This is a genomic window from Leptospira stimsonii (assembly GCF_003545885.1).
In the GTDB taxonomy this organism is placed as follows: Bacteria; Spirochaetota; Leptospiria; order Leptospirales; family Leptospiraceae; genus Leptospira; species Leptospira stimsonii.
In genome coordinates this window covers 1-163,614 of sequence record NZ_QHCT01000008.1, presented here as the reverse complement: position 1 = coordinate 163,614, position 163,614 = coordinate 1, and the positions used below count along the sequence as shown (strand labels likewise).

126 protein-coding genes and 5 pseudogenes are annotated in these 163,614 nt (G+C 43.0%); 82 read left to right on the top strand and 49 right to left on the bottom strand.

What is annotated here, in order from left to right; genetic code table 11:
- Positions 1 to 414: 414 nt before the first annotated feature.
- Both DLM75_RS21040 and DLM75_RS21035 read right to left on the bottom strand, forming a co-directional pair.
- Positions 415 to 939 (bottom strand): hypothetical protein, encoded by a 525-nt coding sequence (locus DLM75_RS21040; protein ID WP_118970465.1) that lies wholly within the window; start codon positions 937 to 939, stop codon positions 415 to 417.
- Positions 940 to 950: 11 nt separating this feature from the next.
- Positions 951 to 1,418 (bottom strand): hypothetical protein, encoded by a 468-nt coding sequence (locus DLM75_RS21035; RefSeq protein ID WP_118970464.1) that lies wholly within the window; start codon positions 1,416 to 1,418, stop codon positions 951 to 953.
- 164 nt (positions 1,419 to 1,582) lie between these two features.
- Here DLM75_RS21035 and DLM75_RS21030 point away from each other — a divergent pair, with 164 nt between their 5' ends.
- Positions 1,583 to 2,269 (top strand): hypothetical protein, encoded by a 687-nt coding sequence (locus DLM75_RS21030; protein WP_118970463.1) that lies wholly within the window; start codon positions 1,583 to 1,585, stop codon positions 2,267 to 2,269.
- 1,769 nt (positions 2,270 to 4,038) lie between these two features.
- Here the strand turns inward: DLM75_RS21030 and DLM75_RS21020 are convergent.
- Positions 4,039 to 6,564 (bottom strand): cyclic nucleotide-binding domain-containing protein, encoded by a 2,526-nt coding sequence (locus DLM75_RS21020; protein ID WP_118970461.1) that lies wholly within the window; start codon positions 6,562 to 6,564, stop codon positions 4,039 to 4,041.
- 161 nt (positions 6,565 to 6,725) lie between these two features.
- Between DLM75_RS21020 and DLM75_RS21015 the strand changes: the two genes are divergently transcribed.
- From DLM75_RS21015 to DLM75_RS21000, 3 genes are all read left to right on the top strand, one after another.
- Positions 6,726 to 7,892, top strand: a complete 1,167-nt coding sequence (locus DLM75_RS21015; RefSeq protein WP_118970460.1) for a DUF1343 domain-containing protein — start codon at positions 6,726 to 6,728, stop codon at positions 7,890 to 7,892.
- A 360-nt stretch (positions 7,893 to 8,252) separates the two neighbouring features.
- Entirely contained in the window at positions 8,253 to 9,695 is a 1,443-nt protein-coding gene (locus tag DLM75_RS21010) for a CARDB domain protein (protein WP_118970459.1), read from the top strand.
- Between the two features lie 551 nt (positions 9,696 to 10,246).
- Positions 10,247 to 10,615: a VOC family protein gene (locus tag DLM75_RS21000; RefSeq protein WP_118970457.1), complete on the top strand. Its 369-nt coding sequence runs from the start codon at positions 10,247 to 10,249 to the stop codon at positions 10,613 to 10,615.
- Positions 10,616 to 10,728: 113 nt separating this feature from the next.
- Here DLM75_RS21000 and DLM75_RS20995 read toward each other — a convergent pair whose 3' ends face one another.
- The 3 genes from DLM75_RS20995 to DLM75_RS20985 are packed head-to-tail and all read right to left on the bottom strand — an operon-like array spanning position 10,729 to position 13,981.
- Positions 10,729 to 11,337 (bottom strand): hypothetical protein, encoded by a 609-nt coding sequence (locus DLM75_RS20995; RefSeq protein ID WP_118970456.1) that lies wholly within the window; start codon positions 11,335 to 11,337, stop codon positions 10,729 to 10,731.
- 2 nt (positions 11,338 to 11,339) lie between these two features.
- On the bottom strand, positions 11,340 to 12,824 hold the full coding sequence (locus DLM75_RS20990; RefSeq protein WP_118970455.1) for an NAD(P)H-hydrate epimerase: 1,485 nt from the start codon (positions 12,822 to 12,824) through the stop codon (positions 11,340 to 11,342).
- Positions 12,815 to 13,981 carry an LIC_12708 family protein gene (locus tag DLM75_RS20985; protein WP_118970454.1) on the bottom strand — a complete coding sequence of 389 codons (1,167 nt, stop codon included), beginning with the start codon at positions 13,979 to 13,981 and terminating at the stop codon, positions 12,815 to 12,817. The genes DLM75_RS20990 and DLM75_RS20985 overlap by 10 nt, the downstream gene beginning before the upstream one ends.
- 199 nt (positions 13,982 to 14,180) lie before the next feature.
- Between DLM75_RS20985 and rimP the strand changes: the two genes are divergently transcribed.
- The 18 genes from rimP to DLM75_RS20890 all read left to right on the top strand — a co-directional run bounded on the left by rimP (position 14,181) and on the right by DLM75_RS20890 (position 34,742).
- Positions 14,181 to 14,669 carry a ribosome maturation factor RimP gene (gene rimP, locus DLM75_RS20980; protein WP_118970453.1) on the top strand — a complete coding sequence of 163 codons (489 nt, stop codon included), beginning with the start codon at positions 14,181 to 14,183 and terminating at the stop codon, positions 14,667 to 14,669.
- 1 nt (position 14,670) lies between these two features.
- Positions 14,671 to 16,065: a transcription termination factor NusA gene (gene nusA, locus DLM75_RS20975; RefSeq protein ID WP_118970452.1), complete on the top strand. Its 1,395-nt coding sequence runs from the start codon at positions 14,671 to 14,673 to the stop codon at positions 16,063 to 16,065.
- A gap of 66 nt (positions 16,066 to 16,131) precedes the next feature.
- Entirely contained in the window at positions 16,132 to 18,837 is a 2,706-nt protein-coding gene (gene infB / locus DLM75_RS20970; RefSeq protein WP_118970451.1) for a translation initiation factor IF-2, read from the top strand.
- A 15-nt stretch (positions 18,838 to 18,852) separates the two neighbouring features.
- Entirely contained in the window at positions 18,853 to 19,206 is a 354-nt protein-coding gene (gene rbfA / locus DLM75_RS20965) for a 30S ribosome-binding factor RbfA (protein ID WP_118970450.1), read from the top strand.
- On the top strand, positions 19,163 to 20,092 hold the full coding sequence (gene truB / locus DLM75_RS20960) for a tRNA pseudouridine(55) synthase TruB (RefSeq protein ID WP_118970449.1): 930 nt from the start codon (positions 19,163 to 19,165) through the stop codon (positions 20,090 to 20,092). The genes rbfA and truB overlap by 44 nt, the downstream gene beginning before the upstream one ends.
- A gap of 52 nt (positions 20,093 to 20,144) precedes the next feature.
- Positions 20,145 to 20,411: a 30S ribosomal protein S15 gene (gene rpsO, locus DLM75_RS20955; protein WP_069609165.1), complete on the top strand. Its 267-nt coding sequence runs from the start codon at positions 20,145 to 20,147 to the stop codon at positions 20,409 to 20,411.
- Positions 20,412 to 20,422: 11 nt separating this feature from the next.
- Positions 20,423 to 22,519, top strand: coding sequence for a polyribonucleotide nucleotidyltransferase (gene pnp / locus DLM75_RS20950; protein ID WP_118970448.1), 2,097 nt, complete (start codon positions 20,423 to 20,425; stop codon positions 22,517 to 22,519).
- 15 nt (positions 22,520 to 22,534) lie between these two features.
- Complete coding sequence (locus DLM75_RS20945; RefSeq protein WP_118970447.1) at positions 22,535 to 23,821, top strand: M16 family metallopeptidase; 1,287 nt, start codon at positions 22,535 to 22,537, stop codon at positions 23,819 to 23,821.
- A gap of 339 nt (positions 23,822 to 24,160) precedes the next feature.
- A complete protein-coding gene (locus tag DLM75_RS20935) occupies positions 24,161 to 25,087 on the top strand; it encodes a hypothetical protein (protein WP_118970445.1) in 927 nt (308 codons plus the stop codon).
- A gap of 1,421 nt (positions 25,088 to 26,508) precedes the next feature.
- Positions 26,509 to 26,946, top strand: coding sequence for a dUTP diphosphatase (gene dut, locus DLM75_RS20925; protein WP_118970443.1), 438 nt, complete (start codon positions 26,509 to 26,511; stop codon positions 26,944 to 26,946).
- A 120-nt stretch (positions 26,947 to 27,066) separates the two neighbouring features.
- Positions 27,067 to 27,276: a hypothetical protein gene (locus tag DLM75_RS20920; RefSeq protein WP_118970442.1), complete on the top strand. Its 210-nt coding sequence runs from the start codon at positions 27,067 to 27,069 to the stop codon at positions 27,274 to 27,276.
- Between the two features lie 120 nt (positions 27,277 to 27,396).
- Positions 27,397 to 27,762, top strand: coding sequence for a hypothetical protein (locus DLM75_RS20915; protein WP_118970441.1), 366 nt, complete (start codon positions 27,397 to 27,399; stop codon positions 27,760 to 27,762).
- Positions 27,752 to 28,252, top strand: coding sequence for a hypothetical protein (locus DLM75_RS20910; protein ID WP_118970440.1), 501 nt, complete (start codon positions 27,752 to 27,754; stop codon positions 28,250 to 28,252). The genes DLM75_RS20915 and DLM75_RS20910 overlap by 11 nt, the downstream gene beginning before the upstream one ends.
- Before the next feature lie 128 nt (positions 28,253 to 28,380).
- Positions 28,381 to 29,175: an SDR family NAD(P)-dependent oxidoreductase gene (locus DLM75_RS20905; RefSeq protein WP_118970439.1), complete on the top strand. Its 795-nt coding sequence runs from the start codon at positions 28,381 to 28,383 to the stop codon at positions 29,173 to 29,175.
- Between the two features lie 2 nt (positions 29,176 to 29,177).
- Complete coding sequence (locus tag DLM75_RS20900) at positions 29,178 to 30,191, top strand: LLM class flavin-dependent oxidoreductase (protein WP_118970438.1); 1,014 nt, start codon at positions 29,178 to 29,180, stop codon at positions 30,189 to 30,191.
- A 135-nt stretch (positions 30,192 to 30,326) separates the two neighbouring features.
- The gene (locus DLM75_RS20895) at positions 30,327 to 30,749 is read left to right on the top strand and encodes a DUF1349 domain-containing protein (protein ID WP_206610869.1); all 423 of its coding nucleotides are present in this window, start codon (positions 30,327 to 30,329) and stop codon (positions 30,747 to 30,749) included.
- Positions 30,671 to 30,913 carry a DUF1349 domain-containing protein gene (locus DLM75_RS25125; RefSeq protein WP_206610868.1) on the top strand — a complete coding sequence of 81 codons (243 nt, stop codon included), beginning with the start codon at positions 30,671 to 30,673 and terminating at the stop codon, positions 30,911 to 30,913. The genes DLM75_RS20895 and DLM75_RS25125 overlap by 79 nt, the downstream gene beginning before the upstream one ends.
- Positions 30,914 to 31,964: 1,051 nt before the next feature.
- On the top strand, positions 31,965 to 34,742 hold the full coding sequence (locus tag DLM75_RS20890) for an FtsK/SpoIIIE family DNA translocase (protein WP_118970437.1): 2,778 nt from the start codon (positions 31,965 to 31,967) through the stop codon (positions 34,740 to 34,742).
- Positions 34,743 to 35,000: 258 nt separating this feature from the next.
- On the opposite strand, the pseudogene DLM75_RS20885 reads toward DLM75_RS20890, so the two are convergent.
- A pseudogene (locus DLM75_RS20885) lies at positions 35,001 to 35,521 on the bottom strand (DUF1564 domain-containing protein).
- Positions 35,522 to 35,867: 346 nt separating this feature from the next.
- Here DLM75_RS20885 and DLM75_RS20880 point away from each other — a divergent pair.
- The 12 genes from DLM75_RS20880 (at position 35,868) to DLM75_RS20825 (ending at position 47,966) form a co-directional block, all read left to right on the top strand.
- A complete protein-coding gene (locus tag DLM75_RS20880; RefSeq protein WP_174715101.1) occupies positions 35,868 to 36,578 on the top strand; it encodes a LolA family protein in 711 nt (236 codons plus the stop codon).
- Positions 36,579 to 36,605: 27 nt separating this feature from the next.
- Positions 36,606 to 37,715 (top strand): helix-turn-helix domain-containing protein, encoded by a 1,110-nt coding sequence (locus tag DLM75_RS20875; protein ID WP_118970436.1) that lies wholly within the window; start codon positions 36,606 to 36,608, stop codon positions 37,713 to 37,715.
- Between the two features lie 6 nt (positions 37,716 to 37,721).
- Entirely contained in the window at positions 37,722 to 39,041 is a 1,320-nt protein-coding gene (rimO, locus tag DLM75_RS20870; RefSeq protein WP_118970435.1) for a 30S ribosomal protein S12 methylthiotransferase RimO, read from the top strand.
- A complete protein-coding gene (pgsA, locus tag DLM75_RS20865; RefSeq protein ID WP_118970434.1) occupies positions 39,038 to 39,784 on the top strand; it encodes a CDP-diacylglycerol--glycerol-3-phosphate 3-phosphatidyltransferase in 747 nt (248 codons plus the stop codon). Before rimO ends, pgsA begins: the two co-directional genes overlap by 4 nt.
- A complete protein-coding gene (trpD, locus tag DLM75_RS20860; RefSeq protein ID WP_118970433.1) occupies positions 39,759 to 40,769 on the top strand; it encodes an anthranilate phosphoribosyltransferase in 1,011 nt (336 codons plus the stop codon). Before pgsA ends, trpD begins: the two co-directional genes overlap by 26 nt.
- A gap of 59 nt (positions 40,770 to 40,828) precedes the next feature.
- Positions 40,829 to 41,152, top strand: a complete 324-nt coding sequence (gene yajC / locus DLM75_RS20855; protein ID WP_174715102.1) for a preprotein translocase subunit YajC — start codon at positions 40,829 to 40,831, stop codon at positions 41,150 to 41,152.
- Positions 41,149 to 41,907 (top strand): SRP-less Sec system protein, encoded by a 759-nt coding sequence (locus DLM75_RS20850; protein ID WP_118970431.1) that lies wholly within the window; start codon positions 41,149 to 41,151, stop codon positions 41,905 to 41,907. Before yajC ends, DLM75_RS20850 begins: the two co-directional genes overlap by 4 nt.
- Positions 41,908 to 41,917: 10 nt before the next feature.
- Complete coding sequence (gene secD / locus DLM75_RS20845) at positions 41,918 to 43,846, top strand: protein translocase subunit SecD (RefSeq protein ID WP_118970430.1); 1,929 nt, start codon at positions 41,918 to 41,920, stop codon at positions 43,844 to 43,846.
- A 2-nt stretch (positions 43,847 to 43,848) separates the two neighbouring features.
- Positions 43,849 to 44,787 carry a protein translocase subunit SecF gene (gene secF, locus DLM75_RS20840; RefSeq protein ID WP_118970429.1) on the top strand — a complete coding sequence of 313 codons (939 nt, stop codon included), beginning with the start codon at positions 43,849 to 43,851 and terminating at the stop codon, positions 44,785 to 44,787.
- Entirely contained in the window at positions 44,787 to 46,073 is a 1,287-nt protein-coding gene (locus DLM75_RS20835; protein ID WP_118970428.1) for a bifunctional diaminohydroxyphosphoribosylaminopyrimidine deaminase/5-amino-6-(5-phosphoribosylamino)uracil reductase RibD, read from the top strand. Before secF ends, DLM75_RS20835 begins: the two co-directional genes overlap by 1 nt.
- Positions 46,055 to 46,657: a riboflavin synthase gene (locus DLM75_RS20830; RefSeq protein WP_118970427.1), complete on the top strand. Its 603-nt coding sequence runs from the start codon at positions 46,055 to 46,057 to the stop codon at positions 46,655 to 46,657. The genes DLM75_RS20835 and DLM75_RS20830 overlap by 19 nt, the downstream gene beginning before the upstream one ends.
- Before the next feature lie 103 nt (positions 46,658 to 46,760).
- Positions 46,761 to 47,966: a bifunctional 3,4-dihydroxy-2-butanone-4-phosphate synthase/GTP cyclohydrolase II gene (locus tag DLM75_RS20825; protein WP_118970426.1), complete on the top strand. Its 1,206-nt coding sequence runs from the start codon at positions 46,761 to 46,763 to the stop codon at positions 47,964 to 47,966.
- A gap of 210 nt (positions 47,967 to 48,176) precedes the next feature.
- On the opposite strand, the gene DLM75_RS24320 is transcribed toward DLM75_RS20825, so the two are convergent.
- Positions 48,177 to 48,335: a hypothetical protein gene (locus tag DLM75_RS24320; RefSeq protein ID WP_158586499.1), complete on the bottom strand. Its 159-nt coding sequence runs from the start codon at positions 48,333 to 48,335 to the stop codon at positions 48,177 to 48,179.
- A gap of 214 nt (positions 48,336 to 48,549) precedes the next feature.
- Here DLM75_RS24320 and DLM75_RS20820 point away from each other — a divergent pair, with 214 nt between their 5' ends.
- Entirely contained in the window at positions 48,550 to 49,110 is a 561-nt protein-coding gene (locus DLM75_RS20820; RefSeq protein ID WP_118970425.1) for an ankyrin repeat domain-containing protein, read from the top strand.
- A gap of 67 nt (positions 49,111 to 49,177) precedes the next feature.
- On the opposite strand, the gene DLM75_RS20815 is transcribed toward DLM75_RS20820, so the two are convergent.
- From DLM75_RS20815 to DLM75_RS20795, 5 genes are all read right to left on the bottom strand, one after another.
- Positions 49,178 to 50,104, bottom strand: coding sequence for a DUF4349 domain-containing protein (locus DLM75_RS20815; RefSeq protein WP_118970424.1), 927 nt, complete (start codon positions 50,102 to 50,104; stop codon positions 49,178 to 49,180).
- Positions 50,105 to 50,272: 168 nt separating this feature from the next.
- The gene (gene pdxH / locus DLM75_RS20810) at positions 50,273 to 50,917 is read right to left on the bottom strand and encodes a pyridoxamine 5'-phosphate oxidase (RefSeq protein ID WP_118970423.1); all 645 of its coding nucleotides are present in this window, start codon (positions 50,915 to 50,917) and stop codon (positions 50,273 to 50,275) included.
- A 164-nt stretch (positions 50,918 to 51,081) separates the two neighbouring features.
- On the bottom strand, positions 51,082 to 56,373 hold the full coding sequence (locus DLM75_RS20805) for a trifunctional serine/threonine-protein kinase/ATP-binding protein/SpoIIE family protein phosphatase (RefSeq protein ID WP_118970422.1): 5,292 nt from the start codon (positions 56,371 to 56,373) through the stop codon (positions 51,082 to 51,084).
- Positions 56,374 to 56,376: 3 nt separating this feature from the next.
- Positions 56,377 to 57,042: a transmembrane-type terpene cyclase gene (locus tag DLM75_RS20800; RefSeq protein WP_118970421.1), complete on the bottom strand. Its 666-nt coding sequence runs from the start codon at positions 57,040 to 57,042 to the stop codon at positions 56,377 to 56,379.
- Positions 57,043 to 57,047: 5 nt separating this feature from the next.
- On the bottom strand, positions 57,048 to 58,166 hold the full coding sequence (locus DLM75_RS20795) for an oxygenase MpaB family protein (protein ID WP_118970420.1): 1,119 nt from the start codon (positions 58,164 to 58,166) through the stop codon (positions 57,048 to 57,050).
- Between the two features lie 97 nt (positions 58,167 to 58,263).
- Between DLM75_RS20795 and DLM75_RS20790 the strand changes: the two genes are divergently transcribed.
- The 4 genes from DLM75_RS20790 to DLM75_RS20775 all read left to right on the top strand — a co-directional run bounded on the left by DLM75_RS20790 (position 58,264) and on the right by DLM75_RS20775 (position 62,043).
- Entirely contained in the window at positions 58,264 to 59,676 is a 1,413-nt protein-coding gene (locus DLM75_RS20790) for an OmpP1/FadL family transporter (RefSeq protein ID WP_118970419.1), read from the top strand.
- 64 nt (positions 59,677 to 59,740) lie between these two features.
- Complete coding sequence (modB, locus tag DLM75_RS20785) at positions 59,741 to 60,421, top strand: molybdate ABC transporter permease subunit (protein WP_118970418.1); 681 nt, start codon at positions 59,741 to 59,743, stop codon at positions 60,419 to 60,421.
- 19 nt (positions 60,422 to 60,440) lie between these two features.
- Complete coding sequence (modA, locus tag DLM75_RS20780; RefSeq protein WP_118970417.1) at positions 60,441 to 61,223, top strand: molybdate ABC transporter substrate-binding protein; 783 nt, start codon at positions 60,441 to 60,443, stop codon at positions 61,221 to 61,223.
- 106 nt (positions 61,224 to 61,329) lie between these two features.
- Positions 61,330 to 62,043: an ABC transporter ATP-binding protein gene (locus DLM75_RS20775; RefSeq protein ID WP_118970416.1), complete on the top strand. Its 714-nt coding sequence runs from the start codon at positions 61,330 to 61,332 to the stop codon at positions 62,041 to 62,043.
- Positions 62,044 to 62,227: 184 nt separating this feature from the next.
- Here the strand turns inward: DLM75_RS20775 and DLM75_RS20770 are convergent, their stop codons facing one another.
- From DLM75_RS20770 to DLM75_RS20745, 6 genes are all read right to left on the bottom strand, one after another.
- Complete coding sequence (locus tag DLM75_RS20770) at positions 62,228 to 63,298, bottom strand: sulfate/molybdate ABC transporter ATP-binding protein (RefSeq protein WP_118970415.1); 1,071 nt, start codon at positions 63,296 to 63,298, stop codon at positions 62,228 to 62,230.
- 2 nt (positions 63,299 to 63,300) lie between these two features.
- Entirely contained in the window at positions 63,301 to 64,140 is an 840-nt protein-coding gene (gene cysW / locus DLM75_RS20765) for a sulfate ABC transporter permease subunit CysW (RefSeq protein ID WP_118970414.1), read from the bottom strand.
- Positions 64,137 to 64,973 (bottom strand): sulfate ABC transporter permease subunit CysT, encoded by an 837-nt coding sequence (gene cysT / locus DLM75_RS20760; protein ID WP_167731796.1) that lies wholly within the window; start codon positions 64,971 to 64,973, stop codon positions 64,137 to 64,139. Before cysT ends, cysW begins: the two co-directional genes overlap by 4 nt.
- A 35-nt stretch (positions 64,974 to 65,008) precedes the next feature.
- The gene (locus DLM75_RS20755; RefSeq protein ID WP_118970413.1) at positions 65,009 to 66,019 is read right to left on the bottom strand and encodes a sulfate ABC transporter substrate-binding protein; all 1,011 of its coding nucleotides are present in this window, start codon (positions 66,017 to 66,019) and stop codon (positions 65,009 to 65,011) included.
- Between the two features lie 234 nt (positions 66,020 to 66,253).
- Positions 66,254 to 67,258 (bottom strand): sulfate ABC transporter substrate-binding protein, encoded by a 1,005-nt coding sequence (locus DLM75_RS20750; RefSeq protein WP_118970412.1) that lies wholly within the window; start codon positions 67,256 to 67,258, stop codon positions 66,254 to 66,256.
- A 28-nt stretch (positions 67,259 to 67,286) separates the two neighbouring features.
- Positions 67,287 to 69,104: an alginate export family protein gene (locus DLM75_RS20745; protein ID WP_118970411.1), complete on the bottom strand. Its 1,818-nt coding sequence runs from the start codon at positions 69,102 to 69,104 to the stop codon at positions 67,287 to 67,289.
- Positions 69,105 to 69,489: 385 nt separating this feature from the next.
- On the opposite strand from DLM75_RS20745, the gene DLM75_RS20740 reads away from it, so the two are divergent.
- The 5 genes from DLM75_RS20740 (at position 69,490) to DLM75_RS20720 (ending at position 76,300) form a co-directional block, all read left to right on the top strand.
- Positions 69,490 to 71,610, top strand: a complete 2,121-nt coding sequence (locus tag DLM75_RS20740) for a PP2C family protein-serine/threonine phosphatase (protein WP_118970410.1) — start codon at positions 69,490 to 69,492, stop codon at positions 71,608 to 71,610.
- Positions 71,611 to 71,690: 80 nt separating this feature from the next.
- Positions 71,691 to 71,825, top strand: a complete 135-nt coding sequence (locus tag DLM75_RS24855) for a hypothetical protein (RefSeq protein ID WP_118970409.1) — start codon at positions 71,691 to 71,693, stop codon at positions 71,823 to 71,825.
- Positions 71,826 to 71,917: 92 nt separating this feature from the next.
- Positions 71,918 to 74,272: a hypothetical protein gene (locus DLM75_RS20730; RefSeq protein WP_118970408.1), complete on the top strand. Its 2,355-nt coding sequence runs from the start codon at positions 71,918 to 71,920 to the stop codon at positions 74,270 to 74,272.
- A complete protein-coding gene (locus DLM75_RS20725; protein ID WP_118970476.1) occupies positions 74,272 to 75,414 on the top strand; it encodes a DUF445 family protein in 1,143 nt (380 codons plus the stop codon). Before DLM75_RS20730 ends, DLM75_RS20725 begins: the two co-directional genes overlap by 1 nt.
- A 175-nt stretch (positions 75,415 to 75,589) precedes the next feature.
- Positions 75,590 to 76,300 carry a pirin family protein gene (locus DLM75_RS20720; RefSeq protein WP_118970407.1) on the top strand — a complete coding sequence of 237 codons (711 nt, stop codon included), beginning with the start codon at positions 75,590 to 75,592 and terminating at the stop codon, positions 76,298 to 76,300.
- Between the two features lie 573 nt (positions 76,301 to 76,873).
- Here DLM75_RS20720 and DLM75_RS20710 read toward each other — a convergent pair.
- Together DLM75_RS20710 and DLM75_RS20705 are read right to left on the bottom strand one after the other, a co-directional pair.
- Entirely contained in the window at positions 76,874 to 77,863 is a 990-nt protein-coding gene (locus DLM75_RS20710) for a S1C family serine protease (RefSeq protein WP_118970405.1), read from the bottom strand.
- A 260-nt stretch (positions 77,864 to 78,123) separates the two neighbouring features.
- On the bottom strand, positions 78,124 to 78,543 hold the full coding sequence (locus DLM75_RS20705; RefSeq protein WP_118970475.1) for an Rrf2 family transcriptional regulator: 420 nt from the start codon (positions 78,541 to 78,543) through the stop codon (positions 78,124 to 78,126).
- Between the two features lie 110 nt (positions 78,544 to 78,653).
- Between DLM75_RS20705 and DLM75_RS20700 the strand changes: the two are divergent.
- Positions 78,654 to 79,925: pseudogene (locus DLM75_RS20700) on the top strand (adenylate/guanylate cyclase domain-containing protein).
- Here the strand turns inward: DLM75_RS20700 and DLM75_RS20695 are convergent.
- On the bottom strand, positions 79,909 to 80,214 hold the full coding sequence (locus tag DLM75_RS20695) for a putative quinol monooxygenase (RefSeq protein WP_118970474.1): 306 nt from the start codon (positions 80,212 to 80,214) through the stop codon (positions 79,909 to 79,911). The pseudogene DLM75_RS20700 and the gene DLM75_RS20695 overlap by 17 nt on opposite strands.
- An 83-nt stretch (positions 80,215 to 80,297) precedes the next feature.
- Here DLM75_RS20695 and DLM75_RS20690 point away from each other — a divergent pair, with 83 nt between their 5' ends.
- Together DLM75_RS20690 and DLM75_RS20685 are read left to right on the top strand one after the other, a co-directional pair.
- Positions 80,298 to 81,209, top strand: coding sequence for an NAD(P)H-dependent flavin oxidoreductase (locus DLM75_RS20690; RefSeq protein ID WP_118970404.1), 912 nt, complete (start codon positions 80,298 to 80,300; stop codon positions 81,207 to 81,209).
- 73 nt (positions 81,210 to 81,282) lie between these two features.
- On the top strand, positions 81,283 to 83,142 hold the full coding sequence (locus tag DLM75_RS20685; RefSeq protein WP_118970403.1) for a hypothetical protein: 1,860 nt from the start codon (positions 81,283 to 81,285) through the stop codon (positions 83,140 to 83,142).
- 563 nt (positions 83,143 to 83,705) lie between these two features.
- Here the strand turns inward: DLM75_RS20685 and DLM75_RS20680 are convergent.
- Positions 83,706 to 83,975, bottom strand: coding sequence for a DUF1145 domain-containing protein (locus DLM75_RS20680; protein WP_118970402.1), 270 nt, complete (start codon positions 83,973 to 83,975; stop codon positions 83,706 to 83,708).
- Between the two features lie 104 nt (positions 83,976 to 84,079).
- Between DLM75_RS20680 and DLM75_RS20675 the strand changes: the two genes are divergently transcribed.
- Together DLM75_RS20675 and DLM75_RS20670 are read left to right on the top strand one after the other, a co-directional pair.
- Entirely contained in the window at positions 84,080 to 85,045 is a 966-nt protein-coding gene (locus DLM75_RS20675) for an amidohydrolase family protein (protein ID WP_118970401.1), read from the top strand.
- Positions 85,046 to 85,147: 102 nt separating this feature from the next.
- On the top strand, positions 85,148 to 85,579 hold the full coding sequence (locus DLM75_RS20670; protein ID WP_429945519.1) for an LA_2478/LA_2722/LA_4182 family protein: 432 nt from the start codon (positions 85,148 to 85,150) through the stop codon (positions 85,577 to 85,579).
- 3 nt (positions 85,580 to 85,582) lie between these two features.
- Here the strand turns inward: DLM75_RS20670 and DLM75_RS20665 are convergent, their stop codons facing one another.
- The 5 genes and pseudogenes from DLM75_RS20665 to DLM75_RS20645 form a co-directional block, all read right to left on the bottom strand.
- Positions 85,583 to 86,161 carry an MXAN_6521/LA_1396 family lipoprotein gene (locus tag DLM75_RS20665; protein WP_118970400.1) on the bottom strand — a complete coding sequence of 193 codons (579 nt, stop codon included), beginning with the start codon at positions 86,159 to 86,161 and terminating at the stop codon, positions 85,583 to 85,585.
- 130 nt (positions 86,162 to 86,291) lie between these two features.
- A pseudogene (locus DLM75_RS20660) lies at positions 86,292 to 89,087 on the bottom strand (efflux RND transporter permease subunit); the annotation flags it as partial.
- 7 nt (positions 89,088 to 89,094) lie between these two features.
- Positions 89,095 to 89,712: an ABC transporter substrate-binding protein gene (locus DLM75_RS20655; RefSeq protein WP_118970398.1), complete on the bottom strand. Its 618-nt coding sequence runs from the start codon at positions 89,710 to 89,712 to the stop codon at positions 89,095 to 89,097.
- A gap of 163 nt (positions 89,713 to 89,875) precedes the next feature.
- Positions 89,876 to 90,856, bottom strand: coding sequence for a hypothetical protein (locus DLM75_RS20650; RefSeq protein ID WP_147456677.1), 981 nt, complete (start codon positions 90,854 to 90,856; stop codon positions 89,876 to 89,878).
- 140 nt (positions 90,857 to 90,996) lie between these two features.
- On the bottom strand, positions 90,997 to 91,608 hold the full coding sequence (locus tag DLM75_RS20645) for a TIGR04282 family arsenosugar biosynthesis glycosyltransferase (RefSeq protein WP_118970396.1): 612 nt from the start codon (positions 91,606 to 91,608) through the stop codon (positions 90,997 to 90,999).
- A 179-nt stretch (positions 91,609 to 91,787) separates the two neighbouring features.
- Here DLM75_RS20645 and DLM75_RS20640 point away from each other — a divergent pair, with 179 nt between their 5' ends.
- From DLM75_RS20640 to DLM75_RS20630, 3 genes are all read left to right on the top strand, one after another.
- On the top strand, positions 91,788 to 91,988 hold the full coding sequence (locus DLM75_RS20640) for an LIC12338 family lipoprotein (protein ID WP_118970395.1): 201 nt from the start codon (positions 91,788 to 91,790) through the stop codon (positions 91,986 to 91,988).
- 11 nt (positions 91,989 to 91,999) lie between these two features.
- Positions 92,000 to 93,178 carry an LIC_12337 family protein gene (locus DLM75_RS20635; RefSeq protein WP_118970394.1) on the top strand — a complete coding sequence of 393 codons (1,179 nt, stop codon included), beginning with the start codon at positions 92,000 to 92,002 and terminating at the stop codon, positions 93,176 to 93,178.
- 96 nt (positions 93,179 to 93,274) lie between these two features.
- Positions 93,275 to 94,033 carry a GNAT family N-acetyltransferase gene (locus DLM75_RS20630; protein WP_118970393.1) on the top strand — a complete coding sequence of 253 codons (759 nt, stop codon included), beginning with the start codon at positions 93,275 to 93,277 and terminating at the stop codon, positions 94,031 to 94,033.
- On the opposite strand, the gene DLM75_RS20625 is transcribed toward DLM75_RS20630, so the two are convergent.
- A complete protein-coding gene (locus DLM75_RS20625) occupies positions 94,030 to 95,358 on the bottom strand; it encodes a sterol desaturase family protein (protein ID WP_118970392.1) in 1,329 nt (442 codons plus the stop codon). The two genes, DLM75_RS20630 and DLM75_RS20625, sit on opposite strands and share 4 nt — an antisense overlap.
- A 209-nt stretch (positions 95,359 to 95,567) precedes the next feature.
- On the bottom strand, positions 95,568 to 96,128 hold the full coding sequence (locus DLM75_RS20615) for a GNAT family N-acetyltransferase (RefSeq protein WP_118970390.1): 561 nt from the start codon (positions 96,126 to 96,128) through the stop codon (positions 95,568 to 95,570).
- Positions 96,129 to 96,235: 107 nt separating this feature from the next.
- On the opposite strand from DLM75_RS20615, the gene DLM75_RS20610 reads away from it, so the two are divergent.
- Entirely contained in the window at positions 96,236 to 97,297 is a 1,062-nt protein-coding gene (locus DLM75_RS20610; protein WP_118970389.1) for a saccharopine dehydrogenase family protein, read from the top strand.
- 330 nt (positions 97,298 to 97,627) lie between these two features.
- Here the strand turns inward: DLM75_RS20610 and DLM75_RS20600 are convergent, their stop codons facing one another.
- The 3 genes from DLM75_RS20600 to DLM75_RS20590 form a co-directional block, all read right to left on the bottom strand.
- Complete coding sequence (locus DLM75_RS20600; protein WP_118970387.1) at positions 97,628 to 98,155, bottom strand: molybdate metabolism regulator; 528 nt, start codon at positions 98,153 to 98,155, stop codon at positions 97,628 to 97,630.
- Positions 98,156 to 98,246: 91 nt separating this feature from the next.
- The gene (locus DLM75_RS20595) at positions 98,247 to 98,879 is read right to left on the bottom strand and encodes a helix-turn-helix domain-containing protein (RefSeq protein WP_118970386.1); all 633 of its coding nucleotides are present in this window, start codon (positions 98,877 to 98,879) and stop codon (positions 98,247 to 98,249) included.
- A gap of 104 nt (positions 98,880 to 98,983) precedes the next feature.
- Positions 98,984 to 100,081, bottom strand: a complete 1,098-nt coding sequence (locus tag DLM75_RS20590) for a helix-turn-helix domain-containing protein (RefSeq protein WP_118970385.1) — start codon at positions 100,079 to 100,081, stop codon at positions 98,984 to 98,986.
- A 171-nt stretch (positions 100,082 to 100,252) separates the two neighbouring features.
- Between DLM75_RS20590 and DLM75_RS20580 the strand changes: the two genes are divergently transcribed.
- Complete coding sequence (locus DLM75_RS20580; RefSeq protein ID WP_118970383.1) at positions 100,253 to 101,596, top strand: MFS transporter; 1,344 nt, start codon at positions 100,253 to 100,255, stop codon at positions 101,594 to 101,596.
- The gene (locus DLM75_RS20575) at positions 101,593 to 102,108 is read left to right on the top strand and encodes a hypothetical protein (protein WP_118970382.1); all 516 of its coding nucleotides are present in this window, start codon (positions 101,593 to 101,595) and stop codon (positions 102,106 to 102,108) included. The genes DLM75_RS20580 and DLM75_RS20575 overlap by 4 nt, the downstream gene beginning before the upstream one ends.
- Positions 102,109 to 102,306: 198 nt before the next feature.
- On the opposite strand, the gene DLM75_RS20570 is transcribed toward DLM75_RS20575, so the two are convergent.
- Positions 102,307 to 105,987 carry an Ig-like domain-containing protein gene (locus DLM75_RS20570; protein ID WP_118970381.1) on the bottom strand — a complete coding sequence of 1,227 codons (3,681 nt, stop codon included), beginning with the start codon at positions 105,985 to 105,987 and terminating at the stop codon, positions 102,307 to 102,309.
- A gap of 1,454 nt (positions 105,988 to 107,441) precedes the next feature.
- On the opposite strand from DLM75_RS20570, the gene omp85 reads away from it, so the two are divergent.
- The 6 genes from omp85 (at position 107,442) to DLM75_RS20530 (ending at position 118,698) form a co-directional block, all read left to right on the top strand.
- On the top strand, positions 107,442 to 108,893 hold the full coding sequence (gene omp85, locus DLM75_RS20560; protein ID WP_118970379.1) for an Omp85 family outer membrane protein: 1,452 nt from the start codon (positions 107,442 to 107,444) through the stop codon (positions 108,891 to 108,893).
- 607 nt (positions 108,894 to 109,500) lie between these two features.
- A complete protein-coding gene (locus tag DLM75_RS20550) occupies positions 109,501 to 110,931 on the top strand; it encodes a circularly permuted type 2 ATP-grasp protein (protein WP_118970377.1) in 1,431 nt (476 codons plus the stop codon).
- A 35-nt stretch (positions 110,932 to 110,966) separates the two neighbouring features.
- Entirely contained in the window at positions 110,967 to 111,908 is a 942-nt protein-coding gene (locus DLM75_RS20545; protein WP_118970376.1) for an alpha-E domain-containing protein, read from the top strand.
- Between the two features lie 42 nt (positions 111,909 to 111,950).
- Positions 111,951 to 115,262, top strand: coding sequence for a transglutaminase family protein (locus tag DLM75_RS20540; RefSeq protein ID WP_118970375.1), 3,312 nt, complete (start codon positions 111,951 to 111,953; stop codon positions 115,260 to 115,262).
- 30 nt (positions 115,263 to 115,292) lie between these two features.
- Complete coding sequence (locus DLM75_RS20535) at positions 115,293 to 117,830, top strand: circularly permuted type 2 ATP-grasp protein (RefSeq protein WP_241548001.1); 2,538 nt, start codon at positions 115,293 to 115,295, stop codon at positions 117,828 to 117,830.
- Entirely contained in the window at positions 117,823 to 118,698 is an 876-nt protein-coding gene (locus DLM75_RS20530) for a transglutaminase family protein (RefSeq protein WP_118970374.1), read from the top strand. Before DLM75_RS20535 ends, DLM75_RS20530 begins: the two co-directional genes overlap by 8 nt.
- Before the next feature lie 1,004 nt (positions 118,699 to 119,702).
- Here the strand turns inward: DLM75_RS20530 and DLM75_RS20525 are convergent.
- From DLM75_RS20525 to DLM75_RS20485, 7 genes are all read right to left on the bottom strand, one after another.
- Positions 119,703 to 120,200 carry a GNAT family N-acetyltransferase gene (locus DLM75_RS20525; protein ID WP_118970373.1) on the bottom strand — a complete coding sequence of 166 codons (498 nt, stop codon included), beginning with the start codon at positions 120,198 to 120,200 and terminating at the stop codon, positions 119,703 to 119,705.
- A gap of 117 nt (positions 120,201 to 120,317) precedes the next feature.
- A complete protein-coding gene (locus tag DLM75_RS20520; RefSeq protein WP_158586498.1) occupies positions 120,318 to 121,037 on the bottom strand; it encodes a DUF4349 domain-containing protein in 720 nt (239 codons plus the stop codon).
- Positions 121,038 to 122,049: 1,012 nt separating this feature from the next.
- Positions 122,050 to 122,583, bottom strand: coding sequence for a DUF1493 family protein (locus DLM75_RS20510; protein WP_118970370.1), 534 nt, complete (start codon positions 122,581 to 122,583; stop codon positions 122,050 to 122,052).
- A 348-nt stretch (positions 122,584 to 122,931) separates the two neighbouring features.
- Positions 122,932 to 123,309, bottom strand: a complete 378-nt coding sequence (locus tag DLM75_RS20505; protein ID WP_118970369.1) for a hypothetical protein — start codon at positions 123,307 to 123,309, stop codon at positions 122,932 to 122,934.
- Between the two features lie 271 nt (positions 123,310 to 123,580).
- Positions 123,581 to 124,096: a P-loop NTPase family protein gene (locus DLM75_RS20495; protein WP_118970367.1), complete on the bottom strand. Its 516-nt coding sequence runs from the start codon at positions 124,094 to 124,096 to the stop codon at positions 123,581 to 123,583.
- A gap of 123 nt (positions 124,097 to 124,219) precedes the next feature.
- Positions 124,220 to 124,882 carry a hypothetical protein gene (locus DLM75_RS20490; RefSeq protein ID WP_147456676.1) on the bottom strand — a complete coding sequence of 221 codons (663 nt, stop codon included), beginning with the start codon at positions 124,880 to 124,882 and terminating at the stop codon, positions 124,220 to 124,222.
- Between the two features lie 891 nt (positions 124,883 to 125,773).
- Positions 125,774 to 127,168, bottom strand: a complete 1,395-nt coding sequence (locus DLM75_RS20485) for a glycine--tRNA ligase (protein WP_118970365.1) — start codon at positions 127,166 to 127,168, stop codon at positions 125,774 to 125,776.
- 174 nt (positions 127,169 to 127,342) lie between these two features.
- On the opposite strand from DLM75_RS20485, the gene DLM75_RS20480 reads away from it, so the two are divergent.
- The 4 genes from DLM75_RS20480 to DLM75_RS20465 are packed head-to-tail and all read left to right on the top strand — an operon-like array spanning position 127,343 to position 131,628.
- Positions 127,343 to 128,971, top strand: coding sequence for an energy transducer TonB family protein (locus DLM75_RS20480; RefSeq protein WP_118970364.1), 1,629 nt, complete (start codon positions 127,343 to 127,345; stop codon positions 128,969 to 128,971).
- Entirely contained in the window at positions 128,968 to 129,738 is a 771-nt protein-coding gene (locus DLM75_RS20475; protein WP_118970363.1) for a PrsW family glutamic-type intramembrane protease, read from the top strand. The genes DLM75_RS20480 and DLM75_RS20475 overlap by 4 nt, the downstream gene beginning before the upstream one ends.
- The gene (locus DLM75_RS20470) at positions 129,735 to 130,637 is read left to right on the top strand and encodes a 50S ribosomal protein L11 methyltransferase (protein WP_118970362.1); all 903 of its coding nucleotides are present in this window, start codon (positions 129,735 to 129,737) and stop codon (positions 130,635 to 130,637) included. The genes DLM75_RS20475 and DLM75_RS20470 overlap by 4 nt, the downstream gene beginning before the upstream one ends.
- Positions 130,638 to 130,641: 4 nt before the next feature.
- Complete coding sequence (locus DLM75_RS20465) at positions 130,642 to 131,628, top strand: adenosine kinase (RefSeq protein ID WP_118970361.1); 987 nt, start codon at positions 130,642 to 130,644, stop codon at positions 131,626 to 131,628.
- A 540-nt stretch (positions 131,629 to 132,168) separates the two neighbouring features.
- On the opposite strand, the gene DLM75_RS20460 is transcribed toward DLM75_RS20465, so the two are convergent.
- Genes DLM75_RS20460 through DLM75_RS20445 form a run of 4 tightly spaced genes read right to left on the bottom strand, consistent with a single transcriptional unit; the run spans position 132,169 to position 135,957 of the window.
- Positions 132,169 to 133,458 (bottom strand): LIC11270 family surface protein, encoded by a 1,290-nt coding sequence (locus tag DLM75_RS20460; RefSeq protein WP_167731794.1) that lies wholly within the window; start codon positions 133,456 to 133,458, stop codon positions 132,169 to 132,171.
- Positions 133,455 to 134,282: a hypothetical protein gene (locus tag DLM75_RS20455; protein WP_118970360.1), complete on the bottom strand. Its 828-nt coding sequence runs from the start codon at positions 134,280 to 134,282 to the stop codon at positions 133,455 to 133,457. The genes DLM75_RS20460 and DLM75_RS20455 overlap by 4 nt, the downstream gene beginning before the upstream one ends.
- Positions 134,279 to 135,079 carry a tRNA pseudouridine(38-40) synthase TruA gene (truA, locus tag DLM75_RS20450; RefSeq protein ID WP_118970359.1) on the bottom strand — a complete coding sequence of 267 codons (801 nt, stop codon included), beginning with the start codon at positions 135,077 to 135,079 and terminating at the stop codon, positions 134,279 to 134,281. The genes DLM75_RS20455 and truA overlap by 4 nt, the downstream gene beginning before the upstream one ends.
- Positions 135,076 to 135,957, bottom strand: coding sequence for a DUF2225 domain-containing protein (locus DLM75_RS20445; protein WP_118970358.1), 882 nt, complete (start codon positions 135,955 to 135,957; stop codon positions 135,076 to 135,078). Before DLM75_RS20445 ends, truA begins: the two co-directional genes overlap by 4 nt.
- 144 nt (positions 135,958 to 136,101) lie before the next feature.
- Here DLM75_RS20445 and DLM75_RS20440 point away from each other — a divergent pair, with 144 nt between their 5' ends.
- The 8 genes from DLM75_RS20440 to DLM75_RS24560 all read left to right on the top strand — a co-directional run bounded on the left by DLM75_RS20440 (position 136,102) and on the right by DLM75_RS24560 (position 146,914).
- Positions 136,102 to 137,202 carry an LIC11274 family protein gene (locus DLM75_RS20440; RefSeq protein ID WP_118970357.1) on the top strand — a complete coding sequence of 367 codons (1,101 nt, stop codon included), beginning with the start codon at positions 136,102 to 136,104 and terminating at the stop codon, positions 137,200 to 137,202.
- Positions 137,203 to 137,807: 605 nt separating this feature from the next.
- Entirely contained in the window at positions 137,808 to 138,605 is a 798-nt protein-coding gene (locus DLM75_RS20425) for a lysophospholipid acyltransferase family protein (protein ID WP_118970470.1), read from the top strand.
- On the top strand, positions 138,602 to 140,065 hold the full coding sequence (locus DLM75_RS20420) for an acetyl-CoA carboxylase biotin carboxylase subunit (RefSeq protein ID WP_118970354.1): 1,464 nt from the start codon (positions 138,602 to 138,604) through the stop codon (positions 140,063 to 140,065). Before DLM75_RS20425 ends, DLM75_RS20420 begins: the two co-directional genes overlap by 4 nt.
- Complete coding sequence (locus DLM75_RS20415; protein WP_118970469.1) at positions 140,062 to 140,574, top strand: acyl-CoA carboxylase biotin carboxyl carrier protein subunit; 513 nt, start codon at positions 140,062 to 140,064, stop codon at positions 140,572 to 140,574. The genes DLM75_RS20420 and DLM75_RS20415 overlap by 4 nt, the downstream gene beginning before the upstream one ends.
- Positions 140,575 to 141,537: 963 nt before the next feature.
- Complete coding sequence (locus DLM75_RS20400) at positions 141,538 to 143,634, top strand: NHL repeat-containing protein (RefSeq protein ID WP_118970351.1); 2,097 nt, start codon at positions 141,538 to 141,540, stop codon at positions 143,632 to 143,634.
- Between the two features lie 133 nt (positions 143,635 to 143,767).
- Positions 143,768 to 144,556, top strand: coding sequence for a helix-turn-helix transcriptional regulator (locus DLM75_RS20395; protein WP_118970350.1), 789 nt, complete (start codon positions 143,768 to 143,770; stop codon positions 144,554 to 144,556).
- A gap of 294 nt (positions 144,557 to 144,850) precedes the next feature.
- Positions 144,851 to 145,510 carry a cupin domain-containing protein gene (locus DLM75_RS20390; protein ID WP_241548002.1) on the top strand — a complete coding sequence of 220 codons (660 nt, stop codon included), beginning with the start codon at positions 144,851 to 144,853 and terminating at the stop codon, positions 145,508 to 145,510.
- A gap of 246 nt (positions 145,511 to 145,756) precedes the next feature.
- Positions 145,757 to 146,914: a hypothetical protein gene (locus tag DLM75_RS24560; RefSeq protein ID WP_241548000.1), complete on the top strand. Its 1,158-nt coding sequence runs from the start codon at positions 145,757 to 145,759 to the stop codon at positions 146,912 to 146,914.
- A 24-nt stretch (positions 146,915 to 146,938) separates the two neighbouring features.
- Here DLM75_RS24560 and DLM75_RS20375 read toward each other — a convergent pair.
- Positions 146,939 to 147,529, bottom strand: a pseudogene (locus DLM75_RS20375) (LA_3334 family protein); the annotation flags it as partial.
- Positions 147,530 to 147,854: 325 nt separating this feature from the next.
- Between DLM75_RS20375 and DLM75_RS20370 the strand changes: the two are divergent.
- From DLM75_RS20370 to DLM75_RS20350, 5 genes and pseudogenes are all read left to right on the top strand, one after another.
- Complete coding sequence (locus DLM75_RS20370; protein WP_118970347.1) at positions 147,855 to 154,826, top strand: RHS repeat-associated core domain-containing protein; 6,972 nt, start codon at positions 147,855 to 147,857, stop codon at positions 154,824 to 154,826.
- A complete protein-coding gene (locus DLM75_RS20365; protein ID WP_118970346.1) occupies positions 154,823 to 155,224 on the top strand; it encodes a hypothetical protein in 402 nt (133 codons plus the stop codon). The genes DLM75_RS20370 and DLM75_RS20365 overlap by 4 nt, the downstream gene beginning before the upstream one ends.
- Before the next feature lie 472 nt (positions 155,225 to 155,696).
- A pseudogene (locus DLM75_RS20360) lies at positions 155,697 to 157,245 on the top strand (RHS repeat-associated core domain-containing protein); the annotation flags it as partial.
- A gap of 282 nt (positions 157,246 to 157,527) precedes the next feature.
- On the top strand, positions 157,528 to 158,118 hold the full coding sequence (locus DLM75_RS20355) for a hypothetical protein (RefSeq protein WP_147456675.1): 591 nt from the start codon (positions 157,528 to 157,530) through the stop codon (positions 158,116 to 158,118).
- A 177-nt stretch (positions 158,119 to 158,295) separates the two neighbouring features.
- Positions 158,296 to 159,063: a hypothetical protein gene (locus DLM75_RS20350; protein ID WP_118970344.1), complete on the top strand. Its 768-nt coding sequence runs from the start codon at positions 158,296 to 158,298 to the stop codon at positions 159,061 to 159,063.
- A 498-nt stretch (positions 159,064 to 159,561) separates the two neighbouring features.
- On the opposite strand, the gene DLM75_RS25075 is transcribed toward DLM75_RS20350, so the two are convergent.
- From DLM75_RS25075 to DLM75_RS20335, 3 genes are all read right to left on the bottom strand, one after another.
- Positions 159,562 to 159,762 carry an LIMLP_19325 family protein gene (locus tag DLM75_RS25075; protein ID WP_429945535.1) on the bottom strand — a complete coding sequence of 67 codons (201 nt, stop codon included), beginning with the start codon at positions 159,760 to 159,762 and terminating at the stop codon, positions 159,562 to 159,564.
- 118 nt (positions 159,763 to 159,880) lie between these two features.
- Positions 159,881 to 160,180 carry a hypothetical protein gene (locus tag DLM75_RS20340; RefSeq protein ID WP_118970342.1) on the bottom strand — a complete coding sequence of 100 codons (300 nt, stop codon included), beginning with the start codon at positions 160,178 to 160,180 and terminating at the stop codon, positions 159,881 to 159,883.
- Positions 160,181 to 160,197: 17 nt separating this feature from the next.
- Complete coding sequence (locus DLM75_RS20335; protein ID WP_118970341.1) at positions 160,198 to 160,410, bottom strand: hypothetical protein; 213 nt, start codon at positions 160,408 to 160,410, stop codon at positions 160,198 to 160,200.
- A 346-nt stretch (positions 160,411 to 160,756) separates the two neighbouring features.
- Here DLM75_RS20335 and DLM75_RS20330 point away from each other — a divergent pair, with 346 nt between their 5' ends.
- The 4 genes from DLM75_RS20330 (at position 160,757) to DLM75_RS20315 (ending at position 163,556) form a co-directional block, all read left to right on the top strand.
- Complete coding sequence (locus DLM75_RS20330) at positions 160,757 to 161,152, top strand: helix-turn-helix domain-containing protein (RefSeq protein WP_118970467.1); 396 nt, start codon at positions 160,757 to 160,759, stop codon at positions 161,150 to 161,152.
- A gap of 82 nt (positions 161,153 to 161,234) precedes the next feature.
- The gene (locus DLM75_RS20325) at positions 161,235 to 161,840 is read left to right on the top strand and encodes an LBL_2463 family protein (RefSeq protein ID WP_118970466.1); all 606 of its coding nucleotides are present in this window, start codon (positions 161,235 to 161,237) and stop codon (positions 161,838 to 161,840) included.
- Positions 161,841 to 161,870: 30 nt separating this feature from the next.
- The gene (locus DLM75_RS20320; protein WP_118970340.1) at positions 161,871 to 162,764 is read left to right on the top strand and encodes an LIC10906 family membrane protein; all 894 of its coding nucleotides are present in this window, start codon (positions 161,871 to 161,873) and stop codon (positions 162,762 to 162,764) included.
- Positions 162,765 to 163,325: 561 nt separating this feature from the next.
- Entirely contained in the window at positions 163,326 to 163,556 is a 231-nt protein-coding gene (locus DLM75_RS20315; protein WP_147456674.1) for a hypothetical protein, read from the top strand.
- Positions 163,557 to 163,614 lie beyond the last annotated feature (58 nt).

Sequence of the window (163,614 nt, the reverse complement as noted above, 5' to 3'; positions counted from 1 at the left end):
TATAAACGCAAAATTCTCCTTCAAAGTTGTTTTTGTACGAAGTTCGTATAAACGCAAAATTCTCCTTCAAAGTTGTTTTTGTACGAAGTTCATATAAACGCAAAATTCTCCTTCAAAGTTGTTTTTGTGCGAAGTTCTATAAACGCCAAATTCTCCTCCAAGGTTGCTATTGTGCGAAGTGCGTATAAACGCCAGATTCTCCTTCAAAGTTGTTTTTGTGCGAAGTGCATATAAACGCAAAAACTCGCAAAATGGTGAAAGCCCTCTTCACGCAGAATTCTCCAATTCAAAATTGCTTTTCTAAAGATTTTGAGAGACCTCCTTGTTCTTTTTTTAGGAACCTTGGATAAGGAGAGAATTGTTTTTCGATTTCTCTGGGATTCTAAAAAAGGACCGAAATCAAATGGATTTTCTTTAAGATATCTGAGAAATGAATTCGATCGGTATGGGGACGTGCGGCGTTTCGCCGGAATCCGGAATTCGGATTTTTTCTCCTTGAAAACAAATTTCAAAACCGTTCTCGGATTCTTCTAAAAATGGACTCAGATCCGAAAGACAATTCCGATCGGGCCTAAACTTTAATTTTTGATTCAGTCCTGTTCGCGCAAAGAGACAACCTTTTGCATCTAAAAAAAATGACAAATTCTTGAGAGAGAAATTTAAGTCGGCCTCTGAATGAAAGACTAACGTTCCATCGACTTCTCTACAGGAAGTGAGGTGAATCGGATAGCCGTTCAATTCCACATAACCGTTTTCGGAAAGTTCACCGAATCGATTGTCTATGTAGACACCGAATTCGTCCTCGCGAAGATTTTTTCGAAAATAAGTTAAAACTTCTTTCTGGATGATTCTATTCCCGTTGAAAATCCAACGATCTTCCGCATCGACGTAGATCTCACTGTTAAATCTCCTAGGGGATTTTTTTTCCAATTCACTCATGGATTTTTCGTTTACCTTCGCTCATCCTTATAACGGTAGGCGACTCCTTCGATCACTCCCATTTCGTTGTTCACATATCCAATGGCGACTGTGTTCCCATCCCCGTTTCCGGATTGAACCAAAGTCGGAGGGACGCTTACAATTCCTCTCCCGGTAAAGATCACACCGTCCATATGATTTGTAAAAAGTTCCTTCTTCAGAGACACAATCAGATAATCTGGGACCTTTCCATTTACGAACGTTCGGATGAGAATTTTCCCATACGTTCGATAGGGTTTCGGAGGAGAAGAATTTCGAATTTCAATTTCTTCCCAGGAGGATTTATGAGAAAAACCGAATTCTTCTCTGAGAACCGTTTCCGGGATAAATTCTACAGACTCACAAGAAAAAAGAGTGGAAAGTAGAATCAGTACCGGAAGAATCTTCGCAATCCGTAAAAATATGCGAAATCGGGACAATTTTTCCGTTTCCGGATGCATGATTCCATTCAGAAAAAATGGAAATAAGGCGCAAGTGTTTTAATCTTGTTTCTCGTTTGGCGAGAAGCGAGTTGTTCAAAATAAATTAAATGTTATGATAAAATGGGATAAGGGTAACTAGTTCGGACCTCGATTTTCGAGTCGTACCATCCCTAAAACTTCATATGGAAGATACAGAGTTAGAGAAAAGGTCAAGAGAGAACGTATTAAAAATCGGATATTGTTCTCTGGACGAGATCGAAGAGAAAGTAAAGGCCTTTCGGGTGATGAACCAAAACGCCGCCAAAAAGAGATATCTTATAACAAGAGAACCGATTCTTGACTCGAATGGAAAAGCCCTTCTGGCTAAAGCGGCTGAGATTGATATTTCAGCGGCGAAACTTCTGAGAAGACAGTTCAAAGGTAATCAGATGTTTAAGACCTTCCAGCCGGACGAAGGAATTGTAATCATTTCGGATATGACTTCCGCAGAAGGAGTCTCTTTCACGATGGATATCGTAACTCAGATCATGAACCTCGGTGGAGGAGCTTATGAGGGTTTTATCGACCGCGTGGATAGTTTTGGAGAATTCATCAACCTTTTGAAAAAATCGCTCTTCCCGAAATTGATCATTATCGGTTATATTCCTCAGAGCCAAGTTCAATCCGAACTTTTAAACTTTGTAAGAGTAAAACGAGTCGATAATTATCTTCGCGCGATCGAACTCTCTCACAGTCTTTTTAAGCCGCAACCGTACTTCCCAAAGATCAAACAAATCGAAATCTCGCAGAATGATCCGAAGAGCTGGGGAAGATTCGTCGTCGAGATCATCCGAGAATATACGCGCCCCTATCTCCTAGAAGAGATTTAGGCTCCTTGTATCTGCAAAGATCTTTGTTATTGAAAGATGTTCGGATTTGCTCGCGCTCTTTTGAGTTTTCTTAACTTCGGGGTCATACGATTTTCAGCAAAGTGATAGTCATTGGTCAGACGTAATTTATAAAGAAAGACCGGGCGTAATTTATGCCAAGTTCGCCTAAACACCAAGAACCGCAGTGTTTTTATACATTTTAAGAATTGTAAGAAGTATGACAATTTTACTGTTTTCCGTAGATATCGTAGTATGCGGGACTATGCGATGTTCGTCTAAACCCAGTGGGAATTTTTAGCAAAGTCCGTATCCTTCGTAGTTTCGACCGAATTTACAAAATAAGACCTGATTCGTCTACTTGGCGTAGTTATACAAAGTTTGCCTAAGCGCAAAAAGGGAACTTTTAGGAGAGTCCTTGTTTGTCGTTGCTCCGACCTTGCTATCAAAGTAAGGCTCGATTCCCCAAGGCGTCGTTATGCGAAGTTCGTATAAGCGCAGGCGCAGGTTTTTAGCAATACTGTTATCTTTAATAGCTCCAACGTAATTTAAAATGCCAGACTCGATCCACTTTCGCGTTTTACGCGAAGTTCGCCTAAACGCACTTGCGCGGCTTTTTGAATAACGTTGTCTCTCGTAGATTCGACGTACCTACAAATCAAGACTCGATTCTCCATGGGCGGTTATGCGAAGGTCGTATAAACGCAGGCGCAGGTTTTAAGCAATCCGTATTCGTAGGTCCCACTTAACCCTCAAAGTAAGGCTCATTTCTCCTTGGTGCTTTTATATGATGTTCGTATAAAAGCTGGGCCCCCGTTGACGTCGTTATGCGATGTTCGTATTATAAATGCTGCGAAAATTTTCAGCAATACCTTTCTCTCGTAGCTCCAACGTAATTTAAAATGCAAGACTCGATTCACTTTCAAAAGATTTATGCAAAGTTCGTATCAGTTCAGGGCTAACTTTAATTGCTTGCTCGAGATTTCAAGCGATCGCGTTCGAACATGTCCGTGTTTAACATTCGCCTAAACGTGCTCAACTTTCAAAAAAATTGATTTCCTAATATTGAAGATTCTGGTTGAGAAGAAAATTTGAATTGAGTGGCGGTAGCGAGCTTTAAGAAGTTCGTATAAACGCACAAGCGAAACTTAATCAAAGCCTTTTCCGTCGTTGCTCCGACGTAACTTTCAAAGTAAGGCTCGATTCTCCTCGAGGTAGTTATTCGAAGTTCGTATAAGCGCAGGCGGAATTTTTCAGAAATACGTTTCTCTCGTGGATCCGGCGTATCTTTCAAAGTAAGGTTCGATTCTCCTTCAGGTAGTTATGCGAAGTTCGTATAAACGCAGGCGGAATTTTTCAGAAATACGTTTCTCTCGAAGATCCGGCGTATCTTTCAACGTTAGGCACGATTCTCCTTCAGGTAGTTACGCGAAGTTCGTATAAACGCAGGCGGAATTTTTTAGAAATACGTTTCTCTCGTAGCTCCAACGTCTCTTTCAATGTTAGTTAAGTCCCACGTAATTTACAAATCAAGACTCTATTCTACATGGGCAGTTGTGCGAAGTTCGTATAAACGCACGCGAAATTTTTCAGCAATACTGTTATCTTTCATAACTCCTACGTAACTTTCAATGTTGGATACAATTCTCATCCAAAGGGTACGCGAAGTTCGTATAAACGCAGGCGGGATTTATAGTCCACACTCCACCCGTCATTGTTGGTTCTTACTAAAAGCAGAAACGTAAGTCTTTGCTTTTCGAAAAGAGAGGATCTTAAACGCGGTAGAATTCTAGATTCTCACGCAAAGGATCAGGAAGGGAGCCTAACGCGTTGAGATACTTTTTATAACGGTTTTCCAATTCCGTATATTTACGATTTCGAATATTGATAAAGCGGTTGTGAATTTCTCCAAAGGCCGGTGTTTTCGCGACTTTTTCTCGAATCGGTCTGCTGAAAGGAATGTGGCGGTAAAAAATACTTCTTACAACCTTATTGAGTCTCTGGACTCCGTCCGATTCGTATTTGATCCAAAGCTGATAATCGTTTGCAAAGATATCCCTGTCGTTTCGAAAACGTTTAAAATCTCCAGCGAGTTTCTCTTTGATTTCGATTGAAAGGTCCTTATTCTTCTTAAAGAACTGAATGTAATCCGTATAGTCTGCCGTGATCGAAGGGTTCCCCACGTTGTTCCATTCCGCGCCGAGAATCGATTTTGTAAGTTCCCAACGGAAAGCCGCGAGCGCATCGGAGATCATCGTCTTCAAATCGCCTTGGGAAAAAATCGGAACGACGATTCTTCCCGGGCTTTCTTTGGAGCCGGCACCTCTATGCACCGAAAGATCCTGCCACATCATAACCTTAGTTCCGATCGATGGAACTAAGATAAAATCGGGAATCACACATCTCTGAATAAATTCTTTTGTGATTCCCAACTCGTTGTTATTGTAGATGACTTCCCTATGAAAAACCGAGTAATCGATCGCCATCAGATCGTGAATCACGTCGGTAAGAATTTTTTTAGAAACATAGGACTTATCGATCGCCATCTGGCTGTGAAATTTTGTTAGAATCGGAAAGTGAGTCGCAGGGCTTCCCGAAGTGAGTCTAACGTTTGCCTCGTATAAAGACGCGAACTCAAACTTCAACCTCGTATCCGGATTATCAAGTTCGGGAGGAATATCCGATTCTTTTTTGATGTTGATGGTTCTGTTTTCCATCTTCACTTTTTCGAAAAAGTTTTGTCCCATCTCATCCAAAGATGTAGGGATCTCTCTCTTATAAATTCTTTCTAACCATTCCGTACCTATGGAAATCGGAATATCCGAAACGGAATTTAAAGCGTCTTTGTGAGTGTACATGAAGGCGATCTGAGAATCATCCACCATCGTCTCGTCGAAGAAACCGTATTTTAACATGAGATCGACGGCCTTTGGGACGTTCCGATTCATATTCATGTATTTCATAAAGCAGGCCTGATACATGTCCCAATAGTGTCTTCCTAAAGTTCTCCGAACCTTTCGGATGTCTCCTTCCGGATCGAGTGGGTTCTTCAGACTTTTTACTTTCACCATCAGGGCGGAGAATTCTTTGACTCTTTCCGCATCGAGGCCGGAGAATTGAATGATGACGGACGCGGAGTTGTCTAGTTCTTTGCGGATCGCTTCCACGTCGACACCCGCCGTTATCGCTGAAGAAGTAGGGGCCGCGGTTTTAGGAGCGCTCTCTTCCATCTTTTTCGCGAGGGCGCCCGCCTTTGTCTGAAAGGCACCTGCGTTAGGCGAAATTCCTGTGACGGGAACGCCGAAAAGTGCATGATGACCATTCTTATACTTTTCAATTTTTCCCGCGACGGCTCCGAGAACGGGGATCACGAATTCTGCGGGAGCGGTTCCGTAACCGGAAGAAGTGATGTCCAGGATGAGATAGAATTTTTCTACGAGGCTGTTTTCTCCCACGAAGAAGAGCCGGAACGCATCGTCCAAATCCGTGAGACAAGTTTTGAGAATTCCGGAAATCTGATCCAGAACGTTCGCGAGTTTGATACAAACGTAGGTGAGCATCGAAGGATCTGCGGTGAAAAGAGCGTTTAGAATCTTAGCGTCTTGGAGGACGAGTTTTCGGATAAAACTGAATTCTCCGTCTTGAAAATCGATTTCTTCGGGATAAAGTCGCGTGAGCTGGGATTCGTGTTCTTCTTCTAAGAATTGCGGGCTCGGTCGGTCGGGAAGAAGACCACCGTTGTCAAAAAATAATTTCAGATTCTCCCGGCAAAGACGCATCACAGGGTCCACGACGTCCGCCGAAACTTCCGGAATCGGAGAACCGGGCTTGATATCCGGGAAAACACTCGGATTGAATTGATAATAGAGAATGGAAAGGTTATCGTTCACCTTCTCGATTTCAGAGGTGATCTTTCGGATTTGATTCGCCTTTTTAAAAAGCTCTGTGACTTCCCTGAGAAGGGTTCTTGCCACCATCATTCCTAAAGAAACTCGGGAGCCGATGCTCTTCGCGATGGTTTGAGAATTCATCGCATAGGTAGAGATGACACAGGCTTCTTCCGCTTGGAGATGAAAGGGATATCTACCGCTTGTAAAAAGGGCAACGGAACCCGGTGTGAGATTCGCGCCGTTGAGTTTGAAAAGTTCTAATTTTCTTCCGCCAGGGATTTCGGTCAAATAACGAACCGTTCCACTGTGAAGCACGTTTAAAGTATTTGCGGGAGAACCCTCCGGAAACAGGAGAGTTCCTGCGGGAGCCTGGGCTTGTTGTTGTGGAACTGAGGAATCAAATGCCATAGTTAGATTATCGAAGGTTAAATGAAAAAGAAACTATTCCTAACCCGTATGGAAAACACTTTTTTTCAAGGCTCGAGAAAAAACCAGATTTCAAAGAGAAGAATTGTGTTCGATTCTTGGAAAACTTGACTCCTTATGCCTCCTGAAAACCATAAAGAACGATGAATAAAATCGAAAAGCTTCTTCGTGTTTCCAGAATCGGAATGATCACCAATCAAAGCGCCTTCGGGCTTGATGGAGAATATCACTTTCAGACCGTTCACAAACGTTATGATCTTAAGAAAATCTTCTTACCGGAACACGGACTTTTCGCCGAACTTCAGGATCAAGTTTCAGGTTCTCATCTCAGATACAATTTAGAGGGTGTGGAATTCATTAACCTCTACGGAGATACGGAATCCAGTCTGGTGCCGAGTAGTTTTTCCTTGGAAGGTTTGGATCTCGTCATCATCGACATTCGAGACACGGGGGCGCGCTATTATACATTCTTGACGACCGCTTACTATTTTTTGGAAGAAATCGCGAAATGGAACAACTCTGGGAAAGAAGAAATTTCCGTTCTGGTTTTGGATTCTCCCAATCCGGCGGGAAGAAGAATCGAAGGAACTCCTCTTCAAGAAGAATTCGAATCTTTCGTAGGAGTAAGAAGTGTCTTACATCGACACGGACTTTCGCCCGGAGAACTGCTTACCTATTATAAGGAAGAATTTTCTCTGAATCTAAAGATGAGAGTCGTCAAAGAGGGTTGGTATTCAAAAGAGGATTCCGAATTATTATGGATTCCTCCTTCTCCGAATATCCCTTTTATTTCCACGTGTTATGTTTATTCCGGTCAGTGTCTTCTGGAAGGGACCAATCTTTCGGAAGGTAGAGGAACGACTCGACCGTTTGAAACATTCGGTGCTCCTTACATCGATGAGGGAAACGAAAGGGTCAGAAAGGAATTGGAGAATTTTCAGAAGGGGAGTTTTGTCCTTCGGCCTTTGAAGTTCATACCGACGTTTCACAAACACAAGGATGAAATTTGCGGAGGTTATCAGATTCTTTTAAAAAAACCGGAGAAGTTCCACAGCTTATTTTTTTCTCTGAAATTGATTCGATTATTGAGAGAAGAATATCCGAAACAGTTCGCCTTCCGCGACGGTGCTTACGAATTTCGCTCCGATCGTCCCGCGATCGAATTGTTGGTGGGAGATCGTTTTCTTTTGGATTATCTCAACGGGGAACATTCGGATTTAATTGTATTCGAATATTTGAAAGAAGAAGAATCTGCTTGGAAGAAAAAGTGCAAGCGGATTGGGGATGGAATGGAGCAGGTTCTCTATTAAAATAATCTCGAAGCTCGTTGTACACTTTGATCCTTTCGGAAAAATCTTTCTAAGAACTTCCTCTCATCATCATGGAAGTCAAGATCCGAAAGAAAGAAATATTTGCACTTTCCTTCGTTTTCGAAATGCGGAACACATTGTTGGGCGGCTATTATCAGTTTGTTAAACCAATTTTAAAAGTGAAATGAGTCTTCAGCGACTCTAAACAGGATCGCAATTGGTTCAGCCTCAGAATCAAATGGAATTGAATTCTTACTTATAAAATTAACTTATAACTTGAACTCTATTCATTGTCACATTCCAGAGAATTCTTCGTTTAGATTGTTAAGTTCAATTAGCTTTTTGAAGCGAGGAGGAAAGATGCAAATCTTTCGAAATAAAATAGGAAAGGGTTCGGTAATCCTGGCACTAATTTGGTTATTCTTTAGTTGCGGGAATCGGAAAGAGGATGGAGATACATCTTCTCTACTTCTTTTGCTTTTAAAATCTGGCACCCATGCCGACGGTACCGTCACTTCTGAATTTTCAGGCGGTCCTCTTTCATCGGAATCGAATTCAGTGTCGCAAAGCGGTTCGGATTTAATTATCGTAAATCCGTTTCTAACGACTTATGTAGACGATAATGATAAAAGTAAGTGTGAAGTTTATTTTGCATTTAAGGTAAAGAATATCGGAAACGAAACCTTGAAACTACGGCCATCCCATTTGATTTCTGCAAATTACACGGCCAATTTGAAACAATCACAGGGTGGTTCTTTTACTCTGAAAAATTTAGCTCCTGGTGAAACCCAAGATGTTTCGTTTCTTCTGAATTTTCCGATTCATAATATCGAGGATGAAAACAAAGAGTTTAAAATTCGGGGTTCCTTGATTGTCGGTGGAAATGAATTGAGAACCGATAATAATTTTATTTCGCTTTCGACCATGGACTGTGCTCAGGAAATGAAAGCCGGACCGGCGGATCTACTCGTTTCAGTGAGCGGAGTAACGAATGTTCTTCCCGGTGAGGATTTGAGTCAAAATTTGAGTGTTAAGGTTGTGAATATCGGAAACGCCGTCGCTAAGGGAAGCAATCCGAGCCAGGATGGTTATATGGTCGATCTAATTCTATCGAAAGACACCGATGTCCCAGAAGGATATGCACCATATTCACCTGTCTATAAGGAGGACGCGTTGTTGAGCGGTGGAAGAATCAGTAACACTCCGAATCTAACTCCTGGAGCCCACGCGTGGGTAAGCGAAGGAAGCGTTTGGATTCCGAAAGATATTCCCTTCGGAAAATATTTCCTTTGTGCAAGGATCGATCCGGGTTCTAAGGTGCAAGAAGCGATGAAAGGCAACAACACTTCCTGTACTCAGATCAATGTAGGTTCGATAGACAAAGCGGACTTAATCATTCCACGCGCTTCCATCTATCCGAGTGGAATGAAGTGTAGTTCAGGCAAGCCAATTCTTTTCGTTACGGCAGAAGTGAAAAATATCGGTAAAGTTTCCAGTTCCGAAGCCTTGCACGTTGGTCTTCTAAATGCGCTCGATACAAACGGTGAAGTTTGGGGAGCGGGGAACGGTGTTTGGGGGAATGGTATCGGACTCGAAGCGATCCAACCCGAACAAACCCTTACGGTGACTTTTCCGATTTACTATTTAGCAAAAGATCCTTTGTATATGGAAGGGGCTCATTCCTTCGATTTACGAGTCAATCGTGGAAATTGGATTCAAGAATCCGATACGAGTAACAACGGATATAAGAATTTATTGAAAATTTCAATTCCGGAAGGATATTGTAAAAACCATCCAGGTTGAATTTCTGTTTCCACTTTAAGAAAAAGAATCGTTCGAGATCTGTTGAGAATCTTGGACGATTCTTTTTTAAGTTGTATCATCCATTGACACTGATCTAAGCAACGTTCACATCCGAGATCGTTTCAATCTGAATGTGTTCCACCGGGAATTATAAATTTCTAATTCGTTTTATCCAGAATGTTTAATTTAAAATAGCATGGCGAGCAACTCTTTCAAAAGAAGGGATCCTAAGATCGAAATCCGAATCCGACAAAAAAGAAAATCAGTCGCGATCCGTTCCCAGAAAAAAAATATACAAATTTTTTCGAAATCGAATTCTTTTGAAAATCAAAAGCCGGATCTATTTTGTCCTTTGGAAGGATTCAAGGATAACTTCTATCTCAGATGATTTAACGCATATAGGGAATCAAAGTTAAATATAAAACTGTTTCCTATTCGTCATGGGGAGATTTTCGAAGTATCGGCGATGATTCCCTAAGATACGAAAGAAGAAAATTAAACTCGCAATCCAATTCATTTCTAATAAAAATGAAAAGGAAAGGAGCCGAACTATGAGCTTTGAAATTCTCGGATTGGATCACGTTCAACTCTCAATCCCCATTGGCGGGGAGGAGCTTTCAAGAAAGTTCTTTGTAGATATTCTTTCATTTAATGAAATTGAAAAACCGGAAAATTTAAAACGAAAAGGAGGAGCTTGGTTCCAGTGCGGAGCAAATCAGATACACGTTGGGACGACGGATTCTTTTATTCCAGCAAAGAAAGCGCATCCGGCGATTCTCGTACACAATCTTTACGAATTTAAAAAATATCTCGAATCTCACGGTCTATCCACTCGAGAAGAGGATCCTCTTCCGGGTGCCGTTCGCTTTTATCTGGACGATCCGTTCGGAAACCGTCTTGAATTTTTAGAATGGTTGTAAAAAAAGTCCGAAACAAGGTTTTATTTTTCTTTCATTTTGAAAGGAGAGATTCCTAGACCAGAATGGTTTGGTTGCGGTTGATACTTTACAAAACTCTCATGAACCTAGGGGCATCAGAGATTCGGAATGGCGAGAACGGTTTCTCCCTCCTTTCCGGAAATCTTCAGGTCGAGTTTTAGTCCGCTCTTTGCGGACGTTCTTCGAAAAATTCTTTCGATAAAATTTCCCTCGGGTTGAATTTTACAGTCCGGAGGAAGGGAGGCAAATTCTTTCTCATCAAATTGAAATCTTGCAAATTCGATTTTTCCAGGATCCAGATTTCTTTCGATGACTTCCCAGTCTTTTTCCAAACAGTTCAGGCCCTCTTGATTACTTAAGAGAATTCTAAACTTCATTCCTTCCGAGGGGAAACGAAGTTCCTTCGACTCTCCTTCGTTCTTCATGAAAAGAAAAAAAGTAGGAACTCCTTCTTTCCCTTCACGGCTTGATTTCAGATAAACGAGAGCGGAGCCGATTCTCAACTTAGAAGAAGAGGATTGAACGGAAAACGCACCGGGGGTCATCGTACGAACGACCATTCCCACAACCAGAACCACCAACACTAAGTTGAGAATAAAGATTACTTTAACGCGGGAAAATTTCCCCGAGCTCGACCTCTTACGACTTTCTTCTAAGAATTTTCTAAATTCTTCCGGAGAACGAGAATGATAACCGCCACCCATTTTTATTTTTCTCCTTTTTGCAGAAGTTTTCGAATGCCCGAAGCTGTAGGAAAGCCTTTTGATCTTTCCGCGGCGTTCGTCAATAAGGAAAAAGAAAGTTGTGTCGCGGCCGGAATGGAAAATTTTCTCGCAAGAAAAAAAGCCAAAATTCCCGCCAAAAGATCGCCGGTTCCCATTACCGCTAATTTCGGTTCCGTCCTTTCCCAGAAAAACAAATCACCATTCGGACATATTAAAAAAGAAGAATGTCTTTTCCAGAGGACGTGAACGTTAGTCGATCTTGCGTATTCACTCGCGCGCGAGATTCCGTCTTTTACGTTCCGAATTTTCCCGTTTAAAAGCGTTTCCAGTTCTCCCGTATGCGGCGTTAGTAGAACCTTATCGTGAAGTATTTTTTCTCCGTAAACTTTGAGCGCTCCTGCGTCCAAAATACAATATTTATCCTTCGGTAAATCCACAACGGGACATTCTTCCGGTTTGAGTCCGGGACCGAATAAAAAAACCGAAGCCTTTTTGACAAAGGACCTCGAGAGAATTTCGGAAGTTTCTCCGATCTTGTCCACCATCAAGGACGGATCCTTTTTTAAAACGGAACGAATCGTTTTTTCCGAAGGGCTTAAGAGAAGGGAAATTCCTCCACCTAACTCGTGAAATGCGAACAGCGAAGAAAGCGCCGCCCCCGACATTCCCTGGGAACCTCCGATCAGAAGTAAAGATCCGTTTTTATATTTATGCGAATTTTCTTCCCTTTTTAGAACTTCTTTCAGGGAAGAATCCGGAATCCTTTTCCAGAGAGTTTTTTTAATCTTAAGATCCGGATCGAAATCTTTTTTTTGCGAGGTTGGAAATCCGATTCTATGGAATGATTTTTCGATTTCGTTCGGTAAAAAACGATTCCTCCACTTTTTCATTCCGATTTCGGCTAACGCGTCGACTTGGAAGGGAAGTATGGATTCTTCCGAAAAACCGGAAACGACGTCGAGGCTAAGGACGAAGGTTCTCTTCGGACTCCTTCTTTTTTGTTCTTTTATCTTCTCGAATACGGATCCGTATGGTTCGCGAATCGGAGGTTGAAACCCTGTTCCCAAAAGAGCGTCGACGATAAAAACGTTTTCCCCTTCGAACAAAAGAGGGTCGGATTCTAAATTTAGGATTTTGCCGCCAGCCCGCAATAGTAGGTTTTTATAATATGTGGATTCTTCCGAAAGGTTTCCTTCTTTTAAAAAGACTTTGGATTCTTTTCCTTCCTGGAGTAGAAAAAAGGCGAGGGCGAGCCCGTCTCCTCCGTTGTTTCCATTCCCGCAAAGGATAAAAACGGAATCGGATTTTAGAATTCTTTTTCGATATCTTTGGTAGACGGAAAGGGCCGCGAAGCCCATGAGGTGAGAGCCGGAAATTCCGGTATTTTCGATCGTTCTCCGATCCAGATCCCTGCTTTCTTGATCGTCAAACAGGGATTCTGAATATTCGGAAAACATTATTTCCATTTATGAATTTCCAGATATCCGGATTTGATTCTTGCGGAGTAGATCTCGTCGTTCAAATCCATCCAGGTTTCTCTCCAAAGTCCCCTAGGAGGAAGGTAGTTCAATCGAATGTTGTTTACGTGATTTCCTTCGTCGTCGTGCACTTGGAGACGAATCGAACTTTCCTCTTCCGTCTCGGTTTCCCAGAGAAAGAAGTTGTTGTCCTTTAAAATCCAATACAAGGATTCGGAAGGGTCCTGTATTTCCTTGATCAGAGTCGCGGACTTCGTTTCAAAATCATACTTGAATATCTTTCTCGACTTAAAACGGGAATTCTTCTTATCAAAAATGCTAAACGAAGCGACCGCGTATTTACCTTCCAGATGGGGAAGGATCGTCTCCAGTCGAACTTGTGTCGAATCCGAATCCGAGATTACGTTCGAAAAATTGGAAGCGCCGATCGATCGTAGAAGCGCTCCTTTGTCATATACGGAAAGTTTCATTTCACCGTTCGATCTGTGAAAGACAAAAAGAAGATCGTCCTCTCCCGTTTCCATTCTTTCTATATAGCCGAAAGGAGTGTTTCCGGTGTTTCCTTCCACAGAGATCGTATTCAATAATTTTCCAGCGTCCGAAAAATGGAGAATCGTGGACGGGGTTGCTTCTCTGTATTCCGTATCAAACGATCCGCTCTTCTTTAAAAAAATATCTTCTGTTGCAGGATCCACTTTCGGTTGTTCTTCCTTTCCGGTTCTTGATTGAAGATAAATTTCTTCGTCACCGTTGACCGCAACAAGTCCTATCTTTCCGATTTTTGCTGGAATGATTTTGTATTTGTCTCCGACCTTTTCCTTCAAAGTTCCTAATATGAATTTTAATTCCCCATCGGTGGAGAATACCTTCAACAAGGATTGTTCGAAATCGGGAACGTAGATCTTTCCACCAACGACAGGCAACGTCTGTGGAAGATTGGTTGGAACTCCGTTCAAAATTTTCGCCTGAACGTCGGCGAGAGTATTGCCTAATTTGATTCTTCCATAAAGATAAGAATTGTAATTGTCCACTTTGAATCGAGTACAGCTTACGATCAAAACGAGGAACGAAAGAATTCCAAAAGAAAGAATCGAAATTCTTCTTTGATAGGAGCGAATGCGGGAGATTGGATTGAGATTTCTCATGAAAACCTGGTTGGATCTGGGAATGTAACGATACCATTCCAATGGATCGATTGGAAAACAAGCAATAATCCATGGAATTCAATCGGTCGCGGAATCCATGGCTTTTTTTACTTTACACTGTAGCCAAATTTGAATAGTTTGATTAGGATATCAGGAAAAATTCATTCATTTGTGAGTTTTCTCTCTATAAGGCCGGGGTTTGACAGTAAGCAGGGAAGAAATCGAGACGATTCTGGATGGCGCCTTGCATTTGCCTGTCAAGCTGTACTCATTAAAGGTCAACCAAAGGCCTAACCATTCGTTGATCGAGGTTGTCTTGGACAATCTGGAACATCCGTATGGTTCAGTCAGCCTTCTGGAATGTGAGCAAGTTTCCAGAAAACTGAAAGAAGAGTTAGAACGGATCTCACCGGATCTGGATTATACTCTTAAAGTTTCCTCCGCAGGTGCGGAAAGGAAGCTTGACCTTCCGGGGGACCTGGATCGATTCCGGGGAATACCGGTTCGTCTGGTTTTTCTATCCGGAGAATCAGAGAATCCTCAGGAAGGAATTTTCCGGATAATGGATCGAGTTGAGGATCAGGTGATTCTGGAAAAATTCCAGAAGGGTAAAAAATCTGCCGGAAAAAAGCAGACGACCCTGAAGCTCAAGGATATACTGAAAGGGAATCTCTACGTAAGTATTTGATATGGCAGTTAAGAAGACACAATCGGAAGGAAATCTGTTGGAAGCAATCCAACAATTTTGTGCGGACAAGTCCCTGGATAGGGAAGCCGTTATGGGAGTCATACGTGATTCTCTTATAACCGCCTATAAGAAAAAGTCCGGACTGGAAGGATTGGAAGAATCCGAAGAATCGGACATACCTTCTCCTGTCACAGTAGAGTTTGCATCCGGCAAAGACAGCGTCGTTATAGCAATAGCAAAAAAAGTAGTGGAAGGAGCCTCGTCTTCTCCACTCGAAATCGGTTTAGAAGAAGCGAAAGCGATCGATCCTTCCGCAGAAGTCGGATCCGTCGTTTCCTTTCGTGAAAAACCGGTCGAACTTTCTCGAATCATCTCGAGCCAAGCGAAGCAGATGGTTTTCCAAAGACTCAAAGATATGGAGAAGGAACTTCTCTATAACGAGTATAAGGCGAAAGAAGGGGAACTCACTCACGGATATTTCCAGAGATGGAAAAAAGACGCGATGAGTATCGACCTCGGGAAAGTGGAAGGAATCATGCCTCGCAGGGAACAAAATCCCGGTGAGAAGTATCACAGCGGGGACAGGCTCAAAGCAATCATTCAAAGAGTGGAACTTCGTCCGAGAGAACCGATCCCGGTAATCACTCTTTCGAGAGCTTCCGCTGATTTCGTTCGGAAACTTTTCGAAATGGAGATTCCTGAAATCTACGACGGACTTGTTGAAATCATCAACGTAGCAAGACAACCTTCGATCAGAACAAAGGTTGTAGTGCGAGCGACTCGCGGTGACATCGATCCAGTCGGCGCTTGCGTCGGTATGAAAGGGGTTCGTATCCAATCGATCGTAAGAGAACTTGGAAACGAAAGAATCGATATCGTAGAAGCATCCGATGATCCATCCGAATTTATCGCAAACGCGATTTCTCCCGCAAAACCTGTGGAAGTCAAAGTGGACGGATCCGGAAGAGAGGCGATGGTTGTCGTACCGGATGATCAACTTTCTCTCGCGATCGGAATCAACGGATCCAACGTGAAGCTCGCTTCTCAGTTGGCCGGTTATAAAATCGATATCAAAACCGTAGCGCAGTACAACGCCGAGCTGGCTTCGCCGGAAGCGAGAGAAAGGTTGGAAAGACTTTTCTATTCTCCATCCGAAGAATCGAAAGCACAAACGGAACAAGAAGAAGAGGATGAAGGCCTGACTCCTCTCGAAGATCTTCCCGGTCTCTCAGCCCGTATCGTGGGAATTCTGAAGAGTGAAGGAATTAAGGATCTGGAAACCCTGATCGAATACAGTCAAGACGATCTGGCAAAACTGCAAGGAATCGGACATACAACCGCCGGACAGATTCTCAAACTTTTAAGAGAATCCGTAGAATGGGTGGAAGATAACTGAGAAAACCCGTAGGGTTTTTCTCAGAGCCGGAGCTTTTAGTGACTCCGGAAAGCCAGGGTATCAATTATGGAAGATAAAAATAAGACGATCAAGGAAACGCTCCAGGGCGCGGCGGATGCGGGAAAACGCAAGAAGCTGATCATTAAGAAGAAAGGGGACGAAGCACCTTCGTCACCTTCCGCCTCTGCATCTCCTAAAAAAGAAACGACGGCAGAATCCTCTGCTCCGTCCAAACCGGTGACACCGCTTCCTCCAAGAGGGGATTCCGGTCAATCGCCGATCGTTCGTCAGGCGCCTTCTTCTCAAAGAGAAGTCAAAAACGAAGAATCTCCGAGAAGACAACAAGATTCGCATCAGGGTTCTCCGCAGAGACCACCTCGCGATCCTCAAGGACAAGGTGGAGATTCTTCCAATCCTCCGTCTCCATCTCCTTTTCAAAAAGAAGATTCCAGCATTATCGTATCTAGACCAATCGCAAGACCGGCCCCTCGTCCGAATACGGGTGGTGGTTACCAAGGCAATCGTGGACCAGGACAAGGTGGCGGTTACCAAGGCGGAGGCGGCTATCAAGGTAGTCGTCCTCCGGGTCAAGGTGGTGGTTACCAAGGCAATCGCGGACCAGGCCAAGGCGGCGGTACGGGTTATCAAGGTAGTCGTCCCCCGGGTCAGGGTGGTGGTTACCAAGGCAATCGTGGACCAGGTCAAGGTGGCGGTGGCGGTTACCAAGGCAATCGGGGTCCAGGACAAGCTCCCGGACCGGGAAACCGTTTTGGCGGCAGTGGTCCGGGAAATCGTTCCGGCGGGCCGGGCGGACGTCCGATGCCGATTACTTCCGCAGAAGTGGAACTCTCTCAAGCAAGAGGAGCCGCCGGCGCGAGTAAGAAGAAGGGACACGACAAAGAGAAATCCTCCTCCGATAAGAGGGATTTTTCAGGCGCAGAGAACACCAAATTCTTCAAACAGAGATTCAAAAAGTCGAAGGTTGTGGGAATTTCCGGAATCTCCGTTCCTAAAGAAATTACTATATTAGAAAATGTTCAAGTAGGCGAACTCGCCAAAAAGATGAACCTGAAACCGGGAGACGTCATCGGAAAACTCATGAAAATGGGAATGATGGTGACGATCAACAATATCATCGACGCGGAAACCGCGGGCCTTTTGGCGGATGAATACGGTTGTAAGGTGAAAGTCGTTTCCCTCTACGAAGAGACGATCATCGAAGAAGAAAAAGACAGTCCTGAAGATTATATCAATCGTCCTCCGGTCGTTACCATCATGGGTCACGTCGACCACGGTAAGACCAAATTGTTGGATACGATTCGTACCAGCTCCGTGATCGACACCGAATCCGGTGGAATCACGCAACATATCGGTGCGTATCAGGTAAGAACCGCAAGAGGACTGATTACATTCTTGGATACCCCGGGTCACGAAGCCTTTACTTCGATGAGAGCGCGGGGAGCTAAGGTTACGGATATCGTAGTGTTGGTGGTTGCCGCAGACGACGGGGTCATGCCTCAGACTCTCGAGGCGATCAGTCACGCGAAAGCGGCCGAAGTTCCGATCATCGTTGCAATCAACAAAATCGATCTTCCTACCGCAAATCCGGATAAGATCATGCAAGAATTGGCCAACCACGGACTCCAAACGGAAGAATGGGGTGGGCAAACGATGTATGCCAAAATCTCCGCGAGAGAAAATATCGGCATCGATAAACTTTTAGAAATGATTCTTCTGCAAGCGGAAGTGATGGATCTCAAATCGAATCCGAAACGGAAAGCGAAAGGAACCATCATCGAAGCCAAACTCGATCCGGGTCGTGGATCCGTCGCAACGGTTCTCATTCAGAACGGAACCTTGCGCGTAGGTGATCCGTTTGTTGCGGGAATTTTCTCCGGTCGCGTTCGGGCGATGTACAACGATCTCGGTCAGTCGATCGAAGAAGCTGGACCTGCGTTTCCGGCACAGGTGACCGGTATCGACGGAGTACCTGACGCAGGAGCTCCGTTCGATGCGATGGCGGATGAAAAAGAAGCCAGAAATATTTCTCAACACAGAATCGAATTCGAAAGAATCGGAAACGCCGGCGCGGCCGCTGGATCCGCTTCAAAAGTCACTCTTGAAAATATGAATGAGTTCATCAAACAAGGCGCTTTGAAAGAACTCAAGGTGATCATCAAGGCGGACGTTCGCGGTTCTGCGGAAGCGATCAAGGAATCCTTGGAAAAACTTTCCACTCCGGAAGTGAAGTTGAACGTAATCCAATCGGGAGCCGGAGCAATCGTGGATATGGACGTGATGCTCGCATCCGCTTCGAACGCTCTCATCATCGGTTTCCACGTTCGTGCGAATCCGAAGACGATCGCTCTTGCCGAAAAAGAACAGGTTCAGATCAAGTATTACAATATCATCTATCAAGTTGTGGATGAAATCAAACTCGCGATGGAAGGACTTCTCGAACCCGAAAAGATCGAAGAAGTTATCGGAACCGCGGAGATCAGAGAAATTTTCAAAGTCTCCAAGGTCGGAAATATCGCGGGTTGTATGGTTACTTCCGGAAAAATCGCGAAGTCCGCCAATGTGCGCGTGATCAGCGAAGGTGTGATCAAGTTCGACGGGAAACTCAAATCTCTCAAACGGGTCAAAGACGACGTCAACGACGTGGTTTCCGGATTCGAGTGCGGGATTCAAGTGGACGGGTTTAACGATTTCAAATCCGGAGATATCATCGAAGCGTATAACGTTACCGTCATCAAGCGTAAGCTTGAGTAACAAGGTTAACGGACTGTGAATCCGATCCGAAGAAAAAAAATCGAAGCGGAAGCAGTTCGAACCGTAGCCATGATGATCCTTTCGGGGAAGGTAAAGGATCCGAGGGTGCATATGGTTTCCGTTCACAGAGCGGAAATCTCCGAAGACGGAAAGAACATGCGAATCTTTGTAACCGCGATCTGCACACCGAAAAAACAGATCAAGGTATTAGCCGGACTCAATAGCGCCGCGGGTTTGTTTCAGACGACGTTATCGGGAAAGTTAAGCTTAAGAATCGCACCAAGAATTCAATTCCTCTGGGATGAGGAATACATTCAGAGTTTGGATGAATCACTCAGACTTACCAGAAAACCAACCAATCCGGACTGATTCCGGATTCTTACTCATTCACAAACCCGAGGGAATGACTTCATCGGATCTTGTGGTGGTCGCACGTAAAAAACTCCGTTTAAAAAAAGTCGGTCATACGGGAACCCTGGATCGAGCCGCGAGCGGACTCATGATTCTTCCCATAGGAAGTTGTACGAGTTTTTCCAGCGTATTCTTAGAAAAAGAAAAATCCTACGAGGCCTGGGTAAAACCCGGAGAGTCCACTGACTCCGGAGACAAAGAAGGAGAGATCTTAGAATCCCTTCCCAAAGAACAGACCGCGGTCTGGTTCCAAGAAAATCAAAATCTCCTCAAAGAACTTTTCCTCCAGGTTCCGACTTGGGAAACGCAGGAAGCGCCGGAAGTTTCCGCTCTCAAAGTGAACGGAAGAAGAAGGTCCGACCTCTTTCGAGAAGGAGTGGCCTTGGTTCCCGCTGTTCGAAAAATTCGTGTTTATCAATTCGAACTCGGAGACTTTGGCGCAGACTCGATTCAATTTAAGATTCGGGTTTCTGCGGGCACGTATATCCGAAAGATCGTCATGGACATTTCCGATCGTGCGGGGTTTCCTCTGCGCCTCGAAAGACTGGTGCGCACGAGCATCGGAAAGATTCATTTGAATCAAGCGGATTCTTATGAGAACCTTTTGGAAGGGAAGGTCAAAATTCATCCTCCCGAGGCGATCTTAGAATTTCCAACCATGGAGATTCCCGGGACGGAAGTCCGAAACGTCCTCAATGGACGAAAAACGAAGTTGGAATGGATTCCTCCCACCGAATTTTTGCTCGTTTCCCCGGAAGGTGAGATTCTTGCGTGGTGTAAAAAGGAAGAACATGGAATTCATGAGTTAGATTATAAATATTTAAGAGTCTTCCCTAAAAATTAGCTTTAAAGGGGGGCCTATGACCTGAAAAATGGTAAAAAGGTATATTCACGATATGATAGCTACTGAACAGAAAAAAACAATTATCAGTAATTTTGCCCGTAAGGCGGGAGACACTGGTTCCACAGAAGTGCAAGTCGCTCTGATTGATGCGAGAATCAAAGAACTCAACGAACATTTTAAGTCCCACAAAAAAGATTTTCATTCCAAAACCGGTCTTTTAAGACTCGTGAGCAAAAGAAAGAAACTTCTGGACTATCTCAAAAGAACCGAACTAGACCGTTATAAAAAGCTGATCGAAACTCTCGGACTTCGTAAGTAAGCGAGTCCGCCATGACACATACAATTTCCGGCCAATACGGTCGTGATTCTATCGTTTTAGAAACCGGTAACTGGGCGAAACAAGCTCACGGGTCCGTAGTTTATAAGTCTGGTAATCTGGTTTTATTAGCCACCGTTTGTGCGGCCGATGACGCGAAAGAGGGACAAGATTTTTTCCCTCTTACCTGCGAATATACCGAGAAACTTTATTCCGTCGGTCGTTTTCCGGGCGGCTATTTCAAAAGAGAAGCCAAACCTCCTGAACACGAAATTCTCATTTCAAGAATCATAGACAGGCCGATTCGTCCCTTGTTTCCGGAAGGATATTTCTGCGAAGTGCAATTGCAAGTGCAGGTCCTTTCCGCGGACGGAGACGTTTCCGTAGCCGGACACGCGTTAAACGCCGCGAGCGCCGCATTAGCAGTTTCTGATATTCCGTTCAACGGTCCGATTGCGGGTGCGAGAATCGGAAGAATCAACGGGGAACTGATTCTCAATCCGACCACAAAAGAAATCGTGAATTCGGATTTGGATCTTGTCGTAGCCGGAACCAAAACCCATATCGTGATGATCGAAGGGGAAGCTAAAGAACTCAGCAATGAGGAAATGCTCGCCGCGCTTCGTTTCGCGCAAAAATACATCGCAGAATTCGTAACTCTTCAAGAAGAATACGCGAAAAAAATCGGCGTTGTCAAAAGAGAAGTGAAGCTCAGAAAAAAAGACGAAGAGCTTCTCGCGAAAGTGAAAGAATATGCTTTTGAAAAATTAAAAGCGGCAAATCAAACTTCCGATAAAACGTCTCGTAACAAAGAAATCTCGAACGTAAACAAAGAAGTCGTGGAATTCTTCAAACAAACCGTAGAAGAATCCGAGAAGATCAAAGATATCAAAACTTATCTTCACGAATTGGAATACGAGATCGTTCGCGAACAAGTTTTAACACAAGGAACTCGTTTTGACGGAAGAAAGTTAGACGAAATTCGTCCGATTTCAGTTGAAATCAATCCTCTTCCGGGTCCTCACGGATCTTCCGTTTTTACAAGAGGTCAAACCCAGTCTCTGGGAGTTGTGACTCTTGGGACCGGATCCGACAATCAGAGATACGAAACCCTCGAAGGACAAAAAGAGAAGTCCTTTATGCTTCACTATAACTTCCCTGCGTTTTCCGTAGGTGAGGTTCGTAGATCTTCCGGTCCTGGAAGAAGGGAAATTGGTCACGGGAATTTGGCGGAAAGAGCGTTGAAACTCGTTCTTCCAAAACCGGATGAATTCCCTTACGTGATTCGAGTTGTTTCCGAAATCTTAGAATCCAACGGTTCCAGTTCTATGGCGTCGGTTTGTTCCGGTTCTCTCGCGCTGATGGCGGCGGGTGTTCCGATCAAGGGTAGCGTTTCCGGAATCGCGATGGGACTTTTCTCTGACAATTCCGGAAAGTTCGCGGTTCTCTCCGATATCGCAGGTCTTGAGGATCATTTCGGCGATATGGACTGCAAAATTGCGGGAACCAGAAAAGGGATCACCGCATTCCAGATGGACTTGAAAGTTACCGGAGTGAGTTTCGACGTTCTTGAAAACGTTTTTACTCAGGCTCAAAAAGGTAGATTCCATATTCTTGATATTATGGAGAAACATATCGCCAAGGCCGCGGATCATCTTGCGGGAACCGCTCCGAGAATCATCGTGAGAAATATTCCTAAAGATAGAATCGGGGAATTGATCGGCCCCGGCGGTAAGAACGTTCGTGGTATCAGCGAACTCACGGGTGCAGAACTCTATATCGAAGACGACGGTCGCGTAACGATTTCCGGTGCGAACCAAGAGTCGGCGGAGAAAGCCGCGAAGATGGTCGATGGATTCTTTACCGAAGTAGAAGTAGGAAAGATCTACGAAGGCAAGGTGAAACGGATCGCCGACTTCGGAGCCTTTGTCGAAATTCTTCCCGGAAAAGAAGGTCTCTGTCATATCTCTAAGATCGATTTTAAGAGAGTCAATTCCGTTAAAGATATCGTAAAGGAAGGAGATATCATCCGTGTGAAAGTCCTCAACGTGGACAAAACCGGAAAGATTGATCTTTCCAGAAAAGACGCGCTCGAAGAAGAGCAAGTTTAGAATTTCAAAACGCCCTTGGAGCAAGAACCTTCACAGCAAGTCTATAGGAAAGTTCTTCCCGGGGGCATCACGGTCCTCTTTCAAAAAGCTCCTCATACAGTCAGTGTCTCCGCCGGCGTTTTTGTCCGAGTCGGTTCCAGACATGAATCTCCGAAGAACGCAGGCTATTGTCATTTTTTAGAGCATATGCTCTTCAAAGACACGGAGAAACGCTCCGCAAAAGAACAAGCGGAAGACATCGAACGAGTCGGCGGTTTTACAAACGCGGCGACTTCCAGAGAATATACTTACTTTCACGTTACCGTAGCCGGTAAACACCTGGATCTGGGATTAGAATTGTTATCCGAAATGATCTACGAGCCTCTGCTCAAACAATCGGATATCGAAAACGAGGCAGGTGTGATCTTGGAAGAACTCCAAGGTTATGAAGATTCTCCGGAAGATTATATCCACGACTTTTACTATCAGAACTTTTTTCCAAAGAATCCTTTGGGTCGAGACATCATCGGAACAAGGGAATCCATTTCCAAGGTGAGTCATAAGAGTCTATTAGAATTCTATGATACGAATTACCACACCGAAAATATGTTTCTTTCGATTTCCGGTAACTTCGAACCGGATGAAATTTTTTCCATCGCTGGAAAATACTTCAGCAAAACAAGGAAGAAAAAGAAAGAAGGAAACGATCTGATTCTTCCCAAAAAAAAATGGGGATACTTTCCAAAAAAGAAAAAGTTGGAACAGGTTTATTTTATTTTGGGCGGCGAGGGTTTTCAAAGAGAGTTTCACAACGCTTCCAAAGCGAGTTTGTTTACTCATATCTTAGGCGGTGGAACTTCTTCCCGACTTTTTCAAAGGGTGCGAGAAGAGAAGGGACTCTGTTATCAGATTACCGCTTATCCTTCTTCTTACGCGGATGTCGGAATCAATAGTATCGTTTGTTCCACTTCGAAAGACAAATTCATTACTTGTATGGAAACCATCTCCGACGAACTCAAATCGATCCTGGACCAGGGCATCACGGAAAAAGAACTGCGAGACGCCCAGACCAACCACGAGGGAACGCTATCCATCAGCTACGAGCAAACGGAATCTCGAATGAATACGATCGCTCTGATGGAACTCTACTACGGAAGAAATTATTCTTACGAAGAAAGGGTGAAGGAAATCTATTCGATTACTCTGGACGATCTCAACGAGTTTGCAAAATCAGTTTTTGGAATTCCAAAACTCCATTTGTCCGCTCTTGGTAATCTTGGAGTCAAAGAAGAAAAAGCGGTTCAGAAACTTTTTTCTCTTTGATTCTATCTCTAAGATTCTCTCGATTTCAATTTATTTTCTTAAAATCGAAATTGAAATGTTTCGCGGCTTTAACCTATTTGCGGCTTCTTGAATTTCGGAAATGGTTCGCCGGTAGATCTGAGAAATTTGCCCGTGGTTGTTGCGGAGTTCGAGTCTCTTTCGAAGTTCGCGTAGCTCCCCAAGAACAAAGGTTTCCACTTGCCCACCGATAGGCTCAGATACGAATTACGTTTCTAGGATGAATACTTTTGCTGAGATTGGAAATGTAGCTGTTTTGGTCGTCGCAAATTGTGCTTTCGTGAAATTCGTAAAATTCCAAGTTAGACGACATGGTGCGCAATGGATTATAAATCGGACCTTCTTGATTCAGAAATAATAGGGGAAGATTCTGAATACAATGACTTATTCGGTGAGGCCGGTATTTTAAGTGACCATCAAGAACACGTTAGGAAGTTTATAGACCTGCTCTGGTCAAATTACAAGCATCTCGCCGATCTGAAATTTCGAACACAAATACGTTCTAAATTTCATTCGTGTTATTTTGAGATGTATTTAGCAAATTGTCTTCTCGCGAACAAAGCTTATACTTTAAGTAGTTCCGATTTTGGACCAGATATATTCATCAAAGAGTTGGATACTTGGATTGAGTGTGTGAGCGCTACTAATGGAGATCCAAATAATCCGGATAGCGTTCCAGAAGATATTTGCTATGATCCAAATGACTCTTCAACCTGGAAAGCAGAGGATGTTCCAGATAAAAAAATCATATTAAGATACACTAATTCGTTCTTCGAAAAACAAAAGAAAATAGTGGGATACATAAATTCAGGGCAAATAAAACGTGATCAGCCCGTGATAATTGCCATTAGTGGCGCAAAAGTATCAAGTGCAAGAACAGAGCAAGGATATCCTAGAATCCTGGGTGCGCTTTTCCCAATTGGAGACAGATATATCACATACGATAAGAATACCATGGAAGTTGTAAAAGAGGGAATTCGCTATTCAGACGCTATCAAGAAGAATAACGAGTCATTAGTCGATAAACTTGCCTTTGCTTCCGCAAAGTATGATTTTATTACAGGAGTTATTTTTTCTCTGCACGATGTATGGAATCACGAATGCTTGAGCAAATTGGGAGCCGATTTAATCTATATTCCAAATCCGTTCGCGAAAAATTTGCTTCCAGCTAATTTTCTTGGAGTAGGTCGATATTGTGAGATTTGCTTTCAGGAAAATGAATTCGAAATTATTACTCATACTTGTTAGGAGACCATTTCGCGTCTTACTTCGACTTGCTCGGGCACTTCGACATTTGCTATCTCTGTCTAACCTGGCCACCTGCACTTCGATTGGAACTAAGGCTCGCTTTCCGCCCCGTTATATTTTCTCGCGTCATTTATCTGTCTTGCATATGCAAGGCACGTCCCAGTTTCTTTGGGTTGTGGACCGTTGCTACGAAGACAGAGTGAACCATCGGTCGATTCTAACTTGACATATACATATTTTACTGCTATCTTCAGGGAAACAAATGCTGAAATGGTTTAACGATTTTCTAATAGAATATGTCAAACATGCCGTACTCAATTTAGGGCAGGCCTTACAAGGAATTAGGTATATTTATTCCCATCCGAAGGTCGACAAAATTGTGGATCGCGGCTCCCTCCGGCATTTTTTGTTTTCATTCGTCATGAGGGCGAAGCTGATTTTGAACGATTTATTCTTCTCGATATTGCCTCCTCATTGGCATCATTCACCGGACGAAATCAAAGCGTTTCATGGGATATCTTTGTTGAGATGGTTTCAATATGGATATTGTGCTTGGCGCTTTTCTGATTCAGGCGCGTTAAAGACTTTGGATGGAACGGAAGATAAAAGATGGGACCCAAGATGTGACGACTGACCCTTTGCGTTCTAAGTTCTTATCTCTTCTTTTCTCTGAAGCATCCATTCGATTTTCGCCCGATGGAATCCTATAACGGGTCGCTATTCGCGCCTTACTAAGTAGTTACAGAAGTTGCTTCTTTGTGTTCATTTTCTACAGAAGGCCATTCTGATTTTTTAGAACGGATTGAAAGAGGAAGCCACAAATTTTAAATTTGGATCTAGAAAATCTTCCGAAAAAAAAGCCAACTTGCCTGTGGACTCAAGCTGATGTTTCTTTACTGTGTTTTGCGGGAAGGGAAGAGCTTGAAAAATTGATTCGTATCAATTCTATCTTTTCTTTTTAGAATACCGTAATGTGAACGTATTTACCAAATTTGTTACAAGTATAACTTTACCCAGAATCTATTTCCTCTTACCGCTTTTTTTTGAGGACTCGCTGTTTGCATTGGTACAAATGGTCAATCGCATGCACATTGCACTTTTTGACTTTGATTTGCGGGCCATAGCTACGCCGACTCAAACCTCGCCCAATCCCTTCACACAGCAACACTCTGAGAAGCAAAGGTCGACTGACGTTTTTTGCTGGGGTCGTTGTAGAAACTGCGACACTGGACGTCCATCGCAATTCTACGAAGTTCGCCTAAACGCACTATTCGAATTAGAATCGAGTTATCTTTGCATTGTACTTTTACCCGGGATGCATCTCAAAATCTACTTCATTAAAAGATTGTTGGGAACGTTTCTTTTAGAAACATGGAAATCTCTTTCTTGCTAAAAAGTATCTAGAAGAGAAGGGTGAAAAAATGAAAATTTCAGTGAAAAAAATAAAACCGAATGCGGAGCTTCCATCACTACAGACGACTCATTCCGCAGGATACGATGTGCACGCCTGTCTGGATTCGAATCTGATCCTCGAACCAGGAAAGGTTTTTCTGATTCCCACTGGACTTTCTTTCGCAATTCCCCCGGAATACCATTTTGAAATTCGTCCTAGATCCGGTTTTTCAACAAAGAATCGAATTCTGATTCCGAATTCTCCCGGGACGATCGATAGCGACTACCGAGGCGAACTGATGATTCCTCTTCTTAATTTGGGAGATTCTCCTTTCGTTGTCGAACACGGGATGAGAATTGCTCAACTACTCATTCGTAGAACCTGGTATTCGGAATGGGAACTCGTCGAAGAATTTTCGGACCAGACGGAAAGAGGCGCGGGCGGATTTGGTTCAACGGGCGCCTAACGTTCTTTTTTAAAGTCACGTAAGTTTTTTTGTAGCTTCAAAAGAAAAAATCGGAAATCCTAAACCGGTATTTATTGTTTCTTCGAGACCTTTGCTTTTGAAAGAATGGAACGATTCTCAATGCGGCGAATGGAAGAAGAAAACGATTTTTCTCGATCGTTTCCTATTCTAAGAATCGGATTGGGATCCGGAATTTTTTCCGGATCCTTGATTCTCGAAGTAAAACGAGATCGATCGGATCTTATTTTGTTCTTTTTTGCGATACCCTTTGCAGGCGGCGGTTTTGGGATCGCGTTTCTCTGGATTTTACGCGCTTATCCGAAAATCTAAATGGAATCCTCTCGAAAATATTGTTTCTTTTTTTGACGATCCTTGTTTTTTATTTTTTCATTCGTTCCTAATATATTATCATATTAGAATATAATCAATAATAAAAATTCGGTTTCGGAGTTGATAGAAGATGATCTGGAATACTTGATTCTTCTCACCTTCTCCTCCATTTTAGAGATTTTAATTTTGGAAATTTTTCTCGGAGAAGAACTCGCTCCGGATCGAAACGAAATACGTCTTATTCTCCATTTTCCTCTGTTTGTCCGTCTTCGTCCGGAGCAAGAATGGACCTGGTCGATAGCAATGGGCTTGAAAATTTTGGACGATTCGTCATCGGAATTCATCCAAAACCAGGATTTGACGATCGGCTTTGTCTTTTTTTTCGGGCATCTAAATATCGGACTCTACGCGGTTCGTTTGTTAGAGAAGATGCGGCAAAACGAAGGATCGATGCAATTCGATTACGAGGTGAAAAGTGAAGGATAAAAACAAATATCTTCTGGACTGTTATCAAGCCGCCTTTGGAACGAGTATTCCGTCTCTTCTGAGTGAAAGAATTCTTAGCGGTGAATTTATCAATTTTTCTAAAAAGAATTTCTTACAAGAAGAATCGAATCGGCTTTTCGAAGTGGATTTGATCAAGAATTTTGAAAGACCGATCGGAGGTCTTGTGGACCAAAGTATTCGAATCGCAATCGCGGAAGGACTCAACACGGATGAACCGATCGCATTCGCCGAATTGAAGCCTGCCTTTGAGGAAGATAATTTTATCTATAATTTCGTTCTTTTCCCCGTGTATGATTCCGAAGATCCTTGCGCAGTTTATCTCCTGAAACACAAGGGAAACCTCGGCGACGAATTTGAAGATGAAGACGAGGATGGAAACGAGATTCGTGTCGAAAGCGACCTCGAATTCGAGATGCGGCCGGTTTTCGATTCCTTGGCTGATTGCTTTTTTACCTTGGAAAAAATGTAATGTTTATCATAACTCGATTTTTTTTGGCGACTTAGAGTCTACTTTAAGTGCAAAAGTAGCTTTCGTTTTTAATTCCGACTCCGATGAAAACTGTCTAATTTCTATAGAAACCGGAGTTATAGAATTGAATGGAAACGTTGTTAAAAGGTAAAAGAGCTCTTGTTACGGGCTCCACGGCAGGAATCGGATTCGCGATCGCAAAACAACTGCTAAACGAAGGTGCAATCGTATTCATCAACGGAAGAACGGAATCGAGAGTAGATCAAGCGATTGAACAACTGAAAAAAGAGATCCCAAACGCGGATGTAAAAGGTTTGATTGCCGACTTCGGAAAAAAACAAGAAATTGATTCGATTCTTAAGGAATTACCAGAGGTAGATATTCTCATAAATAATGTGGGGATTTTTGAACCGAAAGACTTTCTCGAAATTCCGGATGAAGACTGGTTTCGTTTTTTGGAGATTAATTTATTAAGCGGAGTTAGGCTTTCAAGATTCTATCTCCCGAAAATGTTGAAGAAAAATTGGGGAAGAATTCTTTTTATTTCAAGCGAATCCGGAGTTCAAATTCCTGAAGAGATGATTCACTATGGCGTTACGAAAAGCGCACAGATTTCACTCGCGAGAGGACTCGCCGAACTTACAAAGGGAACTAACGTTACCGTCAATTCCGTTCTTCCGGGGCCAACTCGTTCCGAAGGTGTGGGAGGGTTTATTGAAAATCTCGCTAAGAATCAAAACGTTTCAACAGAAACCGTAGAGAACGATTTTTTTAAAAACGCTCGTCCATCTTCTCTTCTTCAAAGATTTGAAAGTGTCGACGAAATCGCGAATTTGGTCACGTATCTTTCGAGTCACTTGTCCTCCGGCACGAATGGCGCGGCGATGCGCGTAGACGGCGGAGTTGTAAAGTCGGCGTTTTAAATATGAAGTTGAGTGTTTTAGATCAATCACCTCTTCGCAAAGGAGGTTCCGCGAGACAGGCCGTTTTGGAAACGATTGAACTCGCTAAGTTAGCGGATGAACTCGGCTATACCCGATATTGGGTATCAGAACATCATAATATTCAAGGACTCGCCGGTTCTACGCCGGAAGTTTTGATCTCTCATCTTGCCGGAGTGACGAAAAAGATTCGGGTCGGCTCGGGAGGTGTGATGCTTCCGAACCACAGTGCGCTAAAAGTCGCTGAGAATTTTAGAATGTTGGAAACTCTGTTTCCCGGAAGAATCGACTTAGGTTTAGGAAGAGCCTCGGGGAGCGATCGACTGACAGCATCGATTTTAAATCCGGGAGCTCAATTTGTTCGAAACGATTTCGGACAACAACTCTTAGATCTACAATGTTTTCTAACCGATCGCGCTGAGGAAGATTCGATTCAGACGAAGGTAAAAGCGATTCCGAAGGCAGATACGGTGCCGGAATTGTGGATTCTTACTTCGAGCGGTGAGAGTGGCCTTCTTGCGGCTCATTTCGGATTAGCACTTTCTTTTGCGCATTTTATCAACCCTATAGGTGGACCCAATGCAGTGAAAGCATATAGAGAGCGGTTTCGTCCGTCCGAAACATTAGCTTTCCCGAATGCAAGCTTGGGCATTTTTGTCCTCTGTGCAGAGACGGAGAAAAAAGCAGAAGAATTACAAGCGGTAATGGATCGTCAATTGTTGAACATCGGAAAAGGAATCAGCGAGGGAGTGACGTCTTACGAAGAAGTGATTCAAACTGAATATTCCGACTTTGAAAAAGCGGTGATTCTTCAGAATCGTGGAAGGATGGTTGCCGGAACTCCCGATAAAGTTAAGGAAGATATCATTCGACTAACAAAAGAATACGAAGTAGAAGAGGTTGTCGTGACGACGATCACTTTTGACTTTGAAGATAGACTTCGTTCTTACCGTCTTCTTGCAAACGCCTTTGATCTAAAGCCGGCAGTTTCTATTTAATAAAGTTTCAGTTCTTTTTCGGATTCCAAAATTCTTTCTTTTATCTATTGATAAAATCATACGCGATTTCTTTGTATCGGAGAAAATGCGTTTTTGAAAGAAGGATGGATCGCGCCTACAAGAGGAGATTCTTAAATGCTTCATGAAGGCGAGGGAATTGAGAAAGGATTTTTCTGGTACAATATTCCAGAGTTTGATATTAAAGGAGAAAGGTTATTTCTGAAATCGTCTCCGGATACGGATTTCTGGCAATGGACACATTACGGTTTTCAAAGGGACACTGGTCATTGTCTGCTTAAACCCATTGACTACGATTTTTCGATGTCGGTAAGAACCGAATTTTTTCCAAAGAATCAATATGATCAGTGCGGATTGATCGTAAGGATCGACTCAGAAAATTGGATCAAAACATCGGTAGAATTTGAGAATCCAAGACATTCCCGTTTGGGCTCGGTCGTTACGAATTTCGGATACTCGGATTGGCGACCATTGATATTCGTTCCGAGATTCATTCTTTATGGTATCGAATTCAGAGTAAAGGGAATGATTTCTTATTAGAATATTCTGAAAATGGAATAGAATGGAATCAGCTAAGAATTACTCATTTACATTCAACGGAAAAAAGTTTGCAAGTGGGAATCTACGCCTGTAGCCCGATGGATCGTTCGTTTGAATGCATTTTTGATCGGTTTTGTTTGGAAGCTTCGGAATGGATGGTTTGATTTTAGTAAACTTTCACTTTCTTAGAGATATTTTTTTGACGGTTTGTATTGGATTGATCGTTTCTTTTTTTGAAGTAATTTTTGCTTCTCAAAAAAATTCGATTCTACGTTTTGAAAGATTCACACAATGTTGGAAACGATCGGTTCACTGAGGAGGCGCATTGCGCTAAAGGAAAATTCCAAAGACTTCTGATTGTCGTGATTTTATCCCAATGCGTTTTTTTCGTTCCTACGGTTTGCGACGGAACGAATCTTTTCATTTTGATTGTTCGGAATTCTGGTGACCTAGGGCGAAGTTCGCCTAAACGCGGGAAAGGCAGTCTTGTGAGAAATCATCCCTTTTTGTAATAGCTCCTACACTTTGTATTTTTACGAATGAGTTCTATTGTGCGATTTGGGCGCTTTTTGGTCTAAGGGCGTTTCTACGAAGTTCGCCTAAACGCGGGAGAACGAGATTTTCGAAAAAGAATGCCTTCTGTAATAGCTCCTACACTTTGTATTTTTACGAATGAGTTCTATTGTGCGATTTGAGCGCCTTTGGGTCTAAGGGCGTTTCTACGAGGTTCGCCTAAACGCGGGAGAGCGAGTCTTGTGAGAAATCATCCCTTTTTGTAATAGCTCCTACACTGGACCGTTTTTACGAATGAGTTCTATTGTGCGATTTCGGCGCCTTTTGGTCCAAAGGCGTTTCTACGAAGTTCGCCTAAACGCGGGAGAGCGAGATTTTCGAAAAAAAATCTCCTATGTAATAGCTCCCACATTCTCCTCTTTTCGGAAATTCGCTTGTTCGAGCAAAAGTCAAAAATACGACCTCTTACGCAATGTGATAACTGAATGGTGGAGAATGGATTCTCCCCAAAAAAAGATTTACCAACTTCATCTTAGGATTCTCCTTTCTTCCCGAGAATCTCAAAATTGTTTCCCCAACTTCTTAGAAAGAAAGATCCCTTGAGAAGGAGGAGTACTTCCGGAAGAACCCTTTTCAAAAACCCAAAAAAAATCAAAAATTAAGTCTCTTTTCTTTTTCTGAGCAGTTTCCGATACAAATAGCATGGAATCCAAAGACCTCAAACCAGCCTGGAATTTACAGAATGGAAAGAAGATTCTTCCCTATGTCCTCCTTTTTTCCGGGATTATTCTTACCCTTTCCTTGGGATCCTTCGACGCAGGAGAGCAAGGGATTCAAAATAACTTCTTTGGAAGACTCGGATTCTATCTTTCTTACGGAATGTTCTTTATGTTCGGAGCCGCTTCGTTTCTTCCCGGACTTTTTGCGATCGGGCTCGGATCCCTTCGTCTTGTGAAAGACGAGTTTGACTTAACGAACAGACTCTTCTCGCTTCCCGTTTTCTTATTCTGTTTTACGGTTACTCTTCAAGTGACTGGGCATGTTTCTACGATTCCTTTTGCTTCTCAGGGAGGATTCGTTGGACAATTACTTTCTTCGGGACTGGAATTCATCTTCGGTTCGACGGGAAAAATTCTTATCCATCTTGTTTTCTATTTCTATGGATTCATACTTTTGTTAAACGAATCGCCTCTCCATTTTTTAGGAAGAGTTCTTGGAACGGCGGGAGCAAAATACAGAGAAGGATTTCAATCCGGTTTCGGAAAGGGAGGGGCGACTCTTGGAAGTCTCTTTCAATCTGCGGTAGAGAAAATTCAAAAAAAAGAAACCAGTCCTCCTTGGTTTGCCTCCCTCAACAGCGGAGACCATTCTCCAGAGGAACTCTTTCAACAAATGAATTCTCATAAAAAAAGTTCACGAAGAATCGAACCATCCCCTTTGCAGACGGCTCTTCATTCTACTTTTGGAAAAGAGGGGAGACTCTCGGATCTTCTCTCGAAAGTGGACTCCGGATCTCTCGTCTCTCAGGAAAGTTCCAGAATTCGTTTTCAGAATCAAGGCGCTTTCTCCGGAAATTTCGAGGAAGAAGGAAAGGTCTTTCGTTTTCAATCCGTCTCTTCTTCACTTTCCGAAAAGATCAGAGAGGAGAAGCGTTTTCAAGAATCCTCTTCCAGTTGGGAAATAATAGATTTCCGAACTTCGGAAACAGCTAACCCCTTCACAAAAAAAGAAAGGACGATCGCGATCGTATCTCCTCCGAAAAAAGAGGAAACTTTTCCTTCTTTGGAAAAAGAAGAAGAATGGATTGAAGATTCTTCAGAAGAAGTGAGAGAAGAACTTTATGAGGAAACGATGGGCGAGGAAGAATCGGATGAAGAAGAATCAGACGAATCTTCGGTAGAGGCTCTGGAAGAATCCTTTGAAGAAATTGAGGAAGTGGAAGAGTTTGGGGAGGAGAAAAAATTCGTTCCCCTTTCTCCGATCGAGAAGGTGGTTCCAAGTTTTGAAAAGAAAGAACCTAGGTTGGAACAGACACTCCCTTTTCCTCCGGTGACATTGATCCCGGAAGTAAAGTCGAAACGTTCCATCTATCACGTTCCTCTTAAGAGTTTGAAGACGACGACTACAAAGATTCAAGATCCTCTTTTTAAGATCGAATCTGATAAGGTCGCAAGGAAGATCGAGGAGATCATTCGTCAATACGGATACGAATCCCAGGTTGTTTCTATGGAAAGAGGGCCAATCATCACTCGTTACGAACTCACACCTCCACCCGGAGTAAAGCTCGGAAGAATCACTTCTCTTGCGGACGAGCTCCGTCTTTATCTCGCGGTGAAAAACATTCGGATCGTTGCACCGATTCCTGGAAAATCCACGATCGGGATTGAAGTCCCGAATACGATTCGAGAAGACGTCTTTCTCGGAGACATTCTCCATCAAAATCTAAGCCTGAGACCGAAGAAGGATCTTTCGATTCTCATAGGAAAGGATATTTCCGGAAAGTTAGTCAGCATTGATCTCAATAAATTACCGCACCTCCTCGTAGCGGGAACGACTGGTTCCGGAAAATCGGTATGTTTGAATTCTATGATCTCTTCGCTTGTCGTTCATCTTTCCCCGGAAGAAGTTCGTTTTATCATGATCGATCCGAAGATGGTGGAGCTTACGCTCTACGAAGACATTCCTCATCTTCTTATGCCCGTGATTACCGATCCGAAAAAAGCGACTCGCGCGCTGGCATGGGCGATCCAAGAAATGGAAGCACGTTATCATTCGGTCTCGAAACTCAAGTGTAGAGATTTTAAAACCTATAACGAGAAAGTGGAGCAGGGCGCTCACAGAGATGGTTACAAGAAGATGCCTTATATCGTGATCTTCATAGACGAGCTTGCGGATCTGATGATGGTTTCCGGAAAAGATCTCGAAGACGCGATCACGAGAATCACACAGAAGTCTCGTGCGGTCGGAATCCATTTGATCATGGCGACACAACGTCCTTCCGTCGATGTGATCACAGGTCTTATCAAAGCAAACTGTCCTGCGAGAATGGCGTTCCATGTTGCGCAGAAGACGGATTCTAAAATTATCTTGGATCAAAACGGAGCGGAATCTCTTCTCGGAAAAGGGGACTTTCTTTATAAGTCTCCGACCGCCGCCGATCTCGTGAGAATCCAATCTCCTTATGTTTCCGAAGAAGAAATAGAGAAGATCGTGGAAGAAGCGAGGAAGTTTGGAAAACCTTCCTATGTGGATTTCGATCTGGATGAGGAACCGGAGAGCGCGACGATCGATGAAGAAGACGAAGAACTCTTTGAACAGGCTTGGGAGATCGTTCGTTCGGATCGGAAAGCCTCCGCGAGTTATCTTCAGAGGAGGATGAGGATCGGTTATAATAAGGCCGCTCGTCTTATGGAACTCATGGAAGAACGCGGATACGTGAGCGCACAGATCGGCTCGAAGGGAAGAGAGATTCTTAAGTAAAGGGAATTTTTCGGAAAACGGTCCGGGGAGTTCCAACAAAGGACGCATGCCTTGATGGAACGGGTTTCCAGGCACTCAGTAGATCGTGCTTTGGAGGGGGAAAAGTCCCCCTCGCTCCAGCCGCTCCGCGTCTTTCGCTACCCCCTTTCCGGGAAATTTTCCGGAAAAAAGCCCGGACCCTGTCTCTTTGAAAGAGTCGATGTAGGAGCTACAACTTTAAATTGACTCTTCTCAGTCAGAGAAAGGATAAAGAGGATTTCAATGATCCGAAAAAAAGAAAGTATCTCTCGGTACGCATTGTAAGACTCGAGAAATCCTCTTTTTGCAAAGATCGAGTTGAAGAATATATCTGTAATTCTTATGAAAGGTTGGAACTCCTTTGTTCATCGTATTTACGATTGAATCTCCGACCTTCAACTCTTCCAGATACAAAAGGTAATTGAAGAGAAAACAGCGAGAGACCCCATGAGATTGTGCGAAGATTCCCAATAAGGCCCAGCTTTCCTCGCTCATACGAACATTGATTTTCTTCATTTTTTCTTCCCTGGACTCAATTGGTACAAAGTAGTGGATGCCCTCTTTCCCAAACGACGTGTCGTGGAGAGATACTTTCCGTAACGTTTCAGGAGAACCGGAATTCTCTTTGGAAGAATTCTCCTTTCTCTCTGCGGATAACGAAGCAATGTATTCTCCGGAATCAGCAAGGTTACGACGTTCGTCTTTTTTTGCGGTAGATGTGATTGGATCCGATGATCCCCATTGAGTTGCAATATTCCCATACCTTTTACGGTTCTTCGGAGAGGCTTGGGAGTAGGTTTTCTTCAAAAAAAATCGAGATTCGGGAAATATTCTTTTTTCTCCGGTTCCCCTCAATGGAGAATTTACCGTTCGACCTCAAACTGTAGGAACTCTCACAACCGAACTCTTTCGGCAAAATTCCCTTCAGAAGAACTGCGCCCGACCTTGGACTCAGCCACCCTGAAAGACGGTTCCCCGCGCGTAGGAGCTCCTGCCCCCATCCCACCGAAAATCCCTCGAACCGAGCCCTCTCTAATTTTAGAAAGTGACAAGGTTCCTAATACGTTCGAAGGTAGTAAAAAAATCCCGGGAGATCCGGTTTTTCTCATGAAAAAAACAATCATTCTCTCTTTTTGTTTCTTATTTTTAACCTTAGAATCCTCTCTCTGGGCCCAACCGGCTCATAACTGGAATTCTCCTTCCGAAGTTGTAAAGCAGGTGAAGAAGAAGTTTAGCGATCTGAATTCCTACAAAGCGGATTTCCAGATCCAAACCGTTTCCAATAAAAAAAGTAAAAATATGAGAGGGGTCTGTCTTTATAAAAAAGGTGGAAGAATCCGCTATCAATTCAGCGATCCTTCCGGAGATGAGATCGTCTCCGACGGAAAAACTCTCTACATCTATATCGCACGACTGAACGCGGTCGGAAAACAGGATCTTACATTAAATAAATCGAATAAATCCGGACCGATCTTTTCCAGTTTTACGGACGAAGGTCTTTCTCGAATTTTTAGAAAGTATCACTACAAGTTCGATTCCATAGAACAACCTCAGGTTTCACCAAAAGACGGACGCAAATACTTCGTCCTCAATTTAGAACAAAGAGAAAAGGTCGGCGGTTTTGAGACGATGCTTCTCTTTGTCGACGCACAGACCTACTTTATCCAAAAAGCGGTCGCGAGCGACGGAAGAGGAAAAGAAACTACAGTAGAATTTACGAATATAGAAACAAATCCCGATTTGGAAGACGGTCAGTTCAATTTTCATATTAGCGGAAACGCAAAAATCGTAAACAACCCTCTTGTGTCGGAACAATAACCAAAGTCCGAGAAAGGAGCGAAAACATTGAATCAGAAAAGAGTAGGACAGATTCTCCGCGAAGCGAGAGAAGAAAAAAAGTTAAGCGTAAAAGACGTAGCGAAAGAAACAAACATTTCGGTGAAGTATATCCTCGCACTCGAAACGGAGGATTATTCCCAGTTTCCCGGTGAAACCTTCACCATGGGATTCTTAAAAAATTACGGAAGTTATCTCAAACTGGACACGGGACAGTTGATCAACTTGTATCGTGGTGAAAAAATCGAAGAGTCTCAAGCTCCTCTCGAAGAACTCACACGTCCAACAACTTCTTATTATTCTAAAATCAACGTGGATAAGAATAAGATCTTTACGATCGCGGCGGTTCTTGTCATTCTGATCTGCGCTTATATCCTCATCGACGTTGCGACCGATTCTTCTTCCGGCGACGACGCAGTGGAAGAATCCGGTAAAAAACTGGACATCCCCGAAAACATCGACTTCTCTTCTCGTTCGATCCCGGATAATAGAAGCGAATCTTTTATTCTCACACCGGACAAGGGAGTCAGTTTTTCCGTCAGCAACCAACAGTGTAAGCTCTTCATCGACTCCGTGGAAAAGGGCGGGGCAGTAAACACCGCCGTTCTTGCTTTTAACGTCTATCCGGAACTCAGCGTATATAAATTCCGTCTGAGCGAAGGACAGGAAAAGGTTCTCAGTTATACGATTCCAGAAATCTCAAGCCTGAGACGCAACGTAAGAATCATCGCACAAGCCGTGACGGAAAACTCCGCTAAGGTTCTGGTAACTCTCAGCGAAGAAGAACAAAAACCGGAGAGCGCAGTAGACACCACTAAGACGTTAGGCGACGTTCCGATTCAAGTGACACTTTTTTTTAGCAAAGCCAGTTACGCCGAATTCATCATCGACGGACAGATGGGATTCCGAGGTCTTGTACAGGCGGGTGAGAATCGAAGCCTCGAAGCAAAGGATCGTCTCGAACTCAAAGTAGGGGACGGTTCCGCTGTGGAAATGATTCAGAACGGAAAACCGAAGATCACACTGGGACGTCCCGGAAAACTCGTAAAGAAGATCTTCGTAAAAACGCAAAACCCTTATGATAGTACACAGTCCGTCATCAGGGAGCTGGGAGAATAGAATTTCTTGGAAAAGAAATTCTTCATCACCACCTTAGGATGTCCGAAAAATACGGCGGACTCCATGAGTATGCATCATTCTCTTCTGGAAGAGGGATTTGTTCCCGCTACACTTCCGGAAGAATCCGATTTTCATTTTATCAATACCTGTACCTTCATCCAATCCGCGACCGAAGAAACGATTCAAACGATTCTTTCCGCGGCTCAGGTCAAAAAACAAAATCATCAAAAACTCGTCGTCGTGGGTTGTTTTGCGGAACGTTATCCGGATAATATCAGCGCCGAAATTCCGGAAGTGGATCTCTTTTTTGGAACGGGAAAATACAACCAAGCGGGAAAACTTCTCAGAGAAAAGTTCCCCGATCTTTCTCCTCCAAAATTGGAATTCAACGAAGACATTTTGGAAAGACTCAAACTTTCCGCGGGCATCGAAAACTATTCCAAACCGTATGCGTATGTAAAAGTTTCCGACGGTTGCAACCGAGGATGTTCTTTTTGTATCATTCCTTCCTTTCGCGGGAAGTTCAAAGAATCACCGGTGGAAGATATCATTCGCGACGCGGATCGTGCGATTCGCGCGGGAGCCAAAGAGATCTGTCTCGTTTCCCAAGACACGGTTTATTATGGAAGAGATTCGGAAGTTCTTCTGGATATGGTCCGCAAAGTTTCGGAAATCGAGGCGCTCAAGATTCTAAGATTGTTGTATTTGTATCCGGACAAAAAAACGGAGAAACTCATTCGTCTGATGGGTCAAACTCCGAAGATCGCTCCTTATCTGGAATCTCCGCTCCAACACGTTTCTTCCAAAATTCTAAAGAGTATGAATCGCGCCGGAGAAAGTTCCTACTTCAAGGATCTTTTTTCACTCGCAAGAGAAGTCAAACCCGGTCTGGAGATTCGTACTTCGTTTATCATCGGTTATCCGGGAGAAGAACCGGATGACGTGGATCAGGTTCTTCGTTTTATCGAAGAGACAAGACCCGAAAAGGTGAACTTATTTTCTTATTCTCCGCAGGAAGGAACCAAAGGCGCCGAGGTCAAACAGACCGTATCCGAAAAAGAAAAATCGAAACGAATCAATCTGATCCGAGACGCGCACCTCGCGATCTTGGAAGAAATTCACGAAGCAAGAATCGGTCAGACCTACGACGCGATCGTCGACAATATCGAAGACGGTCAAGCGGTGGTAAGAAGACTTCAAGACGCTCCGGAAATGGACGAGGTCGTTTATGTGGACGATCCTTCTCTGATTCCGGGAACTCTTGGAAAAGTCAGGATCGATTCTTTTTACGAATATGACATGAACGGAACCTGGGTTTTTGAATGAACAAAGTTATTTTCAATATTCCTAATATACTTACGATGCTCCGCGTAGCCGCGGTTCCATTTTTTGTCTGGTTTTTATTCCAGAAAGAATTGGAATATCATATAGCCGCCCTGATTCTTTTTGTCGTCGCGTCACTGACCGATCTCATCGACGGTTATCTCGCCCGCAAATGGAACCAGGAAACCGAGTTCGGTAAATTTTTGGATCCTCTTGCGGATAAGATCATCGTGACCGGATGTTTTGTTACCTTTATCTTTTTGCAGGAACAGATCGAATTCTGGATGGTATGTCTGATCATCGGAAGAGACATGCTCATCACTTGTCTTCGTTATCTTGCGATTCGCCAGGGACAATCGATCCGAACTACGATGCTCGGCAAAGTGAAGACCGTATTTCAGATGGGAGCCATCGTTCTCATTCTCGTCTTCTTTATTCTCGTATCGAGTAAGAAAAGAATTCTGATCAACGAGGCGTATGCTTCCGGAAAGGCTTCCGGTCTCACCGTCTTCGAGATCGCAACCGGGAATGCGATTTACTTTTTTCAAAACTTAAACAAGAATACCACCTTGGGAGATATCATCTTCGGTCTCGGAGCCTTCGTTCCTTATTGGGGAATGCTGATCACGACCGCGATCACCGTGTTCTCGGGGCTTCGTTATATGGTATCCAACAACCAAGTTCTTTATCCCTCCAATATCAAAAGGATGTTTCAGAAACGTGGAACCAAGAGCAACCATTCTTAAACTGATCGATCGCAAACATCTCACTTCCGAAGAAGCGGAGACGTTTCTCAATCACGTCATGAAAGGAGAAGTTTCCGAAATTCTTCTTTCCTCATTTTTGACTGCGATGAGAGCCAACGGAGAGTCGGTCGAGGAAGTTCTCGGTTGCACCTTAGCGCTTCGCAAAAACGCGCTTCGCCCCAAGACCGTATTTCCCTTCGACCTTTTGGACACTTGTGGAACCGGAGGAGACGGGCAGGGGACGATCAATATCAGCACCCTTTCCGCGATCACTCTTGCTTCTTTAGGAATCAAAGTCGCCAAACACGGAAACCGATCGGTTTCCTCACATACTGGATCGAGTGATATTCTTACGAGGCTCGGTTATAAAACCGAAAAGACCCAAGAAGAAGTGGAACAACATCTGGTTTCCCAAGGCTTCACCTTTCTTTTTGCTCCGATGTGGCATCCTTCTATGAAATACGCGGGACCGGTTCGTAAAGAATTGGGCTTTCGAACGGTCTTCAATATGATCGGACCACTTTCCAATCCGTTTTCTCCCCAGTATCAGATCATCGGGGTTTACGAACCGGAACTCATGGAACTCTTTATCAAGGTCTTACAAGCGCTTGGCTTAAAACGGGCTATGGTCTGCCATTCTCGGGACGGTTTGGATGAGTTTTCGATTTTTTCGATCACCGATTATTCTTTTCTGGAGAATGGGGTGATCAGTCGTCATTCTTTTGATCCTTCTCTTCTAAAACTGCCGATACTAAAAAAAGAAGAAGTATATGCTTCTTCTTCCGATCACGCGGAAGCTTTGGCAAGAAGAGTTTTGCAAGGAGAGGCGATCGCGGGATCACATGCGGTTGCATTGAATGCAGGCGCGGGACTTTTTGTGATGGGAAAAGCTCCGAGTATCGAAGAAGGATACAAAAATGCCCTGGAAGCGATTCTTTCTGGAAAAACAAAGAAGTATTTCGAAGATTTAATTTCCAAAGGGTAAACGAGAAAAATACTGGTTAGAATCCTCTATCCAATCTAAACAGGGAATTAGAAATGACTTTGAATTCAATGATACTACTTCAATTGGCACAAGCCGCCGGCGACGGAGACAAGTCACCTTTCTCTACGTTGCTCTTGATTCCGATCATGCTCGTGATCATGTATTTTCTCGTGATTCGTCCACAAAGAAGCGAAGAGAAAAAACGCAAAGAGATGATCGAAAGCCTCAAAAAAGGCGACGAGGTCATCACGTCTTCCGGGATTCACGGCAAAGTTGTGGAAATCAAAGACAACAACGAAGTCGTCGTCTTAAACATCGCGAAAGATACAAACGTATCTTTTACTGCGAGTACAGTTGTTAAAAAGAAACAAGCGGACAAATGAAAAAAGCTACGGTCTTCATTCTACTCTTTCTATTTCTTGGGAACACAGTTTTGTTTTCCCAGGACGGGGAAGAAATCGACTTCCTCGAAAAGGTTGCCGAACCGAAAAAGACCGTCAGCAAAAAGTCTTCCAACTCGACCCCTTCTTCCACAAAATCTTCTAAGAAAAAAGAGAAGAAAAAGTCGAAAAAGAAAAAATCAAAAAAGCCCTCCACTTCTCCTCAGAATCCGGAAAATACAAAGAAGAATGTGGAACCTTCCCGTAACGGTGAGGAAACGTCGAATTCCGGAAACAATTCGAATTCATCCAATTCTTCCAATACGAATTCACAGACAAAAGAATCTTCTTCTCGTAACGTAGAAGAACAACAACTCGCGAGTGTTTCCAAAGTCGACACGGGAGATCTTCCGAAACCGTATTGGGTGAACGAAGAAGTAAAAGTAAAACCTTCCGGGCTTCCGGGATATACCGCTCCCGCGGAACCTGAAAAATCCGAGCAGGGTCCTTCTTTTCAGAGTCGCCTCTCCGACATACTCAAGTTAGGCGAAGACAAGAAAAAGGAAGAAGAGAAAAAGAAAGTTCAGGAAGGACAGAAGTCCGGATCCTTTACGGGTTTTATCTCCGACTATAAAAAACCCATCATCATTGTAGTATTTATTTTATTATTTGCTTTGTATCGATTGAAAGCGGGAAAATCGCGCGGAAGTTCCGGTCGCAGATCCCCGGTGACGATCAATAAAATGAGAAGAGACTAGGAGTTCCCCTTTGAAATCTGCGACATGGATTTTCCTGCCGCTCGCCATTATTTTAGCGGCCACCATTGTATTGTATCCCAACTTCGCTCCGAGAGAGTTGGAGCTTGCGGTAAGAAAAGAATTTGCGTCCCTTCCGGAAGAGCAAAAAAAAGAAATCCTATCTAAGTTTGAAAAACGATGGAATGCGGAATACAAACAATCCGATTGGGTGATCTCACCTTCTCCTTCCGATCTGAAAGACGAATCCTTTCTTTTGGTAAAAGGAAGATTTGTAACATCCGCAAAGATCAACCAGATTTCTCAGGAAAATCCAGAACTCATCCTCGAAGCCAAAAACAAACTTCGTCCCACTCTTGTGGAAGAATGGATCACAAAAGGACGTCCTCTCACGATCAAACTCGGTCTCGATTTACAAGGTGGGATGAGGGTCGCGATGAAAGGGGATTTCGATGACTATGCTTCGAAACTCAGAGAAAGTTATATTAAAGAAATTGAAAACTTAAAGAAAACGATCGCGGATCCTTCGAACGACGAGAAGGAAAAGAAAAAAGCAAAGGATCGTCTGGAAGAGATCGAAGGTTATTTCGAACTTTCACCAAGCCGTAAACTTTTAGAACTCGAAAAAGCGAAACTCATCATCGACAATCGTCTTACGAGTCAAAACTTAACCGAACCTCAGGTTCGGATTCAAAAAGATCAGGATTCGATCGAAGTTTCTCTTCCTGGGGTAACGAATTCTTCTCAAATTTTGGAAATCATTCAGAACACGGAAACAGTGGAATACCGTCTCGAAGAACCTGAGAATTCGGCTGGAAACGGAGTTACCTACGCGGCCATCATTCAACAGGAAGAAAACAAACTTCTGGAAGCCGGCAAAAGAGAAGAAACCGACATCGTTAAATATCAGAATATCGTAAAACAAAAACTCGGAAAAGCAGAACAGGATCGTTTTCTCCAAGCACTCGAAGACAAGTATAAAATTCCAAAAGAGAAATATAGAATCTTCGCCTATTGGAAAAGAGGGAACAGCCAGAATTCTCCTCAGCTTCCGAGAAACTTTATCGTTCTTGAAAAAGCGATCGCTCTGGACGGAAGAGATATGAGAGACGCAAGACCCGCGTTTGAAAATAATTCCTTCGGATATATCGTTTCGTTTACTCTTACGAGTAGTGGAGCCGAGAAATTTTTCGAGATCACTTCTCAGAACAAGGGAAGAAATCTCGCCATCGTCTGGGGAGACAAGGTGGTTTCCGCTCCTACGATTCGAGGCGCGATCGCGGGCGGGATGGCTCAGATCGATGGATCCTTTACAAAAGAAGAAGCGGTGGATCTTGCGAACGTGATCAGCGAAGGAGCGCTTCCGATTCCACTCCGAGTTTTGGAGATGAGATTTATCGGACCGACTCTCGGGATCGAATCGATCGAAGTCGGTATCAAAGCCGTCGGGATCGGATTCATTCTTGTGATGCTTTATATGCTCTTGATCTATCGACTTTCCGGAATGGTTGCGAACATCGCCCTTTTTGCGAACATCATCATCTTGAGCGCACTTCTTTCTTTGATGGGATTCACTCTCACTCTTCCGGGTTTTGCGGGGATCATCCTCACGGTCGGTATGGCGGTGGACGCTAACGTGATCATCTATGAAAGGATCAAAGAAGAATTGGTGGCCGGTAAGTCCGCGTCCGTTGCGGTCGCCCAAGGTTTTGACAACGCCTTCTGGACGATCATCGATAGTAACGTGACTACTTTGATTTCCGGAATTCTCATGATTCGCCTCGGAAACGGACCGATCAAAGGTTTCGCGATCACGCTTTGTTGGGGTATCGTTACTTCACTTTTTACCTCTTTATTCCTGAGTCGTCTGATCATGGATCTTTTGGTCAATAAGCTGGGAGTTCAGAAACTCCAGATCGGCTTTAAAAAATTGGAGTCTTAAGAATGTTTGATTTTATAAAATATAAATACGTCTCTATCGGCGCATCGCTTGCGTTGATTTTATTTGGATTCGGTTATACTTTTCTTGTTCACGGAGGGTTTGCCAACTCTCTCGATTTCAACGGCGGACTGAGAACCGTTGTAGAATTCGACAAGAGCGTGGATCGTAAAAAATTAGAAACATACTTCGCGGATAATAAGATCGAAGCCGTTCTTCTTCTTTTGGAAAAAGAGAAGAATCACTTTCAGATCGATATCGGGCTCGGTTCCGTCGACGCGATCCTTCAAAAATACAAAGAAAAGAACGGACTGAAAGCGGAAGACAAGGTGGAACTTTCCGCGATCGACGCATTGATCTCCATTCTGATCGCGGACTTTGGAATCAACAAGAGCCAGGTTCTGAGCGCCAATCAGGTGGGGGCCGTTGTCGGAGGCGAACTTTCCTCTACGGGAATTACGCTTCTCGGGCTTACGATGGTGATCATTCTCGCTTACATCAGTTTTCGATTTCAATTTAAGTTTGCCTTGGGAGCGATTATCGCTCTTACGCACGACTTAGTTCTAACGATCGCGTTTATCGGATTCTTTCAGATAAAACCGAGCGTTCCGATCATTGCGGCGCTTCTGACCTTACTCGGTTATTCCATCAACGATACGATCGTGGTCTTCGATAGAATTCGCGAGAATGCGGCGGGGAATCTGAATGAAACTTTCGGACAAACGATCAATACTTCGATCAATCAGACCTTGGGTCGAACGTTTAACACCTCTTTTGCGACCTTGATTTCGATCGTGGCGATCATTATCGGTGGAGCGACCGAACTCTTCGATTTTGCATACGTTCTTACTTTTGGAATCATCATCGGAACCTATTCTTCGATTTTTATCGCGGCGCCTCTGGTCGATATCTACGACCACTTTTCAAGAAGGATTCGTGCCTGATGTCTTCCCTCCCGGAATCGTTTCGGGAGGAATTGCGTAAACTTGCCTTTCTTTCCACGGGTGAAAGTTCTCCGAACCCGCCCGTTTCTTGTCTCATCACAAACGTCGAAAATACGAAGATATTCGCACAAGGAAGAACCTCTCCGACTGGCGGACCTCACGCTGAAAGAAACGCATATTCCGAATTTCTAAAGAACGGATATTCCGATACGCCGCATAACGTATGGGTCACGCTCGAACCTTGTAGTCATCACGGAAAAACTCCTCCCTGCCTCGACTTAATCTTTGAATACAGACCGAAGACCCTTTATTACGGGTGGAACGATCCGAATCCTTTGGTAAAAATAAAAAACGGATTGGAAGAATGTGTAGAGAAGGGAATCAATGTCGTCCAAGATTCTACTTTACAAACGATCGCAAAAGAAAGCCTTTTTGGATTTGCTTCTCGTTTAGAAACACAAACCCCTTCCATGATTTTTAAAACTGCGGTTTCTAAAGAAGGTTTTTTTGCATCCTCCGATAAAAGAAGAACCCAACTTTCCGGAAAACTTTCCTCTTATTATTCATCTTTACTACGCGCGAAATGTGACGCGGTCCTGGTAGGTCCGGGAACTTTGTTTCACGATGTTCCCGGATTGGATTTTCGGTTTTCAAAACTGGGATCTACCGAATCGATGAAAAATCTTACAAAAGAATTTCAGAAAACCGAAGGACTTCCCGTTCAGGAATTTCAGGAGAATTTTTCCGGAGCCTCCGCCTTACTTAAGAATATTCTAAAATTGGGAATGGATTCGGATATTCAAAGAATCCACGAAGTTTTTGAAAACGCATACCAACCGTATCGAGTATTCATTATATTCGAAGAAAGGAATGTAACAAAAGAATTCCTGGAAAAACAAAAAGGAATCAATCGAAGAATCGGTTCCCGAAAATGTATTTTTCTGATCAAAAAGGATTTTCTCCTCGGAGAAGAAATAAAGGAAGAATTGAGAGCGCTTTCCGAAAAGGAATTATTCTTGATCGATTCAAACTTTCTCGCGGAAGAGACATTGCGGATTCTTTCGGAGATCGGAGTCAATCTCCTGCTCGTGGAAGGTGGAAACCTGATTTACGAAACATTTCAGTCTCGGATGAAAGCGAACGACACAATCTTAAAAATACGAACCGCAACTTCCATTCAAGAAGGAATCGAACCGAATCTGAAAACGGACGAATCCTCTTTGCTCTGGAAGGCGAATCTGGAAGAGGATCAATGGGAGGCGCACAGATGTTTACAGGACTCGTAGAAACGACCGGTAGAATTTTAGAAATCAAAGATACGGCGGACGGGAAGGATTTTCTCGTGGAGACGACTTGGGTCCAACCGGATCTAAAAATAGGAGATTCCATTTCCGTGAATGGTTGTTGTCAAACCGTAACCGAGTTTACGGATCAAGGAAGTCGCTTTCGATTCTACTCCAGTTTCAAAACTCTTGAGCTCACGAACTTCGGAAATCTAAAGATCGGAGAAGAGGTCAACCTGGAACGGAGCGCGTTGCCGACGACTCGTTTGGGTGGGCATCTTGTGAGCGGACATATCGACGGGACCGGAACCATTCTTAAAAAAGAGGAACGGGAAGGTGGAACCGTGGTAAGCTATTCGGTGAAAAACGATTCTTCCTTTTCCAAATACATCGCTCCTCGAGGAAGTATCACCGTGGACGGAATTTCTCTCACCGTCGTGGATTCGAGACCGGAAGAATTCGATCTCGTCTTAATCCCGGAGACTCTCAAAAAGACCAACGCGAAAGCTTGGAAACCGGGGACGATTCTCAATTTAGAAATCGATCTCGTGGCGCGCTACTTAGAACAACTCCTAAAATATAAATAGTTTAAAATTCGAACTATTTGGGCTGAAACTTGGATTTGATTCCAAAGATTTAAGTTTCTGTAGCCAAATTTCAGTCCAATAGGAGAGATGGTAACTAAGAGCTATGATCAAACCCATTGAGAGTGCAATCGAAGAAATCAAATCCGGAAGAATGATCATTCTTGTGGATTCGGAAGACAGAGAAAACGAGGGCGACCTCGTAGTCGCGGCCGAATTCGCGGATAAGGAAAAGATCAACTTTATGGCCACCTATGGTCGAGGGTTGATTTGTATGCCGATGGAAGGGGAGAGACTGAAAAAGTTGGGCCTCAACCGGATGGTAGACGATTATTCTCTGGGGGACAAACACGGAACTGCATTTACGGTTTCTGTGGACGCTAAACACGGAACCTCGACAGGGATTTCGGCTCAGGATCGTGCGATTACCGTGCAAGCGCTGTTAGATGAAAAAACGGTTTCGGCGGATTTGATGAGACCGGGGCATCTTTTTCCTTTGCAAGCGGTTCCGGGTGGGGTTTTGAGAAGGGCGGGGCATACGGAAGCCGCAGTGGATCTTTCCAAACTCTCCGACCTTTATCCTGCCGGAGTGATCTGCGAGATCATGAACGACGACGGAACCATGGCTCGTCTTCCGGACTTAGAGAAGTTTGCGGAAAAACACGGACTCAATATTTATACAATCGAAGATCTCATTCGTTATAGAAGAGCGAAAGAAAATCTAATTCGCTTGGAAGTGGAATCCAAACTACCGACCGAATATGGGGAATTTACGATTCGTGCGTATTCCACTCTGATCGACGATAAAATTCACGTCGCCTTGATCAAAGGGGAAATCAAAAAAGAAGAAACCGCGATGGTTCGCGTTCATAGTGAATGTTTGACCGGAGACATTTTTTCGAGCAATCGTTGCGACTGCGGTCCTCAGCTTCACGCGGCTTTGGAGATGATTGCAAAAGAAGGACAAGGTGTTCTTCTGTATATGAGACAGGAAGGGCGCGGGATCGGTCTGATTAACAAATTAAAAGCTTATAATATTCAAGATAAAGGATATGATACGGTGGAAGCCAATGAAAAACTCGGCTTTGCACCGGACTTAAGAGACTACGGAATCGGGGCCCAGATCCTAAGAGATATAGGAATCGGAAAGATGAAAATTCTGACGAACAATCCGAGAAAGATCGTGGGTCTGGAAGGTTACGGTTTGGAAGTTGTCGAAAGAATCCCGATCGAAATCCAACCAGGTTCAGATAACCACGGTTATCTGATGACCAAAAAACTTAAACTCGGTCATATCTTAGGATTGGGTTGAACCTTTTTTAAAACGTTTTGTCGGAGTTCCGACGGGTTTGTAAGATCGAGATTCTTCTTGCGTAAATTAGGATTTTCTGATAGAGAAGATTTTGCGGAAGTTTTCCCACCACCTCACCCCTCCACCCAAGTTCAGGGTGGGGCGCGCGCCTTTCACGACAAAGTCGGAACTACGACAAAAGCTTCCGACTTCAATGTTTTCTGAAAATTCTTACTTATCGAGTTTCTTTCTTAAATTCTGAAACAAAACACTTCCATAATATACTAAAACGGCTGCGATCGCGGTGAATGGAAGAACCCATAACAAATAATAACTCAGTTGTAAAAACGCGTTCAAGATTCCAACGAGCGCGTTTTTGTATTCGGACATTGAAGTCCCTCTTTGAGCACTGGGTCTTAAGATCTAATCAATAAAAGTCCCTATGTAGAAGGTCTGCAAAGGGACTTTTATTTGCAGAACTTTGAGTATGAGTTCCCACAAAATCGGAGATTGGAATTCTTCCGAATCAAATTAAATTATAATTCGGGTAGATCTTTCAAAAAAAAACGATAAGATCTATTTCTCAAAGGGGGAGATCAAATCCATGGATTTAACATTTGCAGCCTACGAGGGAAATTTGAATCAGGTTAAGGAAATGATTCGTTTGGGAGCATCCGTCAACGCAGTCGATGGATGCGGAGATTTCCCGTTATATAAGGCAAACCAAATTGAAATTTACAAAGTTCTTTTGGAAAACGGCGCAAATCCGAATCAGCAAAATCGTAGCGGTTTTACTGCACTTATGAATGCAAGGACGGCGGAGCAGATAGGTCTTCTTTTGGAAAACGGCGCAAATCCGAATCTTCGAAACGAAGACGGTTTTACAGCTTTAATGCTTCATTCTTATTCAGGAAATATTGATATGGTCAGGCTGCTTCTTGAGAACGAAGCAGACGTAACTCTGAGAACAAATCCACCCGGTAGCGTGAGCGCATTCTTGCAGGCGATGGAAGAAGACAATTTGGAAATTATGAAACTCTTAGTCGAATATGGAGTAAATCTCGAAGAAGAGGATCGAGCCTACGAATCCAATACCGGAGAAACTCTTCTCGAAGCAGCTATATCCGACGAAACTCGATCTTTCATCGAAGCCTGTCTGAAATAGATGCAAAAAAGCCTCCCGGTCGAAAGGCCTTTAATTTGCCGATTTTAAAAATTCTTCCTTAACTGAGCTAACCCTTGATCTTATTTCTGAATTTCTGATACACGATCCCACCAAAATAAACCAAAAAGCTTCCCAGAATCAGAAAGGGGGTCCACCACAACAAATAATAGCTCAGTTGTAAAAACGCGTTCAAGATTCCAACCAAAGCGTTTCTATACTCGGGAACTTGAATTGCATCGGGAGGAATGGGCGTCCCGAAAGTCACGGCGATCGTCGCCCAACTCACTCGGTCCTTGATTTTCCAAGTCTCCTGTTCCGCAAGATCGAGTTCGTCTTCGCTTCTCTCGATCGATTCTTCAATGACCTCCCAGTTTTTTGAACCAGCCCCGATTTGTTGATTGGCGTTGTTTCTTCTCGAAAGACGGAGTTTTTCTCGAGTCGTCTTCCGTTTTTGCCAAACCATTCCTTCCGTATGATCGATCGTGGAAATATCTTCCGAGAGCAAAGCTCCAAGCTTATCAAGTTCTAAGAGTGCTTCGTATAACTTCGCGGAACGGACGTGCATCCTTACACTCATGTACGGAGATCTCGAATTGCTCGCGGAACTACTTTCCAAGTAGCCGTATTTCGCGATGTAATCTAAAAGTTCCTTTCTTGTCTTTATCAGATCCTTACATTCGTACGAAAGTTGAATGTTGTATTCGAGAAGCCTCTCGCTGGTTGTCCCACCGATCGGAGCGAAAACTTTTCCCAGTTGGTCGTCGGCTTTGTCGAACGTCTCTTTGAATTGGTCCTCCAATTTTTCGTTCGAAACTTTTTTCGATTCTCCCGAAGAGGGCATCGGCGCGCTGACTTGTCCGGATACATCTGCGCTTCGCATCGCGGTTTTTTCCGCTTCCACCGCGCTTCCTTCCGCGTTGGAATCTTTCTTTTTCCCGCAGGAAATGAGAACTGAGAGACAAAGGACGAGTAGGAATAGGATCGATTTTTTCAAGGTTGTTTCTCCGGATCAGAAATACTTTCGAATTCTTTAACATACGAGAGGACCGAAATTCTCTCGCAAAAGGTTCCATTTCAACTCTAAAAGGTCGGATTTAGAAAGTCCTTTCTCGATTGTGAAAAAGGTATAAACATCCGAATTAAAAGAAGGAAAAATGGTTGCTCAAGGGGCGACTCTAAACTTCCTCCAAGAAGAATCCGGATTCTTCTCAAAGACGATTCGATCGTGAAGTCTGCTGGCTCTTCCCTGCCAGAATTCAATTCTTTCCGGGATTACCGAATAACCGCCCCAATGATCGGGAAGATCCACTTCCTTTCCCTCGAATTGCGTTGTGAATCTTTGGAATCGTTCCTCTAAAAATTTCCGATCCGGAATCAACTGACTCTGAGGCGAAGAATGCGCGCCGATCTGAGATTCCCTCGGTCTCGAATGAAAGTATTCTTCCGATTCTTCTCTCGATACTTTTTTTACGCTTCCTTCGATTCGTATCTGACGTTCGAGTTCGGACCAAAAAAATACGAGACAGGCTCTCGGATTCTCTTCCAACTCTTTTCCCTTTCTACTTTCATAATTCGTATAGAATAGAAAGGAATCTTCGCTGATTCCTTTTAAAAGGACGGTCCTTGCGTCCGGTCTTCCGTCTTTGGTCGCGGTGGCTAAGGTCATCGCATTGACTTCGAAAACCTCGGATAAGACCGCTTCTTGAAACCATTTTTGAAAGAATACGATCGGATCGTCCCCCGTATCGACGATGTCCAAAGAAGAAAGGGTGTAGCTGTTTCGAATGTCCGCGATTTTTGAAGTCATAGGCTTAACTTCAAAAAGTATATTCGCTCAAAAAGTAAAAGTAAAAATTAGAATTCGGAATTTCATTTTTCTCGAATTCTTCTCTGTTCGTTAAGGAATGTCGCTTTTTTAAGAGCGGCCTTTCTTACTCTCGGAAATCGAAAGGATTCGATTTTCCTTATCGATTAGAGAATTTCGATGATGATCAGAGTAAGATCGTCTTGGATCGCCGATCCTTGCAAGAACTCGTCTAGGTCGTTTTGTATTCTCGCAAGTTGGTTTTCCGGCGTGGAAAGATCGGAAGATCGGATCGATTGCAAAAAGCGCGTTTCTCCGTATTCGTTTTTGATCGAGTTGAATTGTTCGTAGATTCCGTCCGTAAAAAGAAAAATTCGATCTCCCGTCCGGATCTTGATCTTTTCGGAATAATACTCGTAGTCTTTTTTTAATCCTAAGATCGCGCCGGTTTTGTGCATCAATTCGAATTGCCCATCTCTCAAAAGGATTTGAGCCGGATGACCCGCGGAAGAATATTCTAAAGTATGATTCTTCACGTTGATATCGGCGACGATACAAGTAAGATAGAGTGTTTTAAACTTTTCTAAAATGACAAAATTCAAGTCTTTCAGAAGATCCGCGGGAGACTTGTGGAGTTTTTTCAAATGTTCATACTCGCTCTTGATCGCCATCGTGATCAAGGCGGCCTGAACACCATGCCCCGTCGCGTCCGCGACGAAAAAACGGTAGAGACCCGGTTTGAGTTCGAAAAGATCGTAAAAGTCTCCGCCCACTTCGTCCATCGGTTGATAAGAAACGGAATAAAGAATTCCTGCGAGCACGGGATGTTCCGGAAGAATACTTCTTTGGATTTTTTTGGAATACAGAAGATCCTTCCGAATGATTTTCAAGGATTGCATCAACTCTTGGGTTCTTGATTCCACCTTTTTTTCCAGTTCCGAATTCAGTCGAGTGATGTCCTCATAAAGTTTCGCATTCTCCAATGAAATAGCGGCCTGTGAGGAAAGAATCTCAAGAATCTCCAATCTGTGCTCGTCAAACACCCCGTAGGTGAGTCGATTCTCCAGATACAATATGCTAAGAATTTTTCCCTGTTTTGTGATCGGAAGACAAAGAAGAGACTTGGGTTGTTTTTTAGAGATGTAAGAATTAAGGGAATACAAGGATTCTTTCGAAGCGTTTCCTAAAAGAGTCCTCTGTCCGGAACGATAACAATAATAGACGAGTTCAACCGGAAGAAGTTCCCCGGCCGCATCCAAGGGTAAGGGTTCCGGTAAGACATTCTCCGATTCCTCTATGTCCTGTCCCGTTTCAACATAGAGTCCGTTTTGTCTCGGAAGAATCAAAAAACCGCGTGTCGCACCTGCGTTCTCCATGATGGTCCTCATCATTTTTCTCAGGAGTTCGTCTTGTTCTATGATTCCGGAAATGGATTGGGAGGATTTGAGAACGCTCCTAAGATCCAGATTATCCGCGGATTTTAGAATCGTATCGAGAAGGGCTTCTTCCCTGGTATGCAAAAGAAAATCGGATTCGTCTTCGAAAAGATCGAGGTCTTTCTGAATCAGATCCGCTTTTCTCGAAGCGCCCCAATAACGATACTGTTTTTGGGCGATCTTTAAGAGGTAGTTTCCGTATTGTTTTTTTCCTCTTGAAATTTCCCAGAAACCGGCGTGTTCGTTTATGATCGCTTTCCTTAGATCGTTCTCGGACTTGGAAAGGGAGGAAACCGACTTCTCATAAAATGATTCCGCTGTCTTTAAATCACCCTTAAATCTAGAATATTCCGCTTTTAGAATGTAATATCTCGTTACAAAATTGATCGGATAAACCTTGGCCCAGGTTTGAAAAAGAGAAACCGACCCTCTTATAAATAAACGATCGAGCCAGGAAATATTTTTTCCGTTTTCAAAGGAACGAATCAAAAGTAAGGACCGATAAAATCTATATTCGGAATAAATGAAGATCGTTCTCGAACGTTCCAAATCCTCTTTGAATTTCGAAAAGGTCCCCAGACCTTCTTCCCATTCTCCGTGAAGATAGGATTCTTTCCCCCGTAAAACAGCATACCAAGCGAAGGCCGTTCCGTTTCCGCAAGGAATTAGAATCTGATTCTCGAACGTTTCGATGGAAACTTCCTGATCCTTATAAATGACGCTCGGTTTTTCCGGTTCGGCCAAACTTCGAATAAAATAATCCGAACTCGCGAGTACCACGTAGATAATTTCGTAATTTAGGTTCTCACCTCGTTTTGAATCTTTGATTAGGACTTCGCGGTAACGTTCCGAATTCTCGGAATGATACAATTGATAGATCGAATGAGAGATTAAAGAGAAGGCCGCCCAGAGGTAGTCGCCGTATTGGATACTTTTTTGATAAGCCTCCTCCGCCAATGGTACAAGTTTGGAAAACGGATTCTGGAAATAATCGAGAAGCATGTTCTTTCCGAACAAAAATCTTCCTTTCAGACGATCGGAAGGATATATCTCTAAAATTCTTTCTCCTAATTTCCAGTAACGAAGCGAAGTCCGAAAGTTACCCGTAATCGCGAATACGAGCGAACCGAAACCGGCATAACCGAAAAAACTCACGGAGGAGTTTCCTTCTTTGAGAGTGATGTTCATCAGTTTTAGAAATAAGAAAACGAAAAGTTTACTATCGAAGTGTTTTCCATAATTCAACATGTTCGTAAGAATGTTGATCACCTCGATCTTATAGGGATCTTGATTCTTCTTCGCTTTTTCTAAAACTTCCGGACTACGTCCTCTTTGAAAAAAGATCATCTTCAAAAATTCAAAAAGAAGAATCGCAATTCCAGGTCTTTCCGGAAATGCTTCTCCCATGGACTGAAGAGCCTTGATTCCGACCTTGTATGCGCCTTCCAAATCGTTCTTGATGTTCATGACTTCCAATTGCATCAGTCGAACGTCCGCGATTTCGATTCGATCGTCGAGATGATCCAATAAAACCTGTACGGCGTTTTCCGCTTCGGAGGTTTTGGAAAGGAAATAGGCGGATTCGGCGAGGGATTTATAGATTTGAACGGCCTGTTCTTTTCGATCTACCCAGGAGTCTTCCGTGATTTTCTTTTTAAGAATCGAAAATAGCGAATAAGCGGTGTTAAACGCCGCTGAAAGTTTGGCCGCGTTACCGGCGAGAAGAATATAACGTATGAAAAGATCGATTTCCTCTTTTGTTCCGAGGAGTCTTTGAGCTCGAATCAAATGGTTCGCTATTTCCGGAATCCTTTCCTGTTTAGGAGAATTTCGATCCGTCTCGATCAGAATCATCGCTAAACTCTTATGGATTTCTGCCCGATCTTCGGACGCGATCGATTCGCTGATCACTTGATTGATCTTATCATGCGAAAAACGGAATGTGATTCCTTCAAATATAGAATCCTGCATTCTTTCTTCTTCGGTTCCGTTTTTTAAAATTTGAAGAATCGGATACAGACTAACTTGGGATTCCTGAAAGATGATGATTCCTTGTTTGATACATTCTCGAATACCGCTTTCGATAATTTCCGGCGTCTTTTGAAAGTAATGGGAGAGGGTGCCTAGGTCAAAAAGGCCTCCGATACAAGCCGCGACCTGTAAGAATCTCTGAGTTTCTTCGGGAAGTCTTTTGATTTCATCTGTGAGAAGATCTAGGACATTTTCCGTGACCGTTTTCTTTATGATTTGATCCCAATCCAAATTCCAGATGCCGGAGGCCTTCTCATACTGAATAAAAGATTCCGTATACAAGGTATAAAAAAACTGATTGAGAAAGAATGGATTTCCGTTCGTCTTTTGATAAAGGATATCCGTTAACTTTTCGTTGTCTTCCGACTTCAGATCTAAACTATCGGACACGAAGTTCTGAATCATCCTTCGATCGAGCGGTTTTAAGGAAATCTCCTGTAACAAAATTTCAGAACTGAGCAGTTTGTTCCTGAATTGATCGAGAAATTCCGAATTCTCCTCTTCGTTTCTGCAGATAAAAACGAAAAGTATTCCCTCCCAATCCGTTTGTCTCGAGAAGAATTCGATCAGCGCAATGGAAGCCGGATCGGCCCATTGAATATCATCTAACACGAGTAATGCGGGACTTCTTCGATTAAAACAAATCGAAAGAAATCGAAGAATCACGATAAATAGGAATTGATCGTCCTTTTGGCTCGGAATCTCCGTAGGCTCCGGTGTGATCCCGATTAAGCTCCTAATTTCGGGGATGAGTTGGACGAGGAGATGTATGTTCTCTCCAAGCGTTTCCCTCATGGCCGCTCTTAAACTTTGGATTTCATATTCGGACCGAGTCAGGAGATGATTGGAAAGTTCCACAAGGATTTGTCTGAGTGCGTAATAGGGGATTTCCTTTTTATCCTCGTCGAACTTTCCTTTGAAAATTCTCAACGCATTGAATTCCGTCGAAAAAATAGAGTCCATCACAAGGGAGGTTTTTCCGGTTCCGGATTTTCCTTTGATGAGAATCGACGCTCTTACGCCTGCGTAGATCGATGCGATCGAATCTTCGATGATTTTTTTTTCTTTGTCTCTTCCGTATAATTTTTCGGTGATTCGGAATTTATCCTTCTTTTCCGTTGATGCCGGGAAAAATTCCAGGATGCTCTGACCGGAACGGATCGAGTCGAATAATATTTTGAGATCGTTGGACAGCGTTTCTAGAGCGAAGTATCGTTCTTCAGGCATTTTCGAAAGAAGTTTCATAACAAGATTCGAAATCTGAATCGGAATTTCCTTTTTTCGTTTATGCAATGGAACGGGCATTCTCGCTATATGAGAATGGATGATCTCGAGAGGATCGTTTGACTCGAACGGAGGTTGGCCTACGAGCATCTGATAAAAAAGTGCCCCTAAGGAATATCCGTCCGAACGAAAGTCTACGGTCCGATTCATCCTTCCCGTTCGTTCCGGAGAACAATAAGCGAGTAACGTAGGAGAGATTTGAAGAGGCGCGAGCGTTCCTTTTTCTCCGATGAGAAGCGAGGAAGAACCGAGCCAGGCGAGTTTTGATTTTCCAGAATCCGGATCGTAAAAAAAGGAATTCGGGCTGATCTGATTGTGGAGAATTCCCTTCGAATGAAGCGCGATTAGATTTTCAGTGATCGAATGTGCGATCTGAAGAAACTCTTGAATCGGAAGAAAGTCCACCTTTTTGAGATGTTCACCTAACAAGGAAGATTCGATATTTTCATAGACAAGGCAAAACTTGTCCTGGATTCTTAGAAGCCTTTGCGGTTTCAGAATCTGTTCGTTATCGACTAATTTTCCGATTTCGTATTCGTTCAGAAAGTAGAACGAATCTTCTTCCCGAATTCTTTCCTTCTGAATCCGGAGGATTTTTGTTTCGGATTCTTCCTCCAGAACGCCTCGATAAACGGTGGAAACATGGTCTTCCAGTAACAATTCCCGTATCCGGAAAGATGAAGACTTCGATTCCGTGCGAAAAGACATTTCTTACGTTCTTCGTTTGGAAAATAGATAAACGTAATATGCGTCCGCGATAAAAACCAATACGCCCAGACAAAGAACAAAGTATTCCTTCGGAAAATAGAGAAACAAAAACACGGTGAAAAATACGGTTCCTAAAAACTTACACCAGGCGATCGGATAGGAGAACAATTTGGAATTCCCCATGCTCAAGAATAACACCGGATACAATCCTGAGATAAACAGATTGAGAATGTAGGCCGAGTTCGATCCAGTAAATAGGTCGTATCGATTGATATAGTAGGTGTAGATCAAGGCGCCCCAGGAGATCAATAATACGAAGAGTAAAATTCTATATTCTAATATACTGATGGATATTTTAAATTGTTTTTGTCCGAACCGGATCACATTGATAAAGATAAAAATATCCAGAATAAAGGCGATCTTATAACCCCAGTTGAGAAGGACTCCCATATCTTCTTGGATGACGAATCCCCAAAGAAATTCCCAGATTATATTTCCGCAGGCGATAAAGACCGGCATTTCTATAAATTGTTTTCGATTAGAGTCGGCGATCAAGGCGTAGTAAACATATGCCCAAAGAATCACTCCTAAAAATAGAAAGAAATTTTCGAGAGGAGTGAATTTTCCAAGATAAGCCGGGTCGGTAATTATTTTTTGCCAGAATTCCATAATCGTTATACTCCCCAGTTTCCCTTCAGAGAAGGGGGAATTTCGAATTTTGCCTTTTTACCTTTATAGTAAAAATGATCCATCCCGAGGATAAGTTTGGATGAAAAATGGGAAACAAGTTTTTGAAAATGATCGTTTTTGCTCAGAGTCTTATCAAAATCTAACATAATTTTTTCAAGAATCTCCCCTAAGATTTCCTTCTCTTCCCAAGGTAATCCGAGAACGAGACAATTCTCCTTTCCTAGATAACTCTGAAGAAAATACAGTGGAACACCGTCCAATAAATTTCCAGGTAGCATATATTCCATAAAATCTAACAGCGATTTGGCAAGAATTTTCCCGCCTTCGGAAGATCTTCTCTGTTCTTGAAAGATCGATAGGCCAATCGCATAGGCATCCTCATATTTTTCGGGAGAGAGTTCCGGAAGAACGCCTAAGATATGTCCCACAACTCTCCAAAGATGAATGAACGCATTCTTTTCATCGGAGGAAAGAGAGATTCCGGAGAAAGACAATCCTTCTACGATCAAACTCGAAAACGCTTGTAAGGTCCCAGCCATGTCTTCTTGATTGATCGGTTCTCCCCATTCTAAATTCCATTGTCCCGATTGTTTTATAAAATGTCGAATGGACGCGTGCATGAGTCTTACTTTCTGTGCGACCAGGATTCCGTCTCCTTGCGCAGAAAGACCTCCTCCTTGCATGACGGAAACCACGAACTGAGTCGTTTCCATCAATCTACGATAGACCTTATCCGTAGATCCGTTCTGTTCCACCAATCTTCCGGTATGAACGAGTACTTCGGCCCCGTTGCCGCAGGTATAACTCATAGGCAGGGACTTACAACAAAGGATCATAAGAATCTGGGGTCCAAAGGAAGTGAAAATTCTTTCCGCAATTTCGATCTTTTTCCAGTCGGTCCACTCCGGTAACCGACTCGTTCTCTCGAAGTAATCTTTGAAATACTCCGGTAGTTCGGAAGGGAGCGGGGCGAAGTTTTTTGTAAGCGTATTGAACAGCATTAAGCTTTTGAGTTTTTCTTGTTCTCCGGATCGAAAGTAGTCCTCTATGATCTGATCTGCGTAAGGATCGGTCATAGTTCTGTATTTTGTAAAATTTTGCATTGAACTTTCCTTATTTGAGTCACATAGTTTCCACAGAGCGGGAAGGGTGAAAAGAAAAATAACTTTCCAGAATTCTAAAATGATAAAGAGTTACCCAATGCAAAAAGCGAAAAAAATTGATTTCCGGAAACATTCAAAAATCCTTCTTTTCGTATGTATCGTTTTCCTGATGGGATTTTCTTCCCTGTTTGGGGTCGGTTTATTCCAACCTTCGCATAATACGCGCTATGCGGGAATGGGTGGTGTAAATCTCGCGATCGGCGGTTCTCCTATGGATATCGCCACCAATCCGGCGAATCTAACAAAAAGTCCAAAGGGCGGCCTGGAATTCGGAATCGGACTTCCGTATATTCGCTCCACGTATAAGGATCAACTCGTCGATCCAAATCCGGATTACGCCTATAATAATTCTCAAAATTATAATATTCTTGCACCTTTGCCTTATTTCGGATGGAACGTCCCGATCACCAATCGTTTGCATTACGGTGTGGGAGTATACATTCCGGGAGGAGGAAACGGACAAGTTGACGGGATTCTTCGGGTGACGCCTAACGGACAATCGTTTCGAGATTGGTCCGGACTCGATATTCCCGGACCAATCGGGGACAGTAAGAAGATCAAAGAAGACCTTCTTACCACATTCTACGTCGTGAAGATGACCAACGCGTTGGCATATCAATTCGGAAATTTATCCGTGGGACTCGGAATAGAGGCGATCTATTCCAAACAGATCGCCTATCAACGATTTTACGATATTACACACACAGTGGAAGTGCCCGGACAAGGTTTCGATTATCGAAGCAGAAACGCCTATTCGATGGGAGCGATCTTCGGACTTACCTATGCATTCACTGATTGGTTTAAGGTAGCTTATTCTTACCAAGCTCGGAATATTCTTCCACTCGACGGTGGGATGCAAATCGGTATCGGAGATGCAAACAACTATAGAAGGACCGGTGTTTCCGCCACCTTCAATCTTCCTGAAAAACACGGAGTTGGATTTTCTTTTGGCGGTGAGAACTTTCGTGTTGGAATCGATTTTCTCTATTACAACTACAATTCTTACAATCAAACCTTCAAACAAACTTTGGAAGATTCTTGGTTTCCTACCGCATTCGGAAAAACGAATACGATCTCGCAAAACATCGCTTATCACGACTCTTGGGCCGGAGCGATCGGCGTGGAATATAAGACCGATTCTTTTGCGTATCGATCCGGTTATCGTTACAATACGGGAGTGGTTCGATCCGAAGGGATGAGCGCTTTACAAGCGGGAATCATGGTTCAGCAACTAGCGACTCTCGGAATCAGTTTTCTCTCCGGAAACTGGAGTTTCGATTTTGCGGTGAACTATCTCTTTTCCAGAAAGATCGAAGCTTCTCAAGGAAACGATTGGGCGGTTTTGCATTCGGTGTTTAATGCGAACGACATCCGCGTTTTGAATTATACACAATCTTTGCAGTCCGATGTTCCGGCCCTTTTGTTCGGAGCTTCGTATCGATTTCAATGAGAAGGATTTTTGTTCCTTCTTCTCTTGTTGACTTGGTAAGAGGAAAAGAGTTTTCTATCCGTCAATGGCATCGCTTGATTGGGAAACGATTCGATATCCGGTTTTATTGACATTAAGCGTAAGTGCTCTTTCCACATTGATTGCGACCGTCTTCGGAGTGTTTTGCGCGTACACTTTGTTTAAAACAAAATTTTTCGGAAAAGAGTTGGTGGATTCCATTCTTACACTTCCGCTCGTTTTACCACCCACCGTTCTCGGATACTATCTATTGATTCTTCTGGGAAGAAACGGATTCATTGGATCTCTTCTTTCCGATTTATTTCACTTTAGCGTTTTGTTTCATTGGTCCGGGGCAGTGATCGCCTCGATTTTAGTTTCCTTTCCTTTGGTTTATCGTTCGGCGAAAGCCGCTTTAGAAGAAGTGGATTCCGATATGGAGGACACTGCGAAAACTTTGGGTAAAGGGAATTTTACGATCTTCTGGGAAATTCTTCTTCCTCTTTCTTGGAGGGGAATTCTTGCCGGAGCGATGCTTGCCTACGCAAGAGGAATGGGAGAATTCGGTGCGACGCTGATGATCGCCGGCAATATTCCGGAAAGGACGCAGACCCTTTCCCTGGCGATCTACGACGCCGTACAATCCGGAAACGATGCCCTCGCGTTCAATCTCGTCGTTTTGACTTCGATTCTTTCCGTTTTGATTTTAACCGTTTCTACAAAACTTTTCAAAAAATCCCATTGGTAGTATATTAATAAAAAAGAATATGCGTAAAATTAGATTCATTTTTTTGTTTTCGGTCTTTTTCTTCTTTTCTCCCGTTTTTGGAGAAGAGAAAAAACAACTCATCATATCCGCGGCTTCCAGTCTGACGCAAGCATTTACGGAAATCGGTAAAGAGTTTGATAAGAAGTATTCGGTGAAAGTGGTTTTTAATTTTGCAGGCTCGGGTGTTCTGCTTCAACAAATTGAGAACGGTGCGCCCGCCGATATTTTTGCATCTGCCGATCAGGAGACCGTGGAAAGAGGGTTGGAGAAGGAGCTTTTTGATCCGAAATCTCGGAAGAATTTTATGAAAAATAAATTGGTTCTCATCGTTCCCTCTGACGGACTCTCGAAAATTCGAAACCTTTCTCAACTCAAAGAAGATTCGATTCAAAGAATTGCGATTGGAAATTCTTCTACGGTGCCGGCGGGTCGATATGCTAAGGAAGTTCTGGAAAAAGAAGGAATCTATCAAGTTCTGGAGAATAAATTCATACCGGGCGAGAACGTTAGGCAGGTATTGGACTACGTCGCGAGAGGCGAGGTGGACGCGGGCTTTGTATATAAGACCGACGCGATGTTGATGAAAGACAAAGTTCGGATTGCGATCGAAGATCTAAAGACAAAGTCGATTCTCTATCCGATCGTTATCGTTTCTAAAACGACATCGCCGAAGGAATCCCAACTTTTTTTGGAGTTCCTATCCTCACCGGAAGCACGAACGATCTTTGAAAAATTCCACTTTGAAAGAATTGGATCCAACCACGAATCTCTTTCGAAATAAGGAATTCGCTTTGAAAGGAATCATAGAAGATCCTTAACTCGAAAACGAATGAAAGCGCCCCGAAAAAACCGGAACGCGATCAAAACACACGGATATATAAATCGGAATGTCCCTCGAAATAAAGATTCAAAAAACGTTACGTGATGGAACAAGGACGTTCTTTCTCGATCTGAATTTCTCTTTTGAAAGGGATTTTCTATTGATCTACGGTCCTTCCGGTGCGGGTAAAACTTTGACTCTCAAGACGATTGCTGGTTTGATTCGTCCGGATCTCGGAAGAATTTCGTTTCACAAAGACGTATTTTTCGACGCTGGTACGAAAGTGGATCTCCCTGCGCAAAAACGAAAGATAGGTTATCTTCCCCAAGGTTATTCTCTTTTTCCTCACCTTTCGGTAAGAAAGAATATAGAATTCCCGTTAAAAAACGGTTTTCCGGGTCGTTTGAAGCAAGACGATCAAAAAAGAATCGAGGAAATATTAGAATTATTTGAAATACGAAATCTATCGGAAAGTTATCCCAAAAATCTTTCCGGTGGACAAAAACAAAGGGTGGCCTTGGCGAGGGCGCTCGTAAAACGACCTGACATTCTTCTTTTGGACGAACCCTTTGCCGCCCTCAATTCCGAGTTGAAAGATAGGATGAGAAAGGAATTGAAGGTAATCCAAAAAATCCATCAAATCCCGGTCTTGATCGTTTCTCACGATCGCAATGACGCCTCCTTTTTTTCCGGAGAAATGCTGACCATGGAAAACGGTTCTATATTCAAAAAAACGAATTCTTTGAGAGAAAAAGCGATAAAAGGAAAAAAAAGAGTTTAGGAATCGAAGTCATCGATGATCCAAAATCGGAATTTGGAACGTGATTCATTTCTTTCACAATCTTCCACGTTCTCCGGGTTATGGAGAATCGCCCCGAATGATACGTTCGCTTTGTCTCCTGATAAAAAACATTTTCTCAGGAAAGGCATTGCGGCAACGGAAATAGGGAACGTTCGCCTGCGTTTTAGATCGTATAATCTTCTACGTAAACCTTGATCTTTCTAAAACGAATATGAACCGTTTCTCCCGGAAGTAAGTTAAGATTTTGAAACTCGGTCGAGTTGAGCTGAGATTCCAGGATTGCACCCGTATCCAAACGTTTGAGATCGACTTTTACGATTCTTCCCGTCGAATGAATGTATTGAATCTCGGCCGGAATCGTTTGTGCCGGAATCGGCTCTCTTAAAATTTCTACGTCATACGGACGCACATAACCGACGGCGTTCGCGTTTTCCACTTCCGCGTGTTCGGGAGCGTCTACTTTGATCTCGCCTAATTGTGTTTGCCCGCCTTGGACTCTTCCATGGAAAAGATTCACGTCTCCCAGGAAGTGAAATACGAAGGAGTTTTTCGGATGATTGTAGACTTCGTCCGGAGTTCCCACTTGTTCGATCTTTCCGGAACGTAAAATGACGACCTTATCCGAAACTTCAAGCGCCTCTTCCTGATCGTGAGTTACAAACACACTCGTGATGTGGATCTCATCATGAAGACGTCTGAGCCAACTTCTGAGTTCCTTTCTTACTTTTGCGTCCAGCGCACCGAACGGTTCGTCTAACAGCAAAAAACGAGGCTCGATCGCGAGAGCTCTTGCGAGTGCAATCCTTTGCCTTTGTCCTCCGGACAATTCGGCCGGATAACGGTTGTGAAAATTCTCCAATTGAACGAGTTTCAAAAGGCTCATCACCTTTTCTCTGATCGTTTCTTTGCTCGGTCTTTCCGATCGTTTTCTGACCTCGAGACCAAAAGCGATATTTTCAAAAATCGTCATATGGCGAAAGAGGGCATAGTGTTGAAAAACGAAACCGACTCCTCTGTCCTTCGCGTTCTTTTTCCCGACTTCCTTTCCTTCGAAGATTACTTCTCCCGAATCGGCGTCTTCCAATCCCGCGATGATTCTTAAAAGAGTTGTTTTACCGGAACCGGAAGGTCCTAAAAGTGCGACCAATTCTCCGGAAGGAACATCCAAGGATAAATTGTCTATGGCGGTAAAATTTCCGAATCGTTTAACGATATTCTTAACTTCGATTCCCATCATTATGCCTCCTCTTGGAGCAGTGCTTCTTTTTTTGTGACCTTGATTTTTCTTTCCAAGATTTGTTTTGCTACGAGCGTAATTAAGGATAAAAACACAAGTAAGGACGCGGCGGAAAAGGCGGCGACCGAGTTATATTCGTTGTAAAGAACTTCGATCTGCAAGGGTAAGGTGTTCGTTTGTCCTCTGATATGACCGGAAAGAACGGAGACGGCTCCGAATTCTCCCATTGCTCTCGCGTTACAAAGGATGATTCCGTATAACAACCCGTATTTGATTCCAGGAACTACGATTTTAAAAAAGACCTTGAGAGTGGAAGCGCCGAGTAAGAGTCCCGCTTCTTCCTCTTCTACTCCTTGTGACTCAAGGATCGGGATCAGTTCCCTTGTCACGAAAGGAAGTGTGATGAATACCGTCGCCAGTACGAGCCCGGGAGTATTGAAAACGATCTTGAGATCCATTTTTTCAAGCCAAGGTCCGAACCATCCTTGTCTTCCAAAAAGAAGAATAAAAATCAGACCGGAGATAACCGGTGAAACGGAAAACGGCGAGTCGATGATCGTCAATAACCAACTCTTCCCAGGAAAATCGAATCTCGTCACCGCGAAAGAGGAAACGATTCCGAAGACCGTATTCAAAGGAACCGCGATCGCGACTACGAGTAGTGTGAGTTTAAAAGCGGAGATCGTATCGGGTTCTTGGATTCCTTCCAAATACGCGGCGAGTCCCTTTGAAAATGCTTCGTGAAACACTGTGTAAATAGGAAGTAAAAGAATCAAACCGGTGAATATAAAAACCAAGCCGATCAGAATGCTACGAGCCAATAAGGATTCCTGTCTCATCCCTTTCTCCTTGCGGATATCGTCTGAAGAATATTAATACCTAATAATATACTAAAAGAGATCACCAGCATAATGAATGCGATTCCCGTCGCTTCCTCGTATTCGTATTGTTCGAGTTTGGTGACGATCAATAAAGGAAGAATCTCCGTTTTACCGGGAAGATTTCCGGAAATAAAAACGACGGACCCGTATTCTCCGATTCCTCTTGCAAACGCCATCGCGGCGCCGGTCACCAAAGGAGGAATGAGTTCCGGAAAGATGATTCTTCTAAAAATTTGCCAGCGATTTGCACCGAGGCAATAAGCGGATTCTTCCAATTCCTTTGGAAATTCTTCCAAGACCGGTTGAACCGTTCTTACCACAAAGGGGAAGCCGATAAATATGAGCGCGATCACGATTCCAATCGGAGTATATGCAATTTTGATTCCGTATGGATCCAGGAGTTTTCCTATGATTCCATTCTTCGTGTAAATGGTGGTTAACGCGATTCCCGCTACCGCAGTCGGCAAAGTAAAAGGAAGGTCGACTAATGAATCCAAAAGCGACTTTCCGGGAAACTCGTATCGAACTAAAACCCAAGCAAATAGAAATCCGAGGAATAAATTTACGAAGGCCGCGATCGCTCCCGCGCCAAAACTCAAGTAAAGTGCGGATAAAATTCTTTCGTTTGTAAGAAGTTTCCAAAAACCGCTCCAACCGATTCCCGTACTTTTTAGAAAGAGGGCGCCTAACGGAATAATGACTAACAAACTCAAGTAGGTTACGGTAAGTCCTAGGCTGATTCCAAAGGCGGACTTTCCATAGGGTTTGGTTCTAACGTTCAGGATGGACACTTTTTCGTTTTCTCTTTTGCGACTTTTGTTTGAATTTATTTCGAGTAAACCTGATCGAAAATTCCGCCTTCTGCGAAATGTTTTTCTTGGGCTTTTTTCCAAGAGCCTTCGACGTCTCTGATCGTAAACAGTTTCAAATTTTTGAATATGTTTTTATACTTCGTCAAAATCTTCGAGTCCGTAGGGCGATAGTAGTTTTTTGCGATGATCTCTTGTCCTTCGGGAGTGTATAAGAATTTTAGATAACTCTCGGATACTTTGAGGGTTCCGTGTTTTTCGGCGTTCTTCGTGACGACGGCTACGGACGGTTCGGCGAGAATGCTCACCGAGGGAAAGACGATTTCCACTTGAGAGTTCGGTTGGTTTGCCGTTTCTTTGAGTGCGAGATGCGCTTCGTTTTCCCAGGAGATCAAAACGTCTCCGATTCCTCTTTGAACAAATGTGGTCAGAGAACCTCTCGCTCCCGAATCCAATACAAGAACATTCTTATAGAGATTTTTAACGAATTCCTTTGCCTTTTCTTCCGAGCCGTATTTTCCCTTGGCAAAACCCCAAGCCGCAAGGTAGTTCCATCTCGCGCCGCCTCCGGTTTTCGGATTTGGAGTCACGACTCCGATTCCCGGTTTTATCAAATCGTCCCAATCTTTGATTCCTTTCGGATTTCCTTTTCTTACGAGGAGAACGATTGCGGAAGTGTAAGGAGAACTTTGGTGGGGGAGAAGATTCTCCCATTCAGTGGAAAGAAGTTTTGATTTTTCCGCGATCGCTTCGATATCCTGGGCGAGTGCGAGAGTGACAACGTCGGCTTCGAGTCCGTCGATCACGGCTCTGGCTTGTTTTCCGCTTCCCCCGTGCGATTGATTGATGATCAATTCTTCTCCGGTTTGTTTTTTCCAATGAGCGATAAAGAGTTTATTGATTTGAGCATAAAGTTCGCGAGTCGGATCGTAGGAAACATTCAAAAGTTTTGTCTGGGAAAAGAGGGGAAAAGAACCCGTAAACAGAAGAATTAGGATTAAGGTGAGTTTGGCGAATATTGAGTTCATTCCGATCGTTCCTGGACTATTTTCTACAACAAAGTGAACAAATATCTAATAAATTAGATATTTGGATCCAATAAATATAAAGCTCGCTTGGAAGTAAAGAATTTTGTATTCTCTTTGGACTTTTTGCCGCTCGAGCTTTTTCCGGATTGCTTCCTTTCAAAATACGAAAGAGCGATTCGAACCAAAGAAGATGAACTCAATTTATAAACTGAGTTCATCTTAAGAATGGCGCGATTATTTTACGTAGAGCTGATCGAAGGAGGCTCCATCGGCAAAATGATCTTTTTGAGCTTTATGCCATCCGCCGAAATGTCCTTCCACCGTGATCAAATCCAATTTTGGAAATTTGGATTCGTATTTTTTTAATACGGCAGGGCTTCTCGGGCGATATCCGTGTTTTGCAATGATTTCTTGAGCGGCTTCGGAGTAGAGAGATTTCAAATACGCTTTTGCCGTTTCCAAGGTTCCGTGTTTCTCCGCGTTCTTTTCTACGATCGCAACGGGAGGTTCCGCGAGAATGCTTAAGGAGGGAAACACTACTTCGTATTTATCCTTTCCAAATTCTTCCAAGATCAAAAAGGATTCGTTTTCCCATGCGATCAACACGTCGCCGATTCCGTTTTGTGCGAAGGTATTACTTGAGCCACGGGCGCCTGAATCCAATACCGGAACATTCTTAAATAACGTTTTTATAAAGTCCTGAACCTTAGCATTGTCGTTGTTGAATTTTTTCTGAGCGAAAGCCCAAGCCGCAAGATAATTCCATCTCGCACCACCGCTCGTTTTCGGATTCGGAGTGATCACTCCGACCTTCGGTTTAACGAGATCATCCCAATCTTTGATATTCTTCGGATTTCCTTTTCGGACCACGAAGACGATCGTGGAAGTATAAGGTGTGCTATTATTGGGAAGGCTCTTCAGCCAGTCTCTCGCGATCAGACCTTTGGAAGCAATGATATCGATATCATACGCGAGTGCCAGGGTCACGATATCCGCTTCGAGTCCGTCGATTACGGATCTTGCTTGTTTTCCGCTTCCGCCGTGTGATTGATTGATACGAACGTCGTCTCCGGTTTTCGATTTCCAGTAATTGGCGAACAGTTTGTTATACTCAGCGTATAACTCCCTGGTCGGATCGTACGAAACGTTGAGTAGAGTTACGTCTTTTGCCGAGAGATTCATGTTCCCGATGGTCCAGAAGAATGTGACCGCCGCGATTTTAAAAATTTTTGTTTTCATCGTTTTATTCCTAACATCTAATTTTGAATTACATTGCGAATTGGACAAAGAGAAAGAAGCTGTATGACTTTCCGTCCAGAGTGTATCGATCGTTTACGTTCGCCGCCCATGGGTTCACTCTTGCGTTTCGAACCGAATCACCCGCAAGCAGATAAGAACCTCCTGTCCAGATCGAGACGTAATCTTTGAGATAGTATTGATAGATAACGTCGAACTCGTAGAAAAGGCGTTTGCCTCCTCTTTCTCCCAGTTTATAACCGCCGAACGCCGAACCCGTAGCGTTTTCAGTCGTAAGCCCCGTGTTAGGCGATCCACCGGAAGAATACCACGCGTCGTTTTCGGAGGCTTTTTGAACGTCGTAGGCGACGAAGATAAATCTTCCGTAGTTCGCGGAGTTATACATCAAGTGAATCGATTTGGTTCGGGTGTTCGACCAGAAGGTCGCGTTTACGATCCCGTTTCCGGAATCGAAGTAGGGAAAACCGCCGGATCTTGTCGCAAAGGATGCATCATAGGTCGCAACCTTATTGTCCGTTCTGTTCGGATCTCCGGAGGCGATCGAATATTGAATCCCGACTCGGAAACGATCAAAAAAAGTATAACCGGTCTGAGCGATAAAATACTTTGCGTCGTATTGGACGTTCTCGGTATAAATTCTCGCAGAATTCGTTTTACCGTCGACGGTTTGTTTGAGTGGATCCCAACCTGCATTCACTCTTTGTCCGTTGAAGCCGTATTGCCACGAACCTTCCAAGGTCCAATCCCAAGATTTTGTTTTCGGTAATCGGTTGCTATCGGTTCTGTTTGTTAAACGAAATCCGACAGTATTCAGATCGTCTCTTTGTCTGGTTCTATCCAAACTGGAAGTGGGAGTGGCACCTTGTTCCCATTTTTTATCGATATTGAAGTAGTAGAAATCCACGAGAAAGTCTTCAAACTTTAGTGTGTTGTATAAACCGGAAAGATACGTATCATTGACGGTTCCTCTTTTGACGCCGTTCGCAGTATTGTTACCGCTTCCCGCGTTCGAGTCTTCCGCGATGATGGAAGTAAATGCTTCCGAGTTGAAATATTTGGAATTGTATTTTACCCTCGCGCCGTCGAAGGAGTTACCCGTTTGACCGTCGTTTCTTCCTCCGATATATCTGTTGTCACCGAAGCCGAAGATCTGTCTTCCGATGTAAACTTCGAATCCTTCCGCGAAGTTTTTCAGTTGAATGAATCCTTCTCTGAGGTCCGTGTTATTTTTAACGCTTACGGAGTTGGTTGCAGTGGGAGCGGAGCTCAATTCCACTCCGGCCGAGTTCGAAAGACCGAGATAACCTAACTGCCCGTCTTTACGCGATTGTTCTCCCCCGAAAACGCGAACGTCCTGAATCGTCACCTTTGCCGCGACGTAAGGGCTCGGATCGATGATAAACGAAACCTGAGAATTCTGCGTCGCAAAATTACGATCGTCCTGAGTTCGCTTATCAAAATCCGCGTTGTGGCTGTAATCAAAACGAGGACGAACCTGAAAGCCTACACGAAAGATATCACCGAACCAGAGGCGATCGACCTTTCGAACCGCGTCCTGGTGTTCCGGAGAAAGGAGCATCGATTTCATAAATTCTCCGGGTAGTTTACCCTTATAAGGGCTCTTGTACGGTTCTTCTTTTGCGAGCTCTTGTTGGATTTCAGGAATTCCTTTCCCGTCGTTCGGTTGTTCTTCGTATTTCACGTCCGACGGAGGATCCAAATTTAGAATTGGAGCGGATTCTGAAGGTTTAGTTTTTTTTGTATCTTGAGAGAATAGGCCAAATGTAAGAGTACAAATGAAAAAAACTCCCGTAATTATTTTAGTCATCGTATGTTTCACTCAAATCCCTCCTTGAGAAATTTTTAACCAGGGAAGGCCGGTCCCCTGCTATAGTCAACAAGTAATTCGTTATATTGGATATATTGATTCAAAAAAATCAAAAATGTTTGTTTTATGAGTGAAAATTCTGGGAAAAAGGATGATTTCTGGATAAAACGGATGCAAGTGGAATACGAAAGTTCTTTGTGGGAACTCTCACTTTTTGTTCCAAGAAGAGCATCGTTTCGAAATAAGAAATTTATAAGATGAGAATCTGTTTCTCAAATCGGAACGATCGAGCGAAAGAAGAAGATTTTTGGACAACATATCATTTCTTAAAACCTAGATAAAAAGAATTTGAACAGTTTGCAAATCTTGGAAAGATATTTCCTCAATGCTCGATAAGAATGCGCACTCTGGAATTCCTATTCTTCCGATTTGGGCGCTCCGTTTCTGGAAATACTCTCGTATCCTCCTTTGTTTTTGGATTCTTCTGATTCTTAGCTCCTCTTGTTCGCGTCCGGAAATACCGCAGGGTAAGTCGGGAATTTTAGACGCTTCCTCATGGGACTTTCAAAAAGAAGGAAGTTTAACTCTTCGCGGGGAGTGGATGTTTTATTGGGGCGGATGGAAATATCTTCCTCATGAAATGATGGAAACGAAGCCTTTACCATCCGGAGAGATTGTTTACGTTCCGTCGACATGGAACGGTGGTTCTCGGACGGGAAAGGGATTCGGCACCTATGTTCTTGAAGTTCGGCTCCCGTCTCGAAATCAAAAACTCGGTTTGATTCTTCCCGACCAGAGTTCTTCCTATGAACTTTTTTTAAACGGAAAACCCGTTCTAACTTCGGGAAAGATTATCCGGAAGGAAGACCAAAGCCCAAAGGAAGTGGAAGAGGGAATCCGACCTTTGTTTTTTGAGTTCGAATCTTCCGGGGAAAAACTGGAAATCGCATTACAAATCGCGAATGAAGATTTGCGTCTCGGAGGTTTTTGGTCCCCGATCATCTTAGGAGAATCGGATTCTCTACGCGGAGAATGGAATCGAACTCTCCGATTGGATTCCTTTTTGGTGGGAGGATTGTTTATCATGACCTTCCTTCACCTTTCGTTTTTTATCGTGCGAAAAAAAGAAACTCCGTCGCTCTACTTCGGTCTTTTTTGTCTGTTGATGGGTTTTCGGAGCTTATTTCCGGGAAGTAGATTGATTCTTGAATATACAAATATTCTAAATTATGAAAACGTAACTAGAGTAGAATATTTGACTTTCTATTTTTCGGTTCCGGTTTTTTTAAATTATATTCTTTCTCTTTATCCAAGGGATTTAAAAAGAATTTTTGTCGATCTTCTTTGGTGGATTTCCGTCGTAGCGTCGGCGATCGTTTTGTTTTTCCCGATGAAAGTGTTTACATACACGATTCCGATTTATTATCTTAACGCATTTTTTGCTGGAAGTCTCGGCCTTTTTACACTGATTCGAGCCGTTAGGAGAAAGAGGGAAGGCGCGATCATACTTTTGACCGGATTCTTATTTATCTACCTCGCGATGATCAACGATTTGTTGTATGTAAGTTATTTTTTGGAAACCGGATATTATAGTTCGATCGGAACCTTCGTATTTTTGGCCGCGCAATCGGTTTCTCTTTCCGTGCGAAATTCTAAAAACATGCAGAGGCTTTTTGATCTTTCGAGAAACCTTGAGAAAAAAGTAGAGGAAAGAACGTATCGACTGAAATTAGCGCTTCGTTCGATTCAAGAAGATTTGAATATGGCCGCGAAGATTCAAACGGACTTTTTAGAAATTCCGGAGAAATCTTTTTTAGAAGAAGAAGGGATTCGTTTGAAGACATTCTATCAACCGATCTCGATCGTCGGAGGTGATTTTTATAATATTCGAAAGATCGGAGAACGTAAGATTCGAATCTTCCTTGCGGATGCGATCGGACACGGGATCCAAGCATCCCTGATCACGATGGTGATTCAAAGCGAATACGGCTCGCTTTCCGATATGAATCTTTCTCCAGGAGAAATGCTTACTAAACTTTCTAAAAAATTCGCATCCAGAATCGGAGACGTGAGTCCGTTTTTCTCCGCTCTGATTTTAGATTTAGATCTGAATTCAAATCGGATTCATTTTGCAAGTTCTGGAAATCCGGCTTGTATTTTGACCGGAGAAGGAAAGTCGAAGTCACTGCAACTCGTGGGTCCGTATGCGGGAATGGTACCGGAACACAATTATACCGAGTTATCTTTTGACCTACCGAGAGATTTTCGTTTGATTCTTTTTACGGATGGATTACCGGATCGTTTTTTGTTTTCCGGAGACGAACACGAATTCTTTTCAATCGAAGATTGGATTCGAAAAAGATCGGATCGAACCTTGGAAAGAGTTTGCGAAGAATTATTGAGCCTAGCGAATTCATTACCTTTACCCGACTATAAGAAAGACGATATCACTTTGATCGGAATCGAAAGATCGAATTTGGAATCGATGCGGTTTTTCGATTTATAGAAAAGGGTTCTCGAAAAAAATGGCAATACGCGGATTCGATTGGAATCGTACCAAGATTTTAGAATCCCAAGGAGTCTGATATGGCTTACAAACTCGACGGGGCGAAGTTCCCAACCTTAGAAGAATTGATTGCGGCCCTCTATCCTCTCTACGCCGATAAAATGTCCGAGGCGGATTTTAGAAAATACGTTCAAGAAAACGCAAAGCAGGAATAATTTCCGAGACTTCTTCCCGTTCTAAGGGAGGAAAGGCGCTCGTTCGTATCCGTTTTGCTTGTCAGGAAATCGGGTTTCGTAAGAATCATCCCATGCAAATCATCCCGGGGAAATGGAAAATTCCTCACGCGGCGAGAAAGCCGCTCGTATTTTTCCTAGTTCTACTCTTTCTTTCCATTCAGTTTCGATTTTTATTTTCTGATTCCGTTCCGGATTCCGTGTCCTTGCAGAATCAATATCTGATCGCACAGGACTACCAGATTCTTTTTAAGAATTTTTTATCCTCCGGTTACGATCGTTCTCTTCACGGAGGAAGTCCCACATTCTACTTTCAATCTCCGTTTTTCTTTTTTCTCGTTTCCTTTTTGCACACGTTTTTTCTTTTCTTTCTTCCGTTTAGCGTGGCTTTCAATCTCGGAATTCTTCTTACTCTCTTTTTGTTTTCGTATGCTTTTTTAAAACTCGGATTTCTTTTCCTCACCGAAACAAACCTCAGCCCTGGGAACGCGCTCCTCGCGATGACCGGTCTGATGTTTTATTTTTTATATCCGGGTGATCGAGTGGTCGGGGCCGGAGTTGTGGGAGTTTTTCAAAATTCCATCTCATCGGTGTTAGGTCTAGGTTTTGCAATTCTTGCGATCTACTATTTGGAAAAGTTTCGTTATACGGGGAAGGTTTCTTCTTTTGCAAAGAATCTGATCACCGGTTCGCTTGTGTTTTACACGCACTACGAGATGTCTCTTTTTTATGTGGTGTCTCTTGGAATCTATTTTCTTTTCTACAAAGACGAGTTTGAATTTTTAGAAATTCTTTTTATTTTTCTTTTGCCGGTCCTCTTCGCTTTGCCGGTTCTATGGAATTACTTCGCATACGTTCCTTTTCAGCAAAATCCGCCGGTTTCCTTTCCGATCAACGGACTTCTTTCGCTTTTGGGCGAGGAATTTTCGAGTTCGGTTGCAAGGCCGGAGAAGTTTTTGAACGTGTTTCGGCAGATCCTGATCGATCAATATTGGATCCATCTTTTGTTTCCGATCTTATTTGTTATCGGAATTCGTTTATTATTTATTCGAAAGTTACTTCCTCCGATTTCCAGATTTCTCATCTTCGGAACCTTGCTCTTTTATTGGATGGCAACGGATTCTTCGTTGTCTATGATTCTTCCTTGGTTGCACGTTAAGTGGTATACCGCTCTCAACGTTTCTCTCGTTTTTCTTACGTTTGCCGCACTCGTTACCGCAAGATTCTTTTTGAAAAATCTTCCGCCTGGAAGATGGAAACTCTGGACCGGTCTCATTCTTTTTTTCTTGGGAATGTATCGTTTTATCATTACGATCCCGGGTCCTTCCACCGGAATTGAAAGTCTTTCGAAAAGTCCTTCCTCCATCTGGAGTCAGAAAGAAGAATGGGGTCGAATTCTAAAAGATACCCCGTATTCTTCCCTTATCGCTTCCGAGGAAATTGCGGGAGGAAGTAACGCTACGGATTCCAGATGGGCTTCCGTTCTGATCAGACAATCCGTTAGACGAAACATCGTTTTGCAGAATCGTTTCGAAAATTCCATTCCTTCTTCTCCTGAAGAGATCATTCAACTTTTCCCGTCTCAAGGACCGAAGAATTCTTTAGTCACTTACGGAAAACGTTCCAATCTTCGTCCCGTTCCGGAACGGGAAAAACTTTCCGACTTGTTTCTGGGTCTTTTACGAGAAAGAGGTGTGACCCACTTGTTTTTGAAATCGGAGGCGCTCAATCAACTCGCTTCGAGTCATCCGGATTCTTTTACGGAGATCGCGAAGAAGGGAGAATGGATCCTTTGGAAATTGACCGTCGCCAAACCGGCGTTAGAACTTTTGTCCGCAAAACCCTGGGCGTTGTTGACCGACGAAGATGCGGGGCAGGACAAGAGAACTTCGATTCGTTCGGAAGATCTTTCGGAATTCGCTTTGCATTCTCTCTTTGCGTTTTCCATCACCTTGGTTCCGATCACTACCGAAGAATACAAAACGAATGAGAATTCTTTTTCCGTTGTTATTCCTTTGTCCCGTTTCAAAGAGGAACTTCAAAAACTCACCTCCTTAAAGGAAGAATCGGATTCGAAAAAAACGCCGAAAGGAAAGAAAGATAATGTGGATGAAAATTCTTCCGGAACGGAGATCCATCCTCTTTCTTGGGACGATTCTCAGATCGTTTGGGATCTTCCCGCGATCCAAGATAAAAATGGATGTTCTCCTGTATTGATTCGTTCCGGCTATTTTCCTCTTTGGAAATCGGAAAACGGAGAGAACGTTTTCAGAACTCTGGAAGGACAATTTTATGTTTGTTCAAAAGAGAAAAGGAATCGATTCGAATTTTATGATATTCGATCCTATTTGATCTCGCTCATTCAATTCCTTTTACCACTTTTGTTTTTTGGTGCGACCTTTTTGAATCGTAGGAAACTATCCAATTGATTTTTTCTTCCCCACGAACCGTTAATACGCCTTTTCGCAAAAGACAGATTTTTTCCAACTCGCTTCTGATCGCATTTTCGACCGCGATCCTTGGGATTCTTTTTTTCGGAAACCCGGAAACGCCCGTTTCGAAGATCGTCTTATCGGCGTTAGAGGGAGGTTTGATCGGAGGATTATGCGACTGGTTCGCGGTATGGAAAACCTATAAAGCAATCGAAGAGGATAGTTTTACCCTTGCCGGAGAGATCGGAAACTGGGTTGCGGGCGATCTTCTTCACCATGAAGTGATTCGTTCTCGAATTCGTATGGTTTTGGAAGACCCTACGACGAGGGACGACGTTCACGAAGTTCTTCTGGAGACGTTCGGAAACGAAACAAAGACAAAAGAAGTACTAAATCAACTCTTTGAAAGAGTGGAAGAGGACATCGTCGAATACATCGTACATTACCAATTTTCCGGAACCGATGTCGCTTTATTGAAAGAGTTAAACCGACAAAAAGAGATTATGGATACGATCAAACTTTTGATCGGAGAATCAATGATCCGAGTCGCGGATACGGACGAGTTCAGATCGTTACTCCAGGAAATATTAGGAAAAATGAATTTGGTGGCGCAGGTCGTTCTGAGCCTAGTGGTGGACTTCCCGAAAAAATTAAAAGAATATGGAAATCACGTAAAACAGGGTCTTGTCATCGAATCCAAAGACGAAAAGACGATCGAAAAACTCGTCAATTTGATGGCGGCTTCCACCGAAACCTATATTTCGTCTTGGAACGAACTACCGCTGGAACAAAGAGAGAAAGCGGTGCGTTCGTTGATGGGTTTTTTGAAAGATCAGGCGAGTCGTCTTTTGGGGACGTTAATCCAGACGCATCTTAAGGAGATCGGCGAAATCAGAACTCTACAGGAATATGCGCCGCTTCGTTCCGTTTTGGAATTTGTCGAAAAACGAATCGACGAAGGAGTTTCCGGTTATATCGGAAAACAAATCACGACTAGACTGCAAAGTCTGGATCCGAAGGATCTTCGAAAAAATTTAGAATGGAAGACGAGGAACGTTTTAGAGACGATTCGAATCAACGGAAGTATTTTAGGATTCTTCTTGGGCTGTGCGACGGGCTTGATTCGATTTTTCTTTTGAGGACGTTTTTTCTTTTCGAAGTCGATTGATCGCTTCGGTAAAATTCGAATTCTAATTCTTTCTTTATGTTCGGATTCCATAAAGAACGAAAGAAAGAAAAAGGAACCATTGATTTCAAAAACGGGTATGTCAACGCACCGAAGATATCTTTCGGAGTCTAATTCTTAGGAGATATATGGAAGCAGTATACCACGCGCAGGAAACAAGAGGAAAGGCAGATTTTGGTTGGCTGAAGAGCAGACATACTTTTAGCTTTAGTTCTTACTATGAGCCCAATCGAATTCAATTCGGTAAACTGAGGGTTCTGAATGACGACATCGTGATTGGAGGGAAGGGATTTCCTCCACATCCTCATGAAAATATGGAAATCGTTTCCATTCCTCTTTCCGGTAGCCTCGAACACCAAGACAGCGAAGGAAATCGTTCCGTTATACAAGCCGGGGAAGTTCAGATTATGTCTGCGGGAACCGGGATCGTTCATTCCGAATACAATGCGTCTCCTACGGAAGCTGTGAATTTTTTGCAGATATGGATTCTTCCTGACAAGACGGGAATTGCCCCGCGTTATGAGCAAAAGAAGTTTAACGTGGAAGATCGTCTGGGAAAATTTCAGACCGTGGTCTCTCCCGAAAAGGAAAGCGGGGGAGTTTGGATCAATCAGAATGTCATATTCTCGCTCGCAAACGGCAAAAGAGAATCAGAAATCGATTATATTCCAAAAAATGAATCTGGAGGAGTGTATTTTTTCTTAATTTCCGGCTCCGTTGAGATCGAAGGCAAAAAATTATCTGCGAGGGATGGTTTGGGACTTCCTCATTCTTCCAAATTTGAGGTTCATTTTTTGGAAGATTCCGAACTTCTTGCGATCGATACTCCTTCGTCCTAAGAATGGAAATGGGAGTTCCCACACGACCCCATGATTTTTTTTTGTGATTCGGACTGAGTGTGGGAACTCCAATTAAATAGAAGAACGTCCGGATTCTGGATGGAAAGAATTTGGAACTTTAGAAAATGAGAATGTATTTGTGAGAGTTCCCACAATTTCGGGAAACGGTCTCTCGAGATTTAAAAAAACGGTTGAACTGGGAAAACGTGGGAACTCCTGCTTTCTCTTTCGCAAGTAGCGGCCCTGATTTTTTCCGAGCCTTTTGTTTAAGAAAACGTGGGAACTCCTGCTTTGTCTGTCGCAAGTAGCGGCCCTGATTTTCTCATCGCCTTTTGTTCAGGAAAAACGTGGGAACTCCCGCTTTCTCTTTTGCAAGTAGCGGCCCTGATTTTTTCTGTGCCTTTTGTTCAGGAAAATGTGGGAACTCCCTCGCGATTTCAAAAGAAGGGCCCCAACAAGCACCAGAAGGATGCAGGTTGAGCTTCCGGAACCTGTCCTGTCCAAAAGAAATGTCAGAGCTCCTACAAAAAACTGTTTCGAAAGATCCTTGCTTTTGCAAAGACGATTCTCCCGTTAGATTTCGCCGCTCCGGATCGAAAAAGTTCTCAAAGAACCTTCTCTCAAAACACGGATCGGAAGCTCCTTTTGAATCGTGGATTCGTCGAGGGTTCTGTGCATATCGTCTATGGAGCGGATGACCTGCTCGTTTAGAGAAAGAATCATATCACCTTTTCGTAATAGACTCGATGCCGCGGGAGAAGAATTCTCCACTTCGATCACGAGAACTCCCGAAGTTTGTTCGAGTTTGTTGAAAATTTTCAAGCGATTCGGAATGCTCTGATTTTGTCCCGCGATTCCCAAATAACCTCTTTTAACAAAACCGTTTTTCATCAGACGAGTGATGACGTATTCCGCGGTCCCGGAACCTACCGCAAAACAAATTCCCTGTGCAGAAGGAATGATCGCCGTATTGATTCCGATCAATTCACCTCTTGAGTTCACAAGGGGCCCTCCCGAATTTCCCGGATTGAGAGCCGCGTCCGTTTGAATCACGTCTTCGATCAATCTTCCCGATCGGGAACGAAGGCTTCTTCCCAGAGCGCTTACCACCCCGGCGGTAACCGTCGATTCGTATCCAAGCGGGTTTCCGATCGCAATCGCGAGTTGTCCAACTTTCACGGAATTGGGTTTTGAAAAATGAAGATAAGGAAACGGATCACTCGTGACTTTTAAAACTGCGATGTCCGTCATCGGATCTTCACCGATCTTCATCGCTTTGAGACTTCTTCCGTCCGGAAATTCTGCGTTGATCTCCGAAGCATTTTCGACAACGTGTTGGTTGGTTACGATAAAACCGTCGGGTGAAATTAAGAATCCGGAACCGGCTCCACCTCCTCGGTTTCCGTTCACTTTGAGATGAACCACAGCCGGACTTACGGTTTCGACTGCGTTCGTCACCGCTCTGGAATATGCATCCATCAGATCTTCTTCCCGTTCCGAAGAAGAAGCGTTGGAAACGTTGCGAAAGGAATTTTCGGAATCGGATTGAATCCACTGAATCATAAGAAAGCCTCCGGCTTTCCTTTAGACCCAAATACTATAATTCGTATCCAAAAAAGTTACAAAATAAAAAGGGGAGGAGATTTTTTTTCGAGCGAGGCGGGAATTGCTTGTGAGCCGTTTTTTTAGGTTTTCGTTGTAGTTCCTACATCAAAACTCTTTCGAAAAAATCTTGCATTGGATCTCGAGAAGCCCCGAGTTTCGCATTCGGAAGATTCTACTCGAATTTTTTTGAAAGCCGCACTTCGTTTATCAAAATGAAATCACTTCTTAGAAAAGGTAAGAATTTCTTTTGTAATCGAATCCAAATTGGTGGAACCCAATTCGTCTTCCAGAACTCGTTCCGCCTTTTCATAGACCTTGGTCAAAATCGGCTGAATGGAATGACCACAAATACATTTCTTATTCGGCGTTTTCGAGTGCATCTGAAAGATTTTTTCATCGATCGCTTCGTAGATTTCCTTGAGGCTAATTTCGGAAGAAGGTTTTGCGAGAATATAACCTCCGTTCGGACCCATCTGGTTTCGAACGATTCCCTGACTTTTGAGAAGGGAAAGGATCTTTCGGATCACGACCGGATTTGTGTTTACGCTTTCGGCGAGTTCCTCGGACGTTCTTGTCCTTCCTTCGCTTAACGAAAGTAGAGAAAGAATGTGAATCGCGACTGTGAACCGGCTAGTCATATCTGTAAAGCGTCTGGTTACAGAATATAAAGAATCAAAATCCCTGTCAAGTCCAAAGCTCGGTAAGAAAAGGTCTTGCACGTGATTCTTTTCAAAGCAAAGATACGACGATGTTTCAAAGTTATATTCTTCGATTCTTGGATCCGAATTTAGAAAAAGAATTTCGATTCTTTCTTCGGGATCATATCGCGTCCTTTGTTCGAATCGGAGCAGTTTCAGCCGTTATGGGATACGGCGCGATCTTCGTCCTCTTTTACGATGTTCTTTTGATTCGAGACAAAAAAGTTCTTTGGATATTGATGGGGAGTTGTCTTTTCGGAGCGGTTTTGATTCTTTCCACGTTTCGAAAATTTCGAAAGACGATGGTTCCCGTTTCCATGTTGGGAAATAGTCTGGGAGGGTTTACCGCGGTTTACGTCGGATACGCCTTTGTAAGAGACCAGCACGCGATTCTTCTTTCGATTTTGATCATCATCGCTTACTACGCTTTTTTGGTTTTGAGAATTCGAACGCTACCGGCGTTTCTCGTAACGTCTTCCTATTTGGCCGTTTATCAATTCACGCTCTTGACGGACTCGAACCTCCCGAATCAGGAGAAAACGGTTTACAGTTTCTTAATATGGTTTTCGGAATTTTTCGCCGTCATAGCCGGTTATACTCTGGAATTGACGACTCGGAAATTGTTTCTTCAGGCAAGAACGATCGAAACCCAGACCAGAGAATTGGAGAATGAAAAGGAAAAATCAGATCTTCTTCTTCGAAACATTCTTCCGGACGCGATCGCAAACCGCTTGAAAAACGAAAGTTCCCAGATCTCGGAATACTTTTCCGAGTGTTCGATTCTTTTTGCGGACATCGTAGGTTTTACACTTTTGGCCGCACGCAAAACTCCCGATGAACTCGCTGGACTTCTCGATCGATTCTTCTCGAGGCTCGACGAACTCGCCGAAAATAGAGGAGTCGAAAAAATCAAAACGATAGGGGACGCTTATATGGCCGCGGCGGGAATTCCGATCGCCTGCGAGGATCATATCGAAAGAATCGGAAACCTCGCCTTGGATATATTAAAAGAAGTGAATACGAATGAGGAACTCATTCGAGAAAATCTAAACATAAGAATCGGGATTCATTCCGGTCCGGTCGTAGCCGGTGTGATCGGGAGAAAAAAGTTTATCTATGATCTCTGGGGCGATTCCGTAAATCTCGCGTCGAGGATGGAATCACACGGACTTCCGGGAAAGATTCATGTCACGGAAGAATACTTTTTAGCGGCTTCCTCCATCTTTCAATTGGAGAAAAGAGGTGAGATCGATATCAAAGGAAAAGGAATGGTTTCGACTTACTTTCTTGCGGGATGAACGTTTGTTAACCGGGAAGATTGATATGAACCGGAAGATATTGAATCGAAGTGCTTCCTTGACTTAACCACTCCGGAACGGCTCTTCTCCAGGAAATGAACTGAGGAGTTTCGAGATGCGCTTTTCTCGCCGCTTCACTCTTATAAACTTCCATAAATAAGAATTTGCCCGGGTCTCCGTCCGCTTGTAAAACATCGAGTCTCAAAACTCCGTCTTCGGTTTCGAGAGATTCTTTCGCCATCTCTTGGCTGACTTTTTTAAATTCTTCAATTCTTTCTTCGAAAATTTTATAAGAGGACGCTATCACAATCATACGATCAGAATTTAGGAACCGTTTCATTTTGGGAAGAAAAATCCTCCTTGCTTTAAACAACTGTTATCTAAAGAATCCTCAAAATGAAATTGAATACTCGAATTACGGAACTGCTCGGAATCGAATTGCCGATTATCGGAGCTCCTATGTTTTTAGTCTCCTATCCGGATCTGGTCGTTGCGGTTTCGGAAGCCGGTGGAATCGGATGTTTTCCTTCTCTCAATTATCGTTCTCCGGAACAACTCAAGGACGCGCTTCAAGAGATTCGTTCCAAGACAAAAAAACCGATCGGTGTGAATTTGATTCTTCACAAATCGCATAATCCGAATTGGTCCAAGCAGTTGGAAGTCGTTCTCGACGCGAAAGTCGAGTTATTGATCACAAGTTTGGGAAGTCCTCGGACCGTTGTCAGCGAAGCGAAAAGCGTCGGCTCCAAAGTGTTTTGTGACGTGACGACCTTGAAGCACGCGAATATTGTCGCAAAAGCAGGTGCAGACGCTCTGATCGCGGTCGCGCAAGGTGCCGGGGGGCACGCCGGGAACATTTCACCGTTCAGTCTTTTTCCGTATCTCAAGAAAGAAACGGGACTTCCGATCGTTGCGGCCGGTGCGATTTCCGGCGGAGCACAAATGGTCGCGTCACTCGCATTGGGAGCGGACGCGGTTTACGTTGGAACCAGATTGATCGCAACCCCGGAAGCGATGGCGTCCGAAGGTTACAAACAGATGTTGATCGAATCGGGTCCGGAAGAGATCGTCTACACGGAAAAGATTTCCGGAATCCCGGCGAACTGGCTTAAAAAATCCGTCGAGAAGGCGGGGGATCTTTCGCATAGCGGAGAATCCCAGAATCTAGATCAGGAATACAAACGTTGGCGGGATATTTGGTCTGCGGGACACGGAGTGGCACAAATCGAAGGATTGATCCCGGCAAAAGAAGTGGTGTTGGGGATGGCAAAAGAATATCTTGATATTCTAAATCGTTTGCCTCGTTAGAATGAGAGAATCCCGTCCTGATCTTTTTACCGATAAGAGTGTTTGAATTTATTTTCAGGACGGGCAATTACCGATGGATTTGAAAAAAAAGATTTCGACTTTCATAATCAAAAATCGTTTCTTTTTTCCGATTCTTTCCGGCCTTACTACAATTTTCATTTTTAAGATCGTTTTAGCCTTTTATCCCGAGGCGTTGTATGTCAATCGGGACGACGGGATCATAACCTTGAGTCACGCAAAGAACTGGATCGACTACGGATTTATCGGAGTTAATCCCAGCGGAGAATTGATCGAAGGATATTCTTCCCCTTTGGAATTTCTGATTTTCGCTTTTGTCTACAAGATCGTTCCCATTCATTATTCAACTTTTTTTATTCTTCAATGGTGGTTGACCACGTTCCTATTCGGCGTCGTTCTTTATCGACTCTTCGAAGAAGTTCGGGAAACTTCCGGCTGGGAGAATTTCGGTTCCGTCGTTGGGACCGTCTTATTACTTTCGGTGTCCTTTACATTCCTCGCTTGGCATGCCTCCGGAATGGAAAATCCTTGGATGCACCTTCTCTACGTTGTGTATCTATTCATTCTTTTTCGAATCGCGAAGGGAGAGGACGTGTCGATGTTCGCGGCATCTTTGCTCCTTTTTGCGGGAACCCTGGTGCGAATCGAAAGCGTCTTTCATCTCTTTTTTATCAGCGTAGCGTTTCTTTTTCTCTCCTTTCGAAATCGGCTTCCTTGGAAAAAAACACTTCCGGTTTGGATCGCGGGCGGACTCTGGATCGTATTTTTTGGAACTCGATTTTTCTATTTTGGAAAGATATTTCCGAACACTTCCACGGCTCAGGAACTTTCTCTCAGTGAAAATTTTCTCAATCTGATTCGTATGAGTCCGGCGCTTTCGAAAAATTGGGAGATTTTCAAATTCGGTTTTAAACAGAACTTAGTCTTGCTCGTGCCGATTTCCTTACTTCTTCTCTTTTTGAAAAGAATAAACGTTCGAGAAAAGTTGTTCGTGATTCTCGCAGTCGCGCTCGCGCTCCCCGGTTTTTTACATCCGTTTATTTTTGGAAATTTTAGGCTCGATCCTGCGAGACCCATGACTTGGCTTGCGGTCGTCGGGGCGATCCTGTTCGTGATCAGAGCGAGCGCACTCACGGAAAAAAAGAAATTATGGATCGTGCCTTTGATTTTCTTAGCCGGTTTTCTTTCCTATAAGAATTACAAATTCAAGAATTATGATCTTTGCTGTAGTTCTCAGATTTTCGAGGAAAGGAGAACGGAAATTTCGAAACTTGCAAAGAAAGAAGAAATCATTAGGCCTCTTGTCGCCATCGCGGATTTGGGAGCCTTGAGCTTCTATAAGGAATTCAATATATTCGATTTGGGTTATCTGGGAAATCGTTATCTCGCGGCAAACAAAAAGAATCCGGATCGTGTCGTTTCGTATATCGAAATCAATCAACCGGATATTTTAGAAGTTCATTTTCCGTGGAGTTGCGAATATTCCAAATTCTTAAACCGTCCTGAGTTTTCAAAGGAATATCGTTTGATCGTTGCGAACGCGGAAAAAGTTCCAATTTCCGTTTGTCCGGACGGTGGAAAAATCGTTTCGGGAATTTATTTGAACCACAGAATGGAGAAGAATTCGGATTCGATCGATCGAGAAATACATTCCGTTTTTTTAAAGGATTCTTCTTTAGAACGTTTGAAGTCCGAGGTTCTCCTTTGCAATTCCAAAAAAGAACGTTGTCTTCCTTTGGTTCGAAATCTATATCGTTTCTTGAACGAGTGGAAAGGGAAGCTGAAAGAATCGGAATGGGAAGAAATCGCCAAAGGGATCGAATATCCGGAGATACGGAACTACATGCAGGTCATTTGGAATCGAAATTCTCCCAGTGAGGCGATGGTCGACGCCCTGATCTTGTTTTCGAAATAAGTTTTTTTACATTTTGGAAAATGAAGATTCTGAAAATCGAATCTGACGGATAGAGAAGAGGGGAGTTCCAATCGATGCCCAATCTCTCTGCGTGAACCTTCAAACAAGAAAGTTTATGGTCGATTCGGCAAACCCTGACTCAAAGAACGAGCGAATTCTTCTTTGAACTTGTAAAAAACCGATACGCGCTTTCATGCAATGAATGTCTGCATGCGCGGAGAGTTTTGTGGATTTTCTATATTAGAAAAACTGCATTGATGGAACGGGGCTCGAAATGTGGGCTTTCCCTTAGGATCTCGTAGAGATTGGGTCGTGTCGATCTATTTCGAAGTTGCGGTTTTGGTTCTTTTCAATCTAAAGTGAAATCCCACGTCCCGATTTTTTATCACGATACCTCGTGTTTGCATGCGATTCTTCTACCTTCCAAAATGGAGACGGACGATCAAGTAAAAGAGTCGATTCAGGAATGATTCTATATTTGTGATTCGGAAAAAAGGAGTTTCCTTTTGCAATTCCTCTCCTCAAAAAAGGAGAGAAAAAATTGCATCGAAAGAAGTGGGTCCTTAGGCTTGTTTGTTTCGGAGAGGCATCATGTGAAAGACGCCGAAAACCAGGATCTGCAGTGCGTCCGCCACAGGATTGGACGACTTGTGTTTGAACGTGAACCAGAAATACGCGATCTCTAACAGGTGTACGACGAAGGTTCCGATTCCCACCGCGCGAATGAGAAAGTCCAAAGGATCACCGAAAAGAAGCGCACCGGATAGACTGGCTCCCACCAAGATCCAAAAAAATACGGTTCCTATCTTCAGTGCTTGAAATAATGGATTCATATATCCTCCAGAAAATTTCCGTTATTGGAACGTATGGTAAGTCTCAGTCAAGGAAAAAAGAGACATTCGATTGACTCGTATTCGGGGGAGAAGAAATTCTTTGTATGCTTCCTTGTTGTCATCACATTCTTTCTTCGGATATTCGTTCGAGTCTTCCTTCTCCCTTTCCTTGGAAACATCCGGAAAATAGACCTCCTCTTCGAGACGAAGAATCTCCGTCGCATCTTCCTCTTTTAAAAAAATACGGGCTTCCGTTTGTTATCGATATTCACACTCATTTTTTTCCGGAGTATGTGATGAAACGGATTTGGAAATGGTTCGACGGAGTCAACTGGGAGATCGCATACAGAGAATCGGAGGAACTTCGTCTTGCCTCCTTAGCAAAGAACGAAGTTCGATTTTTTACGACTTTGAATTATGCACACAAGGAAAGAATGGCGGAAGGACTCAATCGTTGGGTTTTCGAAAATCATTCGAATACGAAAGGCGCGATTCTTTTCGGAACTTTCTTTCCGGAACACGGCTGTTTTGATTATACAAAACGAGCGGTGGAAGAGTACGGCTTTCGCGGTTTTAAACTTCACTGCGAAGTGGGGAGGTTGGATTTGACCCGCCCTGAACTTTCGGATACCTTTTCCTATTTGGAAAGAAAGAAAATACCTCTTGTGATTCATTCCGGAGACGCTCCTCTTCCCGGACCTTATACGAACATCCGTTATTTTCGATCCTTTATTCAACGTTATCCGGAACTGAAGGTGATCGTTGCACATATGGGCGCGAGCGAAGTCTGGGAATACGTGGATTTAATGTCGATCTATCCTGAATTACGTTTGGATACTACGATGGTTTTTGTGGATTTTTTAGCCACCGGAGAACAGACCGATCCGTATCTTACGATCTTGGAACGGTTTCCGGAGCGGATCCATTTCGGTTCCGATTTTCCGAGTATTCCTTACGCGCTCAGTCATCCGATTTCGAATCTTCTCCATTCTTCTTTGCCGGATGATGTGAAGCGGAGCGTACTTTTGAAAAACAGCGCGAATCTTTTCGGAATCGAACTCGAAAGTTGACGTTTTCACTTCGTCCTTTCTAACGAGGATTCAAGCTCTTGAATCCGATTCTAAAGTTAGGAAAAAACTTGCCAACGAAGGTTCTTTCTTTATCCTTTCGATATGCGCTCCCTTTTTATAAAAATTTCCGGAATCGCTCTGTTCGCAACCTTTGCGTTTCAGTGTGGGAAAGGGGGAGCTGTGTCTCAAGCGGCCTCTGCCGAAGTCTATAAGAAGGTTGCCGACGCGTATTGTTCCCAGATGGAACGGTGTAAGGAGCCGTATTTGTCTTCGTTGGAAGGCGCGCATCGAAAGGAAGCCGCTTTGAGCTTTCCGGACCACGCGCAGTGTTACAGCGATTTCAATTACGACGTCGATAAATCGGAACCGATCGTGCTTAAAAAATTAAGCGACAATCTTAAATTGGACGCTGAGCTCTGTATCAAAAGTGTGGAGAGAGCGGATTGTGGTTCGATCGTTACGTATCAAATCCCGGAATGTGTGGAATACAATACGTTTCTCGAAACAATCTCTTCTCCTTCCTCTACGAAATAAGTTTTATCTCGATTCCACTTCGATCTTCTCGTCTTTTTCGTCTTCGGTCAAGGTCGGGCTGTCCAATTTTTCCAAAAGAGTCTGAAGTAAAAAGAAGTAAGGATTCACTTTGCCGGCGATTTCTTTGCCATAGAGTTGCGTGTATGTGTTGATCAGGGATTGATTTTCTTCCGTATTCTTAGTATAAGAATTTTCCGCCAGACCTTCCCAGAGTGTTTCTCCCTTTTTGCAATGGATGACTTTTCCAAGCGCGGTCAGTTCCACCTGATTGGGGGTTTCTTTCTCGAGAATTTTCAATTGAAAGATTCCTTGTACTTTTTTATCGGAACTCCCGCAAGCGGCGGCGCCGGCTTTGTAAGGATATATGATAAATTCCTTATGATGGGAAAGATAATTTTCTGCGATCTTTGAGGCTAATTTTTTTTCGGATTCTCCGGCCTCGCTTTCCGCCGGCACCTGAACCGCTAAACGTTTGAAAGTGCCGAGATCCTTTTCCCAAGTCGGTCCTGCTTTGATATACTTTACAGTACAGTTCGCGGTGATAAAAAGTAAGGAGAAGAAGAATATGATATTTTTGACCATTCGTAGATTATCCTTTTTTCTTTTTAGGAGCCGTCTTTTTGGACGCGACGGTTTTTTTCTTCGCGGCTTTCTTTTTGCCCGAAGAGTCGTCCGCATTGAAACTCGCGGAACTGGAAGGAGAGGTAGCGATTTCTTCTTCGCTAAACCCGAGCGGTTTGGATTCCTGTTCTTCCTCTTTGCGCGATCGGTAGACCATTTCTAAAACCGCGGGCACCAACGTAAGTGCGATGATGAGAGAAGAAGCGATCCCGATACTTGCGACGACTCCGATCGACTTAAGGCCTTTCTGATCCGCGATCAAAAGAGAACTCCATCCGACAAGAGTGGTTAACGTAGAAGCGATGATCGCCGGGCCGACCATGGACATGGCCCGAACCACGTCGTGATCCTCTCTGAATCGGTAGTAGATATAAATTCCATTTTGAATTCCGTAACCTACGATTACCGGAAAAACGAGAACGTTCATAAAGTTGAGTTGAATCCGAAACAAGGCCATGATTCCTAGAGTTACGAAAATTCCGAGCACGAGCGGAATCAACGAGATCAAAGCGGGAACGATTCCTCGGAAGAATAGAATCAACACGATTACGACCAAGACCAACGTGATCAGGAACGCGGCGACACCTTCTCTTTGAACGATCTTGATGAGGTTCGCAAAAAGAATCAAACTCCCGGCCGTGTTGGAAACGTATTGATGCGATCTTGCGTCTTTTAAGGTGTTAAACGGCCTTGTCTTTAGGATAAAGTCGATCGTTCCTTCCAGGAGTCCCAGATTCTTAAATTGAGAAGCGGAGTAGGTATTGAGCGCTTTTACGATCTGACGTTCCTCGGTCGGGGTCCAGTTGTCTTTGACCTGATCCACGCTCACGTTTCCGTTGTTGTCGTAGAGGAGCGTATTCAAAACTCTTCTGGAAAGTTTAGGATAATGTAATTCTCCCACCGCATCAAAGAATTTCAAAAGTTTTTGTCCGTGCCAAAGCGCAACCTTTGGATAGATGAATACGAGATGTCCTTTCTCTTTGGAACCTTTTACTTCCTTGAATTGAGAGCTGAAGTAGGCCGGAACGTCCGCCAAAGAATATTCTTTCACACTCAGATATTTTTTCACGACCGGAAGATACTTTCTTTGTTCCGGTTTGAGAAATCCCGCTTTGACCGGTTTCATATCCGACTGCAATTGTTTTAAAACTTTTAGATTGGCTCTTTGTTGTCCTTTCGGAGGAACGAAGTTCCAAAGAGAAACCACCTGATCCACGGAACCCGCTATCTCGTTCGGAACAGGAGTCATGTAATCGAAGACCGCTTCGGATTCTTCTAACGTGTCGACTACGATCACCTGAGGATCGGAACTGATATCGAATCTGTCTCCGATCTCGTCGTAGAGATTGACGGAATCCAAATTGTCGACCATCAGATCTCTTCCGTTGTAATTGAAATGAATCCCCGGGCTAAAACTAAAAAAGGAGATCAACGCGACCAGTGCAATGACGATTAACGTGAGAAGACCCGGTTTTTTGTAAAAACGGTAAAGAAGAGGAGAAGTCGTCTGATCCTTCGCGGACAGGATGAATTGTTTTTTCAGGGAAGGAAACAAACGGAATAGAAGAGTGATCTGTAACGCGGTGACTCCATACATGGAAATCGCGATGATCAAAATTCCGTAGGTCGCGATGATTCCGAACTCGCTGAAACCTCTGAACTCGGAAAATGCAAGAACCACGAACGCGGAAGTCGTAGTCAACGCCGAGATAAAGGAAGCGATTCCCGTGTGATAGATCGTGTCCTTGATGGAACGAAGCATGTCCTGTTGTCGGGTGTATTCTTCCCTAAATCGATATAAGAATTGGATTCCATAGTCGATCCCAAGGCCCATCAAAATGGAAGCGATGATGCTCGTGACCGAGTTGAGCTGACCGATTACGATCGTCGTCAATCCGAAAGAGAATAAAATTCCCGAAAGAAGAGATACGATCAAAATGACGATAAAGAGCGGGTTTCTAAAAAAGAAAAGAAGAAGAACCGCGATTCCTATGAGGGAAGTCACTGCGATCGGTTTGAGGGCCGCCATCAGAGTTTCGTAGTCATCCAAATGAAGACGATACGTTCCCGTATAACCTACTAGAATTCCTTTTTTATCGAGGTTTAGATTTGCGACGACTTCTTTGATCTTTTTGTCGAGGGCGATATTGAATTCGATGTTCGTAAAAGATCCGGCAGGTTTGATCAAAAAGATCAACATTCCCTTATCCGGAGAAATATTATATTCGTCGAATATATCTCTTTTTGCAAGTTTCTGATACTTGGAAAGGATGTCGTTAAAATCGGGATTGTATTCTTCGTCCGTGAGTTTTATGAAGAATGGATTGGCCCTTTCCACTTCTTCGTCGATTTTTCTTTTCACACGTTTGCGGACTTCGAGAAGATCCTCGGTTTTTAGAAAAAGAGGCAATCGGTTTTGTAAAAAGGAAACGTTGTATCGGTAGGAGATGTATTGAACGTATTCTTTTTCTTTGAGAAGTTTTTCGTTTAAAAGATCGGAAGCGTTTTTGATCGCGAGTTCTCTTTCCTTATAATAAGCCGCGTTCTTCTGCTTCACTTTATCGGCTTCTTTCAGCTCCTGTTCCCAAACTTCGTTCTGACCTTTTTTTTTCGCGGCGAATGCCTTGGTCAGGTGGTCCGTCATTCCCTTTTCATCCTTAAACTTGATGCTGAGGATGTAGAATCCGTTTCCCCCGATCATCTCGATCACCTTCTGCGTTTTGATTACGGAAGGATTTTCTTTCGGAAGAAGATCAAGGTTGTTGCTGTTTACGGTGAGTTTCGACGCCTGCCAAAGGGAAAGGAGAAGAAGAATCGCAAGTACGCTACACGAGCGGATCGGATTGAGAAGAATGGAATCGGTAAGTTTGGAAAGAAGCTTTCTCATGTTTGTATTAGTTCTTAGCTTCTCTTTTGATCAGAGCGATGGTTTGTTTGATCCCGTTCTTTTTGATGGAAGGATCTACCGATTTCGTTCTATTCGTTTCCGAAGCGTATTTGCCTTCGTTTAAGAAGTCCGTTACAAACCAGGTTCCATCGATTTTACTTAAGATCCAAGAGAATGTGATTCTTTCCGAACCGTTCCAGATGATCGAAGAAGCAAGAGTCGCGTTCTCCCCTTTGATCACGGGTTTTTCATAATTGATATCGATCTTATCGAAGTATTTGTGAGCGATGGGAAAACTACGATGTACGATAAAATCGGAGATCGCCGACTCGAATTCTTTCCGATCCGCATCTGCGATTTTTCCCGATGATTTCAGAAGTTGATTGCTGAACTGTTTTACGTGAATGATCGCGATCGCCTTATCATTCTTCTTATAGCGAATAAAACCGATCAGTTTTTTTACGGTGGAAGTGATCTGTTCTTCATCGGAAGGAGTTTCTTCCGGAGGAGTTGTGTTCGCGCCTTCTTGCGTTTGGGAAGGATTCGATTCTGCGGAATTTTGGGAAAAGAGCAGAGTGGGAAGGAACAAGGAGAAAAGAAAAAGAATGGAAATAAGTTTTTTCACAACACGTTACCTGTTGTTTATAGTTTATAGTGAGCCAAATGTCGTTTCGAAAGAATGGACTGGGCTTCCTACAGCTTTCTTGAGCGGTCGGGGAAGTCAACGGAATAAATGAGAAACTCCGGTTTGACGCCGATCTTTCTATAAGTCGCTTTTGATCTAAATTCTACTTTTTTAAATCTTCGTAATCCGGAAGAAATACTTTGAGTTCCCCCTTTGCGTTCAGATTTAGGTTTCCGAACGAAAGTTGGAGGAGGAGATTTTTCATATGAAAGTCGAGAAGATCGGACGGATCCTGATCGATCAAAAGAAGATCCGTATTCTTTAAAAAAACCGATCCCACACGAATTTCTCCGCCGGACATCGCGATCTGATTCGGAATTCCCGGAAGAAAAGCCAGCTTCGGAAGCAAAGGAATTTTTTGAGAATCAAACCGAACAAGAATTCGATCGGGAAGAAGTTCGATACGATCGATCGTTCCTTGGATTTTTGGCGGAGGTAAGAGTGAAAAAGATTGAATGTGAAAACTCTTTTCGACAATTTTCAATCCTCGGTCTTCCGGAATCGGAAGAAGAGTTTTGAGTCCGACGCCGACATAGGAAAGAAAATCTCCCGCTCCGGGAATTCCGGCGGCGCTCATGGATTCCGATTTCAAAATCAGCAGTGAACTGTTCGGAACCAGTTCGAGATCGCAGATCATTTCCACGTCCACCCAGAAGACGAGTTTATATTCTCCTAAAATTCGGATCTTTCTTTTTGCGCCGACTTCGATCGTGGATAGTTTCAAATTTCGTAATGGAAAGTTCGGAAACGTTTTTATGTTTTCGTTGAATAGATATTCCAGAACGGAGATTTCGAATTCCGTTTCTCCCTGAAAGATATCGAGATGAAAAGAAGAAGGATCGTTGAAATTTACGGGTGAGCCCGGTCGATTCGAGATCGCTTCTACCGTAAGATTTTTTACTAGAAAGTAGATCGGATCTTCCAGACGAAACTTAACGTTCTTGAGTTTGAGAAAGGCGCTCGTGGAGACCGTCGTGTTTTTTGCGAAGATGCCGGACGGAAAAATTCCGAATCCAAGAAGAATCAAGATCCAGATGAACGCCGGCAGGTTCCAGAAAAATCGCATGGACGTATTCTGAATCATAGATTGCCGATGAAAACTCTTTATTCCGTCTTCCTTCTTCTTTGTGATCCTCAAGGAATGATCGATAAATCAAAACCGGATTTCCAAACAAAACGTCTTCTTCGCAAAAAAACGTTCGCGGACGTTTACGACCTCCGGATTCAGATCACCAGTTTTCCGGATTGGAGATACGGACCCAAGTCGATCTCTTCGTCGATGTCGTTTAATAAAGGAAGAATCCAAACGTCTTTTCTGAATAATTGCAGTTTTTCTAATGTAATCGCGAAAACTCGATCGCCGCTCCAAGGAATGTTCTTAAAGATTTCCGGATAAACCGTTTTTAAGCCGAGCAGATAATAACCGCCGTCTTGTGCCGGTCCGATCACCGCGTCTTTGGACCTTAATGCCGAAAAAGCTTCTCGGATATGTTTTGTCTCCAAGTCAGGACAGTCGCTTCCGATGATAACAACGTTTTCGGCGCCGTTTTGAAACGATTCTAAAAATGCGTTTTGCATCCTTTCGCCGAGATCGTTTCCGGATTGAAGATGGACGCTCGTCTGTTTTCCCCAATCGGGAGAAACGAAATCCGGGTTTGAATCAAAGTAGAGTCGAACCGGTATTTCCAAATTTTGAAGTTGTCTTTTGGTGATTTCTAAAAGTTGTTCGTAAACGGAAAGAGCGGTTTGTTCTCCCAAGGTTTTGGCAAGGCGCGTTTTTACACGACCTAATACGGGATTTCTTAAGAAGAGAATTAAGGATTCTTTTGCGTGCATATTAACTTTTAAATAACTTCGAAAAAGAGATTACCGAAAAAAGTTTTTCGACCTGAATCTGATTGACTCATTTCTTGCTTTGGATACTATTAAAAGGATACAAATTCTTTCCATTTGAAAAAAACAAAAACATCTGTTGTTAATTTAAAACGCACCTCAGTTTGTGGGGGAGGATATTTATGAAGAAATTTCGTACGTTTCTATTTGCGGGAATCGTTTCCGCAGTGGTTCTGAGCTCTCTTTTCCTAGGGGCTTGTAAAAAAGAAGAAAAAGATAACAAACTTCAAATCGGCGCCCTTCTTTGGATCGCGAGCCAGCCTTATGTGGAACAAAGTAAAACCGGTTTTTTTATCATCGTTCCGAAGGGAATCGCGCAGTGAGGAAAACGATCATGAAAAAATCTTGGATCTACTTTCTTTTCGCAGGCGTTTTGTTTTTAGGAACCGGGTTGACCTTTCGTTCGGATCGGGTTCCTTTTTTTGTGAGAGAGGATTCTCCAAAACCCTTTCCGGTTCGTCTCGAATTGTTACAACCCCTCAAAGCAAACGCGGACACATGGGGATTTGTTCGTCAATCTGCGACTTGGGCGAGAGGAAATTCCCTCTTCATGGATGATCTGGTATTTGCGATCCGGAAAAATTTTCCTTTGGGAACGACCGCCAACATCACCCTTCCCAATCAAAACTTGAACGGACAATCGTTTACTCTTCGTTTGAAATTGAATTCTGGAGCCGTTTCTTACAGACCGAGCACGTTAGGCGCCGCGGCTTCTTATACGAACTTTTTCGAACTTCGATCTACGGGAGACAACCAACCCGCGCTCCAATTCTTTTTTGACGATAATCCGAGAGACGCGAGTGGAGACGGAGCCGTGCTCCTCTATCAATTGAGTCGATTGGATCCGGTTCGTTGGAGTGGCGCCACCGCGATCATTGAAAGTTACGTCGTGCAACCGGTCGTTACCGGATTTGCGAACCAAGGTTTGATCCAAACGTATTCTTGGAAAGGACCTCTCGGATCGGACGCGCTCGGTCAAGACGTGGATACGGGAAGAGTGATTTTAGAAGAGATGGACAATCGGACGATCTTTTGTTTCAAATCGGTCGTGAGTTTTTTTGGAAACACCGACTTGGTAACGATCAATGCGGGTACAACGGCGCTCGGTTATGCTCACAACCAAGGCCTTTGTCCCGGCGCGGGAAGAGAATACTATAAACTCGCATACAGTCAAAAGTTGGACGGTAATCTAAACGTCACAGCGAAGGGAGGTTTGGAACAAGCTGGAATTACACCTGGGCAAGCGATCACTTGCACGCCGACCGTGAATCAGTTCATTCCGTTTACGCCGACCTATGGTCTGTTTAATTTTAATGGATTTGTCGCGGAAGGTGTCGCGGCCTCGGCGATTCCATCGGATTACGTTCCATCTTCCAGAGTGGATACATTGTATGACCGTGTCGGAACCGTGGGAAAATCCGCGGCGACTACGAGCCCCGCGACTTCCAGCTGGGATACGTTGACTCAAGCCTATGTCGATGCGATCACCGTGACGTTTGCGGCGGTACCTTGATTCCTTTTGAAAAGGCGAATCTGAATTTTCAAAAGCCTCCGAACTCGGAGGCTTTTTTGTTTTCAATTCTCTCCGTACATCTTTTTTGATCTTAGAATGGAATATAGACTGATCACATTCGCTCAAGCGTTCGCCGAGGGTTTTACCGACCAGGACGTGGATCTGGATGTCTGGCCTTTTTTCCTAAATCAGGATCCGATTGGAAAAGAATATTATCATTTTATTGTAAAGGAATTCTCCGCTCTTCACTGTGTCGCGCTCACGAACGATCGAAGAGTCGCGGGAACCGGAAAAATTCTTCCTTTTTACTGGAATGAGAAGAATGGAACTCTCCCGAAAGGTTGGGGCGCTACGATTCTGCAAGGCGTTGCCGATCACAAGGAAGGAAAACGATACAACGCGGCGAGCGCATGGTCGATCGAAATTCTTCCCGAATTCAGGGGATCCGGCTTATCGCATCGGATTCTTTCTATGCTTAAGGAAAATGCGCGATCTCGGAACATTCTTCATTTGTTTGCCTGCGTCAGACCGAATCAAAAAGAAAAATTTCCCTTCTTATCGATGAAAGAATATTTAGAGAGAAAAAGAGAGGACGGTCTTTCGGAAGATCCTTGGATTCGCGTTCATGAAAAGGCCGGAGGAAAACAAATCGGCATCGAAGAAACTTCTATGTACATCCAAGGAACGGTGGCGGAATGGGAAGAATGGACCAACCTGAAGTTCCCAGAATCGGGCGCGTATGTGATCCCGGGAGGTCTCGTCCCGGTCCTCATAGACCGAGACGCCGACTTAGGAGAATATGTGGAACCGAACGTTTGGTTCCATCATAGGACGAACACGCCAAATAACGATTAGGCGGTTCTTCTTAGAATGTCCTGAACCGGATCGATTTCCTTTCCTTCCGCAAAGGAAGAACGGTAGCTTAAAAACCAAACGGAAGAAATCAAACTCAGCGCGAGGGTTCCGATCGTAATGTTAAAAGCGCCGGAAAGTAAGTAGGCTCCCGCGACTAATATCGCAAGACGAATCGGTTCCACAAACAAGGCCCAACGTTTTCTTTCCAGAATTCCGCCTAACGTGAGGAGAGAAAGAAGAGTAATTCCGCTGATTACTTGGATATTGATCCAAGGAAGGCTTTTCACTTTTAGGAGCATACCGAATGCGAGCCCGACTGTGAGAATAAACCATACGAGAGAATAGATACTCAATCCTTTTGGAATTTCTATATCATATTTATGGAATGTTTTTGCGGAAACTTCCGGAATCGGATATTGACCGCCGAGTTCTTTCGGTCTCCAACCCGGCGCCGCGAAGAAGGCTTTGATTTTATCGGACCAGCGAGGTGATTTCCGCGCAAGATCGATCATTTCCCACCAATAGTGTAGGTTGGCCCAGATCGGATTGAAACTCTGAAGCGGTTTCACGGTTCCATAGACCGGTTCTTCCACCTCCGGTTCAAAGGTACCGAACAGTTTATCGAAAAGAATCAGGATCCCCGCGTGATTTTTATCGATGTATTTCGGATTGATTCCATGATGAACACGGTGATGCGAAGGAGTATTGAAGATCGCTTCAAACCAACGAGGAAGTTTATCGATCGCTTTTGTATGAATCCAGAATTGATAGATGAGACTGATTTGTCCGTTTAGAATCAGGACGATCGGAGAAAAACCGATCAGAGCCAACGGTAAGTAAAAGACCCAGGTAAAAATTCCGTGGAAAGCGGCCTGTCTCAAAGCAACGGTGAGATTGTATTCTTCACTTTGATGGTGCACAACGTGTCCGGCCCAGAGAAAATTGATTTCATGACTGAGTCTGTGGTTCCAGTAGTAAGCGAGGTCGTATCCGATTCCGCAAAGAATCCAAACTCCCACGACCAAAACCCAAGCCCAAGTGGTGGAACTCAAACCCAATGTTCCAGCCGGAACGATCGACATCGCTTCCCCCGGCCACGAAGGAAGATTGAAAATTCTAAAATTGTTGTAAAGATAGATGTAAGCGGTCAAAGTAACGAGCTTCGTGAAGACTCCGATTACCTCGCTCGCAGTGCCCGCGGACAGATCGTTGATTGAATCGTTCAACCGATAGAGTTTTCGCTTGCGATACGCAGAATATCCCATTTCTAAAAAAATGAGTAAAAAGAAGAATGGAATTGCGATCGTGACTAGATTGATTTCCATAAAGCCGCCCAAATTAGTTCTGGTTTGAGTTTATTCCTTGAATTCCCGATGAGTCAATTCAAAAAACAGAACAGTGTTCGATCGAACAGTTTTAAGATTACGATTGTTATAATTTAGGAATCTTTCGATAAAGCCAGAAGGAGGGGATAAGAACAACGGTTTTTGATCCCTTAAGAAATCAAAAACGGATTCTTCGTAGACATTTCGGTTTATTTCGAAGGCGTTCGAAGACGGGAATAAATCCATTGATCCAAAAAGACCCCATTCTTAAACACCGCTTCTTTTTGTGTTCCTTCTAAAACGAAGCCGTTTTTTTCAAGGGCTCTGGCGGACGCGGGTTGATTTGAAAAGACTTCGGCGTATACTCTGTGAAGCCCGTGTTCGGTATATGCAATATTGATAATGGACGCGATGGCCTTCGTGATAATTCCGCGATTCCAAAATTCTTCTCCGATCCAATAACCGATTTCCGCATTGAACCGATAGACGTCCTCTTTGAATAACAGATTGATGACGCCGATCGCCTTTCCCTCCAAGACGATCGCAAACGTTCTGGATCGAGAATCCCGAAGACAAGCGCGAATGTAATCAAGGGCGTCTTGCAAAAGATAAGGAAACGGAAACGCTCCTCTTAATCCCGAAAAGACGTTTTGAGAATTTGCGTGGATCGCGATCGACTCCGCGTGTTTTTCCGAAATGGGTTCTAAAAGAATGTTCTTTTCCATAGTTTTGGACGGATGTAAGAATTCGATTCTTCCTAAAGGATTCATACGAAGTTCCAATCGTCAATTCTGTTCGTAATATTCTTGTCTGCTCGAAGAGGGAAATTCCTCTCAAAACTTGACGAATTCATCGGCAAACGCAATATCTGGTCTTTATGGCGGCAAAGAAAAAGAACTGGCTCCTTTACGGAGCAAACGGTTATACCGGAGAGTTGATCGCGAGGAAGGCTGTGGAAAGGGGAGCGAAACCCATTCTCGCTGGAAGATCGGAACTGAAGATTCGTGCACTCGCGGAAGAGCTCGGATTATCCTTTCGAATCTTTTCTTTGGAGAACGCTACGGATGTAGAAAGTCAGATCGCGGATTGTTTTGCCGTCTTACACTGCGCAGGTCCTTTTGTAGAGACCGCGGTTCCCATGGCGAACGCTTGTATCTCTTCCGGAGTTCACTACTTGGATATCACGGGTGAGATTCCCGTTTACGAAAAACTGTATGCTCTCTCAGCCAAAGCACATGCAAAAAAAGTAATGCTTCTTCCTGGAGTCGGTTTTGATATCGTTCCTACGGATTGTCTTGCGGTAATGCTCAAAGAAAAACTTCCGAAAGCTCATTTTTTAGAATTGGGCTTTTCCGGATTTACGGATATTTCACGCGGAACTCTCAAGAGCGCCTTAGCTCAGATGCCTTACGGAAGTAAGGTGAGAAGAAACGGAAAGATCGAAACGATTCCTCAGCTCAGTTTAAAAAAAGTCGTTGAGATCAGCGGAAGTTATGCGGAATTTTTTGCGATTCCTTGGGGGGATGTTTTCACGGCTTTTGTTTCCACGGGAATTCCGAATATTACGGTATATTCTTCTCTGCCGGCTTCTCAAGCGAAACTTTTGAAATGGTTACAACCCACAACGACGCTTCTCAAAAGTTCGCTTATTCTCAAAGGAATGCAGAAACTTGTCGAACTCACCGTGAGTGGTCCGGGGGATGAAAAGAGAAAGAGCGGGTCGGTTCTTCTTTGGGGTGAGGCTTGGACGGAAGCGAGTTCTAAAAAGGTATCGATTCGGATGCGCTGTGCGGAAGGTTATGAATTTACGATCGAATCTGCGTTAGCCGCCATCGCAAAAGTAGAAAAAGGAAAAACGGAATCCGGTTTTACTACCCCAGCAAAAGTTTTCGGTTCGAAGTTCGTTTTGGAAATTCCCGGAACGAAGATTTTATCCTGATTTGAATCGGTTTGATTGCCGGGTTCTTCGTTGGGACTTCTTTCTCTTTTAGTTGAGAGTGCTAAAAAAGAGAGTCGTCCGCGGAATGGAAGGATTTTGTTAGAGTTCCTACACTGCGGTTATTTACTTGCAAAATTAGAATTTTGTGATATAGGAAAGTCGGCCGTGGTTTTTTCCGCCACCCACCCCTCCACCCGAAAATCGGGCGGGGCGCGCGAGTTTTACGGAAAGATTGTCGGAGTTCCGACAAATTTCCGTTGAGATTCCAAGTATGTGTCTTTAAGAATGGGATATCTCAGTTAACAAAATGAACGGACTCAATTTGAAAAATTATTCCGATTCTAATAAGTTTTCGTAGGCGAAAAATTTCTTTTTATAAATGTTTCGAGAGCTTTCGGGTGTCAGGCCCGTTTCTTCTTGGATCATTTGTGGATAGTATTCGTCTTCGCCGTCGTAATCTTCTCCGTCCGCGGTTCCAAGTCCCATGAGCACACAATCACAATCCCTTACAAGAGATTTCAAAAGTTTTTTTCGATTGGAATCACTGACGTTCGAGAGTAGAGATTCTGCTATTTCAAGTTGAATGTGAAAATCGGATTCTTTTTCGATTTTTATTAGGATCTCGTTTTCCATGTTTGGGTCGAGTTGGGAAGCTCTTGTAAATCCTTCTTTGAATTTATCGTTTCGTAAACTTTCCAAATTCTGAAAAACTTCTTTCTCATCGAAATACGCTTTCATTTCAACCCTACGCTCGATTCCGAATCGACCTTCAGTGATCACCAGATTTTTTTCATAGATTTCGGATTGCCAGAAGAGCAATGCGCCATTCTCATCTTTAAGTAGATAGTCTTGAATCATGGGAAAATTGGTACCCGCGCCAGCGCTCGTATCTCATAGAATGATAAGATGAATCTTTTTTCCGAACAAGATGAAATTCATTCGCAAGTTTCTATTGTGGAAGTTTTGATCTGCTTCTGAATTTTTTAGGCGTTTGTAATTCCGATTTCATAAAAGATCTCAAGAATGCGGAATAGGAATTGAATCCCACCGCAAGTCCGATCGAAAGAACGGAACGATCCTTTTCTTCCAGAAGCATTTTTTTTGCTTCAGCAATCCTAAATTCGTTTACATATTCGTTAAAATTTTTTCCGATGAATTCGTTTAACAAAGCGGAAAGGCAGTGTACGGAAAGTTTCATTTCCGAGGCCAAAGTCGGTAGACGAAGTTCTTCATCCAAGAAAATGCGTTCCTGATTCATCAATCGTTCCAACTTTTGTTTTTGTTCTTCCAAATCCAAACCTTCCAGAAGGGAATATTTTTTTCCTTCGTTCACTGAATTCTCGAAAACGGTTCTTCCTGGTTGAATCGTATTTTTTTGAGTTTCTAACTTTGTTTTGTCGATTAGCCGAAGGAACGAGTGGGAAATTTCAAAAGAGGAAAAAATCCATTTCCAATCCGGTAAAAGGAGAATTCCCAAAACAAAAAAGAGAACAGGTTTGGAAGAGAGAAGAATTCCGATCGATGAAATCAGTATCATCGTTTGTTTTGGGTCGATTTGGAAAGAGATGGATTCGCGTTTCATACGGGCCTCGGTCGCAAAAGAGAAAAATCTAAATTCTATTTTACCTTTCTCTTGAAGTGCAATCGGCCGGATCTATAAATCTGTACGAAAAAAGGAGAAGGAATTTATTTACCAAATCCTTTTTTACGATATTCCTTCGGAGTTTTTCCAGTAAAACGAAGAAAAGCTTGGTTGAAAGAAGACTTGGAGTTAAAGCCGACCTCATAGGCGATTGAAAGTACGGTACGTTCCGGTTCATTGAGAAGGATTTTTTTTGCTTCTGAAATTCTATATTGATTGATAAAACTCGGAAAATTCATTCTTATTTTTTCGTTTAAAAATTCGGAGAGCTGATGGCTCGTAATAGAAACAGAGTCCGCCAACTCTTTCAGAGTCAGATCTTCCTGTTTGTAGAGTTGACGTTGTTCCATACACTCGTTCAACTTTTTCTGAATCGATTCCGTATCCAATCCGATCAGAAGAGAACGTTCGTAACGATTCTTTCTTACTTCTTGGATAAACAAGGCCAGAGATTCCGGATTTCCGACGGAAAAAACATACAGCTGAATCAGAATCATACTAACCAGAACGGCGCCGGTTTTTAAAAGAGTAAAATTCAAAGTGAAGTGACCATAGATCAGGAGAAGAGTCGCGATCAATCGAAACGGAATCATAAAGATTCCGAGACGGAAGGCGGGTAAAATAGGAGCCGTTTTCGAATTTCGAAAGTAAATCCAAAAAAGATAAAGGTTGTAACCGGTCACACAAAAAGTTGAAAAATAGATGAGAAGATTCATAGACTCGAACGAGTTTTGATTCCAGATTTCAAAAACGATTCTTTTTTTTAACTCTTCCGTTTTTAGGAAGAATGGAATTGAAAGAATAAGAATCAGGATCACCGGTATCAAATGTAGAATTTCTTTCCAACCAAAGCTGAACTTTTCCTTTAAGAGCGAAGTGGTGTAGTAATGTTCGATCGGACCGTAAATCGCAAGAGAGAAGGGAAGCAGAATTAGGAAGTTCGGAAATCGATAGATCCAACCGCTAAAGACACCGGAAAGAATACACTGTGTAATTCCGGTGGATATGAAAAGAGCCGAAACAAAAAAAGTTTGGATGGTTTTTTGTTTCAGAGCTGGATAACGACCGATTCCCATGAGCAAACCAAGGCAACCGCCGAACTGAATCAAAACTTCTGTAAGGGAAGAAAAAAGTTCTAACATGATTGATATCCGATATCATCCGTTGAAATCGAACTTACAAGTGAATTTGTATCCTTTAGAAAGTCAATTTCTTGCTTTTTATCGAAAGCAAACTTCCCTTTTATACAATTCAAAGAAAGGGAGTAAAATTTACAGTATTCTTAGGCTCAAATGGATCATGGAGCCAAGAACATGGAAGACGGTATAAGGAATGAATCTCCCTCAGGTGGGGAAGAAGGTTTTAGGTTTGAAAACGGATCGAAGGAAAGAGAAGTCGAAAATCGATCGAAGACTTCCTTTTTAAAATGGAAAGGGTTTTTCTACTCTGAAAGCTCTTTTGTTTTTCTTTTATCTTTGATCCAATTTACGCATATCCTTGATTTTATGATCATGATGCCATTGGGAAGGAATTTCGAAAGTGAGTTTGAAATCACACCAAAGGAATTTTCAATTCTTATTTCCTCTTATACATACAGCGCTTTTTTTGCGGGAATCCTGAGTTCTTTATTTATTGATCGATTCAATCGGAGAACTACGGCTCTCTTTTTGTATTCTGGATTTATTTTGGGAACTCTCCTTTGCGGAATCGCAAACTCGTATTGGATATTGTTTGCGGGAAGAATTCTCGCCGGCGCCTTTGGAGGGATCATAAGCTCCGTAATTTTTTCTTTTGTGGGAGATTTGATACCGGAAGAGAGAAGGGGAAGAGCTACCGGAGTTATTATGGCGGCGTTTTCGGCATCTGCTGTGATTGGTGTTCCCTTGAGTTTAAAAATCTCCGGTCTTTTCGGATGGAATGCGATTTTTCTTTCGATAGTTTTTATCAGTTTTTTGATTCTTTTGGGAATGTATCTGATTCTTCCTCAAGTCGCATTAAAACAAAATAAGGAAGAATCGAATTTACAAGGTTTAAAGATGATAGTCCGTTCTAAACGTTATCTGCCATCGTATCTGCTCATTGCTTCGGTGATTCTCGGCGGTTTTACCGTTATCCCTTTTTTCGCTCCTTATTTGGAGAGAAACGTGGGCGTTTCTAAAGATCATCTTTCTCTTATCTATTTGATCGGAGGATCGATCACTTTTTTTTCCGCGCGTTGGATCGGTTCGCTTTCCGATCGATACGGAAAGAAGAGGATGTTTTATATCTTGGTTCCTCTCGCTTGTATCCCGATCCTTTTTTTTACGAATCTAAAACCTGGTCCTCTTTTATTGACGATCGTTTGCACGAGCGGATTTATCTCACTAGTTTCCGCGCGTTTGATCCCGGCGATGGCATTGATTACGTCCGCCGTGGATCAAAAACAGAGAGGAAGGTTTATGACGATCGTTTCCGCGATTCAAAATCTTGCTTCCGGAGTGGGCGCCACCTTGGGAGGTTCGATTCTGACAGTAAAAGACATTCATTCTCCTTATCAAAATTTCGAGGTGGTCGGAATTTTGGCGGTCGTGTTCAACGTGGCGGCATTGTTTTTCGTATCAAAGGTATTGAATACTTTAGAATATTCTAAAATACAAATCGAAGGTAAAACGGTATGAAGAAGGAATTCTTAATTAAATTAGCCGCTTATTGCGCGATGTTTGCCGGCATTTTGCGATGTTTTTCTTCTTTTACAGTCGATTTTATGTCCGGATTTTATTTGGAATCGTTATATTTCGCGATCGATTTCTGTATTCTTTTCGGAGTATTAGGTTTTTATTTTCGATATTATGAAGAATTAAAAGTTCCAGCGTGGATAGGCTTTATTCTTTGTATGGTGGGAATCGGCCTTTTGATCGGCCCGGATCAATCGCCAACCGGGTGGAACGTTTATCCGTATGGCGCAGGAATGCTCTCCTTTGGTTTGATTTTGATCGGCATTGATTCTTGGAAATGGAATGTGCTTGCAAAGTGGATTCCAGTTTTTTGGATTGTCTCCGTTTTGATCGGTTCGGTAGGTTTTTTCCTAAGAGAATGGGTGTGGTTGTTTGTGTTCGCTGGACTTTTATTCGGTTTCGGTTTTATCGGAATGGGTTTTTCTCTTTTGAAGTCTGCAGATGGAAAAAGCTAAAACGGAATATTGGGATCTGAATTTGGAAAGTCAAAGCTCCTTCTTATCAATTCGAACGAACCATTTGGAACGTTGTAGTTTTGAACAAGGCTATTCCTTAGTTTTTATGAGATCGATAGGAAAATAACGAACAAGAGCATCATCTGAGAAAAAGTTCTCTTAGGAAAGGAAACAAAGTCCTTTCCTAAGAGAGTTATTTTAATATACGCACATTCCGTAGGTATTCGCCGGAGCGCCACCTCCCAGACCAGGAGGAGAAATACTACTCGCCGCAGACCCAGGAAGATTTGTAATCAAGCCACCAGCGGAAGAATGAAAAACATAGACGTTAGAGTTGTTCCCGCCAATGGAAAGATCGGCAAAACCGTCTCCATTTGTATCTCCCGACGATATCCCACCGTTCGTAGAAACCCCAAGAAGTGCTGGTCCAGAAATGCTCATTGTTGCATTGGCCTTCGTGAAAAAATTCCCAACACCTCCCGCGCTTGGGGTCATGAAAACATACACTGCACTGCTCGGGGCTAGGTTCTGTGTGGCGCCGATCGCAAGATCGGCCCTTCCATCTGAATTTAAATCACGTGCAGTTAACGAGACTCCAAAAACGTCAAAATTAGATACACCATTGATGATAAGAGGCGCATTGCCAATGTTATCCGTTGAAATTCCTCCTCCTCCTGCGGATATGAAAACGCGAATTGTGCCAACGCCAGTCCCGGCGCCATTGAGATCGAAGAGTGGAGCACCTCCAATGATATCAGAAAAACCGTCTCCGTTTACATCTGCCACTGCCAGGCTTAGCCCAAATTTTGCATTGGGGCCAATGACTGAATTATTCGTCAACGTATTGACCGCGGCTGTCAAAACCCCCGCACCTCCGTAGTAAGTATAGATTCTGCCAGCATTGGCACCTGCACCACCGTTAACTCCAGGGGCACCCACGGCAATGTCGGCTAATGAATCGCCATTCATATCACCGATTGCCACTGTTGATCCGAAGAGATCGTTTGCGGCCGCTCCAGTTCGTGTAGTTGCCGCAGTTCCTGTCGCAACCGAGGTGACTCCGGCGTTTCCTGCCGAAAGAAAGACATAGATAATTCCCTGCGAAGCATTAAAGTTCGGAGCACCGACAACAAGATCCGAGTATCCATCACCGTTGATATCTCCGGATACAAGGCTCGATCCGAATCGATTCCCGGCCGCACCACCATTGATTGTATTCGAAGCAAAACCACTAAAGGAAATATTGATTCCTAAATTCCCGGAAGAATGAAAGGTGTAAGTACGTCCTGCCGCGGCATTTGCGGCTGGAGCTCCGACGATTACATCTGCGTAACCATCTCCATTGAGATCTCCCATTGTGACTACTTTTCCGAATTCCTCAGCCGCATTACCGACAATGGTTCTGCTCGAGGAAGCCGCATTGCTTGTAGTGATTCCGGCAGATCCGGACGAATGAACCACGTAAACTAAACCTTGACCGTATTCGGAAGTGACCAAATCTATATAGCCATCTCCATTTATATCTTTGTTGGTTCCTTTTCTTACCCCTGTGATTGTGGAAATTGGGGAGACATTATTGGAAATATCTTTACTTCTTACTGCGATCGAATGTGCGGAGTTTTGTGTCCAGATCGATGCACCAGTTGGTAATTGGTACTTCCAAGTAGTCGTTCCAGTTAATGAAACCGGAGCATAAGCCCCCCCGTCGATGGAAATTTCTACGCTTGCAATTCCTCCTGCATCCGTGGCGGTTCCGATTATAAATCCGGATTCTAAAATTCCTTTGCTTTTTAAATTCTGAATGGAAACGGTCGGTGGAGTTACATCCGGAGCCGGGCCGGTAGTAAAGCTCCAAGAAAAAGGAGCTAAGATTGGGTTTCCAGCGAGATCATTGACCGTATTTACGGTCGCTATATACAAGGTTCCCGGGAGGAATGCAGTCGTAGGTGCAAAAGAGGCGGTTGCGCCAGAACATGTTTTGGTAACCGCAATTCCATTGTTTACGGTCAAGTTCAAAGTATTACAATCAATCGTTTCCGTAAAGGCGACGACAATATTGGAATTGGTCGCAACATTCGTGGCCGTGGATATAGGATTGGTCATAAAGACTTGGGGATTCGTTAGGTCCGGTGCATTCCCGGTCGTGAAGACCCAGGTATATGTGCCGGCTCCGTTGTTCGGCGTGATTGGGTTATTGAAAACATCCATAACGGTATTTGCAATCGTAACAGTATAGGTTTTATTAAAAGCCAGAGAAGCCGTCGGTGTAATGGTAGCTGTCGTCCCGGAACAATTTACCAGGATATTTGTATTGAACCCCGGATTCAGTGGGTCATCCATCGTTATTCCACCCAATATGGTTCCACAATTCATCGTTTCATTGAAAGCAACCGAGATGCCTCCGTTTATAGGCGCGCCCGTGGAGCCATTCCCTGGTGCAACAAACGAAACAAGCGGCGAAATAACATCCGGACCTGGACCGGTAGTAAATTCCCAAGACATTGGAATTACGGAATTATTAGAAGCATCTAAAGCCCCTACATTGAGTTCTACAACGTAGGTTGTATTGAAAGAAAGTGGATTCGATGGATCAGGAGTCCATGTTGCCGAGGTTCCAAAACAATTCACACTGCCCAATAAATAGACTCCTGTAGATTGGCGTTTTAGTTTCATGGATGCGGAAGTTACTGATGTGCAAAGCATAGCTTCATTGAACACAACCATTGGTGAAATATTAGTTCCAACACCTGTTTCAAAAGCGGCCGGAACATTTGAAGTTACAAAAGGGGATGTCGCATCCGGAGCCAGCCCTGTGGTGAAACTCCAATTCGATGCTGAAAGTGGATTTCCATTTAAATCAGTAATCGCATTTGTTAAAAAAGCAGTGTAGGTGGTATTGAAAGCCAAGGGAGCAATCGGCGTGATGGAAGCTGTTGTTCCCGAACAAGTAAGGCTTACAGAAACGTCGCCAGGAAGGAAAATATTATCGTCCAAAGTAAAGTTTCCAACGGCGCTCGCGCAATTGATTGGCTCACTAAATGCCACGCTAATGGAAGTGTTAACGCCTGCTCCTTGAGCGCCGGTACCTGGAGAAACGAAAGATACAATCGGAGACGTTGAATCTGGCGCTGAATTCGTTGTAAAAACCCAGTTTTGTGAATTAGCCAAATAATTGCCGGCTAAATCTTTCATCATGGATGAAATATCGACACGATAAGCGGTGTTAGAAGCCAATGGATTGTCGGGCGTAAATGTCGCACTCGTTCCTAAGCAGGTCACCGTTCCGGAAACCAAAGCATTCGTTACATTGTTCTTTAATGTAAAGGTTGTTCCATTGACACTCGTACAGTTCATCGTTTCCGTAAAGGCTACTTGGATCGCAGTACTGCTGGGTGCAAAAGCTCCAGTATAAGGGGTTGAGAGAGATAGGCTTGGGGCGACTGAATCGGAAGATGACATCGTCGTGAAACTCCAAATGGAATCATCCGAAAGAGAAACTCCGCCAGAAGATTGAATATTTTTGGAAACAGTTACGGTATAAACCGTAGCCGAAGCTAAGGGAGAACTTGGAGTAAATACTAAGTTGGCTTCTGAAGAAGACAACGTTCCAGGAATGGAATTATTTCCCTGAGACAGGCGAATCGACTGAGGATTGATGCTTGAGGAATCTACGTTTTGACTAAAAGTAACTTGAATCGAAGTATTTAATGGGACATTCGTTACTCCGGAGCCGGGCGTGATTTGGGAAACGCTAAAAGGGGTAGCATCCGAAGCGAGTTTGAGGTAAGCGAATAAGGGATGTTGATTGTTGGATCCGTGAATACAGTTCAGCATCACGAACAAAAGTGATATAAAAATAGTTTTTGTTAAATGTTGCATAAACGTTAACCTCTCTCCGTATCAAGAATACCTCTTGCATACGGTGAAAAGAATAGCATCATTGTAGGTTCAAATCCGGCTGAGTTATAACGTGAAATCTTTAACCAATTGCGGGTAATTTTGGAAAAAGGAGTTCTTTTTTTCCATTTTCTAACCCTAAAGTTTTATTTTTTGAAGAGAAATTGTTTATTGAGACCCAGTAATGCCTTTACGAGAAGGGAGATCGAAACATCTCGTTCATTTTTTTTTGAAAGGGAATCGAATTTTGTGATTTAGAAATACAGTTGAGCCGAAAACAAGTTCCATTGAGTTTTTTATCCGAGATTTTGGTGTACCGCGAAACCGGCGTAGCATGAATTTCTGCATTCTAATTATATAATGCAATTTCAGGCAAAACTCATGATAGATTCTGCCGGTTGACGTCCTTCCTTCAATCGTTTCTCTCCACAAAAGACGTTAGGTTCTTTGCTTAGAGAGTTCTTGAAGTGGGAAGAATAGATGGGAGTCTTTGAGCCTATTCTCCGCTTTCATGGTCGACTTCTTTTCCGTTTCAATTCTTCTCTGTTTCTTTTCTAACTGGAACGGAAGCGAAGGGAAAGGTTCTACTGGAAATATCGTTCTTCGTTCCGTGATCGTTTGATGAGGCCTGACCCTGGCGAGTTGTATGCGAGTTGAGCCAGGAGAAATTTGCATTTCGCAGTGAACCGATTTCCACGGAAGTATTTCTACGCTTGCCGTTTCCATGGAGCCGGACGGACCTGAAAAAGTCGAACGAAGGCCGCAGGGAAGAGTCGTTTTTCGAATCCTTCCAAGAAAATAAGGAAGGTGATTTGAGTCTTTGTTTAAACAAGAACGGAGAAAGATCCAGCGTAATCAGCCGCGTGGAAGAAACGTTTTTTCTATCATTTTTAGAAAGGAAGGAAGGCGATTTGAGTCTTTGTTTAAACCAGAGCGAAAAACGATCCAGCGTAAAGTATAGATGAGAAACAATGTGTTTAAAAAAAATCTTCGCATTTCCTGAGTCGTAAACCCGATTGCATAGCAAGCCCATTGTTTGCGAAACTTCCGGATTGGTTTGTGCGTGGATACGAAAGCGATGGAAAAAAGAAACAAGCCAAAGCGCTACATGTCTAAATGGTGCAAATTCGTTCGTAAGAAACGAAAATTATGGTCTGGAATAAAAAGACGATGTCATTCCTATTCAGAAGAAAAAAATTATTTACTAACTTGCGAGACGAAATCCACGTTTCCTTTTTTTCATCATTGATTCGCTAAAAATGTAAAGGCTCCATCCAAACCGCCGGAAAGATTGATCAGAGAATCATCAAAGATTCCTTTCTCTCGATAAAAGAATAAAAACCGGATTTGTAATCAGGAAGGTAATAACGAGTCAGGAATAAGCCTATACAAATGAGAACCATTCTTCCATTTGGTTTAGGGAATCCCAGTTGCTCATGCTTCTAAAAAATAGAATTCTGATCTTAACGAGTATTCTTTTCCTTTTGGGAAATCCCTTTTTCATTTTCGGAGAAGGGCTCCAAAACGTTCCGAGTGCAAGAATTCCTCTAGATGAAAGTAAGAGGCTCGATCCTGGGGAACTCGCCGAAAAGAAGGAAGGTTTGTATGTAACCGCACTTCCACTCTTTAGTTCCGATCCCGTTCGTGGTCAGGGCGGAGGAATTCGCGCGAGTTTCTTTTTCAACGGAAAAAAGGACGACCCGTATTTTGAATACGAACCTTACCGTAGTAAGCTTACGGTTCAACTTTTCCAGACCAATCAGGGAGTTAAGAATCATTTTATTCAATTCGATTCTCCCTATATCTTTAATACCGCCTTCCGGTGGAAAAGTAGTCTTGGATTGGATTACAATCCCAATTCTCAATACTTTGGTATTGGCGAATCTTCTCTTCATTCTCTTTCCTACCGCCTCCGAAACCAGCCTGGAGCTTCTCTTGTAAATAACGCGAACTTTGACGATTACGAAGCTTCCCAATCCTTCGTCCGTCCTGCGAGAGCGGGTTCGGAGATTACCCCGACGGTGAGCGATCAGGGTTACAATCAGTATTTATTCAATTCTACAACTTTGTTCAATAGCATCGACTTTACGTTTTGGAAAGCGTTCAAATGGGTTGTGGCGAACGAGATCTCTAAAAACATCATCTGTCATTCCGATGGAAAATGGAATCCTTCCAAGGATCCGATTCTTGCCGGAAGTATTTGGGAGACATCGGTGCCGAACGGAGAATCCAAGTTAACCGAAGATTATCACGCTGGAAAAATCAAAGGTTATAACGGAGGCGAAATCATTTATATGCGGGCGGGAATCGCGTATGACACAAGAGATTTTGAACCCGATCCGGATCGAGGAGTTTTGATCGAGTTCAACGTCGCCAATGTTTCTAAAAGGACCGGTTCTGATTTTAACTACAATAAACTTTTCTTTCAGACAAAATTCTTCTATAAATTATTTCCGAGTGTATTCGAAGAATTGGTCTTCGCGACAAGAGGCGCCTTGGGTTATACTTCCTCAGGTGCGCCGTTTTCGGAAATTCGTTATATGTGGAGTTTGGACGGCCCGATGACGGGAATCGGCGGTCTACAAACGATGAGAGGATATCGACAAGATCGATTTGTTGCGCCGATGGTAGGATTCGGAAGTGCGGAACTTCGCTGGAGATTTGTCACTTTTAGAATTGGGGAACAGCTTTTTACGATGAGCCTGGTTCCCTTCGTCGATATCGGAAGGGTTTGGAATTCGGAAAAACATTTGAATCTGGTCGGTTACAAGCATTCTTATGGGAGCGGTTTGCGAATCATCTGGAATCAAGCCACCGTGATTTTACTCGATTTTGCGAAATCAAAAGAAGACACTCAGATGTTTTTGGATTTTAGTCACGCATTTTAGAATATTATAATATATAAATATTCTATTCAAATATTTTTTCCATTCGGCGGTTTCCTCGTCTCGAAAGCGTTTTCCGCTATGTTTCATTCACTTTAAAGAAGAATCGGAAAAACTCAAGATTTCTTACCCATCTTTTCGCTTCGTTTTGTCGTTTCCGTATTCAAAATCGTAAGAATGGATTTGTACGGAAACGTTTGAGAAAGAGAATTGTGTTCGGTCTCTGAGAATCTACGCTTCCGTTCGAAACTTGGTCTTTGTCGGAATTTGGTGAAAGCAACTCGCCATTTGGATCCGAATATCGTCCTCTCCTGAATGATAAACAACTCTGAATCGATTTTAAAAAGCTCAAAAAGGAGAACTCAGACTACTAGAGTAATTCTTTTGCTCTGCCGCTTTCTTTGGACAAAAGGAAGGGTTCGATTCTTCCTTTTCGTTTGCTTTTCTTTGAAAGAGAAAACGCTAAATTTCTAAAAAAAAAATAAACAATAGGAGCAATATGTATAAAAATTAGGCATATATAAAATGCATAATTAAAATTTAAACATATAAATTAAAAACTGCTTGCATATTGGGCTTAATTGAGGAGATTCTAATCGAGGGTACGACAATGCTTCTGACCAACTACCAAACAGAATCTTTCTATGATGAGATGTTTTCCCCGGAGGGCGGAATACGCCAGAGTTATCATTTTCTAAAATCAAGAATCGAGACGATGGACGATCGCGAATTGGTCCGAAGGAAGACGAGCGCTGAAAAAGCGCTCCTTTCTCTTGGAATTACTTTTAATGTCTATGGTGACGAGGAAGAAGAGGAAAGGATCATGCCTTTCGATATCATTCCTCGGATTATCACCGCACACGAATGGAGAAAATTAGAAGAGGGACTCAAGCAAAGAACAAGAGCGCTCAATCTTTTTATCAACGATATTTATCACGATGAAAAGATCATCAAGGATGGAATCGTTCCCGCGGAATACGTCTATTCTTCTCCCGGTTATCTGAAAGAATGTAAAGGAATCAATCCTCCTCAAGGAACTTGGATTCATATTTCAGGAACGGATTTGGTTCGAAACGGAGACGGCACGGTTCATGTGCTCGAAGATAATCTCAGATGTCCTTCGGGAGTTTCTTACGTATTAGAAAATCGTGAAGTGATGAAGAAGACATTCCCTGAGCTTTTTGCTAGTCTTTCCGTGCGTCCTACATACGATTATCCGATTCGTTTGAGAGGAATGCTCGAATACATGAGCGGTAAGTCCAATCCTTCGATTGCGGTCTTGACTCCCGGTATCTATAACTCCGCCTATTACGAACATTCTTTCTTAGCGCAAAAGATGGGAGTTCCTCTTGTGGAAGGAAGTGATCTGGTGGTCAAAGACGAAAAAGTTTACATGAGGACCACTCGTGGACTCAAAATCGTGGATGTGATCTACAGAAGGATCGACGATTCTTTTTTGGATCCTCTCGTCTTTAATAAGGATTCTCTCCTAGGAGTTCCCGGAATTTTTGAGGCGTATAAAAAAGGCAACGTAGCGATCGTAAACGCTCCCGGTGCGGGTGTTGCGGACGATAAGGTTTTATATACCTTTGTTCCGGCGATGATCAAGTATTATCTAGGGGAAGAAACGATCATTCCGAATGTTCCGACCTATCTCTGCTCGAATGAGAAAGATAGAATATTCGTAAAAGAGAATATAGCTAATCTCGTGGTGAAGGCGGCCAACGGAGCCGGAGGTTACGGGATGTTGATCGGTCCTCGTTCCAGCAAAAAGGAACAAGAAGAATTCTGCGGTCTCATAGATCAGAATCCGAGAAATTATATCGCGCAACCTGTTCTCAGTCTTTCCAGAGTTCCCACTCTGATTGAAGACAAATTGGAAGGAAGGCACGTGGATCTCAGGCCGTTTATTCTCTACGGAGAGGATATCTATGTGATGCCGGGTGGTCTGACTCGTGTTGCCCTTAGAAAGGGATCCCTTGTGGTCAACTCCTCTCAGGGAGGCGGATCAAAAGACACTTGGGTGATGGGCGAAGGCTAAAAAGATACACATAAATCAGAACGAGAGAGGTTGCTATGCTGAGCAGAGTAGCTGAGTCCGTATATTGGATGAACCGATATATGGAGAGGGCGGAGAATTATTCCCGCTTCATTGACGTAAATTTTCAACTGTCCCTGGATCTGAACGAAGACGTAAATAGACAGTGGATGCCTCTCGTATTTACAACGGGCGACAACGAACTCTTTCAGAAAAAGTTCGCGGAAGCTTCGAAGGAAAACGTGATTCATTTTATGACCTTCGATACGGATAATCCGAATTCGATTATCAATTGTCTGGTCCGATCCAGAGAGAACGCAAGAACGATTCGAGAGAATATATCCACTCCTATGTGGGAAGTGATCAACGAATTCTATCTAAACTTTAAATCGAAAAAACATTTTTCCGATACGGATCTTTCCGCACTCAGTGAATTTTTTAAAACAATCCGAAATCAATGTCTTCTGTTTTACGGATGCCAAGAGGCTACGATTTCCCAAGACGAGGTTTGGTATTTCGCGCAGTTGGGTAGATTTTTGGAAAGAGCGGACAAGACGGCGCGTATCTTGGATATGAAGTATTTTATTCTTCTTCCTTCGCACGACGTTGGTTCCAATTTGGATCTTCTTCAATGGCTTTCCCTTTTGAAGTCCACGAGCGCGCACGAGATGTTCAATCGAATTTATCAGAAAATAACTCCGAAGAATATCGCGGAATTTCTGATTCTCGACAAACAGTTCCCGAGGGCGGTCCGTTTTTCCCTAAGGAAAATATTCGAAAGTTTGAAACTTTTAAGTGGAACCGATCACGACGAATATTCCTGCGAAGCGGAAAAAAGAGTGGGCGTTCTATTATCCGAACTCAGTTATACGTCCGTCGACGAAATTTTCAGTTCCGGTATGCACGAATATCTGGATCGTCTTCAACTTCAGATCAACGGCATTCATGATCGTATCGACGAACGTTATTTTCGATTGTAATCGATAGTTTTTTGGAATCGAAATTTAGGCGGAAAACAATCTATGTCCATTCGAGTCGCCCTTACGCACGAAACGACCTATTTATATGATCGAAAGATCACACTTTCTCCTCATGTGATTCGGCTTCGTCCGGCCCCGCATTGTAAAACGAATATCGTCTCGTACTCCTTAAAGGTGGAGCCGGAGAAACAATTTCTAAACTGGCAACAGGATCCGTTCGGAAACTTTCAGGCGAGACTCGTCTTTCCGGAGAAGACGGATAAACTTTCCGTCCTCGTGGACCTGATCGTCGATATGAAGGTCATCAATCCATTCGATTTTTTTGTAGAAGCGTACGCGGAGGATTATCCTTTTGAATATGAAGAAATTCTAAAATTAGAATTGGCTCCGTATCTGAGCGCTTCGGAAAACGGGACTCTTCTTCAATCTTATCTCAAAACGTTGCGTGCGGACGGGATCGTAGAGAAGAAAAGAATCATCGACTTTATCGTGGAGCTGAATCGAAGAATCTCGTCTGACATCGGTTATATCATTCGTTTGGAACCGGGTGTTCAGACTTGCGAGGATTCTCTTCAGAAAAGAACGGGTTCCTGTCGAGATTCTTCTTTTTTGCTGGTTCAAATTCTGAGGCATTTCGGTTTAGCGGCGAGATTCGTTTCCGGTTATCTCATCCAATTGAAAGCGGATCAAGCGCCTCTCGAAGGTCCGAAAGGTCCAGAGAAAGATTTTACCGATCTCCATGCCTGGGCCGAAGTCTTTCTTCCCGGAGCGGGATGGGTGGGAATGGATCCTACTTCCGGACTTCTTACGGGAGAGGGTCATATTCCGTTAGCCGCAACACCGGAGCCGATGAGCGCGGCGCCTATCTTCGGTTATGCGGACCCGGCGGAAACGAAGTTCGAGTTCCGAATGGAAGTGGAAAGAATTTCTGAAAGTCCACGAGTTACGCTCCCATACAACGAATCGAAATGGAACGACATTCTTAGACGAGGGAAGGCGCTCGATCATAAGATTCACGACCTCGGTCTGAAAATTTCGATCGGCGGGGAGCCGACTTTTATTTCAGACTTAGATCGGGAAGGAGCGGAGTGGAATCACGAAGCTTTAGGAGAAGAAAAGTTTAAACTCTCCAAAGAACTCATGTATCGTCTCAAAAAGGATTTCACTTCCGGTTCTCTTTTACAATTTTCCCAAGGGAAATGGTATCCCGGAGAACCGCTTCCTCGTTGGAGTATGAATTGTCTTTGGAGAAAAGACGAGATTCCCCTTTGGAAAGACGATTCGCTTTTGATCGACAATCCGGATTCTCCAAAAAAGAAAAGGGAAGAACTCGACGCTCATAAGGCCTCGGAGACACTCGCCTGCGCGATCTGTAGAACTCTCGGAATCGATCTTTCGTATATGATTCCGATGTACGAAGACAATCTCTATTATCTTTGGAAAGAGGCGAATCTTCCCTTCGAACTTGAAAAAAAACTCGCGACCGCTTTTGACACCCTCGAAAGACAGAGGTTGTTGAAGGTTCTGGATAAGGGATTTAAGAAGGAAGTCGCTTTTGCTATTCCAGTATATTATAATTATGTTAATAATCAATGGGAGAGTTCCGCCTGGGACTTTAGACGCGAAAAATTATTTTTGATTCCGGGTGATTCTCCCGCAGGTCTTCGAATCCCTTTCGCATCCATCAGCGATCGTTTTCGGGCGATTCCGGAATTTACCTCGATCGAAAAAAAGGAAACCCTTCCTTCTCGAAAAGTTTTAGAGGAAAGAATTCGTAAGAGAGTGGACGCTCCTCCGAAAATGTTCGGTGAAAAGGAATTACCGATCCAATCCACGTTAGTCGTCGAGGTCAGGGATGGAATTGTTCACGTATTCTTACCTCCCGTTCCCACGACAGACGTTTGGGTCGATTTGATCGCGAGCGTGGAGCAAGCGACTCTTGCTTCCGGTTTTCAAGTGCGTCTCGAAGGTTACGAGCCATCGAGCGACTCAAGAATCGGTTTGTTTCGAATCACACCCGATCCGGGAGTGATCGAAGTGAATCTTCATCCTTCTACTTCGTTCGCCGAACTCGAAAATAAAACGAAAGTTTTGTATGAAAGGGCATCGGAGACAAAACTCAGCACTGAAAAATTTCAAGTGGATGGAAGGGCTTCCGGTACAGGCGGAGGAAATCATATCACCGTAGGAGCTTTGACACCGGAAGAAAGTCCCTTTTTAATGCGACCTGATCTTTTGAGAAGTCTCGCGACGTATTGGCAACACCATCCTTCTCTCTCTTATTTATTCTCCGGCTTGTTTATCGGAACTACTTCTCAATCGCCTAGAATGGATGAAGGAAGGGAGGAGATTCTTTACGAGTTCGAAGTCGCTTGCAGACAGGTCGATAACTTGGAGAGCGTTCCTCCTTGGCTCGTGGATCGTCTTTTTAGAAATCTTCTCGTGGACATCACGGGCAACACACATCGTTCCGAAATCTCCATCGATAAACTTTATTCCCCAACCGGTTCAACCGGCCGTTTGGGTCTTGTGGAATTTCGCGCTTTCGAGATGCCACCTCACTATAAGATGAGTGTGGTTCAGCAAATGTTCGTATTGTCTCTGTTGTGTCGTTTTTGGGAGAAACCTTACAAACTTCCACCGATTCGAAGGGGAACCGAGCTTCATGACAAGTATCTCCTTCCGTTTTATGTTTGGGAGGATTTTAAGGACGTCCTAAGGGATTTAAAGGAACACGGTTATTCTTTTTATGAAGAAGACTTTATTCCATTTTTTGAATTTAGATTTCCTGAATATGGTCACGTTCAAAAAGACGGAATCAAAATCGAGGTTAGAATGGCTTTGGAACCCTGGGACGTGCTCGGGGAGGAAGCAAATTCTTTCGGAACTTCGAGAGCCGTAGATTCCGCTTTAGAACGAATTCAAGTGAGAGTGGAAGGCTGGACCGAAGGAAGATATGTCCTTTCCTGCAACGGATACGAGGTTCCGTTGAGAGCCACCGGAAAAAACGGGGAGGCAGTCGCAGGAGTTCGGTTTAAAGCGTGGGCTCCCGTTTTTACGCTACATCCGAATCTTCCGATCACCAATCCCCTCGTTTTCGATCTTTGGGATACCTGGAGCGAAAGATCTATCGGAGGATGTAAATATTTTATTTCCCATCCTGGCGGGAGATCATACGATACGTTTCCGGTGAATTCTTTCGAAGCGGAGAGCAGAAGAATCAGTCGTTTTTCGGATCTTGGACATACTGCGGGAATGACGCATCGTCCGAAAAATCTGTCACATCCGCATTCTCCTTATACCTTGGATCTGCGTTTAGCGCCCGGTCCGGGTTGGAAAAAAAAGACTTCGTAAAGAATCGCCAAAATGTACGGACTTTGAAAAATGGTTCAGAATTTTATGGTCAACCCAGCCAATGCGAGATTGAACCTTCGGGAAGGTTACAACCCGAATCCGTCTATTTATGACGAATTGTATGACGGAGAAGGCAAACTTAGGCCCAAATACGAATTCTTAATCAACTCCCTTGAATCCCTATCTCAGGAAGAATTGGTTCGAAGAAAACGAGATTCACTTCGAATTCTTCAGGAAAACGGTGTGACGTATAACGTCTATGAGGAACCCGGCGCCGTCGAACGTCTCTGGTCCTTGGATCTTTTTCCAGTACTAATGGAAAGCAAGGAATGGGAAGGAGTGGAACGAGGTCTCATTCAAAGAGCGGAACTTTTGGATGCGCTTTTTAAGGATGTCTATGGTCCTCGTAAACTTCTCTATGATAAAAAAATTCCTCCCGAAATTCTTTTTAGTTCTCCGGATTTTTTAAGACAATGCAACGGCTTCGGTCATTCGACTTCCAACGAACTTTGTTTTATGGCCTCCGATTTAGCGAGGCAGGAGAACGGAAACTTCGTCGTTCTCGGAGATCGAATTCAAGCACCGAGTGGATCCGGTTATTCGCTGGAGAATCGGATCGTTCTTTCCAGAATTTTTCCTTCGATCTATAGGGACTCTCAAGTTCACAGGGTCGCGCTTTACTTTCGTTCCTTGCGAAAGGCTCTCCAGTCTTTATCGAAGGTTCAAGAAAGAGAGCCTCTGATCGTCTTGTTGACTCCGGGGGCGGGGAATGAAACCTACTTTGAACACGCTTATCTCGCCGGTTATTTGGGATTCACTCTCGCACAAGCAGAAGATCTAACAGTAAGAAACAATTTTGTATTTATTAAAACCGTCGAAGGTCTGCAACAAGTAGACGTGATCTTTCGAAGGGTGGTGGACCTGTACATGGATCCGCTCGAACTCAAAGGAGATTCTCTTTTGGGTGTACCAGGAATTTTGAATGTGATTCGTGAGGGAAATGTCAGGGTCGCCAATCCGATCGGGTCCGGATTTTTGGAGAACAGAGCGATTCATCCGTTCTTGTCCTCTCTTTGTAGATATTATCTTTCCGAGGATTTGATTTTGCCTAACGTGCGGACTCTTTGGATGGGCAATTCGGAATCCAGACAAGAAGTCCTAGATTATCCGGATCGATTCGTTTTCAAACGAGCGGTGCGCGATCCTTTGGAACCGGGGGTGTTCCTTTCTTCTCTTCCGAATAGCGAAAGGGAATGGATTTGGAAAAAACTTTTTGCTCATCCGGAAAAATACGTGGCGCAAGAAATCGTGAACGGATCGACGTGTCCGGTTCTTTCCGGTGAAAGTTTCATCCAAGGGCGTTCCGTTTTTCGTGCGTTTACGACCCTTTCCGAAAACGGTTATATGACCATGTCAGGAGGGTTGGTGCGCGTCACCGAGAACGTTAACGATCTCGTCGTTACCAATCAGACCGGCGCTATCTCGAAAGATCTTTGGATCCTCGCCTCCGAAGAGAAAAAGGACGTTACTCTTCTTCCCGGAAAAACGGAAAGAATGCAGATCAAACGAAGCGGGGCCGGTATCCCGAGCCGAGTCGCGGATAATATGTTTTGGATGGGACGTTATGCGGAACGTTCCGAAAATCAGGCTCGATTGTTACGCGAAGTCATTTTGAATATGATTCACATGGACGAACCATATGAAAAGGATCACGTTCAACTTTTGCTTCAGATCGCGACTCATGTCACAGCAACGTATCCCGGATTCTTACAATTGAATTTGGAAGATCCTTTGAACGGTGCAAGGGAACAGATGTTTGCGCAGGTATTCTCGCATCAGCAAACGGGAAGTATTCGGTCCGACTTGAATGCGTACGTGCGTGCCTCCAAATCGGTAAGAGACCGACTTTCGGAAGACAGTCGTTATATTCTTTCCATGATCGAGACGGATGACGCGTTCAAATACGGTTCTTATGACGAAATCTTAGAATATCTCATCCTATTGATAACAAGACTCGCTTCCATGTCCGGTCTAGGAATTGAAAGTATGTCCCGTGAAACCGGTTGGTATTTTATGAACATCGGAAAAAGAATCGAGAGGGCGTCTTATACGATAAGACTCGTTACCACGGTTTTAAATCAATCCACGCTCTATAACAAAAGTATGTTCGAAGCACTCTTGAACATTAATGACATCAAGATCACGTATAGAAGAAGATACCGATATCGAATCGAAGCCGAGTCCGTTCTGGACATTCTTCTGTTTGACGAATCAAACCCTCGATCGTTGGCTTATCAGTTGAGAAAACTCGGCGAATATGTTTCTTATCTTCCCCATTCGGAAAAAGAAGAGGCAACAGCGGAAGAGAGGATCGTCTCCGAGGTTCGAAATCGTTTTATTCAAGAGGATGCAAAACGCCTTTTCGAATACGTCAATCCGTCTTTAAGCATCGTACGCTGGTTAAACGATATCAACTATCAGATCGCCTCCTTGTCGGATTCGGTTAGCGCCAGATATTTCCGTTACGTGGAAGAGCAGATTCAGCTTGGAGATTACAACAATGGCTGAATATACCGTGAAACACGTTACCCGATACAGCTATCAAGAGGAAGTTTCCCACTGTCATAATCTGGCGCATATGTGCCCGGTAACCAATCATCATCAGGATTGTAAGGATCTAAAACTCAGAGTTCATCCGGGACCGTCTGTCTCCGGTTATAGAAAAGACTATTTTGGAAATTTGGTTTATTCGTTTTCTGTGGAAGATTCTCATCAATCCTTAGAGATCGTTTCCGAGAGCAAGGTAAGTACACATCCGATCGATTACGGAGATCTGAATCATTCGCCGAGAGTCTCCGAGATTCCAACACTTCTGGCTTCCTCACACCTAAGGGAAGACTTGGAAGCTTTGGAATACATAGCCGATTCCGCTTTCGCGATTCGAGATCCTCTCTTTGCAAAGTTTGCGATAGAGATGATGGATTTTGAAAAACCGCTCTTGCAGGCGGTCATGGATTACACAGTTCGTTTTTATCAATCATTCGAATTCAAAGCGGGTGCAACTACGATACAAACTCCGCCCGCACAGGTTTTGAAAAATAGGAAAGGCGTTTGTCAAGATTTTACTCATCTTTCCATAGCGGCATTAAGGAGTGTGGGAATTCCTTGCAGATACGTCTCCGGTTATATCGAAACCTTTCCACCGCCCGGCCAGACGAAGCTCCAAGGTTCGGACGCCTCCCACGCTTGGTTTTCAATTTATTCTCCTGGAATCGGTTGGGTGGACTACGATCCTACGAACGGGAAAATGTTAAGCGAAGAATACATTTTTACCTCGATCGGTCGCGATTTTGCCGACGTTTCTCCTCTCAAGGGGATTCTATTCGGCGGGGGAAAGCACAAGTTGAAAGTAGAAGTGGATGTGATTCGAGAGTAAGTCATACGAAAAATGCACAGGACCTTTGAGTTAAGATTTCAAAGGTTGGAATTTTTGAGGGGAATTGATTTGTTAGATGGTTTGAATGGGAGGATTAGAAACCCGCAAGAGAATTTTTGCGTTTATACGAACTTCGACTAATTGTGGACATCGGAGTTTTTCTCCCTTGAAAACCGGCGTTTATACGAACTTCGACTAATTTTGGACACCGGAGTTTTTCTCCCTTGAAAACCGGCGTTTATACGAACTTCGACTAATTTTGGACATCGGAGTTTTCCCCTTGGTGTCCGGCGTTTATACGAACATCGGCTAATTGTGGACACCGGAGTTTTTCTACCTTGAAAACCGGCGTTTATACGAACTTCGACTAATTTTGGACATCGGAGTTTTTCTCCCTTGAAAACCGGCGTTTATACGAACTTCGACTAATTTTGGACACCGGAGTTTTTCTCCCTTGAAAACCGGCGTTTATACGAACTTCGACTAATTTTGGACATCGGAGTTTTCCCCTTGGTGTCCGGCGTTTATACGAACATTGGCTAATTGTGGACACCGGAATTTTCTCTTGAAATCTTGCGTTTACGCGAACCTCGGCTAACTGCGAACATCGGAGTTTCACTCTGAAGTTTTGCGCTTATGCGAACTTCAACTAACTGCGAAAGCCGAATCATCCTTGCCTTCTTGAATACATTGCCGATAAGGCGATAGGCATAAAGGCGCAAGGTCTTAAGTGGCATTTTCTAAAATATGAATCTGTTATTCTTATTATCTATAAAACATATCAGTTAGGAGCATGCGTTTTTCAAAAGTGGTGAATTGCTTTAATTAGAAATCTATTTTTATTTTTTGGGGGTTGAATCGTTCTTAATATCTCAAAATGGAGCAACCGTATGTATTAAAAAATTAGAATTGCGTTCTGCTATTAAAATTGATATTATTCAATATTTTATTTAACGTAATGAAAAGGAATGTAAGAATATAATAAATTAGAATATTCTAAAAATCTAAATTAATTTTCTAAAACGAACATAGAAAGGATCATAACCCATATTTTTCCAAAAAGAAACCGCATTCTCATTCTCTGCGATCGCTCTCAATTCTACGCTTTGAAATCCTTGTTCTTTTGCCCACGACTCACAGGAAAGGACGAGAGGTTTCATGAAACCGGATTTTTGCTTTCCTCGTTTGGTAACGGCTAAATCGATAAAGAGAGTTTTGTTTTCCTCTAAATAGGGTTTCTCTTCGGTCCGAGCGATGAGAAGAGAAACCAATTCTTCGCCTAAGAAACCGCCAAGAAGAAGCACCTTCCCTGTTCCCCGGAGTTTTAAATAGACATCCACCATTTTAGTTCCGGCCCTCGGACGGATTTTAAAAACACCGTCTAACGTGAGGGAATTTAACATACGAAAGAACTGATTTACGAGTTCGATCGCGCTTTCTCTGTGTTCGGGGAGTAGGTTGCCGATTTGAAACGGTTCGGAAAGTTTTTTGGTTTTAGCCATTTGATAAAAATTTTTCTTTCTTAAATTCTTAGAAAAGAAACTAGGTTTGAAAGATATTCAATTTGAACCTAGTTTCTTTTCAAGAAGAAGTTTAGATGTCTTGGAACCTTTTTTATCTTATCTTTCTTCTTTTCCGATTAAGACTCGTTTCATTTTTTCAAGAAGAGGAAAGCCGAAATGAGTCAGCAAAATGACAAAAAGAAGAGAGAATGAAAGAAGGAAGTAGTATTTTATAGTCCATTCTAAAGCGACTTTTATCCTATGGAGGATGCTGATTCTTTCGCTTGGAGAAGATTTATTTTCAAAAATTGTTATGAGAACTGTGCAGAATTCATTTTCAGAATCATATTCTCCCAGGCTGATCCCTAACCTCTGAATTTCGTCTTCGATCTCTAAAATACGATTTTCTAGATTAATAAACTCATCGATTCTTCCGCCTTTGCTTTTTAAGCTCGAAAGCGAATTTCGAATTTTTAGAAGAGATTCTTTTTTTGCCTGAAGATCTTTGTATTCGTTTGTTTTATCTTTTTTATCAATCGTAAGGAGAAGGGTTTTACCAATTTTTTTGAATTCATTTACGAGTTCGTCGAATTTTTCGGGAGGAACTCCGACGGCTAACTTAATAATACGATTTCGGCTCTCTTTTAATCCGGCACTGTTTTCGTATTGTATGATTGATGCTGAAGAATTTACGAGGTCTCTTACTTTCTTTTCGTCGCTTTCAATTTCAGAGGATTGAGTTTCTAACGTTGCGACTTTTTCGTATTTTTGGTCAAAACTTTTAGGAATTCCATTACCTTCCTGTCGAATTTTCTTCGAAGCAATGTTCTGTTTCACATAAGTCGACTCTCGCGTTTGCGAGGGAAGAATGTTTGTCGAGGAATCCGCTTCTGAAGAGTAGGATACATATCCATAGATAAGCCTAAAGCAAAAGAGGAAGGCGAAAACTGAAATGGCTATGATCAAACCTTTGGAAAAATTTTTATTCATGCTCTTATCCTAATATAAGTTGTATTCTTACGTTTATCCATTTTAGAATCTAAGACCGTGGTTCTCAAAAATTCTTTGCACTTTCGCTATAAAAAAAGCAAATATAAGAATGGGATCGTTCTTTTTTGAGGAGTTACGATTTTAGAAAATACTCAAAAAATCAAACGATAGAATTTTGTTACGATTGGATATTCGAAATCCTTGGAAATCTTATTTCCGTCTTTTCAAGTCCGTTTGAAAGATTTCTGATTCGATCTTTATGTGAAAAGAATTCTGTTTTGACCTTTGACTCTTTTCATTCATAAGATTTTGTTTGGTTTTATAAGGGAAGAGTTGTGTTTTTATGAAATTCCTATAAAGACCAAGAAGGGAGGTATAAATATTTTGATGCGGAAAGTCATTGTTCGATTTCGTTAGCGTAGGGGTGTCCGTATTTTTTTTCCGGAGGTTTCTAATCTCTCTATAGTTTAAGATTAATTTTAGGAAGATCTTCATTACAATTCAGTTTTGCCGCGGTTATACGAAGTTCGTATAACCGCGGTAGAAGCTTTGACGAGAAACCAAATCACTCAATATGCGAAGTTCGTATAAACGCGGTCGAAGCTCTAACGAGAAACCAAATTCCTCGATATGCGAAGTTCATTTAAATGCGGTCGAAGCTCTAACGAGAAACCAAATTCCTCGATATGCGAAGTTCGTATAAACGCGGTAGAAGCTTTAACGAGAAACCAAATCCCTCAATATGTGAAGTTCGTATAAACGCGGTAGAAGCTTTAACGAGAAACCAAATCCCTCAATATGTGAAGTTCGTATAAATGTGTTAGACCATTTAGGGGGAAACCGAAGTTAGGCGAAGTGGTCACTTCTTTCTTCGGCGTTTCCTTTCGAATCTGTTTTTGAAATCATTTTGCCAACTCTTCAATTCAGCTTCGACTGGGAGTGAAGGGGAAAGAAAATTCTTCCATTTACCTGAATATGCAGTTAATATCAGATCAGCTACGGTAAATGGCTTCTTGTTTTTATTAAAATAACTTGGTCTATATGCCAAATTCAAAACAGTATCGATCCTAAATAATTTAAGGACTTGGTTCAGTATCGAACTCAGTAGAACAAGTGGCAAATGACAAAAAAGAAATAATCCTCGCCAAAGTGTAAGATCGCCTTCTTCGTTAAAATATTCTTTGAAGTTAAAAGAGGTCCAATCTATTCGGATGGAGCGGTTGATATCTTTAAAGAAGTCATCAAAATCATCTCCATCTAACCCAAGATCGTGATTCAAGGACATATTAAAATCTATCCTCTCGATTCTCTCTGCCCTATTTCGGGCAATACATAAAAGTATCCTCTTAGCGACTAAAAACATCCTTTTCTTTTCATACTCATCATATTGCATACGCTAATTTCCGTTACTGTTTCGACTAACTCGTCAACATCGGAAGTTCGTCTAAACCCGTCAATGCCATTCCACTTGAGACACACGTTGTTTTATTTTTGAAATTCGTATAATCGCGAACCTATCTCCTTTGCGAAACTCAAGCCGATCGACTTCACGAAATTCGTAATACTCTCAATCTTAGCGGCTATGTGTAAGGAACGGTCAAGGATAGCTTGAATCTAAGTTGCTGTGTAATGAAATCGTTTGCGAACGGACTTGGTACAAGAACTACCGGAATGTGATCTGCCTCGAGTCGCGGTGAGTGAGTTTCCAACGATTTGGCGCGATTCTTCTCCAGGTATTAAGTTACCTTGAGGGACGTCGATATGCTTGCACTGTGAGAATGATCCCAATGAGGATAAGGATCATTTCGACAACGAGAACTACGTTATCGTTTCTGAACTGCGCTTTGTAACTCTGCGGAAAAAAGATCCGAGTCAGTCCCATCAGGATTCCTGCCCACCCAACAAAAGTGAGAAGAACCGGCCACTGGAGCGCCCAGACGTTGTGCGAACGGACAATGGCAAGGCCTGCTGTGAAGATCAGGATTCCGGACAAATAAACGAGGGGAGTAATCTGTTCGATATACAATGTAGGATTCCAAAACCGCAACTCGGCGGTAACCATTACAGTGAGAACGGGACCTACTATTGCGGCAATTTTTCTAGAATTATCTATATTCATTAGAGATTCCTTGGGTTATTCCTTTGTATAACGTTTCCAAGATTGTCGATCACGAACTACGGCGTACGTCCTTATCTAAATCAAAGGCGGTGCTGATTGTTCCAAAGTGGAATCGCTTATCTCGTGTTCGTCGTTGTAATCCTTTTCCTTTCTAATTTTCGATGGAGTATCGTAGATATAAGAATAGGAAGTGATCTGATAAAAAGTATTTTTTTCCAGTTGGCACTTTGGATTCTTTTTGGAAATAAAGAAAAGACGGGAATCGTAATTTTCAATCTAGTTTATTTTCGATGAATTCGTTGAGTTCTGAAATGGATTTTAATTGATACAATGTCTTTCCTTTGGCTTTTGTTTTGAGTTTATCCAAAAAATCGGAAGTCCAGAATGAAGGGGAAAGTCTAAGATATTTCCAACTCGAGAGAGTTCCTTTCAAGACGGAACTACCTTTTGGCCATCCTTCCGGTTTGACAAAAGGACTTTTGAGTAACCGCTTCGTGGTTAACCAATAGTGTTGCCAATAAGGTAAATCAACGTAAACGAGTGTATCGGCGAAATCCATTCTCATCCAAAAAGATTCTAAGGTTCCGAAGCCCTCAATGATCCAGTTTTCTTTGTTTAAAAGGTCTCTATGAGATTCATTGTACTCTTCGATGGGTTTTTTTGTGCCATCTGTATTATATTCAATTAAATCTAAGGGATATAATTTGATTCCTAAAGTCGTCGCCAATTTCTTGCTCAGTGTAGACTTTCCGCCGCCCGGTTTACCAAAGACTGCTATTCGTTTCATCTCATTTTACTCCTAAAAAAGGTAGGCTGTTTTTTTAAGTGATTCCAATATTTGATTTCGTTATTTGGCGAAGCCCAAGCAAGAGGCGCGGATACGATCCCGATGCGCCGCGACAATTTTTAGTTAGTCGACGCGCTTAAATTCTACATGCTTGTTATCATTTAGAAAGTGATCAACAGATCCTTTTATCAAATTATTTGGAAATTGATTTTTTGCGACGTGATTACGAATCACAATATAATTTTTTCCATCACGATTCAATTTCGATAAAATTTCGTAAGGATTAAAAATTATCCCTGAAATATAATTATAAGAATCATTAAGAAAAGAATCCGTTGGTATAGAAGATTGGTTTGATTTAATCACCGCAGTTCTTTTCTCATAAGAAACACTAAAATTATCCGGATTATCTAATGGTACGGAATAAGAAGATCTCCCTAATGGATATACAGCCTTAACGATATCGGGGCATTCCGTATAAGCATCTACCAAACTTTGCTTTCCTCCTGATACAACGATAAGGAAAGGATCCATTGGCGATACTATTTCTTTTTTTAGCCATTTTTGATATTGTCCCGATTTATCCGTAATGGCACTCGTATATCTTAGAATCTTTTCCTCTTCGTGAAATGAGTTATAATACCCATCAGAAGGAGGATTCTTTTCCCAATTATCAGGTTGCAAACATTCAATAATAATTGTTCTGGTTTCGATTTGGAGAATTATATCTGGACCCTCCGGCTGAGGTTTTATTATCTTTCTCTCCTGATCATGAAAAAGATTCAAAAGTTGAATCATCCAGATAAAATTAGAAAAAGTCTTTAAAAGTTCGCCGGCTATTTTTTCTTCACTGTCCGGTAAATAGTCATAAACTTTTTCTATTTATTTAAATATTTCTTCCTTTGAATGAAAATAAATTAGGTTTTTCTCTTCAAATTCTTTTGAATTAATGATTTCTTTAATAAGTTTCATCTTTAAGCATGCAACTGACGAGACGATACACGAAGTTCGTATAAACGCGCCGTTACAGCAGCAAATCCGGTGCGAGACTCACCTTACACGATATCCGAGGTTCGTATAAACGCGCCGTCCGTAGCTCCAATACAGAACTCATGTTGCACGATATGCGAAGTTCGTATAAACACGCAGTCGAAGCTCCAACACAAAATTCATGTTGCATGATATGCAAAGTTCGAATAAACGCGTGGTCGTAGCTCCAGCGCAAGACTCAAGTTGCACGATATCCGAGGTTCGTATAAACGCGCGGTCGTAGCTCCAACACAGAACTCAAGTTGCACGATATCCGAAGTTCGCATAAACGCGCGGTCGTAGCTCCAACACAGAACTCATGTTGCACGATATGCGAAGTTCGCATAAACGCGCGGTCGTACCTCCAACACAGAATTCACCTTACACGATACACAAAGTTCGCATAAACGCGCGGTCTTCACTCCGACGTAAGACTCACCTTACACGATACACGAAGTTCGCATAAACGCGCGGTCTTCACTCCGACGTAAGACTCACGTTACACGATATGCGAAGTTCGTATAAACGCGCCGTCAAAAACTCCGAAAAACGACTCAGGTTGCACGATATCCGGATCTAACTAAAATATCGTTTGGCATTCCATAAAAAGCTGTTCTTTCCGAAAGTTCAAAATTCTCCGAAAAAAAATCACAATCTCTCGAACAACCAAGTTGCAAGTTTGTCAACAGAAACTCTTTCTTGAGACATGCTGTCCCGTTCTCTTACGGTGACTGTGTTGTCTTTTAGAGTATCATAATCTACTGTTATACAAAAAGGAGTTCCAATCTCGTCTTGTCTTCTGTATCTTTTCCCGATCGCGCCTCCGTCGTCGTATTCGATGTTGCCGAGTTTTGCGAGATCCGCAAAGATCTCTCTGGATTTTTCCGGAAGACCGTCTTTTTTCATCAGAGGAAATACGGCGGCTTTTACGGGAGCGATCTTGGGAGAAAAACGAAGAACGGTTCGGACTTCTCCGTCGGGAAGTTTTTCCTCTTCGTAAGCGTCGGTTACGACCGCGAGAAAAAGCCGATTCACACCTAACGCGGGTTCAACGACAAAAGGAACGAACTTCTTATTTTGAACCTGGTCTTGATACTTCAGGTCTTCTCCGGAAAATTTTTGGTGTTGGTTTAGATCGTAGTCGGTCCTGGAAGCGATTCCCCAGAGTTCACCCCAGCCGAAGTTGTATTTGAATTCTATATCCGAGGTTCCTTCGCTGTAGAAGGATAATTCTTCTTTCTCGTGTTCCCTCACTCTTAGGTTTTCTTTTTTGATTCCTACCTGATCGGTGAGCCATTTCATACAATAATCCACCCAGTGTTTGAACCATTCTTTCTGAGTTCCGGGTTCGCAGAAGAATTCCATCTCCATCTGTTCGAATTCTCTCGTTCGAAAGACGAACTGACGAGCCATGATTTCGTTTCGGAATGACTTTCCAATCTGAGCGATTCCAAAAGGAATCTTTCTTCTGGTCGTTGAGACCACATTCTTAAAATTTAAAAAGATACCTTGGGCGGTTTCAGGACGAAGATAGATATCCAATGCGTCTTCCGCGCTCGCTCCGTGAGAGGTCTTGAACATCAGATTGAAGTCCCTCGCTTCGGTGAACGTTCCCCTTTGTCCGCAGTTCGGGCAGGCGAAATTGTTTTCCTTGATCACCTCGTTCATCTTCTCCAAAGTGAGACCGGTCGCAAAACCTTCTCCCTTTTGGTCTTCCAGGAACTTGTCCGCGCGGATTCGGGTCTTACAATTCTTACAATCGATCAAGGGATCGGTGAAGTTGGAAACGTGTCCGGACGCTTCCCAGACTTTTGGGTTGAGAAGAATGGAAGAATCCAGTCCGACGACGTCTTCTCTTAAGTGAACAAAATACTTCCACCAGAGTTGTTTTAAGTTTTGGAGAAGTTCGACTCCGTAAGGACCGTAATCGAAGGTGTTTGAGAGTCCTCCGTAAATTTCAGAACCGGGATAGACAAACCCTCTACGTTTACAGACGGATACGATTTCCTTCAAAGAGGAATCGAGACTTTCTTTCTTTTCCATGTGCCCAGGATTTTGCTCTGGATTCGGGAATAAAGTATTTTAATTCTCTCTTTGGAAGGATTTCTTGTTTGCCTGCGCTCCTTCCTCGGGTCGAATGGTTGATAGAAATCCGTTTTGCAGCGTCCAAGGAGACCTTGCCTGAAAAAGAAACTAGTCATCTTCGGTGTCAATTTCTTGTCCTGGAGTTCCCCCTTTCTGGGTCTGGGAATCTTTTTTCCTTTGGGGGTTCTCTTTGCCTTTCCAAAGGGAAAAGAAATCCGTTCCTCCGCTTTTGGATCTCTCCTCTTTCAGATCTTCTGCTGGAGTATTCTTTATCCTCTGGAAATTTCCGCGATCCTCTTTCCCGTTGTAGAAGCCTTCGTTCGTTCTCTCGTAATGGAATTGGGAGAATGGTTGATCGGGTTCTACGTCTTGATCGGGTTGATTCTTCTTTTTGCACATTCTTCTTCACTTCGAAAAGAAAGGGAACGTCAGTCGAAATCGAAACGTGGAAAGGTGGTCGAGGAAGAAAAGATCGAAAGATTTCACTTTAAGATTCTTGTTCTTCTCGTGGCGGGTTATCTTACGTCCAAGCTCGTCTTTCAAGATCCGTATCGTCTGGAATACGGTCAGTTAGGAATCGTAGAAGACAGCTTTTTGTATTTTTTCTCCGTCCTCATCGCAGGAGACACGCTCCTCAGTCGAGGCAAACCGTTCTTTCTTTTTCGAAGACCTTGGAGAATGTTTGAAAAACAGACGCGCGTCGCGCGCTTCTCAGGCTTTCAGGGAGAATGGGGTCGCAGAAAGGAAAAATACGCCAAGTTAAGAGATTGGATCTTTCCGGGATGGGGACATATCTATCTCGGAAATCTCTGGAAGGGATTTTCGATACTCTTTTTGTTTCTTCTCTTACTTTTGTTTTTTGCGACTGCTTTTTTCTCCTGGCTCGAACCGGCGCACGGAATCCGTTTCCTTATGTCCATGGGTTTGAAACCGGGGATCCGAGATCAGAAATTTTTTGCGATCGCTTCGAGTGTTGTACCGGCGCTCGTGATTCTTACGGGTATCGTCGGGATTCATCTTCTTTCCCGGTTTCTTCTGAATCGAACGATCCAAACAAAGCCTGAGTCCGAAGAAACAAGCCCGAGAACCGTATTCATTAGTAATCTCTCATACAGTATTCTTCTTCATTTGATTTTGATTTCCCTGGTTTTGATCATTCCCGTGACACTTCAGAGAAAGAAGGAACAGAAAGAACAGGAAAGACAAAGAACTCATTTTACTCCGGAGAATCTGGAATTCTACTTTATCGATCCCAATCTTCCGGACCAAGTCGAAGGTTTGAACGGAGGAGTCGTTTCGGGAACCGAAACTCCGACTCAAAAAGAAGGGGATAAAATTCCGGACGACAAACCCGCGGACGAGGGAAGGGTCAAAGGGGAAGTCCGCCAGGTTCGAGGAAAAAAATTACCTTCGACGTATTCGAATTATATCTCCGCGAAGATGAGAGGTCCCGAATCCTTTATGGAATATTGGAGAAGGGCTCCTAAAAACTATTCTTCCGTCGTCGCTTATACGGTAACCCCCGACGGAGAAGTCGTGGACGTGGACCTTGTGGAAGCCTCCGGTTATCCAGAACAAGATCAGATGACCTTGGAACTCATAGAAAGTCTTTCTCCTCTCATGCCGCCTCCGGGAACGAAAGGATATGTAAGAGTCACGGAACTTTTTTGGAACGGAAGTATCGATCCGGAAGCGATGCCGACCCCGCTTCAGAAGGAACTCGTGATGATGTATGACGGACGTTATATGGAGGAACTATGAACGTAGACGTTGCACTCCTCGGGTTTGTCTCCATTCTTCCTTGGGGATTCTTCTTGATCCTTCTTTTTCCGGGAAAGAATACTCCGCAGAGAATATTCATAATTCTTCTCGCGCTTTTTTTGGGTTATCTTTCCACCGAGATCGTTTTAAAGTTACATCCGATCTTTTGGCCGGACGTGAAGATGGCCGCTCCCAAAAGAGCGGGACATATCCTCACACAAACGGCTCACATCGCGTTCATCCAAGCGGGGATGATGGAAGAATTTTGTAAGGGAATATTGATTCTTTTTGCGGGACTTCTTCTCGCGTTTGATTGGAAGACTTACACGTTTCGTAAAGAAATGGTTTTGATCGGAGGATTTGTCGCGCTCGGATTTGCAGGAATCGAAAACGCGAATTACATCTTCAACGCGAAGGAAGAAGATAGAATTGCGATGTTCGTCGGTCGGACGATTCGATCTTCGAACGCTCACTTTCTCATCAATCTTTGTTTTGCCCTTGCCTTCGTAAAATCGAATCGAAAGGAACCGAGAGAAAAAACGGTCTATCTTTTTTTGGCGTTTTTACTCGCGGTCTCTCAACACGGACTCTTCAACTTTTTTGTTCTTCCTCAATCTCGTTTTGGAGGATGGCTTTCCACGGCGCTCTTCATCGGAATCTGGGTCTGGATCGTAAAAGACTTTCGGACATACATCTCTGAGGACGAAATCCTAGATGACAGAGTGGTCGACGCGGAAATTTTGGATACGACCCGGGAAACAAGTTGAGATACAGAGAAATCATTCTAACCATACCGAAAGAAATCGCGGACGATTTTACAAACTTCTTAGACGAGGCGGGAGTCGCAGGATACTACGAGATCCTCTTTGATCGGGAAGTGCCGCGCGCTCCCGACGAGGAAATCATTTCGGACGATACCAAGTTTCGCGTTTATTTGGCGGAAGAAGACAAGGAGAATGAAACCAAAATTCTTATCTTCTTAAAGGTGAACGCCGGAGAAAACTTCTTCTTAGAATCCCGCTGGATCGAGACAAAAGAATACGAAGAAGCGTATAAAGAATTTTATAAACCCTTCGTGATCGGATCCTATCGTGTGATTCCGACTTGGGAAAAAGACATCGCGGTCAGCACCACACCGCCCGGGATCATTCCTTTGCTCATCAATCCGGGACTAGCATTCGGAACAGGACATCACGAAACTACGCGCCTGGTTTTGGGAAGAATGGGAAACCTCGGACTTTCCGGAAAACGTGTGTTAGACGTGGGAACCGGCTCTGGAATTTTGAGCGTGGCCGCCGCAAAGTCGGGAGCGTCTCATATCCTCGCGGTCGACATCGATCCGAACGGAGTGAGATCCGCGACCTTCAATCGGGACGACAACGAAATATCCCCCGAGATTTTAAAAGTGGAAGAGGGCGGTTTCGACTTTGAGCCGATCCAAAAAGAAGAATGGGATCTGCTCATCGCAAACATCACCTTTGCAGTATTAAAAGCGAATATTCAAAAAATTGCATCTGTAAAAACGCATCATTTTCTCTTTAGCGGCGTGATCACGGAAAGAAAGGAAGAATTTATAAAACTCCTAACAGAAGTTGTGGGCGGAGAAGGCGTATTCTTTCAAGAAGACACGGGCTGGGAATTGATCGAATGGAAAAGAAAAGGATAAACCGATGAAACACTACGACGTATTCGGAGTCGGAAACGCACTCGTGGATATTTTAGTACCTACGGAAGACGTATTTATCAAACGTCTCGGGTTTGATAAGGGAATTATGACCTTGGTAGACGCGGAAAAACAAGCCGGCGTTTTAACCGCTCTCGAAGGAAGCAAGAGAGAACTTCGTTCCGGGGGAAGCGCGGCGAACACGATGATCGCGATCGCAAACTCGGGAGGAACTGGAACTTATACCGGGAAGGTTTCGAAGGACACTTACGGAGAATTTTATAAAAAAGACATGGAAGAGGCCGGGATCTTTTTCGAAGTCGCGCCCGAGGACAAGGGACATACCGGAACCTGTGTCGTTCTCACAACCCCGGACGCGGAGAGAACGATGTTGACTCACTTGGGAATCTCCATCACTCTTCAGAAGTCCGACGTAGACGTGGAAAAATTAAAGACATCAAAGATTTCTTATATAGAAGGATATCTCTGGGACGGACCCGGAACCAAGGAAGCCTCGCTTCTTACGATGGAAGAATCCAAGAAGAACGGGGTCAAGGTCGCATATACATACAGCGATCCGTTCTGCGTGAATCGTTCGAGAGAGGATTTTATTCGTTTAACAAAAGACTACTTTGATATTGTCTTCTGCAACGCGGAAGAGGCGAAAGCACTTTCACAAAAAGAAGACAAACAGGAAGCCCTCAAATTTATCGCCGGACTCGCTCCTCTCATATTCATGACCGACTCCGCAAACGGCGCGTTCTATGCGGAAAACGGAACGATTTCCCACGTGGAAGGGTTTCCGGTAAAACCGCTCGACACAACGGGCGCAGGAGACTGTTTCGCGGCTGGAGTTCTTTACGGACTGACCCAAGGATACAGCCTGCAGAGAGCGACTCGTTGGGGGAACTATGTGGCTTCGAGAATCGTCCAGGAAATCGGACCGAGGCTCGGAATCAAATTGATGGGAAGGCAGGACGAAATTCTAAAGTAAGTTGGCGGGGGTCGCTTTGATTAACTCAGCGCAAAGCTTTCCTATGGGTCGCTTTGCGGGGGGAAAGGCTTCCCCCTCGCTTCAGCCGCAAATTGCGGCTTTCGCTCCCCCCTTCGCCGGGAGATCTTTTTCTGTTCTAAGCCCGGACCCCAATTTTTTTGATTTGGATAAAGCTTAACGGAGACATAGAAAAATTCGAAATTTTGAATATATCTGATTTTGAATGTTTCACTTTGTTTCCGGTGTTTTCGCAGTTTTGCTCCGTTTGAAACGTTAGATGGATCGTCGGAAGCCGAGGAAGGTGGGACGACCGTCTTAGGGAGCGCATTTGTCGGAGTTACGACAACGCTGTGGAGGAGAAATTTTTCTTGAAAGAATTAGAATTTTCTGATAGAGGAAAATTTCCCGATTTTTCCCGCCGACCCACCTCCTCCACCCAATTTGGGTGGGGCGCGCGAATTCCACGGAAAGATCGTCGGAACAACGACAAAATCAATCCTCGAAGGTATTTTTTTTCTTATGAAAGTCGGAGCTTTGCTTTTAAGGACAAGTCAGAGAAACTTGAACCTCTGAGCGAGGCGCGTTTTCGGGAACGGTGAACGTGGTCTCTCTCACGACGGTTTCCGGATATCCGTCCACTCGGGCGATATCGCCCAGGCACCGGATTCTATAGTCGCCTGAGTGGATGTATTTCATTCGAGTCAACCCTCCTTGGACGGGAGAGGAGATGAGAGGTAACTTAGTGTCGATGTTCGTTTCGCTCAAACGATAGATTCCATAATAGTGAGTTGTGGACGCGGTTCCACCTAACACCACTAAGTTGGATGCGATCTCGGGACGGATGATTCTGGATCGAAGAAGTAGTCCTCCTCCCATGTTCGATTGGCCGTTGTGATCTGCGTCCCCTTTCCAGTCGCTTACTGCCACTATCGTCCTCACGCCTCCCAAGCCGGAAACGTAAGAATGTACCATAAGATTTTCCTTCAGATTCATTCTTACTTCCATGATGTAAGGATCAAATCCTGGATAGACGAGCATATCCTGATCTCCCGGTTCCACGGTATAAAGAAGAGGAAATACGAGAGGGGGGAATAACGATTGGGTCGTCGCATCCGCTGTCGGCTGATAGCTCAAACGTGGAACGATATTGACCCCAGGAACTCTGTAGTTATCAAATAATGTAAGATTGGAAAATGTAAGGCCCGGTTCCGTCGCCCAAGCAGTTACGAGAGAACGAAGATACATCCCCGTATAATAATATTGAACGGGACCATTTCCAAAAGCACCCCAGTCCGTCGCGGATGTAGGATCGTTCGAAGGATACGCGACACCTTCCCCGTTAAAAAATTGAATTGCTTTGAGTTCTCCGTCATTCAAACGGCAGGAATTGGAATTTGTTGTATAAGGGATCGTACAAAAAACCTGACGATTGGGAGCGATCTCGTCCCAGAATTTTTTCGTGTCTTTTACGTTCTTGATCAAACTTAGGTTGTAGAGACCTTGTTCGTATTTCGAAGAGATCCTGATTTCGCCGATATCGATAAAGATCGGTAGACCCGAGGCAGTTGGAATCCCCGTAGTATCAAAAACCGGATCCAATCCCGCTCCCGTTGTATCTTGGTAGATCTGTCCGGTTCCGTTTGAATACGATTCAAAACCGATCGGATTATCCGTCGCGTATGTTCCTTTTGCGAGGAGGAGCATTCTCTGATTGAAGAGCGTGCTGATTACGGGGTCGCTCGAACCTTTTCCTTGCCAATTTCCAACACGACAAAAAAACAAGCAGGAAGCGCAAAGTAGTAGAACGAATAAAAAAGAAGATCGGTTCATAGAAAGATACTCACCATCAATCCAAATTGAAAAAATTCAGCGTCTACAACTCTGTAATAGTTCGGGTTGGCCAATCTCGAGTCGCCATAAGGACTTGCGTAGTAGTACTTCGACTCCTCAGGTGCGTCCAACTGAGATTCGTAGATTTTATTGTAATCGATCCGAATTCCTATCCGAATTTTTTTTCCGGCGACAAAACTCGTCTCCAAACCGACGAGCATCATCGGATCCCAACGAGAAGTGTTGGACGGTCTTGCGACGACAAACGCTTCTCCACCTCCGGCGCGGATGATAAATGAGATCGGAAGATCGAGAGGAATCTTATAACCTAACGCGAGATAGACGGGAATCGTAGTCAGAGCTCTTTCCGTCGCGGAAAGATAGTTCGCGTAGAAAGCTCCCATCTCTAAATAAAAAATCCAAGGCCAAGGAATTCTAAAAAAGAAACCGCCGCCGAGGGTCGTATCCAAATATTTCTGGGTCTCGGTTCCAGGCCAAGGATTCGAAGCGCCCATCCAAACTCCGATCTCCGGCTTCCGATTATCGTAGAACGTTCCCGCGTTTTTTTCCGCTTCTTCTTCCTCTGCTTCCGCTTCTTCGTCTTCTTTTGAGACGATCCCGCTGGAGGGAAGGCTTCCCGATTGGGCCACAGGTCTCGGGATGAAATCGGTAAAGAATTTATTTTTTACGAAGTCTGGTTGGTAACCGCCTAAGAGCTCGAAAACTCCCGGCTTCTTTGGGGAGGCGGAAAGGATTCCCGGGATCAGAGTCAAAAAAAGAAGAAGAGATCGACTTTTTGAAATTCGGGGAGGAGAGAACTTCATGATCGATACAAGTCCCTGAGAGAATACATCGAATCGATCGACGGGTGAGAATCGTAATAGGCTCTTATAAAATAAAGACCGTGAGGGGGAAGAGTGATACCGGCTATCGTTCTATCTCTGGAAGAAAGAATCTGGAGAATGTTTGTATCGTTTCGTTTGCCGTTTGCGATTTCCAGAAGGGTACCCGTAAGAATCCGAATCATATTGTGAAGAAAGCCGTTCGCCCGGATCCTTACCTTGAAGAGACCGTCAAATTCCGCGCTTCGTTCCAGTCTCGCCTCTAAAATCGTCCGAACCGTGGATCGATTTTTCATGGAGACCGCCTTCGCTAAACTTCGAAAGTCATGCTCTCCCTTTAATAATTCCAGTTCAGCTTCCAAGCGTGGAACGTCAATCTTATGTTGATACCAGAAGGCTCGATTTTTCCAAGTAGGCCGTGGGAACTTCGTGTTGAGGAGGAGATATTCGTATTCCCTGGAATGACAGGAAAATCGTGAATCAAAATTCTCCTCCACTTCTTTCATCGATAAAATGGAAAGTCCCGGATCGGTGAGCGCATTCATACTCAGGAGAAACTTGCTGAAATTCTGAACAACCTTTTGCGTTTTGAAATTGACCATCATTCCGCGAGCGTGCACGCCCGTGTCCGTTCTTCCCGCTCCGGATATATCGATTGGTTCTTTGAGAAGAATGGAGGCCGCCTTTTCCAGATTCTCCTGAACGCTGGGCAGATCCTTTTGAGTTTGAAAGCCGTGAAAACAAAGACCGTCGTATTCGACGAGGAGGGCGTAGTTTATTTTTCTCCTCCCATTTCTTCGATGATCTTATTGTATTCGTCGTAGAGTTCTTTCGCCATGTCGATGATTACGGAAGGTTTGGACTTGGATCCCTTTCCCGAACCATATAATCTGGAAAGAGTTCTCTTTGCTCGTACCAAAAGATTCAGCTTTTGGGCCGGGTCTTGGGCAAGTTCGTCTTTGAACTTCATCGTAAGATATGCGGAAAGATAGATCACACCGTCAAAGGCCCAGTTCTTATCCGTATCCGGCCCTAAAAGATAGGACGCCTGATCCACGGGTTCGGAACCGCTTTGCATGATATCCATCGTGTCCGTATACCAGCTTGCGGATTTTTGGTAGAGAAGGTCTCGGACTTTATCGAAGCCCATATTCGGAAAATCGTTGTTGAGATCGTCGAAATACCAAGCTCCACGAACCGCACAAACCGCTTTTTTTGGAGTAGGGGCCACGGTGACCTTTCGGTTCTGATAACATTCGATTGCAAGAAGATACGAAGCGGCTCCGAGAACCAAATTTCTTTCCTGATAAAAATCCAAAGGTCCGAGGATCTTTTCGAGGTTGGAGCGGCGCGTATCGGACTGGGAACGAATTTTTTCGTTTTCCTCCGCGTCTAACGTAGACCAGTCCTTGGAAAAAGCGGAATAAAGACAACGAGGACAAACGCTGATGACATAATCATTCGGGCTGACACGACCGAATTTTCGATTTTTTTCGTAGAGTCTTCTGAGTTCGATCGTAAGTTTCCCGGCGATGAGGCGACCGCCACCTTGGAACATATTTTCCTTTTGGTGGACTTCGTGACAGATCGGACAGACCGTATCTTCCTTAGCGCGGAATGAGATCTTTTTTCCTTGTGCGATTGCAGTGGCTGTCATATTCTTATCTTTGAAAAACCCGAAAAAAACAAGCGTAAGCTGTCAATTCGGACACCATTCTAACCGATAGAGTAGGAAGAAAAGCACTAATTTCTGTGTTGCCCCGGGCCTTGAATCCGGAGAAACTTTGGAAAAGGTTAACCGATGAAACGACTGATTCTCATACTAATAGCAATCTCCATTCTTCCAGTTTCCGTATTTGGAGAGGCGGTCTCGAGCAAAGCCTACAAAAAAAGGGTGGAGTTACTGACTTATCTCCGCGCGATCGAGCCGATTGTACGCAACTACAAAGGCGAGGTTCCTGGAGGGCAGAATCAGCAGAACGCGGGAACTCAGCCTGCGGCCGGAAGCCAAGCCGGAACAACCCCGGAGCCAGACGGTGACAGAGTGAAGAAATACAAGGAACTGAAGAGACTCTACCAGGAAGGTCTTCAGTATTACTTTGAAAACAATCACGTAAACGCCTATCGTAGATTCTTAGAAGCACAGCTCGGAACCGAAATGCTTCTGGAAGAACTTTCCCAATACTATGTGGAAAGAAGTGATGAAATTTTAAAAGCGGCGATCGAGAAGAAAAATCAAAACAATCCCGAGGACAGAAACCTCGTGGACATCGCGATCGAGTTGAGTAAAAATTCTTATATCGTAAAAGATATGACCGCGGATCGGGAATCACCTCTCACAAGAAGAATGTACAACCCGAGAGACTTTCACTACGTAACCAATAAATACGCGATCGAGAAGAATATGGAAACCGGTTATAAGTTTTTAGGTCTTGCGAAAGAAACCCGAAACAATGCGCTCAAGATCGAAAAACATCTGGAAAAACACCAAAAATTACAGCCGAGTCATAGAAAGCACAGGATCGAACACTATCTCGCGGCAATTCAACTCTGCAGAGATGCAAGAGCCAATGCGATCAATATCTTCAAACTAAAATATCCGTACGATAATTACTTCCTCTTTAAGAGCGACGCGAAGACCGAAGCGATCCGAGACGATGAAGGAAAAGCCGGTCCTTCCGACGTAGTAACGTTGCAAGGGGCGACGTATGACTTTTCCCAGAACCCGACTCTGGAATACGATCACAGGATGAGTCCTGTTTTTGATAGAAGAATTCCGGAAGAATACCGGAGAGACGCGGTGGACGTTTTGGAAAGAATCTACGATGACGAAGTCAAAAATAGAATCTTCTTGAAATGGGATCCTGAAAAAAGAAAACAATTGATGGGTGAGAAGAAGTAACCCAAAAACCGACGTTCCTTTTAGAACTTCGATTCTAAAAAGCCGAATTCCGTTCGGTAAACGAAAGCCCGCCTGCAAAAGCGGGCTTTTTTATTTTCGTCTTTGGACTTTTCTTTTGGAGAATTTCCGTCGGAGCTACGACTTCACCGTGAAAGTCGCGCGCCCCACCCAAATTTCGGGTGGAGGGGTGGGTGGCGGAAAAAACCACGGCGGACTTTCCTTTATCACAAAATTCTAATTTTGCAATTAAAAATTCCCTTGTAGGAACTCCTACGATAAGACCCATTTTTTGGATGGGACAATTTTTGCTTCAGCACCTTCTTAACTTGCGGGTAAGGATTTGATCGTTGCGTGGAGGAGGAGAGTTGGCGAGGGAAAAAGGAAAGAATTTCCTTTCCCAGAATTTACGATCTTTGTAGGAACTCCTAAAAAGGAACCAGATTTTGATTGCAATTCCATCCTCGTCTTTCCGGTCTTTCGGTCCAAAAAGTTCGACGGGGGAGGCAAACCCCTCTCAAAGTAGATCGATTCCCGGAACTATGGATTCTAAATTCCCTCGAAAACTAGCTTTTCTAAAAATGGAATCCTTCAAAAAATTGCTCTCGATGAACCCATTGAAATTTATGGAGAGCCGCTTAGGTCGCTTTCCAAAATCCTATCGCAGGATTGTCTTAAAAACGTATTTGATCACACTTCCCCTCGTCTTCAGCTTGGCCTTTCCCAGTCTGATTGCAGGATTGTTTTTCGCGATCATTCGCAACCAAGAGAAAAAGAATTTAGCCTTCCTCCGAGGTTCCGCCACTTGGGGTGGAGCGGTTCAGTGGATGACGGGAACCAAATTCCTAAAACTCGGTGAAATCAATATTCCTCAAAAGGGATATATGATTTTTATCAATCACGTAAACGAACTCGATTTCCCTTACGATTGTCTCGTCGTAAACAAACCGTTTTTGGCAAACCAAGTGATCAAAAAAACTTTGATCGCCTATTGGTGGATGAAAGCAATGGGATCGCAGGTTTTCGAATCTTCGAAAGCGACTACGATTGCGGTATCGGTTCGAAATCTCATCAAGGGATTGCACAAGACTTCGTTTATCGTTTATCCGGAAGGTCACAATTCTTATACCGAAGAAATTCAGCCGATGCAAAAAGGAATGATCAAACTAGCATTTGAAAACAAAATCCCTGTTGTGGTCGTTTTAAAATCGGGAATCACCGGATATCAAACGAAGGAGAGTGGATTTGTTGTCGCTTACAAACAAATCGGAAGTTATGATCCTACCAAGTTCGGAACCTGGGAAGAATTCAGAGACTTCCTCTTTGAAACGATGAGCAAAGAAAAGAAGAACCTGGACGCTTCCTTGTCCACGGGAGCGCAAAAAGAATCGGTGTTGGCCTCTTGATTACGAAACTTCTCATCGCCAATCGTGGGGAAATCGCGGTTCGCGTCATACGCACTTGTAAAAAACTCGGAATCAAAACCGTAGCGGTCTATTCGGATGCGGACAAGGATTCACCGCACGTAAAACTCGCAGACGAATCGGTGTATGTAGGCGAACCGACTCCTTCTTCTTCTTATTTAAATATTCCGAATATACTCGAAGCCATTCGTAAGACGAAGGCGGAAGCGGTTCATCCTGGATACGGATTCTTATCCGAAAAACAGGAATTCGCGAAGGCCCTTGAAAAAGAAGGAATTCTATTTTTAGGACCGACCCCGGAATCGATGGAGCTGATGGGAGATAAGATCAATTCCAGAATCAAGATGGAAGCCGCCGGGGTTCCGGTCGTTCCGGGATACAACGGTCAAAATCAAGATCCGAAAAATTTGGAGAAAGAAGCGCAAAGAATCGGGTATCCTCTGATGATCAAAGCGACCGCAGGCGGAGGCGGCAAGGGAATGAAACGGGTTTATAAACCGGAAGAATTTCTTTCCTCACTCGAGTCCGCGCAGAGGGAAGCGCAAAAGGCTTTCGGAGACGGAACCGTCTTTATCGAAAAATACATCGAAACTCCGCGACATATCGAAGTACAGGTGTTTGGTGACAAACACGGAAACGTTATGCACCTTTTTGAAAGGGAATGTTCGATCCAGAGAAGACACCAAAAGGTGATTGAAGAATCTCCCGCTCCGAATCTTCCTGAAAAACTTCGAGACGAGATTTGTCAAGTGGCGGTAAAAGCCGCACAATCGATTCAATACGTCGGCGCGGGAACCGTAGAATTCATCCTTGGAAAAGACGGAAAGTTTTACTTTTTAGAGATGAACACTCGACTTCAGGTAGAACATCCCGTCACTGAATATATCACCGGACAAGATCTCGTAGAATGGCAGATCCGAGTCGCTGAAGGAAAAAAACTTACCGATCTCACACAAGGAAAGTCGATCGTTCCAAACGGACACGCGATCGAAGCAAGAATCTACGCGGAAGATCCCGAAAACAACTTCCTTCCGTCCACAGGTATATTAGAATATATTGAATTTCCGGATCGGGAATTTCTCAGGGTCGACACAGGCGTGGAAACAGGATCGGAGATTACCATATTTTATGATCCCATGATCGCAAAGATGATTTCCTGGGGGAAGACGAGAGAAGAAGCCTCGACTCGTTTGAAAGAATCCATCGATTCCACGGTGATTTTTGGACCGGTAACGAATACGTTCTATCTTTCCGGAATTCTTTCTCATGAAGAATTTAAGAAAGGACTCACACATACTCATTTTCTGGAGGAACAAACGATCGCGTTTACTCCGGATCGTGAAATTCAAGCCGACGCGTTCTCGTTTGCCGCGGCCGCGCTTTCCGAAAAGAAAAAGTCTTCCGGAATTTGGGAAGCGGTTGGACCGGGAGGTCTTTGGTGATCGAAGAAAATTTTCGTTTTAGACACAGAGAAGAAGAGATTCCAGTAAGAGTTCGCTCTAGTTCTCCCGGAGTCACTTCCGTATCGATCTTGTTAGATGGAGTAACTCACGACTTTCAGATCTCCAGAAATTTTCAGAGCGAAGGGAACGGCCTTTTTTCAGGTCCCGGTAATCACTGGAGAATTCTTCGAAGAGGAAATCAGATCTTCATTCACTATAGAGGATGGAATACGAAAATTCTTCTTTCCAATCGAGAGATCCATCTCGAAGAGGGAAGCGGCGGTTTTATTAAGAGCCCGATGCCTGGCAAGGTCATTCGAGTTTTGGTTTCCTCCGGTTCATCCGTTAAAAAAGGAGCGATTCTTGCGATCGTCGAAGCGATGAAGATGGAAAATAATATCCTCGCTCCGGGAGACGGAATCGTAGAAGAAGTTTCCGTTGTGGAAGGAAGTATGGTTTCTCAGGACGATCTGATCTTGAAGTTGAATATGGTCGCTAATAAATCGTAGTTTTAGAATATTCTAAAATTGGAATGTTTTAGGACATTCCTTTATATCGAAAAAAAATATAAAACGATCTTTGGGTTTCGATTTAAGATTCTTTCAAGCAGAATCTCCCGAAGCGGTTTTTTCTTTAGTACGGCGATCTTATTTTTTTTTTCCTGAACTTGTGATGAATTTATTTTCCCGCAGATTTCGTTTTGCGTTTTTCCAATTTTGATGTGGGAACTCCCTCCGTAGGCGAAAAAATCAGACTTTTCTCTAAAGTTCAAAAACTGTGGGAACTCCCTCCGTAGGTGATAGAATCAGACTTTTCTCTAAAGTTCAAAAACTGTGGGCACTCATCCGTAGGTGATAGAATTAGAATTTTCTCTAAAGTTCGAAAACTGTGGGAACTCATCCGTAGGCGATAAAATCGGAATTTTCTCTAAAGTTCGAAACTGTGGGAACTCCTGCGGTTTTATCTTTCGAGTCATCTTTTTAAACGATGAACGATGAACGGAAGGGGGAAGAATAGGAATTGCAATTTTTCTCGCGAACGTTCTTGCACAAAAAATCTAAAAATGGAAAATCCTTTTTTGATTTTTTGTCACCAAACCTGTGTTTTGTGACCCGGAAACTACTTTGATTGATTCCGACTTCGAGTTCTCAATCTTTCAGAAAGGCTCTCATAATTCGTAAATCCAAATCGAAAATTTGAATCCGTTTTCTTTTTTTCGGTCTTTTCACCTAACTTCGATTCGTTGAAGTGTAAAAAGTATTCTACGTTTCTATTCCTTGAGACAAAGCTTGGTTCTGTCATATAGCTCCTTCCGGCATAATTTAGATTCCTGATCCTCTGTCGTTTGTTCTCTAGAGGTTTGTGTTTTATCGTATTTTCTATTTTTGATTGAATCGATTCCTAATTTATAATGTTATCTATAATAAGTAGGGGATCCTAGTCCTTTGTTTTTTTGATTCGGTTATAGGCATATGAGAAACAGTATTCTTCTTTTTCTGAATCTTTTTTTTGTGGTGTTCGGTTTCTTCCGATGCAACCAGGGACCCGGTTCGGATTCTTCCAGTCTCGTAGGCCTTCTTTCTTCCACATTCTCCGGAGAGAATGTAATGCCGATTGGAGGAACTCCTCCTACGGGAGATGTTCCAGGTTGGGTTTCAGCTTCGGATGCGATATTTGCGGATAAAGTGGAAATAACGTGGGAGCCGATCGCCAATGCCCAACAATACAAAGTGATGCGAAAGGCAACAGACGAAGCGGCCTTTCAACAAGTGGGAATCCTTTCGGGCACTTCCTTTATCGATACGGCCGTAAGTTCTGAAAAAACATATCAGTATGTCGTTCAAGCTCTGACGGACCAAAATAAAAATACTCCTCAGAGTCTCTTTGACAACGGTTGGAAATCTTTCTCAGCGGGATGTTCGGATACTCTCAAGAATACTGCGAACAGCGGAGATTCTCTATTAGCAAGATTGAATGGTGGTTTTTCGTCAGCGGGAGCGATCGCCGTTTTTAGAAAAAATCTTTTGGTCGGCGACTCGGCGGGAGTGGTTTTATTAAACGAAAACCGCGATTTGATCGGAATCTGGCCCGGACTTTTTCCGAAAACGCTCATTGTGGATAAAACAAAGGAACGAATTTACGCCCTCTCGGGAAGAAATCTACTTCGTTTAACATCTGAATGTGGAACAGAACTTCTAACGACTTTGCCCGACGATTCCGTTCCCACCGATTTGGCGATCGACACGACCGGAAATCTCTACGTCAGCGAGGTGAATCACAATACTCTAACGGATCGTATTTTTAAGTTCGATTTAAATGGAACTCCATTGAATACCTTTGATCTTCCCGGACAAGGTAGGGAGCCGGTAGCGATTCATATTCATCCCGTGGATAACTCGATCCTTGTAGCGGATAATTTCGATTTCAATTTATATCGATTTCAAATTAACGGAAATCAATTGGTCCAAATTGCTTTCAAACATTTCACCGCGGGAAGAGTCATCGATCTTACGATGCCGGATTCTGTTCAAATTCTAATTGTGATTCAATACAACGGAAATCCACCCGGGCCGATGTTGATCCGAAATCATAACGGGATGGGAGCAGGATCTGTAGAGATTCCTTTTTTCGGTTCGGTTTTAACGACTTCCACAATCAATGCGGTCACTTTCGATTCCGAATCGTTTCAACTTTTGGCGACTGGATCGGATCAGACGATCTTAGGATGTTCCTATCCTACCTTCAGTGGATGTCAAAAAAAACTGAGTGGGCTTTCTCCTTCCCAAGGTGTTACGGATTCGAACGGCAATATTTACATATTAAATTCTTCTTATATATCAAAACTGAACTCGAATGGAGCTCATCTTGGAGTCTTTCCGCTTCCTAATTTCGCGGGGTTATCGATTTTAGGATTGGATCTTGAATTGGATCGGGATTTTTTATACGTATCAGCGAAAAATTTCGATTTTCAAAAAACAGTTCTTCTCAAGGTGAAAACGGATTTTTCAACGTTCACTTCTCGAGAAATAGAAAATTCGAACGCGTTTTTTTCTCCGCAGATTGCGGTTTCCGAATCCAAAATTTACAACGATTTTATTTCGGGAGATCTATCCAGTGCGGGAATCCGTTATGCGCCCATTGAAGGTGGAACGAATCAGCCCTACGAGAACGTATTCAACACCTTTTTTATCAGCGATGTCTTCTCCTTGGAGACGGACAACGCAGGCCATCTCTACTATCACCTAGCAGACTTTGACGAAGAGTTCAATCAGTTGGGAAGAATTCTCAGATTCGATTTGGATACGTTGGGATGGAAGACCTTGGATTCAAGCACTTATGATACGAATGTTCACTATCAGATCGGAACCGATCTATCCGGAAATTTATATACTTTGGATTTTTTAACGGGCGGATTTAAGATTGTGAAAAGGGACTCGGAATTTTTGGAGAAAAAAAGAATCTCACTTCCGCAAGCGATGAACCCGATCACGATGTTTTTGTCCGGTTCCGGAGAATCGGCTTTTGTAATCGATTCGAAAAATCTTCATCGTTTTACTTTTTCGAAATAGGATCCTTTAAGAACATTGACAAAGGATGAGGATGGGAACAGAGTTTGTATATCGGATTAGAAAACTGATTCTCGTTCAAAAACGAATTCATAGTTCCGCTGGGAAAAATTGAATCCACAATAAGGAAGAGCCAATGTCGAATACATTCGGGAACACTTTAAAAACGGTCAGAAACGCAAAGAAAAAAAGTCAGTTGGATCTCGCCTTGGATGCGGACATTTCGACGAAACACCTTAGTTTTTTGGAATCGGGTCGCGCCTTACCGGGAAGGGAAATCGTAAAGAAGTTGACCGATGCTTTGGAAATATCCTATCCGTTTCAAAGTATCTTATTTCTCGCCGCCGGTTTTTCTCCCGACTTTGAAATCGTCGAAGACGAACAATCAAACAGTGTCTTCGATTCTCTTTTGCTGAAACAAATCGACGCAGTCACAACTTCTCCTACGATGGTTGTGAACTGGGAGAACGTAGTCATAAAAATCAATCCCGTTTTGGAAAAGCTGATCGCAACGCTAAAGGGGGACGAATTTTCAACGGAAGGCCTTTCCGCCTACGACTTTATGTTTAGCGACAAGGGACTTGGGCCTTATCTTCTGGAGAACCCAGAACTCAGGGATAGAATCATAACCTGCAGTCATTTGGAGAATTTCGTTAATCAAATAGATCGATCCTCGAACATTCCGGACCCGGATCCGAAATCGGATCAGCTTAACAAATCCGGTTTTGTGCCGGTGACGATTTGTATAAAATATAAAGGAATTCTTATGTTTGATGTGTTGCCCACTTCGAGCGGACATCCTTACGAAGTCAATGTTCGTTCGACTCGAATTTATACTTGGGTTCCTTCGAACCGTTTCACGGAAGATAGGATGAAAGATTTGCTTTCTGCTGATTCGGACATTTCAGAATTAGTCGCTTATTGATCCAAAACGAAGAATGCTTCCAACATCGCTCGTATTTTGTTAAGCGATGAAAATCCGATTCTTATCGAGTTCGAGACAGCGGAAGTCCTTTTGAAAAACCGGCCATTTCTTTCTGAGAATCGAAATCCTTTTCCTATTTTTGGTAAAAAGGTCATTCTCTAAAAATCCAAAACTTTGCCTATATTACCTCCAGGTAATTGAATTTAAAATCAAAAAGAGATACGATATTCCAAATCAGAGTCGATCGAGAACCGATCGAAAATTTGGAGTTGGAATTTGAAGAAATTTTTGAAAGTGTTTTCTTTCGGAATCATCGTGTTCATTGGATACGTTCTCGTAGGAAACATTCTACACCTCTATCTTTTTCCGGAACAATCGGTTGTGGAAGAGGCCTATCCGATCGTGGGAGATACGATGGTGAATCGATTTGCAAAGGAACGTTATACCGTCCTAAAGACGGATCGAGAGACAAACGGGCGTTATGCGGAAGTCGAGTTGCATCTCGAACCGGGGGGAGCGATTCCCGAAGCTCACATTCATTCGAATTACGATGAAACCTTTACCGTATTGAAAGGTGCGTTGACCTTGTGGATGGACGGGAAGGAATTTTATCTCCGGCCGGGTGAGTCTCATACGGTGCCAAAGGGAACTCCGCATCGACCGTTCAATCGAGAAGATCGTGAATTCGTGGGAATCGTTCGAGTCAATCCCCCGGCTCAGTGGGCTTTATTTATAACTCAGTTTCACGGATTCCTAACCGAAAAACAAGAGCCTCGCACTAACCTTGAATTCTTCTTACAAGCGATGTTGGTTTCGAGCTTTTACGGAGATACCTACCTCGCGTCGCCTCCGATTTCCGTACAAAAGGTTTTGGCTTTTATCATCGCGCCGACTTCCCGACTTTTAGGATATAAAAGTTGGAAGCTGGAAAACTCTCTCAAGTGGAGAGGATAATCAGAATCGCATTTTTTTGAGAACAAAGGACTTCCAAATAGAATGGAGGAGGTCCTTTGTACAGAATCTCAGTGCGAAATTGGATTCGAAACAGGAAGTGAAGAAAAGAAGAATCTTGATTTCCGAAGAAGATCCTGACTGGGTTTATAGTTTTGTTTCAAAAGAATGCATGTATGCTTTCAAAAATGTCGATTCCTTCTTTGTATTCAAGTAGACTCGATTCCGATCACATAAAGAAATGCGATTATGGAAAACGTCGCACAGTTTCATAACGAAACAAAGCTATTGTTGGAGAAAGCGAAGAATCGTTCGGAAAGTTTCATTCAAAGTTTTCACGATATCGAAGTACTCTTTTATTCACGGGAAAGAGAATTCGGTGATGTAATGAAACACTGGAAGGTATATGAGCCGACTTACCGATTGATCGAAGAGGCTCAGGAAAAGGCGTATCGCAGAGCGATCCAAGAAAGTCTGACAGATGCTCAATCGCTCAAAACACTCCGCGATTTTTTTCTATCTCCTTTCGGTAAACTTTCGCCGCGTTATGATTTGATTGCCGCGCTGGGAGATTCGGAATCCGCTCAGATCGTCTTCACTGCTGTCGAAAAAGAATTGAATCGAGAAGTCGATGACGACGTGGATTCTTCCTGTTTCAATGGATTGTTCGAACTATTTAGATTTTCTGAATATAAAGAAAATGTTTTGAATCTTATCAGATCCGGATTTAATCGTACGATCGAAGCCGCAGGCGACAATCTCGTAAACGATACGATCTTCAATCACATAGGTAGACTTTGCATTCAGTTAAACGACGAACCTTCCGCTGGAGAAATTTATAAAGCCTTTGTTTTTGGAGGAGATCCGGAACGGCACTATGAAATGAACACGGTCGCGGCGAAACTTTCCCTTTATCTTACGGCCCTCAACTATCAAGGCCCGATTGATGCGATCCGGGACTACATCGATTACTATAACGAATCGTACGGAGATGATGAGTTCGTAGTAATGGCAAGATACTCCTATTGGTGGTTTAAGAAGGAAGTGGAAGAGGCGTTGCTCTTTTTGGGCGATTCGGAAAAAAAGAAAAGCCTTGGAATTGTGGCTTCTCTTTTGGCCGATTTAAACGAAAAGAAAGCGATCGCAATATTACAAACGCGCTTAAAGGATTTGACGAATCCGGTTACCTGCGAGGTCTTTAAGGAAGCGATTCATAGATTGGAAACACAGAACGAAATTCCGAAAAATCAGGATCGAATGATCTGGATGTTCGGCTTCATTACTAGGACGGAATTGGCTTTGGGAAATCGAAACGATAATGTTTTCGTAAGAAGAGCAGAAGAACTTTCAAATTCCATCCAAGCGATCGTTCAAGAAGTGGATGACTCTACGCCGGAAGATATCTGAAAGATACCGATTCTTTTTTCCCGATTGGGACGAAGGAATGCCTTTCGAACGAAAACAAAAAAACCAAAGTGGTCGAATTAAGAACCCTTTTTCTAAAAAGAGTCCTGCTCCACCCGTTGCGGGATTTGTATGAAACCAAGCTCCGTGATTTGCTTGTGCAAAGAGACTACCACCCACAAAGAGCTGATTCTCTCCCGATCTTCCAGAAAGATATTTATCAGGCAAATCCGGACTTTCGTTGTCGCTCTCTAAAGATTTCGAATTTGAATTTTGAATCTTTGCTTTGTCGATTTCTACAAAACCTAGTTCGGTTTTAAAAGTAATCTTGTCTTTCTTTCGTTCTACGATGATCCCTCGAACAGAGCTTCCATCCGTTAGTTGAAACTCTGAGTATTGATACGAGGATTCAGGGCCTTTTCTTGCGTAATCAATTCTTTGGATCTCAGACTTAGGGATTCGATACAATCTTCCTTTCCAACGAAGACTAACGGTATCCGCGCTTTCATTGATCTCATCTACTAAGAACGCATCACCTGATTTGAGGAGTAATTCGGAAGAGAGTAGGGGAGTTGAAAGTAATATTAAAGAGACAATAACGTATCTGATTGTTTTCACTGTGCCTTTGCCAATTTATTTCTTCGATCAGCAAGTCGGAAGTGCATCTTTTTTGTAAATGAAATTAAGATTTTGTTTCAAAAGAGAAAATCTTATTATAATAAATATCATAGAAAAACATTATACTAAGAATTGTCGTTGGTTCCTTATTATAATGTTTATTATAATTCAAAACTTTCTAGGAATGTAAAAAAGACAAAAAATATTTTCTAGTCCGTCGTAAGTTTTTAAAAGTGTCAAAATGGTAGCATTGACTAGGCATTTCTGTTTTTCGGAATTCTTAGTTACATTGTTGCTTTGATACAGATAGAACGGGAGTTTTTGGATGAAATCACGCGGACTTCGCATTTTTACTTTAAGCTTTGTTATACTTTTTGTTCTTAATTTTTCAGTAGTTCGAACAGTTCGAAATTTTTTTAGCTCGATGGCCGCAGCTGTCACGACCGGTATCCCTCAAAAGCTTCCAGTCATTGAAGCGAATCACGACGGTTCTGCTTCAACTTCGATTCCGATTGATGTTCCGCAAGGAACGAAAGGTGTGATTCCGTCTCTCGCTCTTTCTTACAACTCAAGAGGTGGAAATGGAGTTTTAGGGGTTGGATGGGATCTATCAGGAATTCATACAATTTCAAGGAATCCGTCTTACGGAATTTCGTATAACGGAACCGATTCCTATTCTTCTTCGCTTGCGGGGGAGCTAATCGATGTTAGTGGGAATCGTTCAGCCTTTCATTCTAGGAAAGAGTCCTGGATTTTGTTTGTTCCTCAAGGAACCTGCGGAGACGGGCCTTGTTCTTGGGTTGCGACCGACAAGGATGGAAAAAAGTTCACTTTCGGTGGAACTCCGGATTCAAGAATCGGAGCGATCGGAAGAACGGCTGGTTCAATTCGGGAATGGGCACTGAGTCGGGAAGAGGATTCTTTTGGCAATGGCTACAATGTAACCTATACTCCGATGGACAATACAAATGGGGATTATTATCCTTCTACAATTTCTTACAATGATCGCCAAATTCAATTTTCGTATGAAAATCGAAACGACAAGTTTCCAAGTTACTCACAAGGTTCGATCGTAAAAACGCAAAAGAGACTCGATACAATCGAAATCTTTATTTCCGGAAGCTCATTTCGAAAATACGATTTGGACTATACGACCGGTCCCGTGACTGGGCGTTCTATTTTGCAATCCTTGAAACGGTCCGGAAGTAACAACTTCGGAGTGGAAAATTATGATGATCTTACCTTTTCATATTCCGATCACGCGGGTCAATTTTCGATAGTCGGAGTCGGAACTGCTAATCGCTCGAATACGGGAACAATGGCGGTGTTCGTTCCTGACTTCTTGTTAGATATAGCGAACGTATTTTTCAACCAAGAGCTTCCGTATCATCCTTCATTCTTAGATTCCAACGTGGATCTTGCTATGCAATTCATCGTTAAGATGCCGGTGCCAGATCGGAACGCATGTAACGCGGGCCTTGCTTCTTGTTTGTGTGCAATCATTCCGATGTGTACGGGAGGCAATCCCGCATTCTTTAACTATGTTGCAACCAATTGTGCGGCATTCCAGGGTTGGGGTGGAGTGAATGGTTGTTTGAACGGAATTGATACTGCACTTGTTGCGTGGGTGTCGATGGATGTAAACGGGGACGGTATCAGCGACTTTGCAACGCTAAACGGAGATCAAAATAACGGAAGCATTCATCTTTCTGGGAATATAATTCAAAACAACGGGTCATCCTTTCCATTTGCGGATAGTGCAAGCCTTCCTATCTTTTACAATACATTCTATCAAGCAGTCGATTTAAACGGGGACTCTAAAACCGATTTCGCATACGAATACAACGGAAGTCTTTGGGTCATTTATTCGAATGGTACTTCTTTTTCTTCTCCGACTCAATTTGGGAACGTCAACATGGATGGGGCTGTTCGCAATATGACGATTTTTAGCCCTTACGAATATCAATACCAATACTCGCCTCAGAACCCAACGCCTGTAACAAATGACAGAGCCTTAAAAGATTACTTCGCTGATTTAAACGGCGATAATCTGGTGGATTTTATTCACTACTCCGGAGGCTCTTTTCAAGTCTATATCAACCGCAAAACATTCTTTGATAATCCGATTTCGATCGGAGGCTTTTCTGATTCTTTTATCAATGCGATGATTGATATGACGGGGGATGGGAAAGCAGATCACGTTCAGTTGGTGCAGTCCTTTGACAATTCCGTTTTAATCGGACTGAGTGGACAAAGAGATGCTCTGAACAATCAGATGAATATACTTCAACAACAAAATCAAAGAGCGCAGGATGTGGTTGATTTGATTGCTTCCGGGAATGCGGCTTCTATCAATCCAACTGAGTTTCAGTATTTAATCGATTATTTTAATATTCATTGCGGCTTAGGTTGTATTTTAACCGTTGTGGCCTTACAAGGTTCCAGTGGAGGAACGACTCTGACTCCCGCAAATGCCGCAAGTCTTACGAATGACCTTCAAAACATAGTAGCCAATGAAATTGGTCCCTTAGCTCAACAAAGTCAGACTATATCTACTCAGATCGGAACAATCCTTGCCGCCGGAACTGGTGGAAATGCAACGTATTCAATACAGATAAGATCTTTTAACACGAGCAATGGAACCTCCCAAGTGAGAAGTTACCCGATCAGTGGCCCAGTTGATCCTTTTAAGAGCACGCTTACTGACGCAAATGGAGACGGAAATCTTGACCTGGTTACATTTTCGGGAACACAAGCAGTTGTTTCTCTTTTTACTGGAAACGGTTTTACAAGTCCGATCTATTCTTCCTTAAATTCAGGAGATCCTACTAAGTTAATTCAGTTTAATTTTGGAGAAGTGAATGGAGACGGCTTCCCGGATTTGGTTTTGATGAATTTAGGCAACCACCAGTACGAAACCTATCTTTCCAAAGGAGATGGAAGTTTTGTACTGAATTCTACTTATTCCTTTGGTAGTTTTTCTTTTAATGAATTCAATGACGCCGCTGGAATTAAACGATCGGATTCGTATCAAATCTGGATTTCAGATATGAATAACGATGGGATCTCGGATCTCAGTGTTGCCTACATTTCCGCTGACAAAACAGTTGGACAAGTTTCCTATCGATACAATGCCGCTCGAAATTCCGGTGAAGACATGCTCCAGGTAGTTTCGAATAACTCCGGTGGTCAAAGATCTTTGGTTCAATACGGCCTTGCGAGCTTACATGCAGGTGCCGTGGTTTCCGGTTCCGGAAACTATCCGAATGTTCCGAATACTTCTCCGAGTTATCTCGCAGTTCAAACGACTCAGGAACTTTCAGCTGGGATTATCAAAAGAACCAATTATCAATATTCAAACGATCGTATGTTTCTTGGAACAAGAGGGATTGGGAGAAGTTTAGGTTTTGCTTCGGTGAAAGAAACCGACGTGGATACTGGGTTTTATTCTATAACCGATTATATTCAAAACGACTATCGGCTAGCTGGAGTCCCACAAGGATCGAGAAGTTACAACGCATCCAATAACCTTTTGAGTTCTTCGAACAATTCTTCATTTAGTTTTCCGAATCCGTTTGGAACTGAGATTGCGGTTGCGGGATCGGTAAATTCGAGTTTTTACCAAAATGGATCCTTAGTAACGACTTCTTCGAAAGCAATCACGTATGATTCTTTCGGTTTTGCTACAAGTGAAACCGATTCGTTAGGATCTCACACGGTTACAAACACGACTCAGTATTCTCACGATACTGCGGCCTGGAGAATCGGGAGAGTTTTGAGGAGCCGAAAGAATGTGGATGGAACCTGGGTTTCAGATTCGCAACTGAGTTATTCCGGGGACAAGGTTCTTACTCAAACTCAATTTCCTTCGAGTGCGTCTCCTTTAACTTCAACTTTCGGTTATGATTCTTTTGGGAACGTGACTTCGGTAACGGATCCAAGCGGGGGAGTGAGTACGATAGTGTATGATTCTTCTTTCAATCTGTTTCCAGTAACTAAGACGAATGCTGTTGGACATAGTTCAACTTGTGTCTACGATCCAGAGCTTGGTTTAGAATTAACCAAGACGGATCCGAACGGTGCGACTACTTCCATGTCGTATGACGCGTATGGAAGAATTTTGAGCATTACGTATCCAGGGAACGCTAGCCCGAATGAAATGTATTCATACACGAATACCGGTCTTTTTGATCTAAACAATTTGGCAAACAACGAGTCCGTCACAAAGAACGTGATCGATTCTGTAAGCGGGAACACAAGTACAACCCAGACCTTTGAGGATCCAATGGGAAAAACGATTCGTTCCATTAGCAATACGTCTCTTTCCGGCGTGAATCAAATTCAAGATAGCGTCTATGATTACGCTCAGGGGAAATTGATTCAACAATCGAATTCCTATCTTAGTATCCAGACTCCGCAACAAACAAGATATCAATATAATGACCCCGATGGAAATCTTACCACGATATTAGAACCGAGTGCAAACGGAACGATCCAGACAAACGTTACGAATTCTGGGTTTACGGAAACAAAAACCACTTTGTATCCAGACGGTTTGACTTCTACAGTGAGTGAAACTAAAAACGAGCTCGGTCAAATAGTAAGCCGAACTAACCAAGGAAGAACGACTCAATACTCTTACTCTCCGTTTGGAGGGATTGCAAGCGTTACCGATCCTGGAGGATTGACTACGACCTTCGGATATGATTCCTTGGGAAGAAAAGTTTCGACGCAAGATCCAAATTCAGGGACCATTACACTTACTTATGATTCCAATTGGAGAATCGCAAGTCAAACCGATGCAAGAGGGAAAGCGATCAGTTTTACATATGACGGTTTGGGAAGAATTCTTACCCAAAGCACGAACGGCCCCGAAGCACCCGTTCAGTTTGTATATGACGACGGAAGTGTGCCATTCTCAAAGGGACGCGTAACACAAGTTACCGATGGAACCGGAAAGACTGAATTTACTTATAGCCAGAAAGGGGAAGTTATCCAGAAGAAAAAATACATCGATGATATCATCGCTATCTTCAAAACGGATTACGATTCCCTAAGCAGGCCACTCACTCAAACGTTTCCCGATGGAACCAAGACGCACAATCTTTATTCGATCAACGGAACAGTTTCGAATATAACGATTGATTCTGCCGATGGAACGAGTGTAGGACATTCTGTTGTTAGCTACCAAGGACCATACTTGGATACAAATGGAAATCCATCGATCAAAAGGGTGACTGGAAACGGTGTGACGATGGAAATCGCTTACGAACCGATCGAAAGAAAACCGATCGCGATCGTAACGAAAAAGCCTGACGGGAGCGTGATCGGAAATACGGAATATACTTACGACGGGAAAAGAAACATCACGAAGATCGATGACAAGTTAAATCCCGGAAGAACACAAACTTTCACGTTAGACAACTTAGACCGGGTAACAAGTGCGACCGGAAAATACGGAACACAGAATTACTCTTACTCTGCAAATGGAAACCTACTTCAAAAAGGGAATTTCACACATAGCTACGGAGACGGAAACCACGCAAACGCAGTGACGGCGGCGACAAGTGCAAGCACTGGAACCATGAACTACACTTATGATGCAAGCGGGAATATGGTTTCAAGAAATGGAGACGTTCTTCGCTATGACAGCTTTGGAAAATTGATCGAGATCACACCGAACGGCGTAACTTCTTCAATCAATTACAACTACGATTATTCTGGAAATCGAATTAAGACTGTATCCGATGCGGCTTTGACAACGACGTATTCTTTCGGTGATAGCTATGAGATTGTAAGAGCTTCCGGGCTTCCTGAAAAACATACAATCTATGTAAAAGGAATCGAGGGAGAAATTGTGGCTCAGTGGACAAGAGAAGATGCCACTTTACAACTCACAGACTCAAGCTTAGAAAAAGAAAATCAAGTTGCAACTTCAATCGTGGGAACTCTTGCTAAACCGTTTTGCAAAGATGTAGAGATCGATTGCGGGGATTATTGGAAGAGTCGAATTGGAAAACAAGTTTATTCGTTCTTAGGATATTCTTCTTATTTTCAAGAAGGAGTTCCTACAAAACTCTACAACGCAATTTACTTCCTAATCTTACTTGGCATCCTTTATCTTGCCTATCCTTACTTTCTTAGAGGAAACGCCCTTTTGCAAGAAATGTCTTGGAAAGGAGCGGGAACTCCCGCTTTGATTTTAGCGATGTTTGTGATTACTTCTTTGCCAGGATGCGGGATATTGCCGGGAGGAAATGGATCAGGAGATCCCCCTTGGGTTCTTGCTTTGGGCGCGAATGTGAATCCGAGTGTTCCAAGTATTCAAAACGGAAACTCAGGTTCTTCCGGTGGTGGAATCAATGGAGGAGCTCCGGTTAATGGAATGTTTTTCTATCATCCGGATCATTTAGGCTCAGTGACAATGATTACAGATGGATACGGAAACCCTGCATCGGGACCAGAGCCAGGCGTAAGCTACGTTTCTTACGAACCTTATGGATCAATTAACAGAAATGACTCGTATGGCCCGGATATCTTCCGGTACAAATACACCGGGCAGATTGAGGACAAGGAATCAGGACTCTATTTTTACAAAGCAAGATATTATGAACCGACTTTGGGAAGGTTTTTGCAAGCTGATAGCCAGGTTATGCCTGATTCACCTAACGGAATGAACCGTTATATGTATGTCGATGGCAATCCTGCAAAGCTGCGAGATCCGTCAGGACACGTTGGTCTTCCTGGGTTAATACACATGTTTAACCGGATTGTCGGTCATGCGATGGGGAAGGACTTTGGGCAACATGGAATTAATAAAGTTGGGCATGGAATTTCAAATGGGGTAAATGGTGCGATTTCTAAGTCATCAAGATGGGTTGCAGGAAGAACGTCGGTTAGGAGCTGGGTAAGACCAATCGTTAAGCACCAGATTAACGAGAGATATGGTAATAAAGCCTTTATTGATAGTAAGATTCAAGGTGCTATTTTTTTAAAGATTCAAATTGAGGTAAGTAAATCGAAGGGCTTAAAGGTTGATGAAGATAAAGAGTGGCAAAACTTTTTTCAAGATTTGGCTTCCGATTATGTTTCAAATTATGTTGAAGGAGCGGTCATATCCCATTTTGCATTAGGTAAGGTTACTAATGCGATGAATTCGGCGCTTGGAGATGCATCGGCTGTCGCAATTGTAGTTAATCCGTATGTTGGCGCTCTTTCCTATGCGTATGTGGTAGGCAAACGCTTTTATCGTTTGTATAAATTGCAAAAGAAAGCTGAAGAACTTCAAGGAGAATGAAAAGAGTGAAAATTAAAAGTCTGATTTACTTAATAGTGACTATTGCAATATTGAATTGCAATCACTCCCACACTGAAAATGAAGACGATTATCGACATAGACTGAAGATGGTCGAAGCATCAATCTTAAATTTTTGCGGGTTTCCTACTCCAATTGGATTTGCTACGCCAAATCCATTTGGATTTTTAGGTCCACTTTTCCCGACAGATATTAAGTTCTATCGTGCCAAAGATGTGAACTATTGTATCGGACAAGTATTGTTGAATACTAAATGTGGGGATAGTTACGGCTCAACTATTTTGAATATACGCCTTGTCGAATCTGCATTTTGCAATCCACCAAAAAAATGCGCAATTAGTGATGTGGATTTCGGGAGAGGTGGATTATGCTTTGATTAATTATTGCAGCGTATCTCCTCTGTGAAAGCTAAAATGGAAGGTCCGGATATTCAGGCCTTCCAAAAATCTCTCAGAACGAGTCGTGTGTCGGAGCGAATATATTATTCGCTCATTGCCAACGATTTCCGATGGAAGTGTGATTTTGTCCCGATAGAAGAAAGAACTTTGCGTTAAGGATCGATGCGTGGTCAAGTTATTGAAAGTTCGGAAGATATTATATTTCAGAATGAATTTACCAATAACTTGACCGAAGCGGAGAGCCTGGGCCGCGAAGCGGCAACGCCCGAATAAACTAAAACGATCAACGGAACAGTTTCGAATATAACGATTGATTCTGCCGATGGAAATCGCTTACGAACCGATCGAAAGAAAACCGATCGCGATCGTAACGAAAAAGCCGGATGGAAGCGTGATCGGAAATACGGAATATACATACGACGGGAAAAGAAACATCACTAAGATTGATGACAAGTTGAATCCTGGAAGAACACAAACTTTCACGTTAGACAACTTAGACCGGGTAACAAGTGCGACCGGAAAATACGGAACACAGAATTACTCTTACTCTGCAAATGGAAACCTACTTCAAAAAGGGAATTTCACACATAGCTACCGGAGACGGAAACCACGCAAACGCAGTGACAGCGGCAACGAGTGCAAGCACTGGAACCATGAACTACACTTATGACGCAAGTGGGAATATGGTTTCAAGAAATGGAGACGTTCTTCGCTATGACAGTTTTGGAAAACTAATCGAGATCACACCGAACGGCGTAACTTCTTCAATCAATTACAACTACGATTATACTGGAAATCGAATTAAGACTGTATCCGATGCGGCTTTGACAACGACGTATTCTTTCGGGGACAGTTACGAGATTGTTAGAGCTTCCGGGCTTCCAGAAAAACATACAATCTATGTAAAAGGAATTGAAGGTGAAATTGTGGCTCAGTGGACAAGAGAAGATGCCACTTTGCAACTCACAGACTCAAACTTAGAAGAAGAAAATCAAGTTGCAACTTCAATCGTGGGAACTCTTACTAGACCGTTTTGCAAAGACGTTGTGATCGACTGTGGAGACTATTGGAAGAGTCGAATTGGAAAACAAGTCTATTCGTTCTTAGGATATTCTTCGTATTTTCAAGAAGGAGTTCCTACAAAACTCTACAATGCAATTTACTTCCTAATCTTACTTGGCATCCTTTATCTTGCCTATCCTTACTTTCTTAGAGGAAACGCCCTTTTGCAAGAGCTGTCTTGGAAAGGAGCGGGAACTCCCGCTTTGATTCTTGCGATGTTTGTGATTACTTCTTTGCCAGGATGCGGGATATTGCCGAGAGGAAATGGATCAGGCGACCCTCCTTGGGTTCTTGCAATGGGCGCAAATGTAAATCCAAGTGTACCAAGTATTCAGAACGGAAACTCCGGAACATCTGGTGGAGGAATCAACGGTGGAACTCCGGTCAACGGAATGTTTTTCTATCATCCGGATCATTTAGGATCCGTGATAATGATTACTGATGGATACGGAAATCCAGCATCAGGTCCAGAGCCAGGCGTAAGCTACGTTTCTTACGAGCCTTACGGATCAATTAACAGAAATGACTCATATGGCCCTGATATTTTCAGATACAAATACACGGGTCAGATTGAAGACAAGGAATCAGGGCTCTATTTTTACAAAGCGAGATATTACGAACCGACTTTGGGAAGGTTTTTGCAAGCTGATAGTCAGGTGATGCCGGATTCGCCTAACGGAATGAATCGATATATGTATGTGGATGGAAATCCTGCGAAGTTGCGTGACGCAAGCGGAAATCGCATTTCAACACCACTTGCTTGGGGATTGATGGGGGCACTCGCCGCTCCTCAATTTGGTTTAACTGCTGAACAAGGTTTTATGTTAGGCTATGGTATTGGAAATAAAATTCATCGTGATAATAAAAAGTCGGACATTGAAAAAGCGGCTGGTGGCCTTGGCAAGGGTATTCAAAGAGCGACATTTGTTGAAAAAGGGAGAGGGTTATTTGTCCAAGCGAAAATGGATATAAGCCAAGATGTTTCCTTTGAATGTGATGGATGGAATGGATGCCGAATCGAAATTGGAAGTCCGACTTTATTTTTCTATTTCCAAGTTGGCAAAACAGTAATTACAACTGGTTCTGGCGGAGGCGGTTGTGACGTTGAAGACAACGGTAAAGGGCATAAATGTTAAAGTTTATTTTGAAGGACTTAAAAGAGAATGAAAAGAACAATCTTTTATTTTAGAACGTTAATTACGTTAATAATTATATCGGATTGTATGCCTGCAGGGTATGGTAGAGTATTACAGGAAAACGAAAAGGAACTTAGATCATATAATTATGAAATATTGAACAAGGGGCAATATGAAAAATCATTAAATTTTCCCAAAATTAAATTTTATATTCTTCGTAACCAAGAAAAGGTGAAAGAGATTTTAGAAGATGAAAACAATGGCTTTTCTGAACAAAATTCTCTAAATGAATTTAAAGACACACTGAGTCCGAAGTCCTTAGTGATAATGGTAATTTCTGAAAATATAAATCAAAGAATTGAATCAGCTTCAATTAATGGAGAAGAGGCAGTTTCGAGTATCGGATTTCAATATGATCAAATGAAAATAAAATCTACTACTGGAGGATTTCCAGGAAGGGGGCAGTTTTCTGTTGAAAGGGAGGAAATAATTCCGATATCGAAAATGGATGAAATAAAAAGTAAAATTAAGTATAAGGGATATGGGAGTGCTAATGTTGAGTTATTACAATCCAACCGATACTTAATAGCGTTTGCAAATGGAGTCGAAACTATTCAGAAAAATAGTGTTCTGATTGTTTATTTTTCTGACAAGTCGAGAATTATTCTTTTTCTGTAATGTAATCATATTTGTCATCTTTAACAATCATTTTAATAAATTAGTATTGTAATTTAGAGCATATACGCACTTTGCAATTTTTTAAAGGTAAAATGAATAATCACATCTCATTTAAAATTATTATTGTTTTATACTATGAAAACAAGAAAGCATATAATAAATTTAAGGAATAGCAAAATGATAAAAATGGAATTTATGAAAATAAAAAAGAAACTTTTAATATTCTGTCTTTTGATCGGACTTTCTCTGCAAAATTGCAAACCAAATAATGGAGATGATAATGCGTCTTTATTGGCCCTGCTTTTTACTTCGAACATAGCTTCAGCTTGCGCTACGCCAAAAATAACAACTTCCGATCTACCGTTGAGATTTGTGCCGTATTCAATATTGACAAACCAATATGTCGGTGGATTAGCTTATGTAGAGAATCTTGAGTTCGGTCGCAGGATAAATTTAAAGATGACGACATCGGATCCAAGTAAATACGCACCGCTATTCTATAAAGCCAGTGGGCCTTGCGATGTGCCTCAAAGTTATTCTATTTCATCTTTAAATAGCTATCGATTCTTATTTGCAAGTGGCAATAGAATAAATTCAACGATGGTTTCTTTGACTGGTAGCCTGATGGTGATGAGCGCTTCAAGAAGTACATCAAAAGTAATTCCGACTGATATTTCAGTGTCATTAGACTCAAAAGCAGTTTGTAAAACTCCTATCATTGCAACTACGACAATAAAACCATTGATATTCGATTTCGAAGGTGCTACTTCCATTGCGATCGTTAAAATTGATAATTACGTTCCGAATCAATTAATTTCGCTTACTTCAACAACTTCGAGTTTAACTAACTTTTCTCCTATGGCTGTTCAGGGTAGTGATCCTTGTTTTCCAACTTCTTTTAAAGGTATTGCCCTTGGTAGCAATAATGTTTCGCAAATCAAATAAGTTGGTTCTCTGATACGGTTTCGGGTCCGATCACAGTCCTTTTTCAATATCCGGACAGTATTACCTCGGCTCCAGCAGACATTCAGATTCAACTCCAATAACTTTTTGAATTTAGGTTGAGAATTGATTTGAAATCGTTTTTAATTTCGATTTGCATTCTTATTATTTCGAATTGCTGGATGCGATATAACTCTGACGCGAGAGGAATCGATATAAATAAGCTTACAAAAAAAGGAATATCGAATCAAAATTCTGAAAAACAACGTATTTGTTATCGCGAATTAGATAATTGTTTTTTAAATTGCAATGAACGTTTTCCTTCTACACAAAGACCTAACTACATTCCAAGAGGTAGTTGTCGAGATTCATGCGTAAATACAATAAGAGAAAATACGGAATGTATGATTTATTATCAATCCAGTCGCAAATAAAACAAGATTTCTAAAATTAAACTTCTCACCTTATTGAGATGAATAGGGCAACTATTAATAATAACGGTTACTCTTTTTCGGGGATAATGGATCCGAAATCGACAGGAGTTTTCAAAAAAATATTTCGACTACTAACAAATCGTAGAGCCGTTCGGTATCCTGAATATTTCAAAATCGCTTCGCGTTCTAATTGACTTAGTTTAATTCCTAATATTCTTTCGTGTTCATCTAAGTCGCTCTCGTTTATTTCGACTGCTTTTACGTTCATAAAGTGTTTCATCAGTTGGCCCTCAGCAATTCCTAAAAAATAGTGACATAGATAAAATAAGGGAATTAGATAAGATAAACTACTGGTTCTAAGTTTTAATAATCTCAGAACTGATTTTTCATTCATCTTTATTCTTCCCGATGCTTCGTTCACGGATTGGTTTTCTGTTATGGGCAATACCTAATTTAGTCAATATTCCTAAAACAGCAGGGTGGTTTGATTGCCCTATAAAGACTTGATAAACTGTGTAATAAGGGATTCCTAATGGTTTAACGATTCGAGCAATATCTGAAATAGGCTTTCTTAAATTCGCAATTTTCTTACAAGCTTCAATAAGCTCAGGCTTATAGAGTTTGCGCTTGATGTCTTTTGAGTCCAAAGTTGAATTTTCTTCGTTAATCGATTCTTGCTCGGACATTCTTTTTTACGATTTGCTTAATCATAAACCCATTCTTGAAGCCCCTGGTCATCCAGCCAGTCATGGTAACCCTTTAACATATTTCGTTTTTCTAAATAATATTCTTGAAGTGCACATCTTGTAATAAGGAGGTCAATAGTCTCAGCATCGGTTCGGAGCTTTTCGTCTGTAGTTTTCAGATCAATGAGCTTCATGCTCAATTTCAAAGATTCGAGCTTGTAGCTATTCATTTGCGAAATCCTTAATATCCAAAATTTTATCTTCTTGTTTTCTTTATTTTTTCCGGTTTAGCTTCTTGTCGTATACTAAGGGTGCGTAACGAATCTTTCCTTTGTTAGTTTTCTTGAGACAATTGAACTTTCTTGTTAGCCAAGGAAAGGTTTGAAACGATTAATTCTCCTTTGATAAGAAAGAATGATCCTCTGGTCGGTCGAAGTTTGGAATTTTTGTTAAATTCTTGCTCTTTAAAAGGGGTCATTGCTAATTCCTCTTAACTTCTTGCAGGAAAAGAGTCAGTCGAACTATAAATTGCATTATACAATTAGTCAATTTAAAAAAATTGCCACATACAAGAAAATGACAGATCCCGAAGTACTGGAACGCCTTAAAATTGTTTTTAAATATCTAAAAACGGCAAAAAAGTTAAATCAGAAGATGCTTTCTTTGAAATTCGGGGTATCCGAAAGCACTATTACTCGATTACAGAATGGTGAGAACGTAATTACCCCTAGATTTCTGTCTCAATTGAGATCTATGTTCAGTGTTTCAGATGAGTGGGTCGTAAGCGGAAAAGGAGAAATGCTTCTTCCGGACGAGAATTTTAATTCTGATATTGAAGAAGAAGATCTAAAATTGCTTCAAAGCATTCGCAAGAAAGCAGGTTTAGTGGATTTAATAGGAATCCTTTTGAAACTTTCAGATCGAAATTTATCTGCAATCAAAGTGTTGGCGGAAAAATTAGATCCAAAGTGATTTTTGTTAATTTCTTTTTTTGAATTCTAAGTAAAAAATAATCTGTTTGAGTTTTTTTGGTAAATGTGACATAATTTTCATTATGTCACAAGTAATAGAGAAACTTGCAGTCAAAAAAATCATCGGCCTGGAATCCCCAGACGTCCTTCAGAAAATTAAAGAATTTGTTTCTAAAATTTATTTAGATGCCGGTTATACAAATTCGCCTTGGAAAAACGTAAATTATGATTATTGGTCTACTTGGTTCTATGTGGAAGGGGAAGAGGGAATTCTTGCCGCGATGAGAATTACTGAAAAGTTTCCCTGGAATTTTATTCCGCTCGAAGTTGCGTTTATTAAAGGAAGCGAATTCCCCCCAAAAAGGTACGGAGTTCTTGAAGAGAATGTTGCCGATTGGAATTCGGTTTCATTCATAAAAAGTGCAAAAGGCGGGAAAGCCGCTAAGTTAACTTTCATTGAAACGGCAAGACATTGCGTGAAGAAAGGTTATGATATGGTTTACGGTATGTATAATCCAAAGCTATCCGGGATTGAAAGAATTTACTTTCGAGAGGGCGCTTTAGAGTCAGTAAGATATATGGGCCCAATGTATTTTCCTGGGTTCTATCTAAATGGTGAAATGTCTTGGTTCGAAGTGGTAGAAATCGGAAAAGAGTGTTTACAGAAAATTGCCTCAAAAATAATATAACTAACATATTTTTGAGGAGAATTTGTCGTTTTGATTAGCACTGGTATCGGAATATTCGCTTTCTCTTTAGGATTGTATGTTCGAATCTTTGCTCCGAAAGAGCCAGTTCGAAATTATTTTTTCTATCTGACAATTTCTCTTTCTTTATGGATGCTTTTTCTTGGACAGAGAGGCTCGTTCGGGCTTGAACATCGAAATCTTCTCATCAATTGGACTTTGTTACCGATTATTTTTGCCCCTTACTTGTTGCATGAGGTCGTTTCTTCTTTGTTAACGGTTAAACGTAGTAATATATTTAGGAAATTTGAATATACTACTAATTTCATACTTTTAGTATATTTCTCAATTGTAATTTTGACTTGTAATGTAGTCAAGATTCGGGAACCAGAAAATTTTTCTTATTCTCCTACCTGGAATTACCATTTAATCATCGGCTACTGTTGCTTTTACATACTCATCTCCTGCTTTGAAGCTTTTTTTTCGATTTTTAAAAGTCGCGGAGACGAAAGGGTAAAAGCCTTTTTGTTATTTTCAGGTATTATTATTTCTCTTTCCATTTCGCTGATTTTCGTTTATATTTTACCTCTGCTCGGTTACTTTTTAGCTTCTAAATCTGCCTTTGGAATAATTGTCTCTTCGGCCTTTTGGACTATAGCAATTTTACACTATGATGCCTTTAGTATCCGTGAGAATATTTTAGAAGGGAATCCGATTCCTATATTAACTCGATTGTCTTCTTCTTTTTTCTTGGTATTGTTCAGAATATTGGATCCAAGTGAATATTATATGAGGCTTCTTGTTAGTAAGGCGAATATCGTTTTAAGCGTTACGTCTAAGAACCATGAGCTTGCGATGTCGACAGATTTAGAAAGGTTTGAGCGAGCTGAAATGGTCGCCGGAATCTATCAAAATCGTATAAAATAGTAATTATTTATTATTTCTGTGGTGAATCTCGTTGCAATTGTTTTAATTCAAATTAAGGTTTCGATTCTATGATCCATAAACTTTGTTGGTAATTGTAGTATCAGTATTCAAAAAAGGAACTATCAGCGTCGCTGATTTAAAACGAGTTGATCTAATTAAAAGTAGCTTAACAATTTCAATTCATAGAAAAGTGATTTGAATATAACAATGCCTCGGATATTTACGAAAAAATCGCAAAGCATGATTTTTTTGAGACAGCGGTTGCGGATATTCTTCACGCCGTAGGCGCACTGATGGGATCGATGGTTCTCTCGATGTGTTGCATTGATTACATGGGACTCGCAATTAATCCTGGTCAAAAAAATACCAAGGGTGAGTTTAAGAAGTTCATCACAGACCATATGTCAAAAGCTAACCCGGATTATTCTGATCCGCAGGTTGCCGATGAAATATATGCCGTTCGTAATTCCCTAGTGCATTCATATGGTGACTCAGATGCAACCGCGAAACTGAACCTAGACTTCGTAATCGATCAGATCACGTCCGAAAATCTTCTAACATTTGTCACAAACATTGGTCGAATCGGCCGCTGTAATTGGTGCTGAAGTGACCTTTGCTGCAACTGTGGAAATGATTGGATCGCTCTCAGTAGCCGTGATTTTCGAAATATTGGGTCCTGTGTTTGCAATTCTTGGTGCAATAGCAATTGCTCTTATCGCTACAATTGAATTAATGGAATTAACCGGAGCGATAAGTCCTCCGTCGGGAGGTAAGTTTGGTCCGGGAGTTTAGCCATGTTAAATTAAAAATTCTGAAAGTATTGCTTTTACTCTCTATAACTTTCATCCTG

Bases quoted from the DNA above. Each gene is read 5' to 3' on its own strand.
- DLM75_RS21040 (WP_118970465.1), bottom strand. From the start codon at position 939: ATGAGTGAATTGGAAAAAAAATCCCCTAGGAGATTTAACAGTGAGATC.
- DLM75_RS21035 (WP_118970464.1), bottom strand. From the start codon at position 1,418: ATGCATCCGGAAACGGAAAAATTGTCCCGATTTCGCATATTTTTACGG.
- DLM75_RS21030 (WP_118970463.1), top strand. From the start codon at position 1,583: ATGGAAGATACAGAGTTAGAGAAAAGGTCAAGAGAGAACGTATTAAAA.
- DLM75_RS21020 (WP_118970461.1), bottom strand. From the start codon at position 6,564: ATGGCATTTGATTCCTCAGTTCCACAACAACAAGCCCAGGCTCCCGCA.
- DLM75_RS21015 (WP_118970460.1), top strand. From the start codon at position 6,726: ATGAATAAAATCGAAAAGCTTCTTCGTGTTTCCAGAATCGGAATGATC.
- DLM75_RS21010 (WP_118970459.1), top strand. From the start codon at position 8,253: ATGCAAATCTTTCGAAATAAAATAGGAAAGGGTTCGGTAATCCTGGCA.
- DLM75_RS21000 (WP_118970457.1), top strand. From the start codon at position 10,247: ATGAGCTTTGAAATTCTCGGATTGGATCACGTTCAACTCTCAATCCCC.
- DLM75_RS20995 (WP_118970456.1), bottom strand. From the start codon at position 11,337: ATGGGTGGCGGTTATCATTCTCGTTCTCCGGAAGAATTTAGAAAATTC.
- DLM75_RS20990 (WP_118970455.1), bottom strand. From the start codon at position 12,824: ATGGAAATAATGTTTTCCGAATATTCAGAATCCCTGTTTGACGATCAA.
- DLM75_RS20985 (WP_118970454.1), bottom strand. From the start codon at position 13,981: ATGAGAAATCTCAATCCAATCTCCCGCATTCGCTCCTATCAAAGAAGA.
- nusA (WP_118970452.1), top strand. From the start codon at position 14,671: ATGGCAGTTAAGAAGACACAATCGGAAGGAAATCTGTTGGAAGCAATC.
- infB (WP_118970451.1), top strand. From the start codon at position 16,132: ATGGAAGATAAAAATAAGACGATCAAGGAAACGCTCCAGGGCGCGGCG.
- truB (WP_118970449.1), top strand. From the start codon at position 19,163: ATGAATCACTCAGACTTACCAGAAAACCAACCAATCCGGACTGATTCC.
- rpsO (WP_069609165.1), top strand. From the start codon at position 20,145: ATGATAGCTACTGAACAGAAAAAAACAATTATCAGTAATTTTGCCCGT.
- pnp (WP_118970448.1), top strand. From the start codon at position 20,423: ATGACACATACAATTTCCGGCCAATACGGTCGTGATTCTATCGTTTTA.
- DLM75_RS20935 (WP_118970445.1), top strand. From the start codon at position 24,161: ATGGATTATAAATCGGACCTTCTTGATTCAGAAATAATAGGGGAAGAT.
- dut (WP_118970443.1), top strand. From the start codon at position 26,509: ATGAAAATTTCAGTGAAAAAAATAAAACCGAATGCGGAGCTTCCATCA.
- DLM75_RS20920 (WP_118970442.1), top strand. From the start codon at position 27,067: ATGCGGCGAATGGAAGAAGAAAACGATTTTTCTCGATCGTTTCCTATT.
- DLM75_RS20905 (WP_118970439.1), top strand. From the start codon at position 28,381: ATGGAAACGTTGTTAAAAGGTAAAAGAGCTCTTGTTACGGGCTCCACG.
- DLM75_RS20900 (WP_118970438.1), top strand. From the start codon at position 29,178: ATGAAGTTGAGTGTTTTAGATCAATCACCTCTTCGCAAAGGAGGTTCC.
- DLM75_RS20895 (WP_206610869.1), top strand. From the start codon at position 30,327: ATGCTTCATGAAGGCGAGGGAATTGAGAAAGGATTTTTCTGGTACAAT.
- DLM75_RS20890 (WP_118970437.1), top strand. From the start codon at position 31,965: ATGGAATCCAAAGACCTCAAACCAGCCTGGAATTTACAGAATGGAAAG.
- DLM75_RS20880 (WP_174715101.1), top strand. From the start codon at position 35,868: ATGAAAAAAACAATCATTCTCTCTTTTTGTTTCTTATTTTTAACCTTA.
- pgsA (WP_118970434.1), top strand. From the start codon at position 39,038: ATGAACAAAGTTATTTTCAATATTCCTAATATACTTACGATGCTCCGC.
- DLM75_RS20850 (WP_118970431.1), top strand. From the start codon at position 41,149: ATGAAAAAAGCTACGGTCTTCATTCTACTCTTTCTATTTCTTGGGAAC.
- secF (WP_118970429.1), top strand. From the start codon at position 43,849: ATGTTTGATTTTATAAAATATAAATACGTCTCTATCGGCGCATCGCTT.
- DLM75_RS20835 (WP_118970428.1), top strand. From the start codon at position 44,787: ATGTCTTCCCTCCCGGAATCGTTTCGGGAGGAATTGCGTAAACTTGCC.
- DLM75_RS20830 (WP_118970427.1), top strand. From the start codon at position 46,055: ATGTTTACAGGACTCGTAGAAACGACCGGTAGAATTTTAGAAATCAAA.
- DLM75_RS20825 (WP_118970426.1), top strand. From the start codon at position 46,761: ATGATCAAACCCATTGAGAGTGCAATCGAAGAAATCAAATCCGGAAGA.
- DLM75_RS24320 (WP_158586499.1), bottom strand. From the start codon at position 48,335: ATGTCCGAATACAAAAACGCGCTCGTTGGAATCTTGAACGCGTTTTTA.
- DLM75_RS20820 (WP_118970425.1), top strand. From the start codon at position 48,550: ATGGATTTAACATTTGCAGCCTACGAGGGAAATTTGAATCAGGTTAAG.
- pdxH (WP_118970423.1), bottom strand. From the start codon at position 50,917: ATGACTTCAAAAATCGCGGACATTCGAAACAGCTACACCCTTTCTTCT.
- DLM75_RS20805 (WP_118970422.1), bottom strand. From the start codon at position 56,373: ATGTCTTTTCGCACGGAATCGAAGTCTTCATCTTTCCGGATACGGGAA.
- DLM75_RS20800 (WP_118970421.1), bottom strand. From the start codon at position 57,042: ATGGAATTCTGGCAAAAAATAATTACCGACCCGGCTTATCTTGGAAAA.
- DLM75_RS20795 (WP_118970420.1), bottom strand. From the start codon at position 58,166: ATGCAAAATTTTACAAAATACAGAACTATGACCGATCCTTACGCAGAT.
- DLM75_RS20790 (WP_118970419.1), top strand. From the start codon at position 58,264: ATGCAAAAAGCGAAAAAAATTGATTTCCGGAAACATTCAAAAATCCTT.
- modB (WP_118970418.1), top strand. From the start codon at position 59,741: ATGGCATCGCTTGATTGGGAAACGATTCGATATCCGGTTTTATTGACA.
- modA (WP_118970417.1), top strand. From the start codon at position 60,441: ATGCGTAAAATTAGATTCATTTTTTTGTTTTCGGTCTTTTTCTTCTTT.
- DLM75_RS20775 (WP_118970416.1), top strand. From the start codon at position 61,330: ATGTCCCTCGAAATAAAGATTCAAAAAACGTTACGTGATGGAACAAGG.
- DLM75_RS20770 (WP_118970415.1), bottom strand. From the start codon at position 63,298: ATGGGAATCGAAGTTAAGAATATCGTTAAACGATTCGGAAATTTTACC.
- cysW (WP_118970414.1), bottom strand. From the start codon at position 64,140: ATGAGACAGGAATCCTTATTGGCTCGTAGCATTCTGATCGGCTTGGTT.
- DLM75_RS20755 (WP_118970413.1), bottom strand. From the start codon at position 66,019: ATGAACTCAATATTCGCCAAACTCACCTTAATCCTAATTCTTCTGTTT.
- DLM75_RS20750 (WP_118970412.1), bottom strand. From the start codon at position 67,258: ATGAAAACAAAAATTTTTAAAATCGCGGCGGTCACATTCTTCTGGACC.
- DLM75_RS20745 (WP_118970411.1), bottom strand. From the start codon at position 69,104: ATGACTAAAATAATTACGGGAGTTTTTTTCATTTGTACTCTTACATTT.
- DLM75_RS20740 (WP_118970410.1), top strand. From the start codon at position 69,490: ATGCTCGATAAGAATGCGCACTCTGGAATTCCTATTCTTCCGATTTGG.
- DLM75_RS24855 (WP_118970409.1), top strand. From the start codon at position 71,691: ATGGCTTACAAACTCGACGGGGCGAAGTTCCCAACCTTAGAAGAATTG.
- DLM75_RS20730 (WP_118970408.1), top strand. From the start codon at position 71,918: ATGCAAATCATCCCGGGGAAATGGAAAATTCCTCACGCGGCGAGAAAG.
- DLM75_RS20720 (WP_118970407.1), top strand. From the start codon at position 75,590: ATGGAAGCAGTATACCACGCGCAGGAAACAAGAGGAAAGGCAGATTTT.
- DLM75_RS20710 (WP_118970405.1), bottom strand. From the start codon at position 77,863: ATGATTCAGTGGATTCAATCCGATTCCGAAAATTCCTTTCGCAACGTT.
- DLM75_RS20705 (WP_118970475.1), bottom strand. From the start codon at position 78,543: ATGACTAGCCGGTTCACAGTCGCGATTCACATTCTTTCTCTACTTTCG.
- DLM75_RS20695 (WP_118970474.1), bottom strand. From the start codon at position 80,214: ATGATTGTGATAGCGTCCTCTTATAAAATTTTCGAAGAAAGAATTGAA.
- DLM75_RS20690 (WP_118970404.1), top strand. From the start codon at position 80,298: ATGAAATTGAATACTCGAATTACGGAACTGCTCGGAATCGAATTGCCG.
- DLM75_RS20685 (WP_118970403.1), top strand. From the start codon at position 81,283: ATGGATTTGAAAAAAAAGATTTCGACTTTCATAATCAAAAATCGTTTC.
- DLM75_RS20680 (WP_118970402.1), bottom strand. From the start codon at position 83,975: ATGAATCCATTATTTCAAGCACTGAAGATAGGAACCGTATTTTTTTGG.
- DLM75_RS20675 (WP_118970401.1), top strand. From the start codon at position 84,080: ATGCTTCCTTGTTGTCATCACATTCTTTCTTCGGATATTCGTTCGAGT.
- DLM75_RS20670 (WP_429945519.1), top strand. From the start codon at position 85,148: ATGCGCTCCCTTTTTATAAAAATTTCCGGAATCGCTCTGTTCGCAACC.
- DLM75_RS20665 (WP_118970400.1), bottom strand. From the start codon at position 86,161: ATGGTCAAAAATATCATATTCTTCTTCTCCTTACTTTTTATCACCGCG.
- DLM75_RS20650 (WP_147456677.1), bottom strand. From the start codon at position 90,856: ATGATTCAGAATACGTCCATGCGATTTTTCTGGAACCTGCCGGCGTTC.
- DLM75_RS20645 (WP_118970396.1), bottom strand. From the start codon at position 91,608: ATGCACGCAAAAGAATCCTTAATTCTCTTCTTAAGAAATCCCGTATTA.
- DLM75_RS20640 (WP_118970395.1), top strand. From the start codon at position 91,788: ATGAAGAAATTTCGTACGTTTCTATTTGCGGGAATCGTTTCCGCAGTG.
- DLM75_RS20635 (WP_118970394.1), top strand. From the start codon at position 92,000: ATGAAAAAATCTTGGATCTACTTTCTTTTCGCAGGCGTTTTGTTTTTA.
- DLM75_RS20630 (WP_118970393.1), top strand. From the start codon at position 93,275: ATGGAATATAGACTGATCACATTCGCTCAAGCGTTCGCCGAGGGTTTT.
- DLM75_RS20625 (WP_118970392.1), bottom strand. From the start codon at position 95,358: ATGGAAATCAATCTAGTCACGATCGCAATTCCATTCTTCTTTTTACTC.
- DLM75_RS20615 (WP_118970390.1), bottom strand. From the start codon at position 96,128: ATGAATCCTTTAGGAAGAATCGAATTCTTACATCCGTCCAAAACTATG.
- DLM75_RS20610 (WP_118970389.1), top strand. From the start codon at position 96,236: ATGGCGGCAAAGAAAAAGAACTGGCTCCTTTACGGAGCAAACGGTTAT.
- DLM75_RS20600 (WP_118970387.1), bottom strand. From the start codon at position 98,155: ATGATTCAAGACTATCTACTTAAAGATGAGAATGGCGCATTGCTCTTC.
- DLM75_RS20595 (WP_118970386.1), bottom strand. From the start codon at position 98,879: ATGAAACGCGAATCCATCTCTTTCCAAATCGACCCAAAACAAACGATG.
- DLM75_RS20590 (WP_118970385.1), bottom strand. From the start codon at position 100,081: ATGTTAGAACTTTTTTCTTCCCTTACAGAAGTTTTGATTCAGTTCGGC.
- DLM75_RS20580 (WP_118970383.1), top strand. From the start codon at position 100,253: ATGGAAGACGGTATAAGGAATGAATCTCCCTCAGGTGGGGAAGAAGGT.
- DLM75_RS20575 (WP_118970382.1), top strand. From the start codon at position 101,593: ATGAAGAAGGAATTCTTAATTAAATTAGCCGCTTATTGCGCGATGTTT.
- DLM75_RS20570 (WP_118970381.1), bottom strand. From the start codon at position 105,987: ATGCAACATTTAACAAAAACTATTTTTATATCACTTTTGTTCGTGATG.
- omp85 (WP_118970379.1), top strand. From the start codon at position 107,442: ATGCTTCTAAAAAATAGAATTCTGATCTTAACGAGTATTCTTTTCCTT.
- DLM75_RS20550 (WP_118970377.1), top strand. From the start codon at position 109,501: ATGCTTCTGACCAACTACCAAACAGAATCTTTCTATGATGAGATGTTT.
- DLM75_RS20545 (WP_118970376.1), top strand. From the start codon at position 110,967: ATGCTGAGCAGAGTAGCTGAGTCCGTATATTGGATGAACCGATATATG.
- DLM75_RS20540 (WP_118970375.1), top strand. From the start codon at position 111,951: ATGTCCATTCGAGTCGCCCTTACGCACGAAACGACCTATTTATATGAT.
- DLM75_RS20535 (WP_241548001.1), top strand. From the start codon at position 115,293: ATGGTTCAGAATTTTATGGTCAACCCAGCCAATGCGAGATTGAACCTT.
- DLM75_RS20530 (WP_118970374.1), top strand. From the start codon at position 117,823: ATGGCTGAATATACCGTGAAACACGTTACCCGATACAGCTATCAAGAG.
- DLM75_RS20525 (WP_118970373.1), bottom strand. From the start codon at position 120,200: ATGGCTAAAACCAAAAAACTTTCCGAACCGTTTCAAATCGGCAACCTA.
- DLM75_RS20510 (WP_118970370.1), bottom strand. From the start codon at position 122,583: ATGCAATATGATGAGTATGAAAAGAAAAGGATGTTTTTAGTCGCTAAG.
- DLM75_RS20505 (WP_118970369.1), bottom strand. From the start codon at position 123,309: ATGAATATAGATAATTCTAGAAAAATTGCCGCAATAGTAGGTCCCGTT.
- DLM75_RS20495 (WP_118970367.1), bottom strand. From the start codon at position 124,096: ATGAAACGAATAGCAGTCTTTGGTAAACCGGGCGGCGGAAAGTCTACA.
- DLM75_RS20485 (WP_118970365.1), bottom strand. From the start codon at position 127,168: ATGGAAAAGAAAGAAAGTCTCGATTCCTCTTTGAAGGAAATCGTATCC.
- DLM75_RS20475 (WP_118970363.1), top strand. From the start codon at position 128,968: ATGAACGTAGACGTTGCACTCCTCGGGTTTGTCTCCATTCTTCCTTGG.
- DLM75_RS20465 (WP_118970361.1), top strand. From the start codon at position 130,642: ATGAAACACTACGACGTATTCGGAGTCGGAAACGCACTCGTGGATATT.
- DLM75_RS20460 (WP_167731794.1), bottom strand. From the start codon at position 133,458: ATGAACCGATCTTCTTTTTTATTCGTTCTACTACTTTGCGCTTCCTGC.
- DLM75_RS20455 (WP_118970360.1), bottom strand. From the start codon at position 134,282: ATGAAGTTCTCTCCTCCCCGAATTTCAAAAAGTCGATCTCTTCTTCTT.
- DLM75_RS20445 (WP_118970358.1), bottom strand. From the start codon at position 135,957: ATGACAGCCACTGCAATCGCACAAGGAAAAAAGATCTCATTCCGCGCT.
- DLM75_RS20440 (WP_118970357.1), top strand. From the start codon at position 136,102: ATGAAACGACTGATTCTCATACTAATAGCAATCTCCATTCTTCCAGTT.
- DLM75_RS20425 (WP_118970470.1), top strand. From the start codon at position 137,808: ATGAACCCATTGAAATTTATGGAGAGCCGCTTAGGTCGCTTTCCAAAA.
- DLM75_RS20400 (WP_118970351.1), top strand. From the start codon at position 141,538: ATGAGAAACAGTATTCTTCTTTTTCTGAATCTTTTTTTTGTGGTGTTC.
- DLM75_RS20395 (WP_118970350.1), top strand. From the start codon at position 143,768: ATGTCGAATACATTCGGGAACACTTTAAAAACGGTCAGAAACGCAAAG.
- DLM75_RS24560 (WP_241548000.1), top strand. From the start codon at position 145,757: ATGGAAAACGTCGCACAGTTTCATAACGAAACAAAGCTATTGTTGGAG.
- DLM75_RS20370 (WP_118970347.1), top strand. From the start codon at position 147,855: ATGAAATCACGCGGACTTCGCATTTTTACTTTAAGCTTTGTTATACTT.
- DLM75_RS20365 (WP_118970346.1), top strand. From the start codon at position 154,823: ATGAAAAGAGTGAAAATTAAAAGTCTGATTTACTTAATAGTGACTATT.
- DLM75_RS20355 (WP_147456675.1), top strand. From the start codon at position 157,528: ATGCCTGCAGGGTATGGTAGAGTATTACAGGAAAACGAAAAGGAACTT.
- DLM75_RS20350 (WP_118970344.1), top strand. From the start codon at position 158,296: ATGATAAAAATGGAATTTATGAAAATAAAAAAGAAACTTTTAATATTC.
- DLM75_RS25075 (WP_429945535.1), bottom strand. From the start codon at position 159,762: ATGAACGTAAAAGCAGTCGAAATAAACGAGAGCGACTTAGATGAACAC.
- DLM75_RS20340 (WP_118970342.1), bottom strand. From the start codon at position 160,180: ATGTCCGAGCAAGAATCGATTAACGAAGAAAATTCAACTTTGGACTCA.
- DLM75_RS20335 (WP_118970341.1), bottom strand. From the start codon at position 160,410: ATGAATAGCTACAAGCTCGAATCTTTGAAATTGAGCATGAAGCTCATT.
- DLM75_RS20330 (WP_118970467.1), top strand. From the start codon at position 160,757: ATGACAGATCCCGAAGTACTGGAACGCCTTAAAATTGTTTTTAAATAT.
- DLM75_RS20325 (WP_118970466.1), top strand. From the start codon at position 161,235: ATGTCACAAGTAATAGAGAAACTTGCAGTCAAAAAAATCATCGGCCTG.